The organism is Streptomyces sp. NBC_01190, from assembly GCF_045039895.1.
GTDB lineage: Bacteria > Actinomycetota > Actinomycetes > Streptomycetales > Streptomycetaceae > Actinacidiphila.
In genome coordinates this window covers 172,582-403,267 of sequence record NZ_CP108580.1, presented here as the reverse complement: position 1 = coordinate 403,267, position 230,686 = coordinate 172,582, and the positions used below count along the sequence as shown (strand labels likewise).

195 protein-coding genes, 3 pseudogenes and 3 riboswitches (1 of these 201 cut by a window edge) are annotated in these 230,686 nt (G+C 71.8%); of the genes and pseudogenes, 113 read left to right on the top strand and 85 right to left on the bottom strand.

Annotated features, from left to right (window positions below):
* Positions 1-304, top strand: the 3' end of a protein-coding gene (locus tag OG519_RS01760) for an LLM class flavin-dependent oxidoreductase (protein WP_405577728.1). Its footprint begins 728 nt before the window's first position; the window shows 304 of its 1,032 coding nt (coding positions 729-1,032); the start codon falls outside the window, past its left edge; its stop codon occupies positions 302-304.
* 130 nt (positions 305-434) lie between these two features.
* Here OG519_RS01760 and OG519_RS01755 read toward each other — a convergent pair whose 3' ends face one another.
* Positions 435-1,121: a helix-turn-helix domain-containing protein gene (locus tag OG519_RS01755; RefSeq protein WP_405577724.1), complete on the bottom strand. Its 687-nt coding sequence runs from the start codon at positions 1,119-1,121 to the stop codon at positions 435-437.
* Positions 1,122-1,373: 252 nt separating this feature from the next.
* On the opposite strand from OG519_RS01755, the gene OG519_RS01750 reads away from it, so the two are divergent.
* From OG519_RS01750 to OG519_RS01700, 11 genes are all read left to right on the top strand, one after another.
* Positions 1,374-1,478, top strand: coding sequence for a putative leader peptide (locus tag OG519_RS01750; RefSeq protein ID WP_405577722.1), 105 nt, complete (start codon positions 1,374-1,376; stop codon positions 1,476-1,478).
* Between the two features lie 242 nt (positions 1,479-1,720).
* Positions 1,721-2,488, top strand: coding sequence for a DUF1684 domain-containing protein (locus OG519_RS01745; protein WP_405577720.1), 768 nt, complete (start codon positions 1,721-1,723; stop codon positions 2,486-2,488).
* Positions 2,485-4,017, top strand: coding sequence for an ABC transporter substrate-binding protein (locus OG519_RS01740; RefSeq protein WP_405577718.1), 1,533 nt, complete (start codon positions 2,485-2,487; stop codon positions 4,015-4,017). Before OG519_RS01745 ends, OG519_RS01740 begins: the two co-directional genes overlap by 4 nt.
* Before the next feature lie 139 nt (positions 4,018-4,156).
* Positions 4,157-5,122, top strand: a complete 966-nt coding sequence (locus tag OG519_RS01735; RefSeq protein ID WP_405577716.1) for an ABC transporter permease — start codon at positions 4,157-4,159, stop codon at positions 5,120-5,122.
* The gene (locus tag OG519_RS01730; RefSeq protein ID WP_405577714.1) at positions 5,119-5,955 is read left to right on the top strand and encodes an ABC transporter permease; all 837 of its coding nucleotides are present in this window, start codon (positions 5,119-5,121) and stop codon (positions 5,953-5,955) included. Before OG519_RS01735 ends, OG519_RS01730 begins: the two co-directional genes overlap by 4 nt.
* Positions 5,952-6,764 (top strand): ABC transporter ATP-binding protein, encoded by an 813-nt coding sequence (locus tag OG519_RS01725; protein WP_405577712.1) that lies wholly within the window; start codon positions 5,952-5,954, stop codon positions 6,762-6,764. The genes OG519_RS01730 and OG519_RS01725 overlap by 4 nt, the downstream gene beginning before the upstream one ends.
* The gene (locus OG519_RS01720; protein ID WP_405577710.1) at positions 6,761-7,531 is read left to right on the top strand and encodes an ABC transporter ATP-binding protein; all 771 of its coding nucleotides are present in this window, start codon (positions 6,761-6,763) and stop codon (positions 7,529-7,531) included. Before OG519_RS01725 ends, OG519_RS01720 begins: the two co-directional genes overlap by 4 nt.
* A gap of 255 nt (positions 7,532-7,786) precedes the next feature.
* Positions 7,787-10,576 carry an AAA family ATPase gene (locus OG519_RS01715; protein WP_405577708.1) on the top strand — a complete coding sequence of 930 codons (2,790 nt, stop codon included), beginning with the start codon at positions 7,787-7,789 and terminating at the stop codon, positions 10,574-10,576.
* Positions 10,577-10,696: 120 nt separating this feature from the next.
* On the top strand, positions 10,697-12,325 hold the full coding sequence (locus OG519_RS01710; protein ID WP_405577706.1) for a protease pro-enzyme activation domain-containing protein: 1,629 nt from the start codon (positions 10,697-10,699) through the stop codon (positions 12,323-12,325).
* Between the two features lie 255 nt (positions 12,326-12,580).
* A complete protein-coding gene (locus OG519_RS01705; RefSeq protein WP_405577704.1) occupies positions 12,581-14,479 on the top strand; it encodes a BTAD domain-containing putative transcriptional regulator in 1,899 nt (632 codons plus the stop codon).
* A 108-nt stretch (positions 14,480-14,587) separates the two neighbouring features.
* Positions 14,588-16,456 carry a nuclear transport factor 2 family protein gene (locus OG519_RS01700; protein WP_405577702.1) on the top strand — a complete coding sequence of 623 codons (1,869 nt, stop codon included), beginning with the start codon at positions 14,588-14,590 and terminating at the stop codon, positions 16,454-16,456.
* 272 nt (positions 16,457-16,728) lie between these two features.
* Here OG519_RS01700 and OG519_RS01695 read toward each other — a convergent pair whose 3' ends face one another.
* From OG519_RS01695 to OG519_RS01660, 8 genes are all read right to left on the bottom strand, one after another.
* Positions 16,729-18,042 carry an MFS transporter gene (locus OG519_RS01695; RefSeq protein WP_405577700.1) on the bottom strand — a complete coding sequence of 438 codons (1,314 nt, stop codon included), beginning with the start codon at positions 18,040-18,042 and terminating at the stop codon, positions 16,729-16,731.
* Between the two features lie 110 nt (positions 18,043-18,152).
* Positions 18,153-18,935: an SDR family NAD(P)-dependent oxidoreductase gene (locus OG519_RS01690; protein ID WP_405577698.1), complete on the bottom strand. Its 783-nt coding sequence runs from the start codon at positions 18,933-18,935 to the stop codon at positions 18,153-18,155.
* 163 nt (positions 18,936-19,098) lie between these two features.
* Complete coding sequence (locus tag OG519_RS01685) at positions 19,099-19,920, bottom strand: glutathione S-transferase C-terminal domain-containing protein (protein WP_405577696.1); 822 nt, start codon at positions 19,918-19,920, stop codon at positions 19,099-19,101.
* Between the two features lie 848 nt (positions 19,921-20,768).
* Positions 20,769-21,275: an NUDIX hydrolase gene (locus OG519_RS01680; RefSeq protein ID WP_405577694.1), complete on the bottom strand. Its 507-nt coding sequence runs from the start codon at positions 21,273-21,275 to the stop codon at positions 20,769-20,771.
* A 192-nt stretch (positions 21,276-21,467) separates the two neighbouring features.
* Positions 21,468-24,620, bottom strand: coding sequence for a fibronectin type III domain-containing protein (locus tag OG519_RS01675; protein ID WP_405577692.1), 3,153 nt, complete (start codon positions 24,618-24,620; stop codon positions 21,468-21,470).
* An 823-nt stretch (positions 24,621-25,443) separates the two neighbouring features.
* Entirely contained in the window at positions 25,444-25,725 is a 282-nt protein-coding gene (locus OG519_RS01670; protein ID WP_405577690.1) for a hypothetical protein, read from the bottom strand.
* 80 nt (positions 25,726-25,805) lie between these two features.
* Positions 25,806-26,123, bottom strand: a complete 318-nt coding sequence (locus OG519_RS01665) for a hypothetical protein (protein ID WP_405577688.1) — start codon at positions 26,121-26,123, stop codon at positions 25,806-25,808.
* A gap of 164 nt (positions 26,124-26,287) precedes the next feature.
* Complete coding sequence (locus tag OG519_RS01660) at positions 26,288-26,881, bottom strand: TetR/AcrR family transcriptional regulator (RefSeq protein WP_405577686.1); 594 nt, start codon at positions 26,879-26,881, stop codon at positions 26,288-26,290.
* A gap of 330 nt (positions 26,882-27,211) precedes the next feature.
* Here OG519_RS01660 and OG519_RS01655 point away from each other — a divergent pair, with 330 nt between their 5' ends.
* From OG519_RS01655 to OG519_RS01645, 3 genes are all read left to right on the top strand, one after another.
* Positions 27,212-28,627, top strand: a complete 1,416-nt coding sequence (locus OG519_RS01655) for a SpoIIE family protein phosphatase (RefSeq protein WP_405577684.1) — start codon at positions 27,212-27,214, stop codon at positions 28,625-28,627.
* A 158-nt stretch (positions 28,628-28,785) separates the two neighbouring features.
* Entirely contained in the window at positions 28,786-29,853 is a 1,068-nt protein-coding gene (locus tag OG519_RS01650; protein WP_405577682.1) for a DUF3533 domain-containing protein, read from the top strand.
* A gap of 125 nt (positions 29,854-29,978) precedes the next feature.
* Positions 29,979-30,686 carry a DNA-3-methyladenine glycosylase family protein gene (locus OG519_RS01645; RefSeq protein ID WP_405577680.1) on the top strand — a complete coding sequence of 236 codons (708 nt, stop codon included), beginning with the start codon at positions 29,979-29,981 and terminating at the stop codon, positions 30,684-30,686.
* A gap of 434 nt (positions 30,687-31,120) precedes the next feature.
* Here the strand turns inward: OG519_RS01645 and OG519_RS01640 are convergent, their stop codons facing one another.
* On the bottom strand, positions 31,121-31,915 hold the full coding sequence (locus tag OG519_RS01640; RefSeq protein ID WP_405577678.1) for a maleylpyruvate isomerase family mycothiol-dependent enzyme: 795 nt from the start codon (positions 31,913-31,915) through the stop codon (positions 31,121-31,123).
* A gap of 174 nt (positions 31,916-32,089) precedes the next feature.
* Between OG519_RS01640 and OG519_RS01635 the strand changes: the two genes are divergently transcribed.
* The 4 genes from OG519_RS01635 to OG519_RS01620 all read left to right on the top strand — a co-directional run bounded on the left by OG519_RS01635 (position 32,090) and on the right by OG519_RS01620 (position 35,382).
* Positions 32,090-32,494 carry a hypothetical protein gene (locus OG519_RS01635; RefSeq protein ID WP_405577676.1) on the top strand — a complete coding sequence of 135 codons (405 nt, stop codon included), beginning with the start codon at positions 32,090-32,092 and terminating at the stop codon, positions 32,492-32,494.
* Positions 32,495-32,664: 170 nt separating this feature from the next.
* The gene (locus OG519_RS01630) at positions 32,665-33,567 is read left to right on the top strand and encodes an ABC transporter substrate-binding protein (protein WP_405577674.1); all 903 of its coding nucleotides are present in this window, start codon (positions 32,665-32,667) and stop codon (positions 33,565-33,567) included.
* A 70-nt stretch (positions 33,568-33,637) separates the two neighbouring features.
* Complete coding sequence (locus tag OG519_RS01625) at positions 33,638-34,516, top strand: amino acid ABC transporter permease (protein WP_405577672.1); 879 nt, start codon at positions 33,638-33,640, stop codon at positions 34,514-34,516.
* Between the two features lie 128 nt (positions 34,517-34,644).
* Positions 34,645-35,382 (top strand): amino acid ABC transporter ATP-binding protein, encoded by a 738-nt coding sequence (locus OG519_RS01620; RefSeq protein ID WP_405592400.1) that lies wholly within the window; start codon positions 34,645-34,647, stop codon positions 35,380-35,382.
* A gap of 149 nt (positions 35,383-35,531) precedes the next feature.
* On the opposite strand, the gene OG519_RS01615 is transcribed toward OG519_RS01620, so the two are convergent.
* The 9 genes from OG519_RS01615 to OG519_RS01575 form a co-directional block, all read right to left on the bottom strand.
* Entirely contained in the window at positions 35,532-36,092 is a 561-nt protein-coding gene (locus OG519_RS01615; protein ID WP_405577670.1) for a GNAT family N-acetyltransferase, read from the bottom strand.
* Positions 36,089-37,186: an LLM class flavin-dependent oxidoreductase gene (locus tag OG519_RS01610; protein WP_405577668.1), complete on the bottom strand. Its 1,098-nt coding sequence runs from the start codon at positions 37,184-37,186 to the stop codon at positions 36,089-36,091. The genes OG519_RS01615 and OG519_RS01610 overlap by 4 nt, the downstream gene beginning before the upstream one ends.
* Positions 37,187-37,268: 82 nt before the next feature.
* A complete protein-coding gene (locus OG519_RS01605) occupies positions 37,269-38,204 on the bottom strand; it encodes an NADP-dependent oxidoreductase (RefSeq protein WP_405577666.1) in 936 nt (311 codons plus the stop codon).
* 82 nt (positions 38,205-38,286) lie between these two features.
* Positions 38,287-38,787 carry a flavin reductase family protein gene (locus OG519_RS01600; RefSeq protein WP_405577664.1) on the bottom strand — a complete coding sequence of 167 codons (501 nt, stop codon included), beginning with the start codon at positions 38,785-38,787 and terminating at the stop codon, positions 38,287-38,289.
* Positions 38,784-39,296 carry an NADPH-dependent FMN reductase gene (locus tag OG519_RS01595; protein ID WP_405577662.1) on the bottom strand — a complete coding sequence of 171 codons (513 nt, stop codon included), beginning with the start codon at positions 39,294-39,296 and terminating at the stop codon, positions 38,784-38,786. The genes OG519_RS01600 and OG519_RS01595 overlap by 4 nt, the downstream gene beginning before the upstream one ends.
* 158 nt (positions 39,297-39,454) lie before the next feature.
* Entirely contained in the window at positions 39,455-40,588 is a 1,134-nt protein-coding gene (locus OG519_RS01590) for an LLM class flavin-dependent oxidoreductase (RefSeq protein WP_405577660.1), read from the bottom strand.
* A 2-nt stretch (positions 40,589-40,590) separates the two neighbouring features.
* Positions 40,591-41,694 (bottom strand): LLM class flavin-dependent oxidoreductase, encoded by a 1,104-nt coding sequence (locus tag OG519_RS01585; RefSeq protein WP_405577658.1) that lies wholly within the window; start codon positions 41,692-41,694, stop codon positions 40,591-40,593.
* Positions 41,691-42,956 (bottom strand): LLM class flavin-dependent oxidoreductase, encoded by a 1,266-nt coding sequence (locus OG519_RS01580; RefSeq protein WP_405577656.1) that lies wholly within the window; start codon positions 42,954-42,956, stop codon positions 41,691-41,693. Before OG519_RS01580 ends, OG519_RS01585 begins: the two co-directional genes overlap by 4 nt.
* A gap of 283 nt (positions 42,957-43,239) precedes the next feature.
* Positions 43,240-43,341 carry a putative leader peptide gene (locus tag OG519_RS01575; protein WP_405577654.1) on the bottom strand — a complete coding sequence of 34 codons (102 nt, stop codon included), beginning with the start codon at positions 43,339-43,341 and terminating at the stop codon, positions 43,240-43,242.
* Positions 43,340-43,453: riboswitch (SAM riboswitch) on the bottom strand. (Overlaps the previous gene by 2 nt.)
* Positions 43,454-43,807: 354 nt before the next feature.
* Between OG519_RS01575 and OG519_RS01570 the strand changes: the two genes are divergently transcribed.
* The 10 genes from OG519_RS01570 to OG519_RS01525 all read left to right on the top strand — a co-directional run bounded on the left by OG519_RS01570 (position 43,808) and on the right by OG519_RS01525 (position 51,793).
* Entirely contained in the window at positions 43,808-43,942 is a 135-nt protein-coding gene (locus tag OG519_RS01570) for a putative leader peptide (protein ID WP_405577652.1), read from the top strand.
* Positions 43,943-44,077: 135 nt separating this feature from the next.
* The gene (locus tag OG519_RS01565; protein WP_405577650.1) at positions 44,078-45,097 is read left to right on the top strand and encodes an amino acid ABC transporter permease; all 1,020 of its coding nucleotides are present in this window, start codon (positions 44,078-44,080) and stop codon (positions 45,095-45,097) included.
* The gene (locus OG519_RS01560) at positions 45,094-45,870 is read left to right on the top strand and encodes an amino acid ABC transporter ATP-binding protein (protein ID WP_405577649.1); all 777 of its coding nucleotides are present in this window, start codon (positions 45,094-45,096) and stop codon (positions 45,868-45,870) included. Before OG519_RS01565 ends, OG519_RS01560 begins: the two co-directional genes overlap by 4 nt.
* Before the next feature lie 119 nt (positions 45,871-45,989).
* Positions 45,990-47,039, top strand: coding sequence for a transporter substrate-binding domain-containing protein (locus OG519_RS01555; protein ID WP_405577647.1), 1,050 nt, complete (start codon positions 45,990-45,992; stop codon positions 47,037-47,039).
* A 105-nt stretch (positions 47,040-47,144) separates the two neighbouring features.
* Positions 47,145-48,113 (top strand): amino acid ABC transporter permease, encoded by a 969-nt coding sequence (locus OG519_RS01550; RefSeq protein WP_405577645.1) that lies wholly within the window; start codon positions 47,145-47,147, stop codon positions 48,111-48,113.
* Positions 48,110-48,886 carry an amino acid ABC transporter ATP-binding protein gene (locus OG519_RS01545; protein WP_405577643.1) on the top strand — a complete coding sequence of 259 codons (777 nt, stop codon included), beginning with the start codon at positions 48,110-48,112 and terminating at the stop codon, positions 48,884-48,886. Before OG519_RS01550 ends, OG519_RS01545 begins: the two co-directional genes overlap by 4 nt.
* Positions 48,887-49,055: 169 nt before the next feature.
* On the top strand, positions 49,056-50,102 hold the full coding sequence (locus OG519_RS01540) for an ABC transporter substrate-binding protein (RefSeq protein WP_405577641.1): 1,047 nt from the start codon (positions 49,056-49,058) through the stop codon (positions 50,100-50,102).
* 213 nt (positions 50,103-50,315) lie between these two features.
* The gene (locus OG519_RS01535; protein WP_405577639.1) at positions 50,316-50,486 is read left to right on the top strand and encodes a DUF5670 family protein; all 171 of its coding nucleotides are present in this window, start codon (positions 50,316-50,318) and stop codon (positions 50,484-50,486) included.
* 241 nt (positions 50,487-50,727) lie between these two features.
* Complete coding sequence (locus tag OG519_RS01530) at positions 50,728-50,994, top strand: DUF4235 domain-containing protein (RefSeq protein WP_405577637.1); 267 nt, start codon at positions 50,728-50,730, stop codon at positions 50,992-50,994.
* A gap of 94 nt (positions 50,995-51,088) precedes the next feature.
* Positions 51,089-51,793: an HAD family hydrolase gene (locus OG519_RS01525; protein ID WP_405577635.1), complete on the top strand. Its 705-nt coding sequence runs from the start codon at positions 51,089-51,091 to the stop codon at positions 51,791-51,793.
* Between the two features lie 130 nt (positions 51,794-51,923).
* Here the strand turns inward: OG519_RS01525 and OG519_RS01520 are convergent, their stop codons facing one another.
* The gene (locus OG519_RS01520) at positions 51,924-52,937 is read right to left on the bottom strand and encodes an SDR family oxidoreductase (RefSeq protein WP_405577633.1); all 1,014 of its coding nucleotides are present in this window, start codon (positions 52,935-52,937) and stop codon (positions 51,924-51,926) included.
* Positions 52,938-53,194: 257 nt separating this feature from the next.
* Positions 53,195-53,467 carry a hypothetical protein gene (locus OG519_RS01515; protein ID WP_405577631.1) on the bottom strand — a complete coding sequence of 91 codons (273 nt, stop codon included), beginning with the start codon at positions 53,465-53,467 and terminating at the stop codon, positions 53,195-53,197.
* Positions 53,468-53,801: 334 nt separating this feature from the next.
* Between OG519_RS01515 and OG519_RS01510 the strand changes: the two genes are divergently transcribed.
* Positions 53,802-53,954, top strand: a complete 153-nt coding sequence (locus tag OG519_RS01510; protein ID WP_405577629.1) for a hypothetical protein — start codon at positions 53,802-53,804, stop codon at positions 53,952-53,954.
* 29 nt (positions 53,955-53,983) lie between these two features.
* Positions 53,984-54,436, top strand: a complete 453-nt coding sequence (locus OG519_RS01505; protein WP_405577627.1) for a TIGR03618 family F420-dependent PPOX class oxidoreductase — start codon at positions 53,984-53,986, stop codon at positions 54,434-54,436.
* Here OG519_RS01505 and OG519_RS01500 read toward each other — a convergent pair.
* The 5 genes from OG519_RS01500 to OG519_RS01480 all read right to left on the bottom strand — a co-directional run bounded on the left by OG519_RS01500 (position 54,421) and on the right by OG519_RS01480 (position 57,727).
* Positions 54,421-54,555, bottom strand: coding sequence for a hypothetical protein (locus tag OG519_RS01500; RefSeq protein WP_405592398.1), 135 nt, complete (start codon positions 54,553-54,555; stop codon positions 54,421-54,423). The genes OG519_RS01505 and OG519_RS01500 overlap by 16 nt on opposite strands.
* Before the next feature lie 34 nt (positions 54,556-54,589).
* Positions 54,590-55,696 carry an NAD-dependent epimerase/dehydratase family protein gene (locus OG519_RS01495; protein ID WP_405577625.1) on the bottom strand — a complete coding sequence of 369 codons (1,107 nt, stop codon included), beginning with the start codon at positions 55,694-55,696 and terminating at the stop codon, positions 54,590-54,592.
* A gap of 13 nt (positions 55,697-55,709) precedes the next feature.
* The gene (locus OG519_RS01490) at positions 55,710-56,165 is read right to left on the bottom strand and encodes a MerR family transcriptional regulator (protein ID WP_405577623.1); all 456 of its coding nucleotides are present in this window, start codon (positions 56,163-56,165) and stop codon (positions 55,710-55,712) included.
* A gap of 163 nt (positions 56,166-56,328) precedes the next feature.
* The gene (locus tag OG519_RS01485; protein WP_405577621.1) at positions 56,329-56,886 is read right to left on the bottom strand and encodes a TetR/AcrR family transcriptional regulator; all 558 of its coding nucleotides are present in this window, start codon (positions 56,884-56,886) and stop codon (positions 56,329-56,331) included.
* Positions 56,879-57,727 carry an alpha/beta fold hydrolase gene (locus tag OG519_RS01480; protein ID WP_405577619.1) on the bottom strand — a complete coding sequence of 283 codons (849 nt, stop codon included), beginning with the start codon at positions 57,725-57,727 and terminating at the stop codon, positions 56,879-56,881. The genes OG519_RS01485 and OG519_RS01480 overlap by 8 nt, the downstream gene beginning before the upstream one ends.
* 213 nt (positions 57,728-57,940) lie before the next feature.
* Here OG519_RS01480 and OG519_RS01475 point away from each other — a divergent pair, with 213 nt between their 5' ends.
* On the top strand, positions 57,941-61,420 hold the full coding sequence (locus tag OG519_RS01475; RefSeq protein WP_405577617.1) for a LamG-like jellyroll fold domain-containing protein: 3,480 nt from the start codon (positions 57,941-57,943) through the stop codon (positions 61,418-61,420).
* Between the two features lie 141 nt (positions 61,421-61,561).
* Here the strand turns inward: OG519_RS01475 and OG519_RS01470 are convergent, their stop codons facing one another.
* Positions 61,562-62,968: an amino acid permease gene (locus OG519_RS01470; protein ID WP_405577615.1), complete on the bottom strand. Its 1,407-nt coding sequence runs from the start codon at positions 62,966-62,968 to the stop codon at positions 61,562-61,564.
* A gap of 209 nt (positions 62,969-63,177) precedes the next feature.
* On the opposite strand from OG519_RS01470, the gene OG519_RS01465 reads away from it, so the two are divergent.
* Together OG519_RS01465 and OG519_RS01460 are read left to right on the top strand one after the other, a co-directional pair.
* Positions 63,178-63,474: a putative quinol monooxygenase gene (locus tag OG519_RS01465; protein ID WP_405577613.1), complete on the top strand. Its 297-nt coding sequence runs from the start codon at positions 63,178-63,180 to the stop codon at positions 63,472-63,474.
* Between the two features lie 217 nt (positions 63,475-63,691).
* Complete coding sequence (locus OG519_RS01460; protein ID WP_405577611.1) at positions 63,692-64,822, top strand: lactonase family protein; 1,131 nt, start codon at positions 63,692-63,694, stop codon at positions 64,820-64,822.
* A gap of 107 nt (positions 64,823-64,929) precedes the next feature.
* Here OG519_RS01460 and OG519_RS01455 read toward each other — a convergent pair whose 3' ends face one another.
* The 7 genes from OG519_RS01455 to OG519_RS01425 form a co-directional block, all read right to left on the bottom strand.
* On the bottom strand, positions 64,930-69,039 hold the full coding sequence (locus OG519_RS01455; protein WP_405577609.1) for a non-ribosomal peptide synthetase: 4,110 nt from the start codon (positions 69,037-69,039) through the stop codon (positions 64,930-64,932).
* A 2-nt stretch (positions 69,040-69,041) separates the two neighbouring features.
* Positions 69,042-70,502 carry an MFS transporter gene (locus tag OG519_RS01450; RefSeq protein WP_405577607.1) on the bottom strand — a complete coding sequence of 487 codons (1,461 nt, stop codon included), beginning with the start codon at positions 70,500-70,502 and terminating at the stop codon, positions 69,042-69,044.
* A 13-nt stretch (positions 70,503-70,515) separates the two neighbouring features.
* Positions 70,516-70,737 carry a hypothetical protein gene (locus OG519_RS01445; protein WP_405577605.1) on the bottom strand — a complete coding sequence of 74 codons (222 nt, stop codon included), beginning with the start codon at positions 70,735-70,737 and terminating at the stop codon, positions 70,516-70,518.
* Between the two features lie 105 nt (positions 70,738-70,842).
* Positions 70,843-71,673 (bottom strand): homoserine O-succinyltransferase, encoded by an 831-nt coding sequence (locus OG519_RS01440; protein ID WP_405577603.1) that lies wholly within the window; start codon positions 71,671-71,673, stop codon positions 70,843-70,845.
* On the bottom strand, positions 71,670-73,121 hold the full coding sequence (locus OG519_RS01435; protein ID WP_405577601.1) for a diaminobutyrate--2-oxoglutarate transaminase family protein: 1,452 nt from the start codon (positions 73,119-73,121) through the stop codon (positions 71,670-71,672). The genes OG519_RS01440 and OG519_RS01435 overlap by 4 nt, the downstream gene beginning before the upstream one ends.
* Positions 73,122-73,133: 12 nt before the next feature.
* Positions 73,134-74,486: a lysine N(6)-hydroxylase/L-ornithine N(5)-oxygenase family protein gene (locus tag OG519_RS01430; protein ID WP_405577599.1), complete on the bottom strand. Its 1,353-nt coding sequence runs from the start codon at positions 74,484-74,486 to the stop codon at positions 73,134-73,136.
* A gap of 641 nt (positions 74,487-75,127) precedes the next feature.
* On the bottom strand, positions 75,128-76,195 hold the full coding sequence (locus tag OG519_RS01425; protein ID WP_405577597.1) for a glycoside hydrolase family 11 protein: 1,068 nt from the start codon (positions 76,193-76,195) through the stop codon (positions 75,128-75,130).
* A 532-nt stretch (positions 76,196-76,727) separates the two neighbouring features.
* Here OG519_RS01425 and OG519_RS01420 point away from each other — a divergent pair.
* The 7 genes and pseudogenes from OG519_RS01420 (at position 76,728) to OG519_RS01390 (ending at position 90,325) form a co-directional block, all read left to right on the top strand.
* Positions 76,728-77,473: pseudogene (locus tag OG519_RS01420) on the top strand (FadR/GntR family transcriptional regulator).
* Positions 77,474-77,879: 406 nt separating this feature from the next.
* Positions 77,880-79,310, top strand: coding sequence for a lectin (locus tag OG519_RS01415; protein ID WP_405592396.1), 1,431 nt, complete (start codon positions 77,880-77,882; stop codon positions 79,308-79,310).
* Positions 79,311-79,359: 49 nt separating this feature from the next.
* Positions 79,360-81,048, top strand: coding sequence for a glycoside hydrolase family 27 protein (locus tag OG519_RS01410; protein ID WP_405577595.1), 1,689 nt, complete (start codon positions 79,360-79,362; stop codon positions 81,046-81,048).
* A gap of 147 nt (positions 81,049-81,195) precedes the next feature.
* Positions 81,196-83,607 carry a ricin-type beta-trefoil lectin domain protein gene (locus OG519_RS01405; protein ID WP_405577593.1) on the top strand — a complete coding sequence of 804 codons (2,412 nt, stop codon included), beginning with the start codon at positions 81,196-81,198 and terminating at the stop codon, positions 83,605-83,607.
* Positions 83,608-83,783: 176 nt separating this feature from the next.
* Entirely contained in the window at positions 83,784-85,766 is a 1,983-nt protein-coding gene (locus OG519_RS01400; protein ID WP_405577591.1) for an alpha-L-fucosidase, read from the top strand.
* A 495-nt stretch (positions 85,767-86,261) separates the two neighbouring features.
* A complete protein-coding gene (locus tag OG519_RS01395; protein WP_405577589.1) occupies positions 86,262-87,743 on the top strand; it encodes an arabinofuranosidase catalytic domain-containing protein in 1,482 nt (493 codons plus the stop codon).
* A gap of 173 nt (positions 87,744-87,916) precedes the next feature.
* Positions 87,917-90,325, top strand: coding sequence for a ricin-type beta-trefoil lectin domain protein (locus tag OG519_RS01390; RefSeq protein ID WP_405577587.1), 2,409 nt, complete (start codon positions 87,917-87,919; stop codon positions 90,323-90,325).
* An 83-nt stretch (positions 90,326-90,408) separates the two neighbouring features.
* Here OG519_RS01390 and OG519_RS01385 read toward each other — a convergent pair whose 3' ends face one another.
* The 3 genes from OG519_RS01385 to OG519_RS01375 form a co-directional block, all read right to left on the bottom strand.
* Positions 90,409-91,569: a GH12 family glycosyl hydrolase domain-containing protein gene (locus OG519_RS01385; RefSeq protein ID WP_405577585.1), complete on the bottom strand. Its 1,161-nt coding sequence runs from the start codon at positions 91,567-91,569 to the stop codon at positions 90,409-90,411.
* Between the two features lie 204 nt (positions 91,570-91,773).
* A complete protein-coding gene (locus tag OG519_RS01380) occupies positions 91,774-93,570 on the bottom strand; it encodes an RICIN domain-containing protein (RefSeq protein WP_405577583.1) in 1,797 nt (598 codons plus the stop codon).
* A 334-nt stretch (positions 93,571-93,904) separates the two neighbouring features.
* A complete protein-coding gene (locus tag OG519_RS01375) occupies positions 93,905-94,972 on the bottom strand; it encodes a LacI family DNA-binding transcriptional regulator (protein ID WP_405577581.1) in 1,068 nt (355 codons plus the stop codon).
* A 279-nt stretch (positions 94,973-95,251) separates the two neighbouring features.
* Here OG519_RS01375 and OG519_RS01370 point away from each other — a divergent pair, with 279 nt between their 5' ends.
* From OG519_RS01370 to OG519_RS01355, 4 genes are all read left to right on the top strand, one after another.
* On the top strand, positions 95,252-96,502 hold the full coding sequence (locus OG519_RS01370) for an extracellular solute-binding protein (RefSeq protein ID WP_405577579.1): 1,251 nt from the start codon (positions 95,252-95,254) through the stop codon (positions 96,500-96,502).
* A gap of 29 nt (positions 96,503-96,531) precedes the next feature.
* Complete coding sequence (locus OG519_RS01365) at positions 96,532-97,521, top strand: carbohydrate ABC transporter permease (RefSeq protein WP_405577577.1); 990 nt, start codon at positions 96,532-96,534, stop codon at positions 97,519-97,521.
* Positions 97,522-97,649: 128 nt separating this feature from the next.
* A complete protein-coding gene (locus OG519_RS01360; RefSeq protein WP_405592394.1) occupies positions 97,650-98,411 on the top strand; it encodes a carbohydrate ABC transporter permease in 762 nt (253 codons plus the stop codon).
* Positions 98,412-98,479: 68 nt separating this feature from the next.
* The gene (locus OG519_RS01355; RefSeq protein WP_405577575.1) at positions 98,480-100,300 is read left to right on the top strand and encodes an amylo-alpha-1,6-glucosidase; all 1,821 of its coding nucleotides are present in this window, start codon (positions 98,480-98,482) and stop codon (positions 100,298-100,300) included.
* A 68-nt stretch (positions 100,301-100,368) separates the two neighbouring features.
* Here the strand turns inward: OG519_RS01355 and OG519_RS01350 are convergent, their stop codons facing one another.
* The 4 genes from OG519_RS01350 to OG519_RS01335 form a co-directional block, all read right to left on the bottom strand.
* Complete coding sequence (locus OG519_RS01350; protein WP_405577573.1) at positions 100,369-101,739, bottom strand: ricin-type beta-trefoil lectin domain protein; 1,371 nt, start codon at positions 101,737-101,739, stop codon at positions 100,369-100,371.
* Positions 101,740-101,817: 78 nt separating this feature from the next.
* Positions 101,818-102,951: a ricin-type beta-trefoil lectin domain protein gene (locus OG519_RS01345; protein WP_405577571.1), complete on the bottom strand. Its 1,134-nt coding sequence runs from the start codon at positions 102,949-102,951 to the stop codon at positions 101,818-101,820.
* A 190-nt stretch (positions 102,952-103,141) separates the two neighbouring features.
* Complete coding sequence (locus OG519_RS01340) at positions 103,142-104,587, bottom strand: arabinofuranosidase catalytic domain-containing protein (protein ID WP_405592392.1); 1,446 nt, start codon at positions 104,585-104,587, stop codon at positions 103,142-103,144.
* A gap of 534 nt (positions 104,588-105,121) precedes the next feature.
* The gene (locus tag OG519_RS01335; RefSeq protein WP_405592390.1) at positions 105,122-105,877 is read right to left on the bottom strand and encodes a FadR/GntR family transcriptional regulator; all 756 of its coding nucleotides are present in this window, start codon (positions 105,875-105,877) and stop codon (positions 105,122-105,124) included.
* Positions 105,878-106,343: 466 nt separating this feature from the next.
* Here OG519_RS01335 and OG519_RS01330 point away from each other — a divergent pair.
* From OG519_RS01330 to OG519_RS01255, 16 genes and pseudogenes are all read left to right on the top strand, one after another.
* A pseudogene (locus tag OG519_RS01330) lies at positions 106,344-107,150 on the top strand (hypothetical protein); the annotation flags it as partial.
* Positions 107,147-108,109 carry an amidohydrolase family protein gene (locus OG519_RS01325; RefSeq protein WP_405577569.1) on the top strand — a complete coding sequence of 321 codons (963 nt, stop codon included), beginning with the start codon at positions 107,147-107,149 and terminating at the stop codon, positions 108,107-108,109. The pseudogene OG519_RS01330 and the gene OG519_RS01325, both read left to right, overlap by 4 nt.
* Positions 108,106-108,444, top strand: coding sequence for an L-rhamnose mutarotase (locus tag OG519_RS01320; RefSeq protein WP_405577567.1), 339 nt, complete (start codon positions 108,106-108,108; stop codon positions 108,442-108,444). Before OG519_RS01325 ends, OG519_RS01320 begins: the two co-directional genes overlap by 4 nt.
* Positions 108,441-109,487, top strand: coding sequence for a zinc-binding dehydrogenase (locus tag OG519_RS01315; RefSeq protein WP_405577565.1), 1,047 nt, complete (start codon positions 108,441-108,443; stop codon positions 109,485-109,487). The genes OG519_RS01320 and OG519_RS01315 overlap by 4 nt, the downstream gene beginning before the upstream one ends.
* Positions 109,484-110,260 carry an SDR family oxidoreductase gene (locus OG519_RS01310; RefSeq protein WP_405577563.1) on the top strand — a complete coding sequence of 259 codons (777 nt, stop codon included), beginning with the start codon at positions 109,484-109,486 and terminating at the stop codon, positions 110,258-110,260. The genes OG519_RS01315 and OG519_RS01310 overlap by 4 nt, the downstream gene beginning before the upstream one ends.
* Positions 110,261-110,350: 90 nt before the next feature.
* The gene (locus OG519_RS01305; RefSeq protein ID WP_405577561.1) at positions 110,351-111,412 is read left to right on the top strand and encodes a LacI family DNA-binding transcriptional regulator; all 1,062 of its coding nucleotides are present in this window, start codon (positions 110,351-110,353) and stop codon (positions 111,410-111,412) included.
* Between the two features lie 66 nt (positions 111,413-111,478).
* A complete protein-coding gene (gene araB / locus OG519_RS01300) occupies positions 111,479-113,134 on the top strand; it encodes a ribulokinase (protein ID WP_405577559.1) in 1,656 nt (551 codons plus the stop codon).
* An 83-nt stretch (positions 113,135-113,217) separates the two neighbouring features.
* The gene (locus OG519_RS01295) at positions 113,218-113,934 is read left to right on the top strand and encodes an L-ribulose-5-phosphate 4-epimerase (protein WP_405577557.1); all 717 of its coding nucleotides are present in this window, start codon (positions 113,218-113,220) and stop codon (positions 113,932-113,934) included.
* Positions 113,931-115,436 carry an L-arabinose isomerase gene (araA, locus tag OG519_RS01290; RefSeq protein WP_405577555.1) on the top strand — a complete coding sequence of 502 codons (1,506 nt, stop codon included), beginning with the start codon at positions 113,931-113,933 and terminating at the stop codon, positions 115,434-115,436. The genes OG519_RS01295 and araA overlap by 4 nt, the downstream gene beginning before the upstream one ends.
* 167 nt (positions 115,437-115,603) lie before the next feature.
* The gene (locus tag OG519_RS01285; RefSeq protein ID WP_405592388.1) at positions 115,604-116,608 is read left to right on the top strand and encodes an aldose epimerase family protein; all 1,005 of its coding nucleotides are present in this window, start codon (positions 115,604-115,606) and stop codon (positions 116,606-116,608) included.
* A 480-nt stretch (positions 116,609-117,088) separates the two neighbouring features.
* Positions 117,089-118,240 (top strand): substrate-binding domain-containing protein, encoded by a 1,152-nt coding sequence (locus OG519_RS01280; protein WP_405577553.1) that lies wholly within the window; start codon positions 117,089-117,091, stop codon positions 118,238-118,240.
* A complete protein-coding gene (locus OG519_RS01275) occupies positions 118,240-119,829 on the top strand; it encodes a sugar ABC transporter ATP-binding protein (RefSeq protein WP_405577551.1) in 1,590 nt (529 codons plus the stop codon). The genes OG519_RS01280 and OG519_RS01275 overlap by 1 nt, the downstream gene beginning before the upstream one ends.
* Before the next feature lie 61 nt (positions 119,830-119,890).
* Positions 119,891-120,907 (top strand): ABC transporter permease, encoded by a 1,017-nt coding sequence (locus tag OG519_RS01270; protein WP_405577549.1) that lies wholly within the window; start codon positions 119,891-119,893, stop codon positions 120,905-120,907.
* Between the two features lie 160 nt (positions 120,908-121,067).
* Entirely contained in the window at positions 121,068-121,346 is a 279-nt protein-coding gene (locus OG519_RS01265) for an AbfB domain-containing protein (RefSeq protein ID WP_405577547.1), read from the top strand.
* 636 nt (positions 121,347-121,982) lie between these two features.
* Complete coding sequence (locus tag OG519_RS01260; RefSeq protein WP_405577546.1) at positions 121,983-123,497, top strand: endo-1,4-beta-xylanase; 1,515 nt, start codon at positions 121,983-121,985, stop codon at positions 123,495-123,497.
* 353 nt (positions 123,498-123,850) lie between these two features.
* Positions 123,851-125,593, top strand: a complete 1,743-nt coding sequence (locus OG519_RS01255; RefSeq protein ID WP_405577545.1) for an RICIN domain-containing protein — start codon at positions 123,851-123,853, stop codon at positions 125,591-125,593.
* An 86-nt stretch (positions 125,594-125,679) separates the two neighbouring features.
* Here OG519_RS01255 and OG519_RS01250 read toward each other — a convergent pair whose 3' ends face one another.
* Complete coding sequence (locus OG519_RS01250) at positions 125,680-126,699, bottom strand: LacI family DNA-binding transcriptional regulator (RefSeq protein WP_405577544.1); 1,020 nt, start codon at positions 126,697-126,699, stop codon at positions 125,680-125,682.
* A 272-nt stretch (positions 126,700-126,971) separates the two neighbouring features.
* Between OG519_RS01250 and OG519_RS01245 the strand changes: the two genes are divergently transcribed.
* The 4 genes from OG519_RS01245 (at position 126,972) to OG519_RS01230 (ending at position 132,283) form a co-directional block, all read left to right on the top strand.
* Positions 126,972-128,936, top strand: a complete 1,965-nt coding sequence (locus OG519_RS01245) for a glycoside hydrolase family 127 protein (protein WP_405577542.1) — start codon at positions 126,972-126,974, stop codon at positions 128,934-128,936.
* A 68-nt stretch (positions 128,937-129,004) separates the two neighbouring features.
* Positions 129,005-130,249, top strand: a complete 1,245-nt coding sequence (locus OG519_RS01240) for an extracellular solute-binding protein (protein ID WP_405577540.1) — start codon at positions 129,005-129,007, stop codon at positions 130,247-130,249.
* A gap of 211 nt (positions 130,250-130,460) precedes the next feature.
* Positions 130,461-131,459 (top strand): carbohydrate ABC transporter permease, encoded by a 999-nt coding sequence (locus OG519_RS01235; RefSeq protein ID WP_405577538.1) that lies wholly within the window; start codon positions 130,461-130,463, stop codon positions 131,457-131,459.
* The gene (locus tag OG519_RS01230; protein WP_405577536.1) at positions 131,456-132,283 is read left to right on the top strand and encodes a carbohydrate ABC transporter permease; all 828 of its coding nucleotides are present in this window, start codon (positions 131,456-131,458) and stop codon (positions 132,281-132,283) included. The genes OG519_RS01235 and OG519_RS01230 overlap by 4 nt, the downstream gene beginning before the upstream one ends.
* Positions 132,284-132,351: 68 nt before the next feature.
* Here the strand turns inward: OG519_RS01230 and OG519_RS01225 are convergent, their stop codons facing one another.
* Together OG519_RS01225 and OG519_RS01220 are read right to left on the bottom strand one after the other, a co-directional pair.
* Complete coding sequence (locus OG519_RS01225) at positions 132,352-133,773, bottom strand: endo-1,4-beta-xylanase (protein ID WP_405592386.1); 1,422 nt, start codon at positions 133,771-133,773, stop codon at positions 132,352-132,354.
* A 595-nt stretch (positions 133,774-134,368) separates the two neighbouring features.
* On the bottom strand, positions 134,369-135,853 hold the full coding sequence (locus tag OG519_RS01220; RefSeq protein ID WP_405577534.1) for a ricin-type beta-trefoil lectin domain protein: 1,485 nt from the start codon (positions 135,851-135,853) through the stop codon (positions 134,369-134,371).
* A gap of 619 nt (positions 135,854-136,472) precedes the next feature.
* Here OG519_RS01220 and OG519_RS01215 point away from each other — a divergent pair.
* Together OG519_RS01215 and OG519_RS01210 are read left to right on the top strand one after the other, a co-directional pair.
* Positions 136,473-137,957: a glycoside hydrolase family 6 protein gene (locus OG519_RS01215; protein ID WP_405577532.1), complete on the top strand. Its 1,485-nt coding sequence runs from the start codon at positions 136,473-136,475 to the stop codon at positions 137,955-137,957.
* A 262-nt stretch (positions 137,958-138,219) separates the two neighbouring features.
* The gene (locus tag OG519_RS01210; RefSeq protein WP_405577530.1) at positions 138,220-139,587 is read left to right on the top strand and encodes an RICIN domain-containing protein; all 1,368 of its coding nucleotides are present in this window, start codon (positions 138,220-138,222) and stop codon (positions 139,585-139,587) included.
* Positions 139,588-139,720: 133 nt separating this feature from the next.
* On the opposite strand, the gene OG519_RS01205 is transcribed toward OG519_RS01210, so the two are convergent.
* Entirely contained in the window at positions 139,721-140,524 is an 804-nt protein-coding gene (locus OG519_RS01205; RefSeq protein WP_405592384.1) for a TVP38/TMEM64 family protein, read from the bottom strand.
* A gap of 43 nt (positions 140,525-140,567) precedes the next feature.
* On the bottom strand, positions 140,568-141,785 hold the full coding sequence (locus OG519_RS01200; RefSeq protein ID WP_405577529.1) for an MFS transporter: 1,218 nt from the start codon (positions 141,783-141,785) through the stop codon (positions 140,568-140,570).
* Positions 141,786-142,083: 298 nt separating this feature from the next.
* On the opposite strand from OG519_RS01200, the gene OG519_RS01195 reads away from it, so the two are divergent.
* On the top strand, positions 142,084-142,926 hold the full coding sequence (locus OG519_RS01195; RefSeq protein ID WP_405577527.1) for a spermidine synthase: 843 nt from the start codon (positions 142,084-142,086) through the stop codon (positions 142,924-142,926).
* 70 nt (positions 142,927-142,996) lie between these two features.
* On the opposite strand, the gene OG519_RS01190 is transcribed toward OG519_RS01195, so the two are convergent.
* Positions 142,997-144,301 carry an MFS transporter gene (locus OG519_RS01190; RefSeq protein ID WP_405577525.1) on the bottom strand — a complete coding sequence of 435 codons (1,305 nt, stop codon included), beginning with the start codon at positions 144,299-144,301 and terminating at the stop codon, positions 142,997-142,999.
* Between the two features lie 123 nt (positions 144,302-144,424).
* Here OG519_RS01190 and OG519_RS01185 point away from each other — a divergent pair, with 123 nt between their 5' ends.
* The 4 genes from OG519_RS01185 to OG519_RS01170 all read left to right on the top strand — a co-directional run bounded on the left by OG519_RS01185 (position 144,425) and on the right by OG519_RS01170 (position 147,204).
* A complete protein-coding gene (locus OG519_RS01185) occupies positions 144,425-144,889 on the top strand; it encodes a DUF4442 domain-containing protein (RefSeq protein ID WP_405577523.1) in 465 nt (154 codons plus the stop codon).
* Positions 144,890-145,084: 195 nt separating this feature from the next.
* Positions 145,085-145,747: a DedA family protein gene (locus tag OG519_RS01180; protein ID WP_405577521.1), complete on the top strand. Its 663-nt coding sequence runs from the start codon at positions 145,085-145,087 to the stop codon at positions 145,745-145,747.
* A 99-nt stretch (positions 145,748-145,846) separates the two neighbouring features.
* The gene (locus OG519_RS01175) at positions 145,847-146,605 is read left to right on the top strand and encodes an acyltransferase (protein WP_405577519.1); all 759 of its coding nucleotides are present in this window, start codon (positions 145,847-145,849) and stop codon (positions 146,603-146,605) included.
* A 68-nt stretch (positions 146,606-146,673) separates the two neighbouring features.
* A complete protein-coding gene (locus tag OG519_RS01170; RefSeq protein ID WP_405577517.1) occupies positions 146,674-147,204 on the top strand; it encodes a YbaK/EbsC family protein in 531 nt (176 codons plus the stop codon).
* 158 nt (positions 147,205-147,362) lie between these two features.
* Here OG519_RS01170 and OG519_RS01165 read toward each other — a convergent pair whose 3' ends face one another.
* The gene (locus OG519_RS01165) at positions 147,363-147,770 is read right to left on the bottom strand and encodes a CoA-binding protein (RefSeq protein WP_405577515.1); all 408 of its coding nucleotides are present in this window, start codon (positions 147,768-147,770) and stop codon (positions 147,363-147,365) included.
* A 163-nt stretch (positions 147,771-147,933) separates the two neighbouring features.
* Here OG519_RS01165 and OG519_RS01160 point away from each other — a divergent pair, with 163 nt between their 5' ends.
* The 4 genes from OG519_RS01160 to OG519_RS01145 all read left to right on the top strand — a co-directional run bounded on the left by OG519_RS01160 (position 147,934) and on the right by OG519_RS01145 (position 154,120).
* Positions 147,934-148,560: a YigZ family protein gene (locus tag OG519_RS01160; protein WP_405577514.1), complete on the top strand. Its 627-nt coding sequence runs from the start codon at positions 147,934-147,936 to the stop codon at positions 148,558-148,560.
* Positions 148,561-148,700: 140 nt separating this feature from the next.
* On the top strand, positions 148,701-149,444 hold the full coding sequence (locus tag OG519_RS01155; RefSeq protein WP_405577512.1) for a peptidoglycan recognition protein: 744 nt from the start codon (positions 148,701-148,703) through the stop codon (positions 149,442-149,444).
* 201 nt (positions 149,445-149,645) lie between these two features.
* A complete protein-coding gene (locus OG519_RS01150; RefSeq protein ID WP_405577510.1) occupies positions 149,646-150,839 on the top strand; it encodes an exonuclease SbcCD subunit D in 1,194 nt (397 codons plus the stop codon).
* A 5-nt stretch (positions 150,840-150,844) separates the two neighbouring features.
* The gene (locus tag OG519_RS01145; protein ID WP_405577508.1) at positions 150,845-154,120 is read left to right on the top strand and encodes an AAA family ATPase; all 3,276 of its coding nucleotides are present in this window, start codon (positions 150,845-150,847) and stop codon (positions 154,118-154,120) included.
* A 54-nt stretch (positions 154,121-154,174) separates the two neighbouring features.
* On the opposite strand, the gene OG519_RS01140 is transcribed toward OG519_RS01145, so the two are convergent.
* From OG519_RS01140 to OG519_RS01120, 5 genes are all read right to left on the bottom strand, one after another.
* On the bottom strand, positions 154,175-154,699 hold the full coding sequence (locus OG519_RS01140; RefSeq protein WP_405577506.1) for a GNAT family N-acetyltransferase: 525 nt from the start codon (positions 154,697-154,699) through the stop codon (positions 154,175-154,177).
* 223 nt (positions 154,700-154,922) lie between these two features.
* Positions 154,923-156,611, bottom strand: a complete 1,689-nt coding sequence (locus OG519_RS01135) for a DUF885 domain-containing protein (RefSeq protein WP_405577504.1) — start codon at positions 156,609-156,611, stop codon at positions 154,923-154,925.
* A 142-nt stretch (positions 156,612-156,753) separates the two neighbouring features.
* Positions 156,754-158,100, bottom strand: coding sequence for a GNAT family N-acetyltransferase (locus tag OG519_RS01130; protein ID WP_405577503.1), 1,347 nt, complete (start codon positions 158,098-158,100; stop codon positions 156,754-156,756).
* Positions 158,101-158,709: 609 nt separating this feature from the next.
* A complete protein-coding gene (locus tag OG519_RS01125; RefSeq protein ID WP_405577501.1) occupies positions 158,710-160,170 on the bottom strand; it encodes an NCS2 family permease in 1,461 nt (486 codons plus the stop codon).
* A gap of 243 nt (positions 160,171-160,413) precedes the next feature.
* Positions 160,414-161,160 (bottom strand): SDR family oxidoreductase, encoded by a 747-nt coding sequence (locus tag OG519_RS01120; RefSeq protein WP_405577499.1) that lies wholly within the window; start codon positions 161,158-161,160, stop codon positions 160,414-160,416.
* 281 nt (positions 161,161-161,441) lie between these two features.
* Between OG519_RS01120 and OG519_RS01115 the strand changes: the two genes are divergently transcribed.
* Positions 161,442-162,206 (top strand): GntR family transcriptional regulator, encoded by a 765-nt coding sequence (locus OG519_RS01115; protein WP_405577497.1) that lies wholly within the window; start codon positions 161,442-161,444, stop codon positions 162,204-162,206.
* Positions 162,207-162,299: 93 nt separating this feature from the next.
* Here the strand turns inward: OG519_RS01115 and OG519_RS01110 are convergent, their stop codons facing one another.
* The 7 genes from OG519_RS01110 to OG519_RS01080 all read right to left on the bottom strand — a co-directional run bounded on the left by OG519_RS01110 (position 162,300) and on the right by OG519_RS01080 (position 169,589).
* Positions 162,300-163,457 (bottom strand): ROK family protein, encoded by a 1,158-nt coding sequence (locus OG519_RS01110; protein WP_405577496.1) that lies wholly within the window; start codon positions 163,455-163,457, stop codon positions 162,300-162,302.
* Positions 163,458-163,578: 121 nt separating this feature from the next.
* Positions 163,579-164,067, bottom strand: a complete 489-nt coding sequence (gene mug, locus OG519_RS01105; protein ID WP_405577494.1) for a G/U mismatch-specific DNA glycosylase — start codon at positions 164,065-164,067, stop codon at positions 163,579-163,581.
* A gap of 65 nt (positions 164,068-164,132) precedes the next feature.
* Positions 164,133-165,566 carry an adenylosuccinate lyase gene (gene purB / locus OG519_RS01100; RefSeq protein ID WP_405577492.1) on the bottom strand — a complete coding sequence of 478 codons (1,434 nt, stop codon included), beginning with the start codon at positions 165,564-165,566 and terminating at the stop codon, positions 164,133-164,135.
* A gap of 122 nt (positions 165,567-165,688) precedes the next feature.
* The gene (locus OG519_RS01095) at positions 165,689-166,507 is read right to left on the bottom strand and encodes an SGNH/GDSL hydrolase family protein (RefSeq protein ID WP_405577490.1); all 819 of its coding nucleotides are present in this window, start codon (positions 166,505-166,507) and stop codon (positions 165,689-165,691) included.
* A gap of 55 nt (positions 166,508-166,562) precedes the next feature.
* Positions 166,563-167,579, bottom strand: a complete 1,017-nt coding sequence (locus tag OG519_RS01090) for a hemolysin family protein (protein ID WP_405577488.1) — start codon at positions 167,577-167,579, stop codon at positions 166,563-166,565.
* On the bottom strand, positions 167,576-168,931 hold the full coding sequence (locus OG519_RS01085; RefSeq protein WP_405577486.1) for a hemolysin family protein: 1,356 nt from the start codon (positions 168,929-168,931) through the stop codon (positions 167,576-167,578). The genes OG519_RS01090 and OG519_RS01085 overlap by 4 nt, the downstream gene beginning before the upstream one ends.
* 229 nt (positions 168,932-169,160) lie before the next feature.
* Positions 169,161-169,589, bottom strand: coding sequence for a GNAT family N-acetyltransferase (locus OG519_RS01080; protein WP_405577484.1), 429 nt, complete (start codon positions 169,587-169,589; stop codon positions 169,161-169,163).
* Between the two features lie 98 nt (positions 169,590-169,687).
* On the opposite strand from OG519_RS01080, the gene OG519_RS01075 reads away from it, so the two are divergent.
* Both OG519_RS01075 and OG519_RS01070 read left to right on the top strand, forming a co-directional pair.
* Positions 169,688-169,915, top strand: a complete 228-nt coding sequence (locus OG519_RS01075) for an antitoxin (RefSeq protein ID WP_405577482.1) — start codon at positions 169,688-169,690, stop codon at positions 169,913-169,915.
* Complete coding sequence (locus OG519_RS01070) at positions 169,912-170,283, top strand: fic family toxin-antitoxin system, toxin component (RefSeq protein ID WP_405577480.1); 372 nt, start codon at positions 169,912-169,914, stop codon at positions 170,281-170,283. Before OG519_RS01075 ends, OG519_RS01070 begins: the two co-directional genes overlap by 4 nt.
* A gap of 51 nt (positions 170,284-170,334) precedes the next feature.
* Here OG519_RS01070 and OG519_RS01065 read toward each other — a convergent pair whose 3' ends face one another.
* From OG519_RS01065 to bioB, 4 genes are all read right to left on the bottom strand, one after another.
* Positions 170,335-170,856 carry a pyridoxamine 5'-phosphate oxidase family protein gene (locus tag OG519_RS01065; RefSeq protein ID WP_405577478.1) on the bottom strand — a complete coding sequence of 174 codons (522 nt, stop codon included), beginning with the start codon at positions 170,854-170,856 and terminating at the stop codon, positions 170,335-170,337.
* 81 nt (positions 170,857-170,937) lie between these two features.
* Entirely contained in the window at positions 170,938-171,684 is a 747-nt protein-coding gene (gene bioD, locus OG519_RS01060; RefSeq protein ID WP_405577476.1) for a dethiobiotin synthase, read from the bottom strand.
* Between the two features lie 98 nt (positions 171,685-171,782).
* On the bottom strand, positions 171,783-173,087 hold the full coding sequence (locus OG519_RS01055) for an adenosylmethionine--8-amino-7-oxononanoate transaminase (RefSeq protein WP_405577475.1): 1,305 nt from the start codon (positions 173,085-173,087) through the stop codon (positions 171,783-171,785).
* Positions 173,080-174,318 (bottom strand): biotin synthase BioB, encoded by a 1,239-nt coding sequence (bioB, locus tag OG519_RS01050; RefSeq protein WP_405577473.1) that lies wholly within the window; start codon positions 174,316-174,318, stop codon positions 173,080-173,082. The genes OG519_RS01055 and bioB overlap by 8 nt, the downstream gene beginning before the upstream one ends.
* 245 nt (positions 174,319-174,563) lie before the next feature.
* Here bioB and OG519_RS01045 point away from each other — a divergent pair, with 245 nt between their 5' ends.
* Positions 174,564-175,682 carry an 8-amino-7-oxononanoate synthase gene (locus OG519_RS01045; RefSeq protein WP_405592382.1) on the top strand — a complete coding sequence of 373 codons (1,119 nt, stop codon included), beginning with the start codon at positions 174,564-174,566 and terminating at the stop codon, positions 175,680-175,682.
* A 27-nt stretch (positions 175,683-175,709) separates the two neighbouring features.
* Here OG519_RS01045 and OG519_RS01040 read toward each other — a convergent pair whose 3' ends face one another.
* Entirely contained in the window at positions 175,710-175,949 is a 240-nt protein-coding gene (locus OG519_RS01040; protein WP_405577471.1) for a DUF397 domain-containing protein, read from the bottom strand.
* Positions 175,950-175,992: 43 nt separating this feature from the next.
* Positions 175,993-176,850 carry a helix-turn-helix domain-containing protein gene (locus OG519_RS01035; protein WP_405577469.1) on the bottom strand — a complete coding sequence of 286 codons (858 nt, stop codon included), beginning with the start codon at positions 176,848-176,850 and terminating at the stop codon, positions 175,993-175,995.
* Between the two features lie 270 nt (positions 176,851-177,120).
* Here OG519_RS01035 and OG519_RS01030 point away from each other — a divergent pair, with 270 nt between their 5' ends.
* A complete protein-coding gene (locus tag OG519_RS01030) occupies positions 177,121-177,549 on the top strand; it encodes an ATP-binding protein (RefSeq protein ID WP_405577467.1) in 429 nt (142 codons plus the stop codon).
* 79 nt (positions 177,550-177,628) lie between these two features.
* Here the strand turns inward: OG519_RS01030 and OG519_RS01025 are convergent, their stop codons facing one another.
* The 3 genes from OG519_RS01025 to OG519_RS01015 all read right to left on the bottom strand — a co-directional run bounded on the left by OG519_RS01025 (position 177,629) and on the right by OG519_RS01015 (position 179,710).
* The gene (locus OG519_RS01025; RefSeq protein ID WP_405577465.1) at positions 177,629-178,174 is read right to left on the bottom strand and encodes a C40 family peptidase; all 546 of its coding nucleotides are present in this window, start codon (positions 178,172-178,174) and stop codon (positions 177,629-177,631) included.
* A 3-nt stretch (positions 178,175-178,177) separates the two neighbouring features.
* Positions 178,178-178,378: riboswitch (cyclic di-AMP (ydaO/yuaA leader) on the bottom strand.
* Between the two features lie 369 nt (positions 178,379-178,747).
* The gene (locus OG519_RS01020) at positions 178,748-179,068 is read right to left on the bottom strand and encodes a hypothetical protein (protein ID WP_405577463.1); all 321 of its coding nucleotides are present in this window, start codon (positions 179,066-179,068) and stop codon (positions 178,748-178,750) included.
* Between the two features lie 6 nt (positions 179,069-179,074).
* The gene (locus OG519_RS01015) at positions 179,075-179,710 is read right to left on the bottom strand and encodes an ATP-dependent Clp protease proteolytic subunit (protein ID WP_405577462.1); all 636 of its coding nucleotides are present in this window, start codon (positions 179,708-179,710) and stop codon (positions 179,075-179,077) included.
* A gap of 77 nt (positions 179,711-179,787) precedes the next feature.
* Here OG519_RS01015 and OG519_RS01010 point away from each other — a divergent pair, with 77 nt between their 5' ends.
* The 8 genes and pseudogenes from OG519_RS01010 to OG519_RS00975 all read left to right on the top strand — a co-directional run bounded on the left by OG519_RS01010 (position 179,788) and on the right by OG519_RS00975 (position 186,717).
* Entirely contained in the window at positions 179,788-180,066 is a 279-nt protein-coding gene (locus OG519_RS01010; protein ID WP_405577460.1) for a type II toxin-antitoxin system Phd/YefM family antitoxin, read from the top strand.
* Between the two features lie 196 nt (positions 180,067-180,262).
* Positions 180,263-180,565, top strand: coding sequence for an urease subunit gamma (locus OG519_RS01005; protein WP_405577458.1), 303 nt, complete (start codon positions 180,263-180,265; stop codon positions 180,563-180,565).
* 12 nt (positions 180,566-180,577) lie between these two features.
* Positions 180,578-180,883, top strand: a pseudogene (locus OG519_RS01000) (urease subunit beta); the annotation flags it as partial.
* A 94-nt stretch (positions 180,884-180,977) separates the two neighbouring features.
* Positions 180,978-182,699: an urease subunit alpha gene (locus tag OG519_RS00995; protein WP_405577456.1), complete on the top strand. Its 1,722-nt coding sequence runs from the start codon at positions 180,978-180,980 to the stop codon at positions 182,697-182,699.
* A 6-nt stretch (positions 182,700-182,705) separates the two neighbouring features.
* Entirely contained in the window at positions 182,706-183,410 is a 705-nt protein-coding gene (locus tag OG519_RS00990) for an urease accessory protein UreF (RefSeq protein WP_405577454.1), read from the top strand.
* Positions 183,411-183,444: 34 nt separating this feature from the next.
* Entirely contained in the window at positions 183,445-184,140 is a 696-nt protein-coding gene (ureG, locus tag OG519_RS00985; protein WP_405577452.1) for an urease accessory protein UreG, read from the top strand.
* Positions 184,137-184,901: an urease accessory protein UreD gene (locus OG519_RS00980; protein WP_405577450.1), complete on the top strand. Its 765-nt coding sequence runs from the start codon at positions 184,137-184,139 to the stop codon at positions 184,899-184,901. Before ureG ends, OG519_RS00980 begins: the two co-directional genes overlap by 4 nt.
* A gap of 223 nt (positions 184,902-185,124) precedes the next feature.
* Complete coding sequence (locus OG519_RS00975) at positions 185,125-186,717, top strand: alpha/beta hydrolase (protein WP_405577448.1); 1,593 nt, start codon at positions 185,125-185,127, stop codon at positions 186,715-186,717.
* A 47-nt stretch (positions 186,718-186,764) separates the two neighbouring features.
* Here the strand turns inward: OG519_RS00975 and OG519_RS00970 are convergent, their stop codons facing one another.
* From OG519_RS00970 to OG519_RS00950, 5 genes are all read right to left on the bottom strand, one after another.
* Complete coding sequence (locus OG519_RS00970) at positions 186,765-187,478, bottom strand: lysophospholipid acyltransferase family protein (protein WP_405577446.1); 714 nt, start codon at positions 187,476-187,478, stop codon at positions 186,765-186,767.
* 212 nt (positions 187,479-187,690) lie between these two features.
* Positions 187,691-188,647, bottom strand: a complete 957-nt coding sequence (locus OG519_RS00965) for a cytochrome c oxidase assembly protein (protein ID WP_405577444.1) — start codon at positions 188,645-188,647, stop codon at positions 187,691-187,693.
* Between the two features lie 141 nt (positions 188,648-188,788).
* Positions 188,789-189,814 carry a 6-phosphofructokinase gene (locus OG519_RS00960; RefSeq protein ID WP_405577443.1) on the bottom strand — a complete coding sequence of 342 codons (1,026 nt, stop codon included), beginning with the start codon at positions 189,812-189,814 and terminating at the stop codon, positions 188,789-188,791.
* Positions 189,815-190,073: 259 nt separating this feature from the next.
* Positions 190,074-190,802 carry a type 1 glutamine amidotransferase gene (locus tag OG519_RS00955; protein WP_405577441.1) on the bottom strand — a complete coding sequence of 243 codons (729 nt, stop codon included), beginning with the start codon at positions 190,800-190,802 and terminating at the stop codon, positions 190,074-190,076.
* A 33-nt stretch (positions 190,803-190,835) separates the two neighbouring features.
* Entirely contained in the window at positions 190,836-192,074 is a 1,239-nt protein-coding gene (locus tag OG519_RS00950) for a MurT ligase domain-containing protein (protein ID WP_405577439.1), read from the bottom strand.
* 170 nt (positions 192,075-192,244) lie between these two features.
* Between OG519_RS00950 and def the strand changes: the two genes are divergently transcribed.
* Complete coding sequence (gene def / locus OG519_RS00945) at positions 192,245-192,886, top strand: peptide deformylase (RefSeq protein ID WP_405577437.1); 642 nt, start codon at positions 192,245-192,247, stop codon at positions 192,884-192,886.
* On the opposite strand, the gene OG519_RS00940 is transcribed toward def, so the two are convergent.
* A complete protein-coding gene (locus tag OG519_RS00940) occupies positions 192,790-193,437 on the bottom strand; it encodes a TetR family transcriptional regulator (RefSeq protein ID WP_405577435.1) in 648 nt (215 codons plus the stop codon). The two genes, def and OG519_RS00940, sit on opposite strands and share 97 nt — an antisense overlap.
* Positions 193,438-193,596: 159 nt before the next feature.
* On the opposite strand from OG519_RS00940, the gene OG519_RS00935 reads away from it, so the two are divergent.
* Entirely contained in the window at positions 193,597-194,844 is a 1,248-nt protein-coding gene (locus OG519_RS00935) for an acyl-CoA dehydrogenase family protein (protein ID WP_405577433.1), read from the top strand.
* Positions 194,845-194,929: 85 nt separating this feature from the next.
* Here OG519_RS00935 and OG519_RS00930 read toward each other — a convergent pair whose 3' ends face one another.
* Positions 194,930-195,073, bottom strand: a complete 144-nt coding sequence (locus OG519_RS00930) for a hypothetical protein (protein ID WP_405577431.1) — start codon at positions 195,071-195,073, stop codon at positions 194,930-194,932.
* A 424-nt stretch (positions 195,074-195,497) separates the two neighbouring features.
* Between OG519_RS00930 and OG519_RS00925 the strand changes: the two genes are divergently transcribed.
* Complete coding sequence (locus tag OG519_RS00925; protein ID WP_405577429.1) at positions 195,498-196,106, top strand: winged helix-turn-helix domain-containing protein; 609 nt, start codon at positions 195,498-195,500, stop codon at positions 196,104-196,106.
* On the opposite strand, the gene OG519_RS00920 is transcribed toward OG519_RS00925, so the two are convergent.
* Positions 196,090-196,554 (bottom strand): universal stress protein, encoded by a 465-nt coding sequence (locus OG519_RS00920; RefSeq protein ID WP_405577427.1) that lies wholly within the window; start codon positions 196,552-196,554, stop codon positions 196,090-196,092. The genes OG519_RS00925 and OG519_RS00920 overlap by 17 nt on opposite strands.
* A gap of 257 nt (positions 196,555-196,811) precedes the next feature.
* Here OG519_RS00920 and OG519_RS00915 point away from each other — a divergent pair, with 257 nt between their 5' ends.
* From OG519_RS00915 to OG519_RS00905, 3 genes are all read left to right on the top strand, one after another.
* Entirely contained in the window at positions 196,812-197,324 is a 513-nt protein-coding gene (locus tag OG519_RS00915; RefSeq protein WP_405577426.1) for an SRPBCC family protein, read from the top strand.
* Between the two features lie 197 nt (positions 197,325-197,521).
* Positions 197,522-198,052 (top strand): GNAT family N-acetyltransferase, encoded by a 531-nt coding sequence (locus OG519_RS00910; protein ID WP_405577424.1) that lies wholly within the window; start codon positions 197,522-197,524, stop codon positions 198,050-198,052.
* A 430-nt stretch (positions 198,053-198,482) separates the two neighbouring features.
* Positions 198,483-199,880, top strand: coding sequence for a helix-turn-helix domain-containing protein (locus OG519_RS00905; RefSeq protein WP_405577422.1), 1,398 nt, complete (start codon positions 198,483-198,485; stop codon positions 199,878-199,880).
* A gap of 119 nt (positions 199,881-199,999) precedes the next feature.
* Here OG519_RS00905 and OG519_RS00900 read toward each other — a convergent pair whose 3' ends face one another.
* Positions 200,000-201,118 (bottom strand): chemotaxis protein, encoded by a 1,119-nt coding sequence (locus OG519_RS00900; protein ID WP_405577421.1) that lies wholly within the window; start codon positions 201,116-201,118, stop codon positions 200,000-200,002.
* 455 nt (positions 201,119-201,573) lie between these two features.
* Between OG519_RS00900 and OG519_RS00895 the strand changes: the two genes are divergently transcribed.
* Genes OG519_RS00895 through OG519_RS00875 form a run of 5 tightly spaced genes read left to right on the top strand, consistent with a single transcriptional unit; the run spans position 201,574 to position 206,017 of the window.
* Positions 201,574-202,521: a DUF4129 domain-containing protein gene (locus OG519_RS00895; RefSeq protein WP_405592380.1), complete on the top strand. Its 948-nt coding sequence runs from the start codon at positions 201,574-201,576 to the stop codon at positions 202,519-202,521.
* A complete protein-coding gene (locus tag OG519_RS00890; RefSeq protein ID WP_405577419.1) occupies positions 202,518-203,132 on the top strand; it encodes a hypothetical protein in 615 nt (204 codons plus the stop codon). The genes OG519_RS00895 and OG519_RS00890 overlap by 4 nt, the downstream gene beginning before the upstream one ends.
* A 10-nt stretch (positions 203,133-203,142) precedes the next feature.
* Positions 203,143-204,150 (top strand): AAA family ATPase, encoded by a 1,008-nt coding sequence (locus OG519_RS00885; protein WP_405577417.1) that lies wholly within the window; start codon positions 203,143-203,145, stop codon positions 204,148-204,150.
* The gene (locus OG519_RS00880; protein ID WP_405577415.1) at positions 204,147-205,490 is read left to right on the top strand and encodes a DUF58 domain-containing protein; all 1,344 of its coding nucleotides are present in this window, start codon (positions 204,147-204,149) and stop codon (positions 205,488-205,490) included. The genes OG519_RS00885 and OG519_RS00880 overlap by 4 nt, the downstream gene beginning before the upstream one ends.
* Positions 205,487-206,017: a hypothetical protein gene (locus OG519_RS00875; protein WP_405577413.1), complete on the top strand. Its 531-nt coding sequence runs from the start codon at positions 205,487-205,489 to the stop codon at positions 206,015-206,017. The genes OG519_RS00880 and OG519_RS00875 overlap by 4 nt, the downstream gene beginning before the upstream one ends.
* Before the next feature lie 106 nt (positions 206,018-206,123).
* Here OG519_RS00875 and OG519_RS00870 read toward each other — a convergent pair whose 3' ends face one another.
* Entirely contained in the window at positions 206,124-209,270 is a 3,147-nt protein-coding gene (locus tag OG519_RS00870; protein WP_405577411.1) for an AfsR/SARP family transcriptional regulator, read from the bottom strand.
* Positions 209,271-209,914: 644 nt separating this feature from the next.
* Between OG519_RS00870 and OG519_RS00865 the strand changes: the two genes are divergently transcribed.
* The 9 genes from OG519_RS00865 to OG519_RS00825 all read left to right on the top strand — a co-directional run bounded on the left by OG519_RS00865 (position 209,915) and on the right by OG519_RS00825 (position 218,515).
* Entirely contained in the window at positions 209,915-212,479 is a 2,565-nt protein-coding gene (locus OG519_RS00865) for a glycoside hydrolase family 2 protein (RefSeq protein WP_405577409.1), read from the top strand.
* A 323-nt stretch (positions 212,480-212,802) separates the two neighbouring features.
* Entirely contained in the window at positions 212,803-213,561 is a 759-nt protein-coding gene (locus tag OG519_RS00860) for a putative protein N(5)-glutamine methyltransferase (RefSeq protein WP_405577407.1), read from the top strand.
* A 79-nt stretch (positions 213,562-213,640) separates the two neighbouring features.
* Positions 213,641-213,773: riboswitch (cobalamin riboswitch) on the top strand.
* 33 nt (positions 213,774-213,806) lie between these two features.
* On the top strand, positions 213,807-214,022 hold the full coding sequence (locus OG519_RS00855) for a CbtB-domain containing protein (protein ID WP_405577405.1): 216 nt from the start codon (positions 213,807-213,809) through the stop codon (positions 214,020-214,022).
* Between the two features lie 31 nt (positions 214,023-214,053).
* Positions 214,054-214,914, top strand: a complete 861-nt coding sequence (locus tag OG519_RS00850) for a CbtA family protein (RefSeq protein ID WP_405577403.1) — start codon at positions 214,054-214,056, stop codon at positions 214,912-214,914.
* Positions 214,911-215,717, top strand: a complete 807-nt coding sequence (locus OG519_RS00845) for a hypothetical protein (protein WP_405577401.1) — start codon at positions 214,911-214,913, stop codon at positions 215,715-215,717. Before OG519_RS00850 ends, OG519_RS00845 begins: the two co-directional genes overlap by 4 nt.
* Positions 215,714-216,487 (top strand): precorrin-6A synthase (deacetylating), encoded by a 774-nt coding sequence (cobF, locus tag OG519_RS00840; protein ID WP_405577399.1) that lies wholly within the window; start codon positions 215,714-215,716, stop codon positions 216,485-216,487. Before OG519_RS00845 ends, cobF begins: the two co-directional genes overlap by 4 nt.
* The gene (locus OG519_RS00835; RefSeq protein WP_405577397.1) at positions 216,487-217,233 is read left to right on the top strand and encodes a cobalt-precorrin-6A reductase; all 747 of its coding nucleotides are present in this window, start codon (positions 216,487-216,489) and stop codon (positions 217,231-217,233) included. The genes cobF and OG519_RS00835 overlap by 1 nt, the downstream gene beginning before the upstream one ends.
* Before the next feature lie 145 nt (positions 217,234-217,378).
* Positions 217,379-218,035, top strand: coding sequence for an HD domain-containing protein (locus OG519_RS00830; protein WP_405577395.1), 657 nt, complete (start codon positions 217,379-217,381; stop codon positions 218,033-218,035).
* Positions 218,036-218,284: 249 nt separating this feature from the next.
* Positions 218,285-218,515, top strand: coding sequence for a DUF6296 family protein (locus tag OG519_RS00825; RefSeq protein WP_405577393.1), 231 nt, complete (start codon positions 218,285-218,287; stop codon positions 218,513-218,515).
* Between the two features lie 59 nt (positions 218,516-218,574).
* Here OG519_RS00825 and nhaA read toward each other — a convergent pair whose 3' ends face one another.
* Entirely contained in the window at positions 218,575-220,479 is a 1,905-nt protein-coding gene (gene nhaA / locus OG519_RS00820) for a Na+/H+ antiporter NhaA (RefSeq protein WP_405577391.1), read from the bottom strand.
* 213 nt (positions 220,480-220,692) lie between these two features.
* Here nhaA and OG519_RS00815 point away from each other — a divergent pair, with 213 nt between their 5' ends.
* From OG519_RS00815 to OG519_RS00805, 3 genes are all read left to right on the top strand, one after another.
* Positions 220,693-220,926: a hypothetical protein gene (locus OG519_RS00815; protein WP_405577389.1), complete on the top strand. Its 234-nt coding sequence runs from the start codon at positions 220,693-220,695 to the stop codon at positions 220,924-220,926.
* A gap of 25 nt (positions 220,927-220,951) precedes the next feature.
* Positions 220,952-222,151: a flotillin family protein gene (locus OG519_RS00810; RefSeq protein ID WP_405577387.1), complete on the top strand. Its 1,200-nt coding sequence runs from the start codon at positions 220,952-220,954 to the stop codon at positions 222,149-222,151.
* Between the two features lie 294 nt (positions 222,152-222,445).
* On the top strand, positions 222,446-223,819 hold the full coding sequence (locus OG519_RS00805; protein ID WP_405577385.1) for an NAD(P)/FAD-dependent oxidoreductase: 1,374 nt from the start codon (positions 222,446-222,448) through the stop codon (positions 223,817-223,819).
* Positions 223,820-223,903: 84 nt separating this feature from the next.
* Here OG519_RS00805 and OG519_RS00800 read toward each other — a convergent pair whose 3' ends face one another.
* On the bottom strand, positions 223,904-226,033 hold the full coding sequence (locus OG519_RS00800) for a SpoIIE family protein phosphatase (protein ID WP_405577383.1): 2,130 nt from the start codon (positions 226,031-226,033) through the stop codon (positions 223,904-223,906).
* 200 nt (positions 226,034-226,233) lie between these two features.
* Between OG519_RS00800 and OG519_RS00795 the strand changes: the two genes are divergently transcribed.
* Positions 226,234-226,938, top strand: a complete 705-nt coding sequence (locus OG519_RS00795; protein WP_405577381.1) for a ribonuclease H — start codon at positions 226,234-226,236, stop codon at positions 226,936-226,938.
* A 58-nt stretch (positions 226,939-226,996) separates the two neighbouring features.
* Here OG519_RS00795 and OG519_RS00790 read toward each other — a convergent pair whose 3' ends face one another.
* The 4 genes from OG519_RS00790 to OG519_RS00775 all read right to left on the bottom strand — a co-directional run bounded on the left by OG519_RS00790 (position 226,997) and on the right by OG519_RS00775 (position 230,673).
* Positions 226,997-228,046, bottom strand: coding sequence for a PP2C family protein-serine/threonine phosphatase (locus OG519_RS00790; protein ID WP_405592378.1), 1,050 nt, complete (start codon positions 228,044-228,046; stop codon positions 226,997-226,999).
* Between the two features lie 370 nt (positions 228,047-228,416).
* Positions 228,417-228,656, bottom strand: coding sequence for a DUF6126 family protein (locus tag OG519_RS00785; protein ID WP_405577379.1), 240 nt, complete (start codon positions 228,654-228,656; stop codon positions 228,417-228,419).
* Positions 228,653-229,285 (bottom strand): helix-turn-helix domain-containing protein, encoded by a 633-nt coding sequence (locus tag OG519_RS00780; RefSeq protein ID WP_405577377.1) that lies wholly within the window; start codon positions 229,283-229,285, stop codon positions 228,653-228,655. The genes OG519_RS00785 and OG519_RS00780 overlap by 4 nt, the downstream gene beginning before the upstream one ends.
* 80 nt (positions 229,286-229,365) lie before the next feature.
* Positions 229,366-230,673: a cation:proton antiporter gene (locus tag OG519_RS00775; protein ID WP_405577375.1), complete on the bottom strand. Its 1,308-nt coding sequence runs from the start codon at positions 230,671-230,673 to the stop codon at positions 229,366-229,368.
* Positions 230,674-230,686 lie beyond the last annotated feature (13 nt).

The window sequence follows — 230,686 nt, the reverse complement described above, 5'->3', positions numbered from 1 at the left end:
CAGGTCCGGCGCCCTGATGATGGCGCTCGCCCGGCAGGGCATACCCACGGCCGTGCCCACCCCGCGGACCGCGGCGGCGTACGACTACCGCCCGCGAGACGAGGAGTTCGTCCGGGGCTGGCTGGGCAACACCGTCCACGGCTCGCCGGAGACCGTACGGGCCCGGCTGGCGGAACTCCAGGAACGCACCCGGGCCGATGAGTTCATGCTCACCTCCCTGATCCACGGCTTCGAGCCGCGCAAGCGCTCCTACGAACTGGTGGCCGAGGAGTTCGGGCTGAAGGGCACGGACAGCCGGGGGTGACCAGGCGCCGCCGCGACCGGGGCCGACGCGTCGAGATCAGGGGGCGTGCGAGCCAGGAAGCACCGGTCGGCGGTGGATCGCGGCCGGCGAGCGGGACGGCCCACGTGTGCGGGTCCGGAACGCCTCCCGCTCAGCCCGTCGTGGTGATGAGCCGGCCGGTCAGCCGGCTCGGCACGATACGGACCCACCGGTCCCGTACGCCGCCCGCCCACGGCCGGGCGCCCGGGCGGTGCCGGTAGCGCTCGATGGCGCCGGCGTCCGCGAGGATCTCGGCCCGGCCGAACACCAGGACGCTCCAGCCGTCGCCGTGCCGCTCGCTCAGGTGATCGGCCTCAAGGGTGATGTCCGAGCCGGCGACCGGGTCGGCCGCGCCACCGAGGGCCGTGCGGTAGATGACGTCGGGGCCGTCGACGAGGTAGTTGACCGGCAGTACGAGCGTGCCGTCCTCGCCGGGCAGGGCGACCCGCCCGACGCCGTGCTGACCGAGGCGGTCCCGGCATTCCTCGGTGGTCAGTCTCGCCAGCCGGGGCTCGGGCGCCGGCGGATTCTGCCCGGGGGGAGCGTCACCGCGCCCCTCCATGAGCTCCTTGGACGAGATGCCCAGGGCCGTCGCCAGCCGGTGCAGGGCGTCCGGGTCGAAATCGCTCTCCAGCCGTTCGATCTGCCGAAGATAGTTCGGCGCCATCCCGGCCCGCGTGGCCAGCTCGTCCGCCGACATCCCGCGCTGCTCGCAGTACGCGGCGATACGCCGGGCCAGGTCGGGTGTGCCCGAGCCGCCGGAGTTCGATCGGCCCCGGGGCCGTCGCTGGGCTGCCATCGCGCTCACCTCGCCGCTTCGTCCGCACCACCGGAAGGCCTCGGGAACACCGCCGCGCGGCACGCGATCAGGGATTCCCCTTCCCTCCATCCTGCGCCGAGACCCGGCGCCGTGCCAGAGCGGCCGCGCGGTCCGGTCCGGCCGTGGCGACCCGGCCGCCGGCGGCATCACAGGTCCGCCCGCACCCGTCCGTCACCGCGTACCGAAATCTGATGAACCATCGGATTTGGCCCATTTGACCCATGGGAAAGCATGTGCGACTCTGACCCGGTGTTCCGCACTCTGTACCTCGTCATCCGAGCCCACGTGGACCTGCTCCGCGTCGCCAGCGCGCTCTGTCGCCGCGACGCCGTCTGAGCGGTCCCTCCAGGGTTTTCCGGGCGTACAGTTCCTCGCTCCGCCGGCCACGGTCGCCGTGACGGCCGTCTGATCCCGCTCCTGGCCGGGGCTGGTCGTGCCGTGTTCCCGGACGCGATCGAGGCGTGTCGCCTCCGCTCCCCTCTCCGTACTTCTCTCCGCTTCTCTTCCTCTCGCTTTTCTGGACAAAGCGCGCAAAAGCGCGTGCCTTTGTCGATGAATCATCGATGAAACGAGTCATCATGCCTTCCTCGTCCGACGCCTCCGCGCGGATCGCGGACCCCGTGGACCCCGCGGACGCCGCCCGGGACAGTTGGGACGCCTGGCGGGCGGCGCGGGCCGCCTCGGTCACGGCGCCCACCGGAAACCTCGCGCTGGTCGAGACCCGCTGGCTGCCGAAGGGCACGCCGGCCGAGCCCGAAGCCGAGCGGCACGGGCTGCCGCCGACCGTCCGGGTCACCAGCCTGGAGCGGGCCGACATCCTCACCGGCGAGCCGGAGTTCGGGCTGCGGTTCTGGGACAGCGAGTCCCCGGCGATCCAGCACTTCTCCCACATCGAGACGTACGCCTTCGACCCGCGCTGGGTGACGCGGGCCACCTTCACCCCGGTCGCCGACGACCGCAGGATCCCCTTCGAGCACATCCGCGACAACGGCGGCAGCCGGGGCATGATCGTCCCCGGCGACATCAGCCTGTCGCTGGACGGCGTCGACTACACCCTGGCCGCCTTCGACGACGACGGCACTCTGCTTCTCGTCTTCGGGGACCCCACCAACGGGGTCAGCACCTACGGTTCCGGCCGCTTCCTCTACGTGCCACGCGACCAGAGCGGCCAGGAACGCGAGACCGTCGTGCTCGACTTCAACCGGGCCTTCGTGCCGCCCTGCGGATTCTCCGCCGAGTACAACTGCCCCCTGCCGCCCCCGCAGAACCGCCTCCATCTGCCGGTGGAGGCGGGCGAGAAGCGCCCCGTCTTCAGCGGCGGCCCCCTCTCAGGAGTAACGAAGTGAAACGCATAACCACGCCCCTCGCCGGCGGCGCCCTGGTGGTCGCGATCTCCATCGCCCTCACCGCCTGCGGCGGCAGCACGGGCACCTCGTCGAGCCAGAAGAGCGGAGCGGCGCCGGGTTCGTACGACAAGGACGCCACCGTCGCCATCGGCTCGCTGTACGAACCGCAGAACCTGGACAACACCGGCGGCGGCGGGCAGGGAGTGACCGAGGCGCTCAACGGCAACGTCTACGAGGGGCTGTTCAAGCTCACCGACAGCGGCAAGGTCGACAACCAGCTCGCCACGCACTACACCGTCTCCCCGGACGGCCTCACCTACACCTTCACCCTGCGCAGCGGTGTGAAGTTCCACTCCGGCAAGGCCCTCGACTCCTCCGATGTGAAGTACAGCATCGAGAAGGTGATCGGCCCGGACTCGCAGTCGGCCCGCAAGAGCAACCTCACGGTGATCAAGAACGTGGCCACCCCCGACGCGCGGACCGTCAAGGTGACGCTGTCGAGCAAGTCCATCTCGTTCATCTACAACCTCAGCTACGTCTGGATCATCGACGCCCAGGCCAAGAACCTCAAGACGTCCGAGGACGGGACGGGCCCCTACCAGCTCGACCGGTGGACCCGCGGCTCCGCGCTGAGCCTCGACCGGTTCGCCGGCTACTGGGGCACGCCCGCGACCAACAAGAAGGTCGTCTTCCACTACTTCAAGGACGCGACCGCGCTCAACAACGCGCTGCTCACCAACGCCGTGGACGTGGTGACCAGCGAGCAGAGCCCCGACGCGCTCGACCAGTTCAAGAACAGCCCTTCGTACAAGGTGAACAGCGGTAACTCGACGACCAAGCTGCTCCTCGCCTTCAACGACCGGGTCAAGCCGTTCAACAACCCGCTGGTCAGGAAGGCCATCACCTCGGCCATCGACAACAAGAAGCTGCTGGAGTCGATCTGGGGCGGCTACGGCAAGCTGATCGGCTCGATGGTCCCGCCCACCGACCCGTGGTACGAGGACCTGACGCATGTCAACCCGTACGACCCGGCCCTCGCCAAGAGCGAGCTGGCCCAGGCCGGCTACGCCAAGGGGTTCGGCTTCACGCTCGACACCCCGAACTACGACCCGCACCCGACCGCCGCGACGTTCATCAAGTCGCAGCTCGCGAAGGTCGGGATCAATGTGAAGATCAACATCATCACGCCGGACCAGTGGTACACGAAGGTCTACCAGAACCACGATTTCAGCGCGACGCTCCAGGAGCACGTCAACGACCGCGACATCGTCTGGTACGGCAATCCCGACTTCTACTGGGGCTACGACAACAAGCAGGTCACCCAGTGGGTCGCGCAGGCCGAGCAGTCGGACACCACCGCGCAGCAGACCGACCTGCTGAAGAAGGTCAATGAGCGGATCGCCCAGGACGCGGCGAGCGACTGGCTCTACCTCTACCCGCAGATCGTGGTCGCCTCCTCGAAGCTCTCGGGCTACCCCCTCAACGGTCTGAACTCCCAGTTCTACGCCTACGACATCAAGAAGAGCTGACGAACCCGCCTCCGACGGCAGCGCCACCGGCGCTGTCCGAGGCGCTTCCCCGCCGCGGCAGGCCCCGCGCCGTCCGCACGGGTGGCCGGGACCGGCCGCGGCGAGGGCGTCACCGCTTCCCCCCGAACCCGGATCTCCCATGACCTTGTACGTGCTGCGGCGCCTCGCCTTCCTGGCCGCCTCGCTGCTGCTGGCCAGCGTGGTGCTCTTCCTGCTGCTCCGGCTGCTTCCCGGCGACCCGGCCAACGCCCTGACATCCGTGGGCGCGAGCCCGGACCAGCTCGCGGCCGCCCGCCACCAGATCGGCTCCGACCGGCCGCTCCCCGAGCAGTTCGCCGGCTGGCTGCACTCCCTGGCCACCTTCGACCTCGGCGACTCCTTCATCAGCTCGCTGCCGGTCGGCCCGGAGATCTCCAGCCGGGCCCAGGTGACGGTGCCGCTCACCGCCATGGCGTTCGTACTCGCCCTGCTCATCGCGCTGCCGGTCGGCTTCCTCGCGGCCCACCGGGCCAACACCTGGTACGGACTGCTGCTCAACGGCGTCTCGCAACTCGGCATCGCGGTCCCGGTGTTCTGGGTCGGCATGATCCTCGTCACCGTCTTCTCCCTGCACCTGCGGATCCTGCCGGCCGGCGGCTTCCCGCAGGACGGCTGGGCCGACCCGGCTGCGGCGCTGAACTCGCTGATCCTGCCGGTCGTCACGGTCGCGGTGGTGATGTCCGCCTCCCTGATCCGATACGTCCGCTCCGCGACCCTGGACGTGCTCGGCAGCGACTACCTGCGGACCGCGCGGGCGCTCGGCGCCTCCTTCGGCGAGGCGCTGTGGCGGCACGGGCTGCGCAACGGCGCCGTCCCGGTGGTCGCCGTCCTCGGCATGGAGCTGGCCTCCACCCTGCTCGGCGCGGTGGTCGTCGAGACGGTCTTCGCGCTGCCGGGACTCGGCAGCCTGCTGTCCCAGGGCGTGGCCCAGCACGACTACCCCACCGTCCAGGGCGTGCTGTTCGTCACCACCTTCGCCGTGCTGATCATCGGCTTCCTCGCCGACCTCACCCAGCGGCTCATCGACCCGCGGCTGCGCGGCACCCTCTCCGGCGGCAAACCGTGACCGAAGACGCTCCCCGCCGGCGACGGCGCTCGGCAACGCTGATCACCGGCTGCGTACTGGTCGGGGCGATCGCGGTGATGGCGGTGGTCTCCTGGTTCTGGCTGCCGTACTCGCTGGACGACACCTCGGGCGGCCGGCTGTCCCCGCCCGGCCTTCCGCATCTTCTCGGCACCGACAAACTCGGGCGTGACCTGCTCTCCCAGGTGATGATCGGGGCCCGGATCGCCCTGGAATCCGGGCTCGGCGCGGTGGCGATCGGCGGCGCGCTCGGGCTGGCCGTCGGGCTCGCGGCCGGCTTCGCCAACCGCTGGCTCGACGACACCTTCACCGCCTTCCTCGACGTGCTGATCGCCTTTCCCACGCTGCTCCTCGCCATGCTGGTGGTGGCCGCCCGGTCCGCCTCGCTCGGCTCGGCCGTGGTCGCGATCGGGCTCGCCATGACGGCGATCGTGGCGCGGCTGACCCGCATCCTGGTCAAGCGGGTCCTGGCCGAGGACTACATCACGGCCGCCCGGACGTCGGGGACGTCATGGATCCGGATCATCGGCGGCCATGTGCTGCCGAACATCTGGCCCACGCTGGTGGTCAACCTGGCCCTCCAGTTCGGGCTCGCCGTGCTCGCCGAGGCGAGCCTGTCGTTCCTGGGGCTGGGCGCGCCGCCGCCCAACGCCTCCTGGGGGCGGATGCTGGAAGAGGCCCAGGCGACGGTGTCGACCGCTCCGTACGCCGCGATCGCGCCCGGTGTGCTGCTGGTCGCCCTCGTCGTGGGCGTCAACCTGATTGCCGACGGAATACGCGACACGCTCGATCCCACCCGGCGGAGGACCTCATGAGCCTGCTCGACGTCTCCGGCCTCACCATCCGGACGGACACCGGCCGGGCCCTGGTCTCGGATCTCTCCTTCGCGGTCGAACCCGGCGGCCGGCTCGGGCTGATCGGCGAGTCCGGTTCCGGCAAGTCGCTGACCACGCTGGCGCTGATGGGGCTGCTGCCACCCGGCCTCACCGCGTCCGGCCGGGCCGTGCTCGACGTGCCCGGACTTCCGCCCACGGACGTGGTGAGCGCGGGCGAGTCCCGGATGCGGGCGCTGCGCGGGCGGGCCGTCAGCGTGGTGTTCCAGGAGCCGCTCACCGCGCTCGATCCCCTGATGCGCGTCGGGCGGCAGATCGCCGGACCGCTGCGCAGACGGCGCGGGCTGCGCGGCACCGAACTGCGCCGCGCGGTCGCGGCGGCGCTCGACCGGGTCCGGCTGCCGGAACCCGACCGGATCGCCCGCGCCTTCCCGCACGAGATATCCGGCGGCCAGCGGCAGCGGGTCGCGCTCGCCATGGCGCTGGCCTGCGAACCCGCGCTGCTGATCGCGGACGAGCCGACCACCGCGCTCGATGTGACGGTCCAGGCCGACATGCTGCGGCTGCTCAACGAGCTGATCGCGGAGGAGGACATGGCCCTGCTCTTCGTCAGCCACGACCTGGCCGTGGTCTCCGGCGTCACCGACCGTCTGGTGGTGCTCAAGGACGGGCGGACCGTGGAGTCCGGCTCCACCGCGGACATCCTGCACCACCCCCGACAGCCCTACACACAGAGCCTGGTGGCGAGCGCCCGCGCCTTCCAGGAGGCCCTGGAACGGATCACGCGATGAGCTCACCGATCCTGGCGGCACGGCGGGCGGGCTTCGCCTACCGCGGCGCCGCTCCCGTACTCCACGACATCACCCTGGACATCCCGGCAGGACGCAGTGTCGCGCTCGTGGGCGAGTCGGGCGCGGGCAAGACCACCATGCTGCGGCTGCTGCTCGGTCTCGACCGGCCGACCCGGGGACAGATCCTCTTCGACGGGGAGCCGCTCGACCTCCGGGACCGGGCCCGGATGCGCGGCTTCCGCCGTAGTGTGCAGAGCGTCTTCCAGGACCCCTACTCCTCGCTCGATCCCCGGCAGCGGGTCCGCGGCATCGTGTCCGAGCCGCTGCGCTCGCTCGGACTGGCGGGCGCCGACCCGGGCGGCAAGGTCGCCGCCGCGCTCGCGGGCGTCGGGCTGCCGGCGGACGCCGGGGACCGCTACCCGCACGAGTTCTCCGGCGGCCAGCGCCAGCGCATCGCCCTGGCGCGGGCGACGGTCTGCGATCCGCGGGTGCTGCTCGCCGACGAACCGGTCAGCGCGCTGGACGTCACCACCCGGGTGCGCATCGTCGACCTGCTGGGAGAGCTCAAGGAGTCCCGGGGGCTGACCATCGCGATGGTCTCGCACGACCTGTCGGTGGTGGCCGCGCTGTGTGAACACACGGCGGTGCTGGAAAACGGCCGGGTCGTGGAACAGGGGGACACCGAGGCCGTCCTGGGCGCGCCCGGCCACCCCTACACGCGACGGCTGATCAGCAGCGTGCCACGGCTCCCGACGACACCCTCCTGACCCGGCGGGAGCGGCGCGGGGCGGGGACGGGGGCGGCGCGGGCGGCATTGACACACGGCATTCCGGTGGTTGTCATGAGCACATGAAATGGTCGGTGGTCAGCCGTCATTGCCGCGGTTAAGGACCAGAAGGAGATGCCGCACCGTGCCGGACCGAGTCGTCCCCGTTCTGCCGGACCGAGTCGTCGCCCCTTTTCCGGGTCTCCCGGGTCAGCCCGGTCGGCCTGATCAGCCCCCTCGGTCGGGACGGCCGGAGGTGCCGGGGCGCCCAGACCCCGGGCGGGCCGGCCCGGCGCCGCGTCCCGGGGACGGGCGCCGCGAGCTGACCCGGGAAGCACTCCTGCGGCTGCGGGAGAACAAGGGGCTGCTCGTCTACGGACCGCCCGGCATCGGCAAGTCGACCCTGCTCGCGGCCGTGGCAGCGGCGCGGCGCACGGCCGGCGTCGCCGTGCTGCGCTGCTCGCCCGCGCCCGGCGACGCCGAACTGCCCTACCTCGGTCTGATCGACCTCTTCGCCCGGCTGCCCGAGGAGGTGATCGACGCGCTGCCGCCCGCCCGGCGCGCGGACCTGCTGACCGCGCTGCTGCACCGCCCCGGCCCGGACCACCGGACCGACGGACTCGCGGTGCGCGTCGCCGTACTCGACGCGCTGGGCCGGCTCGCGGCGACGACACCGGTACTGCTGGTCGTCGACGGCGTTCAGTGGCTCGACGAACCCAGCGCCGAGGTGCTCGCCTTCGTGGCCAGGCGCGTCGACGCCGCCGACATCCGCATCCTCGCCGCCCAGCGGGTGGCCGAGGGCCGGCGCCCCGAGCACAGCCACGTGTGCCCGCCGTACAGCGCGGAGCTGCCCGTGTCCCCGCTGCCCGACGACGCCATGGTCCGGCTGCTGCTCGACGCCGGGATCCTCCTGCCGCCACCGGTACAGCGGGCGGTGCTGCACACCGCCGCCGGAAATCCCTTCTACGCGCTGGAGTTGGGGCGGCACGCGCCACGGGACGGCGTGCCCCCGGAGAACGGCCTGCTTCCGGTGCCCGCCACGCTGAGCGCCCTCGTGCGGGAGCGGATCGAGGCCCTTTCCCCGTGCGCCCGGTCCGCGCTGCCGGTCGTCTGCGCCGCCACTCGGCCCACCCTGGCGTTATTGCGTTCCGCCGGCGTGGCGGACGCCGCCGCGGCGCTGGACGACGCGGAACGGGCCGGCGTGGTCGGCACCGACCAGGACCGGACCGTACGCTTCCGTCATCCGCTGCTGCGGGCGGCGCTCTGGGACGCCGCCGGCGAGGCCCAACGCCGCTCCGCCCACCAGCGGTTGGCCACCGCCGTGACCGAGCCCGTCGAGGCCGCCCGGCACATGGCACTGGCCCGCCCGGCGGAGGACGCCGCCACCGCGGCCGCGCTGATGGACGCCGCACACACCGCACGGGAGCGCGGCGAACCCGCGGCGGCCGCCGAACTCGCCGAACTCGCGGTCCGCAGAACCCCCGCGAGCCACCCGGCCGACCGCGACCAACGCCTGCTGGCGGCGGCCGGTTTCGCCTGTGACGCCGGGCGGTGGGCGGAGTCCCAGCAGGCCGCCCGCGCGGTGCTCGCACGATCGGACACCGCCCGTACCCGGGTGGCGGCCCGGCTCGTCCTGCTGCGCAGCGCGGGCCAGGCGCTGCGCGACCACGCCCAGCTCATCCAGGACGGACTGCGCGAGGCGGCCGGCGCGCCGGAACTGGAAGCGGCCCTTTACCACTGGGCGGCGGTGCGCGGCCTGTTGACCGGCGCCCTGGTCGAAGCCGCCCGGTACGCCGGGGAGTCCGCACGGTGTGCCGCGCGGGCCGGGGACGACGGAACGCGGATCGCCGCCCTGTCCACGCTGGCCCGCGTACGGTCGCTGGCCGGTGAAACCGGCGCGGCCGAGGCCGCGTTGGCGCAGGCCGTCGGACTCGCGGACGACGGCCCGCAGAGCTGGGGCCTGATCCGGATGCGCGCGGTGCTGGCCCTGGACTCCGACCGGGTCGACCACGCCCGCCGCGAACTGGTCGAACTGCTGCGGACCACGGTGGAGTCGGGCGGCGTGGAGTCGACCGTCGCCTCGCTGGTGGCGCTCACCCGCGCCCAAGTACGCGCCGGGGCCTGCCGCGAGGCCGCGCGCACCGCCGCTCGCTGTGTCCGGTTGGCCGCGGCGGCGGGCCGGGAGTCCGCGCCCGCGCTCTACGCGGCGGCCCTGGCGGAGACGTTCAGCGGTACGGCGGCCGAGGCGCGGCGGCTGGCCGTCCGGGCCGTGCGCGCCTCGGAGGAGGACGGCGACAAGCTCTTCCTGCTGCGGGCCACGGCGGTACTCGGCCAGGCCGGCCTCTTCACCGGCGAGCGCTCCCAGGTGGCCGAGGCGGCCGAGTCACTGCGCCAAGTGACCCTGATCGGGGCCTCGATGGGCGCGGCCGATCCGCCGCTGATCGGCTGGTGCGCCGATCTGGCCGAGGCACTGGTGGCGCTCGGGGAGACCGGAGCCGCGAACCACGTACTGCGGCAGGCGTTCCAGCACGCCGGCCGGATGCCCGGCAGCGTCCTGGCCGCGCTGGAACGCGCCGAGGGTCTGCGGGAGGCGGCCGACGGCCGGTTCAAGGAGGGCGCGGTCCTGCTCCGCGCCTCGGTCGAGCAACTGCGCCCGCTGGGAATCCCGGTGGACCTGGTGCGGACCCTGACCGCGCTCGGCACCGTCGAGCGCCGGGCCCGGCACCGGACGACCGCAGCCGCGGTGCTCACCGAGGCGCTCCAACTGGCCGAAGCGGCGGGCGCGTCGCCGCTCGCGGAACGGGCCAGGGCCGAACTCGCCCGGGTGGACCCGACGGCCGGCGGCGGCGGAAGCCCCGCGCTGACGCCCGCCGAGGCCAGGATCGCCGAGCTGGTGCGCGGCGGCGCGACCAACCGTGAGGTCGCCGCACAGCTCTTCATCAGCGTCAAGACGGTCGAGGGCACGCTCTCCCGGCTGTACCGCAGATTCGGGGTGCGTTCGCGCACGGCGCTGGCCTATGCGATGACCTCCATACCCCAGGGCTGACACGAAACACATACGCAACATCAGGCGCAAGGGTTACCACGCTTATGCGGCGTCACACCGGCCCCTAGCGTTTGTGACGGCCCCGAAGCCGGGGACCGGCCACCCGCATGGAGGATCTTCGTGACCGCGCGTCTGAAACTGCTGGCCGCTGCCGCCGCCCCGGTTCTGCTGCTCGCAGCCGTGCCCGGCGCCTACGCCGCCACCGCCCACTCCACCACCGCCCGCACGGCACTGTCCGGCGACGTGCTGCCGGGGCTGGGGTCGAACGCCGTACGCACCGGCGCCCTCGCCGCCACCGACACGGTATCGGTCGCGGTGAGCCTCACCTCCCGTGACGACAAGGCACTGAACGCCTTCGTCGCGCAGGTCAGCGACCCCGCGTCGGCCGGGTACGGGCACTACCTGACGAAGAGCCAGTTCGCCGCGCGCTTCGGCCGCAGTGACGCCGACGTCAAGAAGGTCACCGACTACCTGCGCTCGCAGGGGCTCACCGTCGGCGCCGTGCACTCCGGCAACCTGGTGATCGACGCCACCGGCACCGCCGCCCAGCTTGAGAAGGCGTTCGGCACCAAGCTGTCCTCGTACCGGGACAGCGCGTCAGGGCGTTCCTTCTACGCCAACGAGACCGCGCCGCTGCTGCCCACCGACGTCGCCTCCCTCGTCAGCGATGTGTCCGGCCTCAACAACCGCAGCCAGCTCAAGCACCAGGCCCCCGCCGCCGTCACCCCGCACAACGGCCCCGGCGGCGGCTACACCCCGGCCCAGATCAAGGGCGGCTACAACGTCTCCGGCACCTACACCGGCAGCGGCCAGCAGATCGCCCTGCTGGAGTTCGACGGCTTCCAGCAGTCCAACATCACCAGCTACGACAGCCACTACGCGCTGAGCTCGCCCGCCCCCACCGTGCACAAGGTGGACGGCGGCTCCGGCTCGCTCGGTGGCGGACAGGTCGAGGTCGAACTCGACATCGAGGTGCTCAACGCCATCGCCCCGGCCGCGCGGATCACCGTCTTCGAGGGTCCCAACTCCGACGCCGGCGAGGTCGACACCTACCAGGCCATCGTGGACAGCGGCATCCCGGTGACCTCCATAAGCTGGGGCGCCGCCGAGACGCAGCGCACCTCGTCCAACATCAGCGCGGTCTCGGCGGTCTTCGCCCAGGGCGCGGCCGAGGGCCTGAGCTTCTTCGCGGCCTCGGGCGACAGCGGCTCCGACGACGCGGGTACCGGCGGCACGTCCGTCGACTACCCGGCCAGCGACCCGAACGTCACCGGGGTCGGCGGCACCACGCTGACCGTCACCTCCGCCAACGCCTGGAGCAGGGAGACCGCCTGGTCCGGCGGCGGTGGCGGCAAGTCCAGCGTCTTCACCATCCCGAGCTGGCAGACCCCGGTCCAGAAGAGCCAGGGCGGCGGCAAGCGCCAGGTCCCGGACGTCGCGGCGCTGGCCAACCCGTCGCCCGGCGTGTCCATCTACTCGCAGGGCCGCTGGGGCCAGGTCGGCGGCACCAGCGCGGCGGCGCCCGAGTGGGCCGGCTTCGCCACGATCTACAACCAGCAGGCCGCGGCCGCCGGCAAGCCCCGGCTCGGCTTCGCCAACCCCGCCCTCTACGCGGCGAAGGGCACCGGCTTCCACGACATCACCAGCGGCAGCAACGGCGCCTACTCCTCGGCGACGGGCTGGGACTTCACCACCGGGTGGGGCTCGTACAACGCCGCGACGCTGGCGACGAAGCTGCTCAGCCAGTGAACTGAGCCGGTGACCTGACCGGGCGGGCCGTCCGGCCAGGTCGGGGCCAGGTCGGGGCCAGGTTGGGGAGGGAGGGGCGGGGCCCGGGTACGCACCATCGGTACCCGGGCCCCGCCCCGCTCGCCGATGACCGGCCGGATCCGGGCCGGCCCCGCTCCGTCACCCGGCGGGCTTGCGGCCGCCACCTCCCCGCCCCCGCCCGCGCACGGTCCGCCGTCACGCCGATCGCTCGCGTGAGAGTGAATAATCGGGTGGATGATCCGCTTCGCGATACTCGGACCCGTCCGCGCCTGGGGTCAAGCGGGTGAGCTCGACCTGGGGTCGCCTCAGCAGCGGGCGCTGCTGGCGCTGCTGCTCCTGCGGGAGGGCCGGCCGGTCGGGACCGACGAGATGCTCGACGCCCTGTGGGGTGACCAGGCGCCCCGAGGCGCCCGTGGCACCGTCCGCACCTACGTCTACCGGCTGAGGGCGGTGCTCGCCGAGGTGGCCGCCATCGAGTCGGCCGGCGGCGGCTACCGGCTGACCGTGCACGGCGGAACCGTGGACCTCGGCGAGTTCCACCGCCTCGTCCGCCGAGCCCGCCGGGCACGCCACCAGGGCGACCGCACCGGCGCCGCGGCCGGTCTGCGCGAGGCGCTCGGCCACTGGCGGGGCCGGCCGCTGTCGGATGTGCGGGGTCCCTTCGTCGACGAGGAGCGCCGCCGGCTGGAGGACGTGCGCCTGGTCACACTGGAGGAGTGGTTCGCCGCCGAACTCGACCTCGGCGGCCGGCCGGAACTCGCGGTGGAACTGGCCGCGGCAGTCGCCGAGCAGCCGTTGCGCGAAGGGCTGCGCGAACAGCTCATGCTGTCGCTGTACCGGGCGGGCCGCCAGGCCGAGGCGCTGGCGGTCTACCAGCAGGGCCGTTCGATCCTGCGTGACGAACTCGGCGTCGACCCGGGCCCCGGACTGCGCCGGCTGCACGAGCGCATCCTCACCGCGGATCCGGCGCTCGCTCCCTCGTCGGTGCCTCCGCGCTCGGTCGCGGTACCGGCCCAACTCCCGCCCGACTCACCCGTGTTCACCGGCCGGCAGGCCGAGATCGCCGAGCTGACGGCCGTACTGGACAGCGGCTCACGGTCCGCCGTGGCCGGGATCACCGGACTGGGCGGGTCCGGGAAAACCGCGCTCGCGGTCCATGTCGCCCACGCCATGAGCGACCGTTTCCCCGACGGCCTGCTCTTCGCGGATCTCGGTGGCCCCGGCGCCCCGGTCGCCCCGCTGGAGGTGCTCGGCCGGTTCCTGCGGGCGCTCGGCGTGGTCGATCCGCCGCGGTCCCTCGATGAGAGGGCCGCGCTGTGGCGGACCCTCTGCGCCGGGCGGCGCCTGCTGGTCGTACTGGACGACGCCGCCGACGCCGAGCAGGTGCGGCCCCTGATGCCGGCTGCCGCCGGGTGCGCGGTGCTGCTGACCAGTTGGCACCGCATGGTGGATCTCCAGGCGCACTGGCACCGGCTCGACATGCTGCGGCCGCGGGACGCGCTGCGGCTGCTCGCGGCCATCGCCGGCCCCGAGCGGGTCCTCGGCGAACGGGAGGCGTCGGTCCGCCTGGTCGCCGCCTGTTCGCATCAGCCGCTGTCGGTGCACGTCGCGGCCGCCCGGCTCGCGGCCCGCCCGCTGTGGACGATCGAGCAGATCCTCGCTCAGTTGGCGGACGACCTGCGCCAGCCGGTGGTGATGCACGAGGACTGCGGAATCGTCGACAGGCCGTTCCGTGCCGCGCAGGCCCGCCTGGACGGCCCGCACCGTACCGCCTTCCATCTCGCCGCCGTGCCCGACTGCGCGCGGCTCTCGGCCGCCGCGGCGGCCGCGCTCCTGGACCTGCCGGAGAACCAGGCGAGGGCGGTGATGGAGACGCTGGTCGACGCGCACGTCGTGGAGACCGACTCCGACGGCTACCACTACCACGGCCTGGTGAAGGCGTTCGCCCGCCGGCAGGCACGGAACGACCTGGGGGCGGCGCGGGTCCAGGAGGCCCTGCACCGGTTGCTGCGCCACTACCTCACCCGCGACCCGGCCGGGTCCGGCCAGGACGTCCGGGCACTGGTGGACCAGATCGCCGAGCCGCCCCGCATGGACGGCGACCTGCTGACGGCGTCGGCGCGGCGGACGTAGGTCCCCTGACGACGACAGGCCGTCGACAGGCCGCCGACAGTCCGTCCGTCGACAATCCACCGACCGTCCGTCGACACCGCGTCGACCCCGGTCCGGTCCACTCGGACCATGCAGAGTTCTTCGATACGCGCCCTTCTGACGGCCGAGGTGACCGGGGCGGTCCTCCTGCCGGAGGACGCCGGGTACGCCGCCGAATGCGCGCCCTACAACCTCGCCGTCGACCACCGGCCGGCCGTCGTGGTCGCGGCGGCGACGGCGTCCGACGTCCAGGCCGCGGTCCGCTTCGCGGCGGCGCACGCACTGCCGGTGGCGGTCATGTCCACCGGCCACCAGGCGATCGTCCCGGCCGACGGGGCGGTGCTCGTCACCACCCGCCGGATGGCGGAGGTCACCGTCGACCCGCGGGCCCGCGTCGCCCGGGTGGCGGCCGGCGCGCGCTGGCAGCAGGTCGTCGACGCGGCCGAGCCGTTCGGGCTCGCCCCGCTCAACGGCTCCTCGCCACTGGTGGGCGTGGTCGGCTACACCCTCGGCGGCGGTCTGAGCCCGACCATGGGCCGTGCGCACGGATGGGCGGCCGATCATGTCACCGCCATCGAGGTGGTCACCGCCGACGGTGAGCTGCGCCGCGTCGACGACACCGCCGAGCCCGATCTGTTCTGGGCGCTGCGCGGTGGCAAGAGCAACTTCGGCGTGGTCACGGCCCTGGAGTTCCGCCTGTTCGCCGCGGCGCGGCTCTGGGCCGGCGGGCTGTTCTTCGCCGGGGAACACGCGGCGGCCGTGACACACGCCTACCGCCGTTTCACCGCGACCGCCCCCGACGCCCTCACCTCGTCGATCGCGCTGCTGCGGCTGCCGCCGCTGCCGGGTGTGCCGGACTTCCTCGCCGGCCGCTTCGCCGTGCACATCCGCATCTCCCACCTCGGCACGGCGGACGAGGGCGCCCGGCTCGTCGCGCCGCTGCGCGCGGCCGCCCCTGTGCTGCTCGACACTCTCGGCGACATGCCCTACGGCTCGTTCGCCCGGATCCACGCCGACCCCGTCGAGCCCGCGCCCTTCCTGGAGCGCACCGCGATGCTCGGCTCGCTCGCCCCCGGCGCCGTGGACGAGATCCTCGCCATGGCGGGGCCGGACGCCGACTGCCCGGTGCAGTTCGTGGAGCTGCGCCACCTCGGCGGCGCGCTCGCCCACCCCGCGGACAACGCGGTCGGCAACCGTGACGCCGAGTTCGCCCTGTGGGTGGTGGCCGTCGGCATGCCGACCGACCTCGTACCGGAGAACGACTTCGCCGACGCGCTCCTGGAGCGTCTGCGGCCGTGGACGACCGGGCGCCGCTACCTCAATTTCATGGCCACCCATGACATCGTGGCCGAGGATGTGCGCGGCGCGTACGACGAGAAGGACTTTCGCCGGCTGCGGTCGATCAAGAGGCGGTACGACCCGACCAACCTGTTCCGCCTCAATCACAACATCCGACCAGAACCCGAAGAGGCACCCGTGACCGACGACACGCTGCGGAACCTGCTCGACCAGGCCGCGATCACCGACACCCTTCACCGCTACACGGCCGGGCTCGACCACGGTGACGCGGAGCTGTTCTCCTCCGCGCTCACCGAGGACGCCGTGGTGGACCTCACCCCGGCCACCACCAAGATCGGCCTGGACTTCCCCGTGCTGGCGCCGCGCGACATGGTGGTGAGCGCCCTGATCCCGGCGGTCGGCCCGCTCGACACCAGCCATGTCATCAGCAACGTCCGCACCACCGTGACCGGCGACACCGCCCACCTGAAGTGCTACGCGATGGCGCAGCACTTCCCGCCGGGCGACGGCCCCAGGCCCGACCGGACCCGGCACGCGCTGATGATGAACCGGTACGACGCCGACCTGGTCCGGGACGGCGAGCGGTGGCGGATCCGCCGGCTCACCATCGACAGTGCCTGGTTCTCCGGGGACCCGACCGTGCTGATGCCCGCCGAGTAGGCGCCGACGCCGGGTCGCTCCCGCCGAGGGGGTACGCCCGCGCGGCGACCGGGAGGCGCGTCCGTGTCGCCGTCCGGCCGACGGCGACACGGACGCCGCCTTACTCGATGCCGAAGGTGCTGAGAGTCGCCCGGGTCGGTGACCGCGGGTTGCCGAGCGAGTGCCGGCCGGCGCCGTCGGTGCAGAAGAACGTTCCGTTGGCCGCGGCGGCGGATCCGCGGACGGCCGCCCCGCGGGCCTGGCGGCAGGCAGAGCGTCACCGAGGCCTGCGGTCACGACGGGCCGTCAGTCGCTTCGGACGTGCTGATCTCGATACGCCGCAGGGACGGCAGAAGCAGCGGCAGCAACATCGCCGCCACCACGACGACGCCGCCGGTGACCGCCACCACCCCGGTGCCGAACGCCGCGGCGAGCGGCGGGACGGACAACTGGCCGACGGGGATCGACACGAACGACCCGAACTCGTCGTAGGCACCGACACGGGAACTCAGGCGCTCCGGGATGTGCAGGTGCCACAGCGTCGACCACACGACGGTGAAGAACTCGGAGGCCACTCCGGCGGCGAAGGCGGCGGAGGCCAGCCAGAGGGTGTCGGCCCGCACGCCGAGCAGGATCAGCGGGACGCCCGCCAGGGTCATCGACAGCAGGGCCGGCGTCATGGGCCGCCGGACCGTCAGCTTCACCATCGCCATGGCGGCGAGCAGCGCTCCGGCCCCCCGGACGCTCAGCACCAGGCCCCAGCCGCCGGGGCCGATGGTGTCGACCGCGATCACCGGGCCGAGGATGTTCCAGACGCCCATGGTGACGGCGTTGAGGACGGCGAAGGCCAGGGTCACCGACCAGATCCACGGCCTGGAGCTGAAGTAGCGCCAGCCCTGCCGCAGTTCGCCGAGCATCGTCGGGCCGCCCTTGGCGCGGGCCGGCATCTCGGGCAGCGCCATCCGCGCGAAGCAGAGGGCCGCCAGGAAGAAGGAGGCGGCGTCCGCGGCGATCGCCCAGCCGCCCCCGACGGACACGGTCAGCAGGCCGGCCGCGCTCGGGCCGACCAGCCGGGTGGCGTTCCTGGCCGTGGCCAGCAGGGAGTTGGCCTGCTGGATGCCGCGTCCGCCGGCGAGCTGCGGGACGATGCCGCGCAGGGTCGGGGTGGTCAGTCCCTGGAAGACGCCGTTGCAGGCGGACAGGGGCAGCAGGAGCGCCGGGTGCTGGTGGGTGAGCAGGACGACGGCCACGCCGCTCTGGCTGACGCCCGAGCCGAGACTGGTGAGGCGCAATACGGTGTCGCGGCGGTAGCGGTCGGCGATACCACCCCCCAGGATCGTCGTCGCGATCATCGGGATCATGGCCGAGGTGAGGACCGCGGACAGCCACGTGGCGCTGTCGGTGACCTCCAGGACGCCGAAGGCCAGCGCCACCGGTGACATGGCGCTGCCGGCCCTGGTGACCGACCAGCCGGCGAAGAACCACCGGAACGCGGGGGAGCGGAGCGGCCGCGTGGACGCGAGCGCGAGGTGGGCGCGGGGCGCCGGTATCGCATCGTCGTCAGGGGAGGGGTGGTGGTCATGTCCGGGCGCGTCTGTTTCGGGCACGAGGGGCGATGCTTCCAGCGGGTGCCGGATTCATCAAGCGGTTTCGCGGCGGACGGATCAGGCTCTCCGGCCGGGGACATGCCCCCCGTCGTTGGGCGTCCGCGTGCCGGTCAGGGTCGGGCCTGGCCGTTGGAGGCGCTGGTGCCGCCGTCGACGGGCAGGATGACGCCGGTGACGTAGCGGGCGGCGTCGCTGGCCAGGAAGAGGTGGACGCCGGCGACGTCCTCGGGTTCGCCCAGGCGGCCGAGGGCGGTGCGTTCCTCGAACTTCGCGGCGAGTTCCGGGCTGCCGGTGACGTCGGCGACCGGGTCGGTCCTGGTGAGCGCCGGGGCCACGGCGTTGACGCGGACCCCGCGCGCTCCCCAGTCCAGGGCGAGGGCGCGGACGAACAGTGACACCGCGCCCTTGGTGGCGTCGTACGCGGCCAGTTTCCAGTCGCCGGCCAGTCCGGAGACGCTGCTGGTGGCGTTGAAGGAGCCGCCGGTCTCGGCCAGGAGCGGGAGGGTGGCCTTGGCGAGGTGGAAGAAGCCGTCGATGTTGGCCTGCCGGAGGGCTTCCCAGTCGGCGGTGCTCGTGTCGGTGATCTCACCGGTGACGTAGCCGGCGGCGTTGCTGATGACCACGTCGAGCCGTCCGTGGCGTTCGATCACGGTGCTGACGAGGCGTTCGATGTCGGCCGGGTCGCTGATGTCGGCGCGGACGGCGCTCGTTCGGTCGCCGGGGATGCCGCCGAGCGCGGTGTCCAGCCGCTTCTGGGTGCGTCCGCTGATCACGACGGTGGCACCGGCCTCGGCGAACGCCCGCGCGGTGGCGAGGCCGATTCCGCTGCCGCCGCCGGTCACCAGGACGACCTTCCCCGAGAAGTTGAAGCTGACGTCGGCATAGGTGCCCATGGATCCGTGCTCCCCTGTGGTGGTCCGATGCGCTCAAGCATGGCCTCGCGCGGCCGATGCGCAGGGCCGCGAAACGCCGTCCGCAAGGGTGGTATGCCGCCGCTCGTCGTTCCCGACCGCGCCGCCGGATGTTCCCCGGGTGGTCCTTCGGGCGGGCGGTGGCTCAGGCCGCCCGCGGGGTGAGTACGCCGTGAAGTGGCTCCGCCGCGCCCGAGGACTCGGGGCCCCGGCAGGTATGGCGGTGCAGCCGGCCCGTCTCCGCCCGGTCGAAGGCGTTGTGGAAGGCCGGATGGGCGTGCAGGCGGCGCCCGTAGGCCCACAGGTGCTCGTAGCCGGCCAGGGCGCGCACCGTGCCGGCGTCCAGGTGCGGACGATGCACCGCGTCCAGGTGCACCAGGGCCGCCCACAGGTCGACGTCCGCCGCGGTCGGTTCGCCGCCCAGCAGGAAGGGCCGCCGGGCCAGCCGGTGGTCGAAGACCTCCAGAGCGGCGGCCATCGTGTCACCCGCTCCCGGTCGGCCGCCCGGCGCGGAGGCCGGCGCCGCGCCCTCGCAGACCTGTCGCAGCGGTTCGGCGACGTCCCGGTCCAGCAGCTCGCAGAGGGCGTCGATCTCCTCGACGAGGGCGGGCGGGCGCAGGTCGGGAGCGCCGGACGGCGTCGCGGCCCGGAAACGTTCGGCGAGGTCACGGAGGATGTCGGGGGTGTGGTTGCTGACCAGCCGGCCGCTCCAACCGTCGCACAGGGCGGGGACGGTGAGCGGTCCGGAGTACCGGTGCAGGGATGCCTCGTAGGCGCCGCGCAGGCCGGCGGGCGGTTCGGCGAGCGCGGGCACGGACGTCGTCACGACCACGCCGGTCAGCCCGAGCAGCCCGAGGGTGGCGGAGACGCGCATGGAGCGCGGCGAGCCGGGTGACAGGTAGAGCCGGTAGCGCTGCGGCGCCGGATAGAAACCGCCGCCGGCCTCGGTGCTGATGCGGCCTCGCACGGGGCAGCCGCGGGGGCGGGCGGCAAACGCGCGGGGGAGGACGGGGGACGCCGGACAGGGCTCGACGACGGCACCCGGACGGCGGTGGGCTGCGCTCGTGGACATGGCTGTCTCCGCATGACGGTGGCGGACCCGGCGGCTCGGGGCGCCGGGCGGGAACGGAACGGGCAGCCGGGGTAGGGCCACGCGGTTCCGGGAGGAAACGACGAGGAGGGATGCGCGGCGGCGGAAGGGGCCGGCTCAGTGGGCCGGACGGTAAGCGCTGCAGACCCGCTGCAGATCGATGTACAGGCGCCTGGTCAGCCGGCGGGGGCACCACGCGAGGGCCGCCGGGAACGGGAGGTACGCCCCGTCCGCCCCGCAGCCGCTCTTGGCCATCTCCACCGCTCCCGCCTCCGGCCCCGCGCGGAGCGGGACCGCTCGTCCCCCGCTGTGGCGGCGGAACCCGGTCGACAGCGATGGCGGCCCGCGGCGGGCGAAGGACCGCTCACCCCGCACGGGCCGGTGCCGAGGACCGGCGGGACGGGGAACCGTCCGACCGGCGCTGACCGCTGTGACCGTCGCCCATCAGTGTGGATGAGGCGGGTGGAGGGGTCAATAAGGCCGGAGCGCCCGGAACACGGCCGGGGCCGTCCGCCGAGCCCCGGGGGCCGGCGCCGGCGCCCGGCGGGAAGCCCGCGGTGGACGGCGACGGTGCGTGGGTACGTGGGTGTGTGGCCGGGCCACCGTCGAGAACCTGACTTGGCTGGGCCGGACCCTCTCGGCCCGCGGTCTCAACACCCCGCACCTGGACCGTCTTGACGAGACGTGGGCGGAACCCCGGCACCTGGCGTTGCGGCGGGTGGGACTCAAGTACGCGGGTGGGGCGATCTGCTGGGCAAGCGCGTGAGCTCGGCGAGATAGACGTCCAGGTGCTGAACGTGCCCTGGGAGTGCTTCGAGAAGATCCCACCAGTGAACGGCTGCGGTCTCCTCGTTGGCCTGAAAGTCGCGGGCTCCGGCACAGTGACCCGCGAACACGGCCAGGTATTCGACTCGCTGGTCGGGTGCCAGTACAAATTTCGCGTAGCCGACGAACCGCAACGGTCCGTCAGGCTCCTGCCCGCTCTCCTCCAACAGTTCACGCAGGGCTGCCTGACGAGGCGATTCACCCTGCTCGATGCGCCCGCCAGGAAGTTCCCAGGACTGACGGTACCGATCGAAGACCATGAGGACCCGGCCCGCGCACCAGAGGGCGACGAGCGCCGCCGGCAGTGGCGCATCTCCCGGCGGCGTTGCCTCGTCTTCCCACGTGACCGCGAGCAAGGTGTTGCCACGGTCATCGGTTGCGAGCGGTCTGTCCTCGGAGCCGGCCACGTCCGGATGCTTCCCGGCCCACCGCCTCCGAAAGCCCGCCGCTTGACCACACTGCCACTCTGCCTGCGGTACCGGGCCCGGTCGAAGCCTGGCCCCACCGCCGGTCGGCGGTGGGGCCAGGGTGAGGAGCGTTCTAGGAGTGCTGGTCCAGGTCCGTCTCCGGCCGGCTCGGGTGAGGGTCGGGGAGGAGGGTCATGCGCAGGTGACCTTCAGTGCGGTGTCGGCTTTGCAGGTGAGCTTGTCGATGCCGTTGTTGGGATCGCTGGGGTAGGGGCTGGCGCCGGTGCGGGTGAGGGTGAGGGGGTGGCTCGTGCCGGGTGTCATGGCGCCCACCGTGAAGGAGATGAGTGGGGTGATCTTGTCGGTTCCGGCGGGGATGGCGCCCGTGTCGCAGGTGAGGGTGCGGCTCGCGGTGTTGACCGTGCACCCGGAGGGGGCGGTGGGGTTGGTGAAGACGGCCGGGTAGGTGAGCTGGTAGGAGACGTTGGTGGCGTCGCTGCCACCGAGGTTGTAGATGTCGGGTGTCACGGTGATGCTGCCGCCGCCCGCGGTCGCGGTCGAGGTGGTCAGGACGGGCAGCGGGTTGGTGGCGGGAGCCGGCGGTGACAGGGCGGAGGCGGGGCCCTGTCCGCGGCTGTTGACCGCGGTGACCTGGACGCTGGCGTGGCCGGCCTCGATCTGCGGGATGCGGTCGGTGGGGATCGCCAGCGAGGTGGCGGTGCCGGGTGCGGTGCCCAGCACGGTTTCGGTGCCGGCCGGGTCCCCGGGGTTGTTCACGACGGTGACCAGGTACTCCTCGATGGGGCTGCCGCCGTCGGCGGGCGCGGTCCAGGTCACGGTGGAGCCGTCCGCGCTGATCGCCGCGGAGTGCGGGGCGGCGGGCAGGCTCGCGCCGTGGTGGTACGCGGCCTGGGTGACGACGGAGGGGCAGCCGGCCGAGCCGGCGGTGGTGGCGTTGATCAGGTCGGTGAAGTTGCCTCCGGGGTGGGCCGGCGGGGTGTACAGGCCGCTCTGGCTGACCGTGCCCAGCGAGCCGGCCGCCATCGACCAGACGACGCCCTGCGCGGGGTCGCAGGCGGCCGGCCAGGTGACGGCGTACTGCTTGGCCGCTGCCACGGCGGCCGCGACCACCGTTGAGCGGGCGGACTTGGCCGCGGTGCGCGGGCTCACGGCGGCGGCTGGCGCCGCGCTGGACAGGGACGGGATCGGGAAGGCCCCGGCGGACTGGTAGAGCGGGAACGTTGTGTTGTAGACGACGCCGCCGAAGGAGAATGTGGTGAGTTTGAAGTCCAGGAGGAAGAACACCGACACTTTCAGCGGCGCGGTCACCTTCAGCCACGGGCTGGCGGCGGTGTCCGCGGCGATGTCGATGGAGGGAGCGACATCCAGCTCGGGCCCGGCGACTTCGTAGATGAGGATCTTGAGCGACACGGGGAAGGCGAAGCTGACCTTCGCCGCGGCGTTCAGGTCGTACTTGAACGTGGTGACCGCGTCCTTGGTCAGGTCGGTCTTGTGCGTGTTCCCGCTGCTGTCGCGGTGGACCTTGCCGCCCATGGTCCGCTCGTAGGTGGCGTCGAAGGTGAACTTGATCGAGCCGTCGACCGAGGTCTGGGTGTAGATCGTCAGCGAGGGGCAGAACGCGATCGCGTAGACGATCACGCATCCGGTACCCGGCGGCTTGAGGGTCAGCAGCGGCTCGCGTTGCGTCTCGTGCTTGTAGACGATGCCCAGCTCGCCCTTGACCGACGCCTTCGCGGTCGCGGTGGCGGAGAAGTCGTAGGTGAAGGTCTTGGTGGAGTACCACGAACCGTTCGGGTCGTCCTGGAAGCTGGCGTTGGCCTCCCAATTGGTGGTCAGACTCAGCGCGGCGGTCAGTTTGGCGGTGACCTTGGGGTTGCTCAGCCGATCTTTCGCCTTGGGGTCGTTCGCGAGCTTCTCGACCAGGTCCAGGGTGAAGGTCTTGTTGGCGATGGGGATCGCCACCTGCGGCGCCACCGACGCCTGGAAGTTCGGGTTGAGCATCTGGATCTGGTAGCCCTGGGCGCCGGAGGTCGCCTGATTGCCGTGGGCGGTGAGGTCCAGGGACCGGAAGGCTTGCTGCAGCGCGGCCTGACTGGTGGTGAGGGTGACTGTGCTGCCCGAGGTACTGATCTTGTCCACGACGCGCAGCAGGCCGGAGTGGGCCAGCGGGTTGGTGCTCCCGCCGACGGCGATGATGTTCTTCACCGCCAGGCCGGTGACCTGGGCGGGCGGATTGGTGAAGACCACGGTGGTGTCGGTCACCTGGGTGATGGCCGCGACGGACGCGTCGGACAGGAACACCGTTCCCGGCGCCAGGATCGGGTGGGGGGCCGCGGTCACCGCGGTGCTGGTGGCGCTGAGCTGCCCGTTGTGCTGGGTGCCGGTGACGGTGATCTTGTACTCGACGTCGGGGGCCAGGCCGGTCAGTGTCGTGCTGGTGGTGGTGGCCGGCACGGTCGCCACGATCGGCGGCTGGCCGGGCGCGACCGCGTCCACGGTGTAAGCGGTGATCGTGTGGCCGCCGTCGTCCAACGGCGGATCCCAGCTCACCTGGAGGGAGTTCGGGGCGGGCTGACTGCCGTCCGCAGCGGGCGGCGGCGGTCCGGCGGAGACGTCCTGCGGAGCGCTGGAGGTGTACGCAGGGCGGGCGGCGACGGTACCGTTCGCCTCTGCGCCGACGGTCTGGCTGTCGGACTTGCCGACCGGTGAGGTGCCGGCAGCATTGGTCGCGGTGACCGCAACCGAGTAGTACTTGCCGTTGACCAGGCCGGTGAGCGTGGTGTGGATGGCGGTGCCGGCCACGCTCGCGGTCACGCTGGCACCGGGGCCATTAGGTGTGGCGGTGACCGTGTACGACGTCACGGGCGAGCCGTTGGGGTTGGCCGGGTTCCACACGACCAGCAGCTTGGTGTCCCGCCCCAGGACGGTCGCCAGCGTCGGGGCCAGCGGCGCCTGCGGCGTCTGCGGACCGCCGACGAAGGGCGTCGAGACACCGGACAGGATGCCGCCAGCGGTGGTCTCGGTGGCCTCGAAGGCGTAGCTGACATCGTTGGTCAGGCCCGCGACCTTGACCACCGACGGGTTGGCCGGGTCCGGGTTGAGCACGTGCCCGCTGGCCACCGGCGCCCCGGCGGGGTCACCGTTGTCGTCCAGCGCATAGGCGTGGACGTCGACGCGGGAGACCGCCTCCTGGGCGGTGTCGCCCGCGGTCACGGTCACATGCACGGTGCCGGAGGCGAACGGCTGCACCGAGTCGACCAGCGGCGCCTGCAGCGCCTGCGCCGCCACGCTCGGCCGCTGCGGCGCGGCCACGGCCGCGCTCACCGAACCGGCGCCTAACCCCAGCGCCACCACCATGACCAGGGCCGTACTGCCCCACGCCCGCCTGCCGCGGGTTCTCCTGGAAAGCCACATACACAACGCCCCTCCGCACGCGGGCACACACCACCCCGCATGCTCGCTCAACGGATGACATCTCGACGGTGGGAGGAACCGACCGGCTCAGCCCCGAACGCACAGCGCACACCGGCAGAACCCCGACCACCACGGGGGAACGTAACAGCCCAATCGGACGAAGATATTCGAACATTGTGATATCGGTATGGACTACGCATGAGCTACATCAAACGGTGAAAGCGGTGTAGACGACGAAAGGATCTTTGTCGGATCCCTGCCAAGAAGGGGTCATCACCTGACCGCGTCCGCTACCACGTCGACAGGGCGTACCAAACCCGCCCACGCGGTGCAGGGTCTGGTAGGTGGTGGCGCGGGAGACCGCTGAGGTGGCGACGGGGTCTCCGACGGTCTGGTGCGGGTTGGCATGCAGGGCGGCGAGGATGACCAGAGCGCTGCTGCCGAGTCGCTGACGGGCGAACGGGTGGTGGGCCATGAGGCGGCTGAGGACGGTGGAGTCGATGTCGGCCTTGGCTGTCTCAGAGGCGGACCATTCTCAAGTGCCCCCTGACCCTCGGGGGCTGGTCAGGGCTGGCTGCCTCTGACCGCGTCACCGGGGATCCGGGTCGAATTCGGGGGAGGATCCGGGTCGAAACAGAGTGGTTGGCTCCGGCTCCCTTTGACTGCCTCCGCGCCTGTCCTTGCGGGTCACAGCCGGTCCGTCCGCGCAGCGGCCCAGCTCACCGGGTGGAACTCAGCAGAACCAGCCGTTTTGCACCCAGCCGTGCCGGTTGATGTCCCCGTAGGCGAATCCGTACACCCAGGAGCCGTTCACCTGCTCGACCAGGAAGGTCTGGCCCTGGAAGAGGGTGCCGGTCCAGGCGCCGACCGGTTCGGTGCGGACATAGAGATCCTGGGCGCAGACGGTCTCGCGGACGCCGACGGTGCCGTTGGCGGCGTGGGCCGGAGTGGCGACGGTCAGCAGGGCCGCGGCGGCGGCGAGGGCGGCGGCGCCGAGTGACGCGGTACGCGGCATGGGCAACTCCTGAGCGGGGACGGCCGGTTGGACGGTGTGGTGAGCGTGGCGCGGCGGCGGAGAGGCGGGTGTCGGCGCCGTCACCAGGAGTCGTAGCCGCCGATGCACTCGATGCGCAGGTAGCCCCAGTCGTTGGGCCCGTAGTCGAAGCTCGCTGCCCAGCCGTTGTAGACGGGGTGAGACCCCGGGGTGTGGCCGATCTTGTCGCCGTAGCCGAGCACGCGTTTGAGCCCGGTCGGCCCGCCGGAACTGTCGTAGTTGGCGTAGAAGCTCGCGCTCTGGCACACCACGATCGCGTGCTCCGGCGGAACCGCGGCTTCGGCGGTGGGGAGCAGCGCGCTGGCGACCGGGACGGCCAGTGCGCAGGCGGCGAGGAGCGTACGACGGCGGGGTGACATGTCGCGTCCAGGGGGTGGGGGGACTGCGGGGGCGGGAGGTGCCGGGAGCTGCGGGCGCCACCTTACGATTCTGACGGGCCCCTGACAATAGGAGGCCGATGGCCTCGTGGGCCGCCCGGCCTGCCGCGTCCCTTGCGGCGCGCGTCCCGGCAGCGCCGGTTTGATCAGGGGCTGGGCGGAGGGTCGATGGATTGGGCGGCGAGGAGGGTGCGGACGGTGATGTGGATGCCGGCGGGGATGGGCCGGCTGCGGACAGCGGCGTAGGACAGCGCGCCGTCGAAGAGCATGACCAGTTGTTCGGCGAGGAGGGCGGGGTCCGTGGCGCCCGCGGCCATGGCCTGCTCGGCGAAATACCCTTCCATGAGCTGTTTGTAGGACAGGGCGATACCGCGGGCCGGGTGCCGGATGTCGGCGATCTCCGCCGCCGCCTTCAGCACCGGGCAGCCGCGGAAGCCGGCGTCGGCGGACTCGCGCCGGGTGGCGGCGAAGACGGCGAGGATCTTCGCCGCGGGGGACAGACCGCTGTCCGCCGGCGGGATCAGCGGCGCCAGGAAGCGCTCGGTGGCCAGCGGCAGATACGCCGCGATGAGCTGGTCCTTGCTCGGGAACCGCTGGTACAGGCTGCGCTTCGACACCTTGGCGACTTCCGACACCAGATCCACCCCGGTGGCGTTGATGCCCCTGCTGCCGAAGAGCTGGCAAGCGGCTTCCAGAATCCGCTCGCGTACCAGGTCAGGAGCTTTCACTTCGGTCGTCACGCGGCAAAGGTAACGCAGATGATCCAGAGGCGGGAAACAGATCGGGGTACCGGGCGGCCCGGCCGCCCGCCCGGTCGCCGGTTGCCCGCGCGGATCCCCGGGCCCCCGACGCGCCCCGGCGGATCATGTCCTACCGGTGAGTGGGAGGGTAACCTTCCGGGACAAGGACATCACAATCACACAAAAGCGACACAACAGTGACAAAGCCACGGGGCAAGGGGCCTGATTTCGCCGGCTCCCACCTCGTCCCCACCCGTACCTCAGGAGCGGGATCGCCATGCGTCTGGCACCGGTCGAAGATCCCGGGAGCGTGCCCGGAAGCCGTCGGCGATGAGCCCGCCCAGGATGCTGAACCGGGCGTGGGCGCTGCTCCTGCTGGCCGCGTCGGCGCTGGCCGTCGGTCTGATCCAGCCGGGCGAGCACTACGACATGCTGGTGGCGACGGCGCCACTGCTGGCCGCCGCGCTGTACGGCGTCCGGGCGACGGCCCTGACCGGCGTGCTGACCGTGATCGTGTTCGCGCTGCTGCGCCTGCCGCTGGAGGAGGACGGCGACGCCACCTGGGTGTTCAAGCTCGTCCTTATCGTCGCGGTGTGCCTGCTCGCCCTGGTCCTCTGCCATGTCCGGATCCGGGAAGAGGAGCTGCGCCGGGTCCGGAAGACCGCGCTGCGGCTCCAGGAGGGCCTGTTGCCCCGGGACTTCCCCGACAACAGCGCGGTCGGGGTGGGATACCGCTATGTGGCGGGGGAGTCGGCGGCCGGCCTCGGCGGTGACTGGTTCGACGTGATCCCGCTCTCCGGCGCCCGGATCGCGCTGGTGATGGGCGATGTGGTCGGCCACGGCCCGGAGGCGGCGGCGACCATGGGCCGGCTGCGTACCGCCGTGCTCGCCCTCGCCGATCTGGACCGGGAGCCGGACGAGGTACTGGCCAGGGTGGACGCGCTGGTGCAGCGGATGAGCCATGACCGCTCCCAGGCCGAACTGGTCGCGAGCTGCCTCTATCTGGTGTACGACCCGATCTCGCGGCGGTGCGACTTCGCCAGCGCCGGCCATACGCCACCGATCTTCGTACAACCCGACGGAGAGGTGGCCGTGCAGCGGAACACCAGCAACCCGCCGCTCGGTTTCGGCGACGTGCCCTTCGACGTCACCTCGCTCGACCTCCCCAAGGGCTCACTGATCGCGCTCTACACCGACGGCCTGCTGGCGCTGCGCCACCGTGAGGCGGACGAGGGGGTCCGGGAGTTGGCGGCGGTGCTCGGCAGCGGCGCCGGACCGCTCCAGGAGATCTGCGACCGGGTGCTCGACCGGCTCGCCGGTACGCACGAGGACGACATCGCGCTGCTGCTCGCCAGGACCAAGGTGCTCGACCAGGAGAACGTACGGGAGTGGGAGTTCCCGGCGAGGGCCGAGGAAGTGCCCGCGGCCCGGAACGCGGTGAGCGACCAGCTCACGGACTGGGGACTGGAGGAGTACGCGTTCGCCCTGGAGATGGTGGTGTGCGAACTGGTCACCAACGCCGTCGAGCACGCGGAAGGACCGGTCGGCCTGCGGCTGATCCGGGACGACTCGCTGATCTGCGAGGTCTCCGACACCAGCAGCACGTCGCCGCACCCCCGACGGGCCGGCCCGATGGACGAGGGCGGGCGCGGCCTGTACCTCGTCGCGCAGCTCATGGACCGCTGGGGCACGCGGTTCACGGAGAACGGCAAGACGGTCTGGGCCCAGAAGTTCCGCGAAGCCTGATCCCGCCCATCGGCGCGGTGACTCGCACGGCGCTGCCGATCCCATTACTGTCCACACCCGGGTCATCCGTATCGACCTGTCATCCGGTGGGCCGCCGATCAGCGGCGATCCGCGGGTGATTCCTGTGCCGGGCACGGGCAGTGAAGGGGACGCTCGCTGTGAATTCCGGTTCCCCGACGCCCGTACCGACGCCCCCGGCCGGATTCCGCGCGGAGTTGAACGACGCCGTCAGCCTGCGCGGCGTCTTGATGGTGCTCGCGGTGCTCGCCGTGCAGCTCGGATTCATCCTCTCCTACGTCGGGGCGTTCCATTCGCCGCGCCCGCACGGTATCTCGGTCGCGGTGGTGGCGCCGCGCCCGCAGCGGCTCGCCGACCGCCTCAACGCGCTGCCCGGAGATCCCCTGCACGCCCGGGTCGCGACAGGCGAGAGCCAGGCGCGGCGGATGATCCTGCGCCGGAGCGTGGACTCGGCGCTCGTCATCAACCCGCGCGGCACCACCGACCTGCTGCTGGTGGCCTCGGCCGGCGGCCCGGCCGTCTCCGCCACCGCCGCACAGATCGCCGGGAAAGTGGAAACCGTCCAGCGCCGGAATCTGCGGATCGAGGACATTCGCCCGCCCTCCGCAAAGGACGGCCGCAGCCTCTCATCCTTCTACACGGCTCTCGGCTGGGTGGTCGGCGGATATCTCGCCGCCGCCATTCTCGGCATGTCCGCCGGCGCCCGTCCGGCCACCTTCAATCGCACGCTCATCCGGATGGGTGTGCTGACTTCTTATGCCGTCCTTTCCGGTCTGGGCGGTGCCGTCATCGTCGATCCGGCCCTCGGCGCACTGCCCGGGCACTTTTTCGCGCTGTGGGGGATCGGCGCTCTTGTGGTGCTCGCGGCCGGCGCGAGCACCGCGTTCTTCCAGATCCTGCTGGGGCCCATGGGCATCGGACTGACGATCCTGCTCTTCGTCGTCCTCGGCAATCCCAGTGCCGGCGGCCCTTACCCGGCGGCGCTGCTGCCGCCCTTCTGGCGTGCGATCGGCCCCTGGCTGCCGCCCGGCGCCGCCACCAGCGCGATCCGCAACACCGTCTACTTCGCCGGCAACGCGACCACCATGCCGCTGCTGGTCCTCGTCGCCTATGCCGTCGGCGGAGTCGTCCTCTCCCTGCTCGCCTCCGCCGTCCGCCTGCGCAGGGCCCGTACGCCGGCCGGCCCGTCCACGACCGCCGCCCGCTGACGGGCCCGCCGGTCCGGCGGCTGCCGCCGTCCGTCCACCTCGGCGGGACGGGAGGGCGGGGCCGGGCCGCGGCGGGTAGCGTGGTTCGCGGGGGCATCCGCGACGGGGCGGGAACGGAGCACGCCATGACCAAGCCCAGCGCACGCAAGGCCTCCCGGTCGTCGGCTCGCGGGCGAAACGCGGAATCGGGCGCACCGGGCCGTCGCACACCGCGGCAGGCCGCCGCATGGCTGGCCGAACGTGATCCCGTCATCGCCTCGCTGATGGCGGAGTTCGGACCGCCGGCCTTTCCGAAACCGACCGAGGCCCACTTCGCCGTGCTGGTCCACTCGATCACCCAGCAGCAGTTGGCGGGCCCGGCCGCCCGGGCCATCCACGGCCGGCTGGTCGCCGCGCTCGGCGGCGAGGTGACACCCGAGCGGTTGCTTTCGGTGCCGGAGAAGGTTCTGCGGGCGTGCGGCCTGTCCGCCAGGAAGGCGGAGTCGCTGCGGGAGCTGGCCGAGAAGATCGTGGACGGAACGCTGCGGCTGGACGGCCGCGCCCTGTCGCACCAGAGCGATGAGGAGATCGTGGCGCGCCTGTCGTCGGTGCGGGGCATCGGCAAGTGGTCGGCCGAGGTCTTCTTGATGTTCCAGCTCCGGCGGCTGGACATCTGGCCCACGGGAGACCTCGGCGTCCGCAAGGGCTACGCACTGGCCTGGGGTGGCGACGTGCTCACGCCCAAGCAACTCGAACAGGCGGGCGAAGCCTTCCGGCCCTACCGGAGCATCGCGGCCTGGTACTGCTGGACCGCCCTGCGCAGGGGGACGGGCAACGGCGCCGAGGTGAGCTGACCGGCTCCTCGCCGGGCCTGACGCTGACCTTCGGCAGCCTGGCGCGGGCGTACGGGGTCAAACTCGCGCAGGAGTGGACGGCTCCCAGCGGCAGCTTCTACGCCACTCCGGGCGCGCCCGGAGATCAGCCCTGCGTCTACCGGGCCGTCGTCTCCTGCCCGGCCGGCAGCCGGCCGTACTTCTGGCCGCCCGACTTCGACGGTTCGGCGCGGACGGCCGGGCAGGATCCGGTCCTCTACCGTGGCCGCCCGGCACGGGGGCAACGGGCGCCGACGCACCGCTGGGAAAACACCGCCGGCGCCGCGATCCGGTCCACCGGCACCGGCGGCCACTGACCCGGCACCCGCTCGCCACGCGGCGGCGCGGGCGGGCCGCGGGGACGCCGCGGTCCGCCCGTACGGCGTCAGGCCGCCCCGCGGTCAAGCGGCCCGGTGTCAGAACCCGGGGAAGACGCGGCGCAGGTCGTCGAGGGTTATCGCGTCACCGGTCAGGGAGACCGAGGCCGGGGTGTGGTCGGGCGCGTGGCGGCCGGCCACGAGGCGCAGCCACCATTCGGCCGGCGCGGTCAGGACGCCGTCGGCCTGGTCCGGCGTCCCGCCGATGCTCACGGACTCGCCGAGGTCCAGCCCGAGCGAGCCGGCCGGATCGGCGAGCTCCACCGCCAGTGCCACCTGGCGCCCCGCGAGGGCGGCCGGATCCGCGCTGTAGCCGACGTACATCGGCATCAGCCCCTGGACCAGTGGCACCGCCTCGGGGAAGACCTGCGCCTTCGCATCGAAGCCGACCTCGACGTCCCATACGTGGAAGGCGAGTTCGCTCAATCGCAGCGTCCCCGCCGTGGCGACGTCCAGCGGCTGCGGGGTGAAGCCCAGGTCGATGCGGAGTTCGGCGCGGGTCGACGCGTCCAGCTCCTCGTACGCGGCGACCAGCGCTTCGTCTGCGGCGAGGAAGCCGCTCGCGCGGTCGGCCGGGGACATCGCGTCCCAGCGCGCCCAGGTGGCCTTGTTGAAGTCGGCGCCGGGGTTGCCGGTGCCCTCCAGGGCGCCGCGGAGAGCCGCGAGGTTGATCTCGGCGCCGCTGCCGAGGTGGCTGAGCACTTGGGAGACGTCCCACGCCGAAGCGCCGGACGCATGGGTGAGATCGGCGGGTTCCAGCGTGGCGACGAACGCGGCCAGGCGGTCGTGGCCGGTGCGCAGCGCGGATATGACATGTTCTGCGGGTGTTGCCATACGTATCTCCAGGGGGGAGGAGGGGTGCGGTCAGCCTACGGGAGCGCCGCTCGGGGCAGTTCGGCGTGGGGCCCCTGGTACGGCCACGCCGAACGTCAGGCGGGGGCGTCCGAGCCTCGCCTCGCGGCCGGTTGGGGTTTCGGCCCGGGTAGGTTGGGGTTGAGGAGTGGGTTCGTGCGCGGGGTGGAGCGGGGGAAGGCGGTGGGCGGGGTGCGGGGACTTCGGGCGGTTGAGGCGGGATATGTGTGTGTCGTCGCGGGGCTGGCTGTCGTGGGGGCCGCCCGGGGGAGCGCCGCCGCCTACGTCATCTCGATCCTCCTGACGCTGCCGCTCGGGGTGGTGGCGACCGTGCTCATCTACGGCGGCTATGCCGCGCTGAAGGGGGTGGGCGGGCTGTGGGCGTCCACCACCACGGGTGACGGCGGCGATGCCGGGTGGCTGTCGGCCGGCAGCGCCGCCCTCAATGTGACGGTCCTGATCGCCGCCGCGCTGGGCAATGTCCTGCTGCTCGAACTCGGCGCGCGCCGCCGCACCGCGGCCCGTGCCCGGCGGGCGGTCCCGCCGGCCACCCGCTCATAGGCCCGCTCCGCCGGCGGTCGGTGATCGCGGCGCGCTCGTTCACCCGCCGCGCGGGGCGCACGGGGCGCGCGGGGCCGCGGGCCGCAACATCGCGGACACATAAGTCCGGCATCCGGACATCCGGGGCCATGGCGTGGACAGCGGTGCTCGGGCGGTGCCATGGTCCCGCCATGCATTCCGCGATCCCGCTGACCCCGAGCCGCGTGGCCCTGGCCGCGGCAGCCCTGCTCACCCTCGCCCTGGCCGGCTGCGCACCGCAGGACGACGACTCCGCTCCGAGCGCCTCCCCGGCGCCCGCGTCCGGCTCACCCGCGGCCGCGGCCTGCGCCCCCGCCTCGCTGGCGACCCACACCGCGGGAAAGTTCACCGTCGGCACCGACAACCCGGCCTACGACCCGTGGTTCTCCGACGACAAGCCGTCCAACGGCAAGGGGTACGAGTCCGCGGTCGCCTACGCCGTCGCCAAGCAGCTCGGCTACGCCCCGGGGCAGGTCGTCTGGCAGACCGTCCCGTTCAACAGAGCCTTCGCCCCCGGCGCCAAGAACTTCGACGTCGACATCAATCAAGTTTCGATCAACCCCGAACGGAAGAAGTCCGTGGACTTCTCGCCCGGTTACTACGACGTGCGGCAGGCCGTCGTCGCCCCCAAGGGCTCAAGGATCTTCGGCGCGCACTCCATCGCCGACCTGAGGAACGCCAAGCTCGGCGCCCAGGTGGGCACCACCAGCCTCGACGTCATCACCGACGTGGTGAAGCCCACCCACCAGCCGGCCGTCTTCCAGCGCAACGACCTGGCGGTGGCCGCGCTGAAGAACGGCCAGGTCGACGGGATCGTCGTCGACCTGCCCACGGCCTTCTACATCACCGGCGCCGAGGTCACCGACGCCAAGGTGGTCGGGCAGTTCGACAACACCGCGGGCACGCCCGAGCAGTTCGGGCTGGTGCTCGACAAGGGCAGCAAGCTGACCCCGTGCGTCTCCCAGGCGGTGACCGCGCTCCGCTCCGACGGCACCCTCGCCGCACTGGAGAAGCAGTGGCTGTCGGACGCGGTCGACGCGCCGGTGCTCAAGTGACCGGGCGGCCCGGACGGGCGGGGCGGGCCGGGCACGCCGGGTGGGCCGGCCGGTATCGGCGGGCCGATCGGTGACCGTACCGGAGGAGACCGCGCCCGCCGACACCTACCGGCCCTCGCCGCGGCGGATCGAAAGGGAGCGCTACCGCAGGGCCCGCACCCGGCGGTCCTTCGGCGTGGCCGCGCTCAGCACCGTGGTCACGGCGGTCGCCCTCTACGAGCTGATCGTCCGCTCGCCCGGCTGGCAGCGCACCCGCGAGACCTTCTTCAGCGCCCACTACGCGCGGCTGGCCTTCCCGAAGGTCATGACCGGGCTGTGGCTCAACCTGCGGCTGCTCGCGGTGTGCGGAACGGTCGTCCTCGTCGCCGGACTGCTGATCGCGCTGCTGCGCACCCTGCGCGGCCCGGTCTTCTTCCCGCTGCGCGCCCTGGCCACGGCCTATGTGGACTTCTTCCGCGGGCTGCCGCTGATCATCTGCATTCTGATCAGCGTCTTCGGGATCCCCGCGCTGCGGCTGACCGGGGTCACCAACGACCCGGTGCTGCTCGGCGGGTTCGCGCTGTGCCTGACCTACACCGCCTACGTCGCCGAGGTGTTCCGGGCCGGCATCGAGAGCGTCCACCCCAGCCAGCGCGCCGCCGCCCGTTCGCTCGGTCTGAGCAGTGCCCAGGCCCTGCGCCATGTGGTGCTGCCGCAGGCCGTACGGCGAGTGGTGCCCGCGCTGCTCAACGACCTGGTGTCGTTGCAGAAGGACACCGGCCTGGTCTCGATCGGCGGCGCGGTCGACGCGGTCTACGCGGCGCAGATCATCGCCAGCCGCAGCTTCGACTACACGCCGTACGTCGTCGCCGGACTGATCTTCGTGGCGATCACCGTCCCCATGACCCGGTTCACCGACTGGGTGGCCGCGCGAATGAACCGGCGCCAGTCGCAAGGAGGCGTCGCGTGAGCGTGGACCCGTCGGCGAAGGGCCTCCCGGGACAGCCCGAGCCCGAGCCCGAGCAGCCCGAGCAGTCCGAGCGGCCGGCCCAGGCACAAGCACAAGCAGCGGCACCGGCACCGGACGCCGCCACCCCCGTGCTGCGTCTCGACGCCGTCCGCAAGACCTACGGCTCCTCCGTGGTGCTCGCCGACATCGACCTGGACGTGCCCCCGCACACCGTGACCGCTCTCATCGGCGCCTCCGGCTCCGGCAAGTCGACACTGCTGCGCTGTGTGAACCTGCTGGAGGAGATCGACGACGGCGCGGTGTTCCTCGACGGCACGGAGATCACCGACCCGCGGACCGACCAGGACGCGGTACGCCGCCGGATCGGGGTGGTCTTCCAGGCGTACAACCTCTTTCCGCACATGACGGTGCTGGACAACATCACCCTGGCGCCGCGCCGGGTGCACGGGGTGCCGCGGGCGGTGGCGGAGGAGCAGGCCCGGGAGTTGCTGGCCCGGCTGGGGCTGGCCGGGCGGGCGGGCGAGTACCCGGACCGGCTCAGCGGCGGTCAGCAGCAGCGGGTGGCGCTGCTGCGGGCGGTGGCGACCAGGCCGCGGCTGCTGCTGCTCGACGAGATCACCGCCGCGCTCGACCCGGAGCTGGTGGGCGAGGTGCTCGCGGTGGTGCGGGATCTCAAGGAGCAGGGCATGACGATGGTGATCGCCACCCACGAGATGGCGTTCGCCCGCGAGGTCGCCGACCAGGTGTGCTTCCTGGAGGCCGGGGTGATCCTGGAACGCGGCACGCCCGCCGAGGTGTTCGGGGCGCCCGTCGAGAAGCGCACCCGGGAGTTCCTGCGCCGGATCACCGAGGCCGGCAGGCTCTGACGGCCGGCGGCGCGCCCCGCCCCGACCCACCGCCGCCCCGACCCACCGCCGCCCCGACCCACCGCCGCCCCGGCCCCCTTCCCGTACCGGCGCGGCGGCGCCCGGGTACGCGTGGCGCGCACCCGGGCACAAGGGACAGCCCACGCCCCTCAGGGCTTGCGGCCGAAGTCCACCCGCGGCGGCGGCCGGAAGTCACCCGCGCTCAACGGCCCCTCGCCGACCAGCCGTTTGGCGAAGGGCAGGGGTCCGCCCAACGACTCAGGGTCGGCGCCGACATCGAAGAGCGCCGTGTACCCGGTGGTCAGATAGAGCCCCTTCGCCTCCGGCTGGCGCGGCCCGGTGGTGAGATACACCCGCTCGTAGCCGGCCGCCGCCGCGGCCCGCTCCAACTCGGCGACGACATGGCGGGCAAGCCCCCTGCGGCGGTGCGCGCTGTGCGTCCAGATCCGCTTGAGTTCGGCGGTCCGCTCGTCGTAACGCCGGTAGGCACCGCCGGCCAGCGGCTCGCCCTCCCGCAGCAGCAGGAGCAGCAGCCCGCCGGACTCCGGTTCGAACTCCCGCGCCGGATAGCGGGCCAACTCCCGGCCCGCGCCCGCGATCGCGGGATAGCGGGTGTTGTACTCGTGCTCCAGTTCGCGCAGCAGCGGCTGCGTCAGCGGATCGGTGAGCGTCGCCGTCCGCACCTCGTACGACGGCTGGGTGGTGGTCACCTGCGGGCCCCCTCCGCGTCGCGCTTGGCGACCTCCGCACGGACCAGCGGGATGACATGGCGGCCGAAGTCGATGGCGTCGCCCAGCAGGTCGTAGCCACGGGCGGAGATGATGTCCACGCCGAGGTCGTAGTAGTCGAGCAGCGCCTGCGCCACCGTCTCCGGGGTGCCGACCAGGGCGTTGGAGTTGCCCGCCCCGCCGGTCGCGGCGGCGGTGGGGGTCCACAGCGCCCGGTCGTAGCGCTCGCCCCGCTCGGCGATGGCGATCAGCCGCTGTGAGCCGGTGTTCTGCGGCTCGCTGCCCCCGCGCCGCTGCCAGGCGCCGGAGGCGCGGCGCTCGCCGATGGTGGCGACGGTGCGGTGCGCCTTCTTCCAGGCGAGTTCCTCGGTGGGCGCGATGATCGGCCGGAAGGCCACCTGGATGCGGGGCGGCGTGTCGCGTCCGGCGGCGAGCGCGGCCGCCCGTACCGCCTCGATCTGCTTGGCGGTCTCGGCCAGCGGCTCGCCCCACAGCGCGTAGATGTCGGCCACCGCGCCACCCGCCGCGTAGGCCGCGGGGGAGGAGCCGCCGAAGGAGACGTCCGGCCGGGGCTGCCGCACCGGGAAGACGTCGGAGACGAAGTCCTTGAACCGGTAGTGCTCGCCGTCGTGGTCGAAGGCCTCGTGCTCGGTCCACACCCGCTTGACGATCTCGATGTACTCGCGGGTGCGGGCGTACCGCTCGTCCTTGCTGAGGAAGTCGCCCTCGCGCCGCTGCTCCTGGTCGCTGCCGCCGGTGATGAAGTGGACGGCGAGCCGCCCGTCGCTGATCTGGTCGAGGGTGGCGAACTCCCGTGCGGCGAAGGTCGGATAGGAGACGTTCGGCCGGTGCGCCAGCAGGATGTCCAGCCGGCTGGTGTGCGCGGCGACGTACGCGGCGGCGGTGCCCGGCTCGGGCGAGCCCGAGCCGTAGGCGAACAGCACCCGGTCCCAGCCGTGGTCCTCGTGGGCGCGGGCGAGCTTGAGTGTGTACTCCTTGTCGAAGGACGCGCCGCTGCGCGGATTGGTCTCCGAGCCGTCGTTGGTGGCGGCGATACCGAGGAACTCGATGGGCATGTCACGGCCTTTCGATACGGAAGTGGCGGCAGCGCGGGTGTGTCCGGCCGGTGTTGCCGGCGGGCGTGATGGGGGCCCGGGGTCAGGAAAGAGCCGGGCGGGGCGGGATCTCGATGACGACCTTGCCCCGCGCGTGGCCCTCCTCCACGGCCCGCAGCGCGGCGCCGGCCCGCTCCAGCGGGAAGGTCGCGGTCACGAAGGGATTCAAGACGCCGTCCGTCACCAGCTCCGCCAACGCGTCCAGGACCGCGGCGGTACGCTGCCGGGCCACGGGGAAGCCGCCGAGCTCGGCGACGGTGCCCCGGTCCCCGCCGCTGATCAGCTTGGTGCGGTCCGCCACCAGTTCCGCGGCCTCCTTCAGCGCCACCCCGCCGACCAGGTCGTAGACCGCGTCGACCCCCTGCGGCGCGACGGCGCGGATCCGGTCGACCGCGCCCGGCCCGTAAGCGACGTGCCGCGCGCCGAGGGAGGTGACGAACGCCTCCTTGGCCGCGCTCGCCGTGCCCACCACGTGGATGCCGCGGGAGACCGCTATCTGCACCGCGGCCACACCGACACCGCCGCCCGCTCCGGTGACCAGGAGCGTCGCACCCGGTGGCAGGTCGAGTTGGAGCACTCCGTCGTAGGCGGTGGCCGCGGCGATCGGCAGGGTGGCCGCGTCCGCCCAGGACAGCGAGGCCGGCTTGTGCGCCGTGAGCTGCGCCGGCAGCAGGGCGTATTCGGCGTAGCCACCGCCGACCGTGTTGCCGAACACCGCGTCGCCGACCGCGAAACCGGCCACGTCCGGGCCCAGTCGCTCCACCACCCCGGCGATCTCGCCGCCGAAGACGGCCGGCAGTTCGGTGGGCGGGGCGCCGAGCGGGCGGAATCCGGCGCGGCGCTTCCAGTCCACCGGATTCACCCCGGCGGCCCGCACGGCCACCAGCAGCTCACCGGGGCCCGGCACCGGCCGGGGCAGGTCGGCCAGGGACTCGACCTCGGGGCCGCCGAAGCCGGAATAGATGTACGCCTTGGGCATCTCGTTTCCTCATCACCAGTTGTGCGGAACACGGGTCGGGTGGACGGGCAGGGGGTCGACCACGATGAAGCGGCGCCCCGGCTCAGGCAGCTTCGAGACGTTCGAGGCGGCGGAATCGGCTGGCGTGGAAGACCAGGGGCGGCACCGCGGGATCGGCGTCCAGTTCATGGACCCGGAGCACCACGATGTCGTGGTCGCCGGCCCGGACGACCTGGTCGACGCCGCACTTCAGCCAGGCGCTCGCGCCCTCGATCAGCACCGCGTCGTCCTCGGTGGCCTGCCAGCCGAGGTCGGCGAACCGGTCGACGCCGCTTTCGGCGAGCTGCCGCCCGATCCGCTCCTGGTGCGCGCCCAGCACGCTGATCCCCAGCGTGCCGCTGTCGCGCAGCGCGGGCCAGGTGGTCGAGGTGTGCGCGACACACACCGAGACCAGCGGCGGATCCAGTGACACCGAGGTGAAGGAGCTCGCGGCGATCCCGACCGGTACGCCCTCGACCAGGGCGGCGACCGCGGTCACCCCGGTGGGGAAAGCGCCGAAGACCCGGCGGAGTTCGGTCAGGTGCAGGCCCTGGTCGACGCTCATGAGGTGGCCGGGACCGAGGTGGCGCCCAGGCTCGCCGCGACCTGGGGACGCGCTGACGTCAGCCACTTCTCCAACTCCTCGGAAGCGGTGTACTCCGAGTCCAGCAGGAACAGGCCCCGGGTGGGAACGGTGGCGCCCAGCTCCACCAGGACGGGCTTGAGCAGCAGTTCGGCGGCGAGCGAGTGCCGCCGGTGCGCGCCGAGGAGCAGCGGTACGGCGGTCACACCGGCCAGCGAGCCGGAACCGAGTCCGTCGAGGAAGAGCTTGAGCAGCCCGGTGTACGACGCCTTGTAGGTGGGGCTCGCGACCACCAGCAGGCTCGCCTCCTGGACCGCGGTGGCCGCCGCGGCCACTTCGGGGTGGCCCGGGTCGAACAGCGCGGCGCCGAGATCGGCGAGTTCCACGGTCTGGTCGCTCTCCCGGCCGGTCAGCTTTTCGGCCACCAGCCGGGCCGCGTCATGGGTTCGGGATCGGGGCCTGGGATTGCCGACGAGGACGACGACGCTCACGGCGGGGTTCTCCTTGCTTGTTGGGCCTGTTGGGCGCTTGTTGGGTCTGCTGGGCTTGCTGGACCTGTTCGGCACGTTCGGCGTGTTCGCGAGGGCGGACGGGGGGCGTGGGGGCCGCGGGGACCCCGGGGGCCGGGTTGGCCGACCGACGGCGGTGGTCAGGCCCGTCGTGACCACTCCTCGGCCAGCAGCCGGTAGGAGGCCACCCGGTCGGCGTGGTCGTGGGTGATGGTGGTGAGGACGAGTTCGTCGGCGCCGGTGGCGTCCCGGAGCGTCTCCAGCTGGTCGGCGACCTGCCGGGGCGTGCCGGTGAACTGGGTCTCCACCCGGTCCGCCACCAGCTCCCGGTCCGCCTCCGTCCAGACGTGCGCGCGGGCCTCGTCCGGGGTCGGGAACCGGATCGCCCCCTCGCCGGTGCGGATACTGCGTACCCACAGTCCGTATCCGGTGGCCAGCTCCAGGGCGGTGCCTTCGTCCTCGGCCACGACGACATCCGCGGACACGCTGACGTACGGGCGCTCCAGCACCGCGGACGGGACGAAAGCGGCCCGGTAGCCTGCCGCGGCCTCGATCACCGTGGCCGGGCTGACGTGGTAGTTCGCCGCGAACCGCAGACCGTTCCGCCCCGCCACCTCGGCGCTGACGCCGCCGCTGCTGCCGAGGATCCAGATCTGGAGGTCGGCGCCCTCGCCGGGTACGACATGCGCCTCGACGCCGTCCGCGGTGGCGTAGGTGCCGGCGATCAGCGCGAGGATGTCGTCGATCTGCTCGGCGTAGTTCTGCGGCTCGGCGTTCGGCTGCCGCAACAGCTTCTGGTGCAGTGCCAGGCGCGGGGAGCTCAGCAGCCGGGTGAAGTCGAACCGGGCCGGTATACGGAGTCCGTTGGGTGTGTACCCCTCGACCGTCGAGCCGCCGCCGATCAGCGCCGGCTCACGGGTCCTGGCGGCCGGCCCGCCGCCGGAGCGGCCGAGGCCGAGGTCGAAGCGCCCCGGGTGCAGCGCGTCGAGCAGCCCGAACTCCTCGACCGTGGACAGCGCCGTGCGGTGCCCCAACTGGACCGCGCCGGCGCCGAGCCGGATCGTCGAGGTGGCGGCGGCGGTCAGTGCGAGCACCACGGCGGGGGAGGTGCCGGCCACGCCGGGGTTGAGATGGTGCTCGGCGAACCAGTAGCGCCGGTAGCCCAACCGCTCGGTCTGCCGGGCCAGGTCGATGCTGTTGCGCAGCGCCTCGGGCGCCGAGGAACCGGAGCTGATCGGGACCAGGTCCAGTACGGCCAGGGGGGTGTTGGCCATGGTCAGGCTCCTCGGGGCGCGGTGGCGGCTGCTTCGGACGGGGCGTCGTCGGGGTCCACCGGGCCCCACGGCCACGGCGGGTCGGGGATGGCGCTCCGCAGCGCCGGGGCGATCGCGGACTGGAAGAGTTCGAGCGACGCGCGGTGCTGGGCACCGGTCAGGCCGCCGGGCTCGGCGTGCAGATGCAGCACGCTGTGGCCGAACCGCTCGTGGTAGCGGTGGACCTTGTCGACGATCTGCTCGGGGCTGCCGATCAGGGCGGAGCTGCGCTCGGCGAAGTCCTCCAGGGTGGGGAAGACCGGTTCGACGCCGAGCCGCTTCTGGAAGCCGAGGTAGCCCTGGAAGACCGGCCGGTAGTCGGCGAGGGCCTGCTGGGAGGTGGGCGCCGCGTAGAAGCCGGCCGAGCCCGCGCCGACCGCGGCCAGCGCCGGGTCGTGGCCGTAGTGCTCCCACCGCTCGCGGTAGTAGCGGATCAGCTCGGCGTAGGGCTCGATGGGGTTGGTGACGTTCGCCGAGAAGAGCGGGTCGCCGTAGCGGGCGGCGAGGTCGACCGACTCGCGGCTGGTGGCGCTGCCGTGCCAGACCCGGATCGGCCGCTGGTACGGCCGGGGCCAGACCTCCGCGTCGGTGAGCGCGGGCCGGAACTTCGCCGGCGCGGTGACCTTCTCGTTGCGCCAGATCTCCCGGAAGATCTCGTACGACTCGGCGTTGCGGTCCCACTGGTCCTCGGGGGTGACCTGGAACAGCTCGCGCTGCGCGGCGCCGTTGCCCTTGCCGATGATCAGTTCGAGCCGGCCGCCGGAGAGGTGGTCGAGCGTCGCGTAGTCCTCGTAGGCGCGGACCGGGTCGAGCAGGCTCAGCGTGGTGACCGCGGTGAAGAGCCGGATCCGGCGGGTGCGGGCGGCGATATGGCTGAGCACCACGGTGGGGGAGGAGGAGATGAACGGGCGCTCGTGCCGCTCGCCGACACCGAACCCGTCGAAGCCCAGCTCCTCGGCGAGCAGCGCGCTGTCGATCACCTGCCGGAAGCGTTCGTGGGTCGACGGCTGGGCGCCGGTGACCGGGTCGGGGGCGTGGACGATCAGGGTGATGTTGATGAACTTCACGACGCCGCCCTCTCCGTCGCCGCGGCGGCGTCGGGATGGCGCGGGCCGAGCGGGGCGGACGCGGTGGCGTAACGGTTCGCCGGACGGGGCAGCCCCAGCAGGCCGCGCAAGGTGTCGGCCTCGTAGGCGGTGCGGAACAGGCCGCGGCGCTGAAGCTCCGGCACCAGCTCACGGGTGATCCGCGCCAGGTCGTGCGGGATGGCCGCGGGCCGCAGCCGGAAGCCGCTGAGGCCGGCCGCCTGCCACTGCTCCAGCAGGTCCGCGAGCCCGCTCGGCGTCCCGGCGAAGACCACGGCGTCACTGGTGAACGCGGCCCCCGCGCGCTCGTCGAGCCGGCCGCGCCGGGCGGCGGCCGCCTCGTCGGTGTCGTCGAGCAGTACCACCAGGTCGGCGAAGAGGTGCACGGTCTCCCCGGCGCGCCCCGCCTCGTCCTGATAACCCCGGATCTCGGCGGCGATCGCCCCGGCGTCCCCGGCGTCGCGGGGGGTGACGAAACCGATGTCGGTGGAGCCGGCCACCAGGCGGTAGGGGATGCTCTGGTGCGCGAGCGCGGCGATCAGCGGCTGGCCCTGCGGCGGGCGCGGGGTGATCGACGGGCCCTTGACGCTGAACCACCGGCCCTCGAAGTCGATGTAGTGCAGCTTTTCCCGGTCGATGAAGCGGCCCGTCGCCACGTCCCGGATCTCGGCGCCGTCCTCCCAACTGTCCCAGAGCCGCCGCACCACCTCGACGTAGTCCGCGGCCTCGGCGAAGTTCTCGCCCATCAGCGCCTGGACCTCCGGTGTGGCGAGGTCGGCCAGGTGGAACGGCGGGAAGGTCCGCCGGCCGAAGAGCTCCGCCTCGTACGGACGGGCCGAGACCTGCACCCGGAGGCCGGCCCGGCCGCCGCTCACGTAGTCGAGGGTGGCGATCGCCTTGGAGAGGTGGAAGGGCTCGGTATGGGTGACCACGGCGCTCGGGATCAGGCCGATGTGGCTGGTCAGCGGCGCGATCCGGGCGGCGATCTGGACCGCGTCCAGTCGGCCGCGGACCTGGTCGGTGCGGTGGTCGGGCTCGGTGAAGTCCGAGGACTGGAGGCCGAGTGAGTCCTCGATCGTGACGAAGTCCAGCAGCCCGCGCTCGGCCTCGGCGACGAGGTCGGCCCAGTACGCCGCCGTGAACAGTTCATGGGGCCGGGCGTCGGCTTCGCGCCAGGCGGCGGGGTGCCAGCCGGCGCCGTCGAGGGCGACGGAGAGGTGGAGAGCGGGGTGTCGCTGGGACATGACGGGATCGCTTCCTGCTCGGGCGGAGGGCGGCGCCACCGGGGCCGCGGGCATGCCGGACGGGACCCGCGCCGGGCGGTGGTCCGGGGTGGTGTCGGCGGGGCGAGGGAACGGGGAGGAGGGAGATACGGGGCCGGGTGGCGGCACGCTTCCGGCGGGATTTCGGCGGGATCTCGGCTGGGTGTGCCCTCGCCGGCAGGTGCGAGGGGCCCGTGGAACACCGGTGCGCCGGGCGGTGCGGGCTCAGGACGCCGCTACGACCGGGTGACGCCCCGGGCCGGGTTCAGTACGCCGTACAGAGCGCGCTGGAGATGCGCTGAAGGTCGATGTGGCGACGCGAGTAGGTACTGACGGCTCGACGCACTTCAGTCCCTCCCTTTTCCATCGCGCGCTTGCGTACACCGGACTCGGCGCCGCCGGGTCATCACCTGGAGCACCCCGCCACGCCGGAGGGTTGCTGGTCAGCCAGCCAGGGCTTGGTGCTGACGCTCATAACCGACCCTCACCGTAACTCCGTTCCGGCGTCGAACACAATGACCGGTCGACCGGTTGCGGATCACGCGGGGGCCGCTCATGGTCGGGGTCGGCCGGGGAAGCTGGGGCCGGCAGGGGGCGGCGGGGGCGACGGGACGGGGCGGAACGCGCTGACCGGCCGTCGGCTTCTGAGGCATTGCCCAAAGCCGACCCCAGCCGTTACGGTGTGCCCCTGGTTATGGGGGCCGGCTTTTTCAGCGTCGGCCCGCTGACCCGCAACCCCCGTCCACGGCGCCGCTCGCGGCGGTGACCCGTCGGGACGGATCGGTCAGGCAAGCGCGTGCGGCCCACGGGCCGGGGATGGCGAGGTGATCCGCATGCAGGCACGACGCGCCGACAACGGCGGCACGACGCGTCCGTACGGGTTCGCCCAGCTCATGGTGGCGCGCCGCCACGTCGACCTGCTCCGGGTGAGCAGCGCACTGTGTCCGGGGACGTCCCCGGTCCGTTGACCGCGCTCGCGCCGTGACCCGGCGCTGAGACCCCGCACCTCCCGTCGCCCGGTCACGCCCTCACCCCGCACGCCACCACTCCGCCGATCCACGGCGCGGTGCCGCGCGCCCGCATGGGACGGAAAGCACACCACCATGAGCAGCCCCGACATCTCCGCGCGCGAACCCGCGGCGCCGGAACCGCCGCCCCCGACACCCGTCCAGGACCCGCCGCCGCCCGGCGGCCGCCCCAGCGACAGGCAACTGCTGGCCGCGAAGCTGGTCCCGCTGCGCCGCCCCGGCCAGTGGGTCTCCGCCCTTGTCCTGCTGGTGCTCTTCGCGATGCTGGTCAACACCCTGCTGACCAACAAACGGTTCCAATGGGGCACCGTCGGCCACTACTTCCTCGAAGGATCGATCCTGCACGGGCTGGAGCTGACGCTCTGGCTCACCGCCGCGGTGATGGCCACCGGCTATCTGCTCGGCATCGGCGTCGCCGCGATGCGCCTGTCGCGCAACCCGATCCTCACCTCGCTGAGCTTCGCCTTCGTCTGGCTGATCCGATCCGTACCACCGCTGGTGCAACTCCTCTTCTGGTACGAAATCGCCTCGCTCTATCCGCGGTTGTCGTTCGGCATCCCGTTCGGCGGCGCCTTCGCCACGGTGAAGACGGCGCATCTGTTCAGCGGCATCCTCGCCGCGTACGTGGGGCTCAGCCTGGACGTCGCGGCCTTCGCCTCGGAGATCGTCCGGGGCGGCATCCTCTCGGTCGACCCCGGCCAGACCGAGGCCGCCCAGGCGCTCGGCCTGGGGAACGCGCGGATCTTCCGCCGCGTCGTGCTGCCGCAGGCGATGCCCGCCATCGTGCCGGCCTCCGGCAACCTGCTCATCGGCATGCTCAAGGCGACGTCCATCGTCAGCGTCATCGCGGTGCAGGACCTGCTCTACTCCTCGCAACTGATCTACAACCAGAACTACCTGATCATCCCGCTGCTGCTGGTGGCGACGCTCTGGTACATCATCCTCACCACGCTGCTGTCCATCGGACAGTTCTTCGTCGAGCGCTACTACGCCCGGGGCAGCAACCGGCCGGGCCGGCGGAGCTTCCGGGAGCTCTTCCGGGGCAATGTGCCGCTGCTCGGCCGGACCGGCGACGAACTGGCGGGCCTCTCATGACGACCGGGACCACCGCGTCCCTGGTACGGGTCAGGGGACTGCGCAAGAGCTTCGGCGCCCATCAGGTGCTCGACGGAGTCGACCTGGATGTGCGCCGGGGCGAGGTCACCGTGCTGCTCGGCCCCTCGGGGTCCGGCAAGTCCACCCTGCTGCGGAGCATCAACCACCTGGAGCGCCCGGACGCCGGATTCGTCGAGGTGGGCGGCGAGATCATCGGCTACCGCTACCGGGAAGGCCGGCTGCACGAGCTGGGGTCGCGGGCCATCACCCGGCAGCGCGCCCGGGTCGGCATGGTCTTCCAGCAGTTCAACCTCTTCCCGCACCTCACGGTGGTGGAGAACATCGTCGAGGCCCCGATCGCCGTGCACGGCGTACCGAGGAAGCAGGCCGCGGCCAGAGCCCGTGAACTGCTGGAGCGGGTCGGCCTGGCCGGGCGGGAGAGCGCGTACCCCAGGCAACTCTCCGGCGGCCAGCAGCAGCGTGTCGCCATCGCCCGGGCGCTGGCGATGGAGCCGGAGCTGCTGCTCTTCGACGAACCCACCAGCGCGCTCGACCCGGAGCTGGTCGGCGAAGTCCTCGCCGTCATCAAGGATCTCGCCGACAGCGGGATGACCATGATCGTCGTCACCCATGAGATCGGCTTCGCCCGCGAGGTCGCCGACACCGTGGTCTTCCTCGACGGCGGCCGGATCATCGAGTCCGGCGTCCCCTCCGACGTCCTGGACCGGCCACGCCACGAGCGGGCCCGCGCCTTCCTCGCCGCGGTGCTCTGACCCTTCAACCTCTCTACCTCTCTACCTCTCGACCTTTGGCGAGTATTCGGGCGGTTCGCGCCCCTTCGGCGCCACCGCCATGTCTCCACCCGCTTCAGTGCCCCTGGAAAGGAACCACCGTGCCGACCGACGGACGCCCCGCCCGCCACGTCTCCCGTACCGCCCTCATCGCGACCGGCACCGCCGCCGTGCTCGCCCTGCTCACCGCCTGCGGCGCCAGCTCCGGCTCCGGCTCCGACAATGGGGACGGATCCGGTACGGCCGGCGCCGCCGGTACCTCCTCGACAGCCCCGGCGGACGGTGCTTCGACCACCAGGTCCACCTCGTCCGGGGCCGGTTCGGCGGAATTCCCGACCCAGGACGTCGTCTCGGCGATCCGGTCGGACCCGGCACTGAAGGCCGAGCTGCCGAAGGCGGTCCAGACCCGGGGCAAGCTCATCCTGGGCACCACTCGCGTCGTGGGCACCTCAGGACTGCCCCACGGCGGCCAGGACCCGAGCGGCAAGACCGTCGGTCTCGACATCGACCTGCGCGACGCGGTCGCCAAGGTCCTCGGCGTCACCTGGGACGTGCAGTACGGCACCTTCCCCACCGTCATCCCCGGCGTGCAGAACGGCAAGTACGACGTCGGACAGGACAACTTCGGTGCCACCAAGGCCCGGGAGCAGGTGGTCGACTTCGCGACCTACCTCAACGACGGCCAGTCCTTCCTGGGCCCCAAGGACCTCCCGGTCGACACGGTGACCAGCCTCACCGACCTGTGCGGCTACACCGTGGCCACCAGCCCCGGCTCGACCTTCCAGCAGATCCTCACCGACGGCGCCGCCAAGTGCGCCGCGGCCGGCAAGAAGCCCTACAAGGTGCAGTACTTCGCCGACACCGCGCCGATCATCCTCGGCCTGCAAAACGGCAAGGTCGACATCTACTTCGGCCCGACGCTGGGCCTGAAATACGACGCCGTGCACGTACCGAACACCAAGTACCTCGGCCAGATCAGCACCACTCCGGTCGGATTCGTCACCGCGAGGAACTCGCCTATCGCCAAGGCCGTCAGCGACGCGGTCAACCAGCTCATCGCCGACGGTGACTACGCCAGGATCTTCGCCAAGTGGGGCGTGCCCGGCACAGGTGTCACCACGTCGGTGGTCAACCCGCCCACGACGTTCTGAGCAGCCAGCCCCCACCAGCCCCACCGGCCCCCACCGCCCCCTACCGTCCCCACCGCCCCGACTCGCCGTCGCCGACCGGCGCGCGAAGACTCCCGGAGCCCTCCCATGAGTGAAAACCTCGGTGCCGTCGCGCCGGCCGACGCGGCGGTACCGCGGTCACCGAGCCCGGCGCAGCCGGTGCTCCCGCTGCGCCATCCCGGCCGATGGCTTGCCACGGCCGTCGTGCTCGTCCTGCTCGCGCAGGTCGTGCACGGGCTGACCACCAACCGCTTCTACCAGTGGGACCGGTTCGGCTACTGGTTCCTGCGGCCGGTGGTCGTGGACGGCCTGGGCATCACCCTCCAAGTGACCGCCTACAGCGCGGTGCTCGGGCTGCTGGGCGGCATTGTGCTCGCGCTGTGCCGGCTTTCCCGCAACCCGGTTCTCCGGGCGGTGAGTTGGGTCTACATCTGGCTGTTCCGGTCGGTGCCGCTGATCGTGCTGCTGCTCTTCCTCTACAACTTCAGCGCGCTCTACCACACGTTGAGTGTCGGGGTCCCGTTCGGCCCGGCGTTCGCCCGCTTCGACGAGTCGCGGCTGGCCACCGACATGGTGGTGGCCGTCGTGGGACTGAGCCTCAACGAGGCGGCGTACGCGGCCGAGGTGGTGCGGGCCGGCATCCTCTCGGTCGACCAGGGACAGCACGAGGCCGCGGCGGCGCTGGGGCTGCCGAAGCGCTATCAGTTCTCCCGGATCGTGTTTCCGCAGGCGCTGCGGGCGATCATCCCGTCGTACGTGAACCAGCTCATCGGCCTGGTGAAGGGCAGTTCGCTGGTCTTCTACGTCTCGCTGCTTGACCTCTTCGGCACGGTGCAGAGCATGGGCAGCACCTTTCCCGGCGACATCGTCCCCCTGCTGCTGGTCGCGACGGCCTGGTACGTGATCCTCACCAGCGTGGTGTCCGTGATCCAGTTCTACGTCGAACGGCACTACTCCCGCGGCGCGCTGCGGACCGTGCCGCCGACACCGTTCCAGAAACTGCGGGCCGCTCTGCGTGACCTGCGCGCCCGGGTCCGGCGGGAGGCGGCACTGTGACCACACGCGTCGAACCGGCCGCGATCGAAGTCCACTCGGTGCACAAGTCGTACGGCACCCAGCACATCCTCGACGGAGTGAGTCTGACCGTCCGGCCACGTGAGGTGGTGGTGATCCTCGGCCCGTCCGGATCCGGCAAGTCCACGCTGCTGCGCGTGATCAACCACCTGGAGAAGCCCGAGGCCGGCTATGTCAGCCTCAACGGCGAGCTGATCGGCGTCCGGTGGCAGGGCGACCGGCTCAGGGAGCTGAGCGAGCGCGCCATCCTCGCCCAACGCGGCCGGATCGGCTTCGTCTTCCAGAACTTCAACCTCTTCCCGCACCTGACCGTGCTGGCCAACGTCGCCGCCGCCCCGGTGGCCACCGGGGCGCTGCGCAAGGCCGAGGCGGAGGAGCTGGCACGTACCCTGCTCGCCCGGGTGGGCCTCGGCGACCGGACCGGCGCCTACCCGCGGCAGCTCTCCGGCGGCCAGCAGCAACGGGTTGCCATCGCGCGGGCGATGGCGCTGCGGCCCGGCGTCATCCTGCTCGACGAACCCACCTCCGCGCTCGATCCGGAGCTGGTCGGCGAGGTGCTCTCCGTCATCAAGGACCTGGCCGGCAGCGGCACCACGCTGGTCATCGTCACGCACGAGATCGGCTTCGCCCGCGAGGTCGCCGACCGGGTCGTCTTCCTGGACGGCGGCCGGGTCGTCGAGCAGGGCTCACCCGCCGAGGTGCTGGACAACCCGCGGCATCCGCGGACCAGGGAGTTCCTGAGCAAGGTGCTCTGATCTCCGTTCCGGTCCCCCCGTCCCCTTTGCCGTTTCCGTCGGCCGTTCCCCGGTCCACCCGTTCGCTGCCGTAACCCGTAACCCGTAACCCGTAGCCCGCAACCCGTAGCCGCGCATGCGCCCGTGCCAGCGGCCCGTGCCCGCACACCACCACACACGAAGGACACCCATGTCTGCCTCCACGCCTCTGCCGACGTCCCCGCTCCGCGGCAGACTGCTGCGCACCCTCACCGCGGCCACCGCCTTCACCGCCCTCGCCGCAGGTCTGGCCGCTTGCGGAGACGACAGCGACTCCTCCTCCCCGGCGGCCGACAGCCGGCCGTCAGGCGTGGTGACCATCGGACAGGAGTCCAACGGCGCTGCCCAGCAGACCGACATCAAGGCCGCCGAAGTGGCCTCGCTGCACGCCGAACTGCCCGCGGCGGTCGCCAAGAGCGGCAAGCTGATCATCGGCGTCGGCGCGCTCCCGGCCGGGTCGGCGCCGCTGAACTACATCGGCTCCGACCAGAAGACCCTCACCGGCGTCGAGCCGGACTTCGGCCGGCTGATCGCCGCGGTGCTCGGCCTCCAGCCGGAACTGCACAACTCGACCTGGGAGAATCTCTTCGTCGGTATCGACAGCGGCAAGACGGATGTCGGTTTCTCCAACATCACCGACACCGAGGAGCGCAAGAAGAAGTACGACTTCGCGTCGTACCGGCAGGACAACCTCGCTTTCGAGGTGCTCAAGAGCGACGGGTGGAACTTCGCCGGAAACTACCGGAACCTCGCCGGCAAGACGGTCTCCGTCGGGGCGGGCACCAATCAGGAGAAGATCCTGCTGGAATGGCAGCAGAAGCTGAAAGGTGAGGGGAAGAAGCTGACCATCAAGTACTTCCCCGACAACAACAGCACCTATCTGGCCCTCGACGGTGGGAAGATCGACGCCTTCTTCGGGCCGAACCCCAGCATCGCGTACCACATAACCCAGGACGCGAAGAGCCCCAACGCGACCCGTAACGCAGGCAAGTTCTCCGGTGCGGGGGAGTCGCTCCAAGGGCTCATCGCCGCCACCAGCAAGAAGGGCAACGGGCTGGCCAAGCCGGTCGCCGACGCGGTCAACTACCTGATCAAGAACGGCCAGTACGCCGAGTGGCTGAAGGCCTGGAACCTCTCCAACGAGGCGGTCGCCTCCTCGCAGATCAACCCGCCCGGGCTGCCGATCACCAACTCCTGACCGCCGGCGTACGGCCCGTCGGCGACTCCGCCGAGCGGGCCGCCAGCCGGCGGCCTGCACCAACCGCGGTTCCAAAGGCCGCCGGAGGCAGCGCCGTTCAGAAAGTCGATGAAGCGGCCGACACCGGCGAGGCCGCCATCCGGGTGAACGTCGCACCATCGGCTGCATGGTTGTGCAAGGGCGGGGCAGACGGCCCTTCGGAGGTTGATAACCATGATTCCGTTGCTTCTCGTTCTTCTGCTCGCGGTGCTTCTCTTCGGCGCCGGATTCGCACTCCACCTTCTGTGGTGGATCGCCGTCATCGTCCTTGTGGTGTGGGTGCTGGGCTTCCTTGTCCGTGGCACGCATTCCAGCGGCAGCCGGGGCCGCTGGTACCGCTGGTAGGAACCGGCGACCGCCGGAGAACAGTCGGCGACAGCCGGAACAAGCTCGAACAACGGGCGCCGCGCACCCTCAGAGGTGGGCGGCGCCCGCCTTTGTGGCGGGAAATGTTCGCGGTGGCGGAATGACGCCTGGAATCGTGGACAGGCACCTTCTGCCGGGGTGCTTCCGGAAACGCGCAGCGGAACCACCTCCTCCGGGAGCATCCCGGCGTTCCCCGACGCGCATCCCCCACGGAGGAGACATGAAAGCCGTGTCGCTCGCGTACAAACCGGTCGGCCTACTGCTCGGCGCACTCAGCGGAGCACTCGCCGGTGCTTTGTTCAGGCAGTCGTGGAAGCTCCTGGCCCACGATGACGACGCGCCGGACGCCACCGACGAGGACCGTGGCTGGCAGGAGATCCTGCTAGCTTCGGCGCTCCAGGGAGCGATCTTCGCCGTGGTCAAGGCGACTGTCGAACGGACCGGGGCGGGTGCCGTCAAGCGACTGACCGGCAAATGGCCCGGGTGACGCCGATCGGGGCGGCCCGGGCCGCGTCGCACGCCGTCCGCCCGGCAGCCGCCCTGACCACCGGGACGAAGACCCAATGCGGAAGGGAGCAGACATGGCCGACACCGCGTCAGCCGGCGATGATGGCCGCGGAGCAGTGCTTTTCGATGTCGACGGCACCTTGATGGACACCGTCTATCTGCACACGGTGGCCTGGTGGGAAGCCCTGCGCCAGCAAGGGCACCAGGTCACCATGGCGCGGATCCACCGGTGCGTGGGCATGGGCAGCGACCATCTGCTCGACACGCTGCTCGGCGAGGAACGCGACCGCGACGGCGACGACGCCCTCAGCGCGGCCCACGACACCGTCTACGCGCAGTACTGGTCCCGGCTGGCCCCGCTGCCCGGGGCGTCCGACCTGCTGCGGGCCTGCGCCGAGCGCGGCTGGAGCGTCGTGCTCGCCTCGTCCGCCAAGAGCAAGGAGGCCGAGGTGATGATGCGGGCCCTCGACGCCGGCGAGGCGATCGCCGCGGTCACCACCTCCGACGACGTCTCGTCGACCAAGCCCGCCCCCGACCTCGTCCAGCGGGCGCTGGAGAAGGCCGGTGTCCCGGCCGAGCGCGCGGTCTTCATCGGCGACGCGGCCTGGGACGCCCAAGCCGCCGGGAAGGCCGGCGTCCGCTGCCTGGGGCTGCTCACCGGCGGCTGGAACCGGCAGGAGCTCCTCGACGCGGGGGCCGAGGCGGTCTACGCATCCCCTGCGGAGCTGCTGGAGGACATCGAGGCGACCTGGCTGGCCGCGGCGCCCCGCCGGTCCTGACGGCGGATCATCCCGCCAGGTCCGCCAGGTCCGCCAGGTCCCACAGCGTGGAAGGCGTGGAAAAGGTCCCGCCGGATTCGACGGGACCGAATTCCTGCCCCGGCTCACCGACCAGGTGCGGCCGGGGCCCTCATTTGCGCAGTGCCCTCGCCCCGCCCGCGATGCCCAGGCCGAGGAGCAGGGCCGCGGACGCCCACGAGAGGTCGGCGTGCCGGGACAACCAGGTCTGCGCCGACCGGTCGTGCGAGGTCTCGTCGAAGGTGCCGTGCGCGCCGAAGTCGTGGGCGCCGGGCCCCTCGCCGTCCAGGGGCTCCCAGAGGTTGTGCGGCCGGTCGGGCGCGACGGGCTCCTGCGTCTGCTGCGCTTCGTAGCCGGTCCTGGCCAGGTAGCGGTCCAGCAGACCCGCCGCGATCCGGTTGCCGAGGATCGTGCCGACCGTGGAGGCACCGACATAGTACTGCTTGCGGCCCGGGTGATCGGCCGCGTGCACGACGGCGCGGGCGGCCACTTCTGGCTGGTAGATCGGCGGGACGGGCTGCGGGTGCTTGGGCAGCCGGGAGAGCACCCAGGAGAACTGGGGCGTGTTGACCGCGGGCATCTGCACGACGGTGACACGCACGTTGCTCTTCTGGTGCATCAGCTCGGTCCGGATGGAGGAGGTGAAGCCGTTCACGGCGTGTTTCGCGCCGCAGTACGCGGACTGAAGGGGGATCGAGCGCTCCCCGAGCGCGGAGCCGACCTGCACGATGGTGCCGCGGTCGCGGGGGAGCATCCGGGCCAGCGCTTCACGGGTGCCGTTGACGTATCCGAGATAGCTCACCTCGGTGACCCGCTGGAATTCCTCGGGCCGGATCTCGGTGAAGGGCGCGAACACCGAGGTGAACGCGACGTTCACCCAGACGTCGATCGGTCCGAGCCGCTGCTCGACCTCTTCGGCGGCGGCGTGCACGGCCTTGTGGTCCGACACGTCGGCCGGTACGACGAGTGCCTCACCGCCGAGTTCCCGCACCTCGCGTGCCGCGGCCTCCAAACCCGCCTGCCCGCGGGCGACCAGGCCGATCCGGTCGCCCCTGCGGGCGAACTCGCGGGCCGCCGACCGGCCGATCCCGCCGCTCGCGCCGGTGATGAGAATCGTCTGGGCCATGCTGTCTCGTCTGCCTCTCCGTGGTGACTCGATGTGTCCGCGGGCTTGCCGTGCCACCTCGAGCCTGCCCGGTCGTCGCCGCGGGACACCCGCGTCTCCGTGGGACGTTCACGATCGGCCGGGCGGAACGGCCCCAGGGCCTGGCGCTCATACCCGTTCGGTTACCCGTCCGGGCGCGGTGATATCGGGAGGGCGGTGCCGGAAGCACCCGACGGTCGAGGCGCGGCTGCGCTCTTCGGGTGAGGAGGGTGGCGGATTCACTCGGGCGGCTGACGCCGCACCGCCCCTGCCTTCCCCTTGGTCCGATGATGACGCCGGCCCTCGCGCAGCCGCTTCAGCCGGGCGGTCAGCAGCAGGATCACCGGTGTCCGGTCCCGGTGCCCGCGCTCGTACCGAAGGACAAGCTCGATGTCTTCCTCGGCCAGGTCCTGGGAGAGTCCCTCGATCGCCAGCTTCGGAAGGTGCTTGTAGTCAACTATGGGAAGTTCCCCTGTGGCTGGGCTCGGGACCTCGCCGTCGAACAGCTCCACGGATATCACCTCGAAAGTCAACCGGTCGGCTGCCCCCGCGCCGGGGTGCGAAACCTCGACTCCTGCCCTGGACCAGGACGCCGACACGTGTCCCCTTGCCCGACGGGCCGCCCACGATGGTCCGTCGGCGGACGGCGTCCAGGTCTCGCTTGCGCTGCCTCGAACGACAGCCCGGCCGACCCGGCGGTCAGCGAAGCGCCGGTGGTCGTGGACCCGTTGGCCGCCACGCCGCCGTGCGGCCAGGTCGTGGCGCCGCCGCGCCGCCGCCGCGCCTCAGGGCCATCGACCGCCCTGGGTCGATCCGATCGGCGTCGCCGCCTTCGTCGCCGCGGCCGTGCTCGCCCCCGACTCCCGACACAGCACCGAGACCGGCGTTCCCGACCTGCTCGGCGGCGCCCTGATCGCGATCGGGATCGGCGCACTCACCCTCGCGGTGCCGCTCCGGCTGCCGGGACAAGGTAGACAAGAACCCGAGACGACTGGCTGACAGCGCGGCACGACAGGCGGGAGCCCACCATGACAACGCTGCACGACTTCGCCGAACTCGCCCGCTCCGAGCAGGGCCTCGCCGTGGTGTCGACCCTGCGGGCCGACCGGAGCATCCAGTCGTCCGTCGTCAATATCGCGGTTATGCCTCACCCGGTCGAGGGCGACGGTGACGGTGACGACATCGTGGCGTTCGTGACCTACGGCAAGGTCAAGCTGGGCAACCTCAGGGTGCGCCCCCGGCTCTCCGTCGCCGTGCGCTCCGGCTGGAACTGGGCGACGGCGGAGGGGACGGCCGAGATCATCGGACCCGACGATCCGCATCCGGGATACGACGCCGACGGGATCCGACTGCTGCTGCGCGAGATCTTCGTCGCGGCGGGCGGCAGCCACGACGACTGGGACGAATACGACCGGACGATGATCGCGGATCGCCGTGCGGCCGTCCTGGTGCGGCCGGCCCGGGTCTACGGCAACGCCTGATCGCGATCCGTCCGCGCACCGCCGGCCCGCGCCGCGCTCGCGGGAGTGACGTGGCGCTCGCCCCAGACGCGCAGCGCGGTCAGCACCGGGGCGAGTTCCTCGCCGACGGCGGTGAGCAGGTATTCGTCCCGCGGCGGGCCGGGGTGGCCGGGGTCACGACCGGTCGCCGGTGGTCTCGGGGAGGGTGACGCCGTGCCGGAACAGGCTGTCGGCGGTCGCCACGATCGTCTCGCGGGCGTCGCGGGGCTCCCAGCCGAGCACCGACCGGGCCTTCTCATTGCTGATGACCGGGATCCGCCCCCGCAGGGTCGCGGCCTGCCGCAGGGCCGGCTCGGTCTTCGCGGCCTCGACCACCTGCTCCACGGTCAGCTCGGTGGAAGGCAGCAGGTCGGCCGCGGCGGGGAAGTGCTCGCGCAGGATCCGCGCCATGCCGAAGAAACTGGTCGACGATCCGCTGACGGCGATGAAACGCTCGCCCGCCGCCTTCGGATCCAGCATGGCCCGCAGATGCAGGTCGACCACGTCCCGCACGTCGACCACGCCGAAGTGCATCACCGGCACCGCGGGCATCTTTCCGGTCAGCATGTCCCGCACCAGTTCGGCCGAGCCGGAGATCCGGTCGCCCAGTTGGGGGCCGAAGATTCCGGTGGGGACGATCACCGTCAGTTCGATGTCTCCGTGGGCGCGGACATAGTCCCAGGCGGCGCGCTCGGCCAAGACCTTCGACGTGTGGTAGGCGGGCAGGCCCTCGGTGTCCGGGTCGGTCCAGTCCGTCTCCGAGAAGTGGTTGCCGGGCTTCGGCGTGTATCCGACCGCGGCGAAGGAGGAGGTCATCACGACCCGGGAGACTCCGGCCGCTCTGGCTGCCGCGAGGACCCGCAACGTACCGTCGCGGGCGGGAAGGATCAGCTCCTCCGCGGTTTCCGGCGGGGTGATCGGGAACGGCGACGCGTGGTGCAGTACGTGACCGACGCCGTCCATGGCCGCCGCCCAGCCGTGATCGGCGCCGAGGTCGGCGACCACGCATTCCAGCCGGTCCGCCGGATCGACCTCGGCATCACGGAGCGCCGCCAGGACGTACGCCTCCTGTCCCGGCTCCCGGAGCGTCACGCGGGTCCGATGGCCCGCACGCAGCAGCCGGGCGACCGAATGGCCGCCGACGAAGCCGGTACCGCCCGTGACCAGTACCGTTCCGTTGCCGGGGGTGGAAGGGGTGGAAGGGGTGGAAGGGGTGGAGGGGGTGAGATCTTCGGTAGTCATCGTGCTCAGTCCTTCAGTGGGCGAAGTGTTCCACCGCGCGGGTGATCTCTTCGACCGCGCGGTGTTCCGCGGTGGTGTCACCGCGGACGCGCGCGTCGAACAGGTCCGCTTTTCCGCGCAGATATGTCAGGCGCAGGTGAAGCCGCTCGATGTCGGCGGCCAGCTTTTCCGCCTGGCCGGCGAACAGATCACGCTGGTCGGCCGCCGCGGCCTCACCTTGGGCGAGCAGTTCCAGATAGCGGCGCATTCCGCCGACCGTCATCCCCGCCGAACGCAGGCAGGACAGCGCGTCGACGCGGGCCACGGTCGCCGGCTCGTACCGGCGATGACCGCTGGACTCGTCCCGGCCCACCGCTCCCAGCAAACCGATCTTCTCGTAGTAGCGCAGGGTGGGTTCGCTGAAACCCGATCGCCTGGCCATCTCCTGGATGGTCAGATCCACTGCCTGCTCGCCGGTCGCCGGTGCCATGAAGGAAGCCTCCGATACTTCAAGCGCTTGAAGTCAACCTCACACACCGGGAAAGGCTCCGCCCGCGCACATTTTCCCCCGCCCCGCCCCGCCCGGCCCCCGCCCCGCCCGGCCCCCGCCCGCCCGGCCCGCGCCCCGCCCGTCCGCCGGCCGGCCGGCGGTCCTACCCGGTCGGCATGCGGAGCCCGCCGACCATCATGCGGATCAGCAGGTCGTAGCTCTCGTCGAGCTTCTCCGGCAGCCCGAAGCCTCCCTCGGACTCCAGGACCGTGAAGCCGTGCGCGGCCGAGCGCAGACAGCGGGCGGCGTGGATCGCCGCCGAGTCCGTCATGCCGTAGGCGCGCAACGATTTGAGCAGGATGCCGAGCAGCCGCCCGCCGGCGTCGGCGGTGCCGGGCTCCGGGGCCTGGACGAGCGCTCCGTAGCGGTGCGGATGGTCAAGCACGTAACCGCGCCAGGCCGTCATGAACGCGTGGATCGCCTCGTCCGCCGCGAGCCCGAGCACGGCCTGCTCGGTCCGGTCGGCGAGTTCGTTCAGGACCCGGGTCGACACCAGCGTGCGCAGGTCGGTGAGGCCGCGTACGTGCTTGTAGAGCGACGGTGTGGCGACCCCGGCCCGCCCGGCCACCGCCGACAGGGTCAGGGCCGCCGGGCCCAGTTCGTCGACGACCCGCAGGGCGATGTCGGTGACCGCGGCCGCGGACAGCGCCGCCCTAGGCACGCGCGCCGGCCGTGAGGAAGTCCAGGATGAGGGCGGCGACCTGGTCGGGGAACTGGCTGTGCGGGTAGTGCCCCGCCCCCTCGACCAGCTCCAGCCGGCCGAGCCCCGCGGGCAGCGCCGCCACGATGGCCTCGCCCTCGGCGCGCGGATCGGCCCAGTCGGGGTCGAGGGTGCCCTCGATGACCAGCACCGGGCAGGTGACGTCGCCGAGCCGGGCGCCCGCGTCCGTCGGCGCCGACATCGCCATCCGGCTCAACACGGCCATCCGGTCGGGTCGGCGCAGGTCGGTGTCGAGCGCGGCGAGGTGCTCGGTGAAGCCGGCCGGCTTCACTCCGGGATGGGCGTGGTCGAGGTAGCGCTTCCACAGCCCGACGCCGCGGAACACGCCGGCGCCCGTCAGCAGCAGCATGCCCTTGCGGTAGCGGGCGTTGGTGAACAACGCCCCCGGAGCCACTTTCTGCGCCCGGGTGAAGGGTGCGATCTCCACCACCGCGGTGACCAGTTCGGGCGCCTCGGCCGCCGCGATCGTGGCGGCGCCACCGGCGAAGGAGTGCCCGACGAGGATGGCCGGCCCGTGGTCCAGGTGTCTGACCAGCGCGAGGAGGTCGGCCGCCGCATCGGTGCGGGTGTACGACGGCCAGCCGGTGCTCGACTCACCGTGCCCGCGCTGGTCCATGGCGGCGACCCGATACCCCTGCGCCGCGAGCCGCCCGGCCAGCTCCCGGTACGCCGCCCGGTTGTCGCCCATCCCGTGTGCGAGGACGACCAGCGGGCCCGGCCCCGCCTGCCCCGTCACCTCGTACGCGAGCTGCCCGTCGTCCGTCCGCAGGAACTCCGTCATGACTGCCTCCTCATCGGCTAATGCTTATAGCTTTAAAGCTAATGCCTTTAGCCTCAGCCGTCAACCCCACCCCGAGCTCGCCCGAGCGCGGGTGGCGGGAGAGCGATAACCGGTCGTCATCTCTTTGGAGTTCATATATATGTAGGGTCATCTAGCCCTCCACTGGCGCGGGTCGGCAGCACGCCGGGCCGCCTACGAGACGCGGTCACCTCAATGAAGCGCTGGTCCAACGCACTTGTCGCCGCACTGATGATCATCACCGGACTGCTGGGCGCCGGACAGGCCGCCGCCAGCGGCGTCCCACCGGCCGACGACGTTCCCTCCGGAGTCGCCGGGCAGCTCGCCCTCTTCCGGTCCGGCACCTCGGGATACGGCTGCTTCCGTATCCCGTCCCTGGTCAGGACCCGGGCCGGATCGCTGCTCGCCTTCGCCGAGGGCCGTAAGGGCGCCTCCTGCCCGGACCGCGGCGACAACGACCTGGTCGTACGCCGGTCCACCAACGACGGGCGTACCTGGGGACCGATCCAGGTGATACCGGCCGGGACGGTCGCGCCGGACTCCTACGGCGGCAACCCGGTGCCGCCCGGCGTCGTGAACGGCTCCCCGGTGACCCGGGGCAGCATGTCGCCGGTGGTCGACCTGGCCAGCGGCCGGATCTACCTGCTGTCCACCTCCGACGCGGTCGACGCCTCAACGCCGCGGGTGCCGTGGAGCCAGTACAGCACCGACGACGGGAAGACCTGGAGCCAGCCGGAGAAACTCCCCGTCACGCTGCGCGGCACCGGCATCGGCAGCGACTTCTTCACCACCGGGCCCGGGCACGGCATCCAGCTCACCGAGGGCGCGCACGCCGGGCGGCTGATCGTCACCGCCAACCAGATCGCGGGCTCCGACGTCTACGGCGGCTACCTCTACCTCGACCCGGCGGCCGACGGCTCGGGCACCTGGAAGGTCGCCACCGCCGTCGATTCGACGACCGGGAGCACCTCCACCGGTGGCCCGACCGAGATCGCGGTCGCGGAGGCGGACGGCGGCAACGTCCAGCTCATCGCGCGGAACACCACCCCCGCCACCCGGACCGGCGCCCTCGGCATCACCCCCGCCGGCACCGCCACGCCCACCGTCCCCGCGTTCACGAGCGCCGGAATCCCCTCGTTCGGCGACGTCGAGGGCTCGCTGCTGCGCCTGCACGCCAAAGCGGCCGACGGCAAGGAGCAACTCCTGCTGGCCGCCCCGGCGGGGACCGGCCGTACCAACATGAGCATCTGGTCCAGGTGCGGCACCGGATCCACCGCGACCTGGAGCGGCAACCCGCTGCTGGTCAGCGGGGGACGGGCCGGCTACTCCGACCTCGCGCTGCTGCTGAGCAACGAGATCGGCCTCCTCTACGAGGGCGGCACCGACAACACCTCGGACGAGATCCGCTTCGCGCACATCGACGAGACGGCGCTCAACAACCCCTGCGCACTCACCGAGCGCACCACGAACACCGTGCAGCAGCCGCCCGCCGCCCACCCCACCAGCCCCGACACGTCCGGCGAGGCCAACGACGCCTATCTGACCGGCGGCGCCACCCTCGGCTCCGGGAACCTGTCGAGCACCCTCGACCGGTCGCTGTCGCTGACCGGCGGCGGCTACGCGGACGTGCCGTACAGCAGGTCGGTCCGGCCCGCCGACGGCGACTTCACCTTCTCGCTGTGGTTCCGCCACCAGGCCCCGGCCGGCAGCACCGACCAGGTGCTCTTCTGGGCCTACGGGGTCGGCGCCGACAAACCACAGGTGTGGCTGCGGCTGCGGCCCGGCAGCAACGACCTGTTCGCCGCCGCGACCGCCACCGACGGCGCCACCCCGAGCACCGTCTTCGCCGCCTCCGCCCCCGACCCCGACGGCGCCGCCTACAGTGACGGCGACTGGCACCACGCGACCCTCACCCGGACCGGCGGCACGATCAGTATCGGCGTCGACAACACCGTGCCGGGCACCGCGACCGGTCTGTCCGGAACGGTCACGGTCGGACCGAACCTCGGCCCGCTGGGCATCAGGATCGGCGCCGAGAACGACACGGGCGCCAGCCAGCCCTTCACCGGCGACATCGACGAATTCCGGCTCTACCGGACCGCGTTGACCCCGGCCCAGGTCACCCAGCTGGGAACCAGGGCCACGTCCGCCGACCCGCTGGGCGGCGCCGCCGACAGCGCGCTCACCGCCCGGCTGCCCTTCCAGGTGGTCGACGGCGCGACCCTGCCGACCCGTACCGAGGTCGACGGCGTCTACGACGAGTCCGGCAACTGCACCGACGCCTGGATGCTCGGCGGCCGCGGGACGTCCACGACCAGGGACCACAGCGGACAGGCGCTCGTCTTCGACGACGACCACCCCGGAGTCGAGGCGCCGATGACCCCGGCGCTGCGACTCGGCGCCGGGGACTTCACCGCGTCGCTCTGGTTCTCCTACACACCCACCGCCAACAACACCGACCAGGCCCTGATCTGGGCGTACGGTATGAACAGCGGCACACCTCAACTGTGGGTGGAGGCGCAGCCGAGCGCCAACAGGCTGCTGGCCACGGTCGAGACCGACGCGGGCCTCGTCCAGGTGAACGTCCCCGACCCCGACGGCCACGCGTTCAGCGGCGCGAACACCTGGCACCAGATGGTCCTCATCCGCTCCGGCGGCCAGGTGACGCTCATGGTCGACAACGCGACGCCGCCGTCCAGCGGGATCGCCACCGGTCTGGCCGGCTCAGTGACCCCGCACCCCACCCAGCCGACCAGCGGCCTGCGGATCGGCGCGCGCGTCGACGGCGGGAAGGTACTGAACGGCGCGGTGGACGAGTTCCGGCTCTACCCGACCGCGCTGTCCTCCGCCGCGCTGGCCACCGTGCACGACAACGGCGGCCTGGGGCCCAACTCCGGCCTGGCGGTGCGCTACAGCTTCGACACCAAGTTCGCGTACGAGGCGAAGGACGTCCGGCCGGCCGCGCAGAACTCCCTGGCGACCCCCGATGTCTCGGGCCGCTGCAACCACGCCTTCCTGCTGGGCGGCGCGACCGTCGCCGCCGACCCGTCGGACGGTACGGGATCGCTGAACCTGACCGGCAACGGCGGGCTGCTCATCCCGCGCAACGCCTCGCTCGCGGTGCCGGCCGACCAGTCCGACTTCACCCTCTCGACGTCGTTCCGCTACACCGCCACGACGGGAAGCCCCGACCAGGTGCTCTTCTGGGGATACGGCAACGGCCCCAACGCGCGCCAGCTCTGGCTGCGCCTGTCGCCGACGGCCGACGGCCTGTCCGGCGCGATGGCGACCGACACCGGGCAGGCACGTATCACCGGCGCCGACACATCGGCGTCCGTGGCCTTCGGCGACGGCCACTGGCACGACCTGGCACTGGTCCGGCAGGGCACCTCGCTGCTGCTGTACGTGGACGCCGTCCAGGTCGGCTCGACGACGCTGGCACCCGGCGCGCTCACCATGACCGACAACTTCGCCGCCGACGGACTGCGGTTCGGCTCGGAGCCCGACGGAACCCAGGGGCTCACCGGCTCCCTGGACGACATCCGGTTGTTCCACACCGCGTTGAGCGCCGCCCAGGTGTCGACGCTCGCCGCCGGGACCGTCCCGGCCGGGCTCCGGCAGGACCTGTTCCTCCCCTTCGACATCGAGGCGGACCAGAGCTACCCGACGATGTGACCCTCCCGCGCCGCCCCAGGTGCTCGGCGCCGGCCACCGGACGGCCGGGCACCGGGGGCGGGCTCGGCCGGCAGCCGACCGAGCTGGTCGGCGACCCGGCGGCCCGGCCCCCCGGCGGCCCGGCCCCCCGGCGGCCCGCCGTCAGCCTCCCCGCTCGGCCTCGGCTCGGGATTCGAGGTCCTCGATGCCGCTGGGGCGTCCGGCCCGGGTCCACCGCAGGTGGAGGGCGCCCGCGATGAGCAGTGTTGCGGCCAGGGAGAGGATGGGCCAGCCGCGCAGGAGGTTGACCAGCAGGGTGAACGCCACCGCGAGGGCGGCGACCGCGTTGCTGACCGTCAGGGCGGGTTTCCGTTCGGCGTGGGCGAAGCGCGTCATGGCGAGCAGGCCGATGAGGAAGCTGACGAAGACGGCGACCGCGTAGAAGAGGACGAGGCGCTGCTCGTGCCCGCCGCCGGCCAGGATGACGGCGGCCGCGGCGACGAGATAGAGGACCACCGACCAGTACGGGGTGTGGTGCCGGTTGACCCGGCCCAGCACGGGCGGCAGCACACCGGGCCGGGCGCGGGTGCCGGCCAGGGCCTTCATCAGGCCGGGTCCGGCCTGGAAGGACGAGCTGGCGGCGGCGAGCAGCAGCAGGCCGCTGGTCACCTGGAACGTCCCGTACAGCCAGCCGGGTCCCGCCGCCGCGTGGGCGATGTCGGCGATCTGGGTCGAGTCGGCGCGGGGCAGCCCGACGTGCAGTTGTACGGACAGGACGGTGAGCGCCAGCGTGAGGCCGCCGACGATCACCAGCAGCAGGGCGAGCGTGCCGCGGCCGAAGCGCCGCCGGCTGGTGTCGTCGAGCTGGCCGAGCTGGGCGATCGCGGTGGACGGCGCCTCGATGCCGGTGGCCAGCGCCATCGCCACGGGGAAGGCGAGCACGACCGCGAGCGTGCCGGAGTGGCCGGGGTCGGTGGACGCCGGTGCGTGGCCGCCGCCGTGCGGGGAGGAGAAGCCGACCCCGAGGACGGCGAGCGCCGCCAGGACGAAGACCGAGGTCATCCCGGCGAACAGCAGCCGGCCGCCGTGCCCGAACCAGGTCAGCCCCGCGACCGCCACCACGAGCACCAGGGCCAGCGGGATCCGCAGCGGACCCAGGCCGCCGGCCAGGGCGATGGCGGCACTGCTCGCCGCGGAGATGGACACGCCGATGGTCAGCACGAAGTCCACGACCAGGGCGCCGATCGGCAGGAACGTCCAGCCGGGCCCGAACGCCCGGCCCGCCGCGGCGGCGGCGCCACCGCCTTTGGGAAAGCGGCGCACCAGTTGCCAGTAGTTCGCGGTCACCAGCAGGACCAGCCCGACCACCACGGCCATCGTCGGCAGCAGCAGCGCGAGGTCCCCGTGCAGCGCCCGCAGCGCCGCCTCGATCGCGTAGGCGACGGACGAGACGGGATCGGCGATCACCGCGAACGCGAACGCGAAGAAGAGTACCGACCGGCGCGGACCGGCTCGCGGGGCCGAGCGGGCCGGTGTGGCGCCGGACCGCGCCGGCCCGGGAGCGTTCATCAGCGGAGCCCGCCGCCTTCCTTGGTCCGGTTCCGCCGCCCGGCGGCGGACCGAGCGATGCTCGTTCGGCCGACCGGGTGCATCGGATGTGGCGCTGGAGGGGACTTGGTAAGACCGGGTGCTGCGCCGACGCTCACCACTGGCTACCGGGCGATGCTTTGCCGCCTGGACGAGAGTGCCGCCGTGCGGCTGAGCGAGAGGACATGCTGATGACTGTCAAGTACGGGCTGCTGGTACTGCTGGAGGCGCGGCCGGGCAAGGAGGCGGAGTTGGCCGCTTTTCTGGAGCAGGGGCGGGAACTGGCGGTCGGGGAGGAGGCGACGGTGACGTGGTACGCGTTCCGGACCGACGACGGCCGGTTCGGTATCTTCGACACCTTCGCGTCGCAGGAGGGCCGACAGGCCCATCTGGCCGGTCCGATCGCCTCGGCGCTCGCCGAGGTCGCGGAGACCCTGCTGGCGCGGCCGCCGGAGATGCGGCAGTTGGACGTACTGGCGGTGAAGTAGCCTTTCGGATCCTGGCGCCGTCGGACCCGCCGGCGCCGAGGCGGCGGGCCCGGGGGAGCGGCGGCGGTCGGCGAGTTCTTACCGGACCCTTTCGGGCCTGGGGACGCCGGTAAGGAAGTCCCGCGTGCGGGCGCCCACCTTGTGACGGAGCCGACCGGCTTCGCGTCGGGTGCAGGCGGCCGGAGCCGGCCGCCGCTCGCGGATGAGGTAAGAGATCATGGGAACGAAGCACAACGCCGTACGGATCGCGGGCGCCGCGATCGCCGCCGCCGCGTCACTGGCGGTCTTCGCCGGTCCCGCGTCGGCGCACACCGGGAACTCCGGCGCCCCGGTGTTCGTGCAGACGGACGGGGTCGCGGGCAACACGATCGTCGCGTACAGCGGCGCGGCGGACGGGACGCTGACCCAGCAGGGTGTGTACGCGACCGGTGGTCGTGGCGGCAAACTCGACGGGGCGGTGGTGGACAGCCTCGCCTCCGAGGGCTCGCTGACCTACGACCGGGCACACAGCCTGCTGTACGCGGTGAACGCCGGCAGCGACACGGTCACCGTCTTCTCCGTCCGGGGCGACCGGCTGGCACGGCGCCAAGTGATCGCCTCCGGTGGCGATTTCCCGGTGAGCGTGGCCGTGCACGGTGACCAGGTGTACGTGCTGAACGCGCTGGGCGGCGGCTCGGTGCAGGGGTATCTGAACGTCGGCGGGTTCCTGGTGAAGGTGCCGTCCTGGCACCGGGACCTCGGCCTGGACCCGGACGCGGCGCCCCAGTTCACCCACACCCCCGGACAGGTCGGGTTCACCCCGGACGGGTCCAAGCTGGTGGTCACCACGAAGGCGGGCGGCAATACGATCGACGTCTTCTCCGTGGGCCTGCTCGGCCTGTCGGCGAAGCCGGTGGTGACCGCCACCCCGGACGCCGTGCCGTTCGGCTTCACCTTCGACGCCGCGGGCCGTCTGGTCGTCACCGAGGCCGGACCGAACGCCGTGGCCACCTTCACGGTCGGCCGCGACGGGCGGCTGGCCAAGGTGAGCGAGGTGGCGACCGGTCAGGCGGCGACCTGCTGGGTGGTCCGTGACGGTGCCACGCTCTACGCCTCCAACGCGGGCAGCGGCACGCTCTCCGGCCTGCGGGCCGGCGCCGACGGCTCACTGCGGGCGCTCGGCACCACCTCGACGGCCGCGGGAACGGTCGACGCGGCCGTCACCTCCGACGGGAAGTTCCTCTACGCCCAGACCGGTGGGGCCGGCGGCGTCGACGGGTTCCGCGTCAACCCCGACGGGTCGCTGGCGAAGATCGCTTCGGTCACCGTGCCCGACGCGGTGGCCGGGGAAGGCATCGTCGCGCTCTGAGGGCACGCGCCCGGGGCCGCCGGGCTCCGTACGACGGCGGTCCCGCGCCTCCCGGGACCGCCGCCGTCGGCGCTGTCTCCGTCGTCGTCGCCGTCGGAGGGCCCGCGCTACCGGATCGCCTCCGCTGCCGCGCGCACGCCCGGCGCGCGGAGGAACGAGTAGTGGTCACCGGGCACCCGCAGGGTGCGCGTGCCGGCGCCCAGGACGGCCTGCCAGCGCGCGGACAGGTCCGGCGAGCCGTCCGCGCCGACCACCACGGTCGGCGCCTTCGGAGCCACCGGCCGGTGGCCGCCGATCAGCGTCAAGTGGGCCCGGAACACCTCGAAGCGGGCCTCGATGTCCCGGCGGACCTCGTCCGGATCGCCGGAGCCGGCGGTGAGCTTGTCGCCCAGCCACCGCAACTGCTCGGCCACCGTGGCGGTCCGCCGGTCCGGCGGATCGCCCGCGTCCGGACCCAGCACCCGCGCCGCGTCGAGCACGAACTGCGCCGCCATGTCCTGCTGCGAGGCGTCCGAGACGTCGGCCGGCTCGATCGGGGTGTCGAGCAGCCCGACCAGCGCCACCTCCTCGCCGGACGCCTCGAACCTGCGGGCGATCTCCAGCGCCACCAGGCCGCCCATCGACCAGCCCGCCAGCCGGTACGGTCCGGTGGGCTGCGCGGCGCGGATGGCGTCGGTGTAGCTGGTCACCATGGCGTCCAGGTCCGCGGCGGGCACGCCGCCGGGGCGCACCCCGGCGGCCTCGACGCCGTACACCTGATAGCGGTCGGCCAACTCCTGGGCGAGGCCGACATACGGGAAGACGGTGCCGCCGACCGCGTGGACCAGGTACAGCGGCTCCGCACCGGGGCCGTCGGTCAGCGCCACCAGCGGCCCGGAGTCGCCGGCCGCGGCGGACGGCGACCCGCCGGCGGTCTCCACCGACGCCAGCAGCGCCGCGGCCTCCTCCTCGGAGAGCTGCGCCAGCTCGTCCAGGTCGATCTCGTCCAGGCCGGTGTCATCGAGCCCGTACTTCTTGGTCAGCGCCGAGGTGAGCTGGGCCGGGGTGGGCGCCAGGAAGATCGCGGTGACGTCGGTGTCGACGGCCAGGTCCTTGCGCAGCCGGGTGATGAGCTGCATGGCCTGCAAGGAGTTGCCGCCGAGGTCGAAGAAGTTGTTCTCGATGCCGACCCGCTCCAGGTTCAGCACGCTGGCGTACATGTCGACCAGCACCGTCTCCACCAGCGTCCGCGGCGGGACGTAGTCGGCCCCGGGGTCGACGCTGTCGGGTGACGGCAGCGCCGAGCGGTCGACCTTGCCGTTGGCGTTGAGCGGGAACCTCTCCAGGATCAGCAGGTGGGTGGGGACCATGAAGGCGGGCAGCGACTCGGCCAGATGCACCCGCAGCTCCGCCTGCGTGACGGCCGGGGCGTCCGGGGCGCTCCGGGCGTAGCCGACCAGGTTCTTCTGGCCCGCGCGGTCCTCCACGACCAGGATGGCCGCCTGCGCCACCGACGGGTGGGAGGCGAGCACCGCCTCGATCTCGCCCAGTTCGACCCGCAGGCCGCGGATCTTCACCTGGTCGTCGAAGCGGCCGAGGAACTGGAGATTCCCGTCGGGCAGCCGGCGCGCCAGGTCGCCGGTCTTGTACATCCTCGCTTCCGGTAACTCGCTGAACGGGTCGGTCACGAAGCGCTCCGCGGTCAGCTCGGGCCGGTTGAGGTAGCCGCGGGTGACTCCCGCGCCGCCGATGTGCAGTTCGCCCGCGACGCCGACCGGCACCGGGTTGAGGTGCTTGTCCAGCACGTAGGCGGTGTAGTTGGTCAGCGGCAGCCCGATCGGCGGCGGGTCGATGCCGTTGTCGTGGCACTCGGCCATGGTGGAGCCGACGGTCGTCTCGGTGGGGCCGTAGCCGTTGATGAAGCGCATACCGGGCCGGGCCCAGCTACGGACCAGTTCGGAGGAGAACGCCTCGCCGCCGGCGATGACCACCCGCAGACTGGGGAACTCCTCGTCGGCGAGCAGGTTGAGCACCGCGGGCGGCAGGCACATGAAGGTGATGCCCTCGCCGCGGATCAGCTCGGCGAGCCGGGGCGGCGACAGCAGCGTCTCGGGGGCGCCGAGCACCAGGGTCGCGCCGGACAGCAGCGCCCCGAACATGTCCAGCACCGACACGTCGAAGTTCAGCGAGGCGAACTGGAGCACCCGGTCGCCAGGGCCCAGCGGCCAGTGCTCGATCTCGGCGGTGGCGAAGTTGACGGCCTGGCGGTGCTCGACCACCACGCCCTTCGGCCGACCGGTCGAGCCCGAGGTGTAGATGACGTACGCGACGTTGAAAGGGGCGGCCGCCGCGGCGAGGTCCGAGCCGTCCAGCGCGGACAGCTCGGCCCAGTCCCGGTCCAGGGACAGCACCGCCACCGAACCGGTCGGCACCGCGGCCTCGCTGGCGTCATCGGTGACGACCACCGGCACCCGCGCGTCCTCGACCATGAAGGACAGCCGGTCGGCCGGGTAGTCCGGGTCGAGCGGCACATAGCCACCGCCGGCCTTCAAGATGCCCAGCAGGCCGGCCAGCCGCCGGGGCGATCGCTGGGTGCTGATCCCGACCAGCACCTCGGGGCCGACCCCGAGTTCGCGCAGCCGCCGGGCGATCCGGTTGGCCTGCGCGTTGAGTTCGGCGTACGTCACCGTGGCGCCGTCCAACTCCACCGCGATCGCGTCCGGGTGGGCGGCGACCCGCGCCTCGAACCTCTGGTGCAGATTCCCGTCGGGGAACTCCACCCGGGTGTCGTTCCACTCGACGATCTCCTGCCGCAGCTCCGCCTCGGTCAGGATCGGCAGCCGGGACAGGGGAGTGTCGGGAGCGGCCACGATCCCTTCGAGCAGCACCCGGAAGTGGCCGAGCAGCCGGCGGACGGTCGCCGCGTCGAACAGCGCCCTCGCGTAGGTGATGGCGACGTCCAGCCGGCCGGCCGTCTCGACGGCCGAGACCAGCAGGTCGAACTTGGCCGCCTCGCCCGTCAACTCCTCCGACGACCAGGTCAGTTCGGCGGCGGGCAGATCACGCTGCTGGTTGTCGGCGAGCATGAAGCCGACCTGGAAGAGCGGCGAGCGGCTGGGGTCGCGCGGCGCCCGCGCGGCCTCGACGATCTTGGCGAACGGCAGGTCCTGGTGGGCGTACGCGCCGACGGTGGCGGTCCGTACCCGCTCCAGCACCTCGGGGAAGGCCGGGTCGCCGGACAGGTCCACCCGGATCGGCAGGGTGTTGATCAAGTAGCCGATCAGGTTCTCCAGTTCGGGCCGTCCCCGGTTGGCGCTGACGGTGCCGACGACGATGTCGTCCTGACCGCTGTAGCGGTGCAGCAGCACATGGAAGGCGGCTATCAGCGTCATGAACAGCGTCGCGCCCTCGGCGCGGCCGAGCGAGGTGAGCGCCTCCAGCAGGGTGTCGCCGAAGTCGGCCGCCTCATTGGCTCCGTCGTAGGTCTGCACCAGCGGGCGGGGCCGGTCGGTGGGCAGTTGGAGCACCGAAGCGCCCGACAGCGTCTCCCGCCAGTAGGCGACCAGCTCGTCCAGCGTCTCGCCCCGCAGCCTGCCCCGCTCCCAGAGCGCGAAGTCGGCGTACTGCACCGGGAGTTCGGGCAGCGTCGAATCCCGGCCGACCGCGGCGGCCTCGTACAGCTCCGCCAGCTCGGCCAGCAGCACCGGGAAGGACCAGCCGTCGAAGACGGTGTGGTGCACGGTGACCACCAGCACGTGTGTGTCCTCGGCCAGCCGCAGCAGCAGCACCCGCAGCAGCGGGCCGCGGTCCAGCACGAACGGACGGGTCGCCTCCTCGACCGCGGCAGCGCGCCAGCGCTCCTCAAGCGTCTCGTCCGGTCCGTCCCGCAGATCCACGCTCGCGATCCGCACCGGAGCCGCAGCGTCGACCACCTGGCCGGGCCGGCTGTCGATGGTCACCAGCCGGGTCCGCAGCGCCTCGTGCCGCACCACCAGCGCGTCCAACGCGGCGCCGAGCGCCGCGCGGTCCAGCGGCCCGGCCATCCGGACCGCGCCGGCGATGTTGTACGTCGGCAGCCCGGGGGCCAACTGGTCGATGAACCAGAGCTGTTCCTGGCCGAAGGACAGCGGCAGCTCGTCGAGCCCCGCCGGGCGCCGGGGAATCCCGGCCGTCGGAGTGTTCGCGGTCCGCCGGCGGAGTTGGGCGGCCAGCAACGCCCGTTGGGTATGGGACAACATAATTACGCGTTCCTATCGTTCGCAGACACATTCGTCTGGGGTTCGGGTTCGGATGCCGCCAAGAGCGCCGAGGACGCCGAGGACGCCGAGGACGCTGAGGACGCCGACGACAGCGCCGGTTCGAAGTCGGGCGCCGGCTCCGACGCGAGACCCGGTTCACGCCCGGGTTCACGCCCCGGTTCGCGCGGGGGCTCGATCGGGCCGTCCGGCATCTCGCGCAGCCGGAAGACCGGGGAGAACGTCAGCCAGGCCACCGGGGCCGCGATCCCGATCACCCCGACGACCAGGGCCGCCCGCAGCCCGAACAGCGCGGCCAGCGAGCCGCCGAGCAGCGCGCCGATCGGCACCGTCCCGAACAGCACCAGGCGGTAACTGGCGTTCATCCGGCCGAGCAGCCGGGTCGGCGTGACCGTCTGACGCAGCGTCAGCGCGTTGATGTTGAAGATCGCCAGATTGAATCCGTGCACGGCCAGCGCGGCGCCGATCACCAGCAGGGACAGCGGGTCCGCCCCCTGCGGCGCCAGCAGCGCCAGCGGTGACACGCACGCGATGAGCGTGGACAGCCGCAGCGTCTGCCCGAAGCCGAGCCGGTCGCCGATCCGGGCGGCCAGCACCGCCCCCAGCAGCGCGCCCACCGAACCCGCGCCGACCACGAAACCGAGCTGGGTCGGACTGAGGCCGAGCACCCGGACCGCGTAGACCAGGAAGACGGTGGTCATCACGTTCTCGAACAGGTTGAACGTGGCGGACTGGGTGGCCAGGTGCCGCAGGATGCGGCTACCGATCACGGTCCGCAGTCCCTCGGCGATCGAGCTGAACACCGAGGGCTGCACCTCCGGCCGTTCCGGCGCCGGTTCGGTCCTGCGGATGCGTGACAGCGCGGTCGCCGACACCAGGTACGACACGGCGTCCACCGTCAGCGCGACCGGCGCGGACAGCGTCCCGACCAGGAACCCGGCCAGACCGGGCCCGGCGATGCCGGCCACCGAATAACTGACCGTGATCTTGCTGTTGGCCTCGGCGAGATGGCGCTTGTCCACCAGGCCGGGCACATAGGACAGGATCCCGATGTCGAAGAGCACGGTGAGCAGTCCCGCGGCGAAACCGACCGCGTAGAGCAGCGTCATCGACAGCAGATCGAACGCGTGCGCCAGCGGGATCAGGCCGATGAGGACCGCCCGGCCGAGATTGCTGACGATGAGGGTGGGCCGCCGCCGGCGCCGGTCGAACCACACCCCGGCGAACAGCGAGACGAGCACGAACGGCGCGTACCGGGCCATGTTCAGCAGCCCGATCCCGAAAGCCGTCGCGTGCAGGGTCAGGATCGCGGTGAGCGGCAGGGCCATGTCGGTCACCTGCGAACCCACCAGCGAGACCGTCTCCCCGCCCCACAGTTTGGTGAAATCCCTGTTGGCCAGGACGCCGCCCCGCCTGGCGTCCTGGCCCGTCTGAACCGTCGTCACGTCCTGCCTGCTCTCAGCTCGCTGTACCGGGAATCGAGGCCGCCGGTTCCGGGGCCTCCAAGGGGAGGTCGAACGCCTCGTGCGGCGCCCGCGCGGCCTCCTCGACCGAACCGGCGGTGATGTGGCACGAGACCCGGCTCGGCGTGCTGGTCACCAGCAGCGGACGGATCCCGCTGCCCGCCGGCGCGTCGAGGATCCGGGAGGTGATCACGGCCCGGTCGCCGACCTGATCCACGTGCCGCGATCGGTGGTGAACGACGACCGGACCTGGACGTCGATGTCGCACTCCGCCCGCCCCAGGGCGGCGGCCGGCGCGATCGCCGACGCGTCCCCGGCCCGTTCATCGGGCCGGCGCCCGGTCGTGCACCAGCCGGATCCAACTGGCGAAGAACGCCAGGCTGTGGCTGCGCCACTGGTTGACCGGGTGGTCGAGATCCACATGGGCCGGCGCCGGCACACCATCGACGCCCCGCGCGCGGTCGCGGCGGTACTCGTCCACCAGCCGGTGGGCGGTGTACTCGGGGTGGCCGATGTGCATGACCACCTGGTGATCGCGGGACTCGGCGATCACCGTGCCGGCCGGCCCGGCCGCGCGCGCCACCGCGCGGACCGTCCCCGAGGCGTCCAGCGCGTCGTCGTCGAAGCCGGCGAAACGGCTGTGCGTCGTCCAGAACCGGTCGTCCACCGCGGCGGCGATCGGGCCGTCGTCCACCAGCCGCTCGGTCGGGTACATCCCGGACACCTTGGTGGCATGGATCCGCGCCGGCAGTCCGAACAGCAGGTGGCCCACCCCGAGGGCGCCCCAGCACAGACCCAGGATCGGGGCGCCCTGCGCCGCGGTCGCCTGCACCATGTCGTCGAGTTCGGCCAGGAAGCGGACCTCCTCGAACGGCAGGTGCTCGACCGCCGCGCCACTGACGATCAGGCCGTCCAGCGGTGCCTGCGCGGTCGCCTCCTTGTAGGTGAGATAGTTCGCGGCGATGTGCTCCGGGTCGTCCAGGTGGTAGCGGCGGGTGGAGATCCGCAGCCACTGCGGCTCGAAGGGCCAGGCCGCGGCGAGCTGGGGCGTCAGCCACTTCTCGTACTGCTCGGCGTGCGGCATCAGATTGACGATGCCGACCCTTGGCAGGGCGCCGGGGGCGGCTTCGACCGACCGCGGCCTCGGGGTCACAGCGCCACCGCCCCGGTCAGTTCGGCCTCCACCGCGGCGATCGCGTCACGGATGACGACCAGCGCGTCGTCCACGGTCCGCCGCGAGACGTTCAGCGGCGGCAGCAGCCGCACCACCCGGTCCTCGCGACCGCCGAGTTCCAGGATCAGACCCGCCTTGAGCGCGGCGCGCTGCACCCGGGCGGCCACCTCGGTGGCGCCGACCGCGCCGTGGCCGGCCATCTCGACGCCGATCAGCAGGCCGAGACCGCGGACATCGTCCACCAGCGGGCTCTTCCGCTGGATCGCGGTCAGTTCGGTGAGCAGGTACTCGCCCTGGCCGCGCACGTTGGCCAGCACACCGTCGCGCTCCACCACGTCCAGGTAGGCGTTGGCGCTGGCGAAGGCGAGGTTGTTGCCGCGGAAGGTGCCGATGTGGCTGCCCGGCGCCCAGGTGTCCAGGTGCTTGCGGTACATGATCACCGACACCGGCAGGCCGAGCCCGGACAGGCCCTTGGACGCCACGACCACATCGGGCGTGATGCCGTACTGCTCGAAGGCGAACCAGGTGCCGGTGCGTCCGCAGCCGGTCTGCACCTCGTCCACGATCAGCGGGATGTCCAGTGCGCGGGTCACCTCCGCGATCCGCCGGACGAAATCGGGCCGCGCCGGAATCGCCCCGCCCTCGCCCTGGACCAGTTCGAGGATCACCGCGGCCGGCAACTGCACCCCTCCGTGCGTGTCGGTCAGCGTGTTGACCAGCACCTCGGCGCAGTTGGTCGAGCAACTCGCGGGGGAGAGGTTGACCGGGCAGCGGTGGCAGTACGAGTAGGGGGCGAAGTGGATCCCCGGCAGCAGATTGTGCAGGCCGGTCTTCGGCTGGTGTTCCGAGGTCAGGGACATCGCGCCCTGGGTCGAGCCGTGGTAGGCGCCCTGGAACGCCACGACGGTGCCGCGGCCGGTCGCCTTCTTGCAGAGCTTGATCGCCGCCTCCACACCGTCGGAGCCGGTCGGCCCGCAGAAGTGGATCTTGACGTCGTCGCGCAGGCGCTCCGGCAGCATGGCCAGTTGGCGGCGCTTGAACTCCTCGCGGACCGGGGTCGGGAAGTCCAGCCCGTGGGTGAGCCTCGGCAACTGCTCGTTGACCGCGGCGATCAGGTCGGGGTGGTTGTGGCCCAGGGCCAGCACGCCCGCCCCGGTGAGGAAGTCGATGTAGCGGCGGCCGTCGACATCGGTGATGTACGAGCCGGCCGCCTCGGCGATCGCCACCGGCAGGCGGCGCGGATAGGTCCTGGCGTTGGACTCGGTGTCGGCCTGACTGGCGAGCAGCAGCAGCCCGTTGGGGCCGGGGACGGATAAGTCGGACAGGTCGGTGAGATCGGCCGGGGCGGCCGCCGGGGCGGGTACCGGTACGGGAGCGGGCGCCGCCGCGGACTCGGGTTCGGGTGCGATGGTGCCGAGCGTCTGCATGGCGGTCCCCCCTCAGATTCCGAAGCCGGGCTGCCGCGCGGCACCGACCAGGTCGGCGTCGTCGTCCCCGGTCTTCGCGAGACGGTCCCGCAGACTCTCCACGATCGCCTTCGAGCGCAGCGCCAGCAGGCTGAACGAGCCCGCGTCGCCGAGCCCGTGGGTCGACTCGCACAGCCCGTTGACGAAGATCGGCGGTACGCCCCGCAGCTCCGGGTCGGGAACCACGCTGTAGTCGTAACCGACCGAAAGCGGCCGGTCCGCGGTCACCCCGAGCGCCTCGCTGAGATCCGACAACAGCGGCGGAAGCTGCTCGGTGCGGCCGGTGATCCCCAGATCGAGGTAGCCGGTGGCCAGGACGGCGCGGTCGGCGGTCAGCCGCTCGCGCTCACCGGTGATGCGCTCGGTCAGGTCGAAGGTGACGCCCCCGGCGCCGGCCCGGGCCGCGGTGATGAGCCGGTTGGTGCGCAGCGACACGCGCTGACGGCCGTCCAACTCGTCCTCGTACATCCGCAGGTAGAGCGCGTCGATGACGTCGGCGTCGGCGGCGGAGTAGTTCGTCGGACGCAGTTGCGAGCGCAGCCGCTGCTTGCCCTCCTCCGACGCGTGGTAGTAGTAGTCGACGAACTCCGGGAAGTAGACCTCCTCGGAGAACGGGCTGGTGTCCTTGAGCCGGTAGCCGTAGCCCGACATCACGTTCACGATCCGCGCCGCGGGGAACCGGCCGACCAGGTCGAGCACCACCTCGACCGCGCTCTGACTGGCGCCGACCACGGCGAGCGTGCCGGTGTAGCCGGCGTCCAGGTCGGCGATGCCGGGCAGGTACTGCGAGGTGTGGAACACCCGCTGCGACATCGCCGGCGCGAAGACCGCCGGGATGTTCGGGGTACGGCCGGGCGCCACCACGATGGAGCGACCGTGGTAGACCTCGCCGGCCGCGGTGGTGACCTCGACCGACCGCTCGACGCCGACACCCTCGACGCGTTCCGGACTGTCGACCAGCGCGATCCGGGTCACTTCCCGGTCGTAGTCGACGTCCACCGACACGTTCTCGGCGACCCACTGGATGTAGCGGGCGTACTCCTTGCGGAGCGGGAAATGGCTGGGCAGGTTGAGGTGTTTGAAGAGCCGGCCCTGCTCGTGCAGGTAGTTGATGAACGTATAGCGGCTTCTCGGATTCCGCGGTGTCACCAGATCTCGGACCGGGTTGTTCTGGATGTCGGATCCGTCAAGCAGCATGGTGCGCTGCCAGAACGGGCCCGGCGCCTTCTCCAGGAACTTGACGCGCGCGTTCGGCCACAGCTCCTCAAAGGCTATGGCGACGGCTACGTTCGCAGGTCCGAACCCCACACAGATAACGTCGTACACGTAATGACCCCCATTGATCGCTGGCAGTTTGAGGCGCACGTATGCCCCTGCCCACAAAGCGGTTCCCCGGTTCTCCCTGGTTCGGTCCAAGGGCAGCAGGGAATGCGGCCTGTGCGCCTTCTGGCGTTTGGCGAACTGTGTCTGCAAAGACGAAAGCGCGGAACCGGTGAGCCGTTTATCGACCAGGAGAAAGTCTTGCTTCGCGCTGCCGGGCTGTCAAACGTGCGGCCGGTCAAGCGGAGTTGTCGTTTTTTTTGGCGATGGGTCCCTTTACGCGGGGTCCATGGCGGCGGCAAAGTGCGGCCCGCGGATCTGGTGCGGATGGGACGGGGGAGTTTATCGTGACGTGTGTTTCGTGTGTTTGATAAGGGAGGCCCGCGGCCGGCTTCGGCCGGGAATCCGGGCGGGCGCAAGGAGGCCTACCGGCGGCTGTGGAACGTCGGCGGGTTTCCGGGGTGCGGAAAATCCCCAGTTGGTCAACCGCGGATGTGTGGTAAAGAGCGGCGCTCGCAACTCGGCCCGGCGGCCGGTCTCGGTGGACGTGCCGCGCCCACCGTGCCGGGGGCACGGTGGGCGCGGTCCTGTCCTCCGCGGTCGGCGTTGTGCCGGTGGCGCGGATCCAGTTGGGGGAGTGCCGGGGATCAGCTCGGAGAGCAGGAGAAGGACGGCCAGGTCGTCGAGCCGTTCTTCTGTATCGTCAGCCCCCAGTTGCTTCCGCTACCGTTGGATTTGGCGACCAACTGCTGGGCGGTCGGGTAGCTGGCGCTGATGTTCCAGGTCGCCATGACCTTCTCGGGCGAGGGGACGTTCACCGTCACCGTCCAGCTACTGGAGCCGGAGACCGAGACATTGAGGTTGTAACGGTCACTCCACTGGTCGCCGGCCGTCACGTTGGCCGTGCAGCTACCACCGGATCCGCCGCCCGTTCCGCCGCCGGTCGTCGTACCGCCTGTTCCGCCGCCGGTCGTCGTACCGCCCGTTCCGCCGCCGCCGGAACCGATCGTGATGTTGGAGCTGCCGCTGCTCTGGTAACCCTCGGTCGCGAGGATCTGGTAGTTGTAGCTGCCCAGGTTCATGCCGTGGCTGGCCCACGCGTCAAAGTGGTTGCCGGTGGTGATGGTGCCGCCGGTCCGCCTCGACTGCCGGACGCTCCAGTACTGGTTGAAAGTCGAACTGTTGCCCTCGATCGAGGGGGCGTTGACGCGCTGGGTCTCGTAGATGTCGTACGTGCCGCCGTCGCTGGTGACAGTGCCCTTGTAGCTGCCCGTCGGCCGGTACGAGCCGTAGTTGTCGACGATGTAGTACTCGACCAGCGGGTTCGTCGTCCAGCCGTAGAGCGACAGGTACGCGTTGCCGGAGGTGTTGAAGCTGCCGGAGTAGTTGACCGTCTGCCGGCCGCCGTTGCTCCAGCCCTTGCCCGCCACGAAGTTGGCCACGTTGTTGAACGTGGTGCTGTACTGGCCGCCGGATCCCAGGGTCATCGAGGCCTGGCCGCTGTTCTGGCTCCAGAACGAGTAGAAGTAACCGTTGTTGTTACCGGTCCCGTTCGAGGAGACGACCGTATCGGCATGGGCGGTGCCCGGGAGGATCAGGGCCGCCACGCCGATCAACGCGATGGTGCAGAAACCGCTGAGAAGCAGCCGGAGCCGGCTGAACGCTCGTAAGCGCCCGCCTGTGCGGCTCATCGGCCGGGTGGGGGGATGGGTCATGAGCGTGCTTCCTCCTTGTGAAGGCTGTCGTGGGGCGCCGCGAAGCGTCCGCTGTGCCGCCACCTGCGCGCCGGCGGGCCGGCGTCGTGCGCTGCGGCCGGGCGGCCGGCCGCCGGTCGACCCGGCCGCGGAGGTGGCCCGGATCGACAGATGCTCTGCTCTCTCAACTGGCGACAGTGTTGAACCAGCTATCTGCACTGTCAACAGTTTCGGCAAGACGACCGAAAGCTTCGATCGCTTCATGCAGGGGTGCTTGCGGTAATTTTCGCAGCTCATGTCGGTCGGTCCGGCCGCCAAATCGTGCCCGCTCGACGCAAGCGTGAGGTGAGGCCGCGGTTGGAGTTCGAAACTTTCGGTACATCTCCCGGAGATATCCGGGCGCCGCGTGACCGCCGTCGCCCACCGCGCCGCCCGGGCGGCCCGTCCGCCTCCGCGGCCGGCGGTCTGCCACGTCGCCCCCCCGCGCTCTGCTGCTGACATGGGATGTCCTGTTAGGCTTCCCGCCGCGGCAGCGGGAAGCGGGGGCCGATCGATGTCATTGACCGACGGGGCCATCAGACGCATCAGAGAGCTGATCCGGTCGGGTGAACTCCCGCCCGGCGCCAAACTGCCGCCGGAACAGCAACTGGCCTCCGCGCTCGGTATCTCGCGCAACCTGACCCGGGAAGCGGTCAAGGCGCTGGCGGTGGCACGCGTGCTGGAGATCAGGCGCGGGGACGGCACCTATGTGACGAGCCTGGAGCCGGCGCTGCTGCTGGAGGGCCTGGGCCTGGCGGTGGAACTGCTGCGCGGCGAGACCCTGCTGGAACTGACCGAGATCCGCCGGATGTTCGAACCCGCGGCGACGGCACTGGCCGCCCGCCGGATCTCGGACGGGGCCCTGGCCGAGGTCAGAGGACACCTGGACGCGATGACCGGCGCCCGCGACGACGTGGAGTCGCTCAACCGGCACGATGCCGCTTTCACCGCGCCGTGGTCTCGGCCACCGGGAACAGCACGCTGACCAGCCTGCTGGAAGGCATCTCCAGCCGCACGGTGCGCGCGCGGGTCTGGCGCGGCCTGGTCGAGAGCAACGCCGCCGACCGCACGATCGCCGAACACGAGGCGATCTACGCGGCGCTGGCCGCCCGGGACCCGGCCGTGGCCGAGGCCGCCGCCCTCCTGCACGTGAACACCACCGAGCAGTGGCTGCGCTCGCATGTGGAGCGCCACGAGTCTGCCGGCGACCCGTGGCAGGACGGCCGCCGCGAGCCCATCTCTGCCCCAATTTCCGGGTGATCACACCTGCCGCTGCCGCCGGGTGACCCGGGGGCGCCGGAGGTCGCGGTTGGAAAGACAAGGGACGCACGGGTCTGGACAGCGACCAGTCCCGGGCCTATAGATTCATCCCATGTCCGCCGGTCGCTTTTCGCGGCCCTCGCAGCGGACGTGTCGCGCTCTCGCGATCCTCCGATCGGTCGAATGAGGGGAAAGATCTGGACCGTCCGAAGTTAGCGCTAACAATAAGCGGATCCGGCGCCCCGCGAACGGCAGCGATCAGGCGTTTCCCGGCGGACGGGAACAGCCCTCCCTGCCGCCCTTCCCCCCACATTCCAAGGGACAGCCAATGAAGTCTTCCTCCCTCGCAGCTCGGAGCCGGGCCTCCCGCCGGTCCCGCTCACCGGTGGCCGCCGTCGTCAGCGTGATGGCCCTGCTGGCCACCTTGCTGGTGACCGCGATCACCTGGTCGGCCCCGGCCTCGGCGGTCACCGCGCCGCTGGTCGGCTCGGCGTCCGGGAGGTGTCTGGACGTCAAGGGCGGCGCCGACACCCCGGGAAGCACACTGCAGATCTGGGACTGCAACGGTCAGGCGAACCAGGCTTTCGAGTTCACCTCCGCAGGGGAACTGCGCACGATGAGCGGCACCCGGTGCGTGGACGCCTCCAACGGGCAGACGGCGCCCGGAACCGCAGTGATCATTTGGACCTGCAACGGGCAGTCCAACCAGACCTGGCGGCAGAACTCCGACGGCTCGATCACCGGGGTCCAGTCAGGGCTGTGCCTCGACGCCAACGGGGCGGGCACCGCCAACGGGACCGCCGTCATCCTGTGGACGTGCAACGGACAGAGCAACCAGCGGTGGAGCTCTTCGACGACTCCGCCGACGGGCGGTTCCGCTCCGTGCGACATCTACGCGGCCGGCGGTACGCCGTGCGTGGCCGCGCACAGCACGGTGCGCGCGCTGTTCAGCTCCTACACCGGCCGGCTGTACCAGGTCAGGCGCTCGTCCGACAGCGCGACCAGGGACATCACGGTACTCGCCGCCGGCGGCAACGCGAACGCCGCCGCGCAGGACTCGTTCTGCTCGGGTACCTCCTGTGTGATCACGGCCGTCTACGATCAGTCCGGCCATGGCAATGACCTGTGGTATCAGGGATCGTCCCAGGTACCGGGATCGAGTCAGAGCAGCCCGGCCGCCGCGACCACCGAGTCGCTGACCGCCGGCGGCACCAAGGCGTACTCGCTGTACATCAATCCCGGGAACAGCTACTGGCGGGACGGCCATCTGACCGGCGTCCCGACCGGGACCGCTCCGGAGGGCGCCTACATGGTGACCAGCGGCACGCACGTCAACAGCGGTTGCTGCTTCGACTACGGCAACAGCGAGACGGACCGGAAAGCGGACGCCGCCGGCGCGATGGACGCCATCAACTTCGGCAAGCAGTGCTGGTTCGGCGGCTGCTCGGGCACCGGCCCGTGGGTGCAGGCGGATCTCGAATGGGGCCTGTACCCCGGCGGCAGCCAGTCCTGGAACGCCAACCAGCGCGCGTTCACCAGCAAGTTCGTCACCGCGATGCTGAAGAACAACGGCACGTCCAGATTCGCCCTCAAGGGGGCGAACGCACAGTCGGGCAGCCTCAGCACGCTCTGGGACGGCGCTCTGCCCAGCGGGTACAACCCGATGAAGAAGCAGGGAGCCATCGTCCTGGGCAGCGGCGGTGACTGCTGCAAGCCCGGAGGCGGCGCCAACCTCAGCGCCGGCACCTTCTACGAGGGCGCCATCGTCGCGGGCTACCCCTCCGACGCCACGGACAACGCGGTGCAGGCCAACATCACCGCGGCGGGCTACCGCTGAGTTCCGGGACGGTCCGTTTCCCCCCATCCGGCCGAGGAGTCGATGCGTCATGTCCCTGATCCTTTTTCCAGCCAGGCGGTGGTCTCCGCCCTCGCCGCGAACGGCGTTCCGCAGACTGCTGGCACTGGTCTGCTCACTGGTCCTGTCGGCTGTCGCCGTTCCCCTGCTCGCGCTCGGCGCGGCGGCCCCCGCCGCCGCGCTGGGCAACGGTCTCGCCCTGACTCCGCAGATGGGTTTCAACGACTGGAACGCCTACGGGTGCAATGTGTCGGAGTCGTTGATCAAGTCCACGGCGCAGGCGATGCATTCCAACGGCATGCAGGCGGCCGGCTACACCTATGTCAACATCGACGACTGCTGGATGACCCACTCCCGGGACAGCAGTGGCCGACTGGTACCGGATCCGTCGAAGTTCCCCGACGGGATCAAGGGCACGGCCGACTACGTACACTCGCTTGGCCTGAAGCTGGGCATCTACGAGGACGCGGGGCTCCAGACCTGCGGCGGGTACCCCGGCAGCCTCGGCCATGAGAGCACCGACGCGCAGTCCTTCGCGTCCTGGGGCGTGGACTACCTCAAGTACGACAACTGCTACGCCGGCCCGGGCTGCGCGCTGAACAGCTGCTCCAACGGCAGCGAAACGCCGGCCCAGACGCGGTACACCGTGATGCGGGACGCGCTGGCGTCGACGGGTCGGCCGATCCTGTTCAGCCTGTGCAACTGGGGCCAGGACAACCCGTGGAGCTGGGGCGCGGGGGTGGGGAACAGCTGGCGCACCACGGGTGACATCAACGCGAGTTTCTCCAGCATGCTCTCGATCTTCCACAGCAACGTGGGGCTGGCCTCCTACGCCGGTCCGGGTCACTGGAACGATCCGGACATGCTGGAGGTCGGAAACGGTTCGCTGACCGTGACGGAGGCCCGTTCGGAGTTCAGCCTGTGGTCGGAGATGGCGGCGCCGCTGATCGCGGGCACCAACATCGCGTCGGCGAGTGCCGCCACGCTGGCCACGCTGACCAACACGCGGGTGATCGCGGTGGACCAGGACTCGCTGGGCCGGCAGGGCACCATGGTGTCCTCCTCCGGCGGTCTGGACGTGCTGGCCAAGCCGCTGGCGGGCGGTGATGTGTCGGTCGCGCTGTTCAACGAGACCGGGTCGACCGCGACCATCACCACGAACGCCGCGGCTATCGGCAAGTCCGGCGCGTCCAGTTACACCCTGACCGATCTGTGGTCGGGGGCGGTGTCGGCCACCTCGGGAGCGATCAGCGCATCGGTGCCGGCGCACGGCACGGTGATGTACCGGGTGGCCGGCGGTACGACCGGCGGCGGTACGGGCACGGCGACCGGCGCGCTGCACGCGGTGGGCGCGGGCAAGTGCCTGGATGTCCCGAACTCGTCCACCACCGCGGGCACCCAGCCGCAGATCTGGGACTGCAACGGCCAGGCCAACCAGACCTGGACCAGCAACTCCGCCCATCAGCTCACCGTCTACTCCGGTGGCTCGCAGCTCTGCCTCGACGCGTACAACAACCAGACCACCGCCGGAACCAAGGTGGTGACCTGGCCGTGCAACGGCGGGCTGAACCAGCAGTGGACGCTCAATTCCAGCGGCGCGATCACCAGCGCGCAGTCCGGCCTGTGCCTGGACGTCACCGGCGGCTCGACGGCCAACGGCGCGCTGGCCGAACTGTGGACCTGCAACGGGCAGCCCAACCAGCGGTGGTCGCTGAACTGAGCCAGCGGCGCTCGTCCGATCCGAGCGGCGCTCGATCCCGCGCCCGGCGTACTCCCCGCCGCCGGGCGCGGCGATCGGCCGCGCGCTCGCCGGGCCGCGGCCGGTCATCCCGCACCGAGTTCTGCTCCGCCAGCGAGAGGATGCCTCATGTCAGTCTTCCGTCGATTGCGGCGGCACCTGCGGCTTTCGACAGCCGTACTCACCGGTCTGGTCCTGGCCGCCGCCGGCGGCGTCGTGGCCACGGCCGCCGGGCCCGCCCAGGCCGCGACCTCGATCACGATCAACGGTACGTCGTCGGGGCGGGTGTTCGACGGGGTCGGCGCGATCAGCGGTGGCGGTGGCAACAGCCGGCTGCTGATCGACTATCCCGAGCCCCAGCGCGGCCAGATCCTGGACTATCTGTTCAAGCCGGGTTACGGCGCCTCCCTGCAGATCCTCAAGGCCGAGATCGGCGGAGACACCAACTCCACCTCGGGGGCCGAGCCGAGCATCGAGCACACCCGCGGCACCGTGAACTGCAACGCCGGCTACGAATGGTGGCTGATGGGGCAGGCGAAGGCGCGCAATCCCAATGTGAAGCTCTACGGGCTCGCCTGGGGCGCGCCCGGCTGGATCGGCGGCGGGAACTTCTGGTCCACGGACACCATCAACTACCTGCTGTCCTGGCTCGGCTGCGCGAAGCAGCACAACCTGAGCATCGACTATCTCGGCGGGTGGAACGAGCGCGGCTACAACATCGCCTGGTACGAGCAGTTGCGCACCGCGCTGAACAGCAACGGCTACGGCGCCATCAAGATCGTCGCGGCGGACTCGGACTGGTCGGTGGCCAACGACGTCGACTCCAATCCGGCGTTCGCCGCCGCGGTGGGCATCCTCGGCACGCACTATCCGTGCGGATACCGCTCCGCCCAGACCAACTGCGCGGTCCCGTCGGCCGCCACCTCGTCCGGCAAACAGCTCTGGGCGAGCGAGAACGGCTCCGACGACTACAACGGCGGAGCGCAGGCGCTGGCCCGGGGCATCAACCGGGGCTACATCGACGGCCGTATGACCGCCTATCTGAACTGGCCCGTCGTGGCCGCGATCACCCCCAACCTGCCCTATCCCACGATGGGCGTCGCGCTGGCCGCGCAGCCGTGGTCCGGCTCCTACGCGATCGGCAAGAACGCCTGGGTCACCGCGCAGACCACCCAGTTCACCGCCCCGGGCTGGCACTACCTCGACAGTTCGAGCGGATACATCGGCGGCAGCCGGAACAACGGCAGCTATGTCTCCCTCAAGTCGACGAACAACTCCGACTATTCGACGGTCATCGAGACGATGGACGCCGGCAGTGCTCAGACGCTGAACTTCAGCGTGGCCGGCGGACTGTCCACCGGGACCGTGCACGTCTGGTCGACGAAGGTCAACTCCTCCAACCAGGCCGACTACTTCGTCCACGCCGCGGACATCACGCCGTCGGGCGGCAGCTTCAGCCTGACCGCCCAGCCCGGTTACGTGTACACCCTGACCACCACCACCGGCCAGGGCAAAGGCACCGCCACCAGTCCCGCCTCAGGCAACCTCGGCCTTCCCTACAGCGACTCCTTCGACAGCTACGCCACCGGTTCCGAGGCGAAATACCTCATGGACTGGCAAGGCGCCTTCGAGACGGTCTCCTGCGGCGGCGGCCGTACCGGCACCTGCGTACGCCAGATGAGCCCGCAAAAGCCGATCACCTGGGACGCGCTGTCCGATCCGCACGCCCTCCTCGGTGACGTGAGCTGGAGCAACTACACCGTCTCCTCGGACGTGCTGCTCGAACAGTCCGGATACGCCGACCTGATCGGCCGCGCCAACTCCCAGGACTACAGCAGCACCGGCGGGCTGAACGCCTACCGCCTGCGGGTGAGCGACACCGGAGCCTGGTCGATCCTCAGCTCGAGCACCAACGGCAGCGTCACGACCCTCGCCCACGGCACGGTCACAGCGCTGGGCACCGGCCGGTGGCACTCGCTGGCACTGTCCTTCGCCGGCAACACCGTCGCCGCCGTCATCGACGGTTCACCGGTCGGTTCGGTGACCGACTACACCTACGCCGGCGGCCAGATCGGCTACGGGACCAGCCAGGGTGAGACGGCGCAGTTCGACAACCTGTCCATCAAGCCCGGCAGCGGGGGAAGCGGTGGCGGCACGGTCGCGGCGATCGTCGGGACCGCCTCCGGCCGGTGCGTGGACGTGCCGAACCAGGCGCAGACGGCCGGCACCCAGGTGGAACTCTGGGACTGCAACGGCGGGGCCAACCAGCAATGGACGACGACCTCGGCCAACGAGCTGCGCATCTACGGCGGGGACTGCCTGGACGCCGCGGGACAGGGCACAAGCCCCGGCACCAAGGTGGACATCTGGAACTGCGACGGTGGTGCCAACCAGAAGTGGTCGGTCAACGCCAACGGCACCATCACCGGCACCCAGTCCGGCCTGTGCCTGGACGCCACCGGCGCCGGGACGGCGAACGGCACCCTGCTGGAGCTGTGGACCTGCAACGGCAGCGGCAACCAGAAGTGGACGCACAACTGATGGGCTGACCGGCGCGGAGCAGCCGCACCGTCCCCCCTCAACCACGGCACGGCGCCGACCGGATGTGCGCGAGCCATCCGGTCGGCGCCCGCCGGGAACGTTCCCCACCGGCGCCCCGGATCCCGGCGCCCGTGCACCCACCCGGAGCGTACCTCCGACAAACGAGAGGCCCCCACATGTCCTCGTCACCCTTCCAGATCAGCCGACGCCGGCTGCTCGCGGCCGCCGGCGCGACCACAGCCGCGGGTCTGCTGCGATTCGCCCCCGAAGCGGCCGCCACCGACGGGCCGGGCAGCTACACCGCCAGTTGGACCTCCGTCGACCAGCACCCCCCGGCCCCGGCCTGGTTCCAGGACGCGAAGTTCGGCATCTACTACCACTGGGGCGTCTTCAGCGTCCCCGCCTTCGGCAACGAGTGGTATCCCCGCAATATGTACATCGGCGGATCGGCGGAGAACCAGCACCACATCAACACCTACGGCGACCCCTCCGTGTGGCCGTACAACAACTTCATCGACGGCGCCCGCGACAAGGCGGGCAACCTCGTGCAGTTCGCCCCCAAGCTGGTCTCCCAGGGCGGCAAGTGGGACCCGAACGCCTGGGCGCAACTGTTCAAGGCGGCGGGGGCGAAGTTCGCCGGACCGGTCGCCGAGCACCACGACGGCTTCTCGATGTGGAACAGCCAGGCCAACCCCTGGAATTCGGTCAAGCACGGGCCCAAGCTCGACCTCGTGGGGCTGCACGCCCAGGCCATCCGCGGCCAGGGGCTGAAGTTCATGGCGTCGCTGCACCACGCGTACCACTTCAACGGCTACTACGACCATGTGCCGAGTCAGTCGGACGCGACGCTGCGGATCCTGTTCGGCCAGCAGGGCTCGACCGCGGAGAACCAGCTTTGGTACAACAAGCTGGTCGAAGTCATCAACGGCTACCAGCCGGACCTGATCTGGCAGGACTTCGACCTCGGCCTGGTGCAGGAATCCGCCCGGCTCCAGTTCCTCGCGTACTACTACAACCAGGCCGTCGCGTCGAACAAGGACGTCGTGGCCACCTACAAGGACGGCCTGGACGCCAAGGGCGAGGTCTACGACTTCGAGCGGGGCGGTCCTTCGGGCCTCCTCACGCCTTACTGGCTGACCGACGACAGCATCTCCTCCTCCAGTTGGTGCTACACGGCGGGCATCGGCTACTACACGACCCAGGCCCTGCTCCACTCGCTGATCGACCGGGTCAGCAAGGGCGGCAGCATGCTGCTGAACATCGCCCCGATGGCCGACGGCACCATTCCCTCGGGACAGCAGACCATCCTGCTCGCCATGGGCGACTGGCTCGGCCGCTTCGGAGAGGCGGTGTACGGCACCCGAAGCTGGACGGCCTACGGCGAAGGCCCGACCGCGATGGGCGGCGGCACGTTCAGCGGACCGCTGGCGGGTACGTCGAAGGACATCCGGTTCACCCGCAGCCAGGACAACAAGGTGCTCTACGCCACCGCCCTCGGCTGGCAGGGCGGCACCATGACCATCGCGACGCTGAACTCCAACCGGATCAACCTGAGCGGCCTGACCGGAGCGCAGCTGCTGAACAACGCCGCCGGGACGTATGTCAGCCTGCCGGCGCCGACCCAGGACAGCTCGGGCCTGCATTTCGCCATGCCGTCGTCCAACGCGCCGTTCAGCGCGCTCGCGTACACGGTCAAGCTCACGTTCTCCGGGCAGATCCCCGTGCTGAACGCACCGGGCGGCTCCACCACCTGGATGAAGATCGCCAACGCCACCACCGGTCTGGTGCTCGACGGCGGCGGCAGTGTGGCCTCCGGCTCCAACCTCAAGCAGTGGAACTACGACGGGAGCACCAACCTGCAGTGGCAGCTCGTCGACCTCGGCAACGGCTACTACCGCATCATGAACAACACCAATGGGATGGCCGCCGACAGCTGGGGCAACACCGCCAACGGCGCCCCCGCCCGGGAGTCGGCGTGGAACGGCGGCAACAACCAGCAGTGGTCGCTGAAAAGCGTCGGCAGCAACCGCTACCAGATCATCAACCGCGGTACCGGCACCGCTCTCGACGGGAGCGGCAGCACGACAGCCGGCTCGACGGCGGTTCTGTGGGCGCCGAACTCCAGCACCAACAACCAATGGACCATCACGGGAGTCTGATCCAGCTATATGTGTCACACCCCTTGAGGTTCCCTCCGGGAATGTGTCAGTCTCATATCACCGCACCTCAACCAGGCGCACAGCCGTACGGCAGGTGCGCCTGCTTCCCCCCACGCCCGAATGTGAGCGCTCACAAACTGCGGAGCGGACGCATTCTTCCCCCTCAGGAGTATCCGATGGCTTAAAAGACGGAGCTGTCCAGGTGAGACAGCGCGTCCGCGCTGCCCCCGCTCCGATGTGCCCTGGGGTGATCAGCCCTCAATAAGACTGATCCATCTCGGAAAAAGAGGTGACGCAGATGTGGCACATCTGCGCGCCACCACTCTGGCCGGACTCCCCCCGCTCTCTGTCACCGGTGGGCGCGTCCCTCAGCGTGCCACAACCGCGTCCGCCGTCCGCACCGCCGGACGCCGCGGCCGGCCCCCCTCGGAAGGAAGACTTGTGTCTGTCTTTGTGTCGTCCCGATCCCCAGGTCTGCGCCGTGTGAGACCGATCATGATTTTCCTGCTGGCCGTCGCGATGGCCGCGGTGGTGTTCGGCGGCCGGGCTGTCGCGAGCGGGCCGGACAGCGCCCGGCCGGCGGCGCACCCGGCCGCGGCCCAGGCCGCGGCGGCCTCGTCCCTGCCGTGCGACCTCTACGCGGCGGGCGGGACGCCCTGTATCGGCGCGCATTCCACCACCCGCGCGCTGTTCGCGGCCTACAGCGGGCCGCTGTACCAGGTCCAGCGCTCCTCGGACCACAGCTACCGTGACATCGGCCTGCTGACCACCGGCGGCTACGCCGACGGGGCTTCGCAGATCTCGTTCTGCGCCAACACCTCGTGCACGATCACCAAGATCTACGACCAGACCTCCCGCCACAACGACCTGCCCATCTCCTCGGGCGGTTACTGGAAGGGCCCCGGGCCCAACGGCGCTGACGTCGGGGCGGACGCGATGGCGCTGCCCGTGACCGCGGGCGGCCACCAGGTCTTCGGTGTCAAGGTGACGCCGGGTGTGGGGTACCGCGTCGACCACGCCTCCGGGGCGCCCACCGGCTCGCAGCCCGAGGGCATCTACATGGTGACGTCGTCCAACTATGTCAACCAGTGGTGCTGCTTCGACTACGGCAGCGGTGAGAACTCCCACACGGACACGGGCAACGCCACCATGAACGCCATCTACTGGGGCACCGCCTGCTGGTTCGGCGGCTGCACGGGCACCGGTCCCTGGGTCGAGGCGGACCTGGAGAACGGCATGTACCACACCGGCAGCGGCTCGAACAAGGACTCCAACAACCAGGGTGTCCATTACCCGTTCGTCACCGCCTTGGAGAAGAACAACGGCACCAGCAACTTCACCTTGAAATACGGCAATGCCGCGAGCGGCGGGCTCACCACGACCTACTCCGGGGCTTTGCCGAAGGGCTACTCACCGATGAAGACCGACAGCTCCCTGCTGCTCGGCACCGGCGGCGACAACAGCGTGTCCGGCCAGGGTGAGTTCTTCGAGGGTGCCATCACCGCCGGCTTCCCCTCCGACGCCACCGAGAACGCGGTACAGGCCGCGGTCACGGCCAGCGGCTACGGCACGAGCGGTTCGGGCAGCGGCAGCACGACGCCGCTGCGCAACACCAACGCCAACCGGTGCCTGGACGTCCCCAACTCCACCCAGACCAACGGGACCCAGGTGGCGCTGTGGGACTGCAACAGCGGCACCAACCAGCAGTGGAACACCACGTCCGCCAAGGAACTGCGCGTCTACGGGAGCAAGTGCCTGGACGACGAGGCGAACGGCACGGCGAACGGCACCCGGGCGATCATCTGGGACTGCAACGGCCAGAACAACCAGAAATGGAACGTCAACTCCGACGGGACCATCACCAGCGTCCAGTCCGGCCTGTGCCTGGACGCCAGTGCCTACGGCACCGCCAACGGAACGCTCGTGCAGCTGTGGACCTGCACCGGCGCCACCAACCAGAAATGGACCCGCAGCTGACGGGCCGTCAGTGCTACGCCGGGTAAGAAGGCGCGCAGATCTCCGCCCCTCAAGCGCGTAGCGGGCCATGACGATGCGGGCGGCGCCCCGAAAGCCGGGGCGCCGCCCGCAATCGTTCGCAACCCGACGATCCGCACCGCGATCATCCGCACCGCAGAAAGAGAGAGCCGACCGTGATATTTCCTTTTCGCGCGCGTAAGAGTCACCGCCGACCACCGAGAGCGGCCCTGGTCGCGGTCCTCGCCGCCGGCGCCGTCGTCGCCGCACCGGCCGTCACGGCACACGCGGCCACCATGACCACCCTCTACGTCTCTCCGACGGGCAGCGGCACCTCCTGTTCCGCCGCCGCTCCCTGCTCCGTGACCCAGGCGAAGTCCTCCGTCGAGGCCATCGACGGGAACATGAGCGGCGACATCGTCGTGCAACTGGCCGGCGGTACCTACCGCATGACCGCCCCGCTCGTGCTCGGCGCCAGGGACTCCGGAAGCAACGGCTACCACGTCATCTGGCAGGCGGCTGCCGGCCAGAGCCCGGTGCTCTCCGGCGGGCAGCAGGTGACGGGGTGGAGCCTCAAGGACTCCTCGAACAACATCTACGCGGCGTCGGTCCCGACCGGAGCCGACTCGCGGCAGCTCTACGTGGACGGCGCGCTGGCACCGCGGGCGTCGATCTCCATCGCCCGCAGCGACGTGAGGATCACCGCCGGCGGGATGACCATCCTCAACTCGGCGCTGAACTACCTCGCCTCGCTGCCGGGGCAGAACCGGATCGAGCTGGAGAGCCAGAACTCCTTCACCGACCGCTACGCGCCCGTACAGAGCATCAGCGGTACCACGATCACCATGCAGCAGCCGGCCTGGAACATGAACAACTGGGGCTACGACACCCTCGCCAGCCCCTTCGCCGGCGGCAGCCTGCGGCTGGAGAACTCCTACAGCTTCCTCAAGAGCACCGGCCAGTGGTTCCTCGACCCCCAGGCGGGACAGCTCTACTACAAGGCGCCCGCCGGCTGGTCGCCCACGTCCCACGACATCGAGCTGCCCCGTCTGACGTCCCTGCTGCAGGTCGGCGGCACCTACGCCAGCCCCGCCCACGACATCACGGTCCAGGGAATCGCCTTCCAGCACACCACCTGGCTCCAGCCCAGCAGCTCCAGCGGCTACGCCGACCAGCAGAGCGGCGCGTTCCTCGGCCACGCCTTCACGCAGCCGTCGGATTTCCTGACCTCCTGCCAGTCGGGATGCGCGCTGTTCGAAGCGGCTCGCAACGGCTGGAGCCAGGTGCCGGCGGCAGTGCAGGTCTCCGCGGCCCGCGGTATCACCTTCACCGGCGACAGCTTCACCCACCTCGGTCAGGTGGGCCTCGGTATCGGCAACGACGCTGACGCCCACGCCTCCGGGGTGGGCCTCGGCGCGTCGAGCATCACCGTCACCGGCAGCACCTTCTCCGACGACTCCGGCTCGGGCATCGTGGTGGGCGGTGTGCAGCCGGACGCGCACCACCCGTCCAACACGGCGATGACCAACCAGGACATCACCATCCAGAACAACCGGATCACCGGTGTCGCCGAGGACTACCGGGACATGGCCGGGATCCTGTCGACCTATGTCACCCATGCCGTCATCACCCACAACGAGGTCTCGAACCTCGCCTACGACGGCATCGACGTCGGCTGGGGCTGGGGCGCCAACGACTCCGGCGGCAGCCAGGACTACCGCAACCGCGGGCTGTACAACTACCAGCCGGTCTACAGCACCCCGACCACCCTCAAGAACACCGTGGTCAGCTACAACCTCGTCCACGGCACCAAGAAGGTCTTCCACGACGGCGGCAGCATCTACAACCTGTCGGCCAACCCGGGCACGAGCATCGACCACAACTACATCTACGACAACCAGCACACGGTCGGCCTCTACCTCGATGAGGGCTCCCGCTATCTGAACCTCAGCAACAACGTCGTCCAGGACGCCGGCGTGTGGGCCTTCACCAACGCCAACGGGAACAACAACACCAACGACAGCACGTTCTCGACGAACTGGTACAACGGCGGCTCCACCAACGTCGCGACGGGTTCCCCGCACAACAACGTGCTGAGCGGCAATGTCCAGGTCAGCGGCACCAGTTGGCCGTCCGGCGCGCAGCAGGTGATCGCCCAGGCCGGACCGACGAGCGGCGGGACCGGCACCACCGGCGGCGCACTGCACGCGGTCGGCGCGGGCAAGTGCCTGGACGTACCGAACTCCTCCACCACCCCGGGCGTCCAGACCGACATCTGGGACTGCAACGGGGGCGCCAACCAGGCCTTCACCCGGACGTCCTCCGGCCAGCTGACGGTCTACAGCGGCGGCAGCCAGCTGTGCCTGGACGCGAGTGGGCAGGGCACCGCCAACGGCACCAAGGTGGACATCTGGACCTGCAACGGCCAGAGCAACCAGCAGTGGACGTTCAACTCCAACGGCAGCGTGAGCGGGGTCCAGTCCGGACTGTGCCTCGACGTGACCGGAGCCGCCACGAGCAACGGCGCCCTGGTCGAGCTGTGGACCTGCAACGGCGCGAGCAACCAGCATTGGACGCTGGGATGACCCGCACCTGAACGCCGGCGGGGGCGGGGCCCGGACCGGGCCCCGCCCCCGCTGGTATGCGCTGTCGACCGGCCGCGACGGGATCAGGAGCAGGATGCGCCGTTGAGGGTGAAGCCGGTGGGCTGGCTGTAGGTGCCGGAATAGGTGCCCTGGAAGCCGAAGGACTGGCTGCCGCCGGCGGGTATCTGGGCGTTGAAGGAAAGGTTGGTCGCCGTCACCGATCCGGAGGAGGGGCTGATGGTGGCGTTCCAGGCGCTCGTGATGGTCTGGCCGGAGTGGAGGGTGAAGCCGGCCTTCCAGTTGTTGAGCGCGGTGGACCCGGTGTTGGTCACGGTGACGTTGGCGGTGTAGCCGCCGCTCCAGGTCTGCGGGGCGAAGGCGACCTTGCACGAGGCGGAGCCGGTGCCGCCGCTGCCTCCGGTGCCGCCGCCGCTGGTCGAGCCGCCGGAGGTGCTCCCGCCGAGGTTGACCGAGGACGAGAACGACGTGACCGCCAGCCCGACCCCGTTCTGCCAGGGCTCGAAGCCGGCCTGGACGCTGGTGAGATACCAGGAGTTCTGGGCCAGACCACGGCTGATCGCCTCGTTGGCGAACGCCTTGACGTCGAAGCTCCAGCTGGCGATGGCCGAGGGCGCGACGAACGAGATCACGTCATTGGAGCCGTTGTTGCCGGTCCACACGTCCCAGGAACGCCCGGCCACGCTCGCGGTGCCGACGCGCGAGCCCACCGGCTGGACGGGGTTGGTGTGGTTGTACCAGACCATGATCTCCGTCTTGTTGACCCCGTCCTTCCGGGGCGTCGGGTCGAGCCAGATGTCGTAGGAGGCGTCGTAGACGGCGTTTCCGACGTAGCTGAACGAGACGCTGGTCGGCGCGCTGCCGATCGCGCTGAGCTGCGCGGGCAGGCTGGTGCCGGGGGAGCAGTTGGTGTAGTGGCAGCCGTTGAAGACGGACGGGTACGACTTGGGGGCGCCGCCGGTGGCGGTGCCGTCCGCCTGGGTGATCTGGAAGCCGCTGTTGGTGACGTTGATGCACTGGGTCGCGGTGGTACCCCAGCGGTTGTTCTGGACCACGTACCGCCCTTGGATGGTGGTCGAGCCGTACTGGTCGCAGATCTGGGTGTCGGCGTGGGCCGCCGGGGCGACGGTCAGGGCGATCAGGGAGCCGACGGCGAGTGCGAGCGCTGTCGCGATCACCGACAAGGCCAGGCGGATCGATCGGGAGGTTTGCCGGAGTGTCTTCATGCTGTCCCTTCGACAGTCACGCAGGTGGGGGGAGAAACACGCTCCGCAGGGGTCTATGGGAGCGCTCCCATAGACCCCTGCTCCGGACCATAGAGGTGCTCGGCGCGAGTGACAAGGGGTGCGGCGGGGCCGGCCCGGTGCCGGCTTCCGCGCAGCGACACCGAGCCGAAACCGGCGCCGCCGGGGCGGCGGGCCGGGCCCTGACTACCCGAGGGTCCAGTGCTGGTTGCTACCGCCGGTGCAGGTCCACAGTTCGACCGGCGTGCCGTTGGCGGTGCCCGCTCCGGTCACGTCCAGGCACAGTCCCGACTGGGCGTTGGTGACCGTGCCGTTGGAATTGACGTTCCACTGCTGATTCGGCTGGCCGTTGCAGGACCAGACGATGACCTTGGTGCCGGTACTGGTGCCCTGGCCGTTCGCGTCGAGGCACATCTGGCTGCTGCCGGAGTAGACGGTGAGCTGGTTCGAGGAGGTGCGGGTGAAGACCTGGTTGGACCCGCCCGAACAGTCCCAGATCTGTGTCTGGGTGCCCGCCGTGGTGGACGAGTTCGGCACGTCGAGGCACTTGCCCGCACCGACGGCGTGCAGCTCGCCGCTGGTGCCTCCGCCGGTCGAACCGGCCGGAGTCACGTACACCGCGAAGGCGTCGTGCGAGGCCTGGAACGTGACCGGCACCGTGAGCGATCCGGCCGAGGTGCTCACGTTCTGGTTGTAGACCACCTGCGGCGCGCTGAGCGGATACTGGTCGGGAATCCGCTTGACGGTCACGTTGACGCTCCCGTTGCCGGCCAGCCAGGGCACCGAAGCCAGGCCGTTGAAGGTCACCGAGGCGGCACCGGTGTAGCCGTTGCTGTCACCGATCACCGCCACCGCCCGCTTGGCCGTGCTGTCCTCCGAGGCGGAGATCGCGGTCGAGCCGGTCAGGCCGGAGGTGTTGACGAGTGTCCCGGTCATGTCGGCGTAGGCGCGCATGGCCCACCAGTTGCCGTTGGGCTGCCAGGTCCCGTTGCTCTGGGTCAGGACTCCGGTCAGGTTGGGGGTCATGCAGCAGGCCCAGTTGCCGCGCATCGCGTTGGTGTATCCGGACTGGGCGAACCGGGCGAGGTACCAGGCGGTGACGCCCGCGGTCTGCCGGTCGGCGGGCTGGTACTCGTTGGCCGACAGCGGACGCGCCGAGATGCCGTTGGCCGACAGCGCGTTGTTGAGGGACTGCGAGACGGTGACCGGGTCGTCCACGTCGCCCTCGTCATGATTGGTGATCATGTCCGGTACGGTTCCCGCTGCCTTGACGTGAGCCAGCCAGGTGTTCCACTCACCCGGGTTGCTCTGCGGGGTGAACGCCAGGGACGGGCCGACGATCTTCGCGTTCGGTGCGACGCGGCGGATCTCCTTGTAAGCGCTGTCCCACATCTGGAAGTACTGGGTGCTGTTCATCCCCCGGGTCCAGAACACTGAGATGTCCGGCTCGTTGTAGATGTCGTAGGCGAACGGCAGGCCCGACGCCTGGAGCGCGCCCACGGTGGTGTCGATGAAGCTCACCCAGTTGGCGCAGTTGCCGTTGTCACAGGGGTACACCTCGTTCGAGGGCTGCCCACCGTTGTTCCCCCACAGGTCGCTCATGAGGACCTGGTACTGGGCGTGGTACGGCGACTGGGTCAGCCGCCTGGCCTGTGCGGTGATCGAGGTGATGTCGGCCTTGGTGGCCGACCCGTACGTGTAGTTGTCCTTGATCCAGCCGCCGGAGAACCAGCCGCCACCGCGGAAGGCGTTGATCCCCAGAGGTTGCAGGTACTGGTCGGCCGGCTGCGTGCCGTCCTGGGTGATCCCGTAGAGGAAGCCTTCCCCTACTCCGGTCGACGGCCCTCGGGTGGAGCTGAGATCCACGGTCAGCGACTTTCCGGCGGCGGCGTGAGCGGCGGCCGGCATCACCAGCAAGGCGGCGAGCCCTGCCATCGCGGCTGCGGCTGCGGCCAGACGGCCCGGTTTTGCTCTCTTCCTCATCGACTTCCTCCTACGGCTGGGCGTCACGGTGTTGTGACGGGACGTGGTGGGATGGTGAGATCCGGGGCTGTGCGTCGCACGCGGTACCCGTGGCCTGCTGCGAGACCGGCTGGACCGAGGGCCGACAGCGGCGGCTCGGTCGGAGGACACCGTCGGTGCCGGACGGCTGCGGAGCGCACCTGACAACGTGTGTCCGGCGCCACTGGCCGTCTACAGGCATCGGGTGACGTGTCGAACCGATTGGTAGGAATCGGTTCGACGGATATTACGGCTGGAGGTCGTCACGGTCAATGAGGTGTGACATGCCAACAGCCCACCGGTGGGCGTGCCGTGGTCAGGCGCGGGTCGCGCCGCCGGGGTCGCCCTGCGGGGGAGCGGCGGCGCCGGTGCGGTGAGCGGGGGCGGCGCCGGTGCTGGAACGCAGGGTGATGGGCGGGGCGAGCAGGATGTGGCGGGGAGGTGTCCGCGGGGCCGCGATGCGTTCGATGAGCAGGGCCACCGCCTTCTCGCCCATCTCCAGGGCGGGCACGTGCGCCGCGGTGAGGGGCGGTCGGAAGTCCTCGGTCCACAGTTGGCCCGCGACGCCGGTGACCGAGAAGTCGCGCGGCACATGGCGTCCCGCGTCGGCCAGCGCCCGCTGGATGCCGGGTAGGGCGGCCTCGTTGACGGTGGTGACGGCGGTGAGGTCCGGATGCTCCCGCAGCAGGCCCTCGATGCTCTGCTGGCCGGAGCGGGCGTCGTCCCCGCAGGCGACTTCGACGCCTGCCAGGCCCCGCTCGCCGATCGCGGCGGTGAATCCCTCCCGGGCCCTGATCGCCGGGCCGTAGCCCGCGGCGACGAGTTCGGGCGAGCGGTTGATCAGTGCCGCCTTCCGGTGGCCGAGATCGGCCAGGTGCAGGACCGTATGGCGGATCAGGCCGGCGTAGTCGACGTCGATCCAGCACATCGCCTGGTCGTCCATCGTGTGCCCGATGCCGACGAAGGGCAGTCCTGCCTTCAGGAGGCGGCCCACGCGGGCGTCCTCCAGGCGGATCTCCATGAGGATGACACCGTCGACCCGGCTCTCCGAGACGAGCCTTTCGAAGGACCGGTCGTGGTCGCCGCCGGACGGGGAGAGCAGCACGTCCAGGTCGGCGCCGGCCGCGGAGTCGACGACGCTGGCGACGAAGTCCAGTTGCATGTGGGTGAGCCTGTTGCCGGCCGGCGGGATGACCAGCCCGATCGTCCGGGTCCGGCCTTCTTTCAGGGCCCGCGCGGTCGCGTTGGGCCGGTAGCCCAGTTCGTCGATGACGTGCTGGATACGTTTACGGGTACCGGCGGCGACGGGGCGTTTGCCGCTGAGCGCGTACGACACCGTGCTGCGCGACACGCCCGCTCGCCGCGCGATCTCTCCGATGTTCATGCAGCTCCTCACCCACCTACGCGATAAGCGATCGTACTATCCACGAATCGATTCGGGACACAGGAGCCTTGCGGTACCCGGTGGTCATGGCGGCGGCAGTGGCCTCGAAAGCCAGCGCGCTGAGAGAGGTTGCCGCAGCAGTCTTGACGGTGGTGCGAGCGGGTTCTACCTTCAGTCGAACCGATTCGCTGACTGAGCGATCCGCGCGTCCGGCAGACGCCAGCGGAGCCGCCGTTCCCAACGGCGGGTGCGGGCAACCAAGCGAGAGGGAAAAGCACCATGAACACTTCCGCCCGGTGGCGGTTCGCTGTCGCACCGCTGGCCGCCGTCGTCATAGCGGCCACGGGCACCGCGTGCGGGTCGTCGTCCTCGCACGGGTCGTCCGGCTCGGCCGCGGCCGGCGGCACCTACACCGTCTGGGACCCGTACCCGCAGTTCGACGGCTCCTCCGACTGGGTGAAGACGCTGGAGAACTGCGGCAGCCAGGCCGGGGTGAAGGTGAAGCGAACGAGCTTCGACACCACGGATCTGACCAACAAGACCCTGCTCGCCGCTCAGCAGGGCGATTCTCCCGACGTCCTGATCGTCGACAACCCCGTCGTCTCCACGCTCGCCGACGCCGGCGTCCTGACCACCACGGACGAGAACAAGATCGACACCTCCCAGGCGGAGCCGAACCTGCTGGCCGCCGGCCAGAGCGGCGGCAAGACCTACGGCACGCCCATCGGGGCGAACACCCTCGCGCTCTACTACAACAAGGACGTCCTGAAAGCCGCGGGCGTGGATCCGGCCTCGGTCAGGGACTGGGCGACGCTCAACGCGGCACTGGCCAAGGTGAAGGCCGCGGGCAAGAAGGGCATCACGTTCTCCGCGATCGGCACCGAAGAGGGCAGCTTCCAGTTCCTGCCCTGGCTCTGGGGGGCGGGGGCGAAGCTGACCGACCTCGCGTCGGACCAGGCCGTTTCCGCCGTCACGCTCTGGAAGGACTGGCTGAAGAAGGGCTACGCGCCCAACTCCGTCATCAACAACACCCAGACCACGAGCTGGCAGGAATTCACCACCGGACAGTACGCGTTCGCCGAGAACGGTACCTGGCAGATGGCCAACGCCAAGAAGACCGGCTTCGGTTACGGCACCATCGCCATCCCCGCGGCCGCCGGCGGCACCGCGCCCGCCCCGACCGGCGGTGAGTTCGTCACCGTGCCCGTACAGAAGGACACCGGCCGCTACACCGCCTCGGACACGATCGTGACCTGCCTGGTCAACGCGAAGAACCTGCTGGCCACCGACACGACCCTGTCCTACGTCGGGCCGAGCAGGCAGGTCCAGGACCAGCAGGCGGCCGCCACCCCCGAGCTCAAGGTGTGGGTGCGGGCGGTACAGGCGGCCAAGGGCCGCACCAGCGACGACCTCGGCACGAAGTACCCCAAGATATCCGAGCAGTTGTGGGGCGCGGTGCAGGCGGCACTGACCGGGTCCAAGTCGCCGAAGGACGCCCTGTCCGCGGCGCAGTCCTCCGTCTCCCAGTAGCGCCCACCCACCGAAGGACCGCGCCATCGATGAACAGCACCGCACCCATGCCGGACGCCCCCGCCGCGCCCGGCGGAACGGGACCGGGCGAGGCGGCTTCCCCGCCGGCCGGGGTGACAGGCCGGCGCCGCTACCGGCCGCGCTCGGGGCAGTGGGCCGCTTGGGGCTTTCTGGCCCCCGTGGTGATCTACCTCGGCGCCTTCTACGCCTACCCGCTGTACCGCAACCTCGACCTGTCGCTGCGCGACTACACCGTGCGCTCCTTCGTGCAGGGCAACGCGCCCTTCACCGGCTTGCAGAACTACCGGAAGGTCTTCGACGACCCGACCTTCATGCCCGCCCTCGCGCACACGGTGCTCTTCACGGGGCTCTCCCTCCTCTTCCAGTACGCCGTCGGGCTGGCGCTTGCGGTGTTCTTCACGCAGCACTTCCGGCTCTCGGCCACGCTGCGCGCCCTGTTCCTGGTTCCCTGGCTGCTGCCGCTGATCGTGTCGGCCTCGACCTGGTCGTGGATGCTCAACAGCGATTCCGGGATCAGCAACACGGCCCTCGGATGGGTGGGGATCGGGCCGGTGAACTGGCTGACCTCACCGTCGTGGTCGCTCGTCTCGGTGACCATCGCGAACATCTGGATCGGGATCCCCTTCAACCTGGTGCTGCTCTACAGCGGCCTCCAGGCGATTCCCGCGTCGCTGAACGAGGCGGCGGCCATCGACGGGGCAACCGCCTGGCAGCGCTTCTGGCGGGTGACCTTCCCGCTGCTGCGCCCGGTCTCCGCGATCACCCTGCTGCTGGGCCTCGTCTACACGCTGAAGGTCTTCGACATCATCTGGATCATGACCAAGGGCGGTCCCAGTGACTCCTCGACGACCTTCGCCACCTGGTCCTACCGGCTCGGCTTCGGCAACCTGCTGCCGGAATTCGGCCCCGGGGCCGCCGTGGGCAATCTCCTCGTGGTGATCGCCCTCGTCTTCGGCCTGGTGTACATCCGCACCCAGCGAAAGCAGGGCAACCTGTGAGCGCCCACGCCAGCGCCCAGGCCATCGCGCCCGTCCGGCCGTACCGCCCGGTGCCGGACCGCCGAGGCCGGCGGGGCAGGTGGGCGTCCCGGTGGAAGACGGCGCTGGGTCTGCTGCTCACCGCCCTGATGCTCTTCCCCGTGTACTGGATGGTGAACGTCTCCCTCACCCGCGACCAGGACATGCGCAAATCCCCGCCGGACCTCTTCCCGGTGCACATCACACTCAAGGGCTACCGAGAGGTGCTCGACCAGCAACTGCCGTACCTCGGCACCAGTCTGGCCATCGGGCTGGGGACGATCGCGGTCACGGTCCTCCTCGCCGCCCCCGCCGGATTCGCACTGGCGAAACTGCGGCCGCGCGGCGGAGGGCTCGTCAGCTTCCTGATGCTGGTGGCCCAGATGATCCCCGGGATCATCATGGCGATGGGCTTCTACGCCATCTACCTCAGCCTGGGTTTCCTGCACTCCGTTCCCGGCCTGATCGTCGCCGACTCCACCCTGGCCGTCCCCTTCGCCGTCCTCATCTTCACCGCGTTCATGTCCGGCATCCCCGCTGAGCTCCTGCAGGCCGCACGGGTGGACGGGGCCGGATCGCTACGCGTCTTCTGGTCCATCGTGCTCCCGATGAGCCGCAACGCGATCATCACCGTGTCGCTGTTCGCCTTCCTGTGGTCCTGGTCGGACTTCGTCTTCGCCAGCACGCTGGACAGCGGCGGCGCCCACCAGCCCATCACCCTGGGCATCTACCACTACATCGGGAACAACAACCAGGAGTGGAACGCCATCATGGCCACCGCGGTCGTGGCCTCACTGCCGGCCGCCGTCATTTTGGTCCTGGCCCAGCGCTACGTCGCCGCCGGCGTCACGGCCGGAGCCGTAAAAGACTGAGCACCATGCCCTGCCAGGCCGTCCCGTGGCTGAAACGCCGACATCCGAGAAGGATCGAGCTCCCGCCGATGACCGTCACCCCCGACAGCCGTGCCTTCGCCATTCAGGAGATACCGTTCAGCCGCCAGGGATCATGGTTCAACATCTCGCCGGTCACCGCTCAGCACAGCCGGGCACAGGACCTGCATCTGGTCTCCCACCAGAACGGGATGCACGCCGTGCTGCGCCTCGTGCCCGTCCACCCGGGGACCGGGGACCGGGCGGAGACCGGCTGGAAGGCGACACCCACCCTGCTCGCCTGGGAAACCGACGGCGGCCGGATCTCGCTGGTCTACGAAAGCGCCGACACCATCCGGCTGCGCGGTGAGCGGCTCGACCTCGACATCACGCCCGCGGACCGGGAACTGACGTCGTTCACCGGTACCTACCTTTACCGCGACCCTGTCGACGGGTCCTACCAGTTCACCTCGTACGAGACAGGCCGCCGCTACCGGATCACCCTCCTGTCGGGCGTGATCGCCGCCGCGGCGGGGCTCGAAGGGCTCGCCGGGACCGAGCGCCGGCTGGTCCTGTCCGGCTCGCCGGGCTGGGAAGCCGTCATCGAGGAGATCGACAGCGCGCGGCAGCCGTACACCGCTCCGGGGGACTTCGACGCCGCGGCGGTCTCGCACGCGCGGGCGTTCGGCGACTTCGCCGACGCCGTCGCTCCCCTTCCGGCCGCCACGGCGCCCGCCGCCGAACTGGCCGCCTACGTCCTGTGGTCGGCGACCGTGCGTCCGGCCGGCTTCCTGCGGCGTCCCGCCGTCCTGATGTCCAAGCACTGGATGGACAAGGTCTGGAGCTGGGACCACTGCTTCAACGCCCTCGCACTGGCGCCGGGCCGGCCGGACCTCGCATGGGACCAGTTCCAGATCCCGTTCGACCACCAGGACGAGACCGGAGCCCTGCCGGACTCCATCACCCACTCGGAGATCCTGTACAACTTCGTCAAGCCGCCCATCCACGGCTGGGCGCTGCGGAGGCTGCGCGAACGGCTGCCCCGTCCACCGGAGCCCGGCGAGCTGAGGCGGACCTACCGGTGCCTGGTGCGGTGGACCGACTTCTGGCTCCAGGCCCGCACCGCGCCCGAGGAGAGCCTGCCGCATTACCAGCACGGAAACGACAGCGGCTGGGACAACGCCACCACCTTCGACGGCCGGCGGGTGCTGATCACCCCCGACCTGGCGGCCTTCCTCATCCTCCAACTGGTGGAACTGGCCGCGCTGGCCGCGGATCTCGGCGAAGCGGAGGCCGCCGCCCGGCATCGGGGCACCGCGGACGCGCTCCAGGACGCGCTGCTCGCCGACCTGTGGTCCGGCGACCGGTTCCGCAGCCGCTCTCCCCGTTCCGCTGAGGCGTCCACCAGTCGCAGCCTGCTGGACCTCATGCCGATCGTGCTGGGCGAGCGGCTCCCGCGTGACGTCAGCGACCACCTCGCCGAGCGGATCTCCTCGCACCTGACCCCGCACGGCCTGGCGACCGAACACGTCGAGTCGCCGCACTACGATTCCGACGGCTACTGGCGCGGCCCCATCTGGGCCCCGGCCACCGTCCTCATCGAGGACGGCCTGCGCCGCAGCGGTCACACCGACCTCGCCGACGGGATCAGCCACCGATTCCGGGCCCTGTGCGAGAAGTCCGGCTTCGCCGAGAACTTCGACGCCCTCACCGGTGCGGGACTGCGCGATCGCGCCTACACCTGGACCGCCAGCAGCTATCTGCTGCTCGCCGACGACCACCACCGGCGCACCGCGCCTCCGGCGGGCGGTGCGCCGACTGCGGCGCACCGCCCGCCGGAGGGTTCACCACGCGGCCCTGACCCGGTGCCGTTCCGCCTTTCGCCGTCGTGACGGCGCTCGCGCGGCGGGCGCCGTCAGCCTGCCCGCGGATGGCCCGGATCAGGACCGCGCGCCGTGTGTCAGCTCCGCAGGGTCCACTGCTGGTTCGCTCCACCCGTGCAGTTCCACAGCTGGATCTTTGTGCCATTGGCGGTGCCCGCGCCATTGGCGTCGAGGCACAGTCCGGACTGCGCGCCGGTGACCGTACCGTTGGCGTTGACGTTCCACTGCTGGTTCGGCTGCCCGTTGCAGTCCCAGATCACCGCCGCGGTGCCGTTCGCGGTTCCCTGACCGCTGGCGTCCAGGCACTTGTTGCCGTAGACCATGAGCTGTTTGGCGGCCGTGTAGGTCCACCGCTGATTGGTGCCGCCGTTGCAGTCCCACAGTTCCGCCTGGGTACCGTTGGCCGTGGCGGAGTTGCTGATGTCGACGCAGCGGCCCGACGACTGCCCCACGATCTGCCCGTTGGTGGGCGGGGTGCTGGTGGGCGGGGTGCTGGTGGGCGGTGTGCTGGTGGGCGGTGTGCCGGACCCGAACTGGGTGAAGAAGCTCCACACCGCTCCCGAGGTCCAGGTGTGCCAGCCGTCCCCGGTCGATCCGTCGATGGGACCGGGGTCGTGGCCCGCTCCGTCGAACGCGGCCCAGACGACCGGGTACCCGGCCTTGCATCCCGAGTAGGCGGTGATGATGTGTGTCAGGCTGCCGTTGGCCGGCTCGGGCGGATTCTGCGGGGTGCACCCGTTGTTCCGGACGAATGTGTCGCGCAGCGCCCGTCCCGAGGCGATGGGCAGCACGTTGTCCCTGAGGCCGTGCAGTCCCATGTAGGCGATGGGCTGGGTGCCGCCGCTGCATCCGCTGAGGTTCGCGCCGGAGTAGACCGCGACCGCGCGGAAGACGGTCGCCCGCGCACACGCGAGGGCGTACGTCATCGCGCCGCCGTAGCTGAAGCCCGCGGAGAAGAGCTGTGTGGTGTCGACGCACAGCCCTGCTTCGATCTGCTTGATCATGTCGTCGACGAAGGTCACGTCCTGGCCACCGGAATTGGCCCAGCCGTTGCTGATGCCCTGGGGCGCGACGAAGATCGTGCTGTTGTTCTGGTTGTCCGCAAGTCGCCTGAGGCCGTAGTACGACCAGTTGTACCCGTCGGTTCCGCCCGAGTCGACGTCGTTCGCGGTGCCGCCCACCCAGTGGAATCCGAAGATCAGCCGGTAGGGGTGGCCGGTGTCGTAGTTGGCGGGGACCCGAAGGATGTAACTGCGGTTCTGGCCGCTGCTCTGGATGGTGTGCGTACCGCTGGCCAGCGTGGGGGCCTTGCCGCATCCGGCGGTCGCGGCGGCGGCGTTTGCCGGGGACGCGCTCGCGCTGCGACTGGCGCTCAGTACGGCACCGGCCGCGGTGACGACCAGTGCCATCGCGACCAGGATCGGCAGCAAGAGGGATTTGTACCTCATCCTGTGCTCTTTCCTTGTGGGGGGTGGGGGGAAGCGTCGGCTGACCGGTCGCATCCGCGCGGGCCGGCCGGCGCCGGCTCAGGAGATCGGCAGGGCGGTCCACTGCTGGTTGGCGCCGCCGTTGCAGTCCCACAGCACCAGTTGGGTGCCGTCGGTGGCCGATGAGTTCGGGTCGTCGAGACAGCGTCCGGAAGCCGGGTTGCGATAGCCGCCGTTGTACGCCTGCCACTGCTGGTTGGTGCCACCGTTGCAGGACCAGATCTCGATGCCGGTGTTGTTGGCGGTTCCGCGTCCGGTGACGTCGAGGCACTTGCCGAGCGCCCGCAGGGTGCCGTCGGAGTACGCCGACCAGGTTTGCGCGCTGGTGCCGTTGCAGGACCAGATCTGCGCGGCCGTGCCGTCGGCGCTGCTGCCGGAGTTGACGTTGAGGCACTTGCCGGCGATCCCGGACCGCACCTGACCGCTCGTCGAGGCGGGCGCCTTGATCCAGCCTGCCGCGTCCGCGGCCTGGACGCCGCTGTTGAAGGCGCCGGCCATCTTGCTGTAACCGTTGTCGTTGGGGTGCAGCGTGTCGGCCAGGTCGGCGGAGGTCAGGGCGCTCATGTCGACGAGGCGGACGTGCTTGCCGGCGGCCTGCTTGGCCTGGACGATGCCGGGGAGTTTGGCGTTGAAGGCCGGCCGGTAGGACTCTTCGGTGCCGCTGGTGGAGATGATCACGGTGCCGACCAGGACGGTCGCGTTGGGAACGTCGTTGGTGATCTGGTCGATGAGGGCGCTGAGCCGGTCCGTGGCGGTGGAGACCTGGTAGTTGCCGTTCAGGTCGTTGGTGCCGATCTCCAGGGTGACCACGTTGGGCTGGTAGCGGGCCATGACCGAGTCGGTGATCCCGGCGAGCTGGTCGATGCGCCAGCCGGAGTGACCCTCGTTGTCCGGGTCGGACATGGTGCCGTTGCGGCCCGACCCGACGAAGTCCTGGGAGTGTCCCTCGGCCGCCAGTTGGTTCCACAGAGCACTGCGGTAACCGTTGCCGGTGGAGCTGCCCACGCCCCAGGTGATCGAGTCGCCCAGCGGCATCAGCCGCAGGGTCGCGGGAGCCGTGGCGGCCGGCTCGGCTGGGGCGTGGACTTCGGCGGCCGCCGCGGTGGCCGGCAGCGCGGCCGCCACCAGCCCGGCCGTCAGCGCCGCGAGCAGCGGCGCCGGGTACTTCTTCATCGTTGGGTCCTCACTGGTGGGGGGCAGTGAATGGGGATGAGGGAGCCGGTCGCACGCCCGTCACTTCTGCGGCTCGCGGCCGATACCGGGGCCGCGGGGCAGCCAGTGCCCCGCGGCCCCGGTGCCCGGGGGCGTCCCCCGGGCTCGCGGTTGCGGTCCGCACCCGGCCGGGCGCGGTGGAGCGGTCAGATCAGCTCAGGTTCCACTGCTGGTTGGACTGCCCGTTGCAGGTCCACAGCTCGGCCAGGGTGCCGTTGGCGGTGGCGGCTCCGGTGACATCGAGGCACAGGCCCGACAAGGTGCTGCTGACGGTGCCGTTGGAGTTGAACTGCCACTGCTGGTTGCTGCCGCCGTTGCAGGGCCACGTCACCACCTTGGTGCCGGCGGTGGTCTGGTTGTTGTAGGCGTCCAGGCACAGCTGGGTGCTGCCGGAGTAGACGGTGAGCTGCCCGGAGGAGGTGCGGGTCCAGGTCTGGTTGGCCTGGCCGCTGCAGTCCCAGATCTGGAGCTGGGTGCCGGAGGTGGTGGAGGAGTTCGGCACGTCCAGGCACCTGCCCGCGCCCACGGCGTGCAGGGCGCCGGTGGTTCCCGTGCTGGTGCCGCCGGTTCCGTAGTTCATGGAGGTGATGTTGGCTTGGACGGTGTTCTCGGTGGCGTCCGTCGGGTAGCCGGAGGTCATGACGCCTTCGTAGAAGGTGCCCTGGGCGCCCTTGCTGTTGTCGCCGCCGGTGCCGAGGATGATGGCGCCCTGCTTCTTCATCGGGTTGTAGCCCGAGACGTTGGGCCGTACGCCGTCGTAGAAGGTGGAGAGGTTGCCGGACTGGGCGTTGCCGCCGCGGATGGCCCAGTGGTTGGGGCCGCCTTTGATGATGGCGGTGGTGTAGCGGTAGTTGATGGTGGGGTCGCCGGAGTTGAGGTGCTGGTTGACGCCGGAGAAGAGGCCGTTCTCAAGGTCGGCCATGATCCAGGGGCCGTTGCCGGAGCCGTAGCCCCAGACCTTGATGTTGCCGAAGTAGATGGCTTCCATGGTGCCGTTGCCGTCGTCGCGGCTGTCGGTTTCGGCGTTGCCGTAGTCGAAGCAGCAGCCGCCGTTGTAGTGGGTTCCGTCGAGGACGGCGTACATGCCTTCGGGGTTGTCGCCGGTGGCGATGCCGCTGGTGTGGTTGTTGCGGTAGCCGGTGCCGGGGGCGACGAAGACGCCGTAGGCTTTGTGGCCGGCGACGGTGGTGGGTGCGGCGGTGGCGCTGGCGAGGTTGTCCGGTCCGCCGGCGGCGCTGCCGGCGGGGGCCTGGGTGAGGTTGTTGCCGCGGCCGGACTGGTCGTAGATGACGGTGATGACGCAGGATGTGCCGGCGCAGAAGGAGTCCTGGGCGGCGGCGTTGGCGTAGCCGCCGGCGCTGAGCAGGCCGATGTTCTGGGTGGCGTTGTCCGAGGCGCGGCGTACCTGGTACAGCGAGCCGTTGTACGAGGCGTACAGTGCCCGCGTCGTGCTGTGCGCGGCCACACACGGGGTACCACCCGACGCGTAAATATCACACGGTCCCGAAGCGGCGGCACCGGCCGGGCCGGCCGTGACCGTGGCACCGACGAGCGCGCCCACCAGGAGCGTGCCGGCCGCGCCGGCGCGGGCGAACATCTTGAGCCGGTCCCTGGACGGTCGCGCCGGCGTACCGGCGGGCGCGTGCTCGGACACGACGTCCGAAGCGGTCGGGCGCCTCATCCAGTTCAGCAGCCGCTGTGCGCGACCGCCGCCCGGTGTCCGGTTGGACGGTGCACTTCTGCTTCGCATCTGGTCTCCCTGAGTTGGGGGCGCGACGGCGGTTCAGATGTGTTAGCGCTAACACGGACGAGGGAACCGGGCGCCGCGTTGCGGTGGGATTGCGGAGGGGTTTCGGTGGGAGACAGTCCTCCCAACTGCCTGGCGTGTCAAGGGTGTCGGACCCGGCGGCCGACCGGGTTCGACCGGGGGTGCCGTCTCACCTGCGAAGCAACCGGGCACGGTAGTCGCGACGGAATCAGGGTCGGCATATGCGGCCGGCCACTTCGGCGGTCGGCCGGGCCGCCGCCGGCCGTCATGGCCGCGGGCGGCGGACGATGTCAGCGCTCACCGGCATGCCGTCGGCCCGCGGTGGATCACCGCGGGCCGGGAGCCTGGCGCCATGCCGGTCGGTCAGCCGAAGACCCGGCGCTGAATCTCCCGCCGGTAGTCCTCCAGCGTCTTGTCCAGGTGGACGGTGGCGGCCTCGGCCGCGGCCTCGGCGTCACCGCCGCGGATCGCTTCGAAGATCGCCCTGTGCTCGGCCACGGCCTCGTCGGCGTGACCGCCGACCGTGCCGTGCAGGCCGATGATGCTGGACTGGTGCTGCAGCCGGCGGGCCTCGCGGACCGAGGCGACGAGGAACGGGTTGTGCGAAGCGGCCGCGATGCTCAGGTGGAAGTCGTCGTCGCCCCGGTCGAAGAGGTCGGGCTGCCCCGTCACATGCCCTTCCCGGCACGTATCGGCCGCGGCCTCGATGGCGCGCAGCTCGGCCGGGGTCGCCCGGGTGGCGGCCAGCCGGCTGGCGGCGGTCTCCTGCACCCTGCGGAACTCGAAGAGCGTATAGACATGATCGAGGTCGGTCGGAAGGAAGAAGCTCCCCCAGCGTAACGACCCCAGCATCCCCTCGTCGTCCGCGACGTACAGACCGCGGCCCTTCTGGGCGCGCACCCGGCCGATGGCCGAGAGGATCTTGACCGCCTCGCGTACCACGGTCCGGCTGGTCCCCAGGCGGGACGCCAGCTCGTTCTCCGTCGGCATGCGATCACCCGGCCGCAGCCCGGACTCCGCGATGAGCTGGAGGATCTGCTCGGCGATCAGTTCATAGCCGGGCCGGTACGATCCCGCGGGCTGCGTCTGCTGCTGTGCAGGGACGCCGTCCACCGCCAGTGCGGGCTTGCCGTCCAACGGCCCTCCCCATGTCCGCGGGTCATACCGAGCGGATGACCCCACCTTCGCTGTGGGGAGAGCATACAGCGATCTCCCATGACAGCAGAATGAGTACTACTTATGTGGGCGGGATGGTCGCGCAGATCATGGAAAGTACGGGTAAATAGTGACAGTTGTCATCTGCCTGAGGCAAAAGATCTTGGAAATAAGCATGCACATCCGTTGACTGCGCGCCGTCCAGCCGCGTCTTATGTGTGACCAAGACGCGGCGCCCCTCCCACCTGGTCGACGGCAAGGGGTGCGCCCTCTCGTCACCCCTGCCGGAGCCGTGATCCGCGGCCCGGCGGCAGCAGCCGTATCCATTGCCCACAGCCCGACGGGCACAGCAACGTAGCGAGGCGTACATGACAGCGAAGGTCCGCGCGGTCCGCACGAGACAACCACGGGAAGCCCGCAGACGCACCGGGGCTGGTTCGACTACAACCCGATGCTGATGGCCGTCCCGACCGCGCTGTGGCACCACTCCGCCTCGACCGCGGACCGTGAGCGGCTTGAGCGGCTGCGGTCCGCCAGCGGCTACGACTGGCGCACCGTCCGCCCGTTCCGCAGCAAGGAGGAAGCCGGCCACGAAGCGCCGTGGCTGGCCTTCCTCGCGGGCGACGACCCGGACTACCCCGAGCGGATCCTGGCCGCCGCGCAGGCCCAGGTGCGCCACCGCCTGACCCGGATGGAGCTCTACCGCGGCACGGACGTGCCCGAGGCGGACATCCACCTGTGGCAGCAGTCCAACCCGGTCGTCACCGAAGCACTGGTGCGGCTGACCTGGGGCGGCCCGCAAGTCGTCTACAACGGCGGTCTGCAGCAGGCCCGCGTCCGCTACTACGACGCCGATGCCCGCCGGCCCGGCCTTCCTCCGTCGGTGGCGGCGCTGGTCTCCGGCATCCACCCCGAGGGCACCGTCGTCGACCTGGTCAACCTCGACCCCGACACCGCGCGCTCGGTGATCATGCAGGCCGGGGCGTTCGCCGAGCACACCATCCTGACGGTGGAGTACACCGTGTGCGAGGACTCCGGCTGGGTCGGCGACCTCTACGACTACGGTCACCGCCGGCCCACCGTCACCTCCGCCGCACGCCAGGTCGACGCGCCCTGGCTGCGGGTGGACCTGCCGCGCTCCAGCAGGATCCGTCTGACGCTCCGACTCGACCGGCGCTCACGCACCCCCTCCTACCGGACACCGTTCGACGCGGCCCCGGACGAGGACGCCTCATGAGACCGCACGCGCCGGGCCACACCGGCGTCGAGGCCACCGACAGAGCCCTCGGGGCGCCGCCACCGGGCGCGGCCGACGGAGGCGGGCCGGTGATCGACTCGCACGTCCATTTCTGGGATCCGCGCCGTCTTGTCTACCCATGGCTCGCCGAAGCCCCGCCGCTGAACCGTCCGTTCACCGCCGACGACTTCGCGGCCGCTGTCCCGGAGCCGGTGGAAGCGGTCTTCGTCGAGGCGGGACGCGCCGACGACCAGGCCGGGCAGGAGCTTGAGTGGGTCCGGGCGATGGCGCGGACGCGGCCGTGGATCCGCGGGGCCGTGGTCCACGTGTCCCTGGCGGACATCCGGTCGGCCGCGTCCCGCGTCGCCCGCCACGCCGGGGACCCCTTCGTGGTCGGGGTGCGGCGCAACGCGCAGGACGAGCCGCCCGGTTACGTCAGCGGCCCCGAACTGCGTGCGGGCGTGCGCCTGCTGGGCGAGGCGGGGCTGCCCTTCGACGCCTGTGTGCGCGAGCACCAGCTGCCCGAGCTCGCCGAGTTGGCCGAGGCGTGTCCGCGGACCGTCATCGTCCTGGACCATCTGGGAAAGCCCGTCCCGGGGCGCCCCGGCAGCTCGTGGCGGCAGGCGGTGGCGCGGTTGGCGAGGTCGGGGAACGTCGTCTGCAAGCTGTCGGGGCTCGCCACCGAGGCCGCACCCGGCACCGAGCCCGCGGTGCTCGTCGCCCTGCTCCGTGAGGCGCTGGAGACCTTCGGCCCGGACCGCTGCCTGTACGGCGGCGACTGGCCGGTGATGACACTGGCCACGCGGTACGCGACCTGGCTCGAACTGGTCCGCGCCGCGCTCGCCGGCTTTCCCGCCGACGCGGCCGACGCCGTGCTGCGCGCCACCGCGATCCGTACCTACCGGCTGGACCGGGCGCTTCCCCCGGGCCGGCACCGAACACGAGAGGAACCGGCATGAGACGCATCGCCCAGACCATCCGACTGCGGCCCGACCACCGCGAGGAGTATCTGGCGTTGCACCGCGCGGTCTGGCCGGGTGTCGAGGCGACCCTGCGCGCCGCGAATGTTAGCAACTACACCATTTTTCTTCGCGGAGACACGCTCTTCAGCTATTTCGAGTACCACGGCGAGGACTTCGCCACCGACATGGCCGCCATCGGTGCGGACCCGGCGACGCGCCGCTGGTGGGAGCTGACCGACCCGTGCCAGGAACCGTGGCCCGACAGCGGGACCGGCGGCCGCTGGTCCGACCTGGCAGAAATCTGGCATCTGACCGAGGAGCTGAACCCGTGAACGCACGACGCGTCACCTACACCGAGGCCCGGACCCTGGTGGTCGACGCTGCCGAGAAAACGCCGCCCGCACCGGGCCAGGTCCGCGTGGAGGTCGCCTACACCGGGATCTGCGGCACCGACCTGCACGTCTATCACGGTGCCATGGACACCCGGGTCGGCCCCCGGGCCGTCATCGGGCACGAGATGTCCGGCCGGATCGCCGAGATCGGGCCGGACGTGACGGGATGGCGGCCCGGCGACCACGTCACCGTCATGCCGCTTTCGTGGTGCGGCACATGCCCGGCCTGCCGGGCCGGGCACACCCACATCTGCCACCATCTGGTCTTCCTCGGGCTCGACGCGCCCGGCTCCCTGCAGACGAGCTGGACGGTTCCGGCCGACACCCTGGTCCGGCTTCCGCCGGATCTGCGGCTCGATCACGCCGCGCTGGTCGAACCCACCGCGGTGGCGGTGCACGATGTGCGCCGGGCCGAACTGCGCCCGGGTGAGAAGGTCCTCGTAGTGGGCGGCGGCCCGATCGGGCTGCTCATCGCCGTCGTCGCGAGCCGGGCGGAAGCCGATGTGCTGCTGGTGGAGCCCGATCCCTACCGCCGGTCGGTCGCCGGAGAGCTGGGGCTGGCGCACGTCGCACCGGACGCCGGGGAATTCGGCGAAGCCGTCGCGCGGTGGTCCGACGACGCCGGCGCGGCCGTCGCCTTCGAGGTCTCGGGCGCCGCCGCCGGGGTGACCACGGCGGTCGACTCGCTGGCCACGCGCGGGCGGCTGATCCAGGTGGCGATCCACCCGGCGCCCAGAGAGGTCAACCTGCACCGGTTCTTCTGGCGCGAACTCACCTTGATCGGCGCCCGCTTGTACGACCGTGCGGACTTCGAGGCCGCGGTGCGGCTGATCACCGAAGGCGCCATCCCGGCCACCGCGCTCATCTCGCGGATCGAACCGCTCGAGCGGGCGGCTGCCGCCTTCGAGGCGCTGGAGTCCGGCGCGGGTGTGATGAAGGTGCTCATTGACTGCGGCGCCGTGGGAGAGGGGGAGGCCCGATGAGCACGACGCGTCGAGCGGCCTTCGATCTGAGCGGAAAGCTCGCGGTGGTGACAGGGGGTCGCCGCGGGATCGGTCTGGCCATGGCCGAGGCCCTGGCGGCGGCTGGTGCGGACATCGTGGCGGTCAGCGCGAACCTGGAGGCGTCCGGCAGCCAGGTGGAGCAGCGGGTGACCGCGCTCGGCCGGACCTGCCTGACGATGCGGACCGACTTCGCCGACCGCGCGGCCGTCGCGGACCTGGCCACGCGACTCGGCGCACTGGACCGCCCGGTGGACATCCTGGTCAACAACGCCGGCACCATCGCCCGCGCCCCGGCCGCCGAGCACTCCGACGACGCCTGGGACCAGGTGCTGTCGGTGAACCTCAGCAGCCAGTTCACCCTCACCCGTGAGGTGGGCCGGGGCATGCTGGAACGCGGCCACGGCAAGATCATCTTCACCGCGTCCCTGCTCAGCTTCCAGGGCGGTATCAACGTCCCCGGCTACACCGCCGCGAAGTCCGGCCTCGCCGGCCTGACCAGGGCACTGGCCAACGAATGGGCCGGACGGGGGATCAACGTCAACGCGATCGTGCCCGGTTACGTGGCGACCGACAACACCCAGGCGCTGCGCGACGACCCGGACCGGTACTCCGCGATCCTGGACCGCATCCCGGCCGGACGCTGGGCCGTACCGGAGGACTTCGGCGGGATCACGGTCTTCCTGGCCTCGTCCGCGTCCGACTACGTGCACGGGGCGCTGATTCCGGTGGACGGCGGCTGGCTCGGCCGCTGACCTCCGGTGTCCCGGGCCGAGCTTGTGTCCCGGCCTTGACGAGCATGCCTGTGAACGCTAACAATGGGCTGCATCACGGATCGGAGAACCATGTCGCAGACCACGGAGGGCGCCGGCCCTCGCCGGGCCCCCACCATGGCCGATGTAGCCCAGGTCGCGGGGGTCTCGCATCAGACCGTGTCCCGGGTGCTCAGCAACCATCCGAACGTACGCGACACGACACGGGCCGAGGTGCAGCGGGCGATCGAGGAGCTGGGCTACCGGCGCAACTCCTCGGCCCGCGCACTGGTCACCCGGCGCACCCTCACCCTTGGGGTGGTGGCGTGCAATCCGACCCTGTTCGGTCCGGCGAGCATGCTGTTCGGCTTGGAGGAGGCGGCCCGCGACGAGGGGTACATGGTCTCCGCGGTCACGCTGCGCCGGTACACCGCCAGGGCGCTCGCCGACGCGATCGACCACCTCAGCGACTGGGGGGTGGAGGGGATCGTGGTGATGGTCCCGCAGCGCGCCGCCGTCGCCGCGCTGGCCGAATTGCGCCTGCCCTTCCCGGTGGTGACGGTCGAAGGCGGGCACTCCCTGCCGATACCCGGGGTGTCGGTGGATCAGGAACTGGGCGCCCGCCTGGTCACGGGGCACCTGCTGGGCGCCGGGCACCGTACGGTCTGGCACGTGGCGGGACCGCCGGACTGGCTGGAGGCCGGAGCCCGGGTGAGCGGCTGGCGGGCCACGCTGGAGGAAGCCGGCGCGGAGGTGCCGCCGCCGCTGGTGGGGGACTGGACCCCGCTGTCCGGTTACCGGGCCGGGCAGGAACTGGCCGGCCGGGTGGCGGCGAGCGGGGCCCGGCGCCGTTCGCCGGACGTGTCCGCGGTTTTCGTGGCCAACGATCAGATGGCGCTCGGTGTCATGCGGGCCTTCCGGGAGGCCGGTCTGACGGTGCCGGGGCAGGTGGCCATCGCCGGATTCGACGACATCCCGGAAGCTGAGTTCTTCGCGCCGCCGCTGACCACGGTCCGGCAGGACTTCACCGCTGTGGGGCAGGCGAGCATCCGTCTGCTGGTCAGCCGGCTGGAGTCCGGCGGGACACTGCCCAACGACGAGCGTGTGGTGATCGATCCCCGCCTGATTGTCCGCAGCAGTACCACTCCCACCTGATACGCACCCGCGCGCGAGGAGGTTCCGGTGACCGGCCGGGACCTTCCGGCATATCTGGAGACACCCATGACAACCGATATCCCCGCCGTCACCGTCGGGGTCGACTTCGGAACCCTGTCCGGCCGTGCACTCGTCGTCGCCGTCGAGGACGGCCGGGAACTGGGCAGCGCGGTGCACGAGTACAGCCATGCCGTAGTGGACCGCGCCCTGCCCGGCGGCGTTGAGCTGGCGCCGGACTGGGCGCTGCAGATCCCGCAGGACTGGCGCGACGTGCTGCGCTTCGCCGTACCGCAGGCCCTGGCCGCGGCCGGGGTGCGGCCCGCGCAGGTGATCGGCGTCGCCACCGACTTCACCGCCTGCACGGTGCTGCCCACCACCTGGGACGGCACCCCGCTGAGCGAACTTCCGGCGTTCGCCGACCGCCCGCACGCTTACCCCAAGCTGTGGCGGCACCACGCCGCGCAGCCCGAGGCCGATCTGATCGTCGAGCGGGCCGAGGAGTCGGGCCAGAGCTGGCTGAGCCGTTACGGCGGCCGGATCTCCAGTGAGTGGCAGTACGCCAAGGCGCTGCAGGTGCTCCGTGAGGACCCCGGGGTGTATGCCGCCGCCGACCGCTGGATCGAGGCGGCCGACTGGATCGTGTGGCAGTTGACGGGAGCGGAGAACCGCAACCTGTGCACGGCCGGGTACAAGGGCATTCACCAGGACGGCCGCTACCCCGACTCCGACTACCTGGCCTCGCTGCACCCGGACTTCGCCGGTTTCACCGCCAAGCTCGACCACCCGCTGTCCCAGCTCGGCGCCGTGGCCGGCAAGCTCACCGCGGCGGCCGCCGAACTGACCGGCCTGCGCGAGGGCACGGTGGTGGCGGTCGGCAACGTCGACGCCCACGTCACCGGCGCCGCCGCCGGGGCGCTCGACCCCGGCCACATGCTGGCCATCATGGGCACCTCCACCTGCCACATCATGAACTCCGACGTCCTGGCGGATGTGCCCGGCATGTGCGGGGTGGTCCGGGACGGCATCGTGCCGGGACTGTGGGGTTACGAGGCCGGCCAGAGCGGCGTCGGCGACATCCTCGCCTGGGCGGTACGGACGACCACCCCCTACGAGTACGCGGCGGAGGCGCGGCGGCGCGGGATCTCCGCGCACGAACTGCTCACCGAGCGGGCCGCCGCGCAGCCCGTGGGGGGGCACGGGCTGATGGCGCTGGACTGGCACAGCGGCAACCGCTCGGTGCTCGTCGACAGCCACCTGTCCGGTCTGCTCGTCGGCCTGACCCTGGACACCCGGCCCGAGGACGTCTACCGGGCGCTGATCGAGGCCACCGCCTACGGCACGCGCACGATCGTCGACGCGTTCACGGCGGCCGGAGTGCCGGTCACCGAGTTCACGGCGGCCGGGGGCCTGCTGAAGAACCGTTTCCTGATGCAGACCTACAGCGATGTGCTGAACCGGCCGGTCAATGTGCTCGCCTCCGAGCAGGGCCCGGCGCTGGGTGCCGCGATCCACGCGGCGGTCGCCGCCGGCGCCTACGCCGACATCCGTGCCGCCTCCGCGGCGATGGGCCGTCTGGAGCGCCATGCCTACGTTCCGGACCCGGCCCGTGCCGCCGCCTATGAGCGCCTCTACGCCGAGTACCGCACCCTGCACGACTACTTCGGCCGCGGCACCAACTCCGTGATGCACCGCCTGCGAGCCACTCGGACTCTGCGGTCGTAGTCCGGAGCGTCCCGCACGTCACCTTCAGACTGTTAGCGCTCACTATCGAGCGTTGGCCCTCACCCCCCTCCGAGGTCGCCTTCATGAGTCCTAATCCCACGTCGCCGACGTCCTCTGCCGCGGTGGCATCGCTGCGGCAGCAGGTCAGCGGTCTGCACCAGGAGCTCGTCCGGAACCAACTGGTGGTCTGGACGGCCGGAAACGTGTCCGGCCGGGTCCCCGGCCGCGACCTGTTCGTCATCAAGCCCAGCGGCGTCGACTACGAGCGCCTGGCCCCCAGCAGCATGATCGTCTGCGACTTCGACGGCCGGGTGGTGGAGGGCGAGCTGGCCCCGTCGTCCGACACCGCCGCGCACGCCTACGTCTACCGCCACCTGCCCGAGGTCGGCGGGGTGGTGCACACCCACTCGACCTATGCCAGTGCGTGGGCGGTACGCGGCGAGGCGGTGCCGTGCGTGCTGACCGCCATGGCCGACGAGTTCGGCGCGGAGATACCGGTCGGGCCGTTCGCGCTGATCGGTGACGACTCCATCGGCCGGGGCATCGTGGAAACACTCAAAGATCACCGCTCACCGGCGGTGCTGATGCGCAACCACGGTGTGTTCACCATCGGCAAGGATGCCCGCGCGGCGGTGAAGGCCGCGGTGATGTGCGAGGACGTGGCCCGTACCGTGCACATCTCCCGGCAGCTCGGTGATCCGCTGCCCATCGATCAGGCCGATATCGACCGGCTGTACGAGCGTTACCAGAACGTCTACGGCCAGTCCGTAGCCACGACCGACCCGGGAGCCAGCCGATGACCGCCTCAAATCGTCCCGAGGTGTGGTTCCTCACCGGGAGCCAAGGTCTGTACGGGGAGGAGACGCTGGCGCAGGTCGCCGGGCAGTCCCGCCGGATCCAGGAGCGGCTCGGGGCGGCACCCGGCGCGCCGGCGGATCTGGTGTGGAAGCCGGTTCTCACCGACTCGGCCGCGATCATGGCCACGGTACTGGCGGCGAACGCCGATCCGTCGTGCATCGGCCTGATCGCCTGGATGCACACCTTCTCCCCGGCGAAGATGTGGATCGCCGGGCTGGACCTGCTGCGCAAGCCGCTGTTGCACCTGCACACTCAAGCGGACGTCGAACTGCCGTGGTCCACCATCGACATGGACTTCATGAACCTCAACCAGGCGGCGCACGGCGACCGCGAGTTCGGGTACATCCAGTCCCGGCTGCGGGTGAGCCGCAAAACGGTGGCCGGGCACGTCTCGAATCCTGACGTCGTGGCACGGATCCACGCCTGGATGCGCGCCGCGCTCGGCCACAACGCCCTGCGCCGACTGCGGCTGGCCCGATTCGGCGACAACATGCGCGACGTGGCGGTCACCGAAGGGGACAAGGTCGAGGCACAACTGCGCTTCGGGGTCTCGGTCAACACCTACGGGGTCAACGAACTCGTCGAGGCGGTGAACGCCGCCGATGAGACGGCGGTCGGCGAACTCGTCGATGAATACGCGCACGCCTACCGGCTGGTATCCGAACTCACCACCGGTGGCGAGCGGCACGAGTCCCTGCGCTATGCCGCCCGTGTCGAACTGGGCCTGCGCGCCTTCCTGACCGAGGGCGGATTCGGCGCCTTCACCACCAACTTCGAGGATCTGGGCGGACTGCGGCAACTGCCCGGACTGGCGGTACAGCGCCTGATGGCCGACGGCTACGGATTCGGCGGCGAGGGTGACTGGAAAACCTCCGCGCTGCTCCACACTCTCAAGGCCATGAGCGCGGGCCTGCCGGGCGGCACGTCCTTCATGGAGGACTACACCTACAACCTCGTCCCCGGCAGCGAACTGATCCTGGGCGCGCACATGCTGGAGGTGTGCCCCTCCATCGCCGGACACCAACCGTCCTGCGAGATCCACCCGCTGGGCATCGGCGGACGCGAGGACCCGGTCCGCCTCGTCTTCGACGCCCGCCCGGGCCCGGCCGTGGTCGTCGGGCTGGCCGACATGGGCGACCGCTTCCGCCTGGTGGCCAACCAGATCGAGGTGGTGGAGCCGGTCGAACCGCTGCCGAAGCTTCCCGTGGCCCGAGCGGTGTGGCGCCCTGCTCCCGATCTGCGCACCTCCACCGAGGCATGGCTGACCGCGGGCGGCCCCCACCACACGGTGCTCTCCTCCGCGATCGGCGCGGAAGAACTCGCCGACCTGGCCGACATGCTGGGCACCGAGCTGCTGCTCATCGACGACAGCACCACCGTCCGGCAGTTCACCAAGGAGATCCGCTGGAATCAGGCGTACTACCGCCTGGCAGCGGGCCTGTGAAGAGCCCGCAGACCCCCGGCGGACCGGGATCAGGGGCACCCGGCTCCCCCCGGCCGGCCCGGTCCGGCGGCCGGCCTCCCACCCCTGCCGTGGGGAGCGTGATGCCCACCGTTTCACGCTCGGTCGCGGGAACCCTGCCCGACGGCCGCACGGTACACCGATGGCGGATGGCCGTGCCCGGGCGAATCATCGCCGACACGCTGACCCTCGGCGCGAGCCTGCACTCCGTCCGGTGCCCCGACGCGGAAGGGCACTTCGCCGATGTGGTGCTCAGCCCTCCCCAGTTGGCCGACAAGCTGGGCAGCGCGCGGTACTTCGGCGCCACCATCGGCCGGTACGCCAACCGCATAGCGCGCGGCCGGCTGCCCACCGAGCACGGCACCGTGCACCTCACCGCCAACGAGCGAGGCAACACCCTGCACGGTGGGCCGGAAGGCTTCGACGCGCGCCTGTGGTCCGCCCGGCCGACCAGAGCCGGCCATCGGGCCGGCGTGGAATTCGAGCTCATCAGCCCGGACGGGGATCAGGGTTTTCCCGGTACCTTGCGGACCACGGTGACCTATACCGTGGACGACGCCGGTGAACTGCGGATCGACTACGCCGCCACCTGCGACCGGCTGACCGCGGTGAATCTCACCAACCACACCTACTGGAATCTCGCGGGCGGCGCCGACGACACCGTCCTCGACCACGATCTGCGGGTGGCCGCTGACCACTACACGCCCGTGGACGCCGAGCTCATCCCGCTGCCCGGGCCACCGCGTCCGGTCCGCGGCACGGCGTTCGACCTGACCGAGCCACGCCGGCTCCGGGACGTAGTGGACACCGCCGACGAACAGATACGGCTGGCCGGCGGCGGCTACGACCACAACTGGGTGCTGCGCCGGTCCGGGCACGACGCTCCCGAACTCGCGGCCGTCCTGAGACATTCCGGCAGCGGCCGCCGGCTGGAGTGCCTCACCACCGAACCCGGCCTGCAGATCTACACCGGCAACCTCTTCTCCGGTGACAGCGATCCCTCGGTCTTCTCACCGGTCCGGCACGGCGGAGTGGCGATCGAGACGCAGCACTTTCCCGACTCGCCGCGGCGATCCGACTACCCGGCCACGTGGCTCCCGCCCGGCGTCGGCTACCGGTCCACAACCGTCTTCCGGTTCAGCACCGAGACGTGAGGGGTGATGCCGCACGGCCGGGCGGGTGCGGGCCGCAGGGCGGGTAACCGGCCGCTCCGCGGGGGGAGTTGCGGGTGGCTGCGCGACGGCCACGGTCACCCGCTCCATGGCCGGGGCCGGTGTGGTTGCGTTCGTGACACGGATGACTTTTCTTCCGTGTAACGTCTTGACGCCGGAGCAGTGAACGCTAACATTTCTGCCAAGCGACAAGGCGGGACGCGGGCGAAGATGTCTGTGACGTTTCATCAGAGAAGAAGCTCCGGCCCGCAGGCCAGGTGAGGGGCTTCCCATCTGTGCGACGGCGATATCGGCGTGAGTCGTTCCGGCTTCGAGGCCGTCGGTGAGGGAGGGTCCGTTGATCTTCCCCGTGGATCTTGCGGTATGTGCGCACATGTCGGACGCGCACTCGATGCCTCAGAGACGATCTGATGTGTGTGAGCGCTAACAGAGGCCATGGGTCCTCGGAACGGGATAGTGATCATGGGTGATACGCGGTCCGGAAGCAGAAGAGGCCGTCTCGGCGCCGCCGCGATGCTGGTGGTGTTGATCGTCGGTGCGAGCGCCTGCAGCAAGAGCGGGGCGGGCAGCGGCTCGTCGTCCGACACCGGGGGCACGTCGACCGCGACGACCGCGACAGCGATCCAGGGTGATATCGCCTTCAATGACGCCAACCTGGCGAAGATAGACACGGCGCTGAAGGCCGCGCTGGCCGGCAAGGATCTGTCGAAGCTCGACCAGGCCATGGTGGTCAACGTCGCGGTCGACTACTGGAACGCCGGCAAGATCGGTTTCAAGAAGGGCCTGGCCGACCTCGGCGTCAAGGGCACCTACCAGGCCCCCGCCAACGGGCGCCTGGACCAGCAGTTGTCCATCATCCAGACGCTGCGCGGCCAGGGGATCACCGGCCTGAGCGTCTCGGCGATCGACCCGACGGCGATCAAGGCGCCGATCGCCTCGGCCAACGGCGCGGGCATCCCGGTCCTGGCGATCGACTCGCCGCTGCCCAAGGAGGACGGCGCCGCGCTCTACCTCGGCACGCCCAACTACCAGGCGGGCCAGAAGGCCGGCGAGGCGATGAAGCAGGCGCTCGGCGACAAGGGCCAGGTGGTGGTGCTGGTCGGGTCGCTGACCACCTCCAACGCGGTGGAGCGTATCCAGGGCTTCGAGGACACCCTGAAGGGCACCGGCATCAAGGTGGTCCAGAAGCTCAGCGACGGCATGGACGCCTCCAAGGCGCTCACCAACGCGCAGACCGCGATCCAGACCAACCCGAACATCAACGGCCTGTACGGGGTCTACTCCTACGACGGCCCGTCGGCCGGCCAGGCGGTGCAGGCGGCCGGCAAGTCCGGCCGAGTGAAGATCATCTCCGATGACAGCGACCCGCAGACGCTGAAGTTCATCCAGTCGGGAGTCATCCAGGCCACCGTCGTCCAGCAGCCGTACCAGCAGGGCTACACCGGCGCGTACCTGCTCACCGCCTTCAAGGTGCTCGGCAAGGAGGCGACGTTGAAGATCGTGCAGCCCTACCTGGAGTCCGACGGCACCACGCTGTCGTCCGGCGTCGGCCTGGTGACCGGCGGCAACCTCACCGACTACCAGGCCAAGCTCAAGGATCTGGGAATCGGCTGATGAATCCGTCCACCGACACCGGCCCCGCAGCCGCCGGCGCGATCCCCGGCGACCACGCGGTCTCCCTGCTGGACGTCAGCAAGTCCTACGGGCCGGTCAAGGTGCTGGACATCCCCCGGCTCGATCTGGCACGCGGACAGATCGCCGCCGTGGTGGGGGAGAACGGTGCCGGAAAGTCCACCCTGATGGGTGTGCTGTCCGGCACCGTGACCCCGACGACCGGAACCATCGAGATCGCCGGCGAAGCCTTGCAGCCCGGACGCCCGGATCACGCCCGGCACCTGGGCGTCGCCCTCGTGGCACAGGAATTCCCGCTCGTCGGGCAGTTGAGCGTGGCGGAGAACCTCCTGCTGGGCCGGCGCCCCACCGGAACCGGCCCGAGCGTGCTGCGACGCGTGGTCTTCGACAAGGGCGGTATCCGGGCGGAGGCGCGGCGCCTGCTGTCCGAGGTCGGCGTCACGGGCGTCGACGTCGACCGCCCCGTGGAACGCTTCCCGGTGCCGGTGCGGCAGATGATCGAGATAGCCAAGGCGTGGGGCCACCGTCCGGTCGTGCTGATCCTGGACGAGCCGACGTCCTCGCTCGGGCCGGTCGAGGCCGAACGGGTCCTGAAGCTGGCCCGTCAGCACGCCGCCGCCGGAGGAGCGGTGCTCTTCATCGGGCATCGTCTGGACGAGGTGCGGGCCGTCGCCGACCGGGTGATCGTGCTGCGCAGCGGCAGACTGGTGGCCGATCTCGGGCCCGCCGAGGCCACCGAGGAGCGGATGATCCGCGAAATGGTCGGGGCCGACCTCGCCCGGGCCGACCTCGCGCCCCCGCCGTCGGTGGAGCGCGCGACGACGCTGTCGGTCCGCGGCCTGACCGCCGACGGCCTCGGCCCGGTCGATCTGGACGTCAAGGCGGGGGAGATCGTCGGGGTGGCCGGGCTGATGGGGTCCGGGCGCAGTCGGCTGCTCCACACGGTCATGGGCGCGCAGCCCCGCACCGGCGGCAGCGTCACCTTCGAGGGAGCCGACTTCCGTCCGCGCCATCCCGCCGACGCCGTCGAGGCGGGCGTGGGGATGGTGCCCGAGGACCGCAAGGTGCAGTCGCTGCTGCCCGCGCACTCCGTACGCTGGAACGTCACCCTCACCACGCTGCGGCGGATCAGCACCCGCGGTGTGCTCCGGCCCAGGGCCGACAAGAACCACGCGGCCCGCATCGTCAAGGATCTCGGGGTCCGGCTGCACAGCCAGGAGCAGTTGATCAGCGACCTGTCCGGCGGCAATCAGCAGAAGGCCGTCTTCGGCCGCTGGCTGGCCGCCGATCCCAAGCTGCTGCTGCTGGACGAGCCCACCCGCGGCGTCGATGTCGGCGCCAAGGCGGAGATCTACGGTCTCATCGACGCGGCGGCCGAGAAAGGCCTGGCGGTGCTGGTCGCCTCCTCCGAACTGGAGGAGCTGATGTGGATCTGCCATCGCATCGTGGTGATGGCGCACGGCCGGGTGGTGGCGGACATCGCCCGGGACGGATTCGGCAAGGAAGCGATCATGACCGCGGCAGCCGGGACGCAGTCCGGGCCCGGCACGCGAGGGAAGGCGAGCGCATGACAATCACAGGCTCCCGGCTTGCGGCCACCGCAAGCGGCACCACCGTCGGGAAGGTGGGCGGATGACCACCGGTACCGCACCGGCCAAGACCGAAGACGACACCGGTGACGGGTCACGAAACCCGCTGGGCCGCCGGCTGCTGCAGACGCCGGAAGTCGGTGTGGTCGCCGCCTGCGTGGTGGTCTTCGCCGCACTGGCGCTGGACAAGTCGACGTTCGCCAGCGCGGTCAACCTGCAAGGCATGGGGTTCGACCTGGCCCAGTACGGGCTGATCGCGATCGGCGAGTCGCTGGTGATCCTCACCGGCGGCATCGACCTGTCGGTGGGCGCGCTGCTGGGCACCAGCGTCATCCTGATGTCCTGGTTCAACGTCCGGGCCGGGCTGCCGCCGGTGCTGGCGATCCTGGTCACGCTGGTCATCGCCGGCACCGTGGGCCTGATCCACGGACTGGCGGTCACCCGGCTGAAGATGCCGCCGTTCGTCGTCACCCTGGTCACCTACACCGTGGCCCAGGGCGTCACCCTGGCCATCACCTCCGGCACCTCCATCACCGGGATCTCCGGACTCTTCGGCGACCTGGGACAGCAGTACGTCGCACAGATCCCGCTGCCCCTCATCCTCTTCGCCGTCGTGGCGATCGCCGCCTGGTTCTTCCTGGAACGCACCTATGCCGGCCGCCAGGTGTACGCGGTGGGCGGCAACCCGGAGGCGGCCAGGTTGGCCGGTATCCGCGGCAACCGGCGGATCGTCTCCATGTACGTGACCAGTTCGCTGCTGTCGGCGTTCGCCGGGATCATGGTTCTCGGCCGCATGGGGGTCGGTTCGGCCAGCGGCGTGGGTGTCGGCTGGGAACTGTCCGCGATCGCCGCCGCCGTCATCGGCGGCGTCAGCCTCGTCGGCGGCCAGGGGCGTATCCTCGGGATCGTGGCCGGCACCGTGCTGCTGGAACTCATCAACAACGGTCTGACCACCCTGCAGATCAACTCCAACTACACCAACATCGTGCTCGGCTGCGTCCTCGGCCTGGCCATCACCGCCGACCGGCTGCGGGCCAGAAGCGTCGCGCGCCGCGGCTGAACCCTCGCCGCACCGGGCGGCGCGACCCCGTCCGCGGCCCTCGCACGGTGGGGCGGCTCCACCTCCCTGGCATGGAGCCGCCCCACCCCTTTCCGGTGCCCCCCACACACGTGCCGACGGCCCGAACCGGGCCTTCGGCCGAACAGTTGTGTCCGGGCCCATGGGCTCGGCCTCCCACACACACCGAGGGAGACACCGATGTCCGCACCCGCAACGGCTCCGGCGCGACGACAGCGACAGCAACGTGGTGATCTCGCCGATGTCCGCCGCCAGTTCGGCCATGGACAAGGGTGACGCCACCTGGATCGTGCGGGCGGGTCTGGCCGACAGCTCCTGTGTGTCCTTCCGCATCGCCTCCAACGGAGGCTCGAACGCCTGGGACAGCGCCACCTCCTGGCCCGACGACACCAGCTGGAACGCGGCCGGTCCCTGGTCCTGACACCCGGTCAGCACACCGTCCCGGGGCACGTGTCGGCCGGGGCACCGCTCGCTGAGCGGTGCCCCGGCCGCGGGTGCGTGTCACCCCGCCTCCTGCTGCCGGGGCAGGTCCGGTAGGAGAGCGGATGGTACGAGATGCTGATGGGTCGTCCTTATTGTTAGCGCTAACCCATCGGTTGCCGGACCTGGGACGCGCGGGCGGAAGTGGATTCGGGATTTCACCGTGCTCGCCTTGTCGGTGGGTGTCAAGACCGGTGACCGAACGACTCGCCCGCGCGTCCTCGCGCCGTGACCGCCCGGCCGCACGGACCGGCGGCTGTGCGCACGCTCTCATCTGCGACGACGAAGCCGTGCCCGCGCGCCGCGGGCCGCACCCGACCCGGAACCCGGGGGGAGGCGGGACGTCGCGGCGGCGGAATTCCCCTGCCGAAGGCTTGACGGCCACGGCGGCGGGGGAGTTACGTAACTCTCGCCCCTCGCCCGAGGCCCCGGATGCCGGCCGGTCGAGCGCAGCGGGCCATCTCGGCGCTCCGAGCCTCGCATCTGCTGTCCGCCGTCCCGCCGTGGGGCGCCGGCCTGCCGCGTCGGCATGGGAGCGCTCCCATCTCCTGCCCCCACAGACACCAGAGGAGTGGTCATGATCATGGTGCCACCACGCAAACCCGTATCCGGCCCCGCACTCGGCAGACTCACCGTCGCCGCGCTCGCCGCGGTCACCGCCGCACTCATTCCGCTGGCGGCCACGCCGGCGAGCGCGGCGACCTCGCTCCGCGGCCTCGCCGAGGGCCAGGGCCGGTACTTCGGTACGGAACTGACCCAGGGAGACCTCTCCAACGGCTCCCTCACCGGCATCGCCGGCAGCCAGTTCGACATGGTGACGCCCGGCAACGAGATGAAGTGGGACACCACCGAGCCGGGCAACGGGTCCTACAACTTCGGTCCGGGTGACGCGATCGTCAACTTCGCGACCGCGCACAGCATGCGGGTGCGCGGACACAACCTGGTGTGGCACAGCCAGCTGCCCTCGTGGGTCAACAGCCTGCCGGTCAGCCAGGTGAAGGCCGCCATGGAGGCCCACATCACCACCGAGGTCAATCACTACAAGGGCAAGATCTACGCCTGGGACGTCGTCAACGAGCCCTTCAACGAGGACGGCAGCTACCGGCAGGACGCCTTCTACAAGGCATTCGGCGGCGGTGCGGCCTATATCGCCGACGCCATCCGTACCGCCCACGCGGCCGACCCGAGCGCGAAGCTCTACGTGAACGACTACAACGTCGAAGGGCAGAACGCCAAGAGCAACGCCCTCTACAGTCTCGCGCAGACCCTGCTGTCGCAGGGCGTCCCGCTCAGCGGCATCGGCCTGGAGAGCCACTTCATCGTGGGCCAGGTGCCCAGCTCCCTCCAGGCGAACATGCAGCGTTTCGCCGCCCTCGGCCTGGACGTGGCCGTCACCGAACTCGACGACCGCATCCCGCTCCCCGCCAGCAGCGGGAACCTGAACCAGCAGGGCACCGACTACGGCAACGTGGTCAAGGCCTGCCTGGCCGTCTCCCGCTGCGTCGGCGTCTCCCAGTGGGGTGTGGACGACGGGCATTCCTGGATCGACGGCACCTTCCCCGGATACGGCGCCGCGACCATGTATGACCGCAACTACCAGCCCAAGGCCGCCTACAACGCCTCCGTCAGCGCCCTCGGCGGCTCGGGGTCGGGAGGTTCGGGAGGCATCGTCTCCGGCTCGGTCTACAGCCTGACCAACGCGGCCAGCGGCCGGTCCCTGGACGAGCCGGGCGGCCAGACCGCCAATGGCACCCTCCTCCAGGTCTGGGACTCCAACGGTGGCACCAACCAGCAGTGGCGGGCGAGCCTCAACGGTGACGGCACCTACACCCTGACCAACACCGCCAGCGGACGGGCACTGGACGAGCCCGGCAGCCAGACCGCCAACGGCACCCGGATAGAGGTCTGGGACTCCAACGGCGGTGCCAACCAGCACTGGCGGGCCAGTCAGAACAGTGACGGCTCGTACACCCTGGTGAACGTGGCATCCGGCCGGGCGCTGGAGACTCCCGGCGGCCAGACCGCCAACGGCACCCAGGTCCAGGTGTGGGACTCCACCGGCGGAAGCAACCAGCACTGGACCTTCCGGTGAGCTGAGAGCGCTGGGCTCCGCGCCCGCCGGCCCGGGCCGGCGGAAGCGGCCTGCCCGCCCTGGCCCGTTACCGGGCGCGGGCGGGCCCGGGCCGCGCCATGCCCGCTGATCGCCGGGGACAGCCGCTGCTCGGGCGGCTGTCCCCGACCGCACCGGGGGATTGACCCGGTGCGATCTCTTGACCCGGTTCCGGGACGCTCGTACGGTGTGCGCGGAAAATCGTTTGCGCTGTTGCGCAGAGCTTTCCGCCGCACGCCGGTCGACGCGGTGCCGTAGGACGGACGGCCCCGGTCGGCAGTGGTGCTTGCGGCTGACGCATCACTCCACCCCGCTCGTCAGGAGGGCAACTCGTCATGCGTGGTTTCGCGCATCTCCACCCCGGCCGGCCACTTGGCCGTGCCGTCGGACTGGGAGCCGCAACGCTGGTCGCGGCCTCGGCCGTGCTCACCGGCACGTCCGCCCAGGCCGCACCCACTCCGTCCACGACCCTCGTGGTCAACGCCGGCCAGATCCTCCGGCCGGTCACCCATGTGGCCTCCGGCAGTCTCTACGGCCTCGCCGACGCCAACACCCCGTCGGACGCCCTGGTGCAGGCGATCAAGCCGAACACCTTCGTGCAGAAGCCGCAGGGCGGTCACCAGCAGGGCACCGGGGACGTCCTGACCGTCGCGCCGAAAGCGGCCCGGGCCGGCGCCAAGGTCGTCAACCGGCTGTCGGACTACTACGCGGGCTGGCCCTACCAGTTCAGCTGGAACAACTGGCTGAGCGTGGTCGACGACCAGATAGCGCAGACCAAGGCGTCCGGGATCAGCAACCTCGCCGCCTACGCGCCGTGGAACGAGTCCGACAACACCTGGCTCTCCCAGAACGGCACCTTCGAGGACTTCTGGACCAGGACCTACCGGGAGATCCGCGCCAAGGACGCCACGACGCCGATCCAGGGGCCGAGCTTCTCGGACAACATCGGCGACATGGACAACTTCCTGAAGAACGCGGTCGCCACCAACACCGTGCCCGACATCATCGCCTGGCACGAACTGATCCGCTCTTCGAAGATCGCCGGGGACATCACCACCGTCACCGGGCTGGAGAAGAAGTACGGCATCAGCCCCCGCCCCATCGCGATCGAGGAATACGCGGCCCCGTCCGAGGTAGGCATTCCCGGCGCCCTGGTCGGCTACATCGCCAAGTTCGAGCGGCTGGGCGTCCATGACGCCGAACTGGCCTTCTGGAACCAGTCCGGCGCGCTCGGCGACCTGCTGACCGGCCGGGGCGGCAGCCCCAACGGGGCCTACTGGCTGTACAAGTGGTACGCCGACATGAGCGGCTCGATGCTCACCACCACCGCCCCCGCGCAGACCGGCATCGACGGAGCGGCGTCGCGCAACAGCGCGGGCAACGAGGTCGACGTCATCTTCGGCGGCGGTTCCGGTGACTCGGCCGTGCAGGTCAACGGTCTGAACTCGCTGTCGGCCCTCGGCTCGACGGTGCACGTCAAGGTCGAGTACACCCCCTCGCGGGGGCGCACCACCGCGGTGTCCGGGCCGATCACGCTGTCCGAAACCAATCAGACGGTGAGCAACGGCTCCATCACCGTCCCGGTGACCACCAACACCACCGACGCGTACCACGTGGTGATCACGCCGGGAAGCGGCGGCGGCTCCACCACCCTCGACGGCAACTACCGGATCACGAACAAGAACAGCGGACTGGCGCTGGACACCCAGAACGGGGGCAGCGCGCAGGGCACGCTGGTCGACCAGGCCACCGTCAGCTCCTCGTCCACCCAGACCTGGAGCCTGGTGTCGGCCGGTTCCGGCCTGTACAAGATCCGTAACCAGGCGAGCGGTCTGCTGCTGGGCATCACCAACGCCTCCACCGCGGACGGTGGCACCGCGCTGATCTGGGGCGACAACGGAACCGCGGACCATCTGTGGAGGTTCACGCCGGACGGCACCGGCTACTACAAGATCGTCAACAGCAACAGCGGACTGCTGCTCGGCGTCCAGAACATGAGCACCAGCAGCGGCGCCCAGGTCCTGCAATGGGACGACAACGGAACCGCCGACCATCTGTGGAAGCTCACCGCGCGCTGAGACGCGATCGCCGTCCGGCGGCCGCACCGCACACGTCCGGCCCGGCCGGTTGCGCCCGAACTCCGGGGCGGCAGCCGGCCGGGCCGTCAGGCCGATTCGCGCAGGATCAGCCGGCAGTCGACGGTCTGCACACCGTCGGTGGCCGCGCCGTCGATGGCGCCCAGCAGCCGCAGCGCGGCGATCCGGCCGATCTCACTGAGGTTCATGTCGATGGTCGTCAGCGGCGGGCGGGCGGCCAGCGCCATGACGTCCCAATTGTCGTAGCCGATGACGGCGATGTCGTCGGGAACGCGGTGCCCTTCCTCGCGCAGCGTGTCGGTGACGCCGCGGGCGATCTGGTCGTTCCCGCAGAAGAAGGCGTCCGTGTCCGGTGCCGCACGGAGCACGCTCCGTGCGGCCCGGCGTCCCCACGCCTCGCTCCAGTCGCCGAAGTACATCTGGCCGCCGGCGAACTCCAGTCGCGCCTGTCCGAGCAACTCCTCGGTCAACCGCGCCCGGTGGCGGGCGGCCGCGTGGTGGGCGGGACCGGAGACGTGGGCGATCCGCCGCCGCCCCGAGCTGATCAGGTGTTCCACCGCCAGCCGTGCCCCGCCCTCGTCGTCGCTGGCCACCGACATGTCCGCGGGGTCCTCCGACGGGGCCAGTGCGTAGACGGTCGGCACGTCGCGCAGCCCTCGCAGCGGCGGCCGCGGGTCCGTACGCCGTCCGGTGACGATGATGCCGTCCACCCGGCGGGCCATCAGGGTCTCGACGTAGTGGCGTTCACGAATCGCGTCGCCGCGGGTGTCGCACAGCAGGACGGAGATCTTGCCCGCCCCGAGCGCGTCCTCGGCGCCGAGCAGCACCGGGGTGCTGAAGCGGCCGATGCCGTCGGTGGTGATCAGCCCGACCGTCCAGGTACGGCCCGCCAGGAGTCCGCGCGCCTGCACATTGGGCTGGAAGTCCATTCGGCGCGCCGCCTGGAGAACCCGCTCGCGGGTCTCGGGACGCATGCGGCCGTTCCCGCTCAGCGCCTTGGACGCCGTCCCCACACTCACACCCGCCGCGACGGCCACATCCGTCAACGTCACCCGTCCGACCGGCGGGTGTCGATCTGTCTCTGCCACGGACAATCCTTTTCTCACCTAATGGTCCGCGGTCCATCCTGCCAGCAGGCGGCCGGTATCCCAAGAGTTGTCTGACAGTGTGGTGGGGTCGGTGCAAGGACTTGACGGCCCTGCCGGGTACTCCTAGGTTGCGTATACGAAAACCGTTGCCCACATTTCGCATGCGAGTCGATCCCATCGCCGGCCGATGTGGATCACACCCTGCTCGCCCCCGCGATGCCGCCGTGAACCGGCGGGGCGCCCGGCGCCGCCCGTCCTTCCGAGGGAGATCCTTGTCTCAGAGCGAACCGACATCAGCTGCCCCCGCCGGGCCCATTCGGCCGGGACCCGGCGGAGCCCTGCGTCCGCTGCTGGCGGCCGACATCCGTGGCGGCTTCTGGCACCGCCGCCGCGACATCAACGGGCGCGTCGGGATTCCCCAGGGCCCGCAACTGCTCGAATCGGCCGGGAACCTGCACAACCTGCGGCTCGCCGCCCATACGGTGGAGGGCACATACCGCGGCGATCTCCCCTTTGTGGACTCCGACGTCTACAAATGGCTGGAGGCCGCGGCCTGGCAGCTCGGCCGGGCCGCCCCGTCCGACGGTTCCGGCCCGGCGGAAGACGCCGGGCTGACCGCCGACGTGCAGCGGATCATCGCCCTGGTGGCGGACGCCCAGCAGCCGGACGGCTATCTGAACACCTGGTTCCAGGTGACCAAGGACGGCCGCCGCTACGAGGACCTGCGCTGGGGACACGAGCTGTACTGCGCCGGCCACCTCATCCAGGCCGCGGTCGCCCACCACCGGGCGACCGGCGGCAAGGAACTGCTGGATGTGGCGGTCCGGTTCGCCGACCACATCGAATCCGTCTTCGGCCGCGACAAGCGGATCGACGGATTCGACGGCCATCCGGAGGTCGAGACGGCGCTGGTCGAGCTGTACCGCGAGACCGGCGAACGGCGCTACCTGGATCTGGCGGCCTACTTCGTGGATCGCCACGGCCATGGCCTGCTCGGCGGTGAGGCGTACTGCCAGGACCGGACACCGCTGCGCGTCCAGGACAACGTCGAGGGCCACGCGGTACGCCAGTTGTACCTGCTGGCCGGCGCCGCGGACGTGGCGGCCGAGACCGGCGACGCCGAACTGCTCGCGGCGTGTGAGCGACTGTGGACGGCCATGGTGGCCACCAAGACCCACATCACCGGGGGGCTGGGGGCCCACCACGACGAGGAGGACTTCGGCGACCCGTATGAACTCCCCAACGAGCGGGCCTACTGCGAGACCTGCGCCGCTGTCGCGTCGGTGCACTTCAGCTGGCGGATGGCGCTGCTCACCGGCGACGCCCGCTACAGCGACCTGATCGAGCGCACCCTGTTCAACGGTTTCCTGGCCGGGGTGTCACTGGACGGCGAGCGCTGGCTCTACGTCAACCCGCTGCAGGTCCGCGACGGCCACACCGACACCGGCGGTGACCAGTCCGCCCGCCGGACGCGGTGGTTCCGCTGCGCCTGCTGCCCGCCCAACGTGATGCGGCTGCTCGCCGGCCTTGAGCACTACATCGCCTCGACCAGCACGGACGGGCTGCAGATCCACCAGTACGCCACCGGCCGCTACACCGGCGACCTGGCGGGCGACGCGCTCGTTGTTAGCGTTCACACAGACTTTCCCTGGTCCGGGACCGTGCGGCTCAGCGTGGAGGACTGCCCCACGGACCGGCCGTGGACCCTCTCGCTGCGCATCCCTCAGTGGAGTACCGATCACCGGGTCGAGGTGAAGGGACGGGAACTTGTGCCCACCGCCGCCGACGCCGGCTGGCTGCGCCTGGCGGGACCGTGGACACCGGGCGACGAGATCACGCTCGAACTGGCCATCACGCCGAGGCTGGTGGCGGCCGACGCGCGTGTCGACGCCGTCCGCGGCTGCGTCGCCATCGAGCGCGGGCCGCTGGTCTACTGCCTGGAAGGTGTGGACAACCCCGGAGGACTCGACGACGTGGTCATCGACGCCGGCCGGCCGCTCGTTGAGGAATCGCGTTCCGAACTGCTCGGCGGTGTGGTCACGGTGACGGCCTCCGGCTCTCGGCGCACCCGCCCCGCCGGCGGCTGGTGGCCCTACCGCGAACTGGCCGACTCCGACCGCGGCTCGGTGCGGCGCGCCGGGTCGGCGGACACCGCGGCGGCCCTGACCGCCGTCCCCTACTACGCGTGGGCCAACCGGCAGGACGGCCCCATGCGGGTCTGGATACCCACCAGCTAGCCCACGGCCTTCCGCCCGCGCCGCCGCTCGTTTGTCACCAACCCATCACGCACAAGCCAAGGACCACCATGAGACACGCACGCTTCGCCATCGCCGCCGTCGCCGCCTGTACCGCATTGACCGGAGTCGCCGCCTGCGGCGGCTCCGGGAACGGGTCGTCCTCGTCCACCGCTTCCGGGGCCTACACCTTCTGGGACCCGTACCCGCAGTTCGACGGTTCCTCGGCATGGTCGAAGCTGGTCGCTTCCTGCGGCACCAAGGCCGGCGTCACCGTCAAGCGCACCGCCTACGACACCACCGACCTGGGCAACAAGGCCCTGCTGGCCGCCCAGCAGGGCAACGCCCCCGATGTGATGCTCGTGGACAACCCCGTGGTGTCCACCCTGGAGCAGGCCGGGATCCTCAACAAGATGAGCGACATAGGCGTATCCACCACGTCGATCCAGGCCAACATCATCGGCGCGGGCACCCTGGACGGATCGTCCTACGGTGTCCCCATCGGGGCCAACACCCTGGCGCTGTATTACAACAAGAACGTACTGGACGCCGCCCACGTCGACCCGGCGTCGATCAAGGACTGGGCCTCGCTGACCACGGCGCTGAAATCGGTCAAGGCCGCCGGCAAGAAGGGCATCACCTTCTCCGCCATCGGTACCGAGGAGGGCAGCTTCCAGTTCCTGCCCTGGTTCTGGGGCGCAAAGGGCGACCTCACCCATCTGGACAACGCCGACGGGCAGGCCGCCCTGTCGCTGTGGAAGGACTGGCTCTCCCAGGGGCTGGCGCCCAACGACGTGCTGATCAACACGCAGACCACCAGCTGGCAGGAGTTCGCCACCGGCCAGTTCGCGTTCGGTGAGAACGGCACCTGGCAACTGGGGAACGCCAAGAAGGCGGGCTTCCCCTACGGCGTGATCAGCATCCCGGCCCGCACCGGGGGCCCCGCTCCGGCGCCGACCGGCGGCGAGTTCGTCACCGTACCGGTGCAGAAGGACACCGCGCGGTACAAGACCTCGGCGAAGATCGTCTCCTGCCTGACCGACAACGCGAACCTGCTGGCGACCGACACCACCTTGTCCTACATCGCGCCCACCAGCGTGGTGCAGGACCAGCAGGTCACCGCGAACCCGGAACTGAAGCCCTGGAAGGCGGCGGTGGCGGCCGCCCGCGGACGGACCAGCGACGGCCTGGGCGTGCGCTATCCGGTGATCTCCGAGCAGTTGTGGACCGCCGTGCAGGCGGCGCTGTCCGGGGGCAAGAGCCCGGCGTCGGCGCTGAAGGCGGCACAGTCCGCGGCCGACAGCCACAAGGGCTGAACCGGCCTCCTCCCTACCGGCACGCGATCAGCCGCCTGGCACGCTGACCCCGGCGGTCGGTCGCACCGACCCCGCCGTGTCGCCGCCCGTCCCGGTGGCACGGCGGGCTGGCGCCGTCCGGCACCCCGTCTCCCGGGGTACTGCGACGGCGCCAGTACTCCCAGGGCGGTACCGGTATCCGCCCAGGCGGCCCACTGAACGAGGAGCACCTATGCCCACCGCCCACGTCGACGGTCGACGCCGCGGGTCGCCGACCGCGTCCGGGACGAGTCGCGAGCACATCCGTCCCGCGCAACGGCGCACCGGTCCCGGGCGTCGCGGCCGCGACAGCCGACGGGCCGCCCAGCTCGCCGCATGGGGATTTCTGGCGCCGGTGATCGTGTATCTGGGGGTCTTCTACGCCTATCCGCTCTACCGCAACCTGGACCTGTCCCTGCGGCACTACACGGTGCGGTCGTTCGTGCAGGGCGGGGCGCCCTTCTCCGGCTGGGACAACTTCCGGCAGGTCATCGACGATCCGACGTTCAGTACGGCGCTGCGCAACACCATGGTCTTCACCCTGGTCTCGATCCTCTTCCAGTACGTCATCGGACTGGCGCTCGCGGTGTTCTTCCACCGCGGGTTCCGCCTGGCACCCACCCTGCGGGCGCTGTTCCTGATCCCGTGGCTGCTGCCGCTGATCGTGTCGGCCTCCACCTGGTCCTGGCTGCTCAACAGCGACTCCGGCGTCGTCAACTACGTCCTGCACGTGGCCGGCATCGGCGAGGTCAACTGGCTGACGTCCCCGCACTGGGCGCTGGTCTCGGTGATCATCGCCAACATCTGGATCGGCATCCCGTTCAACCTGGTCATCCTCTACAGCGGTCTGCAGAACATTCCCGGTGAGCTGTACGAAGCCGCCTCGCTGGACGGCGCGAGCAGCTGGCAGCAGTTCCGGCGGATCACCTTCCCCCTGCTGCGGCCGGTCTCGGCGATCACCGTACTGCTCGGTCTGATCTACACCCTCAAGGTGTTCGACCTGATCTGGATCATGACCAAGGGCGGCCCGGGAGACTCGTCGACCACCCTGTCCACCTGGTCGTACCGGCTGGGCTTCGGTTCGCTGCTGCCCCAGTTCGGGCCCGGGGCCGCGGTCGGCAACATCCTCATCATCATCGCCCTGGTCTTCGGGCTCTGCTACATCCGGCTCCAAAGGAGGCAGACGTCATGACGGCGTCCCGTGCGGTCCGCTCCCGGCGCAACACCGTCATCGGCGTCGTGCTGACCGCGGTCATGCTCTTCCCGGTCTACTGGATGATCAACGTCTCGCTCACCCCGCAGCAGGACATGCGCAAAAGCCCGCCCGACCTGTTTCCCCTGCACCCCACCTTCACCGGCTACCGCGCCGTCCTCGACGACCAGTTGCCCTACCTGTGGGTGAGCCTGCTGATCGGGCTGAGCACCGTCGCCCTGACCTTGCTGCTCTCCGCGCCCGCCGGGTACGCGCTGGCCAAGCTCCGCCCACGCGGCGGCGGCCTGGTCGGCATGGTGCTGCTGATCGCCCAGATGATCCCGGGCATCGTGATGGCGATGGGCTTCTACGGCATCTTCCTCAATCTCGGCATCATGAACACCTGGTGGGGACTGGTCGTGGCCGACTCCACCATCGCCGTGCCCTTCGGCGTGATGATCTTCACCGCGTTCATGTCCGGCATCCCGGACGAGCTCATCTCCGCGGCGAAGATCGACGGTGCCACCACCTGGCGCACCTTCACCTCTGTCGTCGTGCCGGTCTCGCGCAACGCGGTGGTGACCGTGTCGCTGTTCAGCTTCCTGTGGGCCTGGTCGGACTTCGTCTTCGCCAACACCCTCGACAGCGGCGGCGACATGCGCCCCATCACCCTCGGCATCTACAAGTACATCGGCAACAACAACCAGGAGTGGAACGCCATCATGGCCACCGCGGTGGTCGCCTCCATCCCCGCGGCCGTCCTGCTCGTCGTGGCCCAACGCTATGTCGCCGCCGGCGTGAGCGCCGGCGCCGTCAAGGACTGACGCCGAGGTCGGTGACCACGGCGGCGCCGCGGAACTGGGGCCGCGGCGCCGCTCAGGGGGAATGATCGTTACGTGAACGTGCAGGACAGCTGGAGCGCACTCGGCGGGGTCTGGCCGGTGTCGACCAGATAGCCGAAGCTGGTGGTCGCTCCCGGGGCGACGGAGCCGTTGTACGAGGTGTTGTGGGCGGTGGTCAGGGCGCCGCTGGTGCCCTGAACGGCGTTCCACATCTGGCTGATGGTCTGGCCCGTCGGCTGGCTCCAGGAGACCGTCCAGGCGCTCAGGGCCGCGGTGCCGGTGCTCTTCACGGTGACGTCGACCTGATAGCCGCCGGCCCAGGAGTTGGTCACGGCGTACGACGCCGTGCAGAGCGGACCGCTCGTGGGCGGTGTGGTCGGTGGCGTGGTGGGCGGGGTGGTGGGCGGTGAGGTCGAGGGAGTCGTGGGCGGTGTGGTGACGCCTCCCGCGTTGAGGGCGTTCAGGACGGCGGTGTAGGCGGCCTTCTTGTTGTAGCTGCCGTCGAAGAGCAGGGGGTTGTCACCGCTGCGCCAGGAGTACTTGTCGGTGACGCCCCACACCGTGATGCCGGTGCAGCGTGCGACGCTCAGGCAGGCTTTGACGGTGTTCGTGTACGCGGTCGCCGGTGCCTGGGCGATGTCGAGTTCGGTGAGCTGGACATCGACGCCCAGGGCGGCGAAGTTGGACAGCGTCGTCTGGAAGCTGGACGGCGGCCCGCTGGAGCCGAAGTGGCTCTGGAAGCCGACGCAGTCGATCGGGACGCCGCGGGACTTGAAGTCCTTGACCATGTTGTAGACGCCCTGGGTCTTGGCGTCGGTCCAGTTCTCGATGTTGTAGTCGTTGTAGCAGAGCTTGGCGTTGGAGTCGACGGAGTGCGCGGTGCGGAAGGCGTGCTCGATGAAGCCGTTGCCGAGCTTGTCCTGGAAGGGCGAGCTGCGGTGCTGGCCGCTGCCGCCGTCGGCGAAGGCCTCGTTGACCACGTCCCAGGCGTAGATCTTGCCCTTGAAGTGGGTCATGACCTGCGTGATGTGGTTGTCCATGGCCGATTGCAGATCCGACGCGGACAGGTTCGAGACCCAGCCGGGGAGCTGGTTGTGCCACACCAGCGTGTGCCCACGGATCTTCATGCCGTGGGCCTGGGCGTTGGAGACGATCTGGTCCGCGGCGCCGAAGCTGAACGAGCCGCGGGACCGCTCGGTGGCGTCCCACTTCATCTCGTTCTCCGGCGTGACCGCGTTGAACTCCGTGTCGAACGTGGCGGCGTACTGGGACTCACCGAGGTGGTTTGCGGCGACCGCCGCACCGAAGTAACGGCCGCTGCTCGCCGCCGCGGCGCCCAGTGTGTTCGCCGCGTTGGCGGTGCCGGCCAACGACACGAGACCGATCGTGGCCGCCACGGTCGCGGTGAGGGCGGTCACCGCGGTCCGCACTCGGGAGCGGCGCCTGGCGAGGGACCCGCCGGTGGGTGGCACCGGGGCGTGGGACAACTCAGGGATCACTTCAACCTCATCTCCTGGCATTCCGGTCCGGGTATGCCGAAAGGGCAGGCCCGGACCGGACACTGTGGGGGACCATTCGCGAGGATCGGGGCAGCCACGGAACGTGCTCCGCTGTCGCGGCGTGGCTACCGTGAAACGGACGTCATTCTTGCCCTGAGAGACCGAAACGTCAACGACTACGGTACGAAACATTCGGCGATGATGATGGAATCAGCCGAGCCGAAAAGGCGGGAAGCCAGCCGGAGTTGTCGTTCCCGGCCGTCAGCGGGCGGTCATCGGCGCTTCCCGAGCAGGGCAGGCGGGAATTCCCGCGCTGCGCCGTCCGGGGTGGCCGGGTTGGCCCGCAGGAAGCTGTCGAAGATTCCGGCTCGGTATTCGAAATATTTCGATCGGACGACCGTATCGCTCACCAGCCGCGCCACCGTGGCGGGAACTCGCCGCGGGACGGATATCGGGTCGTCCGTCCCCGCGTCCTGCGGCGGTCCGGAGCTCAGGGAGCGTCCGGACCGCCGGGACATCAGCGCGCCCGGCCTCCGCCGTCGGCGCGCGTCTGAGGGACCCCGGGGTCCTACTGGCGGGTCCACTTCTGGTTGGCGGCGCCGGTGCAGTTCCACAACTCGACCAGTGAGCCGTTGGCCGTGGCGGCCCCTGTGACGTCCAGGCAGAGCCCGGACTGCACGTTGACCACTGTGCCGTTGCTGTTGAGGGTCCACTGCTGGTTGGTGCCGCCGTGGCAGTCGTAGATGATCACGGCGGTACCGGCCGTGGTCCCGGAGCCGGAGGCGTCAAGGCACTTGCTGCCGTAGACGACCAGTTCTTTGGCGGAGTTGAGGACCCAGGACTGGTTGGCGCCGCCGTTGCAGTCCCAGATATCGGCGCGGGTGTTGTTCGCGGTGCTCGCGTTCGGCACGTCGAGGCACCGGTTGGAGCCGGCGCCGCGCAGCACGGTGGTGCTGCCACCGCCGCCACCGCCGCCGGGGTTGGTGCCGGTGCCCCAGCCCCACTGGAGCCGGTCGAGGCCCGACTGGTTGGTGACACCCACCGAGAGGTTGGTGCCGGTGCCGCTGAGCGTGGTGATCGCGCAGGACGCGTTCTCGCAGGGGCCCGGGCCCTGTGTCTGGGTGTTCTGCTTGACACCCGTCCACAGCACGGAGCCCATGCCGAGGTTGCGGACGGTGTCGGTGATCGCGTACAGGTAGGAGAGGTCGTTGACCCCGTCCTTGGGACCGTTGTAGTTCACACCCGTGTTCATGGGAACACCGAACTCGGTCAGCACCGCGCGGCCGGCGTAGCCGCACAGGTTGCCGGTGAAGTCGTTGACCCACGCCGCCTCGGTGGTGTGCGAGTCGCCGAACATGCCGTAGATGTGGATCGACAGCAGCGTGCCCGACAGCCGCGAGTCGCCGCCGACGGAGCACAGGTTCCCGTCGGAGTACAGGCCGGGCACGATCACGTGGTTGCGGGGAAGACTGGGGTAGCGTGCCAGCCAGGAGGCCTCGAAGTTGGTCAGGTCGGTGGCGTTGTACCCGTATGGCTCGTTCATGATGTCGAAGTAGAAGTTGGCGTGCCCTCCGTACTTGTTGATCATGGTGTCCCACATCTGGTTGAACGACGTGAGGTCACTGACCTTTCCGCCCTGCAGCCACGGGGCGACGATGACGTTCATGCCCAGTGCGGTGGCGGCGTCCAGGGCCGCGGTGTAGCTGTTCCACCATGTTCCCGACGTGGTCGCCGCGTTGAACCCCAGGCGGACCGTGTTGGCGCCGAGGCCCTGGAAGCCCTTGAGGATCGCGGTGGACTTCGTGTACGTGGTCGCGTAGCTGTCCGAGGTGGCCAGGCCGACCGGGATGTTCGGACCGGTGATGAAGTTGTCGTTGGGATCGGCCCAGTTGACGCCGTGGAACTGGCTGGTGACGGCGGGCGCGGCCGAAGCCGCCTGTATCGCGGCCGCCTGCGCCACGCCGGAGGCCAGCGCCCCGAACAGCATCAGCGCCATGGCCGCGGCCACGGCGATCAGGCGCGGAACGAGGCGGCCGGGCGAAAGGGCCTCCACCGCCCGGCGCTTCCGAGCGGCCGAAGCGACGCCGTGCCGACCGTTGCCTTGGTGCTTCTCGCAGCCAGGTGAAGCTGGCATGGTGTGGTTCACGCGGTCTCCTTGCGGTGCGTGGGGGGCAAGGTCTTCCTAGTGGAATGTTAGCGTTAACAATTGCGCCACGGCCGTGCGCTGGTCTGCGATGGTTGACGGGGTTCAAGAACCAACGGCGGCAGCGTGCCCCACTCCCTGCGCTCTGTCAACAGTCGACACAGGGGCGCCAGTTCGGAACATGTGTGGTGGGCGGCTCGGCCGCCCCACCGGTCGCGCCGGGGAGCGATGGCGTGGATTTCCGGTCGACGTCCCCTGTGCTGGTCTGCTCACCAGGCGGTCACGTGGGACGGGTCGGGCGCGGGCGGCGGCGCACCTGCGTTCCCGAAGGCGGCCCGCGTCGGTTGGGGAGGGCCGGCGCCTGGACGCAAGCGCTCCCGTGGCGCTGAAAACGGTCCGGTGCGGGGGATTACGTACGGGCGTCGTGGTGGTTACGCTCGGCTGCGTGCCTTGGGAGCGCTCCCATGACGCTTCCGGCCTTGGCCACCCCGAGAGCCCTCTCCCCCCACGAGAGCACGGAGGACTACCTGTGACATCTCCCATCCGTATACCGCGCCCCGCCGGCGCGGCCGGGACCCCCGCGCGGGGGTTACGCCCGCGCAAGGCCATGGCGCTCGGCCTGGCCGCCGGCCTCGCCGCGACGGGTATCGCGCTGGGCACCCAGGTCAGCGCGGGCGCCGCGGCGCAGGGCTCCCTGCCTGCCGGTACCCAGTTCTACAAGGACCCGAACTCGCAGGTCGTCCGGTGGGTCGCCGCCAATCCCGGTGACTCCCGCCAGCCGGTCATCGCCCGGCGGATCGCGTCGCAGCCGCAGGCGATCTGGTTCTCCAACTACCGCCCCAGCACGGTCACCAGCGATGTCAGGTCGGTCACCACCGCAGCGGCCGCCGCCGGGCAGGTGCCGGTAATGGCCGTCTACGAGATCCCCAACCGCGACTGCGGCGGCGCCTCCGCCGGCGGCGCACCGGACCTGGCCTCCTACGACGCCTGGGTGCGCGACTTCGCCGCCGGGCTGGGCAGCGGCCGGTCGGTCATCATCCTGGAGCCCGACTCCATCTCCCTGACCACCTGCCTGTCCGCGCAGCAGCAGGCCGACCGGTTCGCCTCCCTCTCCCGGGCCGGTGCCGCCATCCACGCCGCCGCCCCCAACGCCAAGGTCTACCTCGACGGCGGCCACTCGGCCTGGAACAGCGCCTCCGAGCAGGCGAACCGGCTGCGCGGGGCCGGCATCCTGACCAACGCCGACGGCCTGTTCACCAACGTCTCCAACTTCAACGCCACCGCCAACGAGGTCACCTTCGCCAAGAACGTACTGGCAGCCCTCGGCAACCCGGCCAACCTGCACGCCGTGGTGGACACCAGCCGCAACGGCAACGGCCCGGCCGGCGGCGGCGCGTGGTGCGACCCCTCCGGCCGCGCCATCGGCACCTACCCCACCACCAACACCGGGGACCAGGCCATCGACGCCTTCCTCTGGGTGAAGCCGCCGGGTGAGGCGGACGGCTGCGCCGGCGCCGCGGGCACCTTCCTGCCCGACATCGCCTACGCACTGGCATCCGCCGGAGCGTCGGATCCCACCACCCCACCGCCCACCACCCCACCGCCCACCACCACCCCGCCCACGACGACCCCGCCGCCCACCACGACGCCGCCCACGACGACCCCGCCCACAACCCCGCCGCCGTCCACGGGTGGCCCGACCTGCTCGGTCCACTACACCGTCGCCAGCGCCTGGACGGGCGGCTTCACCTCCGACGTCACCGTGCGCAACACCGGCGGCAACGCCGTCAACGGCTGGTCACTCACCTGGACCTTCCCCACCGACCAGAAGGTCACCAACGCCTGGAACGCCAAGGCCACCCAGTCCGGCGCGACCGTGACCGCCACCGACCTCGGCTACAACGCGACCATCCCATCCGGCGGCACCACCAGCTTCGGCTTCCAGGGAACCGGCTCCACCACCACCGCACCCACCACCTTCACCCTCAACGGCGGCCCCTGCAGCCTCTTCTGACACCCCACCCGACCACCAACGGCGGCCGACCCGGGAGCACCCGGGCCGGCCGGCAGTGGCGCCGCCTTCCCCGGTGACCCCTGGCCCGGGTGTCGGCGGCTGCCCAGGGATGCGCACGGCCGGTCCGACCGTTGAGGAGCGCCGCAGTCCCTTACGTCCTCCCGTCCCCGGCGAAAGGAACGCCATGCTGTATCGGCTGCCATGGAGCAAAGCCGCAAGCGTCGCAGCAGTCCGACCTCGAAGGGGGCCCGCCGGGAAGCGCATGATCGCTCTTCTCGCGGTCATCCTCGGATTCTTCCTGATATCCCAGCCGGCCGAGGCGGCGACGGTGACGCAGTACCCCGGAACCGTCTGGAACGACACCTCCGGGCATGTCATCCAGGCACACGGCGGAGGCTTTATCAAGGTCGGCGGCACTTACTACTGGCTCGGCGAGGACAAGACCAGCGGGTCGCCCTTCCAGAACGTCACCTGCTATTCCTCGACCGATCTCGCGCATTGGATGTTCGTCGGCAATGTGCTGACGCGGCAGTCCAGCGGTGACCTCGGACCCAATCGGATCGTCGAGCGGCCGCACGTCGTCTACAACAGCGCCACGGCGCAATATGTGATGTACATGCACATCGACAACTCCGGCTACACAGAGCGGAAAGCCGGCGTCGCCACCAGCAGCAGTGTCTGCGGCGCCTACACCTACCGCGGCAGCTTCAAGCCCCTCGGCCACGACAGCCTGGACGACAACCTCTTCGTCGACGGCGGCACCGGGTACTTCATGAGCGAGGACCGGACCAACGCCAAACTACAGATCTACCGGCTCTCGTCGGACTACCTCACCGTCTCCTCCCTGGCAGCGACCCTCCCTCAGTACGAGGCACCCGCCATGGCCAAGATCGGCGGTACCTACTACCTCTTCGGCTCGCACCTGACCGGCTGGTCGACCAATGACAACCAGTACGCCACCGCCAACTCGATCACCGGCACCTGGTCGTCATGGCGCGGTTTCGCTCCGTCCGGCACCAGTACCTGCAACTCGCAGACGACGTCGATCCAGCCGGTCTCCGGCTCCAGCACGACCAGTTACCTCTTCATGGGCGACCGGTGGAACTCCGGCAACCTCACCGATTCGCGGTACATATGGGAACCGCTCACCGTCAACGGCGCCACCGCCTCGATCACCTGCCGCGCCTCCTGGAGCATCGACGCGCAAACGGGCGTCATCGGCGACTCCGGCGGGAGCGGGGACACCACCGGGCCGTTGCGCGGGACGGCCTCCGGCCGCTGCCTGGACGTACCGAACGGGAGCACCGCCAACAACACCCGGACCGAGATCTGGGACTGCAACGCCGGCGCCAACCAGCTCTGGAGCCTCAACTCCGCCAAGGAACTGGTGGTGTACGGCGGCAAGTGCCTCGACGCGTCGGGCAGCGGCACCGCCCCCGGCACCGCCGTCATCATCTACGACTGCCACGGCGGAACCAACCAGCAGTGGAACCTCAACAGCGACGGTTCCGTCACCAACGCCGCGTCGGGCCTGTGCCTGGACGTCACATCGGCCGCCACCGCCAACGGCACACTGGTCGACCTCTGGACCTGCAACGGCGGCGGCAATCAGCGATGGGAGCGGCAGTAGGCGGGGTCGAGCGGTCTCCTCGGCCGAGGTGGAAGCGGCAACCGCGGTGTCCGGAACGTCGGCCGGTCCCCGGACCGGAGTCGCCACTGCGGCTCCGCGGCGGATCGCCTGCCGTGCCACGTCTTACCCGTACTCAGTCAGCGCTGTCGCGCCGACCGGTTGAATCCGGGGCCCGGTCCGCCGCCGCTGTGCGCTCTTCCACCGGAGGGCGGGCCCGGTCCTGCTGGCGGGCCCGGCCGCGGCGGGCGATCTCGGCCGCGGCCACGCCGGTCACCCCCAGGAAGCCCAGCGAGAGCAGGAAGACCGGTGAGGTGGGGGAGGCGGCGCGGCTGCCCGCGACCACATAGGCGGCCGTGTTGGCCGCGCTGCCCGCCGCGGTCGCGGTGAGGAAGGGCAGCAGCCGGATACGGGAGAGAGCCGCTGCGTAGTTGGCCGCCGCGAACGGCACCCCGGGGAAGAGCCGCAGGGCAAGCGTGCTGCGGAAGCCGTGCCGGCTCAACTGGCGGTCGAGGGACAGGACCAGACGCCCCCGCAGCAGTGGCCGTACCGCGTCCCGCCCGAGGAAACGGCCGAGCAGGAAGGCCAGCCCCGCGCCGAGTACGGTGCCGGCGATCGCCGCGGGAAGCCCGGCGTGGATGCCGTAGAGCGCCCCGGCGGCGGCGTTGAGCAGCGGACGCGGTACGAAGGCGACGGTGGCGAGCCCGTAGGCGAGGGCGAAGAGCGCGGCGGCGCCGAGACTTGACGAGGTGTGGAGCGGCCACCCGTGGCTGAGCGACCGCTGGGGCTCCAGCGCGATCGCGGCCGCGATCGCGCCGGCCAGGACGGCCACCAGCAGGGTGAACCTGGCCCACGGCGAGACCAGGACCCGGGAGCACCGCGCCGCGAACCGGCGGCTGGGGGCGTCGTGGGGGAGGGGGACGGCTTGGTCGACCACCAGGCGAGCGTAACCGAGCCGGCGGCCGGCCGGTGCGACCCGAGCCCTACGCCCCCACCTCGTCGGCGACTTCCCGCTGCCGCTGAGCCCCGGCGGTCACCACCGGCGAGAGCGCCCCCGGCGCCCGGTGGTCCAGGACGCCCGCCGTGATCGCGATGCCGAGCCCGACCACCGCGAGCACCGCGCCGACCAGGGCGGGAGACGTCCAGCCCCAGCCGGCCGCGATCGCCGCGCCGCCGAGCCACGCACCGCCCGCGTTGGCCAGGTTGAAGGCCGAGTGGTTGGAGGCGGAGGCCAGGGTGGGAGCCCTACGGGCCTTGTTCATGACGAGCATCTGCACCGGGGTGGTGGTGAGAAAGCCCACCGCGCCGAGGACCACCACGGCGATGGGCGCCGCCACCTTGGAGTGAGCCGCGAAGTGGAAGCCGACCAGGACCACGGCGAGCGCGGCCAGCGAACCGTAGAGGGTGGGACGCAGGGCCCGGTCGGTGAGCGGGCCCGCGAGCAGCACGCCCAGGGTCATCCCGACGCCGAAGAGAGCCAGCAGCACGCTGACGGTGCCGTCGGCGAAGCCGGTGACCTCGGTCATCATCGAGGCCAGATAGCTGTAGACGGCGAACACCCCGGCGAAGCCGAACACCGCGGTGAGCAGCCCGAGCAGCACCTGCGGCTCGCGCAGCGCCCCCAACTCCTGGGCGAGCCCGCCGTGTTCCTCCTCCGGCAGCCGCGGAACGAGCAGCGCGAGAGAGGCGAGGGCGATCAGCCCGACCACCGAGACGACGACGAAGGTGGCGCGCCAGCCGAGGTGCTGGCCGAGCGCGGTGGCCGCCGGGACGCCGACGATGTTGGCGACGGTCAGGCCGAGGAACATCGCGGCCACCGCCCGTGCCTTGCGGTCCTCGGTGACCAGCCGGGAGGCCACGACGGCGCCGACGCCGAAGAACGCCCCGTGCGGCAGCCCGGCCAGGAAGCGGCCGGCGAGCAGCGTGGCGTAGCCGGGGGCGACGGCCGAGCCGAGGTTGCCGAGGGTGAACAGGCCCATCAGCAGCAGGAGCATCCGCTTGCGGGGGATGCGGGAGCCGAGCGCGGTGAGCAGCGGGGCGCCCACGACGACACCGAGGGCGTAGGCGGAGACGAGGTAACCGGCGGTGGGGACGGAGGTGCCGAGGTCGCCCGCGACGTTGGGCAGCAGGCCCATCATCACGAATTCAGCGGTGCCGATGCCGAAGGCGCTCACCGCCAGGGCGAGTATGGCCAGGGGCATGAGGGTTCCTTCACGGTACGGGGCGGCTGGCTTGATCTTTGAGCTGGGCCGCCCGGGGCGTCTGGGTGGATGGCTAAGTTCATCGCCGGAACAAATTCTCGCACCCTCGTGATTCCCGGACGTCACCAGCGGGTGACGTCGCGCCGACGGTCCGTGCGAGCGGTCCGGAACACCCTCGGCGTGTCGCACCCCCGCGCCGCACGGGTGCGACACGCCCGGGCGGCGTGCCCGGAGCCGCACGGAAGCGGCGAGCGGAGGCACGTCGGAGGCACCGGCCGGCTGCTGGGAGAATCGGCGGATGACCGAGGAACCCGTACCCGTCACCAGGGCCGTCGACTTCGGCACCGCGAAGCTGCTGCCCGACGTGGACCGGGCGCGGGCCTGGCTGCTCACCGTGGACGACGCCCCGCAGTCGTACGTGGATCTGGACGACCCCGAGCACCTCGAGTTCGAGTACACCCGGCGCATCGCGCACGTACTGGAGTCGGCCTTCGACACGCCGGTGCACGCCGTGCATCTGGGCGGCGGCGCGCTGACGCTGCCGCGCCGGCTGGCGCTCACCCGGCCGGGATCACGCCAGTGGGTCGTGGAGGCCGATCGCGGGCTGGCCGCGCTCGTCGCGGAACACCTGCCGCTGTCCGACCCGGACATCACCGTGCACACGACGGACGCCCGGGCGTGGCTGGCGGCCGCGCCCGACGCGAGCGCGGACGTGATCGTCGCCGACGTCTTCCACGGCTCGCGGGTCCCCGCCCATCTCACCTCGGTGGAGTTCCTGCGCGAGGCCGTACGGGTGCTGCGCCCCGGCGGCGTCTACGTGGCGAACATCGCCGACGGCGCGCCCTTCGCCTTCCTCGGCTCACAACTCGGCACCGTCCGGGCGGGGTTCGGTCAAAGCGCCGATCTCTGTCTGCTGGCCGAGCCCGGAGTGCTGCGGGGCCGCCGTTTCGGCAACGCCGTGCTGGCCGCCGCCCGGCGCCCGCTGCCGCTGGACGCGCTGGCCCGGTCGTGCGCGGGTGACGCCTTCCCGGCCCGGGTGGTGACGGGTACCGCCCTCGCCGCCCTGACGAGGGCACCGGTCCACGACGCGACCGCGACCGCCTCGCCCGTACCGCCGGACGGCGCCTTCACCGTGGGATGAGCGGGGCGGCCGAACCGCCGGAGCGCCCGGGCACCCGACCAGACCCGGCCCCCGTACCGGATCCGCCGCCTCACGCCGCAGGTTCCGCCACCGGCGGGGCCGGGACCACCGGCCGGGCGGCCGGCCGCCGCTCCAGCCGCCGCACCTCCGGCAGCACCAGCACCGCCCCGGTCAGCAGCACGACCAGCGCCGCCGACCCCCACAGCGCCTGCGTGCGGCCGAAGACGGCCGCCGCGGGACCCGCCGCGGCCAGCGCCAGGGGGGTCATGGCGACCGAGCCGAACCAGTCGTACGCCGCCACCCGGGACATCTTCTCCGCCGGGATCTCCTGGTGCAGCGCGAGCATCCAGCCGACCGCGAACACCTCTATGGCGACGCCCGCCGCGAACATCACCGGCACCAGCACCCACAGCCGCGGCGCGAACGCCAGGGCGGCGGGCGGCAGGGCCAGCGGGAAGACACCGAGGGTGCCGACCAGCAGCATCCGGCGCGGCCGCCAGCGCATCATCAGCAGCCCGCCGGCCACCGTACCGATCCCGGTGGCGGCCAGGGCGAGCCCCCACGGTCCGGCCCCGCCCAGGTGTTCGCGGGCGACCAGCGGACCGTAGACCGCCTCGCAGCCGCTCACCACGCTGTTGACGACGGCGAACTGCGCGACGATGCCCCACAGCCAGGAGCGGGAGGCGAACTCCCGCCATCCCTCGCGCAGGTCGCGCAGGATGCCGCCGGACGGCTCCGCACGTTCGGCCGCGACGACGTCGAGCCGCGCGCGCAGGCCCGCCGCCACCGCGAAGCCGGCCGCGTCGGCCGCGAGCACCCAGCCGGGACCGACGCCCGCCACCAGGGCGCCGCCCAGCGCCGCGCCGCCGATGCTCGCGCCGTTCATCGAGAGGCGGAAGACCGAGAACGCCTTCCCCGCGTGCGCGGTCTCGACGGTGGACAGCACCATGCCTTCCGAGGCAGGCGAGAAGAACGCCTGCGCGGTGCCCCCGGCGGCGGTCAGCAGCGCCATCTGCCACAAGGCGGGGTGTCCGGTGAGCACCAGCAGCGCGAAGATCCCCTGCGAGGCGGCGTTGGCGCTGTTGGCCACCACCATGACCCGCTGCCGGGCCACCCGGTCGGCCACCGCGCCCCCGATGAGCAGGAAGACCACCATGGCCAGAGTGCGGGGCGCCGCCACCAGACCGACGTCCGTCGCGTCGCCGCCCTGGTCGATGACGGCGTACGCGGCCGCGATGACCGCGCCCGAGTTGCCGATGCTGGTGATGAAGGACGCGGTGACCAGCAGTTGGAAGGTGCGGCCGGCCCACGACGGCGGACTCGGCAGCAGGCCGCGCCGGGCGGGCGGTCGGGGCGCCTGGATGTCGCGTTTCACCCCCGGGACTGTCCAGGAGTGCCCGGTCCGCCGCAAACCATTTCCCGCCGGCCGGTGCGCTCGGCCGGGTGGCGGCCCGGCCGGTGGGTGCCGCAATCTCCTACCGGTTGGTAACATCCGCTCATGTCAGAGACCCCGCCCTCCACGGGCCCCTCCATAGGCGAACTGCTCACGGCCACCGTGCCCATGGCGCGCACCCTCGGGCTGGAGTTCACCGAGACCGGCGCCGAGCGCGCGGTGGTGCTGCTGCCCGACCGGGCCGACTTCCACAACCACGTGGGCGGCCCGCACGCCGGGGCGCTGTTCACGCTCGGCGAGTCCGCGTCCGGCGCGATCGTGCTCGCCGCCTTCGGGGAGCAGCTCAGCCGGGCGGTGCCGCTCGCGGTCCGCGCCGAGATCGCGTACAGCAAGCTGGCCAAGGGGCCGGTGACCGCCATCGCCGAGCTCGGTCGGCCCGCCGCAGACGTGATCGCCGAGCTGGACGCCGGGACCCGCCCCGAGTTCCCCGTCGAGGTCTCGGTCCGCCGCGCGGACGGCGCCGAGACGGCCCGGATGACCGTTGTCTGGACGCTGCGGCCAAACGGGTGAGCCTGACCGGGGAGCCGCCAGGGGCTTACCGGGGTGTGCCGGGAGGTCTGCCGGGAGCCGCCGGGAGACGGTCGCCCCGCCGTCCACGGCCGCAACCGCGCCGCTGACCGGCCGTGTTCGCCTCCCCGGTCGGTTAGGCTTCCATGATGCGCGCGGGTACGTGCGTCCGACCGTCTTCGTGGGAGGGGACCGGCTGTGCACGTCCAGGATTGGCTAGACGGCATCCCGCCGGTCGCCGTGTATCTGATGGTCTTCCTGGTGGTCGGGGTGGAGAGCCTCGGCATCCCGCTCCCCGGCGAGATCGTGCTGATGACCGCCGCCCTGCTCTCCTCGCAGGGCAACGTCAATCCCTGGCTGGTCGGTCTCAGCGGCATCATCGGCGCGGTCGCGGGCGACTCGGTCGGCTACTCGATCGGGCACCGGGGCGGCCAGCCGCTCCTCGACCGGCTCGGCGAGAGATTTCCCCGCCACTTCTCGCCGGGGCATGTGGCCACCGCCGAGCGCTCCTTCCAGCGCTGGGGCATGTGGGCGGTCTTCTTCGGGCGCTTTGTCGCGCTGCTGCGGATCTTCGCGGGGCCGCTGGCCGGCGTGCTGAAGATGCCGTACCACAAGTTCCTGATCGCCAACGCGCTCGGCGGCGTCGTCTGGGCGGGCGGCATAACCGCCGTCATCTACTACGTCGGCGTGGTCGCCGAGCCCTGGCTCAAGCGCTTCGGCTACGTCGGTCTCGCCATAGCCGTGCTCTTCGGACTCGCTTCCATGCTCTACGTCAGGCGCCGGGCGGCCAAGACACAGGCCGAGATGGAACTCGCCGCCGCCGAGGAACGACAGACGGCGGCGGCCAGGTCCGGCGAGTAGACCCGTACCTCCGGCGCCTGACGGCGCGGCCGGGCAAACGCCGTACCGTGCCCGGCGCCGGGCCGGACCGCCCGCGCCGGCACCGTATACGGTGGCTGGGTGCCCAGGAATGAGAACGTGTTCCGCTCCGTGATCGCGGGCGCCGCGGCCTGGCGGCGCCGTGCCGTCTCACGTCTGGTGCACCGGAGCTGGCGCTGGGCGCAGAACGCGGGCGCGGTCACCGCCGCCCGCCCCGGACCCCTCCGCTTCGGCCGGATCGGCGACGGCACCCGGCTCGCCTTTCCGCAGGGCACCGTCTTCGGCGAGCGGTGGATCCACCTCGGCGACCACTGCGTCATCGGCGAGCAGGTCACCCTGACCGCGGGCATGATGCCCGGCCTCGACCTCGGCCCGGAACCGGTGCTGCGGCTCGGTAACGGTGTCGTCCTCGGCCGGGGCAGCCATGTGGTGGCCTCGGCCCCGGTGGTCTTCGGCGACGACGTCTACTGCGGCCCCTACGTCTACGTCACCAGCGACAACCACTCGTACGACGACACCACCCAGCCCGTCGGCAAGCAGTGGCCGCGGTCCGCCCCGGTCGAGATCGGCGCCGGGAGCTGGCTCGGCTCGGGTTCGGTGATCCTGCCCGGTGCCCGGCTCGGCCGTAATGTCGTGGTGGCGGCCGGCTCGGTGGTCCGCGGCGAGGTCCCCGACTTCGCGGTGGTCGCCGGCGCGCCGGCCCGGGTGGTGCGCCGCTGGGAACCCGCGGCGGGCTGGCAGCCGCCGCTGCGCACCCCGCCCCCGGTGCCGATCCCCCAGGGCGTCACCCCGGAACAGCTCCTGGCCGTCAAGGCGTTGGAGGACCAGCCGGGCGCCTGAGCGCCGCCGCCCGCGGTGCCCCGGCGGTCCGTTCTTCCGCCACCGCCGCGATTTGTTAGGTTCACCCCATGCGCGCACCGATCGGGAATTTCGAGGACGCCCAACCCGCCACCGACCGTCGCGAGTTGCTGCCTGCGTCGGTGGCCGCCGCGGTGACCGCCGACATGATCCACGTCGACACCGACCCCGGCAAGGCCGACACCGCCGACTTCGTGGCGGCCTACGGCCCGGAGCTGGTCGAGCTCTCGGCCAACTGTGTCGTCGTGGCCGGCAAGCGCGGCCAGGACGTCACCCTCGCCGCGTGCGTGGTGCTCTCCACCACCCGGGTCGACGTCAACGGCGTGGTCCGGCGCCATCTGGGCGTCCGCAAGGCGTCCTTCGCGGCCATGGACGTGGCGGTCGGCGAGACCGGCATGGAGTACGGCGGCATCACCCCGGTCGGTTTGCCGGCGGCCTGGCCGCTGCTGATCGACGCGGCTGTCGTGGACACGCCGTACGTGGTGATCGGCAGCGGGGCCCGGCGCGGCAAGCTCATCGTGCCGGGCAAGAGCCTCGCCGCCCTGCCCGGCGCGGTCGTGCTGGCCGACCTGGGCGGCTGAGCCCGGGCGGCTGAGAACCGGCCGCCCGCCGGGCCGCGGGGAGCGAGGGCCCTCCACCGGTCAGTCCGACGGCTCGACCCCGGCACTCAGCCCGCTCAGCCCGGCCACCCGATCACCGGGCTGCCCGACCGCCCGACCAGGGCTCGCGGCCGCGTCGTTCAGCCCAGCCGCGGAATCTCGATCGCCGGGCACCGGTCCATCACCATCTCGAGACCGGCCGCCCTGGTCCGCTCGTACGCCGCCTCGTCCACCACCGCGAGCTGGAACCAGACCGCCTTCGCCCCTGCCGCCACCGCCTCGTCGGCGACCGCGCCGGCCAGCTCGGAGTTGACGAAGACATCCACCACGTCGACCGGAAAAGGGATCTCTGCGAGCGAGGCGTACCCCTGCTCGCCGTGCACCGGCTCCGCCTTCGGATGGACCGGCACCACCCGCTTGCCGAACTGCTTGAGGACCGCCGCGACGCCGTACGCCGCCCGCGCGGTGTTGTTCGACAGGCCCACCACCGCCCAGGTGTCGCCCGTCCCGGTCAGAATCCGCCGAACCGTTGCCGCGTCGCCGTACACGCCGTCCTCCAACCGCTGCCGCGCGGGTCACCCCGGATCGCCGACCCGGGCCCCGCGTCCCGCCATCTCTTCAGGTCCCGCGGATCTCTTCGGTTCCGCGGGACCTCTCTCAGCTCGAACCCGCGAACGACCGTCCCCATTCCCCCGCCCTTAGGCTGAACGGATGATCGACCGGTATCTGACGGTGGCCCGCGCGGGCGTCCACGAGAGCGAGATCAAGCGCTCCCGCTTCCTGTGCGCGCTCGCCCCGGCCGGCAGCGAGGCGGCGGCCCAGGACGTCGTCCGCCGGGTCCGCACGGCGCACCCCGCGGCGTCCCACAACTGCTTCGCCTACGTCATCGGGCCGGACGGACGGCTGCACCGGGCCAGTGACGACGGCGAGCCCGGCGGAACCGCCGGCACACCCATGCTCCAGGTCCTGCTCGGCCGCCAGGTGCGCGACACGGTGGCCGTCGTCACGCGCTACTACGGCGGCGTCCAGCTCGGCGCCGGCGGCCTGGCCCGCGCCTACGGCGGCGCCGTCTCGGCCGCGCTCGACGAGATCGGCACCATCGAGCGGCGCCGCCTCGTGCTCGTCACCGTCACCTCCGACCACCAGCGGGCCGGGCGGCTGGAGAACGACCTGCGCGCCGGGACGTACGCCCTGCGCGACGTCTCCTACGGCGCCGAGGTCACCTTCCGGCTGGGCATCCCGCAGGCCGACGTCCCCGCCTTCCGCTCCTGGCTCGCCGACACCACCTCGGGGGCGGCCCGCTGCGTGGTCGAGGGCAGCGCCTACGTGGACGTCTGACCTCGGTGTGGGAAAAGGCGGCCCGCCTTTTCCCACACCCGGAGGTCGGCCACCAGCCGACGCGCCGCGGCGGGCCGCCGTATCACTCGATCGGCGGCGAGCGGATGACCCGTGCCCACCCCTGGCCCAGGCTGAGGCGCATGCGGCCTTGGAGGGTCAAACTGGGGGCACTGTTCGTGACGCTGTCCTTCGTCGCGGCCTGTTCGGCCCCGGCGAGCCACCCCCGGCCGGCGCGGCACAGCACCGCCGTCCTGCACCAGGCGTCGCTCCGGCCGGACATCGTCCCGCGTTCGTCCTGGCACGCGGACGAGAAGGCCGTGCACGGGAAGCCCGTCTACGACACGAAGATCATGGCCGTGTTCGTGCACCACACGGACGGTCCCAACGACTACGACTGCGCGCGCGATGTCCCCGCCATCCTGCGGACGATCGAGGACCATCACATCCACGCCATGGGATGGGACGACATCGGCTACAACTTCGCCGTCGACCGGTGCGGCACCATCTACGAGGGACGGGCCGGCGGTGTCGACCGGGCGGTGATGGGCGCGCACACCGAGGGTTTCAACGCCCACAGCGTCGGGATAGCCGCGCTCGGCCACTTCGGCGAGGGCGTGAAGGTGCCGCGGCCCATGCTGAGGGCGATCGCCGCCATAGCCGCCTGGAAGCTGGACCCCGGCATCGACCCGCGGGGCCGGGTGCGGCTGGTGTCCAGCAACAACGCGAGCCGCTTCCGGAAGGGGACGACCGCGGATCTGAACGTCATCTCGGGCCACCGGGACGTCTTCCAGACCGACTGCCCGGGCCAGGCGCTCTATGACGCGCTGCCCTGGATACGGCAGGAGGCGGCCCAACTGCGGCGCAAGGCCACGTGGGCCGCCTGACACACCCGGTCGGCTGCCCGCCGCCACCCCGTTCCGGCCTGCCGCGCTCCCCGGCCCTCTACAATCCAGATCACCGCTGACATACGCGGCCGCCCGACCCCGAGTTCGGCGGAGCGGGCGGCGGCCGATCGGCGCGCCCCACGGCGGCGCGCGACGACTTCGAGGAACGGCGAGGACAGACGTGCGGGTCGGAGTTGCCGCGTGAGATTTCTGCACACCTCGGACTGGCACCTGGGACGTTCCTTCCACCGGGTCAGCCTGCTCGACGCCCAGCGGGCCTTCCTCGACCACCTGGTGGAGACCGTCCGCGCCGAAGGCGTCGACGCCGTCCTCGTCGCAGGCGACGTCTACGACCGGGCCGTCCCGCCGCTGTCCGCCGTCGAACTCTTCGACGACGCGCTGCACCGCCTCGCCGACCTGGGCGTGCCCACGGTGATGATCTCCGGCAACCACGACTCCGCCCGGCGGCTCGGCGTCGGGGCCGGGATCATGGGCCGGGCCGGCATCCACCTGCGCACCGACCCCGCCACCTGCCATCAGCCGGTGCTGCTGCCCGGCGGGCAGGGGGACCACGAGGGGCCGGGGGACCACGGGGACATCGCCGTCTACGGGCTGCCGTACCTCGAACCGGCCCTCGTGCGGCAGGAGTTCGGCGCCGAGCGGGCCGACCACACGGCGGTGCTCGGCGCCGCCATGGAGCGGATCCGGGCCGACCTCGGCCGTCGTCCGCCGGGCACCAGGGCCGTGGTGCTCGCGCACGCCTTCGTCACCGGGGCCGCGCCCTGCGACAGCGAACGGGACATCACCGCGGGCGGTGTGCAGGCCGTCCCCGCCGCAGTCTTCGACGGGGTGCACTACGTGGCGCTCGGCCATCTGCACGGCTGCCAGACGGTGGGCGAGCGGATCCGCTACTCCGGCTCACCGCTCGCCTACTCCTTCTCCGAGGAGCACCACCGCAAGAGCATGTGGCTGGTCGACCTGGACGCGGCGGGCGACGTGGTCGCCGAACGAATCGACACGCCGGTACCGCGGCGGCTCGCCCGGCTGCGCGGCCGATTCGACGACCTGCTCGGCGACCCCGTGCACGACCGGCACACCGACGCCTGGGTCGAGGCCACCCTTACCGATCCCTACCGCCCGCCCGAGCCGATGGCCGCGCTGGCCAAGCGCTTTCCGCACATCCTCAGCCTCGCCTTCGAGCCGGACGGCGGCGACGAGGACCGGGCGGCGTCCTACGCCCAGCGGCTGCGCGGCCGGACCGACCGGCAGATCGCCGAGGACTTCGTCACCCACGTACGGGGCCTGGCACCCGACCCCGCCGAACGCGCCGTGCTCGATGAGGCGTTCGACGCGGTGCGGGCCGGCGGGGCCGGCAAGGAAACGGACGGGGCCTGACCGGGATGCGACTGCACCGACTCGAACTCACCGCCTTCGGGCCCTTCGCCGGCACCCAGCACGTCGACTTCGACGAACTCTCCGCCGCCGGGCTGTTCCTGCTGCACGGCCCCACCGGCGCGGGCAAGACCTCCGTCCTTGACGCGGTCTGCTACGCGCTCTACGGACAGGTGCCGGGCGCGCGGCCGGCCACCCGGCTGCGCAGCGACCACGCCGCGGCCGGCACCGCCACCGAGGTGATCCTCGACCTGACCGTCGGCGGACGGCGGCTGGAGATCACCCGGCGTCCCGAACAACCGCGGGCCAAGCGCCGGGGCACCGGGACCACGCTGGACAAGGCGGTCACGCTGCTCAGCGAGCACACCGGCGGCCAGTGGCGGGGGCTGTCCACGTCCCACCAGGAAGTCGGCGAGGAGATCAAGCAACTGGTCGGCATGAGCTGCGAACAGTTCTGCCAGGTCGTGCTGTTGCCGCAGGGCGAGTTCGCCACCTTCCTGCGGGCGACCGCCACCGAGCGGGCCGCGCTGCTCGGCAAGCTCTTCGACACCCGGCGCTTCCAGGGCGTGGAGAAGTGGCTGCGCGAGCGCAAGCAGGAGGCGGCGCAGCGGCTCGGCCAGGGCAACGCGGACGTGCGCGACCTGACCGCCCGGTTGCGCCAGGCCGCCGGCGGCGCATCCGCGACCGAATCCGCAACCGAATCCGCAACCGAATCCGACCCCACAACCGAATCCGACCGTGCGGCGCACCCGCTGGAGTGGGCCGCGGTGCTGCGGTGCGACGCGCGCGAGGCACTCACCATCACCCGCTCGGCCCTGAGCCAGGCGGAGCACGCGCACCGGGCCGCGGCCGACGCCTTCGACGCGGTTCGCGACCTGCACGCCCTCCAGGCCCGCCACGCCGACGCCCGCGCCCGCGCCGAGGCCCTCGCCCTCGACCGCCCGGCCAGGGCAGCCGGCCGCGACCGCCTGGCCCGGGCCCACCGGGCCCTGACGGTCGACCCCGCCCTGGCCCGCCGGGAAAAGGCCGCCACCCAGCACCGGGAGGCGCTCTCCGTCGAGCAGCGGACCGTCGAAGAGCTGGTCGCGGCGGGCGAACCGCCGGCCGCGGGCGCGATTCCCCCGGCGCGCGGGTCCAGGGCGCCTGGCGAGGCGGAGATCCCGGCCGCGCGCCGCGGTGCGCAGGACACCACCGCCGCGGCCCACGGCGGCAGGTCCGCCCGGACCACCGGGGGACGGGCCGGGGCTCCCGAGCCGGGCGGCGCGCCGGATTCCCCCGTCGACGCGGCTCCAGGCGGGCGCGAGCGCGAGCCGGCCGGGGCCGGCGCCCGCACCGCCGGGCCCGCCCCGGCCGAACTCCTTCCCGGCGAGACACTGACCCGGCGGGCGGGGGAGTTGCGGGAGGAGCTGGGCGGTCTCGCCCAGGCGGAAGAGACCGAGGGGCGGCTCCGGGAGATCGCCGGCCGGCGGCAGGCGCTGGAGCGTGAGGAACGCGCCGACGAAGGGGTGGTCCGCGACGCCGAGGCATGGCTGGCGGGCTGGCAGCGGGAACGGGCGGACCTGACGGCGCGGGTGGACGCCGGAGTCGAGGCGGGCGCCCGGACCGCCGGGCTGGGCGTGGAGCTGGAGGCCGTTCGGCGGCGGCGGACGGCCGCCGCCGAACGGGACCGGCTGGCAGGGCGGTTGCGCGACGCCGAGCAGGCGGCGCGGGACACCCGGGACCGGGCCGCCGAGGCCCGGGAGGCCTGGCAGGACCTGCGGGAGGCCCGGATCGAGGGCATCGCCGCCGAGCTGGCCGCGCAGTTGGCGGACGGCGAGGCCTGCCGGGTGTGCGGCTCACCCGACCATCCCGCGCCCGCCACGCCCGCCGCCCGCCAGGTCACCCGGGCCGACGAGGACGCCGCGGACACCGCCTACCAGCGGGCGGCCACCGCGTATGACAAGGCCCGGACCGAAACCGCCCGGCTGGCGGCCGCGCTCGAAGCCGTCGGCGCCACGGCCGGCCAGGAGCCGGTGGCCCGGCTCGACGTCGCCCTCGCCGCCCTGACGGCCGAGCACTCCGCCGCCGCCCGTGAGACCGCCCGGATGCCCGAGGCCAGAGCGGCACTGGCCCGCGCCGAGGAAGAGCGCGAGCGCCGCACCGAGCAGCGCAACGCCGCGCTCAACAGGACCGCCGCGCGCACCTCCCGGCGGGAAGAACTGGACGAGCAGCACGAACGGCTGAGCGCCGAACTCGACCGGGCGCGGGCCGGCCACGCCAGTGTCGCGGCCCGCCGGGCCGCGCTGACCGCCCGGGTGGCGCTGCTGGAACGTTCCGCGCACGCCGTCCGGGACCGCGCCGAGAGCGCCGCACGGCTCGCCGACGCCGAATCGGCCCTGACCGAAGCCGCCGCCCGCGCCGGGTTCGGCTCGCCCGCCGACGCCGAGGCCGCGCTGCTGCCCGCCGGGCGGCTCCGCGCGGCCGAAGCCCTGGTGGAGGCATGGGCCAGGGAGGAAGCCGCTCTGGAAGCGGACCTCGCCGCGCCCGAGCCCGCCGCGGCCGCCGAGCTGCCCCCGGCGGACCCGGTGGCCGCTCAGGCGGCGCTGGCCGCCGCCACCGCCCGGTTGCGGACCGCGGCGGCCGAGGAGTCCGCCGCCGCCACCCGTTGCCGCGACCTCGACCGGCTCTCGGCGAGCGCCACCGCCCGGATGCGCCGGATCGCCCCGGAGCGGGCGGCGTTCACCCGGATCGCCCGGCTCTCCGACCTGGCCTCGGCGACCACGGTGGAGAACCGGTTCCGGATGGAGCTGGAGACCTATGTGCTGGCGGCCCGGCTCGAACAGGTCGCGGCCGCCGCGGGCGTCCGCCTCCAGCGCATGTCCGCAGGCCGCTACACCCTCGTCCACAGCGACGCCCGCGGCAGCGGCCGCGGCAAGTCCGGGCTCGGCCTGATGGTGGTGGACGCCTGGACCGGGACCGAACGCGACACCGCGACGCTCTCCGGCGGCGAGACCTTCTTCGCCTCGCTCGCCCTGGCCCTCGGCCTCGCCGACGTGGTGACCGACGAATCGGGCGGCACCCGGCTCGACACCCTCTTCATCGACGAGGGGTTCGGCTCGCTGGACGACCAGACCCTCGACGAAGTCCTCGACGTCCTCGACGGGCTGCGGGAACGGGACCGGGCGGTCGGCATCGTCAGCCACGTCGCGGATCTGCGGCACCGGATTCCGGCCCAGCTCCGCGTGCTCAAGGGCCGGGACGGCTCCACGGTGCGGACGCGCACGGGTGCGGGAAGCCGCGGCTGACGCGCGGGGGCCCCGCCGCACGGGCCGGGAGCCGCCGCCCGGGACCTGCCGCGGTCAGGCCGGGATGGAGGTGAGTTCGTACGCCCAGAGCTCGCCGCGGTCGGCGACCCGTATGAAACCGACCCGCTCCAGGACCGCCTGGGAGGCGTGGTTGGTCGGTTCCGTGGTGGCCAGCACCATGATCACCGAGGGCTGGGCCAGCGCCCACTGGCACAGGACCCGGGCGGCGTCGGTCGCCCATCCCGCGCCGCGCGCCGACTCCGACAGGTCGTAGCCGATCTCCACCGAGCCCTCGTCGGGCGGACCGTGGAAGCCGGCCCCGCCGACCGCGGTCCCGTCCTCGGATCTGATGATCGCGAACAGCCCCCAACCGGGCCGGTAGACCCCCGCCCCGGCGGTCGCCACCGTCATGGTGGCCGCGCCCACCGTGCCCTCGCCGGGCACGCCGTCGATCCACACCAGCCCGGCGGGCTTGCCCTCGGCCAACTCGACGGCGTCCTCCGGAAGCTGCTCCCGCAGGGTCAGCCTCCCCTGGGTCAGCACCAGCCGTCCTTCGTCATGGGAAGCGTGCAGAGTCATCCAGCGGTACCGCCTTGTCGAAAGAAGGGCCGGCCCGACCGCCCGGGCGAGCGGGCCGATGAGCAGCAGGGTAACGGCCCGGCGCGACCAGGGCTTCGGCTTTGCGGCGGCCCGTGCCCGGGTCCCGCCGGACCCGGTCCCGCCCCCGCCGCGAGGCCGGGCCCGGTCCCGCGGAACGCCGCGCAAGGGACACCGGGAACCCGGCGAACGCCCAGCGTCGCGGCTACAGCGCCGAGATCTCCGCCACCAGATCGTCGAGGCCGAGCGACCCCAGCGACAGCGCGGCCATGTGCCACGCCTTCGCGTCGAAGTCGTCGCCGTGCGCCGCGCGGGCGGCGGCCCGGCCGGTCAGCCAGGCGCGCTCGCCGATCTTGTAGCCGATGGCCTGGCCCGGAAGGCCGAGATAGCGGACCAGTTCGCTGTCCACGAAGTCGGCCGGCCTGCCGCTGTGCACGCCGAAGAACTCACGGGCCAGCTCAGGCGTCCAGCGCTCACCGGGGTGGAACGGCGAATCCGCCGGGATCTCCAGCTCCAGGTGCATCCCGATGTCGACGATGACGCGGTTGGCGCGCATCATCTGCGCGTCCAGATAGCCGAGCCGCCGCTCCGGGTCGGTGAGGAAGCCCAGCTCGTCCATGAGCCGCTCCGCGTACAGCGCCCAGCCCTCGGCATTGGCGCTGATCAGGCCGGCCGTGGCCTGGTAACGCGACAGGTCCTCCGCGACGTGCGCCCACTGCGCCAACTGGAGATGGTGGCCGGGCACCCCCTCGTGATACCAGGTGGACACCAGCTCGAAGATCGGAAAGCGGGTCTTGCCCATGGTGGGCAGCCAGGTCCGGCCCGGCCGGCTGAAGTCCTCGGAAGGACCGGTGTAGTACGGGGCGGCGGCGCCGCCGGGCGGCGCGATCCGGGACTCCACCCGGCGGACCCGCTCGGCGAGTTCGAAGTGGGTGCCGTCCAGGGCCGCGATCGCCTCGTCCATCAGGGCCTGGAGCCAGTCACGGACCTCGTCGACCCCCTCGATCGCCTGACCGTGCGCCTCCAGGTACCTGAGCACCTCCCACGGGGTGGCGTCGGGCAGGATCTTGCCGGCCTCGGCGACCATCTCGCCGCGCAGCCGGTGGAATTCGGACCAGCCGTAGGCGTACGCCTCGTCCAGGTCGAGATCCGCGCCGTTCCAGTACCGGGACCAGCGGGCGTACCGCTCCCGGCCCACCGCGTCGGGGGCCGCGGCGATGGCGGGACCGTAGGTGTCCCGGAGCCAGTCGCGCAGCCCGGTGTACGCGGCGGTCGCCTCGGCGGCGGCCGCGGCCAGCTCGTCCCGCTGCTCCGCGGGGCCGGCCGCGACCAGGTCGGCGAACCAGCTCCCGGTGCCGTCCTCCCCGACCCACTCGGTGAACTGCCCGATGACAGTGGCGACCTGGCGCGGTCCCGCGTGCAGACCGCGGGCCAGGCCCTCGGCGAGCGATGCCCGGTAGCCGGCCAGGGCGGCCGGGACGGCGCGCAGCCGGGCGGCGAGATCCGCGAAGTCGTCCGAGGTCTCGGCCGGCATCAGGGTGAACGCCTCACGGATGGCGTGCGGCGGCGACACCAGGTTGCTCACCGCCCGCAGATGCTCCTCGGCCCGATGGACGGCGAGCTGGGCGGCGAGCCGCTCGCGCAGCAGCCGGGCGCAGCGTCGCTCCGCGTCACTGTCCGCCCCGGGCTGTGCCTCGGCCTCGGTCAGCCGCTTCAGGGTGGTGCGCGCCAGGTCGGCTTGAGCGTCCGCGCCCGCCGGCGAGAAGTCCGGCAGCCGGCGGGCGCTTCCGGGCGCTCCGAGATAGGTGCCGAAAATGGGGTCGAGTGCGATCAGATCGTCGACATAGGCGTCGGCGACCCGGCGGGGCAGCGAGCCGCTGCTGAGAGTGGACATACCGCCATCCTCGTACGCCGGAGCGGCCCGCGTCACTAGCAAAAAAATCTTCGTACCTTACGTCTGCCCGGTCGCTCCGCCGGCCGCCGGGCCGGTGGCCGGGATGCGGGGCGCGTCGGTCACCCAAGCGCGACATGGGAGGTCAGGGGCGGCGACCGGCGACCCAGGGCAGCAGCGCGGACGACGAATCCGCCGCCGTGGCCGACGGGAGTGTGGCGGTGATCACCAGGGTGCCGTCCTCCACCTGGTAGTCCAGCGGCAGACCCAGTTCGCGCATCGTCGCCACCATCCCGGTGTTGGCGGACTGGGTGACCGCGTAGACGGCCGCCCGGCCCGCGTCGGCGGCGAGTTCGACCAGCCGGCGGAGCAGGGCGGCGCCGATACCCCGGCGCTGCCACTCGTCCTCGACGATCAGCGCCACCTCGTTCTCGTCGCCGTCCCAGAGCAGATGGCCGAGCGCGACCAGCTTGCCCGACGCGGTCTCCACGGCGATCGAGCGGCCGAAGCGCGGGCTGAGCAGATGGTCGAGATAGCGGTCCGTGTCGCCGGCCGGACCGTGGTAGCGGGCGGTGAGCGTGGCGGGGGAGCAGCGGGCGTGCATCGCCAGTGCCGCCGGCAGGTCCTCGGGGCTCGCCCGGCGCATGGTGATCTCGTTGCCCTCGGGCAGGGTCAGCACGTCCCGGCGGGCCGGCATCCGGACGCCGAGCCGCGCGTCGAGCTCCACCAGCGCCCGCGCCCGGGCGAACTCGGTCGGGGTGAAGGGGAGGTGGTCGCGCCGGACGGTGATGGTGCCGCCGGACGGGTCGCACAGCCGCATCACGGTGGGCTCCAGCGTGTCCGCGTCGCTCCCCGAGTACGCCCCGGGGGTCGAGGTGATGGCGCAGCGGCCGAACAACTCGCGCAGGGCGAGCGGGAGTTCGGCGGCGTCGAGGGCGGTGCGGGTGGCCAGGGTGAGCATCCGGGTCGGCGCGTCCACCAGGTCGTGGGCGTCGGCCCGCTCCAGCCACGTGTCGGTGCCGCCCGCGTCGGCCACGGTGAGGACCAGGGCGGCGGCCGGCAGCGCGGCGGGCGCCCGGAGCAGGAACTCGTCCACGGTGCCCTCGGCCAGCGGATGCGTCTGAAGGGTGATGATGTCGATCCGGCTGTGGGCCAGTGCCGTGCACACCGCGCCGAGGCTGCCGGGGGTGTCCCGCACGGTCGTCCGCAGCCGCCACAGCACGGTCTCGGTCCCGCCCGCCACGGGTTCGGCCGGCGCCGGGGCCGGGGGAGCGTGGCTGTGGCGGCGTGACCACCAGGTGTGGAAACCCGCCGCGGCGAGCAGCCCCACGGACGAGGTGGCGAGCAGTACGCGGCCGTCCGGACCGTGGTTCACCAGATCGGCGACGAAGTCGGCGGCGGCCATGGCCGTGAAGAGCGCGGCCACTTCGGCGAGGTCGCGGCCCCAGTGACGGTGCCGTGCTCTGGTATGGGCAGGGGTCAAGTGAGGCATACAGCCACCATGCCGAATGCTTGTTGCGTGATCACGAACGCGCCATGACCGGACGGTAAAAGAGCTGATCTTCCCGGTTAACCTACCTTTTCAACAGTTTGGCCCATCCACACCGTTTCGGCAGGTCAGACGGGGGCGGGGCCGGTTGGGCCGATCGGCTGACGGCCCGGGCCCCGGGCGAAGTCGCCCCGCGACGGGGGCGGGGACGGCCACGGAGCAGGCAGCGAAAAAGAGATGATAGCCCGTCACCCTCGCCGGCCCCGGCCGGCCGCCGCGCCCGCGAGCGACTGCGGCCGGATACCTCCGGTGCGCCGCCGCGCCGGAACGGCGGGTGCGACCCGGCCGGGGTGGCGGGCCGGAGTCCGGCCGGGATCGGGCCGGGGTTCTTCCGGGGCCGGCCCGGAGCAGCGTCAGGCGGCGGATGCGCAAAATCTCCGGGCGGCCGGGAACTCCGCCGTGACGGGGGAAGTTCTCCCAGTACGGGCCGGTGCGTGCGCCGGTCCGGCCAGCAGCCCCGGCCGGGCACCCCCGTCCCGGCCGGGGCGTATCCGCGTGGCGCCGGGCCCGCCCGTACGCGTCGACGGGCGCCCCCGGCAGCGGCCCGCGCCGCTACTTCGCCCCGAGCACCTGCTGCAACGGATCGATGGCGAAGTACGCCAGGAAGCACACCGACACGCCCCACATCAGCGGATGCACATCGCGGATCCTGCCCAGCGCGACCTTGATCGCGACATACGAGAGGAAGCCCGCGCCGATCCCGTTGGTGATGCTGTACGTGAAGGGCATGACCGCGATGGTGAGGAACGCCGGGATCGCGATGTCGTACTGGGTCCAGTCGATATTGCGCACCTGCGCCATCAGCAGGAAGCCCACCGCGACCAGCGCCGGGGCCGCGGCCTGCGACGGCACCACGCCGGCCAGGGGGGACAGGAAGAGCGCGACCGCGAACAGCGCCCCCGTCACCACACTCGCCAACCCGGTGCGCGCGCCCTCGCCGACACCCGCGGCCGACTCGACGTACGCGGTGTTGGACGAGCTCGACGCGGCGCCGCCGGCCACCGCGGCCAGGCCGTCGATGAACAGCACCCGGCCGATGTTCGGCACCCGGCCCTGCTCGTCGAGGAGCCCCGCCTCGTTGGAGATGCCGACGATCGTGCCCATGGCGTCGAAGAAGTCCGACAGGACGAGGGTGAAGACGAAGAGCAGGGAGGTGACCACGCCCGCCTCCTTGAAGCCGCCGAAGAGGCTGAAGTGGCCGATCAGGCCGAAGTCCGGGCTGGCGACCACGTGATGGGGCAGCTTCGGCACGGTCAGGCCCCAGGCGCCGTCCGGGATGTCGGCGATCGCGTTGACGATGATCGCCACGATCGTCATCACCACGATGCTGATCAGGATCGCGCCCTTCACCTTCCGCGCCACCAGCGCCACGGTGAGCAGCACGCCGAGACAGAACACCAGCACCGGCCAGCCGGTGAGCGTGCCGGAGCCGCCGAGCTGCACGGGGGTGGTGGTCTTGGCCGCGTCCGGGATCCGGCTGGCGAACCCGGCGTCGACCAGGCCGATGAAGGCGATGAACATCCCGATCCCGACGCTGATCGCCTGCTTGATGGGCTGGGGTATCGCGTTCATGATCGCCTCGCGCAGGCCGGTGACGACCAGTACGCAGATCAGCAGCCCCTCCAGGACCACCAGGCCCATCGCGTCCGGCCAGCTCATCTTCGGCGCCAACTGGAAGGCCACCACCGCGTTGAGGCCGAGTCCGGTGGCGATGGCCAGCGGCAGATTGCCGCCGACGCCCATGATCGCGCACATCACGGCGGCCACCAGGGCGGTGGCGGTGAGCAGTTGGGCGGTCGACAGGTGGTGCCCGAACTTGTCCGTCCCGCTGCCGAGGATGATCGGGTTGAGTACGAGGATGTAGGCCATCGTAAAGAACGTGGCCAGACCGCCCCGGATCTCCCGGCCCGTGGTCGAACCGCGTTCGCTGATCCGGAAGAAGCGGTCCACGGGGTTGCCGGCCGGCGGGGGCGCGGACGTCGGCTTCTCGGCGGTCACGGTGGGTCCGGACATGGTGCTCCTTCGGGGTCGAACCAGCGCTGAACCGCGCCTGCTGGAGAGGCACTTCAACCAACGGTGTAAACGGTGTGAGCGGTCGGGGCACACGGATTGTGCTCCTGCCGGGGCGGGCGCGGGTTTCCCCTGCGTTACCCCGTATCACCGTCGGGTTTCGGTCATGCTCGGGTCAAAACTCCTGTCACCGCAGGGGCGCAGGGGCGCAGGGGCGTGCGGGCGGGCGTGCCCCGGGCCCGCCCCTCACAGCCCGCCGGCCACCCGCAGCACCGCTCCCGTGGTGTACGACGCCTCCGGCGACAGCAGCCACGCCACCGCGCCCGCGACCTCCGCCGGCTGTCCGGGACGCCGCATCGGGATCCGGTCGGCTTTCCGCCACGGCCGCTCCGCGTCCCCCATCGCCGCGTGGATATCGGTGACGATCATGCCGGGCTGCACGGAGTTCACCCGCACGCCCTCTTCGGCGAGCTCCTTGGACAGCCCCAGCGTCAGGGCGTCGACGGCGGCCTTGCTCGCCGCGTAGTGCACGTACTCGCCGGGACTGCCCAAGGTGGCGCCGCCGGAGGAGATGTTCACGATCGCGCCGCCGGCGCCCCCGTGGCGGGTCGACATCTCCAGCACCGCGCGCCGGGCGCAGATCAGCGCGCCCAGCACATTGACGTCGACCACCCGGCGCATCACGGCCACCGGGGTGTCGGTGAAGCGGCCCAGCGGTCCGGTGACGCCGGCGTTGTTGACCAGGCCGGTGACCGGTCCCAGGCCGGCCCGCACCGCGTCGAAGAACGCGTCGACCCCCTCCTCGTCACTGGTGTCGACCTGGTGCACCAGGCACGCGGTCCCGGCCGACCGGACCTCGCGGGCCACCTCGTCCGCCGCGTCCTTGGCCCGTTCGTAGCCGATCGCTATCCGGTGCCCGTCGGCGGCGAGCCGCCGCGCCACCGCCGCCCCGATCCCACGACCGCCCCCGGTGACCACCGTGACCTGGCCCATCGCCGCTCCCTTCCGACCACCCGCCGCCGCGCCGCCCCGGCGCGCAAATCACGAACGGTACCGCAGGGCACGATCAACACTTCGTGAACGTCTCATGTATCCGGTTCCGGTGGGCATGGGCGGGTTCGAGGATTGGTCTTGACCAAGTTCGCGAACCGGCTCTATCGTCCTCGTAGTTAGTGCAAGAACCTTTAATAAACACAGGTTCCGAAACAAGGCTTAACAAGCCGCCGACCCGGCCCGACCGGCCGGCCGCGGCTCCGGTTGAATGCGAGGACAGGGTGGGGACCACGGAGCTCGAAGCGGTGCAGGAGCCGAAGTACTGGCACCTCAAGACGGTGTTGAACGACGCCCTCGACTCCGAGTTCGAGGTGGGTGAGATCCTGCCCAACGAACGTGACCTGGCCGCCCGCTTCGGTGTCGCCCGGGCCACCCTGCGCCAGGCGCTCGAACAGCTCGAACTGGAAGGCCGGCTCCAGCGGCGGCGCGGCGTGGGCACCACCGTGGCACCGCCCCGGATGGGTGTCGCCGTCGGCCCCTCGGCCAATGTGTGGCCGGGCGCCGGACGCGACGCGTGGAACACCATCGGCTGTGTCGAGGCCGGCGCCCCGGCCCAGGTCGCCGCGCTGCTCGGCACCGCCCGGGACGAAGCCGTGCACACCATCCGGCGCGAGCGGGTGATGCGGGGCCAGGCGGTCGCCACCGAGCTGCTCTATGTGCCGCCGGCCTCGGTGCCGAACCTCTCCGGTCTGCTCACCCCCGCGACCCACGCCCCCGCCGTGCTGCGCGAACTGCACGCACTGGAGCTGGACGCCGAGGACCGCGCCGTCGAACTCGGCTCCGCGCGCGCCGAGGACGCCAAGCAGCTCGACCGGCTGCCGGGCGCGCCGGTGCTCGTCCTCACCACCCGCTACTACAACGCCGGCCGGGTCGCCGCGGCCTCGGTCGCCACCTACCGCGCGGACACCTGCCGGCTCACCTTCGGTGACTCCGGGGCGGTCGAGGTCACCCACCACCAGCCGGAGACACACGCCCAGGCCTCCTGAAGCCGGCCGCGGGTCCCCACCGCCTCGACCGGTCGGTCACCGGGGCTCGACCGGCACGGCCCGTCCGCACTCCGCGGGCGGGCCGGGTCCGTCTCAGTGCCGCGCCAGCGACGTCTGCTCGACGGCGAACAACTGCTCTTCCACATGGTCGAGCGCCAGCCGCAGCGCCCCGGTGGCGATGGCCTCCTGTCCCAGCGCGGACAGCACCACGTTCGGCGTCCGCAGGCAGTAGCGGGCCAGCTCGGAGCGGAGCGGCTCCAGCACCCCGTCCAGGCCGGCCGCCCAGCCGCCGACCACCACCAGCTCCGGGTCGATCGCCAGTACCAGCGCCGCCACATCGTGCACCAGCCGCCGAAGGAACCGCTCCACCGCGTCCTTCGCCTGCACATCACCCTCCTTGGCCAGCGCGAACACCCGCTCCACGGCGTGCTCGTCCAGCGGGTGCAGCGGCGTCCCCGTGGTGGACAGCAGATGCTCCGGGGTCAGCTCGCGCCCCAGCAGATGCAGCGCCCCGATCTCTCCGGCCGCGCCGCCGAAACCGCGGTGCAGCCGGCCGCCGATCAGCGAGCCGGCGCCGGGGCTGAGCCCGGCCAGCACGAACACCACGTCGTCGGTACCGACCGCGGCGCCCTTCCAGTGCTCGGCGACCGCGGCCACGTTGGCGTCGTTCTCCACCAGCACCGGACACCGGAAAGAGCGCTGCAACCGCTCACCGAGCGCCAGCCCCGTCCAGCCGGGCAGCGCGGTGCTCAGCCGGACCTCGCCGTGCGCCTCCACGATGCCGGGGCTGCCCACGCCGACCGCCCACAGAGTGCTGCGGGCCACGCCCGCCTTGCGGAGCAGCTCGGCGACGGTGACCCGGACCCGCTCCACCCGGTCGTCGGCGGAGGCCGACTCGTCCACCTCACGCCCGTGCGACCCCAGGACCTGGCCGCTGAGGTCGGAGAGCACCACCCGCAACTGATGCGCGCCGATCTCGATGCCCAGCAGGTGGCCGGCCTCGGCGTGGAAGCGGAACCTGCGGGCCGGCCGGCCCTGCTTGCGGGCGTCGCCCGGCTCCGGGGCGACCTCGACCACCAGGTCGGACTCCGTCAGTCCCTCGATGACGCCCTCGACCGTCGGCCGTGACAGACCGGTGCTGTGCACCAGCTCGGTCAGGGTCGGGGTCTGTGCTCCGCGGAGCGCGTGGAGGACGACCGCGGAGTTGATCCGCCGGAGCAGGGACGGGTCCCCGCCGCTGAGTCGCCCCAAGGTATGTCCTCCCAGCCTGTACCTGTGTGTGGCGGATCGTACTCGGCGCGGCGCCGCGCGGCGAGTGCCGTCAGGTTCCGGTTGCGTGACATGCCGACCGGCTGGTTTGCCCGCGGCTGTCTCAGCCCGGTCGGTCCGGCGGCGGCAGCTGGGAGGCGGTCCGCAGCCGGCCGAACTCGGCGGCCAGCATGGCAGGCGACCAGTGGGCGTTGAGTCCGCTCGGGCTGGGCAGCACCCATATCCGGGTGTCGCCGAGGGTGCGCCGCTGCGGGCCCACCCGGGCGAGCCGGTCGTCGAACGCCACCCGGTACGCGGTCACGCCGAGCACGGCCAGCCAGCCGGGCCGGTACGCCGCGACCTTGGCGGTGAGCCGCTCGCCGCCGGCCACCAACTCGTCCCGGCGCAGTTCGTCGGCCCGCGCGGTGGCCCGGCCCGCCACATTGGTGATGCCGAAGCCGAGGGCGAGCACGTCCCGCTGCTCGGCGGGCGCGAACCGGCGCGGGGTGAACCCGGAGGCGTGCAGCGCCGGCCAGAAGCGGTTGCCTGGCCGGGCGAAGTGGTGCCCGGTCCACGCCGACATCAGCCCCGGGTTGATGCCGCAGAACAGCACCTTCAGGTCGGTCCCTATGATGTCGGGCAGGGTACGGTCCCGGGCCGCCGCGAGCTGATCCGGGGTCAGAGGATCGCCCCCGGGCGGTACGCGGCGGCCCGCGGGTGCGCCTTGGTGACCTCTTCGATCCGGCGGACCACCTCGCCGACCTGCCCGGCGGCGGCCCCGGTGAAGGACAGCCGGTCGGCCATCAGCGCGTCGAGCCGTTCGCGGTCCAGCGGGATCCGCTCGTCGGCGGCCAGCCGGTCGAGCAACTCGTTGCGCTCGGTGCCCTGTTCGCGCATCGCCAATGCGGACGCCACCGCGTTCTCCTTGATCGCCTCGTGCGCCACCTCGCGGCCGACACCCGCCCGCACCGCGCCCATCAGCACCTTGGTGGTGGCCAGGAACGGCAGATAGCGGTCCAGTTCGCGGGCGACCACCGCGGGGAAGGCGCCGAACTCGTCGAGCACCGTCAGGAAGGTCTCCAGCAGGCCGTCGAAGGCGAAGAACGCGTCCGGCAGCGCCACCCGGCGGACCACCGAGCAGGAGACGTCGCCCTCGTTCCACTGGTCGCCGGCCAGCTCGCCGGTCATCGAGGCGTAGCCGCGCAGCACCACCATCAGACCGTTCACCCGCTCGCAGGACCGGGTGTTCATCTTGTGCGGCATCGCCGAGGAGCCGACCTGGCCCGGCTTGAACCCCTCGGTGACCAGCTCGTGCCCCGCCATCAGCCGGATCGTCTTGGCCAGCGACGAGGGCGCCGCCGCGAGCTGCACCAGTGCGGTCACGGCGTCGTAGTCGAGCGAGCGCGGATAGACCTGGCCGACCGAGGTGAACGCCCGGGAGAAGCCGAGGTGGTCGGCGATCCGGTGCTCCAGCTCGGCGAGCCGGCCGGTGTCCCCGCCGAGCAGGTCGAGCATGTCCTGCGCGGTGCCCACCGGGCCCTTGATGCCGCGCAGCGGATAGCGCCCGATCAGGTCCTCGACCCGTTCGAAGGCCACCAGCAGCTCGTCCGCGGTGGTCGCGAAGCGCTTGCCCAGCGTGGTCGCCTGCGCGGCCACATTGTGCGAGCGGCCGGCCATGACCAGCTCCGCGTACTCGGCTGACAACTGGCCGAGCCGGGCGAGCACCGCGACCGTACGGTCCCTGACGTGCTCGAGCGACAGCCGGATCTGGAGCTGCTCCACGTTCTCGGTCAGGTCGCGGGACGTCATGCCCTTGTGCACCTGCTCGTGCCCGGCCAGAGCGTTGAACTCCTCGATCCGGGCCTTCACATCGTGCCGGGTGACCTTCTCCCGCTCGGCGATCGAGGCGAGGTCGACCTGCTCCAGCACCCGCTCGTAGTCCGCGATCGCCTGCTCGGGCACCCCGATGCCGAGATCCTGCTGCGCCCGCAGCACGGCCAGCCACAGCCGGCGCTCCAGCACCACCTTCTGCTCCGGGGACCACAGGGTGGCCAGCTCCGCCGAGGCGTAGCGGCCGGCGAGGACGTTCGGGATACGCGGCTTGGCAGTCACGTGGGAAGAGCATACCGGCTTTCCCGGACGCCCATCCGCGCCCGCGAGGACCCCGATCGCGCTGCTCAGCGGGGTGCGGGCGCTGGATCCGACCGACCGGTCGCGTGGTTCGGCCCGTTCGGCTACCGGTCGTGCCAGGGCGTCAGGTCCGGGCGTTTGGGCGGGCGCCCGTCGCCGGTCGAGCGGCCGGTGAGGCGGCGGCCGATCCAGGGCAGCAGATGCTCGCGGGTGAAGCGGAGGTCGGCGGTGCGGCGGGCCGTCCAGCCGGCGCGCATCGCCGGCGGCAGCGGCCGGGTCCACTCGGCCTCCGCGGGCAGGCCGAGCGCCTGCCAGACCGCCTCGGCCACCCGTTCGTGCCCCTCGGGGGTGAGATGGAGGCGGTCGTCCGCCCACATCCGCGCGTCGCCCAGCACCTCGGCGCTGTAAAGGTCCACCAGCAGCGCGCCGTGCCGCTCCGCCAGCTCGCCGACGAAGTCGAAGAGCCGCACCATCCGGGGCAGCACCCGGGCGGCGACCGGACCGCGGCGGACCGGCGTGCGCATCAGCACCAATCGCTTGCACGACGGCGCCAGCCGCGCCGCCGAGTCCTCGAGCAGGGCGCACACCTCGTCCACGTCGCACTTGGGCCGCATGACGTCGTTGAGGCCGCCCACCAGGGTGATCAGGTCCGGGCTCAGCGCCGCCGCGGTGTCCACCTGCTCGTCGGCGATCTGCCGGATCAGCTTGCCGCGCACGGCCAGGTTGGCGTACCGGAAGCCGGGGTCGAGCGCCGCCAGCCGGGCGGCGAGCAGATCGGCCCACCCCCGGTAGCTGCCGTCGGGCAGCAGATCCGACATGCCCTCGGTGAAGGAGTCGCCGACCGCGACGAAGCTGGCGTAGGCGGCAGGGTCGGAAGGGCCGGAACGGCTTGGCTGGCTGGGACCAGTGACAGGCGTGTGCATGGCGGGGGATCCTATGCGACCGCTTAGTCGCCATGGGAATCGGGGGCCGGGCGTCCTACGGGCGCCCCCGTCTGACCAGCTCTTTCAGTACGTCCTCCATCGTCACCAGGCCCACCCCGCGGCCCTCGTCGTCCACCACCGCCGCCAGATGGGCGCGGCCCGCGCGCATCGCGGTGAGGACGTCGTCCAGCGGCGTCGAGGCGCCCACCCGGGTGATGGTGCGCAGGGCCGAGCGGGGGAAGGGCGCGTCGCGCGGCTCCGCGTCCAGCGCGTCCTTCACATGCAGATAGCCCAGCACCCGCCCGTCCGCGTCCTGGACCGGGAAGCGGGAGAAGCCGGTCCTGGCGCCGAGGGCCTCAAGACCCTCCGGGGTGATGCCCAGCGGGGCCCGCACCACCTCGCCGCTCGGCAGTACGACGTCGCCGACCGGCCGCCGCCCCAGCTCCAGCGCGTCCCGCAACCGTTTGGCGTCCCGCTCGTCCAGCAGCCCGGCCTTGCCCGCGTCGACCACCATCCGGGACAGCTCGTCGTCCGAGAACACCGCGTCCACCTCGGTCTTCGGCTCGACCCGCAGCAGCCGCAGACCGCCGTTGGCGAGCGCGTTGACGCCGAAGATCACCGGTCGCAGCGCCCGGGTCAGCCCGGTCAGCGGCGGCCCGAGCAGCAGCGCGGTCCGCACCGGCTCGGCCAGCGCCACGTTCTTCGGCACCATCTCGCCGAAGAGCATGTGCAGATAGGTGGCCACGAGGAGCGAGATCACATACGAGACCGGGCGTGACACGTCGTGCGAGGCGTTCGCGGCGTGGAAGATCGGATCCAGCAGATGCTCGATCGCGGGTTCGGCCACGATGCCGAGCACCAGCGTGCACGCGGTGACGCCGAGCTGCGCCGCGGCCAGCATCGGCGAGAGGTGCTCAAGGCCCCACAGCACCCGGCGCGCCCGCCGGTCGCCGCCCTCGGCGAGCGGCTCCACCTGGCTGCGCCGCACCGAGATCATGCCGAACTCCGCCCCGACGAAGAAGGCGTTCACCACCACGGTGAGCAGACCGATGATCAGCCGGACAACGGTCATCGGCGCGGCTCGCGGGGCTCTCGGGACCCTCGTCGCCCGCCGTCCGCGGGCGGCGAGACCAGCCGGGCCCTGGCCGCGCGCCGCCCCGACGCCTCGGTGACCTCGATCCGCCAGCCGGCCAGCTCCACCGTGTCCCCCTCCGCCGGGATCCGGCCGAGCCGCGCGGCCACCAGCCCGGCCAGCGTCTCGTAGGGGCCGTCGGGCGCGTGCAGTCCGATCCGCTCCAGCTCGTCCTCGGTCCGGGTGGCGCCGTCGGCGTCGTAGATCCGGCGGCCGTCGGCGTCCTCGCGCAACAGGAGCAGGACCGGCTGCTCCTGCGGATCGTGCTCGTCCCGTACCTCGCCCACCACCTCCTCCACGATGTCCTCCAGCGTCACCACACCCGCCGTACCGCCGTATTCGTCGATCACCACCGCCATCGTCTGCCGGCCGGAGAGCCGGTCGAGCAGCCGGTCCACCGGCAGCGACTCCGGTACCAGCAGCGGCTCACGCAGCAGTTCGAGCACGGGCAGTTGAAGCCTCCGGTCGGCCGGAACCGCCAGTACGTCCTTGATGTGGACGGTGCCGATCACCGAGTCGAGGGCGTCCCGGTAGACCGGGAAGCGGGACAGACCGGTGGCGCGGGTGGCGTTCGCCACGTCCTCGGCGGTGGCCCGGGCCTCCAGCGCGGTGACCTGGACCCGGGGCGTCATCACGTTCTCCGCGGTGAGGTCGGCCAGGTTGAGGGTACGGATGAAGAGCTCGGCCGTGTCGGGCTCCAGGGCGCCCTCCTTGGCGGAGTGCTGGGCGAGCGCCACCAGTTCCCGCGGCCCCCGGGTGGAGGCCAGCTCCTCGGTCGGCTCCAGACCCATCCGGCGCAGCACCCGGTTGGCGGCGTTGTTGAGATGGCGGATCACCAGCATGAAGGCGGTGGTGAAGGCCCGCTGCGGCCCGGCGACCGCCTTCACCACGGTGAGCGGCCGGGCGAGCGCCCAGTTCTTCGGGATCAGCTCGCCGATCACCATCAGCGCCACCGTCGACACCGCGGTGCCGAGCACGAGGCCGAGTGAGGAGGCGGTGGATCGCGACAGGCCGGCCCCCCGCAGCGGGCCGCGCAGCAGTTTGCCGATGGACGCCTCGGACAGCATGCCGATGATCAGCCCGGTGCCGGTGATGCCGAGCTGGGCGCCGGAGAGCTGCACGGTCAGGGTCCGTACCCCCGCCAGCGCGGCGTCCGCGCCCCGCTCGCCCTCCTTCGCCGCCCGGTCCAGCTCACCGCGCTCGACGGTCGTCAGCGAGAACTCGGCGGCCACGAACACGCCACAGGCGAAGGTGAGCAGCAGGGCCACCACCAGGAGCAGCACTTCGGTCATCCGGACACCTCGGTCCCATGATCGGGCAGGTCGTGGGCGAACGCACGACGTCGGCCCGCGTGCCCCCGATCCGCGATCTTCGGCCCCGGCCAGCGTACGGACATCCGCCGGCCGGTGCGACGGTCCGCCGGTCCGGGAATCCCGCGGGGGCGGGATGCGGCCGGTGCCGGCTGATCCGCTGATCCGCTGATCCGCTGGGTCGGTGCCGGTCGGTGCCGGTCGGTGCCGGTCAGGGGGTGGCGAGCGGCTTGGTCCAGCGCCGCCACTGCTCCTCCGGCCGGTAGCCGGCCGCCCGCCAGGCAGGGTGCGCCGACTCGTTGCGCTCCAGCACCATCGCGTCGCCGCGCCGTCCGCCCAGGGCGAGGAACCGCCGCTCGGCCGCCGCCAGCAGGGTCCGGGCGACGCCCTGACGGCGGTCGTCGGGGTGGACGGCGAGCCGGTAGAGATGGCACCGCCAGCCGTCGAAGCCCGCGATCACCGAGCCCACCAGGTCGCCGTCCCGGTAGGCCAGCAGCAGCGCCTCCGGGTCCCGTTCGACGAGGCGCGCGACGCCCGCCTCGTCGTCGCTGATGCTGGTGCCCTCGGCCGCGAGCCGCCAGAAGGCGAGCACCGCCGTCGCGTCGCCGGGGGCCGCCGGGCGCACAAGAAGATCACTCATAAGGGCAGCCAACCAGCCGGCGCGCGCGGGCTCCGCCCATTCCGGGATCCGAGATGGCGCCCTTGCCGCTACTAGCACCCCGGCGCTAGCGTGGTCGTATGGCGAAAACCCAGTTGAATGTTCGGGTGGACGAAGCCACCGCCGAGACGGCGCGGGAACGCGCCTCACAGCGCGGCATCAGTGTGAACCGCTACATCGAGGAGCTCGTCCAGCAGGACGAGGGGGAGAACGGGCGGGCGTTCGTCCAGGCCGCGGCCGACTTCATGCAGCGGTACGAACAGGTCTTCGAAGAAGAGTTCGGTCCCAGCGGCAAAGGCTCCCGTTGACCCTGAGGATCGACCTTCCCTGGCTGCTCATGGTCGCCGAGCACAACACCCCCGGCGATCCGCAGGTCACCGACTGGGGCGCGCTCGTCGCCGCGGTCAGCAGGCACCGCGCCGAGATCTTCGGCCATCCCGTCTATCCCGACGAGCACACCCGCGCCGCCGCGCTGCTGCAACTGCTGCTGCTCGTGCCGGCCCTGGAACGCTCCAACGCGCTCTTCGCGACCGCCGTCGCCTACGCCTATCTGGTGGCCGGCGGCCTCAAGGTCGTCACCACCCCCGAGCAGGTACGGGACCTGGCCCGGCTGATCAAGGACGGCGACGCGGACCTGGACCGCATCGCCGACGAGCTGCGCGGCTGGACGGCCTGAGCGTCGGCTCACCCGGGACGCGGGCGGATCCGGGCGGCGCCGTCCGCACCTTCATCGCAGACCCCCGCCGGGGCAGGGGCGCCAGCTCGTCTGGGCGTACGTCCCCCCCTTGCGGAAGGCCAGCACCTTGGTGGGCGCCACCTCGAAGACGCTCGCCGCGCCACCGCCCTGGTGCCGGAAAGCGCCGTCCCGCACCTCGAACCGCCACTCCTCGCCGTACTTCCCGACCCAGGCGGCGGCCAGCAGCTCCAGCCGCCGCTGCTCGCGGACGCGCACGGCCTCGCCCTCCACCACCACGTCCAGCCCTTCCTTGAGGGCGTTGCTCCCCGTGGTGAGCGCGACCTGGTGACGGGCCGTGAGGTTGCGCGCCTTCTGCTCGCCCTCACCGGTGGTGAAGTAGAGGCACTCGTCGTGCCAGACCGCGATCAGCGGCGTGACATGCGGACGGCCGTCTCGCCGTACGGTCGTCAGCCAGTAGGTCCCGGCCGCCGCCAGCACGGCGTCCACCTCCTGCCAGCTGGACGGCCGCGCCTGGGGTTCGCTGAAGCGTGGGTCGAGCGTGCCGGTCGCCATCGGGTGCCTCCCATGGGCTGGTGTCCTCGTCCCAGCATGACGGGAGGGTCCGACAGTGCCCGCTCCGCGCGGCGCTCGCGGTTACGCGTCGCCGGCGGCCGGGACACGGCGCGGCGGCGCATAGGCCTCGGCGAAGCCGGCCGCGTCCCAGGTGCCGCCCAGTTGGGGGGCGAGCCAGTCGGGCGCGGCGGCGCGGAAGGCGGCCGGGGTCAGTGAGCCGGCCGCCGCGGGCAGGGCGCCGAGCAGCGGGGCGCCCGCGACCGCCGGCAGATCGGCGATGTTGCAGCGCTCGGCCAGGCCGGGATCGGCCGGCCAGCTTCCGATGATCACCCCGAGACAGCCGATCTTGCGGGTCCTGAGCGCCTCGGCGGTGAGCGCCGTCGCGTTGAGGGTGCCGAGCCCGGCGGTCACCACCAGCAGTACCCGGGCGTGCAGCAGCGCCGCCGCGTCGGCCAGGGTCGAGCCCTGCGCGTCGTAGCGCACCAGCAGGCCGCCGGCGCCCTCGACCAGCACCACGTCGTGCACGGCGGCCAGCTTGGCCGCCGCCTCGGCGACGTCCTCGGGACCGACCGGGTCAAGTCCGGCCCGCAGCGCCGCCGTGGCGGGTGCCAGCGGTTCGGGATAGCGGGCCAGTTCCGCGGCGGTCACCTCGCCCGCCAGCCGGGCCACTTCGGCCGCGTCCCCGGGCTCCGCGGCGGACACCCCCGTCTGGGCGGGCTTCAGCACCGCCACACTCAGCCCCTGCGCCAGCGAGGCGGCGGCCACCGCGGCGGTCGCCACGGTCTTCCCCACCTCGGTTCCCGTTCCGGTGACGACCACGATGGCCATGACCTCAGCTCCGTTCCTCGATGTTTCCGGGCGCCCACGTCCGGTGACGCCGGATGACGCCGACCCTACGGTCCTCCGCCGGGGCTGCCGCCCGCCGGCTACCCCGCCGCGGCGGCGTCCCGCAGTCCCGCACAGATCAGTGCCACGTCCTCGTCCCCGCTGACGTACGGCGGCATCGCGTAGACGAGGTCGCGGAAGGGCCGCAGCCAGACGCCGGCCCGCACCGCCGCCCGGGTCGCCGCCGCGACATCCACCTCGTGGTCGAGCTGGATCACCCCGATCGCGCCGAGCACCCGCACATCGCGCACATCCGGCAGCGATCCGGCCTCGGCCAGCCCCTCGCGCAGCCCGTTCTCGACCCGCTTGACCTCGCCCGCCCAGTCCTGCGCCAGCAGCAGGTCGATCGACGCGCAGGCGACGGCGGCGGCCAGCGGATTGCCCATGAACGTCGGGCCGTGCGCCAGCACCGGGACCTCGCCCCGCGAGATGCCCTCGGCCACCCGCGAGGTGCACAGCGCCGCGGCCATGGTGAGGTAACCGCCGGTGAGCGCCTTGCCGACGCACATCACATCGGGCGCGACACCGGCGTGCTCGGCGGCGAAGAGCCGTCCGGTGCGGCCGAAGCCGGTGGCGATCTCGTCGAAGACCAGCAGGACGCCGTGCTCGTCGCAGGCCTCCCGCAGCACCCGCAGATAGCCGGGGGAGTGGAAGACCATCCCGCCCGCGCCCTGCACCACCGGCTCCACGACCACCGCGGCCAGTTCGTGCGCGTGCCGGCCGATCAGCTCCCGCAGGTGCTCGGCGTACGCGGGATCCTCGGCGGCGTCGAACCCCGGCGGCGGCGCCGACGCGAAGACCTGCTCGGGCAGTGCGCCGGACCACAGGTGGTGCATACCGCCGTCCGGGTCGCACACCGACATCGGCTGCCAGGTGTCGCCGTGATAGCCGCCGCGCCAGGTCAGCAGCCGCCGTTTTTCCGGCCGGCCGAGCGACCGCCAGTACTGGAGGCACATCTTCACCGCCACCTCGACCGACACTGAACCGGAGTCGGCGAGGAAGACATGCCGCAGCGGCTCCGGGGTGATCTCCACCAACCGGGCGGCCAGCCGGACGGCCGGCTCATGGGTGAGGCCGCCGAACATCACATGGCTCATCCGGGAGAGCTGGTCCCGCACCGCCTCGTCCAGCACGGGGTGCCGGTACCCGTGGATCGCCGACCACCACGAGGACATACCGTCGACCAGCTCGGTACGGCCCTGCGCGGGCGTCGCGAGCCGAAGCCGCACCCCGGCCGCCGAGGAGACCACCAGCGGTTCCTGACGGCCGGGCATCGGACCGTACGGATGCCAGACGTGCTCCCGGTCGAGGTCGAGCAGTACGTCCGCGGGGAGCGGTTCAGGCATTGGGCGGCAGGTCCGTCCCCGCGCCCCGGCGCCGCACCGCCACCAGATCCGTCCGCACGCCGGTCTCCTCGGCCGGCGCCCGCTGGGCGGCCGGCACGGTCACCGCCGGCTCGTGCCCGCCGCACGCCCCGGCCTCGTGGCCGTCGCACGCCGAGCCACAGCCGGCCGCGCCCTGCGCACCGGAGGCGCAGGCGGCGTCGGCGGCGCCGTCGGAACCGCAGAGGCCGCCGCGGTGCCCCGGCAGCGTCCGGGTCCCGGAGCCCTCCACCTCGAAGCCCGCGTCGGCGATCATGTCCAGGTCGGCCTGCCCGGCCTGCCCCTCGCTGGTCAGGTAGTCGCCCAGGAAGATCGAGTTCACCAGGTGCAGCGCGAGCGGCTGCATCGTCCGCAGGTGCACCTCGCGGCCGCCGGCCAGCCGTACCTCGACGTCCGGGCAGACGAACCGCACCATCGCCAGGATGCGCAGGCAGCGCTGCGGGGTGAGGTTCCACTCCTTGGCGAGCGGGGTGCCCTCGAAGGGGATGAGGAAGTTGACCGGCACCGAGTCCGGGTCCAGGCCGCGCAGCCCGAACACCACGTCGACCAGGTCCTCGTCGCTCTCGCCCATGCCCGCGATCAGCCCGGAACACGCCGACAGACCCGCGGTCTGCGCCTGCCGCACGGTGTCCACCCGATCGGCGTACGTGTGGGTGGTGGTGATGTCCCCGTACGTGTTCTCGGAGGTGTTGAGGTTGTGGTTGTAGGCGTCCGCGCCGGCCGCCCGCAGCCGCTCCGCCTGGCCGGCCGAGAGCAGACCGAGGCAGGCGCACACCTCGACGTCCTCGTTCTGGTCCTTGATCGCCTCGATGGTCTTCGACACCCGGTCCACGTCGCGGTCGGTCGGGCCGCGTCCGCTCGCCACCAGGCAGACCCGCTTGGCGCCGCCGGCCACCCCGGCGCGGGCCGCGTCGGCCGCCTCGTCCGGCTTCAGCCAGGTGTACTTGAGGATGTCGGCCTGGGAGCCGAGCCGCTGTGAGCAGTACGAGCAGTCCTCGGGGCAGAGCCCGGACTTGAGGTTGACCAGGTAGTTCAGCTTGACCCGGCGGCCGAACCACTGGCGGCGCACCCGGCCCGCCGCCGCGACCACGTCGAGCAGTTCGTCGTCGGAGGTCGCCAGCACGGCAAGCGCCTCTTCCCGGGTGGGCAGCTCGCGTCGCAGCCCCTTGTCCACCAGTGCGGTCAGCAGATCCATAGGGGCGATCCTCGCTTACCGGGGCGCCCGCGGCCAATGGCGGACCGCACAACTATCAGTGCCCGCGGGTGTGTGCATCACCACACGCTGTGCGCGGCCCCGGCGAAGTACGTTGCTGTGGACCGCCATCCGTACCGTCCCCCAGGGAGACCGCCGTGACGAGCGCCGACAGCCCCGACAGCGCCGCCGGCGAGCGCGCCGGTGAGGACTCCCGACGGCCCGCCCCGGCCGGGCCCTTCGCCTGGATCGCGGCGCAGGACCAGATCAGGCGGGCCGCCGGGCTGCGCCGGGAGCTGCGCCCCCGGCCGGCCGACTCCGGGCTGCTCGACCTGGCGGGCAACGACTACCTCGGGCTGACCCGGCACCCGGAGGTGACCAGGGCGGGGGCGGACGCCTGCCTGCGCTGGGGCGCGGGCGCCACCGGCTCCCGGCTGGTCACCGGCACCACCGCGCTGCACGCCGAACTCGAGGCGGAGCTGGCCGACTTCACCGGCTTCGAGGCCGCCCTGGTGTTCGCCTCCGGGTACGCGGCCAACCTCGCCGCGGTCACCGCCCTGACCGGCCCCGGCACCCTGCTGGTCTCCGACGCCGCCAACCACGCCTCCCTCATCGACGGTTGCCGGCTCTCCCGGGCCGCCACCGAGGTCGTACGGCACGCCGACCCCGAGGCGGTGCGCAAGGCGCTGGAGGCCCACCAGGGCCCCGCCGTGGTGGTCAGCGACACGGTGTTCTCGGTGGACGGCGACGCGGCGCCGCTGGCCGCGCTCGCCGCCGTCTGCCGCGCGTACGGCGCCGCGCTGCTCGCCGACGACGCGCACGGTCTCGGGGTGCTGGGCGACGAAGGACGCGGCGCGGCGCATACGGTGGGGCTCGCCGGGGCGCCGGACGTCGTGTGCACCGCCACCCTGTCGAAGTCACTGGGCGCCCAGGGCGGGGTGGTGCTGGGCCCGGCGGCCGTGATCGAGCACCTGGTCAACGCGGCCCGTACCTTCATCTTCGACACCGGCCTCGCCCCGGCCGCCGCGGGCGCGGCGCTCGGCGCGCTGCGGCTGCTGCGCCGGGAACCGGAACGCGCCGGAAGATCCCGGGCGGTCGCCCGGGACTTCCACCGGCGGCTGACGGCGGCCGGGCTGGACGCGACCGCGCCGGACGCCTGTGTGGTGTCGGTCCGCGCCCCCTCACCCGAAGGGGCGCTGGCCTGGGCGGCGGCCTGCCGTGCGGCGGGTCTGGCCGTCGGCTGCTTCCGGCCGCCGTCCGTGCCGGACGGGGTGTCCCGGCTGCGGCTGACGGCGCGCTGCGACCTGACGGACCGTCACATCGCCGACGCCGTCGAGATCATTGTCCGTACCGCACCGGAAGGCTGACGGCCCGGCCGTCCGGCCGGGCCTGGTTCAGGGTCGGACCGGGGCAAGCCCGTCGGCCGCCAACGCCTGGACGAAGTCGCTCCAGGCGTTCGGCGCGAAGAGCAGGGCCGGCCCGAGCCGGTCCTTGGAGTCACGTACCGCCAACTGCCCCGACACCAACTCGGCCGCCTCCACACAATTGTTCGCGGCCGTGCTGTGACTGCTGCGCCGCCAGGTCACACCGGCGACGGTGGAGCTGGAAGTGAGATAACGGGCCCGCGTCGTCATGAGGCCTCCTTTTCGGGTCGGCGCGGTTGCTTGACTCGCCTGTCTACCCCGACAGCTCGTCCCGGATCCCGGCGATCATCGCGGTCGACTCCTCGCGGGGAAGAGCCCGGGCGTGCAATCGGGCGAACGTGGCCGTGTAGGCCGCGACGTCCTCTTTCCGATCGACGTAGAGACTACTCGTCAAATGGTCGACAACAACCACGTCCAGATCGGCAATGCGCGGAAATGAGAAGATGACGAAAGAATTTGTCACACCCATGTGTCCGCCGGCGGCGAACGGCAGCACTTGCAGCCGGACCTGCGGAAGTTCCGCCGCCTCCTCCAGTTTGCGCAACTGTCCCACCATCACCTCGCGTCCGCCGACGCCACGCCGCAGCACCGCCTCGTCGAGTACCGCCCACAATTCGAGTGGCGGATTCTGGTGCAGTACCGCCTGCCGGGCGATCCGCACGTCCACCAGGGCGTCGAGCGCCTTTCCGCTGAGCTGCGGCATCACGTCCGCGGTCAGCGCCCGGGCGTACTCCGGGGTCTGGAGCAAGCCCGGGACCACGGTGTTCTCCATCGACAGGGCCCGGCTGGCGCCGGTTTCCAGGCTGATGAAATCGCGGTACTCCACCGGCAGCACATCACGGAAGTCATGCCACCAGCCCCGCTGGTAGGCCCGGTCGGCGAGGGTGCCGAGCAGGTCGCGGACGGCCTGATCGCGTACCGCGTACACATCGAGCAGCACGGTCACGTCCTCCGCGCGGACGCTGCTGCGACCGGTCTCGATCCGGCTGACTTTCGACTGGTGCCATCCGGCCAGTTTGGCCGCTTCACCACTGGTGAGCCCGGCCAGGTCGCGCAATCTGCGCAACTCCTCGCCAAGCCTGCGCCGTCGTACGGCAGGGACTCGTTCCACGCTGTCTCGCCCCTCATGGGATGTGGTGCCGACCGAGCGGCGTCCGTTACGACAGTCTGCCGATCAAATGCGTTCTCACGTAGCAGAATTCACCGATTTGAGCGACAGATATATGCAGGGTGCTGTGGAACGTCCGTAATGGCGGCACCATGAGTGGACTCTGGCGCGAATCGGCGGCTTCCGGACTCGGTCCGGGCTCGGCTTCGGATCGGTCAGCACACGGCCCGCGTACCGGAGCCCGGTCACGGGAGGAAAGGGAACGGCGTCGTCATGGCGGACCTACAGGAAGCAACGATCACCCTGCCCAGCGACCCGGCCTCGGTGACGACGGCCCGGCGCTACGTGTGCACGCTGCTCGCGGAGTGGGGTCTGCCGCCCGGCGATCCGGTGACGGACTCGGTGCGGCTGATGGTCTCCGAACTCACCACCAACGCGGTGCTGCACACCCTGGGCCTGTCGCCGACGTTCACCGTCGACATCCGCCTCGAACAGGGCGAGCAACTCCACATCGGCGTCACCGACAGCCACCCCCGCCGGCCGCGGCGGCTGCCGGCCGGCAGCCAGCAGGACAACGGCCGCGGCATGGTGATCATCCGTCACCTCACCGCGGAGTTCGGCGGCCGGCTTCAGGTCACCCCGACCGACGACGGCGGGAAGACCGTATGGGTCATGATCCCCTGGGCGGTTCCGGTCCGGTGAGCCGCCGCGCGGCCCGCCGGCGGCGCGTCCACGCCATCGCGGCCCGGCGTCACCGTCACCGGCACCATCACTGTCATCATCACCGAACCCGGCCGTACCAGACATACCGGGTCCAGATCCGTTCCAGGCGAACCCTCGCGCCGGTCCTGGGCGCGTGCCAGATGTTCCCGCCGCCCGCGTAGATACCGACGTGGTAGACGGAGGAACCCGACGAGCCGGTGTGGAAGAACACCAGGTCGCCGACCTTCCGTGCGGGTGCCTTGATGTGCCGCGTGCTGTTGTACTGGGCGGCGGCGGTGCGCGGGATCTTCTTGCCGACCCGCTTGAACGAGTAGACCGTAAGGCCCGAGCAGTCGAAGCGGTAGGGGCCGGTGGCCCCCCACTGGTAGGGCGCCCCCTTCTTCGACGCGGCCACGTTGAGGGCCATGGCGGCGGGAGTCCCCGCGTCGGCCCGCTGCACGGCCGCCGGGAGTACCGAGGGCAGGGTGACCGCGGCCGCGGTGAGCACGGAGGCGGCGCCGAGCCGGGCGAACCGCCCGGGCGCCCGGCGGGAGCCGCCCGGCGCCGGCCCGGCCGTCCGCACGGCGGCCGGATCCTCGGGGGCGGGGGAGTGGAGCGCAGACATGCGCGACCCTTCGTCGTCAGCCTGCGAAGGATGACCTGTCGGGTTCGAGCAGGCGAAGATGCCCGGCCGCTCGCAGCGGCTTCACCCCAAGGGGCGGCCCGGAACTCCTCCGTGCCGACCCGTCCTGCTGGGTCCTCCGCTCCTGCCGCTGCGCTCATGTCGACCTGGCATCCGCGCGGCGGCAGGATTGGGCGTCCGCGCTGACCGCCCCGTCACGGTGGCGGGGGCTTGTCGTCACCACGGATGGTTGCGCACACAGCGTGTCCGCGCAGCGACAGAAACGCGGAATGTGATGTTCATCACCCTTGCGCCGTAAGGGTGAAACGCCCCGCTCCGTCCCCGCGGGTGCCGCTTTCCGACCGGCACTGACCTGGCCCGATGGGCCGTCACTTGCCCGCGGAGCGGCAGCCGCGCGCAAGTGCGGGCCCGTTCGGCGCGGCGCGGCGGTTCGGCCGACGGAGTGAGCCGCTCCGACCGCTTAGACCCCCTCGACCCCCCGACCACTCTGGTCACTCCGACCGCTCCGACCGCGCCCGCCGGTCCGGGGCGGGTCCGGGCGGCGTCAGGGGTCGGTCAGTCCGCCGATGCCCCGGCGGCCGGCTCCGGTGGCACGGCGACGAGTCCGGAGCGGCGCTCACCGTCCAGCACGCGCAGCGCCCGGCCCAAGGTGGCGTGGTGCAGTTCGGTCTCCCCGCGCATGTGCATCACGGTCAGCGCCTCCTTGAGCGCCGCCGCCCGGCCCACCAGCGCCTGGGCCGCGCGCAGGGCGGTATAGGTGTCAGTGGTGCGCGACGGGTTGATCCGCCCCATCAGGTCCACCAGGGCGAGATAGCAGTCCACCAGTTCGCCCTCCGACCGGGTGAGGGCGGGCAGCGGCGGCAGTTCGGGCACCACGGCAGGTCACCTCCGGCTGGGCGCGGCGGGTTCGGCCCCGCGGCCGACGGTCAACTGGTCCACCAGGCCGTACGCCACCGCGGCGGGGGCGTCGAAGACCTTGTCCCGCTCGATGTCGGCCTGGATGCGCGCCGCGTCCTGGCCGGTGTGCCGGATCAGCAGCGTCTCCAACTGGTCGCGGACGCGCAGCAGTTCATTGGCCTGGATCTCCAGGTCGGAGATCGGGCCCTGCGTCACGTCGCCGAGTGAGGGCTGGTGGATGAGGACCCGCGCGCCCGGCGTGATCATCCGCTTGCCGGGCCGGCCCGCCGCGAGCAGCACCGCGGCGGCGGAGGCCGCCTGGCCGATGCACACCGTGGCCACGTCGCAGGTGACGAACTGCATCGTGTCGTAGATCGCGGTCATCGCGGAGAAGGAGCCGCCCGGGGAGTTGATGTACAGGTGGATGTCCTGTTCGGGGGCGGCGCTCTCCAAGTGGATGAGCTGGGCCATCACATCGTTCGCCGAGGTGTCGTCGATCGGGGTGCCGAGAAAGACGATCCGCTCCTGGAGGAGCTTGGAGTAGGGGTCCATCGTGCGGACGCCGTCGCGGCCGCGCTCGGTGAACTCCGGCAGTACATAACGGGCGGTGGGACGGAACATGGCAGGCGGCCTCCGGCACTTCATCCGGTGCTACGAGTCAAAATGTACAGGACGTACATCTCGTTATGATGGGGAGCATGACCCACGACGTCCCGGTGACACAAGCCCGGGCAGAACTCGCCGAGCTGATCAACCGCGTGGTCTACGGCGGCGAACAGGTGGTGCTCACCCGCCACGGAAAACCGCTCGTCGCCCTGGTGTCCGCCGCTGACCTGCAACGACTGCGCGACCTCGACGCCGAGCCGGAGGAGCGCGTGGTCAGTACGGTGTCCTCCGTCGGCTCCCGCGCGTCCGCCACGGGCGAACGGCGGAGGTTCGGCATCGCCGCCGAGCACCGGGGACCCGAGGCCCGGTGAGCGAACGGGCGGCCACCCCCCACGCCGCGCCCATCGGCCGCGCCGCGCCGGACCGCCCGATCGGGGTAGGACCGCCCGCGGCCGCGCCGCCGACCGGTCGGCCGGCACCCGTGACAGTCGCCCGTAACAGCCGTTAACGCAGTCGAAACTCCGCCGAACTAATCTCGCGGAACCCGGACGACTGTGAGGTGCTGTGGTGCAGTTGACCCCCCATGAGCAGGAGCGGCTGCTCATCCATGTGGCCGCCGACGTGGCCGAGCGCCGCCGCGCCCGCGGGCTGCGGCTCAACCACCCGGAGGCGGTCGCCCTGATCACCGCCCACATCCTCGAAGGCGCCCGCGACGGTCGCACCGTGGCCGAACTCATGGCCTCGGGACGCACCGTGCTGAGCCGCGCGGACGTCATGGACGGCATCCCGGAGATGATCCACGACGTCCAGGTCGAGGCGACCTTCCCCGACGGCACCAAGCTCGTCACCGTCCACCAGCCGATCGTCTGAGAGGCGGGCCGCGTGATTCCCGGAGAGATCATCTACGCCGAGGAGCCGGTCGAGCTGAACGCCGGCCGACCGGTGACCTCGCTCACGGTGCTCAACGCCGCCGACCGGCCGATCCAGGTCGGCTCCCACTACCACTTCGCCGAGGCCAACCCCGGGCTGCGCTTCGACCGCGCCGCCGCCCACGGGCTGCGGCTGAACATCGCGGCCGGCACCGCCGTACGGTTCGAGCCCGGCATTCCCGCCGAGGTCGAACTGGTGCCCATCGCCGGGCAGCGGATCGTGGCGGGACTGCGCGGGGAGACCGCGGGGCTGTTGGACACGGCCGGCGGTACCGGCCCGGCCCTCGCGCCGGCCGCCGGCCCGCCCCTCGAACCGCCCCGTGAACCGGCCCTCGACGAGGACGGAGCCGAGCGTGCCTGAGCTGTCCAGGGCCGTATACGGAGACCTCTTCGGCCCCACCACCGGCGACCGGATCCGGCTCGCCGACACCGATCTGCTCGTCGAGATCGAGCGCGACCTGGCCGGCGGCCCCGAACGGGCCGGGGACGAGGCGGTGTTCGGCGGCGGCAAGGTGATCAGGGAATCCATGGGCCAGGCCCGCGCCACCCGCGCGGAAGGCGCCCCCGACACGGTGATCACCGGAGCCGTCGTCCTCGACCACTGGGGCGTGGTCAAGGCGGACATCGGCATCCGCGACGGCCGGATCACCGCACTCGGCAAGGCGGGCAACCCCGAGACGATGGACGGAGTCCACCCGGACCTCGTCATCGGCCCGGAGACCGAGATCATCGCGGGCAACGGCAAGATCCTCACCGCCGGCACCATCGACGCCCACGTGCACTTCATCTCGCCCACCCTGATGACCCAGGCGCTCGCCTCCGGCGTCACCACCGTCATCGGCGGCGGCACCGGACCGGCCGAGGGCACCAAGGCCACCACGATCACCCCGGGAAGCTGGCACCTCGCCCGGATGTTCGCCGCCCTCGAGGGCTTCCCGGTGAACGTCGGACTGCTGGGCAAGGGAAACACCGTCAACCAGCGGTCCATGCACGACCAGTTGCGGGCCGGCGCGGTCGGCTTCAAGATCCACGAGGACTGGGGGGCGACCCCCGCCGCGATCGACGCCTGCCTGACGGTGTGCGAGCGGACCGGCGCCCAACTCGCCATCCACACCGACACCCTGAACGAGGCCGGCTTCGTGGAGGACACCCTCGCCGCCATCGCCGGACGCGGTATCCACGCCTACCACACCGAAGGAGCCGGCGGCGGGCACGCACCCGACATCATCACCGTCGTCTCCCAGCCGCACGTCCTGCCGTCGTCGACCAACCCGACCCGGCCGCACACCGTCAACACCGTCGAGGAGCACCTCGACATGCTGATGGTCTGTCATCACCTCAACCCCGCCGTGCCGGAGGATCTGGCCTTCGCCGAGTCCCGTATCCGGCCGTCCACCATCGCCGCGGAAGACGTGCTGCACGACCTCGGCGCCATCAGCATCATCAGCTCCGACTCCCAGGCGATGGGCCGCATCGGCGAGATCACGCTGCGCACCTGGCAGACCGCGCACGTCATGAAGCGGCGACGCGGCGCCCTCCCCGGGGACGGCCCCGCCGACAACCACCGAGCCCGTCGCTATGTCGCCAAATACACCATCAACCCGGCGGTGGCCCAGGGGCTCGACGCCGAGATCGGCTCGGTCGAGGCGGGCAAACTGGCCGATCTGGTGCTCTGGGAACCGGCGTTCTTCGGTGTCAAGCCGCAACTGGTCATCAAGGGCGGCCAGATCGCGTACGCGCAGATGGGCGACGCCAACGCGTCCATCCCGACCCCTCAACCCGTACTGCCCCGGCCGATGTTCGGCGGCGTCGGCGCCGCACCGGCGCTGAACTCGGTCAACTTCGTCACCGAGGAGGCGCTCGCCGACGGCCTGCCCGAACGGCTCGCGCTGGGAAAGAGGTTCACCGCCACCCGGAGCACCCGCGGCGTGACCAAGGCGGACATGCGGGAGAACGACGCGCTGCCGGTGGTCGACGTCGAACCCGACACCTTCACCGTACGGATCGACGGCGACGTGGTGGAACCCGCACCGGCCGCCGAACTCCCCATGGCCCAGCGGTACTTCCTCTTCTGAGGGCTGATGCAACCGACCGAGCCGACGTCGTCGCCCACCGCCCGCGCCGCCCTTCTGCTGCTCGCCGACGGCCGTTTCCCGGCCGGCGGCCACGCGCACTCGGGCGGGGCGGAGGCAGCGGTCGCCGACGGCCGGGTGCGGGACGCGGCCACCCTCGCGGACTTCTGCCGCGGCCGGCTGCACACCACAGGACTGGTCGCCGCCGCACTGGCCGCGGCGGCGACCGCCGGGCTCGATCCGCTCCTCCTCGACGAGGCGGCCGACGCCCGCACCCCGTCCCCGGCGCTCCGGGCCGTCTCCCGCCGGCTCGGCCGCCAGCTCCTGCGCGCCGCCCGCGCCGCCTGGCCCGCCCCCGCGCTCGACCGGCTCGCCACGGCCCGGCCCCGCGGCGCCCACCACCCCGTCGTCCTCGGCCTCACCGCCCGCGCGGCCGGCCTCGCCCCCCTGGACGCCGCGCACGCCGCCGCCTACGAATCGGCGAGCGGCCCGGCCACCGCCGCCGTCCGGCTGCTCAGCCTCGACCCCTTCCACTCCGCCGCGGTGCTGGCCCGGCTGGCTCCCGAGATCGACGCCGTGGCGACCCGCGCGGCGGACGCCGCCGCCCGGGCGCTGACCGACGGCGCCTCGGCACTGCCCGCCGCCTCCGCCCCGCTGCTCGACATCGCCGCCGAGCACCACGCCACCTGGCCGGTCAGGCTGTTCGCCTCATGAATCCACCCACCCGCTCAGCCCGAAGGAGTCGGCCATGCACCTCGATCATCCGGAGATCTTCCCCGAGCGGTACGCGCACTCCGCGCCCGAGGCCGGGGTGGACGGGCGGCGGCGCGCCCTGCGGGTGGGCCTCGGCGGTCCGGTGGGCTCGGGAAAGACGGCCACCGTGGCGGCGCTCTGCCGGACCCTGCGGGACGAGTTCGCCATCGGCGTGGTGACCAACGACATCTACACCCGGGAGGACGCCGACTTCCTGCTGCGGAACGCGGTGCTGCCGGCCGAGCGGATCGTCGCCGTCGAGACCGGGGCCTGCCCGCACACCGCCATCCGGGACGACATCTCGGCCAACCTGGAAGCCGTCGAGGACCTGGAGGAGGCGGTGGGACCGCTCGACCTGGTGCTGGTCGAGTCCGGCGGCGACAATCTCACGGCGACCTTCTCCAAAGGGCTGGTGGACGCCCAGATCTTCGTCATCGACGTGGCCGGGGGCGACGACATCCCCCGCAAGGGCGGTCCCGGGGTGACCACGGCCGATCTGCTGGTGGTCAACAAGACCGACCTGGCGCCCTATGTCGGCGCCGACCTGGGGCGGATGGCCCGGGACGCGGCGGCCCAGCGCGGCGAACTGCCGGTGGTCTTCACCTCGGTGGCGGCGCCGGACGGCATCACGCCGGTCGTGGCGTGGATCGCCGACCGGCTGGCCGCCTGGGCGCCGCCGGCGGCGACATGACCGGTCGTGGCGTCACGGCGGTGGCGCGGATCCGTGCCGTCGCCGACGGCCGCGGCGGGACCGCGCTGCCGCTGCTCGCGGGGGAGGGGCCGCTGGCGGTGCGGCGGACCAGGGGCGGCGCGGTCGCCCTGGTCGGGGCGATGAGCGCGCCACTGGGCGGCGACCGGCTGCGGGTCGAGGCCGAGGTGGGCGCCGGGGCGCGACTGGTGGTCGGGGCCTGCGCCGCGACCCTCGCGCTGCCCGGCCGGGACGGTGAACCGGCCTCCTACGACATACGGTTGACCGTCGGCGACGGCGGCCGGCTCGACTGGCTGCCGGAGCCGGTGATCTCGGCCGGCGGCAGCTCGCTGCGGATGACCACCGTGGTCGAACTCGCGCCCACCGCACGGCTGTTGCTGCGCGACGAGCAGATCCTCGGCCGGCACGCCGAACCTCCCGGCGCGCTGACCAGCCGGCTGAGCGTGCGGTGGGCCGGCCGCCCGCTGCTCGACCAGGAACTCTCCTTCGGGCCCGGCGCGCCCGCCTGGTCAGGACCCGCCGTGCTCGGTCCCTACCGCGCGGTGGGCCAAATCCTGCTGGTGGCACCGGACGTGACGGACCACCCGGCCAAGCCCCAGCTCTTCACCGACGCACCGGCCGACGGCAGGGCCGTGCTCACCCCGCTGGCCGGCCCCGCCGTGCTCGTCACCGCGGTGGCCACCGACGGTCTGCGGCTGCGCCGGCTGCTGGACCGGGCCCTCGCCTCGGCGCAAGCCCGCTGACGGGTCCTCAACCGAGCCGGCCCGGTCGCCATCACCCTGACGGCCGAGCCCCCGTACGTCCCGGGACCGCCCAACCGCCCGCATCGGCGGCCGGGTGACGGGAAATCACCCGCATGGCATGTTCGGCGCCGGCGCCGCCGGGAAACGTATCCGCACCTCACCACCGTGCGTCACCGTGACCACGGGGGGTCATCGGGAACGCTTCCTCAGGGGGAGGTCCGCCGTGCGGCGCACGCTGGTGCTCGTCTCCACCGGTCTGCTGCTCGTCGGCGCGACCGCCGCCGCCCCGGCGGCCACCGCGGGCGCCAGGCCGCCCGACCGCGGGCGAGCCGTCACCGTGCCCGAGCGGGTCGGAGCGGTGATCGCGGCACAGGCGGCGGCCGGACAAGGTGTCGACTGGGCGGGCTGCCCGGCCGGCTGGGGCCTGCCCGCACCCGTCCAGTGCGGCCGGGTCACCGTACCCCTCGACTACGCCCAGCCGTTCGGGACGACCATCGAACTCGCCGTCGACCGGGCGGTCAGCACCGGGACCGCCGCGGAACGCCAGGGCGCGCTGGTGTACAACCCGGGCGGCCCCGGCGGCTCGGGCCTGCGCTTCCCGCTCCGCTCCACCACCGCCGCCCCGCTGTGGACCAGGACCGCCAAGGCCTACGACTTCGTCGGCTTCGATCCACGCGGCGTCGGCCACTCGGCGCCGATCTCCTGCCAGGACCCGAAGGAATTCGTCCGGGCGCCCAAGCCCGACCCGGTACCCGACGGCGCGGCGGACAAGCTCGCCTCGCGCGGACTCGCCGCCGCCTACGCCCAGGGCTGCCTGGCCCGTACCGGCGGACCGATGCTCGCCGCGATGAACACCCCCACCATGGCCCGCGACCTCGATGTGATCCGGGCCGCGCTCGGCGAGCGCCGGCTCAACTACCTGGGCGTCTCCTACGGCACCTACCTCGGCGCGGTCTACGCCGACCTCTTCCCGACCCACCTGCGCAGGATGATCGCCGACAGTGTGGTGAACCCGGACCCGGCCCAGATCTGGTACCGGAACAACCTCGACCAGGACGTGGCCTTCGAGAGCCGCTGGGCGGACTGGGAGACCTGGGTCGCCTCCTACGACTCCGTCTACCACCTCGGCGGCACCCGGGCCGAGGTCCAGACGCGGTGGGAGCGGCTGCTGGCCGGCGCCGAGGCGCACCCGATCGGCGGCGTCGTCGGCCCGGCGGAACTGCTCGGCTTCTTCCAGAACGCGCCCTACTACGACTCCGCCTGGGCCGGCACCGCCCAGCTCTGGAGCGGTTACGCGGCAGGTGACACGCAGGCCCTGCTGGACGCGGCGGGCCCGGACCTCGCCGACGCCCGGGGCAACGCCACCGCGGAGAACGGCACCGCCGTCTACACCGCGGTCGAGTGCGCCGACGCCGAGTGGCCGACCGACTGGCGGACCTGGGACCGGGACAACACCGCGCTCAACATCGGCCACCCCTTTCTCACCTGGTCCAACGCCTGGCTCAATCTGCCGTGCGCGACCTGGCCGGTGCGGCAGCGGACCCCTGTCGATGTGCGGACCGGGCGCGGTCTGCCGCCCGTCCTGATCGTGCAGAGCGCCCGTGACGCCGCCACCCCCTACCCGGGCGCCCTCGAACTCCACCGCAGACTCGACGGCTCCCGGCTGATCACCGAGCGGGACGCCGGATCGCACGGCGTCACCGGACTCGTCAACCCGTGCGTCAACAGCCGCGTCGACAGCTATCTGCTCACGGGCGCGCTCGACCCCCAGGACGTCGGCTGCGGCCCGCACGCGGCGCCGGTGCCCGCCACCTGATCCCTCACCGGCAGGGCGCCGCGCTACGGCGGACCCGCCCGCACGGCTCAGGAGGCCGACTTCCGGCGCAGCCGCGGCCGCCCCTTCTGCGCCTGCTCGGCCTTGACGTCGCCCGCGTACCGGTCCACGTACTCCTGCCCGGACAGCCCGAGGATCTCGTACATGATCTCGTCCGTCACCGACCGCACCGCGTACCGCTCGCCCTCCATACCGGCGAACCGGCTGAAGTCCAGCGGGCGGCCGAACCGGATCGTCACCCGTCCGTGGCGGGGAAACCTGCGGCCCGGCGGCTGGAGTTCGAACGTGCCGAGCATCGCGCACGGGATCACCGGCACACCGGCCCGCAGCGCCATCACCGCGACACCCGTACGGCCCCGGTAGAGCCTGCCGTCGTGCGACCGGGTCCCCTCCGGATAGATGCCGAGCAGTTCGCCGCGCCCCAGCACACCGAGAGCCGCGTCGATGGCCGCCTCGGCCTTGCCGCCGGACCGGTCGACCGGGATCTGCCCGATGCCCCGGAAGAAGGCCGCGATCAGCCGGCCCCTGATGCCCCGCCCGGTGAAGTACTCGGCCTTGGCCAGGAAGGTGATCCGGCGCGGCAGGATCGCCGGCATCACGAAGTGGTCGGAGAAGGAGAGGTGGTTGCCGGCGACGATGGCCGCGCCGCTCTCCGGGATGTTCTCGACCCCCTCGATGCGCGGCCGGAAGAACAGCCGCAGCAACGGCCCCAGAAGCACGTACTTCAACACCCGGTAGAACACCGCTGCCGCCTTCCCGACCGGTCAGGGTGACGCCCGGCCGCGCCGCCCGGCTCGCTCCGGTGCCCCGGCAGAGTAGTGCCCCCGCGCGCGTCACTGCCAGGGTCGGGCGCTGACGGCGCGTCGCACTCCCGGCCGCACCCGGTCCGGCAGGGGTCGCGGACCGCTCAGCGGCGGTCTCAGCGGGCGTCTCCGTGGGCAGCCCAGCGGACGGCTCAGCCGTGACCGCGTGCCTCCAGGGAGGCCAGATAGGCGTTGTACGCGACCAGTTCGGCGTCACCGTCGCGGTCCGCGGCCCGGTCCGAGCGGCGCGCCTGCCGCTGCTCCGAGGTGTACCACTGGAAGAGCAGCACCACGAGCACGATCACCGACGGGACCTCGCTGAACGCCCAGGCGATACCGCCGGCCCAGGTCTGGTCGTCCAGCGGATCGACGCCCAGGGACACCGGCGGGTGCAGGAAGGTGTGCACCATCGGCTGGCTCGCCATCATCAGCGCGATCCCGAAGAAGGCGTGGAACGGCATCCCCGCGAACAGTTCCAGCATCCGCATCACATAGCCCGGCCGGTGCGGGCCCGGGTCCACGCCCATGATCGGCCAGAAGAACAGCAGCCCCACCGCGAGGAAGTGCACCATCATCGCGACGTGCCCGGCCCGGCTGCCCATCAGCGTGTCGAACAACGGGGTGAAGTAGAGCCCGTAGAGGCTGGCGACAAAGACCGGGATGGTGAACGCGGGATGCGTGACATACCGCAGATAGCGGCTGTGCAGCAGCTTCACCAGCAGCTCGCGCGGCCCGGTGCGGCCCCGCCGGGCGGCCGGCAGCGCCCGCAGCGCCAGCGTCACCGGGGCGCCGAGCAGCAGCAGGATGGGGGAGAGCATGCTGAGGATCATGTGCTGCACCATGTGCACGCTGAAGATGACCATGCCGTAGTCGTTGAGCCGGGTGCACATCGTCACGCCGACCGTCAGCACGCCGAGCACGAAGGCGATGGTGCGGCCCACCGGCCAGCGGTCGCCGCGCAGCCGCAGCCGCAGCACACCCCAGCCGTACAGCGCGAGCAGCAGCAGACAGCCGGCGAAAAAGAACGGATCGCCCCCGCTGAAGGCCAGACCCCGGCCGAGGGTGAACGGCGGCAGATCCATCCGCATGCCGTGTCCGCCGTGTTCCATCCGCACTCCCTCGACCACCAGGCACTTCAGATACTTCAGATATTCCGGACACTTCGCAGATCTTCGTGCCCGGAACAGACTAGAGCCGCCCTCACCCGGGAAACCGGGCGGGGGCGGCTCAGGTCGGACGTGTCATCGACCTCACAGCACGCACTCGGCCTCGACATACCGCTCGGCGGGCACCGTCTTGAGCTGCTCGACGGCCTCCGCGAGCGGCACCAGGACGATGTCGGTGCCGCGCAGCGCCGTCATGCTGCCGAACCGGCCCTGGTGCACCGCCTCCACCGCGTGCCAGCCGAACCGGGTGGCGAGCACCCTGTCGTACGCGGTGGGGGTGCCGCCGCGCTGCACATGGCCCAGGATCACCGGGCGGGCCTCCTTGCCGAGCCGCTCCTCCAGCTCGACCGAGAGCTGGGTGGCGACACCGGTGAAACGCTCATGACCGTAGATGTCGGTGGCGCCGGAGGTGAAGTCCATCGTGCCGGGACGCGGCTTGGCGCCCTCGGAGACGACCACGATGGCGAACTTCTTGCCCGCCTCGAACCGGGCCCCCACCACCTGGGCCAGTTCCGCCACGTCGAAGGGCCGCTCGGGCACCAGAATGGCGTGCGCGCCGGCCGCCATGCCCGAGTGCAGGGCGATCCAGCCCGTGTGCCGGCCCATGACCTCCACGATCAGCACCCGCTGGTGCGACTCCGCGGTGGTCTTCAGCCGGTCGAGCGCCTCGGTGGCCACTCCCACCGCGGTGTCGAAGCCGAAGGTGACATCGGTGGAGGCGATGTCGTTGTCGATCGTCTTGGGCACGCCCAATATGGGCAGGCCCGCGTCGGACAGCAGCCGGGCCGCCTTGAGGGTGCCCTCACCGCCGATGGGGATGATCGCGTCCAGTCCGAGGTCCCGGACATGGCCCTTGGCCCGCTCCACACCGTCGCGCAAATGGGCCGGCTGGACCCGGGAGGAACCGAGTATGGTGCCTCCGCGGGCCAGGATCCCGCTCACCGCGTCCAGGTCGAGCTTGCGGTAGTCGCACTCGAGCAAGCCCTTCCATCCGTCGTGGAAGCCGATGACCTCGTCATTGTGGTCCACCACGGCGCGGTGCACCACGGACCGGATGACGGCGTTCAGCCCGGGGCAGTCGCCGCCGCTGGTCAGCACACCAATACGCATTTCGCTCGCCACTCCTGCAACTCGACCGGACGGCCGGACCCTGTCGTCCGGGATGGATCACGGCAAGTTTAGCGAGCCCGGCTGCCGCGCCTCCACGCCGTACGAACTGCGGCCAACTGACGTTTACTCAAACTCCAGGGAACCGTTTCGCAGCGTGACGGCAGCCTCTTCGGGCGGCCTCACCAGCATGGTAGGACCGGGGGTCGCGGAACCGCTTGGGTATCGCTTGGGAAAGGCCTGCTCGACCCCGGCCCTCCGGTCAGGCCGGCTGGACCGCCGCCGAGATGCGTTCGGTGCGCAGCGCCTCGTACCACTGGTCGTCGACCGGCGGCAGCGCGTTGACATCGAGGGCCAGCTTGATCAGCAGGTCGGCGATCTGCGGGTTGCGGGCCATCACCGGGCCGTGCATGTACGTGCCGAACACCGTGTCGTTGAAAGCGCCCTCGGTGCCGTCCCCGGTGCCGTTCCCCTTGCCGACGCGCAGCCGGGCCAGCGGCCGGGCGGTCGGGCCGAGGTGGGTGACCCCCTGGTGGTTCTCGAAGCCGGTCAGCGGCGGCAGGTTCAGCCGCGGGTCGATGTCGGCCAGCACATCGCCGACGCAGCGCTCGCCCTCGCCGCGCACCGTCATCACGTCGAGCAGCCCGAGACCCGGCTCCGGGCGGCCCAGGTCGTTGATGAACTCATGGCCGAGGATCTGATAGCCCGCGCAGACCGAGAAGACGATCGCGCCGTTGGCGACCGCCCGGCTCAGCCCGCCGTCCCGGCGCAGCCGCTCGGCCGCCAGCCGCTGCGGCCGGTCCTCGCCGCCACCGATCAGATAGATGTCGCCCGAGGTGGGGATCGCCTGGTCGGAGCGGACGTCGACCCGGGTGACCGGCACCCGGCGCTGCACCGCCCGGCGCTCCACCACCAGTGCGTTGCCCTGGTCGCCGTAGGTGCTCAGCAGGTCGGGGTAGATCCACACCACGCGCAGGCTGGACTCACTCATCGGTTGTGCTTCTCCTTGGCAGTCGGTGGGGGCTCAGTTGCCGACGCGGCGGCGCAGGTCCTGGAAGGCGGTGTAGTTGGCGATGGTCTCGATCCGGCCCTGTGGCGCGGCCGTTACCGCCTCGTCCAGGTCCTCGCAGACCCGGAACTGGAGTCCGGCGACCTCCAGCCGCACCGCCAGGTCCATCTTCCGGTCGCCGATCACCATGATCGGGTGGCCGGCCAGCCGGGTGTAGTCGACGTCCCACAGCCACGAGGTGTCGGTGCCGTCGGCGCCGCGCGCGTTCACCGACAGCAGGACCGGGGTCGGCGGACCGTCGATCAGTGAGAAGGTCTCCAGCCAGCCGGCCGGGTTCTTCGCCAGCAGCAGCCGCAGCTCCCGCTCGCGGTAGGTCACCACGTCGTACCGCCCGGCGACCGCCTGCACCTTGTACATCCGCTCCAGGGCGATCTTGGGATCCACCCCGAAGGCGGCGGCGGCCGCCGCCGACACGGCCGCGTTGGACTTGTTGGCCCGGCCCGGGAGCTGGAGGTGGATCGGCCAGGCGACGCCGTACGGGTCGATGACGTGGTCGCCGGACAGCGCCCAGGTCGGCATCGGGCGGCGGAAGCCGCACTCGGCGCAGAACCAGTCCTCGGACGGGCGCTGGAGCACGCCGCCGCAGGACGGGCAGGACCAGGCGTCGTCCTTCCACTCCTGGCCGGCCGCCACCCACACCACGGTGGGGCTGGACGAGGCCGCCCAGGTGATCAGCGGGTCGTCGGCGTTGGCGATGATGATCGCCTCGGAGCCGGCCAGTCCCTCCCGCCACTTCTCGGCGAGCATCCGGGTCTCGGCGGCCCGGTCGAGCTGGTCGCGGGAGAGGTTGAGCAGCGCGATGGCCTTGGGGGCGACATCCCTCGCCACGCCCGCCAGGTACTTCTCGTCCACCTCGATCACGCCGTAGCGGGCATCGGAGCCGCCGGCCAGCGCGGAGGTGATACCGGCCGGCATGTTGGCGCCCAGCGCGTTGGAGACCACCTGGCCGTTGGCGCGCAGGGCCTCGGCCAGCAGCCGGGTGGTGGTGGTCTTGCCGTTGGTGGCGGAGACCAGCACCACGTCCAGGTGCCGGGCGAGCCTGGCCAGCAGATCGGGGTCGAACCTCAGCGCCACCTTGCCGCCGATCACCGACCCGCTGCCCTTGCCCGCCGCACGCGACACCGCCGCCGCGGCCTTGCCCGCCGTCACGGCCAGCTTGGCCCGCGGCGACAGCGGCTCCGAGTTGCCTGCCATCGTCCTTGCTCCTCCTCGACTCCGGCCGCGCCGCTGCCCTCGCGGCGGCCGGTTCCGCGCCCCTGCTCGCCGCTTCGGCGGCCGACAACTTCCGGTTGGCGCCCAGCCTATCGACTCCTTGCCCGCGACCCGCACCGCGCCGCCCCGACAGGCGCCCCTAGGCTGTCCTGATGCGATACGGCAGCATCCCCGGCAGCTCCGGCACGGTCCGTCCGGTCCGGCTGTTCGGCGACCCGGCGCTGCACGCGCCGTGCGCCGAGGTGACCGACTTCGGCGTGGACCTGGTCCGACTGGTGGAGTCCATGTTCGCCTCGATGTACGCGGCGAACGGCGTGGGCCTGGCCGCCAACCAGATCGGGGTCCCGCTGCGGGTGTTCGTCTACGACTGCCCCGACGACGAGGACCGCCGCCACCTCGGGCATCTCGTCAACCCCCGGCCGGTCCGGGTGGGCGGCGTCCGGGTCACCGGCGCCGAGGGGTGTCTGTCGCTGCCCGGCGTCGAGTCGGGCACCCGGCGGTACGACGAGGCGGTGGTGGCCGGCTTCGACGTACGCGGCGAGCCGGTGACGGTCACCGGGACCGGGTTCTTCGCCCGCTGCCTCCAGCACGAGTGCGACCACCTGGACGGCACGGTCTTCACCGACCGGCTGCGCGGCCCGCGGCGGGCCCGCGCGCTGTGGGCGGCCCGGCGCGCGGACCGGGCCGGCGCCGAGGCTCAGAACCCCGGGCTGCCCGCCTTGTCGCCGGCCGCGGCCAGCCGGCCCCAGAGCAGGTCCGCGAGGCTGCGGACGAGCTGGTCCCGGGAGATCTGACGCTCGCTCAGCCACCAGTCGCCGGCCGCGTACATCATGCCGACGATGCCGTGGCCCCAGGCCCTGGCCACCTGGTGGCCGTCCGGACCGAGGTCGAGCCGCTCGGCGATCACCTCGGCCAGATCCTCGCCCATCCGGCGCAGCAGCGGCACCGAGTGGCGGCCGACGTCGAAGCCCTTCTCACCGTCGCTCGGCGGGGTCTCGGCCGGGTGCATCAGGAAGCGGTAGACCTGCGGCCGGGTCTCGATGGCCGACAGATAGGCGTGCAGCGTCGCCTCCACCCGGTCCCGGCGGTCGCCGGGGGAGTCGAGCGCGGTCCGCAGCGTGGCGAGCAGGGCGTCGGTGTGCCGCTTGGCCAGCGCCCGGTACAGGCCGCTCTTGTCGCCGAAGTGGCGGTAGAGGATCGGCTTGGTGATGCCAGCCTCGGCGGCGATGGCGTTCATCGACGCCTCCGGGCCGTCCCGCAGCACCACGCGGTCGGCGGCTTCGAGCAACTCCTGGCGCCGTCGCTCGGTGGCCGTGCGCTGATCCTGCCGCTGACCGGTCTCCACCCGCGCCTCCCCGCTTGTTCGATTGCTGGTGGTCTACGCAACGTAACACCCCCGGCGATCCGATTCGCTCGCCGAGACCGGAGTTGACCGGAGTTGACATTCCTTACCGCAGGGTAACAGACTGCCGTTACCGCAAGTAACAAGCACGTGGAGGGGACGATGGGCGACTTCACGCTCGAACTCAACGACGATCAGCAGGCCGTGCGCAGCTGGATCCACGGCTTCGCCGCCGACGTGATGCGTCCGGCCGCCGCCGAGTGGGACGAGCGCGAGGAGACACCCTGGCCGATCATCCAGGAAGCCGCCAAGATCGGCCTGTACTCACTGGACTTCTACGCCCAGCAGTTCTTCGACCCCACCGGCCTCGGCATCCCGCTGACCATGGAGGAACTCTTCTGGGGCGACGCGGGCATCGCGCTGTCCATCGTCGGCACCGGACTCGCGGCCGTCGGCGTGCTCGCCAACGGCACCGAGGAACAGATCGGCACCTGGGTCCCGCAGATGTACGGCGACGCCGGCGATGTCAAGGTGGCCGCCTTCTGCTCCTCCGAACCCGACGCCGGCTCCGATGTCGCCGCGATGCGCACCCGGGCGGTCTACGACGAGGCCACGGACGAGTGGGTCCTCAACGGCACCAAGACCTGGGCCACCAACGGCGGCATCGCCAACGTGCACGTGGTGGTCGCGGTGGTGGACCCGGAACTCGGCTCCAGGGGCCACGCGTCCTTCATCGTGCCGCCCGGCACCCCGGGCCTCTCCCAGGGCCAGAAGTTCAAGAAGCACGGCATCCGCGCCTCGCACACCGCGGAAGTGGTGCTGGCGGACGTCCGCGTCCCCGGCGACTGCCTGCTCGGCGGCAAGGACAAGCTGGACGAGCGGCTCGCCCGGGCCCGGGAGCGGGCCAGGGCCGACGGCGCCCGCGCGGCCGGCGACGGGGTGAAGGGGAAGAACGCGGCCATGGCCACTTTCGAAGCGTCCCGGCCGGCGGTCGGCGCCATGGCCGTCGGCACCGCGCGGGCCGCCTACGAGTACGCCCTCGAGTACGCCGTCACCCGCGAGCAGTTCGGCCGCCCGATCATCGACAACCAGGGCATCGCGTTCCAGCTCGCGGACATGCGGACCCAGATCGACGCCGCCCGGCTGCTGGTCTGGCGCGCTTCCTGGATGGCCACCGCGGGGCGGCCCTTCACCTCGGCCGAGGGCTCGATGTCCAAGCTCTTCGCCAGCGAGACGGCCAAGAAGGTCACCGCCCAGGCGGTCCAGATCCTCGGCGGCAACGGCTTCACCCGCGAATACCCGGTGGAGCGGATGCACCGGGACAGCGCGATCTACACCATCTTCGAGGGGACCAGCGAGATCCAGCGGCTGGTCATCGCCCGCACCCTGTCCGGGCTGCCGATCCGCTGACCCCGCCGGTTCGGTGCCGGCTCAGTGCCGGTTGAGTGCCGGTCCGGTCCGTTTCAGTGCCGGTCGAGTACTGGTCCAGTCCGGTTCAGTCGTTGTCGCGGTAGCCGCGCAGCACGAACCACGCGAGCAGGGCGCCGCCGACCACCGCGATGACGATGATGCTGCGCATCACCGGCCCTGGGCCGGCCGAATCGTTCACCGCGAGGTTCAGCGCGTGGTGCATGTGCATGGGAACTCCTCACTGGTCCGGACGGGTCCGAACCGGTCCGGCCGGATCAGCGTAGACCCGGTTCCTGTCGGCCCCGCGCGGCGGGTCGGGGTGAGTCGCGGCAGCCGGACCGGCCGCTGGGGCGGACCCGGGATCGGCCCGGACTCCGGTCCGCCCCCACCGTCCTCTGCCGCCGCACCCACCCGGTCTGCTTCAATAGGCACATGGCCAGCACTACTCACCCCGGGACAGGTCGGTACGACCTTGAGCCCTTCTGGCCGTCCCGGCAGGAGTACCACTTCGACCGCTGGTGTTGCCGCGCGATCCCCGCGCGGACCCCCGTCGCCCGCTGACCCGCACTCACCGGCCCACCCGCCGCCGCACGTCAGCTTCCGGTCCCGCGCAATACGGCGTCCTATGACCCCTCGCGCGAAAGAGCCGAACCATGTCGTACATCTCGCAGTTCCCCTCCCCGTCAGTCCCCTCGGGCCACCCGTCCTCGTCCCACCCGTCGGCCGCCCCGTCCTCGGCGTCCTCGGTGGCCGCCACCGGCCGGCAACGGCTGCGCGCGGTACGCCCCGACGAGGCACCCGTGCCCGACTTCCTGCCGCCCGGCGCCACCTGGATGCCCGCCCCCGGACACGTGCTGCCCGCGGTGGCCGGCGGCGCGCCCATGGTCGGCTACCTGGTGCTGGTCCCGGCCGGGCCCGGCCAGGAGCAGCCCGGCGTCCCCGGCCTGCCGGCGCAGCCCCCCGGCGTGCCGGTCAGGATCGACGGCGAACGGCGTACCGCCGTGGTCGACGGTCGCCAGCTCGACCTCACCTACCTGGAGTTCGAGCTGCTGGCCCATCTCGTGGCCCATCCCCACCGGGTGCACTCGCGGGACCAGTTGGTCACCACCGTGTGGGGGTACGGCCACGTCGGCGACGGCCGCACCGTGGACGTGCACATAGCCCGGCTGCGCCGCAAGCTCGGCAAGGAGCACCGGGGCAGCATCGTGACCGTCCGCCGCGTCGGCTACAAGTACGCCCCGCCGGTCACGGCACAACCGTGACCGGCCACCGCCCGGCCTTCACCAGCCGGACGGCGACCGAACCGACGAACCGGTGCCCGGCCCGCTCCGAGGCGCCCACCACCACGGCGTCGGCGGTGAGCTGGTCGGCGGCGGCCGTCAGTCCGCTGTAGGGGTCACCGCGGAAGGTGTGGAACTCCCACCGCACCCGGAAGGTGTCCCCGACCCGCTCCACCGCCTCGTTTATCTCCGCCAGGAGTTGCTCGGCGACCCCGGTGTCGGCTCCCGACACCGGGGGGCCGAGCGACGAACCGCCCGGCAGGTACGGCTGCACGTACACCAGGGCGAGGAGCGCGTTCTGGCGGCGCGCCAGTCCCGAGGCGTAGGCGGCCGCCCGCCAGGACGACTCCGACCCGTCGAGCCCGGCGACGATGACTTTGGGGCCGTCCGTACCGCGTTCGAAATACGCGGGGACCTGCTGCTCTTCCACGCGGCAAGGTTATCGACAGCCGGCCGCCGCCACTCCGGCCCGGGCACCATCGTTCGCCTTGGGCTTTCCGGGCGTTTCGCCCGCCCATTTCACTCCGATGGCCGTATTGCCACGACATGCGCGCATTTGCGGGGCACGCTTTTCGAAGAGGAGTGAAACAGGCGGCCCACCCGCCCGGCGCCCGCACCTTCGGTCCGGAGCGCACCTCGCGTGCCCAGCCGCCCACGCCGCTACCGGGGAGGTTTGCGATGCCGAACGTGTCAACGAACGTGTTCGTGCCGAGGCCCGCGACCGAGGTCTTCGACTTTCTCGCCGACGCGCGCAATCTCGCCCTGTGGAGCTCCGGAGTGACCTCGGTGGACGCGGCGTTCGTCCCGCCCGGCAGCGACGCGGTGTACCGCTACCGCTATCCCGGCCGGCGGCGGCCGCACCGGCTGGTCTGCGCCCACTACGAACCCTGCCGGCGGATAGCCTTCCGCGGCCAGCGGATGTGGAGCCCGCTGGGCACCCAGGTGCCGGTCTACGCCTTCGACCTCCTCCCGCACGCGGACGGCACCCTGGTCCGTCTTTCGGTCACCAGCTCGCTCAGTGCCGCCCTGCTGCTGCTGGGTCCGCTGATCGCCATGGCCTGGCGGCGGGACCTGCCGAACGACGGCCGCAAGTTCTGCGATCTGATGGCGTCGGGCAGGACGCCGGTGAAGCCGTCACCGCCGACGGACGCGCCGATGCGGGCGAGCCCCGCGCCGGGTGACTTCGACTATGCTCATTGACTGTTAAACTATGACTGCGGAGCTGACGGCGCTGTCTCGTCTGTGGCGCCGGATTGCGGTGTTCGCGTGGTCCGCGTGTCGCTTCGTCTTCTGACTGCCCCGGCCTGGTCCCCCCGTCCCGGCCGGGGCGCTTCTTGTGCCGGGGCGCTGTCGGTGCCTGTCGTTGTCTGTCGGGGTCCCGGCGTACGTTGGCGAACATGGCGAACGCGAACACCGACCCGTCGTCCGAGGTGGAGCTGCGGCCCTGGTCGCGGGGCGACTACTGGGTGCTGACCAGGATCAACGCCCCCGAGATGACCGACCACCTGGGCGGCCCGGAGAGCGAGCAGCAGCTCGCCTCCCGGCATCTGCGGTACCTGGGCATGGACGGCGGCGGGGGCCGTATGTACACCGTCCGCTCCGGCCCGGACGGCGAAGTGGTCGGATCCATCGGCTTCTGGGGCCGCACCTGGCGGGGCGTGGACATCTACGAGACCGGCTGGGGCGTACTGCCCGAATTCCAGCGCCGCGGCATCGCGCCGGCCGCCGCCCTGGCGGTGATACGGGAAGCCCGGCACGTTGGCGACCGCACCGAGTTGCACGCCTTCCCCTCGGTCGACCACCCCGCGTCCAACGCGGTCTGCCGAAAGGCCGGATTCACCCTGCTGGGGGCGTGCGCGTTCGAATACCCCAAGGGCACCTTCATCACCTCCAATGACTGGATGGTGGATCTCGCGGCAGTCCGCTGACCGTCGGGCGGGCAAAACGCGTCGCGGCGTGCATCCAGATGTGCCCAACAAAGTAAAATATTGGTCAAGTGGAGGCATCGAACTGACTGTTGACGAGGGTGGATCCTCTGTAATCAGCACAGGTCAGACGTTCGAGTCGGGCCCGGGTGCAGCGCTGTGCGGAGCAGGACACGGTTGCGGATCGGCACTCGTCCGCGCTTGATCCGCCGTGCCATGATGCAGGCGCCGGCAGCAGGCGATGCGAGGGACGGGGACCCGAGCGGTTTCAGCCTTCGACGCGCATCCGACGACGAGCGCACGTGCCGACAGGCATGCGAGCGACCAGGGGGCAAAAGAAGGTGTCAGAAGAAGTCGGGTCCTGTCAGAGGTTCAGACCTGCGGACGGGACAGCCGCCGTCGCCCGGCTCGACGAGGGACGGGTAAGACGGGTATGAGAAATGACTTATTGCTCGCCTTAAGAACCCAGCGCGGCTGGACCCAGGAGGAGCTCTCCGAGCGATCGGGGATCAGTGTGCGCACCATCCGGAACCTGGAGCGGGGGCGGGTGCAGAGCCCGCGCCGCAGCTCCCTCGACCTGCTGTTCTCGGTGCTCGATCCGGATACGCGCGCGATCGGCGCCGGCGGTACGACAGCGGCTCGCGGCCCGCGCGGGGCCACGACCAGGCCCGCCGCCGAGCAGGGCCAGCCGGTCCGGCCGGGCGGGACGCCGGGCGCCTCCGGCCCCCCGGCGCTGTCCGGCCCCGGCTTCCCGACGGCGGGCCGTCCGGCGGGGATCCGCTGGCGCGGACCCCGGCCGCCCAGGACCGCACTGGTCGGCCGGGAGGCCGAACTCGACCGGCTCTGCGCGATCGTCACCGGCCATCCGGTGACGGTGCTGACCGGGCCCGGCGGTATCGGCAAGTCCCGGCTGGCACTCGCCGTCGCGGAGCGGACGGCCGCGCGGTTCCCCGGCGGTGTGGCGGTGGCCCAGCTCGGCCGGATCGCGGCGCCCGGCGCACCGGGCACCCCCGGCGGCTTCGGTATACCGGGCGGTGACGGTCCGGGCGCCCTGGCCGCCGTCGGGAAGGCGGTCACCGAACTGCTCGGCGACGAACGGCAGCCGGCCGGCACCGGGCCCACCCTGGTGGTGCTGGACACCGCGGAACACCTGCCGCAGACCACCGCCCTGCTGGTGGAGCAGCTCCGCGGGGCCTGGCCCGACGCGCGGATCGTCATCACCGCCCGGCGGCCCCCGGTGCTGGCCGAGGCACGGATCTGGGAGACCGCCCCGCTCTCCCCGGAGAGCGCCGTCGAGCTGATGTCCCGGCGGCTGGCGTCCACTTCGCTCGTCGATGACCTCACCGGATCGCCGGACCGGATGCGCGAACTCTGCGGCGAGCTGGACTGCGTACCGCGGCTGATCGAGTTCGCCGCGTACTGGCTGCGCAGCGTGCCGGTCTCGGCGCTGCTCAGGCCCGAGCACGTGCTGGAGCTGCTCGGCGTCCCCGATGTCTCCACGCTGCCGCACCAGCGGTCGATGCGCGGCAGCCTGGAGTGGAGTTGGGGGATGCTCAGCGAGCGGCAGCGCCGGTTCATGTCCGTGCTCGCCGACCGGCCCGAGCCGGTGGCCAGCGACGGCATCGAACCGCCATTTCTGGAGCCGGAGTTCACCTCCACCGAAGCGGTGTGCCTGCTGGCCGAGCTGGCCGACGCCTCGCTGCTCCAGGTACGGCGGGGGCTCCGTTACGAGTACCGGATGCTGCGGCATGTCCGGGCGTTCGTCAGGCACCGGGTGCGGCCGGCGGCCGGTTCGCCGCCGGCGGTGGTACGGGTGGCGGCCGGCGGTTGAGCTCGCGTGGTGTCCGCCGCGGCGGCGGGCACCACGCGGTCGGCCGCGGCGCGGTCGAGGGCGGGAGTGGCGCCGGGGGCGGGGGAGCCGCCGGCTCGGCCGGCTCGGTCCCCGCTCTTTCAGTAGCGCAGCACGGCGGCGATCCGGCCGACGTCGGCCAGCGCGTCGTCCGGCACGAACCGTACCCGTGCGCCGGTGTCCAGGGCCTGCTCGGTGATCTCGTCCACCACGTCGTCCCGGGCGCCCCGCTCATGGGGCTCGGCCGGCACCAGGTGGTCGCCGTTGTCGCGAACCGTCGTACGGTAGCCGTCCTCGATCGCGACCAGGCCGGCCCGGCCCTCGGACACCGACTGCCAGACCTCGTCGAGGCCGCCCGCGAACGTCTTGCGGCCCCTGGCCCGGTCGAGATCCTCCAGCACCGCCGCCACGGCCTCCTCGTCCCTGGCCCGGTCGGCCTCCTGGACCGCCTGCCCCAGGGCCTCACCCGGGCCCTCGGCCAGTCCGCCGCGCACCACCTGGGCCACCGCCTCCCGCACCACGGATCCGGCCTCCTCCAGCGCGGTCAGCACCGCCGCGTCACCGACGACGTACAGCGGACGCGGGGCGGCGGCCTGTACGGCGACCACCGCCTCGGTGACCTCGCGCAGGAAACGGCGGGTGCCCTCGTCATGGAAGGTGCTCGGCGGGTCGCCGCCGCGTTCCCCGCGCTCGGGGTCGAAGTCGACCGGTGCGCGGCGCACCGGGAACGCGCTCGACACGCTGTCCGACACCGCCTCCGGCGTATGGTGCCGGCCGCCGCTCCACAAGGTGGCCGCCCGGGAGTCCAGGGCGAGCACCCAGTACGGCTGGTTGGCGGTCTGCGCGGCCACCAGGTTGCGGGTCAGGAAGGTCTGCGCGAGCAGCACCCGGGCCGGTACCGGGCGGCCGAGCGACCACACATGGTGCTCGCCGGGAGCGGCGAAGATCGCCAGCCCGTCGTCGGCGTGCACCAGATCGACCTCGGCCAGGGCCTGGTCGAGCTGCCCGATGACGTCGATCCGGTCGCCCCTGGAGACCTCCGGATCGCTGTGCACGGCCTCCTTCGCCTCCTCCAGCAGATTGCGCAGCCGCACCGGGTCCTGCGCGCTCTCCGGCTCCCGCCGGTGGGTGGGGAGCAGCACCGACACGGCGGGGTACTTACGGGGCCGGCGCAGCTCGGCGAGCACAGCAGGCGTGAGCGGCTGGTGCGTGGACGGCATGGCAGACCTTTCCGGCGACGCCCCCGAGAAAAGCAGTCCCTTCCTGGATAGCTCAATGTCCGGCCCCCCGCAGCCGCTAGCCTGCGGGGCTTGCCCGGGTGTGCGCCGCGGGGTCCGTCTCCGGGTGCCCCGACCCGGCACCGATAGGTAGGGCGTGCGGTTTTCCGGGCCTGGCGGCCCGGGGGCTTGGGGTGTGGGGGGGGTGGGGGTTGGGTGGCCGGTGTTCTGCGGGGCTTGCCCGGGTGTGGGCCGTGGGGTCCGTCTCCGGGTGCCTCGACCCGGCACCCGGAGGCACGGCGCCTGGTTCTCCGGGCCTGGCGGCCCGGGGGGTTTGGGTGGGGGGAGGGGGCGGGTGACAGGGGGAGGGGGGTGTGGGAAGCTGCCGGTCGCTGAGGAAGGGCGGGGTGGTGGGGCGGGAGTCGGGTGGGCGTGGGGGTGCGCCGGCGGCGTTGGCCGTGGTTGTGGTGGCCGGCGTGTCGGTCGGGGCGGTGCTGCTGCGGCCCGGCGGCGGTCTTGGGAAGGGCCGGGGGCCGCTCGGCGGCAATGCCGTGGTCGTGGTGCTGCTGGCTCTCGCCTGGGCGGCCGCCGTACTGGTGCTCGCCAGCCGTTACCGCCGCGAGGTCGGCCCCAATCATGCCCTCGGCCCCACCGAGCAGCGGCTGGCGGACGCCGTGCGGATCGCCCTGGTGGCGCTGGCCCTCGGCGTGCCCCTGCTGATGCTGGCCCTGCACCGGTCCGCCCCCGCGAACGGCGGCCCGGACAGCGGCGACGCGCAGCCGACCGCCACGGAGACGGTCCAGGCCACCGCGCCCACCCTCCCCGTACGGACACCGCACCGCCCCACCACCGGCCACACGATGGACCTCAGCCTGCTGCTGCACATCCTGGCCGGCCTCTGCATCGCCCTCGTCGCCGCCGTGGTCGTGATCGCCGCGGTCCTCCTGTGGCGCGCGCTCTACCAGCCGCCCGAGCCGCCGCCCACAGGCGCGACCGCGGGCGTGCCCGACGAGCGGCAGCGCCTCGTCGCGGCCGTGGACTCCGGACGGCGCGCCCTGCTCGACGGGGACGACGCGCGGGCCGCCGTGATCGCCTGTTACGCCGCCATGGAGGAATCCCTGGCCGCCTCCGGGGTGTCCCGGCACGCTTCGGACAGTCCGCAGGACCTGTTGCGACGGGCCGAGGGCAGCGGCCTGCTGACCGGCAGCGGCGCGGCGACCCTCACCGCGCTCTTCCGCGAGGCCCGCTACTCCACCCACCCGATGGACGCCGGCCACCGCGAACGGGCCGCCGCCGCGCTCAGCGACATCGCCGCCATACTCGACGCCCACCGGGCCGCCGAGCCGGACACCACCGGCGCCACCGCCGGCACCTCCACCGGCGCCACCGCGAAGGCCGCCCCATGAAGCCCCCCAAAGCCGCTCCCGGCTCCATCCGGCACTCCATCCTCCTGCTGCTCACCGTCGGCGCCGCCGCGATCGCCCTGCTCGCGCTGACCGACGGGCTGCCGGCCGCCGCCGTCGGGACGGCCGTCCTCACCTCCGCGGGGCTGCTCGTGGCCCGCTTCACCATCGGCGGCGGCGCCCAGGACAGCGGCTACCGCCGATCCGTACGGCTGCTCGGCAGCAGCACCCCGGGGATCGGGCAGTGGGAATGGATCCTCGTCAAAAGGCTCGGCCCCGACGGCGAGGCGCACTTCGCCGCGACCCTGCTCCCGAAGGTGCGGCGGCTGTTCGCCGCCCGGCTCGCCGAACGGCACGGCGTCGAGATGGACCGCGCCCCCCAGCGCGCCCGCGCCCTCGTCGGCCCGGAGCTGTGGCCGTGGCTCGACCCCGCCGCCCCGTCACCCGCCGGGCCGCTGACCGAACCCGTCCTGCGCGCGCTGATCGACCGGCTCGAAGCACTCGACACCCCTGACGCCATCGACCCGGACGCGCGCCCCACGCACCCCGCGCCGCGGGAGCAGCCCGTCCCGTATCCCGACAAGGCCACCGGCGACCGGGGCCAGGCACAGTGAGGATCCGCCAGTGAGCAGCCCCCAGTACCCCGGCGAACGCGACGGCCTGACCCCGCGGCAGGCGGGTGAGCGGGCCGGCCGGGTGCTCGCCGAGATCAGCAACGCCGTGGTCGGCAAACAGGAACCCCTGGAGCTGGTGATGCTCGGCATCCTGGCCGGCGGCCACGTACTCATCGAGGACCTGCCGGGGCTGGGCAAGACCCTGCTGGCCCGCTCCTTCGCCACCACCCTCGGCCTCGACTTCCGCCGCATCCAGTTCACCCCCGACCTGCTGCCCTCCGACGTCACCGGCGCGCCCTTCTACGACCAGCGCACCGCCGAGATGGTCTTCCGCCCCGGCCCCGTCTTCACCCACCTGCTGCTCGCCGACGAGATCAACCGGACCCCGCCCAAGACCCAGGCGGCGCTGCTGGAGGCGATGGCCGAGTCGCAGGTGTCCGTCGACGGCAGCACCCGCCCGCTGCCCGACCCGTTCGTGGTCATAGCGACGGCCAACCCGATTGAGTACGAGGGCACCTACACCCTGCCCGAGGCCCAGCTCGACCGCTTCCTGCTCAGGGTACGGATGGGCTATCTGACCCCCGCCCAGGAGACCGGCATGCTCCGCGCCCGCGTCGACCGCGCCGCGCCCGAGGCCGTGCTGGCCACCCTGAGCGGCCCCGCCGAGGTGCTGGCGATGCGGGACGCCGTCGAGCGGGTCGAGGTCGAGGACGACCTGCTCGACTACGTCGTCGCGCTCGTCGGCGCCACCCGCGCGCACCCGCACATCCAGGTCGGCGCGTCGCCCCGCGGCGGCCTCGCCCTGGTCCAGCTCGCCCGCGCCCGCGCGGTCATGGAACTGCGCGACTACACCACCCCCGAGGATGTCAAGTCGGTCGCGGTGCCCGCGCTCGCGCACCGCGTCACCCTCAAACCCGAGCTGTGGGTGCGGCAGATCGAGGCGGACGACGTGATCCGGGAGGTGGTGGGCTCGGTGCCTGCGCCGCAGACCCTGCCGCGCGCCTCGGTGGCCTCATGAGCCGGACCCGACCGCTCGACGCCGTCGAACGGGCCCTGGGCGGCCCGCAGTCCGAGGCGACCGGCATGGCCGAACCGCCGCTGCCGCCCCCGGCCGGCTGGCGGGCCGGTGAACGGGCGCTGCGCTACGGCACGGTGGCCGCGGTGGCCGTCGCCGCCGCGCTCGTCACCGGCCGCCCCTGGCTGCTCGCCCTGGCCGCCGGGCCGCTGACCCTGCTCGCCCTCGCCCTGCCGCAGCAGCCCCGCGCGGCGCGGCTGGCCGCCGAGGTCGACATCGACGCACGACGCTGTTTCGAGGGGGAACAGGTCGTGGCCCGGATCACGGTCACGCACGACGGCGGCGACGGCCGGCTCGACCCCGGCGTCGCGCTGGGCCCCGGTGTGCGCCTGGACCACCTCGCCGTGGGCCGCTCGGTCGTCGAACTGCGGCTCACGGTCCGCCGCTGGGGGCGGTGGCACCTCGGCACCGTCGACATCGACCTGTACGACCTCGGCGGCACGGGCCGCCGGACGATCCGCGCGGACCTCGGCGAGATCGCCGTCTTCCCCGTACCGTCCGCGGCCGGCCTCACCCCGATCCAGGTCCGGCTGCCGCAGCGCCTCGGCGAGCACACCTCCGCCCAGCGGGGCGAGGGCGTGGAGGTCACCGGCGTGCAGCCGTATGTGCGCGGGGAACGGCAACGGCGCGTCAACTGGCCGGCCACCACCCGGCGCGGCTCCCTCCAGCTGAACCGGTTCGCCGCGGAACGCGCCGCCGACACGGTGGTCCTGCTCGACGTACTCGCCGACGTACGCGACCCCGACACCGGCGTCTCCTCCCTCGACGAGACCTTCCGCGCCGCCGCCGGACTGGTCCGCGCCTACCTGCGCACCCACGACCGGGTCGGCGTCGTCTCGGTGGGCGGCGCCACCCGCTGGCTCCAGGCCGGCAGCGGACAGGGCTACTTCTACCGCATCGTGGAGAGCGTCCTCGAAGTCCGCAAGGACCTCGCCCACCGCAGCCCCGGCATCAAGCGGCTGCCGCCGCCGGCGCTGCCGGAAGGCGCGCTGGTGTACGTCTTCACGCCCCTCACCGACCAGCGGATCCTCGAGGTGCTGCACCAGATCCGCGCCCGCGCCAATCCGCTGGTCGTGGTCGAGATCGCCACCGGCTCCCCGCGGATCGACGCCGGCGACCCCCGCGCCGAACTCGCCCTGCGGCTCTGGCGCGCCGACCGCGACGCGATGCGCTTCGCCCTCACCAAGCAGGGCATCGCGGTCATCACCCACCGGCCGGGCGGAACCCTCGACCTGCCGCTCGCACCGCTGCTGCGCGCCCGGATCCGCGGCGGCAGCCGATGAACGCCGCCCTGGACCGGCTGGCCCCCCGCTTCCTCGGGACCGCGCTGGCCGTCGCCGCCTGCGACCCGCCCGCCGCCCTGCACGCCTCCGGTCCCGCGCCGGTGCTCATGGTGATGGTGGCCGCTGCCGCCTGGTGGGCGGCCCCGATGACGGACGACCGGCCGCTCACCAGCAACCTGCGCTGGAACCGCGTCGCGCTGCGCCGCCGCTCCACACTGCTGGCGGCCGGCGCCGTGGTCCTGGCCGCGCTCACCGACCCGCCGACCTGGCTGGCCGCCTGCGTCACCGCGCTGCTGCTCGCCTATCTGCTGGTCACCGACGCGTGGACGGCAGGCGTCACGGCGGCGCTGGGCCGGCCGCCGCTCGGGCCGCCGCTGAGCGCCGCCGCGGCCTGCGCGGTCGTCTTCCTCGTCGCCCAGGCCCCGCTCGCCGGCACCTCCTGGTCCCGGCTGCCGGCCGCCCTGGCCCTCGGCGCCACCGCCGTCTGCCTCGGCCTGGCCCTGCGACGGCGGTCGAGAGCGCGCTGACCGGGCCCGGCCGGCCCGCCGCTTCCGGTCGGCCCCGGTCGGCTCGGGCCCGGCCCCCTCGGGACCGCCGGGACCGCGTCCTACGGCGAAGAGCGGCGCGGCCGGGTCAGCGCTCGGTCGCGGACCTCGCCATCAGCTCGGCGATCTCCGCCCGCTCGGGCGCCCGCAACGCGGTGAACAGCGCGAACGCCTGCGCCCACGCCTCCTGGGCGGCCGCCGGATCGCCCAGCGCCGTATGGACGTCGCCCAGCACCCGCAGGGCTCGGCCGTGCCACAGCGGGGCGTGCTGGGTGGACCAGAGCCGTACCGAGGTGGTCGCCGAGGACAGGGCCTCGGCCAGATGGCCCTCGCGCCGCTGGTGCTCGGCGAGCGTCTGGAGCACCAGCGCCTGACCGAACGGCTCACCGGTGGTCCGGTAGATGCGCAGCGCCCGGTGCAGCGGCTCCCGCACCGAGTCCGGCAGGCCCCGCCGGAGCCGGGCGTCGGCCAGCAGTTGGAGAGCGTGCGCCTGGGCGCTCGGATCGCCCAGCTCCACCGAGATCGCCAGCGCCCGCCGGAAGTGCCCCTCCGCCGTCGCCGGATCGCCCCGGGTGGCGGCGAGCAAGCCGAGTCCCCGCTCGGTCTGCGCCTCGCCCCGCCGGTACCCGGACGCGGTGGCCAACGCGAAGGCGGCCCGGAACGCGGCCTCGGCCGCCGGGAGTTCACCCCGCTCCAGGTGCGCCACCCCGGAGCAGTGCCGGGCGTACGCCTCGGTCCGCGGATGGCCGCCGTCGGCCGCGACCCGGGCCGCGGCGGCGAACGCGTCGAGCGCCTCCTCGTACCGTCCGCAGATCCGGTACTGGTGGCCGAGCCCGCTGTCGCACAGCGCCACACCGTGGTTCTCGCCCAACTCGGCGAAGACGGCCCGCGCCTGGGCGAAACACTCCACGGCCCGCGCCGACCGGTCCTGGAGCGTGTGGAGTTCGCCCAGCCCGCGCAGCACCACCGCCGTGCCCAGCGCGTCGTCGGCGGCCCGTACCGCGGCCAGCGTACGGCGATGGGTCTCGGTCCACTCCGTGCAGTGCGCCCGCACCTCGTAGTACGACGTCAGCGAACCGGTCAGCTCCCAGGCGGCCGCGGCCCTGCCGGTCGCCGCCGCCTGCCCGATCAGCGCCTCCAGCACCCCGTGTTCGGTGTCGAACCACGCCAACGGGTCCCTGAGCACCACCTGTTCGGTGGCGGGCGCCAGCGTGTACCGGGGGGTCGGGCCGGTCGGCCGGCTGAACGACCCGTGCGGCAGCGCCATATCGGCCCGTTCGGCGAGCCGCAGCCACGCGCCCAGCGCCCGGTCGAGGACGGCCTCGCGTTCGGCCCGGTCGAGTTCCCGCTCGGCCTGCTCCTGCGCGAACAGCCGCACCAGGTCGTGCAGCCGGTAGCGGGCCGAGCCGTCGGCGCCGGGTCCGACCACCTCCACCATGCGGGCGGCGACCAGTTGGTCCAGTACGTCCTCGGCCTCCGCGATGTCGCAGTCGAGCAGCACCGCCGCTCCCCACTCGGCGATGTCCGGCGCCGCGGGCAGCCCGGCCCGCATCAGCAGCAGCCGCGCCCGGCACGGGAGCACCTGGTAGCTGAGATTGAGGCTGGCCCGCACCTCCAGATCGCGGTGGCGCAGCTCGTCGAGCCGCCGCCTTTCGTCGCCCAGCCGGCCGACCAGCCGGGCGACGGTCCAGTGCGGGTTGGCGGCCACCCGGGCGGCGGCTATCCGCAGCGCCAGGGGCAGCCGCCCGCAGAGCCGGACCAGCTCCTCGGCCATCGCCGGCTCCCTGGCCAGCCGGTCCGCGCCGATCACCGTGTCCAGCAGGAGATGCGCCTCCGCCGGGCGCATCATGCCGAGCTCCAGGCGGGTCGCGGCGGGCAGCCCCGGCAGGGTGCCGCGTGCGGTGATGAGCACGGCGGACCGGCCGTCGGCCGGGATGAGGGACGCGACCTGTTCCTCGGCCGCCACGTCGTCGAAGACCAGCAGCAGCCGCTTGCCGGCCGTCAACGTCCGGTACAGGGCGGCGCGTTCGGCCGGTTCGGGAATGGCGGCGCCGCCCACCCCGAGCGCTCGCAGCAGCCGCGCGCAGATGTCGGTGGCGGTGGCCTCGCGGGCGCTCTCCACATAGAGCTGGCCGTCGGGATAGGCGCGCCGGCCGAGGTGCGCGGCCTGGAGGGCCAGGCTGGTCTTGCCGACGCCGCCGGGACCGGTGACGATCGCCACCCGGGCCCGGCTGCCCTCGTCGTCCGCGCAGTGCAACCAGTCCAGCAGCTCTTGGAGTTCGCTGGCGCGGCCGGTGAAGTCGCCGATCGCGGCGGGAAGTTGATGCGGCTTGGGGGCAGGGGGCTCGGCCGGCGCGGCGGGCGCCGACGCGGGCCGGGCCGCTTCCGGTTCCGGCGCCTCGGCGCCCGGCTCCGCGCCCGCGCCGAGGTACAGCGCCGGATCGAGGTCCGGCTCGGCCCGCAGGATGGCCTGGTGCAGCCGCGCCGTCCGCGGCCCGGGCTCCACCGCCAACTCCTCCGACAGACGCCGGCGCAGCGTGCGGTAGACGGCGAGCGCGTCGGCCTGCCGGCCGCTGCGGTACAGGGCGAGCATGAGCTGTTCGGCGAAACGTTCCCGCAGCGGATGGGCGGCGACCCGGCCGGCGAGTTCCGGCGCCCACTCCCGGTGCCGGCCGAGCCGCAGGTCGATGTCGGCGTGCTCCTCGACCAGGGCCAGCCGCAGTTCGGAGAGCCGGTCCCGCTCGGCATCGAAGAAGGGACTGTCGAGACCGGTCAGCGCGGTGCCCGTCCATAAACCCGCGGCCTGCCTTAACTCCGAGGCGGCGAACTCCAGTTCACCGGCCTTCCGGTGGGCGCGGGCCCGGTCGGCATGCTGCTCGAAGGCGGCCAGATCGAGGCAGTGCGGCCCCGCCGGGACGCAGTAGCCGTACCCCGCCCAGGGGAGCGCCTCGGCGCCGCCGAGCCGGCGGCGGAGCCGGCCGATGTACTTGCTCACCACATTGGGGCCGTCGGAGGGCGGAGCGTCGCCCCACACCGCGGTGAGGATGTCCCGGGCCGGTACGACCTGACCGGCCCGCAGCAGCAGGGTGGCCAGCACGGCGCGCTGTTTCTGCGGCCCGAGATCGACCTCGCGCCCCTCGCGCCACGCGGTGACCGGGCCCAGCAGGCGGTAGCTGACCGGCGCCGCCGGAACTACCGCGCCGGGCTTCCCGGTTCCCGTCGACCGTTCCCCCATCGGACCGCTCTCTCCTGTCTCGCCAGATCTCTCCTGACCGCTTTTCCCGACCTCTCGCGGACCTCCCGCAAACCTCCCGCAAACCTCCCGCAAACCTCCCGCGGACCTCGCGCGGACCTCGCGCCGCCGAGCATAGGTCAGCGGTCGGCGGAAGACCCGCATCCGCACCAATCCTCCGCAAGCCTCAGCCACCGGCCCGTCACCAGGTCATGGCACCGGGATGGCACCGCCGCGGCACCCGGCGGGGGGACGATCATCGTAGGGGCGGATGCGGAGACCGTAAACGGGGGACCGTCACGGGGGCGGTCCGCGTCGCGTCGCCGGCAGGGCGAGGTGACACGGCCCGGTCGGCCGCATCCGCCTCCCCAATCGTTGTTTCTTCGGGTTCCTTCCCCGTCCTTCGGGTTCCTGCGCCGTCCTTCGGCCTTCGCGGCGTCCGCTCGGCGCACCGGCCCCGCCCCGCCGCCCGTCCCGCTCCGTCACCTCCGTCCCGCCCCACGCCCGGTCGCTGTATCGGTTCAGTGGCGGCTGCGCCCACGGCTCAAGATCCCCCTTCCACAGCGCACGCAGGCTGCTTTACCGTTTAACCACCACCGCGCCCCGAGTTCCGGGCCGCGGCAAGGGACAGCAGCCGAGGAGCGGAAATGAAGGACGTCACGCCGGTCACCGACGGCTGGAGGCTCCGGCTTCCGGAGCGCCTTTCCGGGACCGGCGAGGTGCCCGCCGTCGTGCCCGGTTGTGTGCACACCGACCTGATGGCGGCCGGCCTGCTCGCCGACCCGTTCCTCGACCGCAACGAGACCGAGGCCGCTTGGGTCGGCCGCGCCGACTGGACGTACGAGACCCTGCTCCCGCCCCGCGACACCCGCCATGAGCGCACCCACCTGGTCTTCGACGGGCTCGACACGGTCGCCGAGATACGGCTCGGCGACACCCGGCTCGGTGCCACCCGCAATATGCACCGCGGTTACCGATTCGACGTCACCGGGCGGTACGGCAGCGCGGAAACGCCGCTCACCGTCGCCTTCACCTCCGCCTACACCGAGGCGGAACGGGTCCGCGCGCTCGTCGGCGACCGGCCCAACGCGTATCCCGAGCCCTTCCAGTACATCCGCAAGATGGCCTGTTCCTTCGGCTGGGACTGGGGGCCGACCCTGGTCACCGCCGGCATCTGGAAGCCGGTCAGGATCGAGCACTGGTCCACCGCCCGGCTGGCCCGGGTCACCCCGCTGGTCACCGTGGCCGACGGCATCGGCCGCGTCGAGGTCCGCCTGGCGATCGAGCGGACCACCGCCGGCGCCGACCGCCCGCTGACCGTGCGGCTGCGGGTGGGGGAGACCCGCGTGGAGGCCGAGGTGCCGGCCGGCGCCGACCGGGCCGTCGTGACCGCCGAGGTCCCCGACCCCGCCCTGTGGTGGCCCCGCGGCTACGGCGAACAGCCGCTGTACGACTGCGAGATCATCCTGCTCGACGCCTCCGGCGAACTCGACCGCGATCACCACCGCGTCGGTTTCCGCGATGTCGTCCTCGACACGTCCCCGGACGAGCAGGGCAGCGCCTTCACCCTCGTTGTCAACGGCACCCCCGTCTTCGCCCGCGGCGTCAACTGGATCCCCGACGACGTGCTGCCCACCCGCGTCGACGCCGCCCGCTACCGCCGCCGCCTCACCCAGGCCGCCGCGGCCGGCGTCGACCTGATCAGGGTCTGGGGTGGCGGCCTCTACGAGAGCGACGCCTTCTACGCCGTCTGCGACGAACTCGGGCTGCTGGTCTGGCAGGACTTCCCGTTCGCCTGCGCCGCCTACCCGGAGGAGCAGCCGCTGCGCGGCGAGATCGAGGCCGAGGCACGGGAGAACGTGGCCCGGCTCACCCCGCACCCCAGCCTCGTCCTCTGGAACGGCAACAACGAGAACCTCTGGGGCTTCCGCGACTGGGAGTGGGAGCAGGACCTGGCCGGTGACTCCTGGGGCGAGGGCTACTACCTCGGCCTGCTGCCCAGGGTGGTCGCCGAGACCGACCCGACGCGGCCCTACTGGGCCGGCAGCCCCTGGTCCGGGTCCTGGGACCACCACCCCAACGACCCCGGCCACGGCACCGCCCACTCCTGGGACGTCTGGAACCGCACCGACTACACCGACTACCTGGACAGCGTGCCCCGCTTCGTCGCCGAGTTCGGCTGGCAGGCACCACCGGCATACGCGACGGCCCGCCGCGCGCTGAGTGACGAGCCGCTCGCCCCCGACTCGCCAGGCATGCTCCACCACCAGAAGGCCGGGGACGGCAACGGCAAGCTCGCCCGTGGCCTGGCCCGCCACTTCCCGGTCCCGGCGGACTTCGACACCTGGCACTACCTCACCCAGGTCAACCAGGCCCGCGCCATCGCCACCGGCATCGAGCACTGGCGCTCGCACTGGCCGGCCTGCGCCGGCACCGTCGTCTGGCAGCTCAACGACTGCTGGCCGGTGACCTCCTGGGCCGCGATCGACGGCGACGGGCGGGAGAAGCCGCTCTACCACGAGCTGAAGCGGCTCTACGCCGACCGGCTCGTGACGGTGCGGCGGCACGCCGTTGATGGCGAAGGACCCGACAGAACGGATGGAATAGACGGAGGGGAGGGGTCGGGGGGATCGGACGGGCTCGCCGTGGCGCTGATCAACCAGACCGCGCGGGACTGGCCGGGCACAGCCGTCCTGCGCAGAGTCGCGGTGGACGGGGCGGTGCTCGCCGAGGCGCGGCTGCCGTTCACCGCGGCCGCCCGCGCCGTCGCCACCGTCCCCGTACCGCGGGAGCTGTGCCCGCCGCCCAGCAGCGACAAGGAACTGCTGACCGTCGAGGCGGACGGGCTGCGCGCGCTGTGGTTCGCGGCCCGCGACAAGGACTTCGCCTATCCGGCGCCGCGCTGGGACGTCGCGGTGGCCGCCGCCCACACCACCGCCTCCGCCACCGCGGCCGCCGACGACGGGGACACCGATGGCGCCGCGGTCACCGTCACCGTCACCGCCCGCACCCTGCTGCGGGACCTGCTGCTCCAAGCCGACCGGCTCGCTCCGACCGCCACCGCGGACCGGGGCCTGACCACGCTGCTGCCGGGGGAGAGCGTGACGATCACGGTACGCGGCTGGGAGCGGCCGACCGCGGCGGCCGCGGTGGCGGCCCTCTTCTGCGTCAACTCGGCGGTCCGGCCGGCCCAACCTGATCCCGGCCGCTGACCGGGGTGGGGTAGGTTGGTGGCTCGCGCCGAACCGGGCGCGGAGACGAGCTGAGGAGGTGGGACCGATTACCGCCAGTTCAGGACGGGTGTTCCCGCCGTACGGCCGCGCGGCCTGACGATCAGCCGCCACGCGGTACCGGGAGACGCCCGCAGGCTTCCCGAAAGGCTCCGATGCAGGACCTCCCCGTGACAGCGACCGCCTCTACGGCCAACGCTCCGGCGCCCGCGGCGTCGGCCCCCGTGCCCCCGCCGCCCCTGTCGCCCGCGCCAGTTGCGCCGCCCACGTCCCTTGTACCACTTGCACCTCCTACTTTGGCTTCCGTGGTCGGCCGGCTGCGGGCGGCCGGCTGCGTCTTCGCCGAGGACGAGGCGCGGCTGCTGCTCGCCGAGGCCGCCGATCCCGACCGGCTGCGGGACATGGTGGAACGGCGGGCCGGCGGCCTGCCGCTCGAACACGTCCTCGGCTGGGCCGAGTTCGGCTCGCTGCGGATCGCGGTCGACCCCGGGGTCTTCGTCCCCCGCCGCCGCAGCGAGTTCCTGCTCGGCGTGGCCGTCGCCCTCGCCGAGCCCGGCGCGCTGGTGGTCGACCTGTGCTGCGGCTCCGGCGCGCTCGGTGTCGCGCTGGCCGCGGCCGTGGACGGCGTGGAGTTGCACGCCGCCGACCTCGACCCGGCCGCGGTGGTCTGCGCCCGCCGCAATGTGCTGCCGATCGGCGGCCAGGTCCACCACGGTGACCTCTTCACCCCCCTGCCCGACCGGCTGCGCGGCCGGGTGGCCGTACTCGCCGCCAACGTCCCCTACGTGCCGAGCGATTCGGTCGCCCTGCTGCCGCCGGAGGCACGCGACCACGAGGCGCGCATGGCCCTCGACGGGGGTCCCGACGGCCTTGACGTGCTGCGCCGGGTCGCCGCCGAGGCCCGCGACTGGCTCACCCCCGGCGGCGCCCTGGTCTTCGAGACCGGCGAAGCCCAGGCCGCGCGAGCCGTCGAGATCGTCCGCGCGGGCGGTCTCGAACCGCGGCTCGCCACCGACGAGGAGCTGTACGCGACCGTGGTGGTCGGCACCCGGCCGCTCAACTGACCCCGCGGACCCGGCTCCACCCCTGCGACCAGGGACATCTTCCCTTGTCGCCAAGGCGATCCGATTGACGCGCAGTGGAAGGGGCGCCTACCCTCTGGGTGTAGTGATGATGTGGGGAAGCTGGTGGGAATCCAGCACGGTCGCGCCACTGTGAGCCCGCCGCCGACAGACGGCAGGGGAGTCAGACACCCACCCATCACGACGCCCATGAACAGGGACGCACGATCCCCCAAGGAGGGCCCACCGTGAGCAGCGTTTCCTCTCCCCGTCCGGCCGCGACACCGGTTGTCCTGCCGGTCTCCAAAGCCGTGGTCTGGCTCGTCGGCACCGCGCTCGTAGCGCTCGCCGCCTACTACTTCATCGGCGTGGACCAAGGCGCCGTCTCCGTGTTCGGCAACGACACGCACATCCACGAGTTCGTGCACGACGCCCGCCACTTCCTCGGCTTCCCCTGCCACTGACGCGCGGCGCCAACCGGACACGGAAAGAACAATGGAAAAGAAGCTGATACTGCGCGGTCTGTTGGCCGGCGCAGTCGGTGGCCTGCTCACCTTCCTCTTCGCCCGGATCTTCGCGGAGCCCTGGATCAGCAAGGCCATCGACTACGAGAGCGGTCGTGACGCGGCGCAGGCCGCGCTCGACAAGGCGGCCGGGGTGCCCGCGGAGGCGGCGGGCCCCGACATCTTCAGCCGCACCATCCAGGCCGACGTCGGTGTCGGCGTCGGCCTCATCGTCTTCGGGATGGCGATGGGCGCGCTCTTCGCCGTCGCCTACGCCGTCTGCCTCGGCCGGGTCGGCGGAGTCCGCCCGCGCGGGCTGTCGCTGCTCCTCGCGGGCGGCGGCTTCCTCGGCATCTATCTGGTGCCCTTCCTGAAGTACCCGGCCAACCCGCCGGCGATCGGGCACGAGGAGACCATCAAGGCCCGCAGCGGCCTGTACCTGATCATGGTGGTGTGCTCGGTGGCCTTCCTCGTCGGGGCCGCCTGGCTCGGCAAACGCCTCCAGCCGCGGTTCGGCAGCTGGAACGCCGTGCTGCTGGCGGGCGCCGCCTTCGTCGTCGCGACCGGCGTCGTGATGCTGCTGCTGCCGTCGCTCGGCCATCTCGCCTACAACAAGGAGAACTTCGGCAACCACAGCACCGAGACACCCCTGCCGCTGAAGGACCCCAAGGGCGACATCGTCTATCCGGGCTTCCCCGCCGACGTGCTCTTCTCCTTCCGCTTTTACTCGGTCCTCGCCCAACTGCTGCTCTGGTCGGTGATCGGACTGGTCTACGCGCCCCTCGCCGACCGGCTGCTGAACCCGCGCCCGGACACCTCCGCCACGCGGAAGCCGGCGCCGGTCCCCGCGTGAGCGCCGCCGGGCCGCAGCCCATCGCAGGTCCGCCGAGCGCGGTGATCGAGCAGATCGCCGCGCTCGGCGCCTTCTTCGCCTGGGAAGCCCGGCCGGCTCCGGGAACGGAACCGGCCCCCTCACCGTCCGACGCGCGGGACCTGGACTGGCAGCCCCTGTCCGCACCGCTGTTGGCCGCGCGGGTCGAGGCCGTACGGGAGTGGCTCGCCGCGGCGGGAGGGCAGCCGGCCGAGGCGGTCGAGACCCGCGTCGCCGCCTCGGTCGCGCACCTGGGACTGGCCGCCCGGCTGGTCTCGCCCGCGCTGGCCGCCGCGGTGCTCGCCCACCGCCCGCTTGTCTTCCCGCTGAGCGAGGTCCGCTGGCGGCCGGTGCTCGGCGGGCCCGTACCGCTGGCGCTGCCGGTGGGCGCGCTCGGTCCCGCGTGCCGGTCGGCCGAGGATCTCGCCGAACTGCTCGCGGCCCGGCTGATGGCCGGAGCGCTGGCGGAACTGGCCGCCGCGTTCGGCCCGTTCGGGGTCTCCCGGCACATCCTGCGCGGCAACACCGCCTCGGCGGTGGGCGGCGCGGCGGTGACACTCGCCGCGCGGCGGCCGGAACGGGCGACCAGCACCCGGGCGTTCGCCGGGCTGCTGCTGGGCCGCGCGCCGCTCGCCGGCGCGAGCAGCACCGAGGGCGGCGCGTTGCGCCGCCGTAGCTGCTGTCTGATCTACCGCGCCGCCCCCGGCCGCGACGGCCCGCTCTGCGGCGACTGCGCCCTCGCCCCGCGGTCCCCGGCGCGCGGTGTGCCAGACTCCGCCTCGTGAAGCGGATCTACGTCATAGGTATCGGCGCCGGCGACCCCGAGCAGCTCACCCTTCAGGCGGTGGGCGCCCTGGGCCGTACCGATGTGTTCTTCCTGCTCGACAAGGGGGAGGAGAAGGCCGATCTGGTGGGCCTGCGGGAGCTGATCCTCGACCGGCACGCCCGCCGGGACCACCGGGTGGTCGTCGCCCGCGACCCGGAACGCGACCGCACCGCCCCTTCGGCGTCGTACGCGCCCGCGGTGGACGACTGGCGGCGGCGCCGGGCCGATGTCTACCAGCGGCTGATCGCCGACGAACTGCCCGACGGTGCCCACGGCGCCTTCCTGGTCTGGGGTGACCCGGCCCTCTACGACAGCACGCTGGGCATCCTGGACGAGGTGCGCGCACGCGGCGGCCAGGACTTCGACTGGACCGTCGTACCCGGCATCAGCAGCGTCTCCACGCTCGCCGCCAAGCACCGCGTCGGCCTCAACCAGGTCGGGCGGCCGGTGCGGATCACCACCGGCCGCCGGCTCGCCGACGAGGGCCTGCCCGAGGGCGCCGACGACGTGGTGGTGATGCTCGACGCGCAGCAGGCCTTCGGCCGCTTCACCGGGCGGGATCTGCACATCTACTGGGGGGCGTACCTCGGCACCCCGGACGAGATCCTGCTCTCCGGCCCGCTGGACGAGGCACTGGCCGACCGGATCCGCGCCGCCCGGGCCGACGCCAGGACCCGCAAGGGCTGGATCATGGACACCTATCTGCTGCGCAGGACCGACGCGCGCTGATGCGGCGGGTCCTGATCCTCGGCGGCACCGCGGAGGCCCGCGCACTGGCCGACGCGCTGGCCGGCGACCCGGCGCTCGACGTCGTCAGCTCGCTGGCCGGCCGCACGGACCAGCCGCGGCTGCCGGCCGGCCGGAGCCGCAGCGGCGGCTTCGGCGGAGCCGCCGGTCTCACCGCCTGGCTGCGCGCCGAACGGATCCACGCGATGATCGACGCCACCCACCCCTTCGCCGCCGAGATCAGCCGGCACGCCGCGGCGGCCGCCACGGCGGCGGACATCCCGCTGCTCGCGCTGCGCCGGCCCGGCTGGACCCCGGGTCCCGGCGACCGCTGGCACTGGGCGGACACCGTCCGGCACGCTGCCACGCTGGCGCCGGCCCTGGGCAGCCGGGCCTTCCTCACCATCGGCCGCCAGGAACTGGCCGTCTTCGCCGGACTCGACCTCCACCTGCTGGCCCGTATGGTGCGGGACCCCACGCCGCCGCTGCCCCGGAACTGCCGCGTCCTGCTGGCCCGGGGCCCCTTCACCCTCGCCGGCGAGTCGGCGCTGCTGCGGGAGCACCGCATCGACCTGCTGGTCACCAAGGACAGCGGCGGCGGGGCGACCGCGCCCAAACTCGCCGCGGCCCGCGCGTCCGGTATCCCCGTGCTGATCATCCGCCGGCCGCCGCCGCCCGGCGGAGTCGACACCGCCGCGTCCCCGGCCGAGGCCGCGGCCTGGCTGGCCGCCCGCATCGGGCCGGCCTGATCCCGGGCCGCTGATCGGGCCGCCCCGGCCGGATCTGTGGGACAACCGGCCGTACCGCCATGGCAGCCGGCCGGCTCCGCGCCGATGCTGGAGACAGGCGCCCGGACCACGGCCGCCCACCGGGGGAACAGCGGAGGTGGCAGTGATGAGCAGCGAGCAGACCGAACCGGCCCAGGTCGCCGGGATCGCCATACCCGACACGGCGCTGGCCCGCGAGGCCACCGAACTGGTGCGCGACACCACGAACGAGCTGATCTTCAACCACTCACGGCGGGTCTACTGGTTCGGCGGTCTCCAGGGCCGGCGCCGGGACCTGAGCTTCGACCCCGAACTGCTCTACGTCGGAGCCATGTTCCACGACCTCGGCCTGTCCGAGCGCTTCCACCGCAGCGGTCACCGCTTCGAGGTGGACAGCGCCGACGAGGCGCGCCGCTTCCTGCGGTCCCACGACGTGCCCGAGGACAGCGTCCGCCGGGTCTGGACGGCGATCGCGCTGCACACCACCCCCGGCGTACCGGAGTTCATGGAGCCGGAGATCGCCCTGGTGACCGCGGGTGTCGAGTACGACGTGCTGGGCATCGGCTACCACGACATCCCGCCGGTCGACCGGGACGCGATCACCGCGCTGCACCCCCGCCCCGACTTCAAGCGGCGCGTCCTCGCCGCCTTCACCGAGGGCATCGAGCCCAAGCCGGACACCACCTTCGGCACCGTCAACGCCGACGTGCTCGCCCACTACGTGGCCGGTTTCGAGCGCGCCGACTTCGTGACCACCATCCTGGAATCGCCCTGGCCCGAGTAAACCCCGTTTCCGGCCAGCGCCCCGGGAAACGGCCCCGCACACCGGAGGGGAGTGCGGTGGCTTTCACCCGCGCGTCCCCCGGCGCACCGCTGGACTGACCACGGAGGGGCCACTAACCTTTACGGTACGTGACCAATGCTCTGAACGGGCGATGCCGGCGGACCCGGGGCATCATGTAGAGGTCCGGCGAAAGCCCACGGAACGGGCGGTGGGGCGCGAAACCCACGCCGTCCGGTCGGGAGGCACGCAATGGAGTACCCGGAAAGCTACGAACTCGTCTTCCCCACCCCCGGAGGCGGGGAAGACATCGTGGCGGTCCATCGTACGGAGCAGGCCGGAGCGGGTGGTTATCCGATCTACGCGGACGAGACCGGCATCGTCCGCGCCGAGATCAGTGCGGACGGTGAGGTAAGGATGGTGGCCAGCGGCGGTCAGCAGGCCCCCGCGGTTCCCCGGGCCGTTCGCATCCCACAGGCCTGAGCGCTCGCGGCGGGCGGGCCGGACGACGTCGTCCGGCCCGCCCGCCGTCGCCCGCCGTCTCAGCGCCGCCGTCCGCCGCCCTCCACCAGCAGCACCCGGTCACGGGCCGCCACGACCGAGGCGGACAGGCTCGCGATGTCGTAAGCGCCGTGATGGCGGCGGCCGTTGACGAAGAAGGTCGGCGTGCCGGAGACACCGCTCATGTCCGCCGATTCGAGATCCTCGTCAACCCGCTGCCTGCCGACGTGGTTCCGCAGCGCCTGCTGGAACGCGTCCTCGTCGAGGCCGAGTTCCCTGGCGTACACCAGCAGATCCTTCACCCGCAGCTCGTCCTGATGGTCCATCAGCAGATCGTGCATCTCCCAGAACCGCCCCTGCTCCGCGGCGGCCTCCGCCGCCTCGGCGGCGAGCTGGGCGTGCGGATGCACATCGGTGAGCGGCAAATGCCGCCACACATAGCGCACATCGCCGAAGTCGGCGAGCAACTCCCGCACCACGTCCTCGGCCTGCCCGCAGAAGGGGCACTCGAAGTCCCCGTACTCCACCACGGTGACCGGGGCCTCCAGCGGCCCCCGCAGATGGTCCCGCTCCGGGTCCACCGGCTCGGTGAGGTCCACCACCGAGTGCGCGACGCCGAGCAGCGCCTTCGCCCGGCGCTGCTCCGGCAGCCGGCCGATCACCAGGCCCACCGCGGTCGTGGCGAGCATGGCGAAGACCACCGCGCTCAGCACCCCGATCTTCGCCTGTTCGAGCTGCTCGCCGTCGAAGGCGAGGGTGGCGATCAGCAGCGAGACGGTGAAGCCGATGCCGGCGATGGTGCCGCCGCCCAGCACCGCGCCCCACCCCACCGGCGGCCGCATCCGGCCGCGGCTCAGCTTGGTGGCGACCGCCGACGCGGTGAAGATGGCGATCGGCTTGCCCAGGCCGTAACCGAGCAGGACGCCCAGCGTGATCCGGGAGGTGAAGGCGTCCTTCAGCTCCCCGCCGCTCAACTGGATGCCCGCGTTGGCCAGCGCGAAGACCGGCACGATGACGTAGCTGCTCCACGGGTGCCACATCCGCTGCAACCGGTCGTTGGGCGACAGCGCCTCGGCGATGCCGAGCCGCGCCTCCCGTTCGAGTTCGGCGGTCGGCTGCTCGCGGAAGGACCGGAACAGACCGGTGGCCCGCTCCAGCGCGTCCCTCGACGCGGGGTACGCGTAGGACATCAGGCCGGTGATCAGGCCCACCACCAGCGGGTCCACCCCGGAGTTCAGGAACGCGACCCACGCCACGATCCCCAACACCCCGTAGACGATGCCGCGCCGCACCCCGAAGCCGCGGACGACCAGCGCGGTCAGCAGCATGCCGATCCCGATCAGCAGCGGCGTCACCGTGATGTCATCGCTGTAGGCGACGGCGATCACCACCAGCGCCACGAAGTCGTCCACCACCGCGACGGTGAGGATGAAGGTGTGCAGCCGGCGTGGGAAGCGCGACCCGAGCAGCGCCAGCATGCCCAGCGCGAACGCCGTGTCGGTGGACATGGCGACACCCCAGCCGTGGGTCGAGGAGTGCCCGGCGTTCACCGCCAGATAGAACGCCACCGGCACGACCATGCCGCTGATCCCGGCCAGCATCGGCAGCGGGATACGGCGCCGGTCGCGCAACTCGCCCATGTCCAGCTCGCGCCGGGTCTCCAGACCCACCACCAGGAAGAAGAGCGTCATCAGGCCGCTGTTGACCCAGTTCCGCAGGTCCAGATCGACGCCCCAGCGGCCCAACTCGATCGCCAGCCGGGTGTGCCACACCGTGTCGTAACTGCCCGGTGCGACGTTCACCCAGATCAGCGCCGCCACGGTGGCGGCCAGCAGCACCGCGGCGCTGCCGGTCTCGGTGCGGATGTACGCCCACGCCGTGGCGGCCGTCGTACGGTCGTTGTCACCACCGCGACCCGTGAACGACGTCAACAAGCCCGAGAACATGCGTGCCTCCCACCAGTGCTTCTGTCTGCCCACACCCTGGCACGTCACGGCGGCGGACACGCACTCCGGAGCCGGCCGATCCGTTTCCCGCGGCCGGAACCGGCGGCGTACCGGATGCGTATTCCGTAAGGACGACGACCCGCCGCGGCGGGTCGCCGAGTGGGAGGATGGCCTGGTCGGACAAGTCCGGCGGGACGACGAGGGGGTCGGCGGATGGCACGGGACGACGCGGTGATCGGTCGCACCGGTGAACTGCTGATCGGTACCCGCGGCACAGCCGGGCCCGGCGAGGTGCTGGTCCGGATCAGAGGCGGCTCCGAGGCCTTCCTCGCCTGGTCGGCAGAGCCGCTGCCGAGGGGCTCCACGGTGCTGGTGATCGATTCCCGCGGCGCCCGTCAGGTGGATGTCATCGCATGGGCCGAGCCGCTGGACGGGCCGGCCGGCTGAGCCGCGCAACAAAAGGAGACAAAGGATGTTCGGTTATCGCGTTCCCGCGCCCGATGAGGCGATGCTGATCTCGGGAGGTCGGCGGGGGCTGGGGGGTGCGCCGTTCCGGGTGGTGACCGGGCACGGCCAGTTCGTGCTGCCGGTGTTCCGCAAGACCCGCTTTCTCACCCTCGCGATGTGCGAGGCCGAGGTGGCCGAGACCTGCGTCACCAAGCAGGGCATCGCGCTGACGGTGAAGGCCGTCATCGCCTTCAAGGTCGGCAACGACAACGAGAGCATAGTCAACGCGGGCCAGCGCTTCCTGTCCGACCAGGACCAGATGTCGGTGCTCACCGGCCGGATCTTCGCCGGGCACCTGCGCTCCATCATCGGCTCGATGACGGTCGAGGAGATCGTCACCGAACGGCAGAAGCTCGCCACCGAGGTGCTGGAGACATCCAAGTCGGAGATGGCCAAGATCGGCCTGACCGTCGACTCGCTCCAGATCCAGTCCATCGACGACGGCGCCACCGGCTACATCGACGCGATGTCCGCGCCGCACCTGGCCGCGATCCAGCGGCAGGCGCAGATCGCCCAGGCCCAGGCGACCCAGGCGTCCGTCGAGGCCCAGCAGGTGGCCGCCAGGAACCAGGCGGAGTACGCCCGGCAGACCGCCGTGGTGCAGGCCGAGTACAGCGCCGAGGTGGACCGCGCCCAGGCCCGGTCCGCGCAGGCCGGCCCGCTGGCCCAGGCGCACGCCCAGCAGGAGGTGCTGGCCGCCCAGACCGAACTGGCGCTGCGCGCCGCCGAACTGCGCCAGCAGCAGCTCGTCGCCGAGATCGTCAAGCCCGCCGAGGCCGAGGCGGAGCGGATCCGGGTGCTGGCGATCGCCGACGCCGAACGGATGCGCATCCAGGCCGAGGCGGCCGCCTCGCACGACCGGGTGGCGCTCGACCGGATGCTGATCGACCAGCTCCCGCTGATCGTCAAGGAAGCGGCGTCCGGTCTGTCCGGTGCCAACGTCAACGTCCTCAACGGCGCGGACGGCCTCAGCGAGATCGCCGCCGGACTGGTCAGCCAGGGCCTCACCATCCTCGACTCGGTCCGCAAGAACCTCGGCGGCGAGAACGACGGCGCCGAAGCGTCCAACGGCACCGGCCGGGAGGTGGCGCTGCGCGGCCGGCTCGGCGGGCAGCGGGGCCGCGACGGCAAGGACGGCACGGACGGCCCCATCGACATCCAGTAGCGCTGGAAAGCCGACCGACACGTCACTGGATATATCGGAAAACGGGTGGATTCCGGCGGTTGACGGCCGGGCGCGCGGGCGAATATCACAGCCCCGTACGCCCGGCCGCCGCGTTTCCCCGGCCCACGCGCGGGGAAGGCTCCCCGGCCTGCCCCTGAGCCTGCCACCCCGTCACCGGGGCGCTCCCGATTGGCGAACCCGTCGCCGCGGGGATACGAAAGGAGGTACGAGGCCGCCCTCAGGAGGGCAGGTGTGGGTACTACGACCGCCTGGGCCCAAGAAGGGACGGACAACGTGGCACGACCGAAAATTCTTGTGGTGGGAGCCGGATTCGCCGGGGTGGAGTGCGTGCGCCGGCTGGAACGAAGACTCCGGCCGGACGAAGCGGAACTCTCTTTGGTGACGCCGTCGTCCTACCAGCTCTACCTGCCGCTGCTGCCCCAAGTGGCGTCGGGCGTGCTGACCCCGCAGTCGATCGCCGTCTCATTGCGCCGCAGCAGGAAGTTCCGCACCCGGATCATCCCCGGTGGCGCCATCGGCGTGGACGTCAAGGCGAAGGTCTGTGTGATCCGCAAGATCACCGGTGAGATCGTCAACGAGCGGTACGACCGGATCGTGCTGGCGCCCGGCAGCGTGACCCGTACCTTCGACATCCCGGGCCTGGTCGACAACGCCCGCGGCATGAAGACCCTCGCCGAGGCCGTCTTCATCCGCGACCACGTGATCGCCCAGCTCGACCTCGCCGACGCCAGCCAGGACGAGGCCGAGCGCGCCTCCCGACTCCAGTTCGTGGTGGTCGGCGGCGGTTACGCGGGCACCGAGACGGCCGCCTGCCTCCAGCGGCTGACCACCACCGCCGTCAAGCGCTACCCGCGGCTGGACGCGAACCTCATCAAATGGCACCTGATCGACATCGCGCCGAAGCTGATGCCGGAACTCGGCGACAAGCTCGGCGCGAGCGCGATGAAGATCCTGAGCCGGCGGGGCATAGACGTCTCCCTCGGTGTCTCCGTCCAGAAGGTGAGCCCGGAGGAGATCACCTTCACCGACGGCCGGGTCCTGCCCTCCCGCACCCTCATCTGGACCGCGGGCGTCGTCGCGAGCCCGCTGATCGCCACCCTGGGCGCCGAGACCATCCGCGGCCGGCTCGCCGTCACGCCCGAGATGAACCTGCCGGGTGACGAAGAGGTGTTCGCCCTCGGTGACGCGGCGGCCGTGCCCGACCTCGCCAAGGACCAGGACGGCGCGTTCTGCCCGCCCACCGCGCAGCACGCCCAGCGCCAGGGGCGCAAGGTGGCCGACAACGTGATCGCCAGCCTGCGCGGGGAGCCGCTGCGCCCCTACGTCCACAAGGACCTCGGACTGGTCGTCGACCTCGGCGGCCGGGACGCGGTCTCCAAGCCGCTCGGTATCGAGCTGCGCGGGATCCCCGCCCAGGCCGTCGCCCGCGGCTACCACTGGTCCGCGCTGCGGACCAACGTGGCCAAGATCCGGGTGCTCACCAACTGGGTGCTCAACGCGGCGGCCGGCGACGACTTCGTCCGCACCGGCTTCCTGTCCCGCACCCCGGTGGCGCTGCGCGACTTCGAACTCACCGACTCCTACCTCACCCCCGACGAGATCCGCGAACATGTCGAGGAGCCCGGCCAGGGCGTGCTCGACAGGTAGCGGCGTCCGCGTCGTCCGACCGGCCGGCCCCCGCCCAGGACGGGCGGGGGCCGGACCATGACGTGGGCGCTGCCCGGCGGCGCGCTACTCCCCGCCGGGCGCGCTGTCCGTGCTGCCGGTGGCGTCGGGGCCGTCGGTGCGATCCGTACCGGCGGCGCCGTCGGGTGCGCCGGGAGCTTCCGCTTCGAAGAGCTCGAACCACACCGTCTTGCCCTCCGCCTCCGGCCGTACGCTCCACCGGTCGGAGAGGATGTCGAGCAGCACCAGACCGCGCCCCGACGAGGCCAGCTCGCCCGGCGCCCGCTGGTGCGGCAGCTCGTCGCCCCGGTCGGTGACCTCCACCAGCAGGGTCCGCCGGGCGGGCGGGCCGGTGACGGTCGCGATGAGCGCGGCGGGCTGCTCGGTGTGCACCAGCACATTGCCCAGCAGTTCGGAGACGAGCAGCACCGCGGTGTCCGCCTGATCGGCGCGCGCCCAGTCGTGCAGCAGCGCCTTGAGCTGCATCCGCGCCTCGGCGAGCCCCTCCGCCTGGTCCTGCTCGATGGTGAGCACCAGCCGCCGTTCCGGCACCGCCGGCCGCGGGCCCCCGCTGGCCCGGCGCACCAGCAGCAGCGCGATGTCGTCCTCGTTGCGCGGTGAGAGCCGGGCGTCCTCCACCCCCTCCACCGGATTGCCGACCGCCCGGATCAGCCGGTCGGCCATGCCCTCCAGATCGGCCGGCGGCCCCGGGGACATCGCGTCGCGCACCCGGACCCAGCCGGTGTACATGTCGTGCCCGCCGGTCTCGATCAGGCCGTCGGTGCACAGCAGCATCACCTCGTCCGGATGCAGTTCGAGGGTGTTGACCGGGTAGTCGTCCACATCCCGGTCGGGCATCAGTCCGAGCGGCAGACCGCCCCGGATGTGTTTGATCATGCAGGTGCCGTCGGGCATGCGCAGCACCGGGTGCGGATGGCCGGCCCGGGCGATCTGCATCATCCCGGTCGCCGGATCGGCCTCGATGTATATACAGGTGGCGAAGCGGTCCTGGTCGAGATCGGCGAGGAAGCGGGAGGCCCGGGAGAGGACCGCGTCCGGTCCGTGCCCCTCGGCGGCGTAGGCGTGCACGGCGGTACGGAGCTGGGTCATCAGCCCGGCCGCGTGCACGTCGTGGCCCTGCACATCGCCGATGACCAGCGCCAGTCTGCCGTTGGGCAGGTTGATGCTGTCGTACCAGTCGCCGCCCACCACCAGCCCGCCGCCGGTCGGTACGTACCGGGTGGCCACGCCCAGCCCCGGATGCGCGGGGGCCTCGGGACCCATGCTGCGCCGCAGCCCGCGGGAAAGGGCCAGCTCCGCCTCGTCCGTCCGGGTCCGCTCCAGCGACTGCGCCACCAGCCGGGCGGTCGTCGTCAGCAGACCGCGCTCCTCCGGGGTGAACGCGATGGGGGTGCGGAAGCTCACCAGCCACACCCCGGTGATCCGGCCGGCCGCCGCCAGCGGCAGGAAGGCCCAGGACACCCGGCCCTGGCCGGCCGAGAGCGGCCAGGTCGTCGGATAGAGCTCCTGGTACTCGGCGGGGGACGCCAGATAGACCGGCCGGCCGGTGCGCAGCACGTCCACGGCGGGATAGTGCGTAGTCATCGGTATCCGCACCGAGCGCTCGGCGCCGTCGCGGCGCAGGCTGTCCTGCTCGATCGCGTTCAGGAACTTCTCGGTCACACCGAAGACGACCAGTTCGTCCAGGTCGAAGTCGGGCGCCCGCAGCCGCGTCACCGTGTCCAGCACCTCGGTGAGCGAGTCGGCCTCCGCCAGCGCGTGCCCGGCGCCGATCAGCACCGCGTCACGGCGCCGGACCCAGGGGGTGGATCCGGGTTCGGCCCAGCCGTCGGACTCGGGGTGGCGCTCGCCGGGGCGGCTGGGCCCCGCCCGGTTCATCGCCTCGATCTGGCGCAGCTCGAAGGAGTCACCGGACGGCGGGACCGGATGCGACGATTCGCCGTCCCCGCCGTCCCCGCCGTCCCCGCCGTCGGCGCTCCGGGGACTCCCGGGCTCCCGGGGTTCTTCGGACGCGGCGTCGGGCGGATCCTGCTCGCTCCGGGGGCGGCCGGGGTCCGGGGCAGGCGTCCCCCCGGCCGGAGCCGGCGCCTGCGGCCGCCGCTCCGGTGCGCCTTCTTCGCTCTCCTGGCCTGGTGTGCCCTGGTCCGGGGTGGGCTCGTGCTGTCCACCGCCCATCCGACGCCCTTCCTCATGTCCAATGGGCTGCCCGGTGTCCGGTTGCCCGTACCCCCATGCTCCGTCTCCGCCGGGCTCGGCGCAGTCCGAAGCGCGGTTGAATTCCTCGCCACGTCCGAAAATACGGAATCCTGATCCGAAATGCGGAGCTGTCCGGGGCGGTGTGCCGGCGGCCCGCCGGAAGCTGGCATGATCGGGGGGTGGTCGAGCGCATCATCGCCGCGTGTGACGGGGCATCCAAGGGCAATCCGGGACCGGCCGGCTGGGCATGGGTCATCGGCGACACTTCGGGCGAACCGGTCCGCTGGGAAGCGGGCCCGCTGGGGGTCGCCACCAACAACGTCGCCGAGCTGACCGCCCTGGAGCGGCTGCTCAGCGCGGTCGACCCAGCGGCGCCGATCGAGATCCGGATGGACTCGCAGTACGCGATGAAGGCCGTCACCACCTGGCTGCCCGGCTGGAAGCGCAAGGGCTGGAAGACCTCGGCCGGCAAGCCGGTCGCCAACCAGGATCTGGTGGTCCGGATCGACGAGCTGCTCGCCGGCCGCCCGGTCGAGTTCCGCTATGTGCCCGCGCACCAGGTGGGCGGCGATCCCCTCAACGACTTCGCCGATCGCGCCGCCAGCCAGACGGCGGTCGTCCAGCAGCCGGCCGGCAGCGCCCTCGGCTCACCGCCGCCGCCCGCCTCGCCCACCAGTGCGATACGGCCGTCCAGGAAGGCCGGTGCGACCGCGGCGGCACCGGTGACGACCACCCGCGCGGCCGGCGCCGCGACCAAGGCCCCCGGCCAGGTCCGCACGCTCAAGGCGAAGTATCCGGGGAAGTGCCATTGCGGGCGCTCCTACCCGGCCGGCGAGCTGATCGCCAAGAACGACCAGGGCTGGGGCCACCCCGACTGCCGCTGATCCTTTGGCCCCCACCCCGGGTCTCGGCGAGCGAGGCCCGCCGTCCCGAAGCGAGGGTTCAGGAGGCGGCCTCCGTGGCGCCGTGGACGCGGTCGGCCGGTCGCGTGCCGGGTTCGCGATAGCGCAGCAGCAGCATCGCCGCGTCGTCGTGCAGCGGGCCCCTGGTGTGCCGGATCAGGTCGGTGCGCAGCGCCTCCAGGGCGGCGGCCGGATCGTCCGCGGCGAGCAGCCCCGCCCGCCGGCCCAGCGGGTAGAACCTCCCGGCGGCGTCCCGCGCCTCGGTCACGCCGTCGGTGTAGAGGAGCAGTTGGTCGCCGGGGCGGAAGGAGATCTCGAAGGGCTCCGGGGCCTCCGCGCGGTCCACGCCGAGCCCGAGCGGCAGTGCGTAGACCGGCGGCTCGGGAAAGGCCACCGTGCCGTCGGGGGAGACCACCATCGGCGGCGGATGCCCGAAGTTCAGCAGGGTCGTCGCGCCGTCCCGGCCGACCTCGGCCATCAGCGCGGTCACGAACTTCTCCCCGCTGACCGTACGGTTCGCGGCCCGCTGCACCCGGTCCCCGACGCCCTCCAGGGTCTTCTCGTCGTACGCCGCCTCCCGGAACGCGCCCAGCACCACGGCGGCCGTCTCGACCGCCTCCAGGCCCTTGCCCTGGACATCGCCGATGATCACCCGGACCCCGGCGGGCGAGGCCACCACCTCGTAGAGATCACCGCCGATCCGGGCCTCGGCCACCGCGGAGGTGTACGACACGGCGGCACGCAGCGGGCCCGGGCAGGCCGGCACCGGCCGCAGCAGCACCCGCTGTGCCACCTCGGCGATCGACCGCACGTTCGCCAGTTCCGCCTCGCGCCGCTGCCGGGTGACCGCGGCGATCACACCGGCGACGGTCACCCCGACCACCGCGCCGATCGCGGCGAATCCGCGCCGCTCGGCGAAGAGGCCGTCGGCCACGCCCAGCGCGCAGACCACCGCGACCGCCAGCGCGCCGATCACGGCGGTACGCACCCAGGTGCCGATCAGACCGGCGAACGCCGGTCCGAGCGAGACCAGGGGCAGCAGGCCGACGCTCGCGCCGGCCACCCCGTCGACCACCGCGACCAGGGCCATCACCGCGTACGGCAGCACGGTCAGCGGCAGCGGTACGAGACGGTCGCGGCGGTCCTGGCCCGCGGTGCCCGCGGCCGTCCCCAACAGCGCCCCCACGCGTCGCGCGGGGCGTCGGACGTCCGGGACTCGTCGCAGCAAGATCGCCTCTCCCTCCCCGTAGGGTCCCCTCGGCACCTCCAGGCTAGGGCCCGCCGCCATCGGCCTGGTCGTACGTCATCGCCGGCCGCGGTCCGGCAAGGGCGCGGCCCGCGAAGCGTGCGCCTATTCGATCACGGTTGGCTGTGCCGCGTCTGGCAGTCGGGAGTGAGGACACTGTGGCGTCGCGGTCGTCGCGTTCACCCGGACGAGGGAGGGCGGGCCGACGAGCGGGTCAGTGCTTGCCGAGCACCGCGAACATCAGCCACAGGTAGAAGCCGAGCAGGTGGGCGACGACCACGTAGACGAGCACCCGCAGGACGACACCGCGCTGCTTGAGCTTCTCGGTGCCCCGGGAGCTGCCCTCGGCGATCGGCGCACCGGGTCCGGCGGAGGTGGCGGGTGCGGGAGGGGCGGCGGGTGCGGCGGGCTGAACGGTGGGCCCTTCGGTCTCTTCGGTCTCTTCGATGATCATCGCCGGTCTCCTCCGGTGTCGGTGGTGTCCCGCGGCCCGATACAGAGGGCCGAGGTCTGGCTCTGCATCAAGGTGTGCAGAAAGAGCAGATCGGTCCCGCCGGACCCGCGCGCGGTCAGCCGGTGCGGCACCAGCGAGTCGAAGTGCGCCGAGTCCCCGGCGGCCAGCGTGTGGGTGCGCTCCCCGAGCGTCAGTTCCAGCTCGCCGGCGGTGACGTAGAGCCACTCCTCGCCCGGATGCACCCGCACCAGCGCCCCCTGGGCCCTGGCCGGTACGTGCACCCGCAGCGCCTGCATCGCCCGGCCGGTCCCGCCGGCCCGCCAGTAGGTCCAGCCGCCGGACGGTACCGGGGGCATCCGGTCGCCGCGTACGATCGGATCGGGTTCGGCCGGCGTCTCACCGAGCAGCTCGGAGACGGTGCTGTCGTACAGCCGGGCGAGTCCGAGGAGTACGGGAAGCGACGGCTGCCGCTGCCCGGACTCCAGCCGGGACAGGTGGGCCGCCGACAGGCCCGCCCGGTGGGCCGCGGCCTCCAGGGTGAGGCCGCTGTCGCGCCGCTTCTCCCGCAGGCGCGGTGCCAGCACGAGGGTTTCCTCGCCGGCCGGTCCGGTGGCTTCGCTCGGGTCCATGCGTCCATGGAAGCAGGGACCATGCCTCTGAGGCAAAAGACTTGCCTCAGAGGCAAAAAAGACTCGGAACGCTCCGGCCGTCAGGCACCGCTCCGGTCCGCGGCGGCCGCGCCGGCCTCCTCCAGCGGCGGCGGTCCGGCCGCTTCCGCTACCCGCGGCCGGCCGACCCCGCCGTCGAGCCGGTCCCACAGGGCCAGCAGCGGCGTCGCCATCACCGTGGTGATCAGCGCGACCAGCACCAGCACGGTGAACATCGACCGGGAGACCACCCCCTCGGCGAGGCCGACGTTGATCGCGATGAGCTGCATCAGCCCGCGGGCGTTCATCAGCGTGCCGATCCGCAGCGCCACCGGGCTGCTCTGGCCCGCCACCCGCGCGGCCAGCCAGCACGCCCCGAACTTGCCGGCGATCGCGGCGAGCGTGCAGCCGGCGGCGAACAGCAGCAGAGCCCCGTCGCCGAGCAGCCCGGTGTCGGTGTTGAGGCCGGAGTAGGTGAAGAACAACGGCAGCAGCAGCACCCCGCTCAGCGGCCTGATCGCCTCGATCACCCGGTCGATCCCGGGCGTCCTGGGGATCGCGACGCCTAGACTGAAGGCCCCGAACACCGCGTAGAGGCCCATCCGGTCGGTGTACCAGGAGGCCAGGCACAGCAGCAGCACGGTGGCGAGCAGCAACTGCTGGGGCGGCAGCCGGTCGGCCGCCCGACCCAGCGGCGCCCTGAACTTGGCCAGCGCGGCCAGCAGGACCACCAGCCCCATCCCGCCGCAGGTCGCCAGCAGCAGCGGCCCCGCGCTGGCCCGCGACAGGCTGATCACGCCGGCCAGCAGCACCCACGCCACCACGTCGTCCAGCGCGCCGGCGGCCAGTGAGACCGTGCCGAAGACCGTCCCGGTCAGGCCGCGTTCGGTGATGATGCGGGCCAGCATGGGAAAGGCGGTGATGGACAGCGTCACACCGACGAACAGCGCCGACACGTACAGCGGCACACCGGGCGGCGAGGCGTGCACCGAGTCGTGGACCGCCCAGGTGAGAGCGGCGCCGAGGGAAAGCGGTGCCAGGATCCCGGCCGTCGAGATCAGCGCCGCGGTGCGGGCGACCGGACGGATCCGGTCGGTCCGGAACTCGTACCCGGCCTGGAACATGAAGAGCACCAGGCCGAGTTGCCCGGCCACGTACAGCACGGGCCGCAGATCCGCCGGGAAGACGGAGTGCTCCACGGAAGGGGCGACCAGGCCGAGGACCGAGGGACCGAGCAGCACCCCGGCGATCATCTCGGCGACCACGGGGGGCTGGAGCAGCGGACGTACGGCCCAGGTGACGAGCCGGCAGGTGATCAGGATGACCACGACGGCGAGCAGGAAGGCGGTACCGAGCGCGGGAGCGGTCATGGCGCTGCCCTTC

Bases quoted from the DNA above. Each gene is read 5' to 3' on its own strand.
- OG519_RS01755 (WP_405577724.1), bottom strand. From the start codon at position 1,121: ATGGCAGCCCAGCGACGGCCCCGGGGCCGATCGAACTCCGGCGGCTCG.
- OG519_RS01750 (WP_405577722.1), top strand. From the start codon at position 1,374: ATGTGCGACTCTGACCCGGTGTTCCGCACTCTGTACCTCGTCATCCGA.
- OG519_RS01745 (WP_405577720.1), top strand. From the start codon at position 1,721: ATGCCTTCCTCGTCCGACGCCTCCGCGCGGATCGCGGACCCCGTGGAC.
- OG519_RS01735 (WP_405577716.1), top strand. From the start codon at position 4,157: ATGACCTTGTACGTGCTGCGGCGCCTCGCCTTCCTGGCCGCCTCGCTG.
- OG519_RS01725 (WP_405577712.1), top strand. From the start codon at position 5,952: ATGAGCCTGCTCGACGTCTCCGGCCTCACCATCCGGACGGACACCGGC.
- OG519_RS01720 (WP_405577710.1), top strand. From the start codon at position 6,761: ATGAGCTCACCGATCCTGGCGGCACGGCGGGCGGGCTTCGCCTACCGC.
- OG519_RS01705 (WP_405577704.1), top strand. From the start codon at position 12,581: ATGATCCGCTTCGCGATACTCGGACCCGTCCGCGCCTGGGGTCAAGCG.
- OG519_RS01700 (WP_405577702.1), top strand. From the start codon at position 14,588: ATGCAGAGTTCTTCGATACGCGCCCTTCTGACGGCCGAGGTGACCGGG.
- OG519_RS01690 (WP_405577698.1), bottom strand. From the start codon at position 18,935: ATGGGCACCTATGCCGACGTCAGCTTCAACTTCTCGGGGAAGGTCGTC.
- OG519_RS01670 (WP_405577690.1), bottom strand. From the start codon at position 25,725: ATGCCGCGTACCGCGTCACTCGGCGCCGCCGCCCTCGCCGCCGCCGCG.
- OG519_RS01665 (WP_405577688.1), bottom strand. From the start codon at position 26,123: ATGTCACCCCGCCGTCGTACGCTCCTCGCCGCCTGCGCACTGGCCGTC.
- OG519_RS01655 (WP_405577684.1), top strand. From the start codon at position 27,212: ATGAGCCCGCCCAGGATGCTGAACCGGGCGTGGGCGCTGCTCCTGCTG.
- OG519_RS01645 (WP_405577680.1), top strand. From the start codon at position 29,979: ATGACCAAGCCCAGCGCACGCAAGGCCTCCCGGTCGTCGGCTCGCGGG.
- OG519_RS01640 (WP_405577678.1), bottom strand. From the start codon at position 31,915: ATGGCAACACCCGCAGAACATGTCATATCCGCGCTGCGCACCGGCCAC.
- OG519_RS01630 (WP_405577674.1), top strand. From the start codon at position 32,665: ATGCATTCCGCGATCCCGCTGACCCCGAGCCGCGTGGCCCTGGCCGCG.
- OG519_RS01610 (WP_405577668.1), bottom strand. From the start codon at position 37,186: ATGCCCATCGAGTTCCTCGGTATCGCCGCCACCAACGACGGCTCGGAG.
- OG519_RS01605 (WP_405577666.1), bottom strand. From the start codon at position 38,204: ATGCCCAAGGCGTACATCTATTCCGGCTTCGGCGGCCCCGAGGTCGAG.
- OG519_RS01600 (WP_405577664.1), bottom strand. From the start codon at position 38,787: ATGAGCGTCGACCAGGGCCTGCACCTGACCGAACTCCGCCGGGTCTTC.
- OG519_RS01590 (WP_405577660.1), bottom strand. From the start codon at position 40,588: ATGGCCAACACCCCCCTGGCCGTACTGGACCTGGTCCCGATCAGCTCC.
- OG519_RS01580 (WP_405577656.1), bottom strand. From the start codon at position 42,956: ATGTCCCAGCGACACCCCGCTCTCCACCTCTCCGTCGCCCTCGACGGC.
- OG519_RS01575 (WP_405577654.1), bottom strand. From the start codon at position 43,341: ATGGAAAAGGGAGGGACTGAAGTGCGTCGAGCCGTCAGTACCTACTCG.
- OG519_RS01570 (WP_405577652.1), top strand. From the start codon at position 43,808: ATGCAGGCACGACGCGCCGACAACGGCGGCACGACGCGTCCGTACGGG.
- OG519_RS01565 (WP_405577650.1), top strand. From the start codon at position 44,078: ATGAGCAGCCCCGACATCTCCGCGCGCGAACCCGCGGCGCCGGAACCG.
- OG519_RS01560 (WP_405577649.1), top strand. From the start codon at position 45,094: ATGACGACCGGGACCACCGCGTCCCTGGTACGGGTCAGGGGACTGCGC.
- OG519_RS01550 (WP_405577645.1), top strand. From the start codon at position 47,145: ATGAGTGAAAACCTCGGTGCCGTCGCGCCGGCCGACGCGGCGGTACCG.
- OG519_RS01540 (WP_405577641.1), top strand. From the start codon at position 49,056: ATGTCTGCCTCCACGCCTCTGCCGACGTCCCCGCTCCGCGGCAGACTG.
- OG519_RS01535 (WP_405577639.1), top strand. From the start codon at position 50,316: ATGATTCCGTTGCTTCTCGTTCTTCTGCTCGCGGTGCTTCTCTTCGGC.
- OG519_RS01530 (WP_405577637.1), top strand. From the start codon at position 50,728: ATGAAAGCCGTGTCGCTCGCGTACAAACCGGTCGGCCTACTGCTCGGC.
- OG519_RS01525 (WP_405577635.1), top strand. From the start codon at position 51,089: ATGGCCGACACCGCGTCAGCCGGCGATGATGGCCGCGGAGCAGTGCTT.
- OG519_RS01520 (WP_405577633.1), bottom strand. From the start codon at position 52,937: ATGGCCCAGACGATTCTCATCACCGGCGCGAGCGGCGGGATCGGCCGG.
- OG519_RS01505 (WP_405577627.1), top strand. From the start codon at position 53,984: ATGACAACGCTGCACGACTTCGCCGAACTCGCCCGCTCCGAGCAGGGC.
- OG519_RS01495 (WP_405577625.1), bottom strand. From the start codon at position 55,696: ATGACTACCGAAGATCTCACCCCCTCCACCCCTTCCACCCCTTCCACC.
- OG519_RS01490 (WP_405577623.1), bottom strand. From the start codon at position 56,165: ATGGCACCGGCGACCGGCGAGCAGGCAGTGGATCTGACCATCCAGGAG.
- OG519_RS01480 (WP_405577619.1), bottom strand. From the start codon at position 57,727: ATGACGGAGTTCCTGCGGACGGACGACGGGCAGCTCGCGTACGAGGTG.
- OG519_RS01475 (WP_405577617.1), top strand. From the start codon at position 57,941: ATGAAGCGCTGGTCCAACGCACTTGTCGCCGCACTGATGATCATCACC.
- OG519_RS01470 (WP_405577615.1), bottom strand. From the start codon at position 62,968: ATGAACGCTCCCGGGCCGGCGCGGTCCGGCGCCACACCGGCCCGCTCG.
- OG519_RS01465 (WP_405577613.1), top strand. From the start codon at position 63,178: ATGACTGTCAAGTACGGGCTGCTGGTACTGCTGGAGGCGCGGCCGGGC.
- OG519_RS01460 (WP_405577611.1), top strand. From the start codon at position 63,692: ATGGGAACGAAGCACAACGCCGTACGGATCGCGGGCGCCGCGATCGCC.
- OG519_RS01455 (WP_405577609.1), bottom strand. From the start codon at position 69,039: ATGTTGTCCCATACCCAACGGGCGTTGCTGGCCGCCCAACTCCGCCGG.
- OG519_RS01435 (WP_405577601.1), bottom strand. From the start codon at position 73,121: ATGCAGACGCTCGGCACCATCGCACCCGAACCCGAGTCCGCGGCGGCG.
- OG519_RS01425 (WP_405577597.1), bottom strand. From the start codon at position 76,195: ATGACCCATCCCCCCACCCGGCCGATGAGCCGCACAGGCGGGCGCTTA.
- OG519_RS01415 (WP_405592396.1), top strand. From the start codon at position 77,880: ATGGCCCTGCTGGCCACCTTGCTGGTGACCGCGATCACCTGGTCGGCC.
- OG519_RS01410 (WP_405577595.1), top strand. From the start codon at position 79,360: ATGTCCCTGATCCTTTTTCCAGCCAGGCGGTGGTCTCCGCCCTCGCCG.
- OG519_RS01405 (WP_405577593.1), top strand. From the start codon at position 81,196: ATGTCAGTCTTCCGTCGATTGCGGCGGCACCTGCGGCTTTCGACAGCC.
- OG519_RS01400 (WP_405577591.1), top strand. From the start codon at position 83,784: ATGTCCTCGTCACCCTTCCAGATCAGCCGACGCCGGCTGCTCGCGGCC.
- OG519_RS01395 (WP_405577589.1), top strand. From the start codon at position 86,262: ATGATTTTCCTGCTGGCCGTCGCGATGGCCGCGGTGGTGTTCGGCGGC.
- OG519_RS01385 (WP_405577585.1), bottom strand. From the start codon at position 91,569: ATGAAGACACTCCGGCAAACCTCCCGATCGATCCGCCTGGCCTTGTCG.
- OG519_RS01380 (WP_405577583.1), bottom strand. From the start codon at position 93,570: ATGAGGAAGAGAGCAAAACCGGGCCGTCTGGCCGCAGCCGCAGCCGCG.
- OG519_RS01375 (WP_405577581.1), bottom strand. From the start codon at position 94,972: ATGAACATCGGAGAGATCGCGCGGCGAGCGGGCGTGTCGCGCAGCACG.
- OG519_RS01370 (WP_405577579.1), top strand. From the start codon at position 95,252: ATGAACACTTCCGCCCGGTGGCGGTTCGCTGTCGCACCGCTGGCCGCC.
- OG519_RS01365 (WP_405577577.1), top strand. From the start codon at position 96,532: ATGAACAGCACCGCACCCATGCCGGACGCCCCCGCCGCGCCCGGCGGA.
- OG519_RS01360 (WP_405592394.1), top strand. From the start codon at position 97,650: ATGCTCTTCCCCGTGTACTGGATGGTGAACGTCTCCCTCACCCGCGAC.
- OG519_RS01355 (WP_405577575.1), top strand. From the start codon at position 98,480: ATGACCGTCACCCCCGACAGCCGTGCCTTCGCCATTCAGGAGATACCG.
- OG519_RS01350 (WP_405577573.1), bottom strand. From the start codon at position 101,739: ATGAGGTACAAATCCCTCTTGCTGCCGATCCTGGTCGCGATGGCACTG.
- OG519_RS01345 (WP_405577571.1), bottom strand. From the start codon at position 102,951: ATGAAGAAGTACCCGGCGCCGCTGCTCGCGGCGCTGACGGCCGGGCTG.
- OG519_RS01340 (WP_405592392.1), bottom strand. From the start codon at position 104,587: ATGTTCGCCCGCGCCGGCGCGGCCGGCACGCTCCTGGTGGGCGCGCTC.
- OG519_RS01325 (WP_405577569.1), top strand. From the start codon at position 107,147: ATGAGACCGCACGCGCCGGGCCACACCGGCGTCGAGGCCACCGACAGA.
- OG519_RS01320 (WP_405577567.1), top strand. From the start codon at position 108,106: ATGAGACGCATCGCCCAGACCATCCGACTGCGGCCCGACCACCGCGAG.
- OG519_RS01310 (WP_405577563.1), top strand. From the start codon at position 109,484: ATGAGCACGACGCGTCGAGCGGCCTTCGATCTGAGCGGAAAGCTCGCG.
- OG519_RS01305 (WP_405577561.1), top strand. From the start codon at position 110,351: ATGTCGCAGACCACGGAGGGCGCCGGCCCTCGCCGGGCCCCCACCATG.
- araB (WP_405577559.1), top strand. From the start codon at position 111,479: ATGACAACCGATATCCCCGCCGTCACCGTCGGGGTCGACTTCGGAACC.
- OG519_RS01295 (WP_405577557.1), top strand. From the start codon at position 113,218: ATGAGTCCTAATCCCACGTCGCCGACGTCCTCTGCCGCGGTGGCATCG.
- araA (WP_405577555.1), top strand. From the start codon at position 113,931: ATGACCGCCTCAAATCGTCCCGAGGTGTGGTTCCTCACCGGGAGCCAA.
- OG519_RS01285 (WP_405592388.1), top strand. From the start codon at position 115,604: ATGGCCGTGCCCGGGCGAATCATCGCCGACACGCTGACCCTCGGCGCG.
- OG519_RS01280 (WP_405577553.1), top strand. From the start codon at position 117,089: ATGGGTGATACGCGGTCCGGAAGCAGAAGAGGCCGTCTCGGCGCCGCC.
- OG519_RS01275 (WP_405577551.1), top strand. From the start codon at position 118,240: ATGAATCCGTCCACCGACACCGGCCCCGCAGCCGCCGGCGCGATCCCC.
- OG519_RS01270 (WP_405577549.1), top strand. From the start codon at position 119,891: ATGACCACCGGTACCGCACCGGCCAAGACCGAAGACGACACCGGTGAC.
- OG519_RS01265 (WP_405577547.1), top strand. From the start codon at position 121,068: ATGGGCTCGGCCTCCCACACACACCGAGGGAGACACCGATGTCCGCAC.
- OG519_RS01260 (WP_405577546.1), top strand. From the start codon at position 121,983: ATGATCATGGTGCCACCACGCAAACCCGTATCCGGCCCCGCACTCGGC.
- OG519_RS01255 (WP_405577545.1), top strand. From the start codon at position 123,851: ATGCGTGGTTTCGCGCATCTCCACCCCGGCCGGCCACTTGGCCGTGCC.
- OG519_RS01240 (WP_405577540.1), top strand. From the start codon at position 129,005: ATGAGACACGCACGCTTCGCCATCGCCGCCGTCGCCGCCTGTACCGCA.
- OG519_RS01235 (WP_405577538.1), top strand. From the start codon at position 130,461: ATGCCCACCGCCCACGTCGACGGTCGACGCCGCGGGTCGCCGACCGCG.
- OG519_RS01230 (WP_405577536.1), top strand. From the start codon at position 131,456: ATGACGGCGTCCCGTGCGGTCCGCTCCCGGCGCAACACCGTCATCGGC.
- OG519_RS01210 (WP_405577530.1), top strand. From the start codon at position 138,220: ATGATCGCTCTTCTCGCGGTCATCCTCGGATTCTTCCTGATATCCCAG.
- OG519_RS01200 (WP_405577529.1), bottom strand. From the start codon at position 141,785: ATGCCCCTGGCCATACTCGCCCTGGCGGTGAGCGCCTTCGGCATCGGC.
- OG519_RS01195 (WP_405577527.1), top strand. From the start codon at position 142,084: ATGACCGAGGAACCCGTACCCGTCACCAGGGCCGTCGACTTCGGCACC.
- OG519_RS01185 (WP_405577523.1), top strand. From the start codon at position 144,425: ATGTCAGAGACCCCGCCCTCCACGGGCCCCTCCATAGGCGAACTGCTC.
- OG519_RS01170 (WP_405577517.1), top strand. From the start codon at position 146,674: ATGCGCGCACCGATCGGGAATTTCGAGGACGCCCAACCCGCCACCGAC.
- OG519_RS01160 (WP_405577514.1), top strand. From the start codon at position 147,934: ATGATCGACCGGTATCTGACGGTGGCCCGCGCGGGCGTCCACGAGAGC.
- OG519_RS01155 (WP_405577512.1), top strand. From the start codon at position 148,701: ATGCGGCCTTGGAGGGTCAAACTGGGGGCACTGTTCGTGACGCTGTCC.
- OG519_RS01145 (WP_405577508.1), top strand. From the start codon at position 150,845: ATGCGACTGCACCGACTCGAACTCACCGCCTTCGGGCCCTTCGCCGGC.
- OG519_RS01140 (WP_405577506.1), bottom strand. From the start codon at position 154,699: ATGACTCTGCACGCTTCCCATGACGAAGGACGGCTGGTGCTGACCCAG.
- OG519_RS01135 (WP_405577504.1), bottom strand. From the start codon at position 156,611: ATGTCCACTCTCAGCAGCGGCTCGCTGCCCCGCCGGGTCGCCGACGCC.
- OG519_RS01130 (WP_405577503.1), bottom strand. From the start codon at position 158,100: ATGCCTCACTTGACCCCTGCCCATACCAGAGCACGGCACCGTCACTGG.
- OG519_RS01125 (WP_405577501.1), bottom strand. From the start codon at position 160,170: ATGTCCGGACCCACCGTGACCGCCGAGAAGCCGACGTCCGCGCCCCCG.
- OG519_RS01120 (WP_405577499.1), bottom strand. From the start codon at position 161,160: ATGGGCCAGGTCACGGTGGTCACCGGGGGCGGTCGTGGGATCGGGGCG.
- OG519_RS01095 (WP_405577490.1), bottom strand. From the start codon at position 166,507: ATGCACACGCCTGTCACTGGTCCCAGCCAGCCAAGCCGTTCCGGCCCT.
- OG519_RS01090 (WP_405577488.1), bottom strand. From the start codon at position 167,579: ATGACCGTTGTCCGGCTGATCATCGGTCTGCTCACCGTGGTGGTGAAC.
- OG519_RS01085 (WP_405577486.1), bottom strand. From the start codon at position 168,931: ATGACCGAAGTGCTGCTCCTGGTGGTGGCCCTGCTGCTCACCTTCGCC.
- OG519_RS01080 (WP_405577484.1), bottom strand. From the start codon at position 169,589: ATGAGTGATCTTCTTGTGCGCCCGGCGGCCCCCGGCGACGCGACGGCG.
- OG519_RS01075 (WP_405577482.1), top strand. From the start codon at position 169,688: ATGGCGAAAACCCAGTTGAATGTTCGGGTGGACGAAGCCACCGCCGAG.
- OG519_RS01065 (WP_405577478.1), bottom strand. From the start codon at position 170,856: ATGGCGACCGGCACGCTCGACCCACGCTTCAGCGAACCCCAGGCGCGG.
- bioD (WP_405577476.1), bottom strand. From the start codon at position 171,684: ATGGCCATCGTGGTCGTCACCGGAACGGGAACCGAGGTGGGGAAGACC.
- OG519_RS01055 (WP_405577475.1), bottom strand. From the start codon at position 173,087: ATGCCTGAACCGCTCCCCGCGGACGTACTGCTCGACCTCGACCGGGAG.
- bioB (WP_405577473.1), bottom strand. From the start codon at position 174,318: ATGGATCTGCTGACCGCACTGGTGGACAAGGGGCTGCGACGCGAGCTG.
- OG519_RS01040 (WP_405577471.1), bottom strand. From the start codon at position 175,949: ATGACGACGCGGGCCCGTTATCTCACTTCCAGCTCCACCGTCGCCGGT.
- OG519_RS01030 (WP_405577467.1), top strand. From the start codon at position 177,121: ATGGCGGACCTACAGGAAGCAACGATCACCCTGCCCAGCGACCCGGCC.
- OG519_RS01025 (WP_405577465.1), bottom strand. From the start codon at position 178,174: ATGTCTGCGCTCCACTCCCCCGCCCCCGAGGATCCGGCCGCCGTGCGG.
- OG519_RS01015 (WP_405577462.1), bottom strand. From the start codon at position 179,710: ATGTTCCGTCCCACCGCCCGTTATGTACTGCCGGAGTTCACCGAGCGC.
- OG519_RS01010 (WP_405577460.1), top strand. From the start codon at position 179,788: ATGACCCACGACGTCCCGGTGACACAAGCCCGGGCAGAACTCGCCGAG.
- OG519_RS00990 (WP_405577454.1), top strand. From the start codon at position 182,706: ATGCAACCGACCGAGCCGACGTCGTCGCCCACCGCCCGCGCCGCCCTT.
- ureG (WP_405577452.1), top strand. From the start codon at position 183,445: ATGCACCTCGATCATCCGGAGATCTTCCCCGAGCGGTACGCGCACTCC.
- OG519_RS00980 (WP_405577450.1), top strand. From the start codon at position 184,137: ATGACCGGTCGTGGCGTCACGGCGGTGGCGCGGATCCGTGCCGTCGCC.
- OG519_RS00965 (WP_405577444.1), bottom strand. From the start codon at position 188,647: ATGGAACACGGCGGACACGGCATGCGGATGGATCTGCCGCCGTTCACC.
- OG519_RS00960 (WP_405577443.1), bottom strand. From the start codon at position 189,814: ATGCGTATTGGTGTGCTGACCAGCGGCGGCGACTGCCCCGGGCTGAAC.
- OG519_RS00955 (WP_405577441.1), bottom strand. From the start codon at position 190,802: ATGAGTGAGTCCAGCCTGCGCGTGGTGTGGATCTACCCCGACCTGCTG.
- OG519_RS00950 (WP_405577439.1), bottom strand. From the start codon at position 192,074: ATGGCAGGCAACTCGGAGCCGCTGTCGCCGCGGGCCAAGCTGGCCGTG.
- def (WP_405577437.1), top strand. From the start codon at position 192,245: ATGCGATACGGCAGCATCCCCGGCAGCTCCGGCACGGTCCGTCCGGTC.
- OG519_RS00935 (WP_405577433.1), top strand. From the start codon at position 193,597: ATGGGCGACTTCACGCTCGAACTCAACGACGATCAGCAGGCCGTGCGC.
- OG519_RS00930 (WP_405577431.1), bottom strand. From the start codon at position 195,073: ATGCACATGCACCACGCGCTGAACCTCGCGGTGAACGATTCGGCCGGC.
- OG519_RS00925 (WP_405577429.1), top strand. From the start codon at position 195,498: ATGTCGTACATCTCGCAGTTCCCCTCCCCGTCAGTCCCCTCGGGCCAC.
- OG519_RS00910 (WP_405577424.1), top strand. From the start codon at position 197,522: ATGGCGAACGCGAACACCGACCCGTCGTCCGAGGTGGAGCTGCGGCCC.
- OG519_RS00905 (WP_405577422.1), top strand. From the start codon at position 198,483: ATGAGAAATGACTTATTGCTCGCCTTAAGAACCCAGCGCGGCTGGACC.
- OG519_RS00900 (WP_405577421.1), bottom strand. From the start codon at position 201,118: ATGCCGTCCACGCACCAGCCGCTCACGCCTGCTGTGCTCGCCGAGCTG.
- OG519_RS00890 (WP_405577419.1), top strand. From the start codon at position 202,518: ATGAAGCCCCCCAAAGCCGCTCCCGGCTCCATCCGGCACTCCATCCTC.
- OG519_RS00880 (WP_405577415.1), top strand. From the start codon at position 204,147: ATGAGCCGGACCCGACCGCTCGACGCCGTCGAACGGGCCCTGGGCGGC.
- OG519_RS00875 (WP_405577413.1), top strand. From the start codon at position 205,487: ATGAACGCCGCCCTGGACCGGCTGGCCCCCCGCTTCCTCGGGACCGCG.
- OG519_RS00870 (WP_405577411.1), bottom strand. From the start codon at position 209,270: ATGGGGGAACGGTCGACGGGAACCGGGAAGCCCGGCGCGGTAGTTCCG.
- OG519_RS00865 (WP_405577409.1), top strand. From the start codon at position 209,915: ATGAAGGACGTCACGCCGGTCACCGACGGCTGGAGGCTCCGGCTTCCG.
- OG519_RS00850 (WP_405577403.1), top strand. From the start codon at position 214,054: ATGGAAAAGAAGCTGATACTGCGCGGTCTGTTGGCCGGCGCAGTCGGT.
- OG519_RS00835 (WP_405577397.1), top strand. From the start codon at position 216,487: ATGCGGCGGGTCCTGATCCTCGGCGGCACCGCGGAGGCCCGCGCACTG.
- OG519_RS00830 (WP_405577395.1), top strand. From the start codon at position 217,379: ATGAGCAGCGAGCAGACCGAACCGGCCCAGGTCGCCGGGATCGCCATA.
- OG519_RS00825 (WP_405577393.1), top strand. From the start codon at position 218,285: ATGGAGTACCCGGAAAGCTACGAACTCGTCTTCCCCACCCCCGGAGGC.
- nhaA (WP_405577391.1), bottom strand. From the start codon at position 220,479: ATGTTCTCGGGCTTGTTGACGTCGTTCACGGGTCGCGGTGGTGACAAC.
- OG519_RS00815 (WP_405577389.1), top strand. From the start codon at position 220,693: ATGGCACGGGACGACGCGGTGATCGGTCGCACCGGTGAACTGCTGATC.
- OG519_RS00810 (WP_405577387.1), top strand. From the start codon at position 220,952: ATGTTCGGTTATCGCGTTCCCGCGCCCGATGAGGCGATGCTGATCTCG.
- OG519_RS00800 (WP_405577383.1), bottom strand. From the start codon at position 226,033: ATGGGCGGTGGACAGCACGAGCCCACCCCGGACCAGGGCACACCAGGC.
- OG519_RS00790 (WP_405592378.1), bottom strand. From the start codon at position 228,046: ATGGCCCTGGTCGCGGTGGTCGACGGGGTGGCCGGCGCGAGCGTCGGC.
- OG519_RS00785 (WP_405577379.1), bottom strand. From the start codon at position 228,656: ATGATCATCGAAGAGACCGAAGAGACCGAAGGGCCCACCGTTCAGCCC.
- OG519_RS00780 (WP_405577377.1), bottom strand. From the start codon at position 229,285: ATGGACCCGAGCGAAGCCACCGGACCGGCCGGCGAGGAAACCCTCGTG.
- OG519_RS00775 (WP_405577375.1), bottom strand. From the start codon at position 230,673: ATGACCGCTCCCGCGCTCGGTACCGCCTTCCTGCTCGCCGTCGTGGTC.